This is a genomic window from Arthrobacter sp. NPDC080073 (assembly GCF_040686575.1).
Classification (GTDB): domain Bacteria; phylum Actinomycetota; class Actinomycetes; order Actinomycetales; family Micrococcaceae; genus Arthrobacter.
In genome coordinates, this window is record NZ_JBFBKR010000002.1 from 135,168 (window position 1) to 365,853 (window position 230,686).

At 63.5% G+C, this 230,686-nt stretch carries 198 protein-coding genes, 3 tRNA genes, 1 other RNA gene and 1 riboswitch (1 of these 203 running past the window's edge); of the genes, 126 read left to right on the top strand and 76 right to left on the bottom strand.

Annotated features, from left to right (window positions below; all coding sequences use genetic code 11):
* Positions 1 to 446: 446 nt before the first annotated feature.
* Positions 447 to 1,772 carry a glutamyl-tRNA reductase gene (locus AB0O52_RS02855; RefSeq protein WP_364533052.1) on the bottom strand — a complete coding sequence of 442 codons (1,326 nt, stop codon included), beginning with the start codon at positions 1,770 to 1,772 and terminating at the stop codon, positions 447 to 449.
* Between the two features lie 148 nt (positions 1,773 to 1,920).
* Between AB0O52_RS02855 and hemE the strand changes: the two genes are divergently transcribed.
* From hemE to AB0O52_RS02905, 10 genes are all read left to right on the top strand, one after another.
* The gene (hemE, locus tag AB0O52_RS02860; RefSeq protein WP_269992852.1) at positions 1,921 to 3,048 is read left to right on the top strand and encodes a uroporphyrinogen decarboxylase; all 1,128 of its coding nucleotides are present in this window, start codon (positions 1,921 to 1,923) and stop codon (positions 3,046 to 3,048) included.
* 5 nt (positions 3,049 to 3,053) lie between these two features.
* Positions 3,054 to 4,583 carry a protoporphyrinogen oxidase gene (gene hemG, locus AB0O52_RS02865; protein WP_364533055.1) on the top strand — a complete coding sequence of 510 codons (1,530 nt, stop codon included), beginning with the start codon at positions 3,054 to 3,056 and terminating at the stop codon, positions 4,581 to 4,583.
* A 72-nt stretch (positions 4,584 to 4,655) separates the two neighbouring features.
* The gene (gene hemQ / locus AB0O52_RS02870; RefSeq protein ID WP_364533058.1) at positions 4,656 to 5,357 is read left to right on the top strand and encodes a hydrogen peroxide-dependent heme synthase; all 702 of its coding nucleotides are present in this window, start codon (positions 4,656 to 4,658) and stop codon (positions 5,355 to 5,357) included.
* A 65-nt stretch (positions 5,358 to 5,422) separates the two neighbouring features.
* Entirely contained in the window at positions 5,423 to 6,598 is a 1,176-nt protein-coding gene (locus tag AB0O52_RS02875; protein ID WP_364533784.1) for a ferrochelatase, read from the top strand.
* Complete coding sequence (gene hemC, locus AB0O52_RS02880; protein WP_364533061.1) at positions 6,595 to 7,581, top strand: hydroxymethylbilane synthase; 987 nt, start codon at positions 6,595 to 6,597, stop codon at positions 7,579 to 7,581. Before AB0O52_RS02875 ends, hemC begins: the two co-directional genes overlap by 4 nt.
* Positions 7,582 to 7,600: 19 nt before the next feature.
* Complete coding sequence (locus AB0O52_RS02885) at positions 7,601 to 8,494, top strand: uroporphyrinogen-III synthase (RefSeq protein WP_364533064.1); 894 nt, start codon at positions 7,601 to 7,603, stop codon at positions 8,492 to 8,494.
* Complete coding sequence (gene hemB / locus AB0O52_RS02890) at positions 8,491 to 9,471, top strand: porphobilinogen synthase (protein WP_364533066.1); 981 nt, start codon at positions 8,491 to 8,493, stop codon at positions 9,469 to 9,471. Before AB0O52_RS02885 ends, hemB begins: the two co-directional genes overlap by 4 nt.
* Positions 9,471 to 10,547, top strand: a complete 1,077-nt coding sequence (locus AB0O52_RS02895) for an LLM class flavin-dependent oxidoreductase (protein WP_364533069.1) — start codon at positions 9,471 to 9,473, stop codon at positions 10,545 to 10,547. Before hemB ends, AB0O52_RS02895 begins: the two co-directional genes overlap by 1 nt.
* A gap of 62 nt (positions 10,548 to 10,609) precedes the next feature.
* Positions 10,610 to 11,932, top strand: a complete 1,323-nt coding sequence (hemL, locus tag AB0O52_RS02900; protein ID WP_364533072.1) for a glutamate-1-semialdehyde 2,1-aminomutase — start codon at positions 10,610 to 10,612, stop codon at positions 11,930 to 11,932.
* Between the two features lie 62 nt (positions 11,933 to 11,994).
* Positions 11,995 to 13,305: a glycoside hydrolase family 3 N-terminal domain-containing protein gene (locus tag AB0O52_RS02905; RefSeq protein ID WP_364533075.1), complete on the top strand. Its 1,311-nt coding sequence runs from the start codon at positions 11,995 to 11,997 to the stop codon at positions 13,303 to 13,305.
* Between the two features lie 85 nt (positions 13,306 to 13,390).
* Here the strand turns inward: AB0O52_RS02905 and AB0O52_RS02910 are convergent, their stop codons facing one another.
* The 4 genes from AB0O52_RS02910 to AB0O52_RS02925 all read right to left on the bottom strand — a co-directional run bounded on the left by AB0O52_RS02910 (position 13,391) and on the right by AB0O52_RS02925 (position 16,930).
* A complete protein-coding gene (locus AB0O52_RS02910; RefSeq protein ID WP_284983779.1) occupies positions 13,391 to 14,128 on the bottom strand; it encodes an amino acid ABC transporter ATP-binding protein in 738 nt (245 codons plus the stop codon).
* Entirely contained in the window at positions 14,125 to 14,898 is a 774-nt protein-coding gene (locus tag AB0O52_RS02915; protein WP_364533079.1) for an amino acid ABC transporter permease, read from the bottom strand. Before AB0O52_RS02915 ends, AB0O52_RS02910 begins: the two co-directional genes overlap by 4 nt.
* Before the next feature lie 11 nt (positions 14,899 to 14,909).
* Positions 14,910 to 15,863 (bottom strand): ABC transporter substrate-binding protein, encoded by a 954-nt coding sequence (locus AB0O52_RS02920; RefSeq protein WP_364533082.1) that lies wholly within the window; start codon positions 15,861 to 15,863, stop codon positions 14,910 to 14,912.
* A gap of 356 nt (positions 15,864 to 16,219) precedes the next feature.
* The gene (locus AB0O52_RS02925; RefSeq protein ID WP_364533085.1) at positions 16,220 to 16,930 is read right to left on the bottom strand and encodes a 3'-5' exonuclease; all 711 of its coding nucleotides are present in this window, start codon (positions 16,928 to 16,930) and stop codon (positions 16,220 to 16,222) included.
* 87 nt (positions 16,931 to 17,017) lie between these two features.
* Here AB0O52_RS02925 and AB0O52_RS02930 point away from each other — a divergent pair, with 87 nt between their 5' ends.
* The 3 genes from AB0O52_RS02930 (at position 17,018) to AB0O52_RS02940 (ending at position 24,338) form a co-directional block, all read left to right on the top strand.
* Positions 17,018 to 17,434 (top strand): MGMT family protein, encoded by a 417-nt coding sequence (locus AB0O52_RS02930; RefSeq protein ID WP_364533088.1) that lies wholly within the window; start codon positions 17,018 to 17,020, stop codon positions 17,432 to 17,434.
* A gap of 113 nt (positions 17,435 to 17,547) precedes the next feature.
* Positions 17,548 to 20,811, top strand: a complete 3,264-nt coding sequence (locus tag AB0O52_RS02935) for an ATP-dependent DNA helicase (protein ID WP_364533787.1) — start codon at positions 17,548 to 17,550, stop codon at positions 20,809 to 20,811.
* On the top strand, positions 20,808 to 24,338 hold the full coding sequence (locus AB0O52_RS02940) for an ATP-dependent DNA helicase (protein WP_364533091.1): 3,531 nt from the start codon (positions 20,808 to 20,810) through the stop codon (positions 24,336 to 24,338). The genes AB0O52_RS02935 and AB0O52_RS02940 overlap by 4 nt, the downstream gene beginning before the upstream one ends.
* 34 nt (positions 24,339 to 24,372) lie before the next feature.
* Here AB0O52_RS02940 and AB0O52_RS02945 read toward each other — a convergent pair whose 3' ends face one another.
* Entirely contained in the window at positions 24,373 to 25,653 is a 1,281-nt protein-coding gene (locus AB0O52_RS02945; RefSeq protein ID WP_364533094.1) for a macrolide 2'-phosphotransferase, read from the bottom strand.
* A 143-nt stretch (positions 25,654 to 25,796) separates the two neighbouring features.
* Between AB0O52_RS02945 and nudC the strand changes: the two genes are divergently transcribed.
* From nudC to AB0O52_RS02960, 3 genes are read left to right on the top strand one after another with little or no spacing between them, the layout of a single operon-like run.
* On the top strand, positions 25,797 to 26,783 hold the full coding sequence (nudC, locus tag AB0O52_RS02950; RefSeq protein ID WP_364533097.1) for an NAD(+) diphosphatase: 987 nt from the start codon (positions 25,797 to 25,799) through the stop codon (positions 26,781 to 26,783).
* Positions 26,780 to 28,912 (top strand): ATP-dependent DNA helicase UvrD2, encoded by a 2,133-nt coding sequence (locus AB0O52_RS02955; RefSeq protein ID WP_364533100.1) that lies wholly within the window; start codon positions 26,780 to 26,782, stop codon positions 28,910 to 28,912. Before nudC ends, AB0O52_RS02955 begins: the two co-directional genes overlap by 4 nt.
* 8 nt (positions 28,913 to 28,920) lie before the next feature.
* The gene (locus AB0O52_RS02960) at positions 28,921 to 29,541 is read left to right on the top strand and encodes a M48 family metallopeptidase (RefSeq protein WP_364533789.1); all 621 of its coding nucleotides are present in this window, start codon (positions 28,921 to 28,923) and stop codon (positions 29,539 to 29,541) included.
* A gap of 14 nt (positions 29,542 to 29,555) precedes the next feature.
* Here AB0O52_RS02960 and AB0O52_RS02965 read toward each other — a convergent pair whose 3' ends face one another.
* Positions 29,556 to 31,001, bottom strand: coding sequence for a zinc-dependent metalloprotease (locus AB0O52_RS02965; RefSeq protein ID WP_364533103.1), 1,446 nt, complete (start codon positions 30,999 to 31,001; stop codon positions 29,556 to 29,558).
* 346 nt (positions 31,002 to 31,347) lie between these two features.
* Between AB0O52_RS02965 and AB0O52_RS02970 the strand changes: the two genes are divergently transcribed.
* From AB0O52_RS02970 to AB0O52_RS03040, 15 genes are all read left to right on the top strand, one after another.
* Positions 31,348 to 32,376, top strand: coding sequence for a S16 family serine protease (locus tag AB0O52_RS02970; RefSeq protein WP_364533792.1), 1,029 nt, complete (start codon positions 31,348 to 31,350; stop codon positions 32,374 to 32,376).
* A 132-nt stretch (positions 32,377 to 32,508) separates the two neighbouring features.
* Entirely contained in the window at positions 32,509 to 35,499 is a 2,991-nt protein-coding gene (locus AB0O52_RS02975) for a UPF0182 family protein (RefSeq protein ID WP_364533106.1), read from the top strand.
* 203 nt (positions 35,500 to 35,702) lie between these two features.
* Positions 35,703 to 35,779, top strand: a tRNA-Met gene (locus tag AB0O52_RS02980).
* Between the two features lie 1,512 nt (positions 35,780 to 37,291).
* The gene (locus AB0O52_RS02985) at positions 37,292 to 37,765 is read left to right on the top strand and encodes a hypothetical protein (protein WP_364533109.1); all 474 of its coding nucleotides are present in this window, start codon (positions 37,292 to 37,294) and stop codon (positions 37,763 to 37,765) included.
* 13 nt (positions 37,766 to 37,778) lie between these two features.
* Entirely contained in the window at positions 37,779 to 38,579 is an 801-nt protein-coding gene (locus AB0O52_RS02990) for a CPBP family intramembrane glutamic endopeptidase (protein ID WP_364533112.1), read from the top strand.
* Complete coding sequence (locus tag AB0O52_RS02995; RefSeq protein ID WP_364533115.1) at positions 38,576 to 39,496, top strand: ATP-binding cassette domain-containing protein; 921 nt, start codon at positions 38,576 to 38,578, stop codon at positions 39,494 to 39,496. The genes AB0O52_RS02990 and AB0O52_RS02995 overlap by 4 nt, the downstream gene beginning before the upstream one ends.
* Positions 39,493 to 40,239 carry a hypothetical protein gene (locus AB0O52_RS03000; protein WP_364533118.1) on the top strand — a complete coding sequence of 249 codons (747 nt, stop codon included), beginning with the start codon at positions 39,493 to 39,495 and terminating at the stop codon, positions 40,237 to 40,239. The genes AB0O52_RS02995 and AB0O52_RS03000 overlap by 4 nt, the downstream gene beginning before the upstream one ends.
* Positions 40,240 to 40,268: 29 nt before the next feature.
* Positions 40,269 to 40,634, top strand: a complete 366-nt coding sequence (locus AB0O52_RS03005; RefSeq protein WP_364533120.1) for a hypothetical protein — start codon at positions 40,269 to 40,271, stop codon at positions 40,632 to 40,634.
* A 956-nt stretch (positions 40,635 to 41,590) separates the two neighbouring features.
* A tRNA-Met gene (locus tag AB0O52_RS03010) sits at positions 41,591 to 41,667 on the top strand.
* A gap of 558 nt (positions 41,668 to 42,225) precedes the next feature.
* Entirely contained in the window at positions 42,226 to 42,519 is a 294-nt protein-coding gene (locus AB0O52_RS03015) for a hypothetical protein (protein ID WP_364533123.1), read from the top strand.
* A gap of 183 nt (positions 42,520 to 42,702) precedes the next feature.
* Positions 42,703 to 43,074, top strand: coding sequence for a VOC family protein (locus AB0O52_RS03020; RefSeq protein ID WP_364533126.1), 372 nt, complete (start codon positions 42,703 to 42,705; stop codon positions 43,072 to 43,074).
* A gap of 188 nt (positions 43,075 to 43,262) precedes the next feature.
* Positions 43,263 to 44,030 (top strand): electron transfer flavoprotein subunit beta/FixA family protein, encoded by a 768-nt coding sequence (locus tag AB0O52_RS03025; RefSeq protein WP_364533129.1) that lies wholly within the window; start codon positions 43,263 to 43,265, stop codon positions 44,028 to 44,030.
* A gap of 12 nt (positions 44,031 to 44,042) precedes the next feature.
* Positions 44,043 to 45,014 (top strand): electron transfer flavoprotein subunit alpha/FixB family protein, encoded by a 972-nt coding sequence (locus tag AB0O52_RS03030; RefSeq protein ID WP_364533132.1) that lies wholly within the window; start codon positions 44,043 to 44,045, stop codon positions 45,012 to 45,014.
* A gap of 90 nt (positions 45,015 to 45,104) precedes the next feature.
* Positions 45,105 to 46,037, top strand: a complete 933-nt coding sequence (locus AB0O52_RS03035; RefSeq protein ID WP_364533135.1) for a hypothetical protein — start codon at positions 45,105 to 45,107, stop codon at positions 46,035 to 46,037.
* Between the two features lie 65 nt (positions 46,038 to 46,102).
* Positions 46,103 to 47,239, top strand: a complete 1,137-nt coding sequence (locus tag AB0O52_RS03040; RefSeq protein ID WP_364533138.1) for an acyl-CoA dehydrogenase family protein — start codon at positions 46,103 to 46,105, stop codon at positions 47,237 to 47,239.
* Positions 47,240 to 47,299: 60 nt separating this feature from the next.
* On the opposite strand, the gene AB0O52_RS03045 is transcribed toward AB0O52_RS03040, so the two are convergent.
* Both AB0O52_RS03045 and AB0O52_RS03050 read right to left on the bottom strand, forming a co-directional pair.
* Positions 47,300 to 48,088 (bottom strand): PspA/IM30 family protein, encoded by a 789-nt coding sequence (locus tag AB0O52_RS03045; protein ID WP_364533141.1) that lies wholly within the window; start codon positions 48,086 to 48,088, stop codon positions 47,300 to 47,302.
* 99 nt (positions 48,089 to 48,187) lie between these two features.
* Complete coding sequence (locus AB0O52_RS03050) at positions 48,188 to 50,284, bottom strand: TPM domain-containing protein (RefSeq protein ID WP_364533144.1); 2,097 nt, start codon at positions 50,282 to 50,284, stop codon at positions 48,188 to 48,190.
* A 343-nt stretch (positions 50,285 to 50,627) separates the two neighbouring features.
* Here AB0O52_RS03050 and AB0O52_RS03055 point away from each other — a divergent pair, with 343 nt between their 5' ends.
* From AB0O52_RS03055 to AB0O52_RS03080, 6 genes are all read left to right on the top strand, one after another.
* Positions 50,628 to 52,292, top strand: coding sequence for a trypsin-like peptidase domain-containing protein (locus AB0O52_RS03055; RefSeq protein WP_364533147.1), 1,665 nt, complete (start codon positions 50,628 to 50,630; stop codon positions 52,290 to 52,292).
* A gap of 291 nt (positions 52,293 to 52,583) precedes the next feature.
* Positions 52,584 to 53,384: an electron transfer flavoprotein subunit beta/FixA family protein gene (locus AB0O52_RS03060; protein ID WP_364533150.1), complete on the top strand. Its 801-nt coding sequence runs from the start codon at positions 52,584 to 52,586 to the stop codon at positions 53,382 to 53,384.
* 14 nt (positions 53,385 to 53,398) lie between these two features.
* Entirely contained in the window at positions 53,399 to 54,352 is a 954-nt protein-coding gene (locus AB0O52_RS03065; RefSeq protein WP_364533153.1) for an electron transfer flavoprotein subunit alpha/FixB family protein, read from the top strand.
* A gap of 5 nt (positions 54,353 to 54,357) precedes the next feature.
* Positions 54,358 to 55,137, top strand: coding sequence for a PIG-L deacetylase family protein (locus tag AB0O52_RS03070; protein WP_364533156.1), 780 nt, complete (start codon positions 54,358 to 54,360; stop codon positions 55,135 to 55,137).
* A gap of 74 nt (positions 55,138 to 55,211) precedes the next feature.
* Complete coding sequence (locus tag AB0O52_RS03075; protein WP_364533159.1) at positions 55,212 to 55,757, top strand: gluconokinase; 546 nt, start codon at positions 55,212 to 55,214, stop codon at positions 55,755 to 55,757.
* Positions 55,754 to 57,127 (top strand): gluconate:H+ symporter, encoded by a 1,374-nt coding sequence (locus tag AB0O52_RS03080; protein WP_364533162.1) that lies wholly within the window; start codon positions 55,754 to 55,756, stop codon positions 57,125 to 57,127. The genes AB0O52_RS03075 and AB0O52_RS03080 overlap by 4 nt, the downstream gene beginning before the upstream one ends.
* A 90-nt stretch (positions 57,128 to 57,217) precedes the next feature.
* Here AB0O52_RS03080 and AB0O52_RS03085 read toward each other — a convergent pair whose 3' ends face one another.
* The 5 genes from AB0O52_RS03085 to AB0O52_RS03105 form a co-directional block, all read right to left on the bottom strand.
* Entirely contained in the window at positions 57,218 to 57,979 is a 762-nt protein-coding gene (locus tag AB0O52_RS03085) for a MerR family transcriptional regulator (RefSeq protein WP_364533165.1), read from the bottom strand.
* 79 nt (positions 57,980 to 58,058) lie between these two features.
* Entirely contained in the window at positions 58,059 to 58,937 is an 879-nt protein-coding gene (locus tag AB0O52_RS03090) for an anti-sigma factor (protein WP_364533168.1), read from the bottom strand.
* A 1-nt stretch (position 58,938) separates the two neighbouring features.
* On the bottom strand, positions 58,939 to 59,535 hold the full coding sequence (gene sigK, locus AB0O52_RS03095) for an ECF RNA polymerase sigma factor SigK (RefSeq protein WP_364533795.1): 597 nt from the start codon (positions 59,533 to 59,535) through the stop codon (positions 58,939 to 58,941).
* 244 nt (positions 59,536 to 59,779) lie between these two features.
* Positions 59,780 to 60,247: a tRNA (cytidine(34)-2'-O)-methyltransferase gene (locus AB0O52_RS03100; protein WP_364533171.1), complete on the bottom strand. Its 468-nt coding sequence runs from the start codon at positions 60,245 to 60,247 to the stop codon at positions 59,780 to 59,782.
* Positions 60,248 to 60,291: 44 nt separating this feature from the next.
* Positions 60,292 to 61,251, bottom strand: coding sequence for a J domain-containing protein (locus tag AB0O52_RS03105; RefSeq protein ID WP_364533174.1), 960 nt, complete (start codon positions 61,249 to 61,251; stop codon positions 60,292 to 60,294).
* Positions 61,252 to 61,445: 194 nt separating this feature from the next.
* On the opposite strand from AB0O52_RS03105, the gene AB0O52_RS03110 reads away from it, so the two are divergent.
* Both AB0O52_RS03110 and AB0O52_RS03115 read left to right on the top strand, forming a co-directional pair.
* Positions 61,446 to 62,111: a helix-turn-helix domain-containing protein gene (locus tag AB0O52_RS03110; RefSeq protein ID WP_364533177.1), complete on the top strand. Its 666-nt coding sequence runs from the start codon at positions 61,446 to 61,448 to the stop codon at positions 62,109 to 62,111.
* Positions 62,112 to 62,137: 26 nt separating this feature from the next.
* Positions 62,138 to 63,403, top strand: coding sequence for a cysteine desulfurase family protein (locus AB0O52_RS03115; RefSeq protein ID WP_364533180.1), 1,266 nt, complete (start codon positions 62,138 to 62,140; stop codon positions 63,401 to 63,403).
* On the opposite strand, the gene AB0O52_RS03120 is transcribed toward AB0O52_RS03115, so the two are convergent.
* Positions 63,382 to 64,620, bottom strand: a complete 1,239-nt coding sequence (locus AB0O52_RS03120) for an FAD-dependent oxidoreductase (RefSeq protein ID WP_364533183.1) — start codon at positions 64,618 to 64,620, stop codon at positions 63,382 to 63,384. The genes AB0O52_RS03115 and AB0O52_RS03120 overlap by 22 nt on opposite strands.
* A 216-nt stretch (positions 64,621 to 64,836) precedes the next feature.
* On the opposite strand from AB0O52_RS03120, the gene mnmA reads away from it, so the two are divergent.
* The 5 genes from mnmA to AB0O52_RS03145 all read left to right on the top strand — a co-directional run bounded on the left by mnmA (position 64,837) and on the right by AB0O52_RS03145 (position 71,839).
* Complete coding sequence (gene mnmA, locus AB0O52_RS03125) at positions 64,837 to 65,976, top strand: tRNA 2-thiouridine(34) synthase MnmA (RefSeq protein ID WP_364533186.1); 1,140 nt, start codon at positions 64,837 to 64,839, stop codon at positions 65,974 to 65,976.
* A gap of 274 nt (positions 65,977 to 66,250) precedes the next feature.
* Positions 66,251 to 67,879, top strand: a complete 1,629-nt coding sequence (locus AB0O52_RS03130) for an ABC transporter substrate-binding protein (RefSeq protein WP_364533188.1) — start codon at positions 66,251 to 66,253, stop codon at positions 67,877 to 67,879.
* Between the two features lie 114 nt (positions 67,880 to 67,993).
* Entirely contained in the window at positions 67,994 to 69,082 is a 1,089-nt protein-coding gene (locus AB0O52_RS03135; RefSeq protein ID WP_364533191.1) for an ABC transporter permease, read from the top strand.
* Position 69,083: 1 nt separating this feature from the next.
* A complete protein-coding gene (locus AB0O52_RS03140) occupies positions 69,084 to 70,133 on the top strand; it encodes an ABC transporter permease (protein ID WP_364533194.1) in 1,050 nt (349 codons plus the stop codon).
* Positions 70,130 to 71,839: an ABC transporter ATP-binding protein gene (locus tag AB0O52_RS03145; RefSeq protein WP_364533197.1), complete on the top strand. Its 1,710-nt coding sequence runs from the start codon at positions 70,130 to 70,132 to the stop codon at positions 71,837 to 71,839. The genes AB0O52_RS03140 and AB0O52_RS03145 overlap by 4 nt, the downstream gene beginning before the upstream one ends.
* 87 nt (positions 71,840 to 71,926) lie before the next feature.
* On the opposite strand, the gene AB0O52_RS03150 is transcribed toward AB0O52_RS03145, so the two are convergent.
* Entirely contained in the window at positions 71,927 to 72,586 is a 660-nt protein-coding gene (locus tag AB0O52_RS03150; protein ID WP_364533200.1) for an NAD(P)-binding domain-containing protein, read from the bottom strand.
* Positions 72,587 to 72,664: 78 nt separating this feature from the next.
* On the opposite strand from AB0O52_RS03150, the gene AB0O52_RS03155 reads away from it, so the two are divergent.
* Positions 72,665 to 73,051 carry a chorismate mutase gene (locus tag AB0O52_RS03155; protein ID WP_364533203.1) on the top strand — a complete coding sequence of 129 codons (387 nt, stop codon included), beginning with the start codon at positions 72,665 to 72,667 and terminating at the stop codon, positions 73,049 to 73,051.
* Between the two features lie 4 nt (positions 73,052 to 73,055).
* Positions 73,056 to 74,093 (top strand): hypothetical protein, encoded by a 1,038-nt coding sequence (locus AB0O52_RS03160; protein ID WP_364533206.1) that lies wholly within the window; start codon positions 73,056 to 73,058, stop codon positions 74,091 to 74,093.
* 18 nt (positions 74,094 to 74,111) lie between these two features.
* Here the strand turns inward: AB0O52_RS03160 and AB0O52_RS03165 are convergent, their stop codons facing one another.
* Genes AB0O52_RS03165 through AB0O52_RS03190 form a run of 6 tightly spaced genes read right to left on the bottom strand, consistent with a single transcriptional unit; the run spans position 74,112 to position 80,516 of the window.
* Positions 74,112 to 74,846, bottom strand: coding sequence for a DUF4166 domain-containing protein (locus tag AB0O52_RS03165; RefSeq protein WP_364533209.1), 735 nt, complete (start codon positions 74,844 to 74,846; stop codon positions 74,112 to 74,114).
* Positions 74,847 to 74,899: 53 nt separating this feature from the next.
* The gene (locus AB0O52_RS03170; RefSeq protein WP_364533212.1) at positions 74,900 to 76,192 is read right to left on the bottom strand and encodes a DUF58 domain-containing protein; all 1,293 of its coding nucleotides are present in this window, start codon (positions 76,190 to 76,192) and stop codon (positions 74,900 to 74,902) included.
* A 40-nt stretch (positions 76,193 to 76,232) separates the two neighbouring features.
* Positions 76,233 to 77,291, bottom strand: coding sequence for a MoxR family ATPase (locus tag AB0O52_RS03175; RefSeq protein WP_364533215.1), 1,059 nt, complete (start codon positions 77,289 to 77,291; stop codon positions 76,233 to 76,235).
* Positions 77,292 to 77,347: 56 nt separating this feature from the next.
* Positions 77,348 to 78,538, bottom strand: a complete 1,191-nt coding sequence (locus AB0O52_RS03180) for a DUF4350 domain-containing protein (protein ID WP_364533218.1) — start codon at positions 78,536 to 78,538, stop codon at positions 77,348 to 77,350.
* Positions 78,535 to 79,221, bottom strand: a complete 687-nt coding sequence (locus AB0O52_RS03185) for a DUF4129 domain-containing protein (protein WP_364533221.1) — start codon at positions 79,219 to 79,221, stop codon at positions 78,535 to 78,537. Before AB0O52_RS03185 ends, AB0O52_RS03180 begins: the two co-directional genes overlap by 4 nt.
* Entirely contained in the window at positions 79,218 to 80,516 is a 1,299-nt protein-coding gene (locus AB0O52_RS03190) for a hypothetical protein (protein WP_364533224.1), read from the bottom strand. Before AB0O52_RS03190 ends, AB0O52_RS03185 begins: the two co-directional genes overlap by 4 nt.
* A 176-nt stretch (positions 80,517 to 80,692) precedes the next feature.
* Between AB0O52_RS03190 and mtrA the strand changes: the two genes are divergently transcribed.
* The 7 genes from mtrA to secA all read left to right on the top strand — a co-directional run bounded on the left by mtrA (position 80,693) and on the right by secA (position 91,119).
* Entirely contained in the window at positions 80,693 to 81,367 is a 675-nt protein-coding gene (gene mtrA, locus AB0O52_RS03195) for an MtrAB system response regulator MtrA (protein ID WP_059387541.1), read from the top strand.
* Between the two features lie 100 nt (positions 81,368 to 81,467).
* The gene (mtrB, locus tag AB0O52_RS03200; RefSeq protein ID WP_364533798.1) at positions 81,468 to 83,327 is read left to right on the top strand and encodes an MtrAB system histidine kinase MtrB; all 1,860 of its coding nucleotides are present in this window, start codon (positions 81,468 to 81,470) and stop codon (positions 83,325 to 83,327) included.
* Positions 83,324 to 85,060, top strand: coding sequence for an LpqB family beta-propeller domain-containing protein (locus AB0O52_RS03205; RefSeq protein ID WP_364533227.1), 1,737 nt, complete (start codon positions 83,324 to 83,326; stop codon positions 85,058 to 85,060). Before mtrB ends, AB0O52_RS03205 begins: the two co-directional genes overlap by 4 nt.
* A 143-nt stretch (positions 85,061 to 85,203) precedes the next feature.
* Positions 85,204 to 86,115: a phosphoribosyltransferase family protein gene (locus AB0O52_RS03210; RefSeq protein WP_364533230.1), complete on the top strand. Its 912-nt coding sequence runs from the start codon at positions 85,204 to 85,206 to the stop codon at positions 86,113 to 86,115.
* Between the two features lie 125 nt (positions 86,116 to 86,240).
* Positions 86,241 to 86,966 (top strand): ribosome-associated translation inhibitor RaiA, encoded by a 726-nt coding sequence (gene raiA / locus AB0O52_RS03215; RefSeq protein ID WP_364533233.1) that lies wholly within the window; start codon positions 86,241 to 86,243, stop codon positions 86,964 to 86,966.
* A 32-nt stretch (positions 86,967 to 86,998) separates the two neighbouring features.
* Positions 86,999 to 88,240 carry a crosslink repair DNA glycosylase YcaQ family protein gene (locus AB0O52_RS03220; RefSeq protein WP_364533236.1) on the top strand — a complete coding sequence of 414 codons (1,242 nt, stop codon included), beginning with the start codon at positions 86,999 to 87,001 and terminating at the stop codon, positions 88,238 to 88,240.
* Positions 88,241 to 88,374: 134 nt separating this feature from the next.
* Positions 88,375 to 91,119 (top strand): preprotein translocase subunit SecA, encoded by a 2,745-nt coding sequence (secA, locus tag AB0O52_RS03225; protein ID WP_364533239.1) that lies wholly within the window; start codon positions 88,375 to 88,377, stop codon positions 91,117 to 91,119.
* Positions 91,120 to 91,143: 24 nt separating this feature from the next.
* Here the strand turns inward: secA and AB0O52_RS03230 are convergent, their stop codons facing one another.
* Both AB0O52_RS03230 and AB0O52_RS03235 read right to left on the bottom strand, forming a co-directional pair.
* The gene (locus AB0O52_RS03230; protein WP_364533242.1) at positions 91,144 to 91,659 is read right to left on the bottom strand and encodes an Rv3235 family protein; all 516 of its coding nucleotides are present in this window, start codon (positions 91,657 to 91,659) and stop codon (positions 91,144 to 91,146) included.
* 73 nt (positions 91,660 to 91,732) lie between these two features.
* A complete protein-coding gene (locus tag AB0O52_RS03235; protein WP_364533245.1) occupies positions 91,733 to 92,518 on the bottom strand; it encodes a LysM domain-containing protein in 786 nt (261 codons plus the stop codon).
* Positions 92,519 to 92,681: 163 nt separating this feature from the next.
* Here AB0O52_RS03235 and AB0O52_RS03240 point away from each other — a divergent pair, with 163 nt between their 5' ends.
* A complete protein-coding gene (locus tag AB0O52_RS03240; RefSeq protein WP_364533248.1) occupies positions 92,682 to 93,254 on the top strand; it encodes a hypothetical protein in 573 nt (190 codons plus the stop codon).
* A gap of 41 nt (positions 93,255 to 93,295) precedes the next feature.
* Here AB0O52_RS03240 and AB0O52_RS03245 read toward each other — a convergent pair whose 3' ends face one another.
* On the bottom strand, positions 93,296 to 93,511 hold the full coding sequence (locus tag AB0O52_RS03245) for a helix-turn-helix domain-containing protein (RefSeq protein ID WP_268021148.1): 216 nt from the start codon (positions 93,509 to 93,511) through the stop codon (positions 93,296 to 93,298).
* Positions 93,512 to 93,663: 152 nt separating this feature from the next.
* Here AB0O52_RS03245 and AB0O52_RS03250 point away from each other — a divergent pair, with 152 nt between their 5' ends.
* From AB0O52_RS03250 to AB0O52_RS03265, 4 genes are read left to right on the top strand one after another with little or no spacing between them, the layout of a single operon-like run.
* Positions 93,664 to 94,308 (top strand): SAF domain-containing protein, encoded by a 645-nt coding sequence (locus tag AB0O52_RS03250; protein WP_364533251.1) that lies wholly within the window; start codon positions 93,664 to 93,666, stop codon positions 94,306 to 94,308.
* A complete protein-coding gene (locus tag AB0O52_RS03255) occupies positions 94,305 to 95,618 on the top strand; it encodes a P-loop NTPase (protein WP_364533254.1) in 1,314 nt (437 codons plus the stop codon). Before AB0O52_RS03250 ends, AB0O52_RS03255 begins: the two co-directional genes overlap by 4 nt.
* Positions 95,619 to 95,675: 57 nt before the next feature.
* Positions 95,676 to 100,529, top strand: coding sequence for an NAD-glutamate dehydrogenase (locus tag AB0O52_RS03260; protein ID WP_364533257.1), 4,854 nt, complete (start codon positions 95,676 to 95,678; stop codon positions 100,527 to 100,529).
* Between the two features lie 30 nt (positions 100,530 to 100,559).
* Positions 100,560 to 102,029 (top strand): histidine kinase N-terminal domain-containing protein, encoded by a 1,470-nt coding sequence (locus tag AB0O52_RS03265; RefSeq protein WP_364533260.1) that lies wholly within the window; start codon positions 100,560 to 100,562, stop codon positions 102,027 to 102,029.
* Positions 102,030 to 102,146: 117 nt separating this feature from the next.
* Here the strand turns inward: AB0O52_RS03265 and AB0O52_RS03270 are convergent, their stop codons facing one another.
* Positions 102,147 to 102,395 (bottom strand): WhiB family transcriptional regulator, encoded by a 249-nt coding sequence (locus AB0O52_RS03270; RefSeq protein WP_003804966.1) that lies wholly within the window; start codon positions 102,393 to 102,395, stop codon positions 102,147 to 102,149.
* Between the two features lie 345 nt (positions 102,396 to 102,740).
* Between AB0O52_RS03270 and AB0O52_RS03275 the strand changes: the two genes are divergently transcribed.
* Positions 102,741 to 103,121: a hypothetical protein gene (locus AB0O52_RS03275; RefSeq protein ID WP_364533801.1), complete on the top strand. Its 381-nt coding sequence runs from the start codon at positions 102,741 to 102,743 to the stop codon at positions 103,119 to 103,121.
* Between the two features lie 23 nt (positions 103,122 to 103,144).
* Here AB0O52_RS03275 and AB0O52_RS03280 read toward each other — a convergent pair whose 3' ends face one another.
* Entirely contained in the window at positions 103,145 to 107,284 is a 4,140-nt protein-coding gene (locus AB0O52_RS03280; protein ID WP_364533263.1) for an FtsK/SpoIIIE domain-containing protein, read from the bottom strand.
* 212 nt (positions 107,285 to 107,496) lie between these two features.
* On the opposite strand from AB0O52_RS03280, the gene glf reads away from it, so the two are divergent.
* Genes glf through AB0O52_RS03300 form a run of 4 tightly spaced genes read left to right on the top strand, consistent with a single transcriptional unit; the run spans position 107,497 to position 112,332 of the window.
* The gene (gene glf / locus AB0O52_RS03285; RefSeq protein WP_364533266.1) at positions 107,497 to 108,684 is read left to right on the top strand and encodes a UDP-galactopyranose mutase; all 1,188 of its coding nucleotides are present in this window, start codon (positions 107,497 to 107,499) and stop codon (positions 108,682 to 108,684) included.
* On the top strand, positions 108,681 to 110,708 hold the full coding sequence (locus AB0O52_RS03290) for a glycosyltransferase (RefSeq protein ID WP_364533269.1): 2,028 nt from the start codon (positions 108,681 to 108,683) through the stop codon (positions 110,706 to 110,708). The genes glf and AB0O52_RS03290 overlap by 4 nt, the downstream gene beginning before the upstream one ends.
* A complete protein-coding gene (locus AB0O52_RS03295) occupies positions 110,705 to 111,598 on the top strand; it encodes an ABC transporter permease (protein WP_364533271.1) in 894 nt (297 codons plus the stop codon). The genes AB0O52_RS03290 and AB0O52_RS03295 overlap by 4 nt, the downstream gene beginning before the upstream one ends.
* A gap of 2 nt (positions 111,599 to 111,600) precedes the next feature.
* The gene (locus AB0O52_RS03300; RefSeq protein ID WP_364533274.1) at positions 111,601 to 112,332 is read left to right on the top strand and encodes an ABC transporter ATP-binding protein; all 732 of its coding nucleotides are present in this window, start codon (positions 111,601 to 111,603) and stop codon (positions 112,330 to 112,332) included.
* A 129-nt stretch (positions 112,333 to 112,461) separates the two neighbouring features.
* Here AB0O52_RS03300 and AB0O52_RS03305 read toward each other — a convergent pair whose 3' ends face one another.
* From AB0O52_RS03305 to AB0O52_RS03330, 6 genes are all read right to left on the bottom strand, one after another.
* Positions 112,462 to 114,402 carry a DUF6541 family protein gene (locus AB0O52_RS03305; protein ID WP_364533276.1) on the bottom strand — a complete coding sequence of 647 codons (1,941 nt, stop codon included), beginning with the start codon at positions 114,400 to 114,402 and terminating at the stop codon, positions 112,462 to 112,464.
* Positions 114,403 to 114,499: 97 nt separating this feature from the next.
* Positions 114,500 to 115,363: a glucose-1-phosphate thymidylyltransferase RfbA gene (gene rfbA / locus AB0O52_RS03310; protein ID WP_364533279.1), complete on the bottom strand. Its 864-nt coding sequence runs from the start codon at positions 115,361 to 115,363 to the stop codon at positions 114,500 to 114,502.
* A gap of 75 nt (positions 115,364 to 115,438) precedes the next feature.
* A complete protein-coding gene (locus tag AB0O52_RS03315) occupies positions 115,439 to 116,353 on the bottom strand; it encodes a glycosyltransferase (RefSeq protein WP_364533282.1) in 915 nt (304 codons plus the stop codon).
* Between the two features lie 10 nt (positions 116,354 to 116,363).
* Positions 116,364 to 117,251 (bottom strand): glycosyltransferase, encoded by an 888-nt coding sequence (locus tag AB0O52_RS03320; protein WP_364533285.1) that lies wholly within the window; start codon positions 117,249 to 117,251, stop codon positions 116,364 to 116,366.
* Positions 117,252 to 117,269: 18 nt separating this feature from the next.
* Positions 117,270 to 117,653 carry a DUF2304 domain-containing protein gene (locus AB0O52_RS03325; RefSeq protein ID WP_364533287.1) on the bottom strand — a complete coding sequence of 128 codons (384 nt, stop codon included), beginning with the start codon at positions 117,651 to 117,653 and terminating at the stop codon, positions 117,270 to 117,272.
* Positions 117,654 to 118,406, bottom strand: coding sequence for a glycosyltransferase family 2 protein (locus AB0O52_RS03330; protein WP_364533289.1), 753 nt, complete (start codon positions 118,404 to 118,406; stop codon positions 117,654 to 117,656).
* A gap of 199 nt (positions 118,407 to 118,605) precedes the next feature.
* On the opposite strand from AB0O52_RS03330, the gene AB0O52_RS03335 reads away from it, so the two are divergent.
* The 4 genes from AB0O52_RS03335 to AB0O52_RS03350 are packed head-to-tail and all read left to right on the top strand — an operon-like array spanning position 118,606 to position 122,833.
* Positions 118,606 to 119,361 (top strand): glycosyltransferase, encoded by a 756-nt coding sequence (locus tag AB0O52_RS03335; protein WP_364533292.1) that lies wholly within the window; start codon positions 118,606 to 118,608, stop codon positions 119,359 to 119,361.
* 31 nt (positions 119,362 to 119,392) lie between these two features.
* Positions 119,393 to 120,391 (top strand): dTDP-glucose 4,6-dehydratase, encoded by a 999-nt coding sequence (gene rfbB, locus AB0O52_RS03340; protein ID WP_364533295.1) that lies wholly within the window; start codon positions 119,393 to 119,395, stop codon positions 120,389 to 120,391.
* Between the two features lie 3 nt (positions 120,392 to 120,394).
* A complete protein-coding gene (locus tag AB0O52_RS03345; RefSeq protein WP_364533298.1) occupies positions 120,395 to 121,819 on the top strand; it encodes a bifunctional dTDP-4-dehydrorhamnose 3,5-epimerase family protein/NAD(P)-dependent oxidoreductase in 1,425 nt (474 codons plus the stop codon).
* Between the two features lie 12 nt (positions 121,820 to 121,831).
* Positions 121,832 to 122,833 (top strand): glycosyltransferase, encoded by a 1,002-nt coding sequence (locus tag AB0O52_RS03350; protein ID WP_364533301.1) that lies wholly within the window; start codon positions 121,832 to 121,834, stop codon positions 122,831 to 122,833.
* Here the strand turns inward: AB0O52_RS03350 and AB0O52_RS03355 are convergent, their stop codons facing one another.
* From AB0O52_RS03355 to AB0O52_RS03365, 3 genes are all read right to left on the bottom strand, one after another.
* Positions 122,834 to 123,979 (bottom strand): polysaccharide biosynthesis C-terminal domain-containing protein, encoded by a 1,146-nt coding sequence (locus AB0O52_RS03355; protein ID WP_364533304.1) that lies wholly within the window; start codon positions 123,977 to 123,979, stop codon positions 122,834 to 122,836.
* Between the two features lie 289 nt (positions 123,980 to 124,268).
* A complete protein-coding gene (locus tag AB0O52_RS03360) occupies positions 124,269 to 126,569 on the bottom strand; it encodes a lysozyme (protein WP_364533307.1) in 2,301 nt (766 codons plus the stop codon).
* A gap of 493 nt (positions 126,570 to 127,062) precedes the next feature.
* Entirely contained in the window at positions 127,063 to 128,967 is a 1,905-nt protein-coding gene (locus AB0O52_RS03365; protein WP_364533310.1) for an S-layer homology domain-containing protein, read from the bottom strand.
* Between the two features lie 190 nt (positions 128,968 to 129,157).
* On the opposite strand from AB0O52_RS03365, the gene AB0O52_RS03370 reads away from it, so the two are divergent.
* From AB0O52_RS03370 to ssrA, 13 genes are all read left to right on the top strand, one after another.
* Positions 129,158 to 130,381, top strand: coding sequence for an ATPase, T2SS/T4P/T4SS family (locus tag AB0O52_RS03370; RefSeq protein WP_364533313.1), 1,224 nt, complete (start codon positions 129,158 to 129,160; stop codon positions 130,379 to 130,381).
* On the top strand, positions 130,381 to 131,235 hold the full coding sequence (locus AB0O52_RS03375; protein ID WP_364533316.1) for a type II secretion system F family protein: 855 nt from the start codon (positions 130,381 to 130,383) through the stop codon (positions 131,233 to 131,235). The genes AB0O52_RS03370 and AB0O52_RS03375 overlap by 1 nt, the downstream gene beginning before the upstream one ends.
* Positions 131,232 to 132,161, top strand: a complete 930-nt coding sequence (locus tag AB0O52_RS03380; RefSeq protein WP_364533319.1) for a type II secretion system F family protein — start codon at positions 131,232 to 131,234, stop codon at positions 132,159 to 132,161. The genes AB0O52_RS03375 and AB0O52_RS03380 overlap by 4 nt, the downstream gene beginning before the upstream one ends.
* A 208-nt stretch (positions 132,162 to 132,369) precedes the next feature.
* Entirely contained in the window at positions 132,370 to 132,549 is a 180-nt protein-coding gene (locus AB0O52_RS03385; RefSeq protein ID WP_364533804.1) for a hypothetical protein, read from the top strand.
* Positions 132,550 to 132,553: 4 nt separating this feature from the next.
* Positions 132,554 to 132,964, top strand: coding sequence for a TadE family protein (locus AB0O52_RS03390; protein WP_364533322.1), 411 nt, complete (start codon positions 132,554 to 132,556; stop codon positions 132,962 to 132,964).
* Between the two features lie 106 nt (positions 132,965 to 133,070).
* On the top strand, positions 133,071 to 133,463 hold the full coding sequence (locus AB0O52_RS03395; protein ID WP_364533325.1) for a hypothetical protein: 393 nt from the start codon (positions 133,071 to 133,073) through the stop codon (positions 133,461 to 133,463).
* Complete coding sequence (locus AB0O52_RS03400; protein ID WP_364533327.1) at positions 133,460 to 133,936, top strand: hypothetical protein; 477 nt, start codon at positions 133,460 to 133,462, stop codon at positions 133,934 to 133,936. The genes AB0O52_RS03395 and AB0O52_RS03400 overlap by 4 nt, the downstream gene beginning before the upstream one ends.
* A gap of 67 nt (positions 133,937 to 134,003) precedes the next feature.
* Positions 134,004 to 135,119 carry a peptide chain release factor 2 gene (gene prfB, locus AB0O52_RS03405; RefSeq protein WP_364533330.1) on the top strand — a complete coding sequence of 372 codons (1,116 nt, stop codon included), beginning with the start codon at positions 134,004 to 134,006 and terminating at the stop codon, positions 135,117 to 135,119.
* Between the two features lie 171 nt (positions 135,120 to 135,290).
* A complete protein-coding gene (gene ftsE / locus AB0O52_RS03410; RefSeq protein ID WP_364533333.1) occupies positions 135,291 to 136,055 on the top strand; it encodes a cell division ATP-binding protein FtsE in 765 nt (254 codons plus the stop codon).
* Entirely contained in the window at positions 136,052 to 136,966 is a 915-nt protein-coding gene (ftsX, locus tag AB0O52_RS03415) for a permease-like cell division protein FtsX (RefSeq protein WP_364533336.1), read from the top strand. The genes ftsE and ftsX overlap by 4 nt, the downstream gene beginning before the upstream one ends.
* A 74-nt stretch (positions 136,967 to 137,040) precedes the next feature.
* Positions 137,041 to 138,396: a peptidoglycan DD-metalloendopeptidase family protein gene (locus AB0O52_RS03420; protein ID WP_364533807.1), complete on the top strand. Its 1,356-nt coding sequence runs from the start codon at positions 137,041 to 137,043 to the stop codon at positions 138,394 to 138,396.
* Positions 138,397 to 138,460: 64 nt separating this feature from the next.
* Positions 138,461 to 138,931 (top strand): SsrA-binding protein SmpB, encoded by a 471-nt coding sequence (smpB, locus tag AB0O52_RS03425; protein WP_364533339.1) that lies wholly within the window; start codon positions 138,461 to 138,463, stop codon positions 138,929 to 138,931.
* Positions 138,932 to 139,077: 146 nt separating this feature from the next.
* Positions 139,078 to 139,446, top strand: a transfer-messenger RNA (tmRNA) gene (ssrA, locus tag AB0O52_RS03430).
* Between the two features lie 567 nt (positions 139,447 to 140,013).
* Here the strand turns inward: ssrA and AB0O52_RS03435 are convergent.
* Positions 140,014 to 141,336 (bottom strand): alpha/beta hydrolase-fold protein, encoded by a 1,323-nt coding sequence (locus tag AB0O52_RS03435; RefSeq protein WP_364533342.1) that lies wholly within the window; start codon positions 141,334 to 141,336, stop codon positions 140,014 to 140,016.
* A gap of 957 nt (positions 141,337 to 142,293) precedes the next feature.
* Between AB0O52_RS03435 and AB0O52_RS03440 the strand changes: the two genes are divergently transcribed.
* On the top strand, positions 142,294 to 142,818 hold the full coding sequence (locus tag AB0O52_RS03440) for an SOS response-associated peptidase (protein ID WP_364533345.1): 525 nt from the start codon (positions 142,294 to 142,296) through the stop codon (positions 142,816 to 142,818).
* 204 nt (positions 142,819 to 143,022) lie between these two features.
* On the opposite strand, the gene AB0O52_RS03445 is transcribed toward AB0O52_RS03440, so the two are convergent.
* The 4 genes from AB0O52_RS03445 to AB0O52_RS03460 form a co-directional block, all read right to left on the bottom strand.
* Positions 143,023 to 143,901 carry a hypothetical protein gene (locus AB0O52_RS03445; protein ID WP_364533348.1) on the bottom strand — a complete coding sequence of 293 codons (879 nt, stop codon included), beginning with the start codon at positions 143,899 to 143,901 and terminating at the stop codon, positions 143,023 to 143,025.
* A 561-nt stretch (positions 143,902 to 144,462) separates the two neighbouring features.
* On the bottom strand, positions 144,463 to 145,029 hold the full coding sequence (locus tag AB0O52_RS03450) for a DUF6262 family protein (RefSeq protein WP_364533351.1): 567 nt from the start codon (positions 145,027 to 145,029) through the stop codon (positions 144,463 to 144,465).
* The gene (locus AB0O52_RS03455; protein WP_364533354.1) at positions 145,026 to 146,042 is read right to left on the bottom strand and encodes a site-specific integrase; all 1,017 of its coding nucleotides are present in this window, start codon (positions 146,040 to 146,042) and stop codon (positions 145,026 to 145,028) included. The genes AB0O52_RS03450 and AB0O52_RS03455 overlap by 4 nt, the downstream gene beginning before the upstream one ends.
* 211 nt (positions 146,043 to 146,253) lie before the next feature.
* Positions 146,254 to 146,784, bottom strand: coding sequence for a hypothetical protein (locus tag AB0O52_RS03460; protein WP_364533357.1), 531 nt, complete (start codon positions 146,782 to 146,784; stop codon positions 146,254 to 146,256).
* 150 nt (positions 146,785 to 146,934) lie between these two features.
* Between AB0O52_RS03460 and AB0O52_RS03465 the strand changes: the two genes are divergently transcribed.
* On the top strand, positions 146,935 to 147,165 hold the full coding sequence (locus AB0O52_RS03465; RefSeq protein ID WP_364533360.1) for a hypothetical protein: 231 nt from the start codon (positions 146,935 to 146,937) through the stop codon (positions 147,163 to 147,165).
* A 304-nt stretch (positions 147,166 to 147,469) separates the two neighbouring features.
* On the opposite strand, the gene AB0O52_RS03470 is transcribed toward AB0O52_RS03465, so the two are convergent.
* On the bottom strand, positions 147,470 to 148,336 hold the full coding sequence (locus AB0O52_RS03470) for a tyrosine-type recombinase/integrase (RefSeq protein WP_364533363.1): 867 nt from the start codon (positions 148,334 to 148,336) through the stop codon (positions 147,470 to 147,472).
* A gap of 256 nt (positions 148,337 to 148,592) precedes the next feature.
* Between AB0O52_RS03470 and AB0O52_RS03475 the strand changes: the two genes are divergently transcribed.
* The gene (locus tag AB0O52_RS03475; RefSeq protein ID WP_364533366.1) at positions 148,593 to 148,982 is read left to right on the top strand and encodes an SOS response-associated peptidase family protein; all 390 of its coding nucleotides are present in this window, start codon (positions 148,593 to 148,595) and stop codon (positions 148,980 to 148,982) included.
* Between the two features lie 191 nt (positions 148,983 to 149,173).
* Positions 149,174 to 149,647, top strand: coding sequence for a DUF805 domain-containing protein (locus AB0O52_RS03480; RefSeq protein WP_364533368.1), 474 nt, complete (start codon positions 149,174 to 149,176; stop codon positions 149,645 to 149,647).
* A gap of 307 nt (positions 149,648 to 149,954) precedes the next feature.
* On the opposite strand, the gene AB0O52_RS03485 is transcribed toward AB0O52_RS03480, so the two are convergent.
* The 7 genes from AB0O52_RS03485 to AB0O52_RS03515 form a co-directional block, all read right to left on the bottom strand.
* On the bottom strand, positions 149,955 to 150,128 hold the full coding sequence (locus tag AB0O52_RS03485; RefSeq protein WP_364533371.1) for a hypothetical protein: 174 nt from the start codon (positions 150,126 to 150,128) through the stop codon (positions 149,955 to 149,957).
* Between the two features lie 420 nt (positions 150,129 to 150,548).
* Positions 150,549 to 152,108: an o-succinylbenzoate--CoA ligase gene (gene menE, locus AB0O52_RS03490; protein ID WP_364533374.1), complete on the bottom strand. Its 1,560-nt coding sequence runs from the start codon at positions 152,106 to 152,108 to the stop codon at positions 150,549 to 150,551.
* Between the two features lie 40 nt (positions 152,109 to 152,148).
* A complete protein-coding gene (locus AB0O52_RS03495; RefSeq protein ID WP_364533377.1) occupies positions 152,149 to 153,516 on the bottom strand; it encodes an MFS transporter in 1,368 nt (455 codons plus the stop codon).
* 43 nt (positions 153,517 to 153,559) lie between these two features.
* Complete coding sequence (locus AB0O52_RS03500; protein WP_364533380.1) at positions 153,560 to 154,015, bottom strand: MaoC family dehydratase; 456 nt, start codon at positions 154,013 to 154,015, stop codon at positions 153,560 to 153,562.
* Positions 154,016 to 154,055: 40 nt separating this feature from the next.
* Positions 154,056 to 155,279: an acyl-CoA dehydrogenase family protein gene (locus tag AB0O52_RS03505; RefSeq protein ID WP_364533383.1), complete on the bottom strand. Its 1,224-nt coding sequence runs from the start codon at positions 155,277 to 155,279 to the stop codon at positions 154,056 to 154,058.
* Between the two features lies 1 nt (position 155,280).
* Positions 155,281 to 156,177, bottom strand: coding sequence for an amidohydrolase family protein (locus AB0O52_RS03510; protein ID WP_364533386.1), 897 nt, complete (start codon positions 156,175 to 156,177; stop codon positions 155,281 to 155,283).
* Between the two features lies 1 nt (position 156,178).
* Positions 156,179 to 157,141 (bottom strand): SDR family oxidoreductase, encoded by a 963-nt coding sequence (locus AB0O52_RS03515; RefSeq protein WP_364533389.1) that lies wholly within the window; start codon positions 157,139 to 157,141, stop codon positions 156,179 to 156,181.
* A gap of 123 nt (positions 157,142 to 157,264) precedes the next feature.
* Between AB0O52_RS03515 and AB0O52_RS03520 the strand changes: the two genes are divergently transcribed.
* Both AB0O52_RS03520 and AB0O52_RS03525 read left to right on the top strand, forming a co-directional pair.
* Positions 157,265 to 157,735, top strand: coding sequence for a MarR family transcriptional regulator (locus AB0O52_RS03520; protein ID WP_364533392.1), 471 nt, complete (start codon positions 157,265 to 157,267; stop codon positions 157,733 to 157,735).
* 122 nt (positions 157,736 to 157,857) lie between these two features.
* Positions 157,858 to 158,859 (top strand): trypsin-like peptidase domain-containing protein, encoded by a 1,002-nt coding sequence (locus AB0O52_RS03525; protein WP_364533395.1) that lies wholly within the window; start codon positions 157,858 to 157,860, stop codon positions 158,857 to 158,859.
* 65 nt (positions 158,860 to 158,924) lie between these two features.
* On the opposite strand, the gene AB0O52_RS03530 is transcribed toward AB0O52_RS03525, so the two are convergent.
* Positions 158,925 to 159,065 carry a hypothetical protein gene (locus AB0O52_RS03530; protein ID WP_364533398.1) on the bottom strand — a complete coding sequence of 47 codons (141 nt, stop codon included), beginning with the start codon at positions 159,063 to 159,065 and terminating at the stop codon, positions 158,925 to 158,927.
* Between the two features lie 119 nt (positions 159,066 to 159,184).
* Entirely contained in the window at positions 159,185 to 159,556 is a 372-nt protein-coding gene (locus AB0O52_RS03535; protein WP_364533401.1) for a hypothetical protein, read from the bottom strand.
* Between the two features lie 83 nt (positions 159,557 to 159,639).
* Between AB0O52_RS03535 and AB0O52_RS03540 the strand changes: the two genes are divergently transcribed.
* Complete coding sequence (locus AB0O52_RS03540) at positions 159,640 to 161,085, top strand: MFS transporter (RefSeq protein ID WP_364533404.1); 1,446 nt, start codon at positions 159,640 to 159,642, stop codon at positions 161,083 to 161,085.
* Positions 161,086 to 161,094: 9 nt separating this feature from the next.
* Here AB0O52_RS03540 and AB0O52_RS03545 read toward each other — a convergent pair whose 3' ends face one another.
* From AB0O52_RS03545 to AB0O52_RS03575, 7 genes are all read right to left on the bottom strand, one after another.
* Complete coding sequence (locus tag AB0O52_RS03545) at positions 161,095 to 161,808, bottom strand: metal-dependent transcriptional regulator (protein WP_364533407.1); 714 nt, start codon at positions 161,806 to 161,808, stop codon at positions 161,095 to 161,097.
* Between the two features lie 29 nt (positions 161,809 to 161,837).
* Positions 161,838 to 162,617, bottom strand: coding sequence for a class I SAM-dependent methyltransferase (locus tag AB0O52_RS03550; RefSeq protein ID WP_364533410.1), 780 nt, complete (start codon positions 162,615 to 162,617; stop codon positions 161,838 to 161,840).
* A 50-nt stretch (positions 162,618 to 162,667) separates the two neighbouring features.
* On the bottom strand, positions 162,668 to 164,092 hold the full coding sequence (locus AB0O52_RS03555) for an aminotransferase class V-fold PLP-dependent enzyme (protein WP_364533413.1): 1,425 nt from the start codon (positions 164,090 to 164,092) through the stop codon (positions 162,668 to 162,670).
* Positions 164,093 to 164,127: 35 nt separating this feature from the next.
* A riboswitch (SAM riboswitch) is annotated at positions 164,128 to 164,240 on the bottom strand.
* A gap of 172 nt (positions 164,241 to 164,412) precedes the next feature.
* Complete coding sequence (gene hisN, locus AB0O52_RS03560; RefSeq protein ID WP_364533416.1) at positions 164,413 to 165,225, bottom strand: histidinol-phosphatase; 813 nt, start codon at positions 165,223 to 165,225, stop codon at positions 164,413 to 164,415.
* A gap of 78 nt (positions 165,226 to 165,303) precedes the next feature.
* Positions 165,304 to 166,419 carry a ribosome small subunit-dependent GTPase A gene (locus tag AB0O52_RS03565; RefSeq protein WP_364533419.1) on the bottom strand — a complete coding sequence of 372 codons (1,116 nt, stop codon included), beginning with the start codon at positions 166,417 to 166,419 and terminating at the stop codon, positions 165,304 to 165,306.
* A 2-nt stretch (positions 166,420 to 166,421) separates the two neighbouring features.
* The gene (aroA, locus tag AB0O52_RS03570; protein WP_364533422.1) at positions 166,422 to 167,831 is read right to left on the bottom strand and encodes a 3-phosphoshikimate 1-carboxyvinyltransferase; all 1,410 of its coding nucleotides are present in this window, start codon (positions 167,829 to 167,831) and stop codon (positions 166,422 to 166,424) included.
* A 6-nt stretch (positions 167,832 to 167,837) separates the two neighbouring features.
* Positions 167,838 to 168,353: a DoxX family protein gene (locus AB0O52_RS03575; RefSeq protein WP_364533425.1), complete on the bottom strand. Its 516-nt coding sequence runs from the start codon at positions 168,351 to 168,353 to the stop codon at positions 167,838 to 167,840.
* A 308-nt stretch (positions 168,354 to 168,661) separates the two neighbouring features.
* On the opposite strand from AB0O52_RS03575, the gene AB0O52_RS03580 reads away from it, so the two are divergent.
* The gene (locus AB0O52_RS03580; RefSeq protein WP_364533428.1) at positions 168,662 to 169,411 is read left to right on the top strand and encodes a sigma-70 family RNA polymerase sigma factor; all 750 of its coding nucleotides are present in this window, start codon (positions 168,662 to 168,664) and stop codon (positions 169,409 to 169,411) included.
* Complete coding sequence (gene rsrA / locus AB0O52_RS03585) at positions 169,408 to 169,665, top strand: mycothiol system anti-sigma-R factor (RefSeq protein WP_364533431.1); 258 nt, start codon at positions 169,408 to 169,410, stop codon at positions 169,663 to 169,665. Before AB0O52_RS03580 ends, rsrA begins: the two co-directional genes overlap by 4 nt.
* A gap of 259 nt (positions 169,666 to 169,924) precedes the next feature.
* Here rsrA and AB0O52_RS03590 read toward each other — a convergent pair whose 3' ends face one another.
* The 4 genes from AB0O52_RS03590 to AB0O52_RS03605 all read right to left on the bottom strand — a co-directional run bounded on the left by AB0O52_RS03590 (position 169,925) and on the right by AB0O52_RS03605 (position 176,052).
* Entirely contained in the window at positions 169,925 to 170,539 is a 615-nt protein-coding gene (locus AB0O52_RS03590) for a PadR family transcriptional regulator (protein WP_364533434.1), read from the bottom strand.
* On the bottom strand, positions 170,539 to 171,387 hold the full coding sequence (locus AB0O52_RS03595) for a DUF4097 family beta strand repeat-containing protein (RefSeq protein WP_364533437.1): 849 nt from the start codon (positions 171,385 to 171,387) through the stop codon (positions 170,539 to 170,541). The genes AB0O52_RS03590 and AB0O52_RS03595 overlap by 1 nt, the downstream gene beginning before the upstream one ends.
* A 118-nt stretch (positions 171,388 to 171,505) precedes the next feature.
* Positions 171,506 to 172,105, bottom strand: a complete 600-nt coding sequence (locus AB0O52_RS03600; protein ID WP_364533440.1) for a GDSL-type esterase/lipase family protein — start codon at positions 172,103 to 172,105, stop codon at positions 171,506 to 171,508.
* A gap of 134 nt (positions 172,106 to 172,239) precedes the next feature.
* Positions 172,240 to 176,052 (bottom strand): multifunctional oxoglutarate decarboxylase/oxoglutarate dehydrogenase thiamine pyrophosphate-binding subunit/dihydrolipoyllysine-residue succinyltransferase subunit, encoded by a 3,813-nt coding sequence (locus AB0O52_RS03605; protein ID WP_364533443.1) that lies wholly within the window; start codon positions 176,050 to 176,052, stop codon positions 172,240 to 172,242.
* A gap of 542 nt (positions 176,053 to 176,594) precedes the next feature.
* Here AB0O52_RS03605 and AB0O52_RS03610 point away from each other — a divergent pair.
* The 5 genes from AB0O52_RS03610 to AB0O52_RS03630 all read left to right on the top strand — a co-directional run bounded on the left by AB0O52_RS03610 (position 176,595) and on the right by AB0O52_RS03630 (position 182,079).
* Positions 176,595 to 178,061 carry a hemolysin family protein gene (locus AB0O52_RS03610; RefSeq protein WP_364533446.1) on the top strand — a complete coding sequence of 489 codons (1,467 nt, stop codon included), beginning with the start codon at positions 176,595 to 176,597 and terminating at the stop codon, positions 178,059 to 178,061.
* Positions 178,058 to 179,128: a hemolysin family protein gene (locus AB0O52_RS03615; protein WP_364533449.1), complete on the top strand. Its 1,071-nt coding sequence runs from the start codon at positions 178,058 to 178,060 to the stop codon at positions 179,126 to 179,128. Before AB0O52_RS03610 ends, AB0O52_RS03615 begins: the two co-directional genes overlap by 4 nt.
* Positions 179,129 to 179,250: 122 nt before the next feature.
* Positions 179,251 to 180,207: a zinc ABC transporter substrate-binding protein gene (locus tag AB0O52_RS03620; protein ID WP_364533452.1), complete on the top strand. Its 957-nt coding sequence runs from the start codon at positions 179,251 to 179,253 to the stop codon at positions 180,205 to 180,207.
* Positions 180,208 to 180,345: 138 nt separating this feature from the next.
* The gene (locus AB0O52_RS03625; protein WP_364533455.1) at positions 180,346 to 181,161 is read left to right on the top strand and encodes a metal ABC transporter ATP-binding protein; all 816 of its coding nucleotides are present in this window, start codon (positions 180,346 to 180,348) and stop codon (positions 181,159 to 181,161) included.
* Positions 181,162 to 182,079, top strand: coding sequence for a metal ABC transporter permease (locus AB0O52_RS03630; RefSeq protein WP_364533458.1), 918 nt, complete (start codon positions 181,162 to 181,164; stop codon positions 182,077 to 182,079).
* Here AB0O52_RS03630 and AB0O52_RS03635 read toward each other — a convergent pair.
* The gene (locus AB0O52_RS03635) at positions 182,076 to 182,558 is read right to left on the bottom strand and encodes a Fur family transcriptional regulator (protein ID WP_364533461.1); all 483 of its coding nucleotides are present in this window, start codon (positions 182,556 to 182,558) and stop codon (positions 182,076 to 182,078) included. The two genes, AB0O52_RS03630 and AB0O52_RS03635, sit on opposite strands and share 4 nt — an antisense overlap.
* Positions 182,559 to 182,667: 109 nt before the next feature.
* On the opposite strand from AB0O52_RS03635, the gene AB0O52_RS03640 reads away from it, so the two are divergent.
* Positions 182,668 to 183,324 (top strand): MBL fold metallo-hydrolase, encoded by a 657-nt coding sequence (locus tag AB0O52_RS03640; protein WP_364533464.1) that lies wholly within the window; start codon positions 182,668 to 182,670, stop codon positions 183,322 to 183,324.
* Between the two features lie 34 nt (positions 183,325 to 183,358).
* Here the strand turns inward: AB0O52_RS03640 and AB0O52_RS03645 are convergent, their stop codons facing one another.
* Positions 183,359 to 184,447, bottom strand: a complete 1,089-nt coding sequence (locus AB0O52_RS03645) for a PLP-dependent cysteine synthase family protein (protein ID WP_364533467.1) — start codon at positions 184,445 to 184,447, stop codon at positions 183,359 to 183,361.
* Between the two features lie 115 nt (positions 184,448 to 184,562).
* On the opposite strand from AB0O52_RS03645, the gene AB0O52_RS03650 reads away from it, so the two are divergent.
* The 3 genes from AB0O52_RS03650 to AB0O52_RS03660 all read left to right on the top strand — a co-directional run bounded on the left by AB0O52_RS03650 (position 184,563) and on the right by AB0O52_RS03660 (position 187,101).
* The gene (locus tag AB0O52_RS03650; protein WP_364533470.1) at positions 184,563 to 185,417 is read left to right on the top strand and encodes a sulfurtransferase; all 855 of its coding nucleotides are present in this window, start codon (positions 184,563 to 184,565) and stop codon (positions 185,415 to 185,417) included.
* Positions 185,418 to 185,494: 77 nt separating this feature from the next.
* Positions 185,495 to 186,676, top strand: coding sequence for an NAD(P)-dependent alcohol dehydrogenase (locus AB0O52_RS03655; RefSeq protein ID WP_364533473.1), 1,182 nt, complete (start codon positions 185,495 to 185,497; stop codon positions 186,674 to 186,676).
* The gene (locus AB0O52_RS03660) at positions 186,673 to 187,101 is read left to right on the top strand and encodes an HIT family protein (RefSeq protein WP_364533476.1); all 429 of its coding nucleotides are present in this window, start codon (positions 186,673 to 186,675) and stop codon (positions 187,099 to 187,101) included. The genes AB0O52_RS03655 and AB0O52_RS03660 overlap by 4 nt, the downstream gene beginning before the upstream one ends.
* Before the next feature lie 335 nt (positions 187,102 to 187,436).
* On the opposite strand, the gene hrpA is transcribed toward AB0O52_RS03660, so the two are convergent.
* Positions 187,437 to 191,420, bottom strand: a complete 3,984-nt coding sequence (hrpA, locus tag AB0O52_RS03665) for an ATP-dependent RNA helicase HrpA (RefSeq protein ID WP_364533479.1) — start codon at positions 191,418 to 191,420, stop codon at positions 187,437 to 187,439.
* 13 nt (positions 191,421 to 191,433) lie between these two features.
* Entirely contained in the window at positions 191,434 to 192,420 is a 987-nt protein-coding gene (locus AB0O52_RS03670) for a YafY family protein (RefSeq protein ID WP_364533482.1), read from the bottom strand.
* A 309-nt stretch (positions 192,421 to 192,729) separates the two neighbouring features.
* Here AB0O52_RS03670 and AB0O52_RS03675 point away from each other — a divergent pair, with 309 nt between their 5' ends.
* On the top strand, positions 192,730 to 193,698 hold the full coding sequence (locus AB0O52_RS03675) for a helix-turn-helix domain-containing protein (protein ID WP_364533485.1): 969 nt from the start codon (positions 192,730 to 192,732) through the stop codon (positions 193,696 to 193,698).
* On the opposite strand, the gene AB0O52_RS03680 is transcribed toward AB0O52_RS03675, so the two are convergent.
* The 3 genes from AB0O52_RS03680 to AB0O52_RS03690 all read right to left on the bottom strand — a co-directional run bounded on the left by AB0O52_RS03680 (position 193,695) and on the right by AB0O52_RS03690 (position 195,763).
* Entirely contained in the window at positions 193,695 to 194,006 is a 312-nt protein-coding gene (locus AB0O52_RS03680; protein ID WP_364533488.1) for a protealysin inhibitor emfourin, read from the bottom strand. The genes AB0O52_RS03675 and AB0O52_RS03680 overlap by 4 nt on opposite strands.
* 33 nt (positions 194,007 to 194,039) lie before the next feature.
* On the bottom strand, positions 194,040 to 195,056 hold the full coding sequence (locus AB0O52_RS03685) for a M4 family metallopeptidase (RefSeq protein ID WP_364533491.1): 1,017 nt from the start codon (positions 195,054 to 195,056) through the stop codon (positions 194,040 to 194,042).
* A gap of 634 nt (positions 195,057 to 195,690) precedes the next feature.
* Positions 195,691 to 195,763: transfer RNA gene (locus AB0O52_RS03690), tRNA-Arg, on the bottom strand.
* Between the two features lie 208 nt (positions 195,764 to 195,971).
* On the opposite strand from AB0O52_RS03690, the gene AB0O52_RS03695 reads away from it, so the two are divergent.
* Positions 195,972 to 196,550, top strand: coding sequence for a VanZ family protein (locus AB0O52_RS03695; RefSeq protein ID WP_364533494.1), 579 nt, complete (start codon positions 195,972 to 195,974; stop codon positions 196,548 to 196,550).
* A gap of 140 nt (positions 196,551 to 196,690) precedes the next feature.
* Here the strand turns inward: AB0O52_RS03695 and AB0O52_RS03700 are convergent, their stop codons facing one another.
* Genes AB0O52_RS03700 through AB0O52_RS03710 form a run of 3 tightly spaced genes read right to left on the bottom strand, consistent with a single transcriptional unit; the run spans position 196,691 to position 199,507 of the window.
* Positions 196,691 to 198,214 carry an FAD-dependent oxidoreductase gene (locus AB0O52_RS03700; protein WP_364533497.1) on the bottom strand — a complete coding sequence of 508 codons (1,524 nt, stop codon included), beginning with the start codon at positions 198,212 to 198,214 and terminating at the stop codon, positions 196,691 to 196,693.
* Positions 198,211 to 199,083, bottom strand: coding sequence for an FAD:protein FMN transferase (locus AB0O52_RS03705; RefSeq protein WP_364533500.1), 873 nt, complete (start codon positions 199,081 to 199,083; stop codon positions 198,211 to 198,213). Before AB0O52_RS03705 ends, AB0O52_RS03700 begins: the two co-directional genes overlap by 4 nt.
* A 4-nt stretch (positions 199,084 to 199,087) precedes the next feature.
* Complete coding sequence (locus tag AB0O52_RS03710; RefSeq protein ID WP_364533503.1) at positions 199,088 to 199,507, bottom strand: FMN-binding protein; 420 nt, start codon at positions 199,505 to 199,507, stop codon at positions 199,088 to 199,090.
* 267 nt (positions 199,508 to 199,774) lie between these two features.
* On the opposite strand from AB0O52_RS03710, the gene argS reads away from it, so the two are divergent.
* From argS to AB0O52_RS03760, 10 genes are all read left to right on the top strand, one after another.
* Positions 199,775 to 201,424: an arginine--tRNA ligase gene (gene argS, locus AB0O52_RS03715; RefSeq protein ID WP_364533506.1), complete on the top strand. Its 1,650-nt coding sequence runs from the start codon at positions 199,775 to 199,777 to the stop codon at positions 201,422 to 201,424.
* 5 nt (positions 201,425 to 201,429) lie between these two features.
* The gene (gene lysA, locus AB0O52_RS03720) at positions 201,430 to 202,926 is read left to right on the top strand and encodes a diaminopimelate decarboxylase (protein WP_364533509.1); all 1,497 of its coding nucleotides are present in this window, start codon (positions 201,430 to 201,432) and stop codon (positions 202,924 to 202,926) included.
* Positions 202,919 to 204,235 (top strand): homoserine dehydrogenase, encoded by a 1,317-nt coding sequence (locus tag AB0O52_RS03725; protein WP_364533512.1) that lies wholly within the window; start codon positions 202,919 to 202,921, stop codon positions 204,233 to 204,235. The genes lysA and AB0O52_RS03725 overlap by 8 nt, the downstream gene beginning before the upstream one ends.
* Positions 204,236 to 205,342: a threonine synthase gene (thrC, locus tag AB0O52_RS03730; RefSeq protein ID WP_364533515.1), complete on the top strand. Its 1,107-nt coding sequence runs from the start codon at positions 204,236 to 204,238 to the stop codon at positions 205,340 to 205,342.
* 2 nt (positions 205,343 to 205,344) lie between these two features.
* On the top strand, positions 205,345 to 206,319 hold the full coding sequence (thrB, locus tag AB0O52_RS03735; protein WP_364533518.1) for a homoserine kinase: 975 nt from the start codon (positions 205,345 to 205,347) through the stop codon (positions 206,317 to 206,319).
* 302 nt (positions 206,320 to 206,621) lie between these two features.
* Positions 206,622 to 208,751, top strand: a complete 2,130-nt coding sequence (rho, locus tag AB0O52_RS03740; protein ID WP_364533521.1) for a transcription termination factor Rho — start codon at positions 206,622 to 206,624, stop codon at positions 208,749 to 208,751.
* Positions 208,752 to 208,927: 176 nt separating this feature from the next.
* A complete protein-coding gene (gene prfA / locus AB0O52_RS03745; protein WP_364533524.1) occupies positions 208,928 to 210,001 on the top strand; it encodes a peptide chain release factor 1 in 1,074 nt (357 codons plus the stop codon).
* Positions 210,002 to 210,019: 18 nt separating this feature from the next.
* Positions 210,020 to 210,892 (top strand): peptide chain release factor N(5)-glutamine methyltransferase, encoded by an 873-nt coding sequence (prmC, locus tag AB0O52_RS03750; protein ID WP_364533527.1) that lies wholly within the window; start codon positions 210,020 to 210,022, stop codon positions 210,890 to 210,892.
* 12 nt (positions 210,893 to 210,904) lie between these two features.
* Positions 210,905 to 211,666 carry an L-threonylcarbamoyladenylate synthase gene (locus tag AB0O52_RS03755; RefSeq protein WP_364533530.1) on the top strand — a complete coding sequence of 254 codons (762 nt, stop codon included), beginning with the start codon at positions 210,905 to 210,907 and terminating at the stop codon, positions 211,664 to 211,666.
* Positions 211,663 to 212,460, top strand: coding sequence for a WecB/TagA/CpsF family glycosyltransferase (locus AB0O52_RS03760; RefSeq protein WP_364533533.1), 798 nt, complete (start codon positions 211,663 to 211,665; stop codon positions 212,458 to 212,460). Before AB0O52_RS03755 ends, AB0O52_RS03760 begins: the two co-directional genes overlap by 4 nt.
* 5 nt (positions 212,461 to 212,465) lie before the next feature.
* Here AB0O52_RS03760 and AB0O52_RS03765 read toward each other — a convergent pair whose 3' ends face one another.
* Positions 212,466 to 213,362, bottom strand: coding sequence for a glycosyltransferase (locus tag AB0O52_RS03765; RefSeq protein WP_364533536.1), 897 nt, complete (start codon positions 213,360 to 213,362; stop codon positions 212,466 to 212,468).
* 213 nt (positions 213,363 to 213,575) lie between these two features.
* On the opposite strand from AB0O52_RS03765, the gene AB0O52_RS03770 reads away from it, so the two are divergent.
* The 14 genes from AB0O52_RS03770 to AB0O52_RS03835 all read left to right on the top strand — a co-directional run bounded on the left by AB0O52_RS03770 (position 213,576) and on the right by AB0O52_RS03835 (position 227,056).
* Positions 213,576 to 214,694: an MraY family glycosyltransferase gene (locus tag AB0O52_RS03770; protein ID WP_364533539.1), complete on the top strand. Its 1,119-nt coding sequence runs from the start codon at positions 213,576 to 213,578 to the stop codon at positions 214,692 to 214,694.
* Between the two features lie 116 nt (positions 214,695 to 214,810).
* Positions 214,811 to 215,299 carry a hypothetical protein gene (locus AB0O52_RS03775; RefSeq protein WP_364533542.1) on the top strand — a complete coding sequence of 163 codons (489 nt, stop codon included), beginning with the start codon at positions 214,811 to 214,813 and terminating at the stop codon, positions 215,297 to 215,299.
* Positions 215,300 to 215,324: 25 nt separating this feature from the next.
* Complete coding sequence (locus tag AB0O52_RS03780) at positions 215,325 to 215,624, top strand: hypothetical protein (protein ID WP_364533809.1); 300 nt, start codon at positions 215,325 to 215,327, stop codon at positions 215,622 to 215,624.
* A gap of 81 nt (positions 215,625 to 215,705) precedes the next feature.
* Positions 215,706 to 216,506, top strand: a complete 801-nt coding sequence (gene atpB, locus AB0O52_RS03785; RefSeq protein ID WP_364533545.1) for a F0F1 ATP synthase subunit A — start codon at positions 215,706 to 215,708, stop codon at positions 216,504 to 216,506.
* A gap of 80 nt (positions 216,507 to 216,586) precedes the next feature.
* Complete coding sequence (gene atpE, locus AB0O52_RS03790; RefSeq protein WP_364533548.1) at positions 216,587 to 216,805, top strand: ATP synthase F0 subunit C; 219 nt, start codon at positions 216,587 to 216,589, stop codon at positions 216,803 to 216,805.
* A gap of 54 nt (positions 216,806 to 216,859) precedes the next feature.
* Positions 216,860 to 217,420, top strand: a complete 561-nt coding sequence (locus AB0O52_RS03795; protein ID WP_364533551.1) for a F0F1 ATP synthase subunit B — start codon at positions 216,860 to 216,862, stop codon at positions 217,418 to 217,420.
* Positions 217,420 to 218,247 carry a F0F1 ATP synthase subunit delta gene (locus AB0O52_RS03800; RefSeq protein WP_364533554.1) on the top strand — a complete coding sequence of 276 codons (828 nt, stop codon included), beginning with the start codon at positions 217,420 to 217,422 and terminating at the stop codon, positions 218,245 to 218,247. Before AB0O52_RS03795 ends, AB0O52_RS03800 begins: the two co-directional genes overlap by 1 nt.
* An 83-nt stretch (positions 218,248 to 218,330) precedes the next feature.
* On the top strand, positions 218,331 to 219,968 hold the full coding sequence (atpA, locus tag AB0O52_RS03805) for a F0F1 ATP synthase subunit alpha (protein ID WP_364533812.1): 1,638 nt from the start codon (positions 218,331 to 218,333) through the stop codon (positions 219,966 to 219,968).
* Between the two features lie 93 nt (positions 219,969 to 220,061).
* Positions 220,062 to 220,949 carry a F0F1 ATP synthase subunit gamma gene (locus tag AB0O52_RS03810; protein WP_364533557.1) on the top strand — a complete coding sequence of 296 codons (888 nt, stop codon included), beginning with the start codon at positions 220,062 to 220,064 and terminating at the stop codon, positions 220,947 to 220,949.
* A gap of 86 nt (positions 220,950 to 221,035) precedes the next feature.
* Positions 221,036 to 222,490 (top strand): F0F1 ATP synthase subunit beta, encoded by a 1,455-nt coding sequence (atpD, locus tag AB0O52_RS03815; RefSeq protein ID WP_059387615.1) that lies wholly within the window; start codon positions 221,036 to 221,038, stop codon positions 222,488 to 222,490.
* Position 222,491: 1 nt separating this feature from the next.
* The gene (locus AB0O52_RS03820; RefSeq protein ID WP_059387616.1) at positions 222,492 to 222,776 is read left to right on the top strand and encodes a F0F1 ATP synthase subunit epsilon; all 285 of its coding nucleotides are present in this window, start codon (positions 222,492 to 222,494) and stop codon (positions 222,774 to 222,776) included.
* A gap of 10 nt (positions 222,777 to 222,786) precedes the next feature.
* On the top strand, positions 222,787 to 223,218 hold the full coding sequence (locus AB0O52_RS03825) for a DUF2550 domain-containing protein (RefSeq protein WP_364533561.1): 432 nt from the start codon (positions 222,787 to 222,789) through the stop codon (positions 223,216 to 223,218).
* Positions 223,219 to 223,223: 5 nt separating this feature from the next.
* A complete protein-coding gene (locus tag AB0O52_RS03830) occupies positions 223,224 to 224,495 on the top strand; it encodes an alpha/beta hydrolase-fold protein (RefSeq protein WP_364533564.1) in 1,272 nt (423 codons plus the stop codon).
* 68 nt (positions 224,496 to 224,563) lie between these two features.
* Positions 224,564 to 227,056, top strand: a complete 2,493-nt coding sequence (locus AB0O52_RS03835) for a DUF2156 domain-containing protein (RefSeq protein ID WP_364533815.1) — start codon at positions 224,564 to 224,566, stop codon at positions 227,054 to 227,056.
* 73 nt (positions 227,057 to 227,129) lie between these two features.
* Here the strand turns inward: AB0O52_RS03835 and AB0O52_RS03840 are convergent, their stop codons facing one another.
* From AB0O52_RS03840 to nucS, 3 genes are all read right to left on the bottom strand, one after another.
* Entirely contained in the window at positions 227,130 to 227,333 is a 204-nt protein-coding gene (locus tag AB0O52_RS03840; protein WP_133204019.1) for a cold-shock protein, read from the bottom strand.
* Between the two features lie 303 nt (positions 227,334 to 227,636).
* Entirely contained in the window at positions 227,637 to 228,884 is a 1,248-nt protein-coding gene (gene nagA, locus AB0O52_RS03845; RefSeq protein WP_364533567.1) for an N-acetylglucosamine-6-phosphate deacetylase, read from the bottom strand.
* A gap of 64 nt (positions 228,885 to 228,948) precedes the next feature.
* Positions 228,949 to 229,644: an endonuclease NucS gene (gene nucS, locus AB0O52_RS03850; protein WP_364533569.1), complete on the bottom strand. Its 696-nt coding sequence runs from the start codon at positions 229,642 to 229,644 to the stop codon at positions 228,949 to 228,951.
* A 69-nt stretch (positions 229,645 to 229,713) separates the two neighbouring features.
* On the opposite strand from nucS, the gene AB0O52_RS03855 reads away from it, so the two are divergent.
* Complete coding sequence (locus AB0O52_RS03855; protein ID WP_364533571.1) at positions 229,714 to 230,046, top strand: ATP/GTP-binding protein; 333 nt, start codon at positions 229,714 to 229,716, stop codon at positions 230,044 to 230,046.
* A gap of 149 nt (positions 230,047 to 230,195) precedes the next feature.
* On the top strand, positions 230,196 to 230,686 hold the 5' portion of the coding sequence (locus AB0O52_RS03860) for an alpha/beta fold hydrolase (RefSeq protein WP_364533573.1). Its footprint extends 307 nt past the window's final position; the window shows 491 of its 798 coding nt (coding positions 1-491); it begins with the start codon at positions 230,196 to 230,198; its stop codon lies beyond the right edge, outside the window.

The following is a 230,686-nucleotide window of genomic DNA, read 5'->3' on the forward strand; positions in this document are numbered from 1 at the left end:
CGTTGCTGCTGGACATATTCCTGTTATGTCCGGTCCTGGTGCTCGGGGGAGCGCATGCTCTGGTGGGGCGAATCGGCACGGTGATTCGCGAGCCACGGATTCAGAGGGACATGCCCATTCTTGAACCACCGCCTCAGAGGACATGCCCATTTGTGGTCGTTGCTGCTGGACATATTCCTGTTATGTCCGGTCCTGGTGCTCGGGGGAGCGCATGCTCTGGTGGGGCGAATCGGCACGGTGATTCGCGAGCCACCGATTCAGAGGGACATGCTCATTCGTGAACCACGGCCTCGGAGGGACATGCTCATTCGCGGTCGTTGCTGCTGGACATATTCCTGTTATGTCCGGTCCTCGTGATCAGGGGAGGGCATGCTCTGAGTGAGTTCGAGCGTGGGCAACGCCACCCGGGCCACGAGGGCCACCCGGGGCGGGCAGTGTCGCGTGGGCTAGGCGCTTTCAGCCTGCTGGGATGCCTGTTGGTGGTCGACAGGGCACGCGGCTGCGGGTGACGCGGCCGGCTGCTCCACTTGGATGCCGTACAAGGCCTCGAGGGCTGCCACGTAATCGTCTTGCTGGCCGTTGGCGGCGAGTTCGCGTGCCCGGACCGTGGGGATGTGGAGCAATTGCTTGACCATGCGGCGGAGCGCGAATTCGACCTCTTCGGCGGCAGCGGTGCAGCCGTGCCGGGCCCGGACTTTCTCCATCTCGGCGTCGAGCACGTTCATGGTGTGGCGGCGCAGTGCCACAATGGCCGAATCCACGGACCGGGCTTCGCGCTCTTGCTCGAAGGCCTCTGCCGCGCCGGAAACAATAGTGCTCGCTTGCGCCAGCGACTCCGCTTGTTCCTGGGGCGCAGCGAGCCGAACGGATTCGAGCGTCAGGAGCTCGACGCCGTCTAGCTCGCCCACCGCGGGGTCGAAGTCGTGGGTGAGCGCGAGGTCGATGGCGATGAGTGGCTGGGTGGACAAAGCGCGGACCTTGGCAAGCTCTGCGGCCTCAACGCGGGTGTCCGACCCGCTGCAACCGATCATGACATCGGCGGCGGCGACGGCGGCAGGAAGGGTTTCGGCGTCGAGCGCGGTTCCGCCGCGGGTCGCCACGAAAGCTTCGGCCCGGCCGGAAGACGAGTAGACCGAGACGTTGGTGCAGCCGCGATCGCGAAGCAGGGACATAGTGGCCCCGGCGTAGGCCCCGGTCCCGAAGACAACTACCTTCTTGGTGCTCCAGTCGGCACTCTCGGAGAGGTCCGTGGCGAGGTCCAGGGCAACCGAAACGATGGAGAGGCCCCGCGAACCGAGGGCGGTCTGGGCCCCGACGTCCTTGGCCGTCTTGGAAGCGGCCTGGAACAAGCGGACCAGCCCGGAACTCGCGGTTCCTTCGTGCTGGGCAGTGATGAGGGCGCGGCGCACTTGGCCGGCGATTTCGCGTTCGCCGACGACGGCGGAGTCCAGTCCGGCACTGACGGCGAACAGGTGCCTGCTGACCTCGGGGCCGGTATGGGTGCTGAAGGCGCGCGAGACGAGTTGCTCGTTGAGTCCGCTCAAGCCACTGATCTGCGTGACGAGCGCCGAGCGGGCGGCTTCAAGGTTCTCGACGTGAGGCGTTTCGCCGTAGATTTCGTACCGGTTGCAGGTGGCCAGGACCACGGCGCCCGAGACAAGTTGGGAATCGGCCAAAGCGGACGAGGCAACCTCGGATGAACCGTTGCTCAACTGAGCGACGGTTTCAAGATCGATGTCGGCGTGTGTAGCCACCAATGAGAAAAGAACCACAGCAAAGCAATCATAGCTTTTTCGGCGCCATGTAGAACAACGCACGCCAGTGGTTCTCCGCACTGCCCGGAGTGACGCCGGTCACCTTGGATCGTGCGGGACAGGCTGTCGTTATCTTTTGACCCCGATCTTCGGCACAATCGAAGGCATGACTTCCAGTTCCGCACTGCCTCATTCTGTGTCGGCCAACGGCGTTTCCGGCACCGCCGCCCCAAGCCTTGATGCAAGCCACCCGCTCATGGATGGCCGCACCGCAGACTCCCCGCTGATCCAGGCTTACCGCGGAGGCAAACCGTCACGCCGTCCGGTGTGGTTCATGCGGCAGGCCGGCCGCTCGTTGCCGGAATACCTCAAAGTCCGCGAAGGCGTGGCGATGCTGGACTCCTGCCTGCGTCCCGAGCTCGCCTCCGAGATCACTTTGCAGCCGGTGCGCCGCCACGACGTTGATGCAGCGATCTTCTTCTCGGACATCGTCATTCCCCTCAAGCTGGCAGGCGTCGGCGTGGACATCGTTCCCGGCGTCGGCCCCGTCCTGGACAAGCCCGTCCGTACCGCGGCCGACGTGGCCGCCCTGCCGCAGCTGACCTGGGAAGCCCTTGAGCCGATCCGCGAGGCCGTGCGCCTGACAGTGGCGGAGCTCGGCACCACGCCCTTGATCGGCTTCGCCGGTGCGCCGTTCACGCTCGCCGCGTACATGGTGGAAGGCAAGCCCTCCCGCGACCACCTCGGTCCGCGCACCATGATGCACGCCGATCCGGAAACCTGGACCGCCCTGGCCAACTGGGCTGCCGACGCATCGGGCATGTTCCTGCGGGCGCAGTTGGAAGCAGGCGCCTCCGCAGGGCAGCTGTTCGACTCCTGGGCCGGTTCCCTTGGCTTGGCCGATTACGCCAAGTACGTTGCTCCCGCCTCGACCCGCGCCCTCGACCACGTCCGCCACCTCGGCGCGCCGCTGGTCCACTTCGGCACGGGAACGTCAGAGTTGCTCGTCGCGATGCGCGACGTCGGCGTGGATGTCGTAGGCGTGGACTACCGGCTGCCGCTTGACGAAGCAAACCGTCGGCTGGGTGGCACCGTGCCCTTGCAGGGCAATATTGACCCTGCGCTGCTTTCTGCGCCGTGGGAGGTCCTTGAAGCCCATGTGCGCGAGGTGATCGCCGCCGGTTCCGCAGCTCCGGGCCACGTTCTGAACCTCGGCCACGGCGTGCCTCCGGAGACGGACCCCGCCGTCCTGACCCGGGTAGTGGAACTCATCCACTCGATCCCGGCAGGATAGCGGGCATGCGCGGGGCACAAACACAGCCCGAACACGCACTTCCCGGAGATTCATCAACCCGGTTGACGGCGGTCGTCGTGGGCGGCGGCATTTCCGGCCTGCTCGCCGCACGCGGACTGGCCAAGGCCGGGATCGCTGTCACCGTGCTCGAAGCGGGCGACGCGTGGGGCGGTTGCGTGGGCAGCCACACTGTGGGCGGCCTTGAGCTGGACAGCGGCGCAGAGTCCTTCGCCACGCGCTCCACCGCTGTGGCCGACCTCGCCCGCGATCTCGGGCTCGGCGGCAACATCGTGGCACCCCATCCTGGCGGCGCCTGGGTGCAGTTGCCCGACGGCCCGCAGGAACTACCCAAGACCGGAGTGCTCGGAATTCCGGCGAATCCCTGGGACCCCGAGGTCCGGCGTTCCTTGGGCTTCGCGGGTTCCTTGCGGGCCTCGCTTGACCGCTACCTGCCCGCATCGGTAGGCACCTCCGCCGAGGTCACGAGTGTCTCCTCGCTGGTCCGGGCGCGGATGGGCAAGCGGGTCCTCGAACGGCTTGTAGCACCCGTCGTCGGGGGAGTGCACTCCGCGGATCCCGGACTGCTCGACGTCGACATGGTGGCCCCCGGACTGCGTGCAGCATTGCGCAAGCACGGTTCTTTGGCCGAAGCTGTGGCCAGCCAGCGCGCGGCCAGCCAGCGCGCGGCCGCCTCCGGGCCGGCCACCCCCGGGTTGGCCGCCGCGGACGAAAACGGAAGCGGGACGGCGAAGGCCGGATCCGCCGTCGGCGGCTTGAAAGGCGGGATGAACACCCTCGTGACCGCCCTTGTGAAGGAGTTGCGTTCCCAAGGCGTCACCCTGGTTTCGGGTGCCCGGGTGGATTCGATCACCCGCACTGAAAGCGGCTGGCAGGCCACCGCGGCGGGCACGGCGTACGACGCCGGACGGCTCGTGGTGGCGCTCGACGGTCCGGCCGCCGTCGGGCTGCTCGAGGGGGCACTTCCGGAATTGTCCGCACTGCGTCCAGCGGCGGGCCCCTTGGTGAGCCTGGTGACCCTCGTGGTGGACGTGCCCGAACTGGACCGCCGTCCGCGCGGCACGGGCATTCTCGTCGCTCCGCAAACCGCCGGGATCGAGGCGAAAGCGCTCACGCATGCCACGGCAAAGTGGGACTGGCTGGCGGAAGAAGCCGGCCCGGGAACGCACGTGCTGCGCCTTTCCTATGGGCGCGCGGAGGGAGCGGACGGCCGTGGATCGGCGGCCGTGCAATCCGTCGCCTCACTCAATGACGATGCCCTGTTTGAGGCTGCGCTCCGCGACGCCTCGACCTTGCTGACCGTGCCGATCGTCCGGGAAGACGTGCTCGATTGGGACGTCGTCCGCTGGGCGGGCGCCTTGCCGTTCGCCGCCGTCGGTCACAAACAGCGCGTTGCCCAGGTGCGCCGCATCTGCTCCGAAGCCGACGGCTTGACCGTCGTGGGCGGCTGGCTCGCCGGAAACGGCCTGGCCGCGGTGGTAACGGACACGTCCGCGCAGATCGACGCAATTTTGTGAAATGCACCACTTCTACGCCTTGTAGAAGTGGTGCATTTCGACTTAGCGGCATCCACGGGGCAGACTTGTACCATGAGCCACACTTCTGCCGAATCTGTCACTAAAACTGCCGAATCCGAAGAGCAGTTCTTTACGCTGTGGACCGTCTTCAAGCGGTCGGGCGATGTCCTGCGCAGCGCCGACGCTGTCCAGGATTTCGAGAAGCTGGCTGCCAAGCTCGCCGAGGACGGCGTGGTCCTCCGCGGAAGCTACGACGTCTCCGCGATGCGTTCCGACGCCGACATCATGGTGTGGCTCCACGGCGCCAAGCCCGAGGCCCTGCAACAGGCAGTCCGCGACATCCGCCGCAGCGCCCTGTTCGCCGGCACCGAGATCGTCTGGTCCGCCATGGGCGTCCACCGCGAAGCCGAATTCGCCAAGAACCACGTTCCGGCCTACGCCCGCGGCGTCGAGCCCAGCACCTGGCTATGCGTGTACCCGTTCGTCCGCTCCTACGAGTGGTACATTCTGCCGGCCGAAGAGCGTGGAAAGATGCTGCGCGATCACGGCATGCTGGGCCGCGACTTCCCCCAGGTCATCTCCAACACCGTGTCCTCCTTCGCTTTGGGCGACTGGGAGTGGATCCTCGGCCTGGAAGCACCCGAACTCGTTGACCTCGTCGACCTCATGCGCCACTTGCGGGCCACCGACGCCCGCAACCACGTCCGCGAGGAAATCCCGTTCTACACCGGCCGCCGCATCAGCGCCGCGGAGATCGCCGAGGTCCTCGCGTGAGCGGCCGCCACTCCACTGGTCCGGCCAGCCTCACCGAGGTCAATGACGTCACCGAGGCCGGACGCATGGCTCCCAAGGAGTACGACGCCGTCCTCCTCGCCTCTTTCGGCGGACCCGAAGGCCAGGACGACGTCATTCCCTTCCTGCGCAATGTGACCCGTGGTCGCGGCATCCCGGACGAGCGCCTCGAAGAGGTGTCCCACCACTACCGCGCCTTTGGCGGGATCAGCCCTATCAACCAGCAAAACAGGAACCTCAAAGCGGCCCTTGAAGCGGAGCTCGCATCGCGGGGCATCAGCCTGCCCGTGCTGTGGGGCAACCGCAACTGGGATCCCTACATCCCGCAGACGCTCCAGGAAGCCTACGACGCTGGCCACCGCAAGCTGCTGATGGTCACCACGAGCGCTTACTCCTGTTACTCCAGCTGCCGCCAATACCGTGAGGACATCGGTATCGCGCTGACGGAGACCGGCCTTGACGGCAAGCTCGAGGTGGACAAGGTCCGCCAGTACTTCGACCACCCCGGCTTCGTCGAACCCTTCGTCGAAGGAACTGCCGCGGGACTTGCCGAGGTAAAGGACAAACTGGCCGCAGCCGGTCTCCAGGACGCTCCGGTCCACATCCTGTTTGCAACGCACTCCATTCCGACCCGTGACGCCGAGGCCGCCGGACGTTCGGCCGCCGAGCCCCGCGAGTTCGAGCAGGAGTCGGCTTACGTGGCCCAACACCTGGCAACCGGCGCCGGGGTGGTCCGGCGGGTTGAAGCCGAGTCCGGGCTCACCGCGCCATGGTCCTTGGTGTACCAGTCCCGTTCGGGCGCACCGAGTGTTCCGTGGCTTGAGCCGGACATCAACGATGCCATCGAGGAACTGGCCGGCCAGGGAATCAAAGGCGTCGTGATCGTTCCCCTCGGCTTCGTCTCCGACCACATGGAAGTGGCCTGGGACCTGGACACCGAAGCCTTGGAAACGTGCAGGAACCTCGGGCTCGCCGCGACCCGCGTCCCCACCCCGGGAACCCACCGCAAGTTCGTTTCCGGCTTGGTGGACCTCATTTGCGAGCGGACCGTAGCCAACAACATCCCCGATCGTCCCGCCATGACCGGACTGGGGCCGTGGTACGACATCTGCCGTCCGGGCTGCTGCGCCAACTTCCGCGGAGAGAAGCCAGCGATTGCGGGTGCGGACTCCACGGTCGGCACCGGACACGATGCCTACCCCGTAGGAGAAGGCGCGAAATGACCGTTCGGATCGGTACCCGCGCGAGCAAACTCGCGCTCACCCAGAGCCAGCAGGCAGCGGACCAGCTGGCCGCCGTCGGTGGCTTTCCCGTTGAACTGGTGCGCATCAAGACCGAAGGCGATGTCCGGACGGGCTCCTTGTCCCAGATGGGCGGCACCGGAGTGTTCGTCGCCGCGCTTCGCGACGCGCTGTTGGAGAACGCGTGCGATGTCGCTGTGCACTCCCTGAAGGATCTCCCCACGGGTGCGGCACCGGGACTCACCATTGCCGCGACGCCCAAACGGGTCGACGTCCGGGACGCCTTGTGCGCCCGCGACGGTCTGAAGCTGGCGGACCTTCCGGCAGGCGCAAAGGTCGGCACCGGATCGCCGCGCCGCGCCGCCCAGCTGCGCGCCGCCCGCCCGGATCTGGACGTCGTGGACATCCGCGGCAACGTGGACACCCGGCTGGGCCGCGTTCCCGGGCTCGCCGGAAACGCGGAGGATTCACCCGGCGACCTCGACGCCGTCGTCCTCGCCGCGGCGGGACTGGAACGCATCAGCAGGCTCGACGTCGTGACGGAGTTCTTCGAGACCGACGTCATGCTTCCTGCCCCCGGACAGGGTTCACTTGCGATCGAGTGCCGCACCGCCGACGCCCCCGGGCAGTCCGGCTCGGCCGAAGGTTCCCAGGGCGCCCTAGCCCAGGCCCTGGCCGCGCTCAATGATGAAGACACCCGGCTGGCCGTCACCGCGGAGCGCGCCGTCCTGGCCCGGCTCGAAGCCGGCTGTGCAGCGCCGGTGGGAGCCTACGCTTACCGCAAGCGCAGCATGCTGTACCTCGAAGCCGTTGTCTGCGCCGTGGACGGGAGCAAGTCAGTACGCGAGAAGAAGGCCACCGACGGGCTCACTGAGGTGGGCGCCACGCTGCTCGGCATCGAAGTCGCCGAGCTCCTGCTTGCCGCGGGTGCTGCGGACATCACAGATCTTGCAGCTTCCCGATAACCGGAGCCAACAGGAGACCATGGGACGGCACAGCGCAGTGAAGTCGGGGGAGGCCCGGGTCCTTGAAGGCGCCCGGGTTCTTGTGACGCGCAGCCCGGACCGTGCCGCCCCGCTCGTCAGCGCCCTGCGCGAAGCCGGCGCGGAGCCGCTCCTGTTGCCCTTGATCGACTTCGAGCGTGCCCGGGACCAGCATTCCCTCGAGGTCGCCTTGGACGCCCTCCGCGCCGGAGCATACGGCTGGTTGGTGGTCAGCAGCATCACCACGGTGCGGGCCCTGAAGGAAAAGGCGGCCGAGCGTCGCTCGGAGTTGAAGGACCTGATTCCGGACTCGGTCAGGGTCGCGACGATTGGCCCTTCGAGCCGGCGGGTCCTCGAAGCCGAGGGCGTTCGCGTGGACCTCGCACCCGAAGACGTCCAGTCGGCCGCAGGACTTGTCTCCGTCTGGCCGACAGGCCCGGCCAATGTGTTGTTGCCCCAAGCCGACATTGCCGACGCTGTGCTGGCCGCGGGGATCGAAGCCAAGGGAGCCGTGGTCCAAGCAGTCTCGGCCTACCACACGGTGGACTACCCGGCCGCCCCCGATCGCAGGCTGACCGCTGCCTTGGTGGCCGCGAACGGCTGGAAGACGGGGTCGGGATCCGGGGCGCCGGAGCTCACCCCCGAAGCCGCCAAGGCCGAGCTTTCCAGCGGCCGGCTCCACGCCGTCGTCGCCGCTTCACCCAGTGCGGCACGCCGCATCCACGCCTCGCTGGAGCCGCTGCGGGATTGCCGCTTCATTGCGATCGGGCGCTCGACGGCGGCAGAGGCTGCCGCTCTCGGCATCCCGGTCGCGGCAACCGCCAAAGAACCCACACCCGACGGCATCGTGGCCGCCCTACGCACCGTATTCGCCACCGAAGGGAACAAAAGTTGAGCTTTCCAAACCACCGGCCCCGCCGGCTCCGCACCACCCCCGCCATGCGCCGGATGACGGCCGAACACCGGCTCGCGCCCGCGGACCTCATCCTGCCGGCCTTCATCCGCGAAGGACTCAGCGAACCGGCCCCGATCAGCTCCATGCCCGGTGTTGTCCAGCACACCACGGACTCGCTCAAGCGCGCCGCAGCCGAGGCCGTGGAACTGGGCGTCAGCGGCATCATGCTCTTCGGGGTGCCCGCCGTCCGCGATGCCCGCGGCACGGCCTCCCTGGACCCGGAAGGCGTGCTGAACAAGGCCATTCGCGACGTCCGCGCAGAAGTGGGCGATGACCTGGTGGTCATGGGCGACGTGTGCCTCGACGAATTCACCGACCACGGCCACTGCGGTGTCCTGGACGCCAACGGCTACGTGGACAACGACGCCACCCTCGAAATCTACGCACAGATGGCAGTGGCGCAGGCAGACGCCGGCGCCCACGTCCTGGGGCCGTCCGGGATGATGGATGGCCAGATCGCCGTCATCCGCCAGGCCCTTGAACAAGCAGGACACCAGAACACCGCGGTCCTGGCCTACGCGGCGAAGTACGCCTCTGCCTTCTACGGCCCGTTCCGCGAAGCCGTGGACTCGCAGCTCAAAGGTGACCGCCGGACGTACCAGATGGATGCCGCCAACCGCCGGGAAGCGATCATCGAGGTGGAACTCGACCTCGAAGAGGGCGCTGACATGGTGATGGTCAAGCCGGCCATGAGCTACCTCGACATCCTCGCCGACGTCGCCGCCATGAGCCCTGTTCCCGTGGCGGCCTACCAAATCTCCGGTGAATACGCCATGATCGAAGCGGCTGCCGGGAACGGCTGGATCGATCGCCGCGGCGCCATCACAGAATCCGTGCTCGGCATCAAGCGGGCCGGCGCCGACATGGTGCTGACATACTGGGCCTCCGAGCTTGCCGGCTGGCTTAAGGAGTCCTGATGACAGATACCGTTTCCACACCCACGTCCCCCGTCGGCGCTACGGAAATCCTCCTCGGACTGAATACTTTCGGCGACGCGGGGGTGGATGCCGACGGCAACCCGAAACCCCATGCCCGGGTATTGCGCGAGCTGCTGGCGGAAGCGGAATTGGCGGACGCCGTCGGGCTCCATGCCTTCGGCGTGGGGGAGCACCACCGCCGCGACTTTGCTGTCTCGGCGCCCGAAGTGTTCCTCGCCGCCGCGGCCGCCCGGACATCAAGGATCAGGCTCGGCTCGGCGGTGACGGTGCTCAGCTCCGACGACCCCATCCGGGTCTTCCAACGGTTCTCCACCGTTGACGCGCTCTCCAACGGTCGGGCGGAAGTGATGCTGGGCCGTGGCTCGTTCGTGGAATCGTTCCCGCTGTTCGGCCTGGACCTGGCAGACTACGAAGTCCTGTTCGAGGAGAAGCTGGAACTCTTCGACAAGGTCCGGGCCCAGAAGCCCGTGCATTGGGAAGGCCGCACCAGGCCGAACGTGAACGGAATGAGCGTCTTTCCGCCGCTGGAACACCACTTGTTGCCTACGTGGATCGGTGTGGGCGGTACTCCTGAGTCGGTGCTGCGCTGCGCCCAATACGGCTACCCGATCATTTTCGCCATCATCGGCGGGGAACCTCGCCGCTTTGCTCCTCTCGTGGAGCTCTACCGCGAGGCCATGGGGAAATACGGGCACCCCATGCAGCAGATCGCCACCCATTCGCCCGGCTATGTCGCCCCCACAGACGAGCAGGCCCGGGAGGAACTGTTCCCGCATTGGCTTGCCCAGCGCAACCGCATCGGCGCCGAGCGCGGCTGGGGACCGGCGAGCAGGGGCGAGTTCGACGCCATGTGCGGACCCGAGGGCGCCCTCTACGTAGGCTCCCCGGAAACGGTCGCCCGGAAAATCGTGCTGCTGAAGCAGAACCTCGGCGTTGACCGTTTCGACCTCAAATACAGCAACGGAACCCTGCCCCACGAATCCATGATGCGCTGCATCGAACTCTTCGGCACCGTGGTGGCCCCGCTCGTGGCCGAGCAGCTTGCCGGCGCCTGAAAGCGCCTGCACCGTCCCTGCCGGCGCCTGAACCTCCCCGACTCCCTGAAAGAATGGACACCATGACTTCACACACCCCTGTCTCCGACCAGCTGTTCGACCGCGCCCGTTCCCTGATGCCCGGCGGCGTCAACTCTCCGGTACGCGCCTTCGGTTCCGTCGGCGGCACCCCGAAGTTCATGGTCTCGGCGCAGGGTCCGTACCTGACGGATGCGGATGGCCGCGAATACGTCGACCTCGTGTGCTCATGGGGCCCGGCGCTGCTGGGTCACGCGCACCCGGCCGTCCTCGACGCCGTCCACGCCGCCGTCGACCGAGGCTTGTCCTTCGGCGCCTCCACGCCCGATGAGGCAAACCTCGCCGCGATCGTCAAGGAACGCGTGTCCGCCGTCGAACGCATCCGCATGGTCTCCACGGGCACCGAAGCCACCATGACCGCCGTACGCCTGGCCCGCGGGTTCACCGGCCGCAACCTGATCGTGAAATTCGCCGGCTGCTACCACGGCCACCTCGACGGACTGCTCGCCGCGGCCGGCTCGGGCCTTGCCACCATGGCCCTGCCCGGTTCCGCAGGTGTCACCGAGGCTGCCGCCGCTGAGACCCTCGTCCTGCCGTACAACGACCTCGGCGCGGTGGAAGCCGCTTTCGCTGCGCACGGCAACAACATCGCTGCCGTCATCACCGAAGCCGCTCCGGCCAACATGGGCGTCGTCACGCCGAACGAAGGCTTCAACGCAGGACTGTCCCGCATCACCCGCGAACACGGCGCGCTGTTGATCCTGGACGAGGTGCTCACCGGCTTCCGCACCGGTTACGCAGGCTACTGGGGCCTCACGGGACGCCAGGAAGGCTGGTCACCGGACCTGCTGACCTTCGGCAAAGTCATCGGCGGCGGCATGCCGACGGCGGCGCTCGGCGGCCGTGCCGACGTCATGGATTACCTTGCGCCCCTTGGCCCGGTGTACCAGGCCGGAACCTTGTCCGGGAACCCGGTGGCGATGGCCGCCGGCGTCGCCACCCTGACGCTCGCGACGCCGGAGGTGTACAGCTTCGTGGATGCCCGCTCCCAGGAACTCTCGGCAGCGCTCTCCTCGGCGCTGGACACCGCCGGCGTGGACCACTCGATCCAGCGCGCAGGGAACCTCTTCTCCGTGGCCTTCGGTACTTCGGCCAACGGAGTCCACAACTACGCGGACGCCCAGGCCCAGGAGGTCTTCCGCTACGCACCGTTCTTCCATTCCATGCTGGACTCCGGTGTCTATCTGCCGCCGTCGGTCTTTGAGGCATGGTTCCTCTCTGCTGCCCACGACGACGCAGCGATGAACCGGATCTTCGACGCGCTCCCCGCGGCAGCCAAGGCGGCAGCGGAGGCCACCGCGTTGTAGCGCGTCTATTCCGATGTTTTGCAGCTTGCTCCTTGCATGGACCACCGCGCCGGGAGCAGGCTGTGCGCAACGATCGAATCGACAAGGCGATGATTTATCTGCTCAAGCCGTCCAGAATTTCACTGCTCGTGCTTTTCGCCCTGATGGCCGGGGCATTTGCCGGTATTGCGCATGCCGACGCCCCTGACCGCGGGGTCACGGCCGTCGGAGACGCGCTCCCGGCGCCAAGCACCCCACAGGCTGTCCCGGCCCCTGGGCTTTCCCACTCGCCGTCCGGGCCATCGCCGAGTGCTTCTGCAACGCCAGCCCGGGCTGCTGATCCGCCGCCGCCTCCGCACCCGACGCCGGAACAGCTACTCGCGGGCCTGACCCTGGAACAAAGGGTAGGGCAGTTGTTCATGGTGGCGGCCAAGGCCGACGGAAGCGATTCGGGTGCTGTGGCTGATCTCCTGAACAACCACATAGGCAACATCTATCTGGCCGGACGCAGCCAGGCAGGCGTTGCGGCAACGGCATCGGTCGTGGAAAAGCTGAGGGCGGCGATTTCACCGGCATCAAGCGGAGGGTTGCCTCTGTCCGTCGCGACGGACCAGGAAGGCGGCTCCGTTCAAGTCCTCCGGGGGCCTGGATTCCTGCCTATTCCCGCAGCCTTGGACCAGGGCAATTCGAGCCCCGGACAACTACGCGCCGATGCCCGGAACTGGGGGTCCGAGCTCTTGCAGGCCGGAGTGAACGTTGACCTGGCGCCCGTACTGGATACGGTTCCCAGCCCCGAATTCGCGCCCTCGAACAAGCCCATCGGGGCGTTCAAGCGTGAATACGGCTTCACCCCGGCTGCGGTGTCCGAGCACGGGAACGCGATGGCGGCCGGACTGCGGGACGCAGGGGTGGCGCCGGTGGTCAAGCACTTTCCGGGGATGGGGCGCGTAAGCCTGAACACTGACGTCAGCGCGAACGTCCACGACACCGAAACCACCCGGACGGATCCGTACCTGATGCCGTTCAAAGCCGCGATCGACGGCGGACTCCGTTGGGTCATGATTTCGAACGCCTACTACGACAAGATCGATCCCGACCATGTGGCGCCGTTTTCATCGGTGATCATGCGCACCATGTTGCGGGCGGACGCAGGGTTCACCGGCATCATCGTGTCCGATGACCTTTGCAACGCCGTGCAACTGTCGCCTTGGAGCATGGGTGACAGGGCAGCGAATTTCGTCGGAGCGGGCGGCACCATGGTCCTGTGCGCAGACACCGCTTCAGTTCCGGCGATGTACGCCCAGGTCCTGCAGCGTGCGCAGACAGATCCTGAATTCCGCAAATCAGTCGATAGCGCGGCTTTGACTGTTCTTCAAGTGAAGTCGGGGAAGTAAGGCGGACGCGAAAAATCCCCGGCTTCGGGACGATTCACCACTGCGGGTGTTTCGTCCGGAAGCCGGGGATCCTCGCTGCCAAGGCCTAGAGCACGTCCGAAAGGAAGCCCTTCAGGCGATCGGTCCGCGGCTCGGTGAAGAGCTGTTCCGGCGATCCGGTCTCCACGACGACGCCTGCGTCCATGAACGTCACGGTGTCCGACACGTTCCTCGAGAAGCCCATTTCGTGGGTTACCACCACCATGGTCATGCCGCCCTTGGCCAAATCGGTCATGAGCGCGAGCACGCCCTTGACCAGTTCAGGGTCCAGGGCCGATGTTGCCTCGTCGAAGAACATGACCTCGGGCTTCATGGCAAGCGCGCGGGCAATGGCCACACGCTGTTGTTGGCCGCCGGAGAGGTTGGCTGGCCGGGCGTCGGCCTTGTGCTTTAGTCCTACGAGGTCCAGTTGGGCCAAGGCGTCTTCCCGTGCTTGCTCCTTGGACATGCCACGGAGCTTCCGCAGGGCGAGGGAGACGTTTTCCACGACGGTCTTGTGCGGGAACAGGTTGAACTGCTGGAAGACCATGCCGATCCGCCGGCGCAGTTCATCCGGGTTGTCCTTCAGCACAGAACGGCCATCGAGCAGAATGTCACCCTGCTCGGGTTCGATCAGCCGGTTCATGACCCGCAGGAGCGTGGATTTCCCGGAGCCGGAAGGGCCGATCACGGAAGCCGTGGTGCCCTTCTCGACGTGCAGGTCGATGCCGCGCAGGACATGGTTCGACCCGAAGGACAAATGGATGTTTTTGGCCGTCAGTGTTCCGGAAGCGAACTCGCTCATGCCTGGGCTCCCTTCCCGACGACGGCGGCTGCCTCGTCCGGCTCTTTCTTTTCAGGCCGGCCCGAACGCAGGCGGTTGTCCATCCAGTTCACGAAGTGCGTGAGCGGAATCGTCATGACCAGGTAGAACAGCCCCGCTGCCACATAGGGAGACAGGTTGCCGCTCGTAGACGCCAAGTCCTTGCCGATCTGGAAGACTTCCCGTTCGGAGGCGAGGAGGCCAAGGACGAAGACCAAGGAGGACTCTTTGATCAGCGCAATGAACTGGTTCACGAGTGCGGGCAGGACGCGCCGGATGCCCTGGGGTACGACGACGAGGCGCATGGAAGCGCCGTAGCCGAACCCCAGGGCGCGGGTTGCCTCGAGCTGCCCTTTGTCCACGCTCTGGATGCCGGAACGGAAGATCTCGCCGATGTAGGCAGCCGACATCAGTGCCAGCGCCGCGACGGCCATCGGGTACGGGCTTGTTGAGCCCGTCAAATGCCGGATGATGGGGCCGAAGCCGAGCCCGATCACGAGGATCGTGAGCACGGCCGGGAGCCCGCGGAGGACATCCGTGTAGACCCTGGCAATCCACCGGGCGACAGGATTCCGGGAGATCCCCATCAGGGCGAGCAACATGCCGAGCAGCGTTCCGATGATGCCCGACGTGACGGCCAGGACGAGCGTGTTCGGCAAGCCGACTGCGAACATCTTGGGGATGACTTCGCCCATCGACTTCCAGTCGAGGAAGGTCTCGGCGAGTTGTTTGAGGATTTCCTGGAGATCCATGGAACGCCTGGTTACTTAGCGGGGATCTGGACGGCCTTGCTGCCCGGCTTCCAGCCCTGCGGGGTCTGCTCCGCCGTGGTCGGGCGGTCCTTGTACCATTCGGCCGTCAGCTTGGTCCAGGTACCGTCAGCGATCACGGCGTCAAGGCCGGAGTTGAGGGCGTCGATCAGGGGCTGGTTGTCCTTGTTCACGGCCCAGGCTGTGAAGTTCTGGGTGTTGACGACCTTTTCGGCGATCTTGGTGTTGTCGCCGTCCTTGACCTGGCCGGTAGCCTGCTGCGACGGGGCGACCCAGGCGTCAACCTGGCCGCTCTTCACGTTGGCATAAACCGTGTTGTAGTCCGGGAAGCGGACGGGCTCAAGCTTGAGGGTGTTGGTGACGTAGTCGTCCTGCACGGTGCCCTGGACGACGCCGATTCGGACGTCGGACTTGAGGTCCGCGAAGCCCTTGACCTTGGAATCGGTCTTCGTCACGACAGCCATGTAGCCGAAGTCGTAGCCATTGGTGAAGCCGACCGACTCGCGGCGCTTGTCCGTGGTGGAGATCGAGGAGGATCCGACGTCGAACTGCTTGTTCTTGACCTGGGAGAGCAGCGCAGAAAAGTCAGTGGAGGCGAACTCGACCTTCAGGCCCAGCTTCGCTCCAACGGCGCGAAGGAGTTCGTTGTCATAGCCGGTGAACTTGCCCGAGGGATCGATGAAGATGTTCGGTGGGGCGTCCGAGAGGGTGCCGACGCGCAGGGTGCCGTCGGTGATGAGGCCCAGCTTGGACTTGTCGATCTTGCCCACCGGAGTGACGTCCTTGGTGGTGTACTTGTCGAGCGTCTTCTGGTCGCTGCCCTGGAGGGCGTCGGTCGGCGAGGCGCTGCCGGTGCTGCCTGCTCCGCCACCGCAGGCGGCCAGGGACACGGCGAGAACTGCAGCCACGGGGACAGCAGAGAACCACTTCAGGGCTTTGATTTTCATCAAGCAAATCACTTTCATCGGGGAACACGCGTTCATATCGAGACGGGCGGGGAACGCAGCCAAAGCAGGTTTGGGCCGCAATATCAGAACTCGACCCGCCAAACTTAATTATGTCACCCGCCCATTCAGCGCTAAATTGACGGCGATAAGACGCGAAATTTCCGGAAACTCCGAATTAAATTCAGCGTCAATTGCGATTTGCCCCTGAAGTGCCGCTCTCTATGGGGTTGACGAGGAATTCGTGACTGACGTCCAGCTTGCTTTCAGGCAACAAGGGCCATGTGACGTGCGTCCCATCATTCGGACATTGGAAAAGCGTCCGGTCCGTGGACGGGCGCCTTCAGAGTCCCGAAGCTTTAGAAGTCTCCGCGGCTGGCATCTTCCGGGGGAAGAACCGGCCAATTGCCTTCGATGACGGCTGTTGGTTTGGTCTTGCGCAGGTAGCTCTGGAAATCGGCGGCCTGTGCAGCCGCCCAATCAACCTGGAGGTGGTGCAGCTTGGAAGCGGGCATTTGCAGCTTCGGGAATTTGCCGGCCATGGCATCCAGGACGCGCAGGGTTGCGAGGGCGTCTGCGGCGGAAGTGTGGGCGTTATCGAGGTTCACGCCGTACTCCTCGCACAGCGCGGTCAGGGTGCGCTTGCCTTTGCGGTACCGGTCGACCTGCTTATTCATGACGTAGGGGTCAAGCACGGGAAATCGGCTCAGTTGCGGCACACCGTAACGGGCGGATTCGGCGGCCAGCACGGTGAAGTCATAGCTGGCGTTGAACGCAATGACCGGGACGCCGTCGTCGAACAGTTCCTGGAGTGCGGCCGCGACTTCGCGTGTCACTTCCGCTGCCGGACGGCCCTCGGCCCTCGCCTTTTCCGTGGTGATGCCGTGGATCTCGCTGGCCTCCAGTGGAATCTCCACCCCGGGATCGGCCAACCATTCGAGTTCCTTGATGATGCCGCCGTCGTCGTCCACTACCGTGACCGAAGCCGTGACGATCCTCGCCGAACGGGAGTTCCGTCCGGTGGTTTCAAGGTCGAACGCAGCGCGGGGGAGGGTGTTCCAGGAACTCATGCTTCAACGCTACCGGCGCCCTACGACAAGAACCGGACCGACACTCCTTGTGCGCCGATCCGGCGGACGGGCCGATAGGCTGGTGGCATGCGGATGGAGTTTGTGACGGCTGTGCTTGCCGTCGTGGATCTCATGCCGCCCGGTGTTGCCGTGTCCTACGGGGATGTTGCCGAGCTACTTGGTTCGGGCGGTCCCCGGCAGATCGGATCGGTCATGAGCCACCACGGGAGCACGGTGGCTTGGTGGCGCGTCCTTCGTGCGAGCGGCGAAGCTCCCCCAGGACTTGAATCGGAAGCGCTGTACCACTACTTGGATGAGGGAACGCCGCTGTACGGCGCCTACGCGGAATACCTGCGGACGGGCGAGGGCCGCTGGCGGGTTGACCTCGCCCTGGCCCGGTGGGCTCCGACGGACCGCGACTTCGACAGAATCGACGCGATCTCGGAGCAACTCGAGCGTCAGCTCCATAAATTGTCGGTACCCGATGATGAAATGACCGTGTGAGTCCAACACCGACACCTCAAGCAACAACGCAGGAAGCAAAAACGGCACCGCGACAGGAACAGTCGCCACAGGTCCAGTCCCGGGAGGCACAATCCCGGCAAGCGCCCGCCCGGTTGCGCCTGCTTCCTCCGCGCGAGGTCCACTACGCAGCCCCGGAGTTGTCCGTGGACCAGGCCGCCGTCGTCGGCCTCCCGCACGGATCCGGGCCGGTCCTGGTACCCGGGGCACCGGGCACCGGAAAATCCACCGTGCTGGTGGAAACCGCCGTCCGGCGGGTCCAGCGTGACGGCGTGGATCCGGAACGGATCCTGATTCTCGCACCTGGCCGGCATGCGGCGTCGGCGTTGCGGGACACCTTTACGGGGCGGTTGGACCGTAGCTTGAGTACGACGCCGGCACGCACCTGGGCCTCATACGCTTTCGATTTGATCCGGCGGGCCAAAGCAGAGGGCGCGCTGCCGCTGCAGCGGCCACCCAAGTTGCTTTCCGGGCCGGAACAGGACCTCATCATCAAGGAACTGCTGGAGGGTCACGCCCGGCCGGGATTTGAACTTCCGTGGCCGCAGGACTTGTCCGCGGCATTGCCCACCCGGGGTTTCCGCCAGGAGATCCGGCAGCTCTTCGACAGGATCATCGAATCCGGCCGCACTGCGGAAGACCTGACGGCGCTTGCCTATGAATGCGGCAGGCCGGACTGGATTGCTGCCGCGGACCTCTACACGGAGTACCGCGACGTCCTGGACCTGCGCATGCCGGAAGCCTTTGACCCGGCCGGAATCATTACCGCGGCGCGCCAGATCTTCCAGGACTCGCCCGGATTCCTGGCGGCGGAGCGCGAGCGGCTGCAGTTGATCCTGGTGGACGACGTCCAAGAGGCAAACCCTGCCGTGTTTGAACTGCTCGCAGACATCGGAGAAGGAAAGGACGTTTTGGTGGCGTCCTCCCCGGACACCGTGGTCCAGGGGTTCCGCGGTGCGCGGCCCGACCTCGTCGCCGAACTGCCGAGGCTTCTTGGAGGCCTTGCGGGCACAGTGCGGGAGCTTCCGCTGTGGCACACCCACCGGCACCTCCCCGGCGTCGCAAAAGCGTGGACGGGTGTGGCCGCACGTATCTCGCAGCGTGCGGGAGGCCAATTGGCCCGGCGTCTTGACCCGCTGCCTGCGTCGGAGGAGGCTCGCTCCGGAGGTAGCCAGGCCGCGGGCCGGGTGGAAGCACATGTCCTTCCCTCCACCGTCCACGAATTGCGCTACGTGGCACAACGCATCCTCGAAGCACAGCTGCGCGAGAACCACGAGTTCGGCGACATTGCTGTGATTGTGCGCAACGGTGGGCAATTGGCGCAACTACAGCGCTACCTGAGCGGTCAGGGAATCCCGGTCCGCGTTCCCGTCGCGGATTCCGCTGTCCGCGACGAAGTGGCAGTCCGTCCCCTGCTCGAGGTGTACGGAGTGGTGCTCGATGCGGCCAAGCTGACGCCTGAGTCCGCCGTCTCTCTTCTCACGTCGAGGATCGGCGGGGCTACAGCCATCGAGTTGCGCCGCCTGCGGCAATCCCTGCGCCGGGAGGAACTGTTGGGCGGTGGCGGACGGTCCAGCGATGTATTGCTGGTTGAAGCGTTGCTCGAGCCGGGGGCGCTGGGTTCCTTGGGTATCGAGGGTAGCTCGGCACGGCGTTTGGCCCGGATGATCGCGGCGGGACGTTCGGCGGCCGCCGAGCCCGGAGCCAACGCTGAAACAGTGTTGTGGGCATTGTGGCAAGCCACCGGTCTGGCTTCGCGCTGGACGGAAATGGCGCTCGACGGCGGCGCGGCCGGCGCCCGCGCGGACCGGGACCTTGACGCCATGATGGCCCTGTTCCACACTGCCGAGCGCTATGTCGACCAGCTCCCGGGCTCCGGTCCCGAACAGTTCCTGGAGTATCTGCTCAGCCAGGAACTCCCCATGGACACCCTTGCCGCCAGGGCCCAGTTGGAGGAAGCGGTGGAGCTCATGACGCCGGCCAGCGCTGCCGGGCGGGAATGGGCCGTGGTCATCGTCGCGGGCCTGCAGGAAGGCGTCTGGCCCAACACCAGGCTCCGGGGTGAACTCCTCGGCAGTACCTTGTTTGCCGATGCCGTGGAGCACGGAGTTCAACACGCCCTGCAGCGCGGACCCCTCAGCAGGCTGAGGGATATCCGCTACGACGAACTGCGGAGCTTCTCCACGGCCGTTTCGCGTGCCCGGGAAGTCCTCATCTGCACGGCGGTTTCTTCCGAAGACGAGCAGCAATCGGCTTTTCTCGACTACGTGGCGCCCCTGGAACCGGGACAGTACCAACGTGAGTACACACCAGTAGGCAGGCCCATGACGCTGCGTGCCTTGGTGGCTGAGTTGCGCCAGCGTGTTCAGCCGGACGACGCCGCGCTTGCCCGCCCGGGTGTGGCCGAGGATGCCGCCGAAGCCGCGCGCGTGCTGGCACATCTGGCCACCGCAGAGCCCGCAGTGCCGGGCGCACATCCGGATTCCTGGTGGGGACTGGCACAACTGAGCAGCGAGGAACCGGTGGTTCCGGCGCAAGGGACCGTGTTTGTTTCTCCTTCGAAGGTGGAAACCGTGCACAAATCGCCGTTGGATTGGTTTGTCCAGGCGGCCGGGGGCGAAGCCGCTACCGACTTTGCCCGCAGCCTGGGCACCTTGGTCCATGCGATTGCCCAGGAGTTGCCCGATGCCTCCGGCGCTGAGTATGTCGCCGAGCTCGTGCGTCGCTGGCCGACACTGGGCATGAAGGACAACTGGGAAGGCCGGCTGGACTTCCAACGGGCGGAGCAGATGGTCCGGAAACTCGCCCAATACGTGCTTGTCATGAGGAGCGAGGGCCGAAGCCTGGCCGGGGTCGAAGTGGACTTCGAGGTCCCCCTTCCGGAGGTGCGCCTGGACCACGTCGGCGAGGATTCCGATGGTGTCCTGAGCGCCGTGCTCCGGGGACAAGTGGATCGTCTGGAAATAGACGCTGAGGGCAGGCTGGTGATTGTCGACCTCAAGACGGGCAAACGCCAGCCAGGCAAGGCCGAACTCACCAGGCACCCCCAGCTCGGTGCCTATCAGGCGGCCGTGTTGCACGGGGCATTCCAGGATCTGCCTGTTCCGGGGCTTGTTCCCGGCGGTGCCGTCCTGGCACAGCTGGGGACCAAGACGAAGACGCCGGCGGTCCAAGTGCAGGAGCCCCTGGACCCGGGAGATAACTGGGCACAGGACCTTGTCAGCGAAGCCGCCGTGCTCATGGCCGGAGCAAGCTTCGAAGCGCGCCATGATCCCTCAAAAGGCAGCCATGGGGGCCACGGTTGCCGACTGCCCGATATCTGCCCGTTGTGCGCCAGGGGAAAGCAGGTCACAGAATGACCGTCCAGACACTCGCCGGAATCGACGGCGGAGAAGCCGCCGAAGATGCCGCGGTATTGCCGGAACCCCGGTTCGCGCCCGGCGAATTGGCCGATATCCTCGGCGAACGCAACCGTCCCACCGAAGAGCAATCCGCCATTATTGCCTCACCGTTGACCCCCCGGTTGGTCATCGCAGGCGCCGGATCCGGGAAAACCGCAACCATGGCGGACCGGGTGGTGTGGCTCGTCGCGAACGGATGGGTGCGCCCCGAAGAGGTCCTCGGCGTCACGTTCACCCGCAAAGCGGCAGGGGAGCTGGCCAGCCGTATCCGCGCCAAATTGGCCACCCTGCAGCGCATCGCGTCCTCGGACAACGGGCATTACGGCTTCCCGGACGGGGTTGCAGGATCCGATGAGCTTGAACCCAAAGTGTCCACCTACCACTCTTACGCCAGCGGGATCGTCTCCGACTACGGCCTGCGGCTGGGTATCGAGCGCGATGTGGTGCTGCTCGGCGGCGCCCAGGCCTGGCAACTTGCGAGCGAGGTTGTCGAAGCGTACGACGGCGACTATGAACACTTCACCGCTGCAAAGTCCACGTTGGTCAAGGCCGTGATGCAGTTGGCCGGCGAGTGCGCCGAACACTTGCGCGAACCTGCCGAGGTTCAGCGCTGGCTGATGGACCGGGTGTCCGAATTCGCGCAATTGCCCTATATGTCCGCGGCGAAAAAGAACCCAAGCCAAGCTGCCGGCGATCTCGGCGCCATGTTGCGGACCAGGGCCAGCGTCGCGGACATGGTGGGGCGTTACCAAGAGGCCAAGAGGAATCGCGGCGTCCTGGACTTCGGCGATCTCGTTGCGCTCGCCGCGAAGATTGCCCAGGACATACCCTTGGCGGCTGCCACCGAGCGGGCCCGCTACAAGGTGGTGCTGTTGGATGAATTCCAGGACACCTCGCACGCGCAACTCGTCCTGTTCTCCCGCCTGTTCGGGGGCGGACACGCAGTAACGGCGGTGGGGGATCCCAACCAATCCATCTATGGGTTCAGGGGTGCTTCGGCCGGCCAACTATTCCACTTTGTCCAGGAGTTTCCCGTCCGGGTCGAAGACAGTTCCGGAACGGCATCCCTTGCCACCGCACCCACCTCGTACCTGACCACTGCCTGGCGGAACGGGCGCAACATCCTGGCCGCCGCCAACGTCATTTCCGCGCCGCTCAACAAGGCCGCTGCTAGTGGTGGAGCCCCGGGCTCCAGGGCCGAAGAGAGTTCCGTGGCAGTGCCTCCGCTGCAGCCGAGCCCCGCAGCCGTGGACGGCAACGTCGTCCTCGGACGATTTGCCACCGACGAAGACGAAGCCGCAGCGATTGCCCGGGATGTCCGCCGCTACCGGCGCACAGTCTTTGAAACCGCGGCCGACGGTACGCCGGTTTCCCCCACGATGGCCGTGCTTTGCCGCCGGCGGGCACAGATGGAGTGCTTGCGGCGTGAATTCGAGGTCCAAGGGATCCCCTACGAAATAGTCGGCCTCGGCGGGCTCCTCGACACCCCTGAAGTAGTGGATCTCGTGGCCGCGCTCCGGGTCCTCGCCGATCCCGGCCGTTCCGATGCCCTGATGCGTTTGCTGGCAGGTGCCCGGTGGAGGATCGGAACTGCGGATCTGATGGCCTTCCGCGACTGGTCCCAGTTCCTTGCCCGGCGGCGATCCCACGGCGGTGCGGGAGATAGCGGCGCGGGAGACGATCCGTCAAGTGCCGACGAAAGCGCGATGGACACCGTCGTGGAGAGCGACATCACCGATGCGGCGAGCCTTGTGGAAGCCCTGGACTTCCTGCCACGGCCGGGGTGGACTTCCGGCCACGGGCGCTCCCTCAGCACGACGGCCCTGGACCGCCTCGGCCGGCTGTCGGCCGAGCTTCGGAACCTGCGGGGGTTCATCGGAGACGATCTGACCACACTGATCGGCGAGGTGGAACGTGCGATGCTGCTGGACATCGAGGTCGCTGCCAAGCCCGGGACGAGCATCCACCAGGCCCGCCGGAACCTGGACGCATTCCATGATGCCGCGGCGGGTTTCCTGCAGACTTCGCAGCGTGTGGATCTACTGGCTTTCCTGGGATGGCTCGAAGCAGCCGCATCGGAGGAAGGCGGACTGGACATGGCCGACGCCGAGGTGAACCACGAGGCCGTGCAATTACTGACAGTCCACGCCTCCAAAGGCTTGGAATGGGACGTTGTCTTTGTTCCCGGTCTCAACGCCGGGGCCTTCCCGAGCAACCGGGACTCGCGGTGGAGCAGCGGCACCGCGGCCCTGCCCTGGCCCCTGCGCGGCGACCGCGCTGATCTCCCTCAATGGGATCTGGACCAGCCGGACCAAAAGGGCTGGCTGGATGCCGAAAAGGACTTCAAATCCGAAGTCCAGCACCACGGCGAGGCTGAAGAGCGGCGACTAGCCTACGTCGCCTATACCCGCGCAAAGTTCGTCCTGTGGGCATCGAGCGCCGCATGGAATGGTTCGCGGGCGGGCATTGCCGAGACGTCGCCTTTCCTTGCTGAGCTGGCAGGCCTTGCAGGCGAGGCAGGCAACGGTGCCGGCGGAGCATCGGCCGCCACCATTCATCCTCGGTCCCTCAGCGAAGACGCGCTGCCCACCGAGAGCCCCCTGACCGTCGGCACGGAGGTGGCTACCTTCCCCTATGATCCGCTCGAAGGTCCCTCCGACCCTCGCACGGGGGAACGGCTCCGCTTGGTACCGGGGCGGCGGGCCGCAATGGAGGCGGCAGCAACCCGGGTCAGGGACGCCATCGAGGCACTGCGGACGGATTCGCCGCTCGTCATCGATGGTGCGCCGACCCCCCTCCGCGGGGCGGCAGCCGGCTGGGCCGCCGAAGCGGAGCTGTTATTGGAACGGCAGCTGCGGCGGAAACCCGTCCAGGACGTCCATTTGCCCGGGCACATCTCGGCATCGATGTTCGTGGACCTGGGAGATGACCCCACGGCGGTCCTTGCCCAGCTTCGGCGCCCGGTGCCCCGCCAACCCGGGATCTCCGCACGCAAAGGTACCGCCTTCCATTCCTGGGTGGAGGAATACTACGGAACCACCGGCATGCTGGATCTCGACGAAGCTCCCGGCTCTGACTCCCACATTGACGAAGCCTACGGACTCGACGACATGGTGGCGACGTTCAGCAATTCAGAATGGGCGCACCGGTCCCCGGCGTTCGTCGAAGTTCCCGTGGAAACAAGGATCGGGGACGTCGTGGTGCGCGGACGGATTGACGCAGTCTTCCGCGGCGCCGACGGCACATGGGAACTGGTGGACTGGAAAACGGGCAAGCGCCCGGCCGGGAGGCAACTCAAGACCCGCGCGGTGCAACTGGCCGTCTACCGGCTGGCATGGGCGCGCCTCAAGGGTGTGCCGTTGGAGCAGGTCAGTGCGGCGTTCTATTACGTTGCCGATGACGCCGTCGTCAGGCCCCACGACCTCGGCTCGGCCGATGAACTGGAGAAGATCATTGCGACCGCGCTAGGCAGTCGAAGCCGATAGGCGGCCGAAACCACGCCAGCTAGGCCGGGTAGGACTAATGCTTCTTGGCGTCCTGGAGCGGGGCCGGCTCCACTATCTGGAGGGCCGTCGTCGAGGTGTCGTCCGCTTCGGACGGCGCGTCCGGCGTGGAGGCGGTCCCGTTCGCCGGATCTTCCGCGGGCTCCGGGATGGCCGTAACACTCACCGTGGGCTTTGCCGAGCCGCCCTCCGAGGCCTTGGCTTCCGAAGCAATGACGACTGCCGGTGCTGCCAGCCCGTCCGAAGCGGTGAGCTCCGGAGCGGCGAGCTCCGAAGCGGCAAGCTCCGGAGCGGCGAGCTCCGAAGCGGCAAGCTCTGAAGCGGCGAGCTCTGAAGCGGCGAGCTCCGCCGCAGCGGCCTCGGCCTCCTCGGCTGCCAAAGCGTTTTGTTCCTCGATGTCGTCGGCGAGGGATTTGAGCATCGCCTCGGCTTCTTCCGTCATGTCACTGTGACCGGCGGCCAAGGCCTTGACGAGATACTGGGCCAGGGCGAACTCGGCAAGAAGTGCCGAGCGTCGCAGCAGGTGGCCGTCAGGGGTATCCCGCCGGGCCTCCGTGTAGTGCCGCAGTACGGACTCCACGAAGCGCTGTTCGTTTGACGCCACGAGCCAGGCGAAGTCATCGGCGGGGTCGCCGATGCGCAAATCGGTCCACCCCGTCACCGCCGTCACGCTGTCGCCGTCGATCAGCAAATTGTCTTCATGGAGATCGCCGTGGACTACGCACGGGTTGAAGCGCCACAGTGCCACGTCCTCCAGTGCGTGCTCCCAGCGACGCAGCAGGGCTGGCGGAATCTTGCCCGTGGTAGCGGCCTGGTCCAGCTCGTTCAACTTGCGCTGACGGAATTCATTGGCCGTGTAGCTGGGAAGGTCGGCATTATTGACGAGGGACTGGGGGAGGTCGTGGACGGCAGCGAGAGCCGCACCGATCTCCTTGGCCAAGGCATCACTGCAGCTCGACAGCTCTTCGATGCTCCGTGTGGCGCCGGCCAGGTGGGCGTAGACAAACGTGCTCAGCGCGCCTTGGCGCACCGTTCCGGCCACAGTGGGCATGAGAAAAGGCAGCTCGGCCCGGATCGCCGGCGCGAAAGCCCGCAGAATCATGAACTCGGTCTCCAGCCGGGCGCTGGCTTCGGGATGACGCGGCGAACGGACGCGCCATCGCTTGCCCTCCGAATCCAGCAGAAGCGCCGAATCGAAATCGGCGGCATCGTCCGGGGCGGAGGCGGCAGCCATCGGCGTCAGGCCGGGCACCGCCGCAGTAGCTACAGCGGCCAGTTCGAACGGTGTTCTTCTCACGTCTTCCACGGTAGATTGACAAGCGCCTCTGGCAGCGATGCAGTGCGGCGAGTCTTGAGATCCGCTGGAAAACAGCATCCAGGGACGTGCATCGCTGAAAGATCCAAATGTCAATTGTCGGTGCGAGTCAGTACGGTAGGTACATGAGTTTCACCGAGTTCCAGGCGCCGGCAAACCACCTTATCGATACCGTACTTCCGGTGCGCCCTGCCATGGTTGACCGCGGATCTGCTGAACGCCTGAAGCCGGGCATGCTTGACGAAGTGATCTCCTCAGGTTCGGCCAAGGCCATGGTGTTGTCGCAGCGCCAAGCCCTCGTCGTGGGGGACGCGTTGTGGCTGGGCGACGCCGCGCCGCTCTTCGAAACCCTTCAGGCCGCCGGTGGACCGCTCACAGCCATTTATCTCGGCCGGACCCTTGCTGCTTCCTCTGTACCGGAGCAAACACCAATCGTCCTCTTTGTGCCCGCCGAGCCGGTTCCGCCTGGAGCCGCGGGCCTTCCGGCCGACGGCTCCTGGGCCGGATTCCGGGAGGTCGCCGCCCGCCTCGGTGCCATGGACACAGCCTTGTTTGTCGAGGCCAGCGCCATTTCCAATTGGCATGCCACCCATACCCACTGCCCGCAGTGTGGAACTCCCACGGTCATCGAAGCCGGCGGCTGGGTTCGGCGGTGCCCGCGGGACAAATCGGAGCACTATCCGCGGACCGATCCGGCCATCATCGTCACCGTGGTAGGTTCCGACGGCAGGCTGCTCCTGGGTGGAGGAGGGCCGCTTGACGCCAAGAACTATTCCACGCTTGCCGGCTTCGTTGAGCCCGGCGAATCGCTTGAACAGGCCGTGGTTCGCGAAATCGGGGAAGAAGTGGGTGTGCGGGTCACCGCTTGCCAGTACCTTGGCTCGCAGTCGTGGCCGTTTCCGGCCTCGCTGATGCTCGGGTTCACCGCAACAACGGACGACGTCGAGGCCCGGCCCGACGGCGTTGAAGTCACCCGGGCCCGCTGGTTCAGCCGCGCGGAACTCCAGGCGGCAGTGCTCAGCGGCGAGATCACGATCTCCACAAGGCTCTCGATTGCGCGTTCCCTGATCGAGCACTGGTACGGCGGCGTCATCGAGGACCTCCAGCAGTGACAGGCGGTATTTTCAGCGACACCGTTTCACTCGAGGACCGGATACTCGGCGGCCTTGACGCCGAGCAGCGGGAAGTCGCCAGCACCCTCAGCGGTCCCATGTGCGTCCTCGCCGGAGCGGGTACGGGAAAAACCCGGGCCATTACCCACCGTATTGCCTATGGTGTGCACTCCGGTGTCTACAGCCCGCAGCGCCTCCTGGCCGTCACCTTCACGTCCCGGGCCGCCGCCGAGATGCGCAGCCGGCTGCGGGATCTCGGCGTCGCAAACGTCCAGGCACGCACGTTTCACGCCGCTGCGCTCAGGCAACTGCAATTCTTCTGGCCGCAGGCGGTCGGCGGCGTCCTGCCGAACTTGCTGGACCACAAGGCGAACATGATTGCTGAAGCCGCGCGGCGGCTCCGGTTGAGTACCGACCGGGCTTCCATCCGTGACCTTGCGGCGGAGATCGAGTGGGCCAAGGTTTCCATGCTGACGCCCGCCAACTATCTTGAGAACGCGCACGGCCGCGGCACTCCGGGCGGCTTCGACCTTACCGCCGTCGCGCGGGTTTTCCAGTCTTACGAGGACGTGAAGACGGACCGCAACGTGATCGACTTCGAGGACGTCTTGTTGATCACGGTGGGCATCCTTCAGGAAGACCCGAAAGTGGCAGCTACGGTCCGCGAGCAGTACCGGCACTTTGTGGTGGACGAGTACCAGGACGTTTCTCCGTTGCAACAGCGGCTTCTTGAACTTTGGCTCGGCGGCCGCGACGAACTCTGCGTGGTGGGCGACTCCAGCCAGACCATCTACTCGTTCACAGGAGCCTCTCCCAAGCATCTCCTCGGATTCAAGGGCCGTTACCCGTCGGCGACGGTCGTCAAACTGGTTCGTGACTACCGTTCCACGCCCCAAGTGGTGAAGCTCGCCAACGATCTCCTCGGGTCCCGCCGCAGTGGTGGAACGGTTGCCGACGCCGCTTGGGCCAAACCCCTGCAGTTGGTGGCCCAGCGCCCGGCCGGACCGGAACCGCGGTTCATGGAATGCCCGGACGACGAGGCAGAGGCGGCGGTTGTCGCGGGCCGGATCCGGGAATTGATCGACTCCGGCACCAAGGCCAGCGAGATTGCCGTGCTCTTCCGCACCAACGGCCAATCGGAAGCGTACGAACAAGCCCTTGCCTCGGCGGGCATCGGCTACCAGCTCCGGGGTGGTGAGCGGTTCTTCGCGCGCAAGGAAGTCCGGGACGCCATCCTGCAGCTGCGCGCCGCAACGCGCGCGGTAGCGGAGGATTCCGCAAAGGAGCCACTGGGCCAACTGGTCAGGGACATCGTGGCTTCGCTCGGTTACACGGATACCGCCCCGCATAGTGGCGGTGCACTCCGCGAACGCTGGGAGTCCCTCGCAGCGCTCGTGGCCCTCGCGGACGAACTCGCCATCAGCCGCGGGCCGGAATTCACGTTGATGGAATTCGTCAACGAACTCCAGGAGCGTTCGGTGGCCCAGCACGCCCCGACAGTCCAAGGCGTTACCCTCGCATCGCTGCACGCAGCGAAGGGCCTGGAATGGGACGCCGTGTTCCTGGTGGGCTTGAGCGAAGGACTTATGCCCATTTCCTTCGCCGACACTCCCGAAAGCGTGGACGAGGAACGCCGCTTGCTCTACGTCGGGATCACGCGGGCACGGGAGCACCTGAACCTGTCCTGGTCCACGGCCCGGACACCGGGTGGCCGCGCCAACCGCAAACCTTCGCGCTTCCTCGACGGGCTCCGCCCCGATTCCGTGCTCGGAGCCAGCGCGCGCAGCCGCGCCACGCCACGGCGCAAGGCGGCAGCACCGGCGTCGTGCAGGGTCTGCGGCACGATGCTCGCCACTGGCGCCGAGCGCAAAGTGGGCCGCTGCAGCCAGTGCCCGCCCACGTACGAGGAACAGACTTTTGAGGCTTTGCGGCAATGGCGCAAGGAAGAGGCGCTGAGCAACGATGTTCCTGCCTATGTGGTCTTCACGGACGCGACGTTGACGGCCATCGCAGAGGCCCGGCCGGCGTCGCTAGAGGAACTGGCGCAACTCGCTGGTGTCGGGCCTTCCAAACTGGAAAAGTACGGCGAAGCCGTGCTGGCAGTCCTGGTCGAGAACGGGTCTGCCTAGTGCCGCGGATCGCGGGACAGCCCGCTTTGCCGTTGACCACCGAAGACGGCGCGCCCGTCGTCGTTCGTCGCTCGGCCCGCCGCCGCCGTACGGTGGCGGCCTTCTGGGAGGACGGGAACGCCGTTGTGGCGATCCCTGCTCACTTCACGAAGGCGCAGGAGCGTGAATGGGTCCGGCGGATGCTGGACAAGCTCAAGCGCCAAGGGGAGAGGGGTGCCCAGGGCGCCGGCAGGCGGAGACCCGCGAGCGATGCGGCCCTTGCCGGACATGCCGCGGAGCTTTCCGCAAGGTATCTGGGCGGCCGTGCCACCCCGACGTCGGTCCGCTGGGTCAGCAACCAGAAGTCACGGTGGGGGTCGGCCACCCCGGCGGACGGCACCATCCGGCTTTCGGACAAGCTCCAATCGATGCCGCGGTGGGTGATCGACTACGTATTGCTCCACGAACTCGCGCATCTGCTGGTGGCCGGGCACAACGCAGCGTTTTGGCGCTTGCTGGAGGCGTACCCCGAAACGCAGCGGGCCAAGGCGTTCCTGGAGGGCGTCGCTTTTGCGACGTCGCGGGGGCTTGGACCGGATGACAAAGGCGCCGACGCGCCAGCCGGAGGCTGGGACGCCGACGCCGACTAGGCGTTTCGGAAGCGCTAGGCCTTGGGCTCCCCGGGTTCCGTGGTGTCAGGGGAGTCTCCGTCTTCAGGTTTCGGAGCCTCCGGGCTGCCCTCAGTGCTCCCCTCGTCCTTCGGAGCGTCGTAGCCGCCTTCAAGGAGCTTCTGCAGTGCATCGTCCACTTCGGTGTCGCTGGCTTCAGCCAGGCGGCGCCGTTCGGTGAAGCCCGCCGGGTCGTCGAGGTCATGCGCCGTGGGGAGCAAATCGGGATGCTGCCAGATGGCATCGCGGCCGTCGATTCCACGTTCGTCCTTCAGCGCCGCCCACAACGTGGCGGCTTCGCGAAGGCGCCGCGGGCGCAGCTCGAGGCCAACGAGGGAGGAGAACGCGTGTTCGGCGGGTCCTCCCGTGGCCCGGCGCCTGCGCACCGTCTCGCGGAGTGCGACGGCGGATGGCAGCACGTTCTCGGTGGCTGCGGCCGTGAGTTCGTCCACCCAGCCCTCCACCAGCGCCAGGGCTGTTTCGAGTTTCTCCAGGGCAGCCGATTGTTCGGGAGTGCGCTCGGGCGTGAACACCCCTTGGGAGAGAGCTTCTTGAATGCCCTCGGGGTTGCTGGGATCCAGGTCCCGGGCGAGGTCCTCGACGCGGGAAAGGTCGATGTGGATGCCGCGGGCATAAGCTTCGATCGCCCCGAGGAGATGGCCCCGCAGCCATGGAACCTGCACAAAGAGCCGGGCATGCGCGGCTTCGCGGACCGCGAGGAACAACCGGACGTCATTCTCAGGGATGCTCAGGCCTTCGCCGAACTTTGCCACATTGGCCGGCAGCAAGGCCATCTCGAGATCAGCGAGTGGAACGCCGATGTCGGTGGAGCTGACCACCTCGGCGGACAGGGCCCCGATGGCCTGTCCCAGTTGCATGCCGAAGATTGCCCCGCCCATGTTCTGCAACATCGACGAGGTGCCGCCCATCATGGCCTTCATTTCTTCCGGCATCTGCTGTGTCAGGGCGTCCGACAGCGCATTGGCGATGCTGTTGGCCACCGGCTCCGTGAGTCTTTTCCATGTAGCGAGGGTGGCTTCCACCCATTCGGCGCGGGACCAGGCGCGGCCGATGAGGCCCGTCGCCTGCAGATCGGTGACCGGATCCAACCAGAGTTCCGCGAGCCGGAGCGCCTCGTCGACTTCGCGGGCCTGCACGGCACTCACCGAGGGATCCGTGCCGGCGGCGGCAACACGGCGGGCATTCTCGTGGGCGAGCTGCCAATTGACAGGGCCTTCGGAAGTGGAGCTCATCATGGCCTGCACCTGGGCGAACATTTGCTGCAGCATGTTGGGGTCGTTTGGCAGCCCTGCGGCCTTTGCCAATTCGGCGGGGTCGATGTTGCCCATGCCTTGCCCGCCCATCAGGTTCTTCAGCATTTCCGCCAAGGGATCCACGGGTGAATCGTCTCCATTGGAGGGGTTATTGGGGTTGGAGGTCATGGTGCCGCCGATCGTCGGTGTGACTGGTGATCACTTTCAAGGTACCGCGATGCCCGGGGGCTGTCTGCCTCAAGAACGCGTCGTTCGCTCTAGGCAAAGCACGTGGGGCGGGCACAGCAAAGTAGGGTGGATCGTTGGTATGTTTACTGGCCTCCGCCCTGAGGGGGTCGAAACGGTAGCGTAGGGCACACGGTTCCCGGCGCGGAGAGGTCCTTCATTGACTAGTTTGCCGAGCCCCGGAGCTGCCGGGGAACCCGGACAGCCTCTCGGCCCCTCCAACTCCAAGGACATCCCGACGCCGGAAGGCCATTCCCCGGCGCGGCGCCGCGACGGACGGTACGTCGCGATGCTGGTCTCCGGCGCTCTGACCATTGTGTTGGGAATCGCCGCGGCCGTGCTCCCTGTTCCCTACGTCGTGGAATCCCCCGGACCAACGTTCAACACCCTGGGCACGGACCACAACAAACCGGTCATCAGCATCACCGGGCACGCGACGTATCCCGCCAAAGGGAATCTGGACCTGACCACCGTCTACATCAACGGCGGCCCCAACGGTCCAGTCAACATTTTCGAGGCCTTCCAGGCCTGGCTGGACGGTTCCAAGGCCGTATACCCAGAAGAACTGCTCTATCCCAAAGGCGTCACCAAGCAGCAATCCGAACAGGAAAGCGCGCTTGCCATGACTACCTCCCAGGAGAACGCAGTTGCCTCGGCCCTCAAGGAAGAAAATATTCCGTACGGCCAGAAGCTTGCAGTCGCAGGGTTGTCCGACGGCTCGGCCTCCGCGGGCAAACTCCAGGCCGGGGATGTCTTTACGTCGATCAACGGCAAGGCGGTCACGTCCCTGAGCGTTGTCCAAACCGCACTGGCCGACGGCGCGGGCGCGCCTGCCGTCGTCGTCGTCGATCGGAACGGCCAGCCCGTGACGGTGAGCATTACTCCCGGCAAGGGCTCAAACGGGAAGTACATCCTGGGCGTACTGCTGCAGTACAAGTTCACGTTCCCGTTCGACGTCAAGATCTCCCTGGACCAGGTGGGCGGACCGAGCGCCGGCATGATGTTCGCACTGGGCATCATCGACAGCATCACCCCCGGCGACCTCACGGGCGGCAAGCATGTGGCCGGTACCGGCACCATTTCGCCGGACGGCACCGTGGGGCCCATTGGTGGAATCGCCCAGAAAATGCGCGGAGCCCGCAGCGGCGGCGCCACGCTTTTCCTCGCGCCTGCCGCCAATTGCGATGAGGTCGTAGGGCACGTTCCGGACGGGCTGCAGGTAGTCAAAGTGGACACTCTGGCGGACGCAAAATCAGCCGTGGAGCGACTCGCCTCGGGCCAGGACATGTCCCGCCTCCCGACATGCTCCAACAACTAGACTGATGATGGAACTTAGCTCCACTGCCACTCGTGGCACTAATGACGGCCTCCGCCATTAGCACCGGCACGGGGGCCGACGAACACACGCACTGATGACCGTTAACTGACGACCAGCGATGAGGTATCGAGTTTGTCCCGTCCAGCCAGCACCAGCCCGCCCGGAAGACCGCAGCGGAGACGGGGTGCACTCACTCCAACTTTGATCATCGTCGCCGTCGCCGTCGTGGGATTTATTTTCTTCGCCAATGTGTGGACAGACGTCCTCTGGTATCAGCAGCTGGGCTTCTTCGAAGTCTATTTCAAGGAAAACCTTGCCCGGATCCTGATCTTCCTCGCGGGCTTCGTCCTGATGTTCCTGCCCGTCTTCTACGCAATCCGCGTTGCCTACCATGCACGGCCCGTCTACGCCCCGGACTCCGAGGCCAGGGACAACCTGAACCGTTACCAGGCCCAACTTGAACCCGTACGACGCGTGGTCATGATCGGCATCCCCGTGTTGTTCGGCCTCTTCGCCGGCAGCGCGGCCGCGAGCCAGTGGCAAGCGGTGCTTTTGTTCTTCAACCAGGTACCGTTCGGCCAGGCCGATCCCCAGTTTGGCCTGGACATCAGCTTCTACCTCATGACATTGCCGTTCCTTGGCTTTGTCACGGGTTTCCTTATGAGCGTTGTGGTGATTGCCGGAATCGCGGGAATCCTTACCCACTACCTTTATGGCAGTATCCGGCTCATGGAACGCGGTATCTTCACCAGCCGTGCCGCCCAAATCCACCTGGCCGTGACCGGGGCCATTTTCCTGCTCCTGCTCGGAGCCAACTTCTGGCTTGACGTCTACAGCACCGTCCAGAACAACGGCGGACACTGGGCAGGCGCCCTTTACACCGACGTCAACGCCGTGATCCCGACGAAGACCATCCTGGCCGTTGCCGCGGGTCTGGTGGCTATCCTCTTCATTGTGGCCGCCGTGATTGGCCGTTGGCGCTTGCCCGTGATCGGCACGGCCATGCTGATCATCACGTCCATCCTCGCGGGCGGCGTCTATCCCTGGGTCATCCAACAGTTCCAGGTCCGGCCCTCGGAGCAGACGCTGGAGAACAAGTACATTGACCGCAACATTGCCATGACCCGGTCCGCCTACGGTTTGGACAAGATCAAGGTTTCTCCCTACAACGCCACGACGGACGCCAAGACCGGGGCTCTTGCCAAGGACGCCCAGACGGCGGCCAACATCCGGCTGTTGGACCCGAACCTGGTTTCCTCGGCGTTCTCCCAGCTGGAGCAGTACCGTCCGTACTACCAGTTCCCCAAGGCCCTTAACGTCGACCGTTACACCGTGGACGGCAAGACCCAGGACACCGTGATCGCGGTCCGCGAATTGAACCAGGACGGGCTGAACGCCAGCCAGCAGACCTGGGTCAACCGGCATATCGTCTACACCCACGGTTACGGTGTGGTGGCCGCCAAGGGCAATACCTTCACGGTTGATGGCAAGCCGGATTTCCTGCTCTCCGGAATCCCGTCAATGGGTACCCTTGGCAGCGATGCGAACTACCAACCCCGCATCTACTTCGGTGAAGATTCGCCGGACTACTCGGTGGTTGGTGCCCCGGATGGCGCTCCGCACCGCGAACAGGACCGACCCGCCGGCAAGGACACTTCTACGGAAACGCAGTACACCTTTACCGGCAACGGTGGCCCCAACGTGGGCAACTGGTTCAACCGCCTCCTGTACTCGATCAAGTTCCAGTCCTCGGACCTGCTGCTGTCTGACGGCGTCAACGAGAAGTCCCAGATCCTCTACGACCGCACTCCGCGTGAGCGCGTGCAAAAGGTTGCTCCCTACCTGACGGTGGACGGCAGTGCCTATCCCGCAGTGGTCGACGGCCGTGTGAAGTGGATCGTGGACGGTTACACCACCAGCCAGTACTTCCCCTACTCCCAGCAACAGCAACTGGGAAATGCTACGGCCGATTCGCAGACGACCTCCGGGCGCACGGCGGCCCTGCCGAACAGCGCCGTCAACTACATCAGGAACTCGGTCAAGGCCACTGTTGACGCCTATGACGGCTCGGTCACGCTCTACGCCTGGGATGACCAGGACCCGATCCTGAAATCGTGGGAGAAGATTTTCCCGACCACCGTCAAGCCGTACTCGGAGATGTCGGGTCAGCTGATGAGCCACGTCCGCTACCCGGAGGACCTGTTCAAGGTCCAGCGTGAGTTGCTTGGGCGTTACCACGTGACCAATGCGGACAGCTTCTACCAGAATAACGACGCATGGAGCGTTCCGAACGACCCCACGGTCACGGATCCCGTCCGGCAGCCTCCGTTCTACATGTCCCTGCAGATGCCCGACCAGACCAAGCCGGCCTTCCAGCTGACGTCGTCCTTCATCCCGCAGGTGGTCAACGGCGCCGCCCGGAACATCCTCTACGGCTTCCTCGCCGCCGATTCCGACGCCGGTAGCCAGAAGGGGGTGAAGGCTGACACGTATGGCCAGTTGCGATTGCTTCAATTGCCAACGGATACCCAGGTTCCAGGCCCCGGCCAGGCCCAGAACAAGTTCAACTCCGATCCTGAGGTGTCGCGGGAACTGAACCTGCTCAGGCAGGGAGCATCCGATGTGCTCAACGGCAACCTTCTGACATTGCCGGTGGGCGGAGGCCTGCTCTATGTCCAACCGGTCTATCTGAAGTCAACGGGTGAGACGTCCTATCCAACGCTTCAGCGCGTGCTCGTGGCCTTTGGCGACAAGGTCGGCTTTGCCCCCACGCTTGACGCAGCGTTGAAGATTCTCTTCGGGGGCGACTCAGGGGCCTCGGCGGGAGACTCGGCCAATAACGGCCAGACCCCCACTCCGCCGGGGACTACTACGCCACCCGCCGCAGCGGATGCGCAGGCCCAGCTGAAGGCTGCACTGGACCAGGCCAACAAGGCCATCCAGGATGGCCAGGCTGCCCTCGCCAAGGGTGACTTCGGGGGCTATGGTGACCAGCAGAAAATTCTTGCCGCTGCAATACAGAAAGCGCTCGACGCCGAGTCCCGGCTTGGAGTCACCCCGGCTCCGTCGGCAAGCGCCACCCCCTCGGTGAGCCCGTCGCCGACACCCTCGCCGAGCAAATAGGCAATTCTCCAGCCGGCTGATTTCGGCTTAGCTGGTTGTTTTGCAAGACCGGGCCAGCCCAGACCAGGGCTGGCCCGGTCTTCCTTTTGATCTGTCTGGGCCGGCGGTCTGCAGGGTTGCTCCGCCGATGGGGCCGGGGAGACGGAGGTCACGTCGTCTGGATTTGGCCTGACATTCACCTGCAGGTAAAGTAGTTCTTGCGACGCGGGGTGGAGCAGTTCGGTAGCTCGCTGGGCTCATAACCCAGAGGTCACAGGTTCAAATCCTGTCCCCGCAACCAAATAAACGAAAGAGTCCGCCTATAAGGGCGGACTCTTTCGTTTAAGGGCTACAGGACAAAACGTGCGTAAATCCGGGTTATAGGACAAAACGTGTGTAAATCCCGGGCGTGTCATGTGCCTCTCCGGCCCAGCCTGCGCGGTGCCAGAGGCCTTCCTCGGCGCTCAGCCCGGCGCTGTAGAGCTCTGGGCCGGGGTGCTGCTCCTTGGGGTAGGGGCTTTGGTCTTGGGCAGGCGGTGGTGGCGGGCTTCGATGAGTTTGGCCGGCGGCAGGGCTGTTCGCTGTGCAGGTAGAGGTACCACTCGCTCGCGGTCGTGCTCCGGTAGGTGCGGGCTTCGACGCGTCCCCGTGCTGTTGGTGCCAGTCATGGAGCCCTGCCAGCCAGGCCGCCGCTTCCGTCGGGGCGTGAATCCTGGTCAGGCCCCGTCCCAGCCGCCGCAATGCCTTGCCCGCCTCGGTCCTGGGGCGGCCGGTCAGGTAGGTGCGGACGTTGCGCTGGACATGGACCAGGCAGCGTTGCACCGCGGTTTCGGACCAACACTCCTACAATGCCGCTGCGAGCACCCCAGCTACCCTAAGCTTCCAAAGCATAGCCATCCCGAAATCCGCCCGCCAACGCTGGGAAGCAAGCCCTCCAATACACACGTTTTGTCCTATAACCCCTCGTCGGTCGTGAAGCAGGGGTTGCAGGACAAAACGTGTGTAAATTCCTGGGCCGTGTCATGTCCTGCCCGGGATCGTCTTCTCTCGGATATCGGATTCGAATGGACAAATTGCGGTCCCGCGGACTCCCGAGACCGGCAGCTCGGGCGAAGAGAATGATCCAGCAGAATCCGACGGTGCCTTCGTCTAACCCCCATTTTCGCCGCGCTCTCGGTCCTGAGGTAGGCGCAGCGGAGACGGCCGCCCTCACTTCCCCAGGGAGGTCTTGGACACGGTCTCAGACGGCTATGTGAGCCAATCCGGGTGAAACGTTTTTTCACACGGAGAAGCGCCGAGATCCACACTGAGATTGCCGAAAAACACACTGATTTTCGGCAAATCTGCACGGAGTTTGGCCACTTCGACCACTGAGAGGCGAAATATTGCGCTAGTTTCTTGGGCGGGGGAACAAGCTTTCATCATTGGATTTCCCCTCAGCCAGTCCAAGAAAATAGGAGGAAACCGATGCAAAGACTCTCAACGTTATTGCCCAATAATGAATGAACCATTGAAATCCGTGGATTTCACCTGCAGGGTCGAGGGGCTCGTAAAGGACTACGGAATGGTACAAGCGGTGCGGGACATCTCGTTCGAGCTGGTACCTGGAGAGGTCTTCGGATTCCTCGGCACGAACGGGCCCGAAAATCGACCAACCCGTCACATCCAGACGGGTTTGCTTGAAGCGAGCCAAGGGAGTGTTTAGGTCAACGGCGTGCCTCTGGACGCCCATTCCAAACTGATTTGACTAAATCTAAAACACCCATTCAGGTTGGCATTGCACTCAGTGTGGGTGAAGTGAAAGGGGGAAATCATGAGTTCACGTGATACGCGGGATGTCATGCTCGATTGGAGTAAAAAGGGTGTCGCTGCGGCGCTGGCGGGGGTTATTCTCCTTTCGGCGCCGGGCGCTGTCCGGAGTGTTTCCGGTTCGAGTGCAACTTCCGCGTCGTCGATAGTCAGTATCTCGACGACGGCTGTTGCGGCGCAGAATAGCTCCCTGCCCGTGCTGTCGGCAGGGTCGGCAGTGCCACCAAATGCCACACTCAACGGGGCTGCGGCCGATGCTCAAAAGAGGATCAATATCAAGCCGGTTCTTGACTGGATTCGGTGGGCTGCTCCGTACGTCTGGAATGCAATGGTCAACGCCGTCAAATGGGGCTGGAACGCCTTCATCAACTGGTGGAATGGCTTGGCCGCTTGGATTCGCAACACCATCAACTGGTTCATTGGCGGAGCCCTTTGGGATTTCTTCCTTGAACTGCGCCGTTACTTCTTTGGCTGGTAGCTAGCATGACGGGGTGGTGGCTGGGCTGATAAATATCACCCAGCCACCCTCTCTCTGGGGTTTAGAAATGGGGCTGGAAATCAAACGATTCTTCGCGTATGCAATCACCCGGGCGATGTTGCTCAGCGGGGCGGTGCTCGTCGGCCTGCTCCTTTCGTGCGAACTGCTCGCGGCGGTCGGTATCGACGCGCAGGTCATCTCGCCGCTATCAATCGTCCTGGTTGGCTGCTCCATAGCCGCCGTTGTGTACTGTCGCTTCAGCCTCAACGTGTTTGGAGTTCGGGGGCTGGCGGCCGAAGGTGATTCACAACATGCGAAGTCTTGCGTGGTGCTCGTTGCGATTGGTGCTGCCATGATCTTCTGGCTCAGCACACTTCGTGGAAGCGGGACGGGGCTCGCGATTATTGCGCCGGGAGTGATCATGATGGAAGAGGTGATCTTTCGCGGGTTGCCTCTGATCCTTCTTAGACGCTTCCGAACGTCAAGCGCCGGGCGAATCGGTATCGCCGTTGTCTTCTCCGCGTCTTTTGCAGCACTTCATGTTTCGCCATTTGTCGCTATGTTCGCAGACCGGTTCCTGTTCTCGCTCTTTGCCTTGGTGCTGGCGATTAAGTCCCAGTCATTGTGGCTCAGTATTCTGTACCATTTGATAGCTAATATCGTCGCTATGTCGGTTGCGGCTCCTTTCTATAACGAGAGCCAAGCTTGGTTGTATATTCCGATTGACTTGGCGATATTCGGATTGGTGTTTACAGTGATTTTAAGCAATGAAATCAAGGGGACTGTCTCAGAACGGACAAGTGTAAGAATATGACGCTGAGACTGGAAAATGTTTCTAAATCTTACGGTAATGTGCTAGCTGTCCAAAATATCAGCTTCAGTTGTGAATCGGGCACGATTACCGGCTTCATCGGCCCGAACGGATCGGGCAAGTCAACGACGCTAAGGATGATTGCCGGCCTCACACGACTGGACGGGGGCTCGATTAGCATTGCGGGAACTCGCTTTCAGGACCTTGCCAACCCTGGTCGGGAGATCGGCTTCCTGCTGGATCCCTCGGCCCACCATCCCGGCCGGTCAGTCCGTGAGACTGTTGGTGTCGTTGCCATAATGATGGGACTCCCGTCCCAACGTGTTGACGCGGCTGTGGAATCCGTCGGTCTGGCCGGAGCCGCGCGCCGAAAAGTAGGATCCCTGTCCCTTGGTATGCGCCAGAGACTCAGCCTCGCTATTGCCCTCCTCGGCAGTCCGAGGTACCTGGTTCTTGACGAGCCGGCCAACGGTCTCGACGTTGAAGGAATGGGCTGGCTCAAGGCATCTATCCGTGCTTTCGTCGCTGGTGGCGGAGCGGTCCTCATTTCGAGTCACCTTCTGAACGAGCTTGAGTCGTACGTTGACAGAGTGGTGATCATCGATCGCGGCCAAGTGATTTCCAACTCCTCGATGCGCGAACTCGGTAGGACGGATATGACAGAGGTAGATGGTCCTGAAAGGCAGAAGATCCAAAGGATCCTCCAAGCTGAAGGCTTGGTTATAGTCGGCGGGGCCGGCGCGGGTGTTCAGCCCATCCAGGTCGCATCATCGCCGGAGCAGGTGGGCGAAATGCTCTGGAGGCACGGCGTGCAGGTTAGCCTGCTACACCGAAAGCAGGCGGAATCCCTGGAGAGCTACTACAGTGAACTGACTTCTCCTGAATTTGCGGCAGTCCCGGCAGTGAAGGATGAACGATGAACCGTCTCAGCAACCCCGCATCGAACCCTGTGGGAATCGCCATGTATGTCGAGATGCGGAAGCTGGTGAATACCCGCAGCTCGAGATGGCTCCTCTCCGCCATGGCGCTACTTGGCATGCTCATGATCGCCGTCTTCGTCGTCGTCTCTGCCACTCGCGGCGAGCCGATCAATGTATCCATGATGCTTGCCGCGCTTGCGCTGCCGGCCGGAATTGGAGCGCCAATTATTTCAATTCTGGCGGTTACCTCTGACTGGCAGCACCGTGACGCAATCAAGTTCTTTGTCCTTCAGCCAAAGCGCGGCGTGCTGCTCCTCGCGAAGTATCTGGCGGTGGCCACCTTCGCCCTCGGTATCATACTGCTCGTCTGCGCCGTCGCTTTTGTCGCCTCGGCGGGCTTCTCAGCGATTGCGGAATACGAGATGGTCCTAGGTGACCTCGCAAAGAGCCTATGGCTGCTCACGTGCGTCACCGTGATTGGAACTATTTCAGGTGCGGCGGTCGCATCGGCACTTCTCTCCACGCCAATAGCTATCGTTTTCGTCCTGTTCCAATCCTTCGTGTTCGACTCGCTGATCGGGCTTTTCGCGGGGAACGCTACACCGTTTCTGCAGTCGGCCACTCTTTCAAACGTTCTGACTGAAGGAGGAAACGCCATCGCGGCGATTTCCTCAGCAGCGATTTGGATCATTGTGCCGTGCGTCATCGGTGTCTGGCGCAATCGAACGCGGGATGTAGTTTAATCGCATGATCTTGACAACGGAGTGAAACAATGGATTTAAACCTTAAGCAGGATATTGTGTACGCCCTCAGGAAGAAGGGCGTAGCAGAAACCGAGATACCGCGCCTCCTCGACGAAGCGATGGAACAACGCCGGACAGCAGGTGATCGATTCAGCGTTGCCGATTTTGTGGCTCGTACCCCACGCGGGACCAGCATCTCCAGGGGCACACGGATCGGTTACGTCGCCGCCGTGTTTTTGGTGCTTTGCATTGGCGTTCAGCTGCTCCTTAGCGGCATGTTTAGCGTTCACCTGGGCATTCCTGGCCTCCTGTTCTACTACGGCGCAGCTCTCCTTGGACTGGTGGCCCTCGTGTTCTCCGCCTACTACGTAGACCGCAGGGTTCCCGTCAAATAGCCCGAAGCTGGTCGCCTAAATCATGCTGGGCAATTGGGGGCGTTGGGGTTCTGATCGCTGTAGCGCTGGTCGCACTAACCCGCGGCTCTTGGCTTGGCTTTCTCTTCCTCGAAAATGCCGCAGGCCACTCTGCGAAAGTACGCTTTCGTCCAATCGATTCAGTTGAATTCTCGGGAGATCCGGCAGCGGTTACTTGGGTTGCCCCTGCGGCTGCTTTACGGCACGCGTCCTCGCGGATTAGCCGATGAGGTGGGTGTCGTGCGCCTAGGCAAGTTAGGCGAAGTTTTCCGGATCGATTCCGGCATCGTGTGTCATTGTAGTTACTGCCTGATTCGCTTCAAGCAGCCCGTGAAGAGGTCGCCTGTGCTGGCATCCCCGCGCGAGGGCTAAACTTAGCGCTCGAACCAGAACTGCCTTGAGCCTTGGGACCAGACCGGATCTGACCCATCAATGGGGTACCAGCAGGCGAGCCTACCGGCGGATCGCGACACCATCCTCCACAGGGCCGGTCCAACTGAGTACTGGGAAGGTCAAGGCATCATCCACTTACCCCCTGCATGGGATCGCTTTCAAACGACCTAGCGAACCGCCGTATGCGAGGCCCGCCCGTACGGTGGTGTGAGAGGTAGGTCGGGAAAACCCGAAGCACCTACTCGATTTTTCCACCGATTTGCGGGTGGGGGAGTGGGGGGTGGGTAGAGCGTGCCCCCGGTACGGACGCGTTGGTTCCGTCCTGACCTTCTTTGAGCCGCCTCGGAGCCAAAATGACGCGACTCGCCGTGTCGCAAGCGCTTTCCCAAAGCAAACGAGGTCGGGACGGCGTCAAGTCCCCGCGAGAATCGCCCCTCCCAGGGGCTGTTACTTCTGCCGAAGGCTCCTTCAGATCGCAACGTGCCGCAGGGCACACCCAAGTGGTCAGAGGCGTCCCTGAATGTGCGGTAGAGTTGATTCTGCGACGCGGGGTGGAGCAGTTCGGTAGCTCGCTGGGCTCATAACCCAGAGGTCACAGGTTCAAATCCTGTCCCCGCAACCAAGTAAACGAAAGAGTCCGCCCAGCTGGGCGGACTCTTTCGTTTAACCCCTGTTTTCTTCGCTCGGATGCCGGATTCTGCTCAATCATTCGAATGGACAAATTCCGGGCCCGCGGAATTACGGCGCCGGCAACGTCGGCGAAGAGAGTGATCCAGCAGAATTCGACGGTGACGATCGAACTGGATCTGCTCATGGACCTCCCCGGTCGCCGGGATCCGCGGGGCACTGTTCCAGCGCCAGGCCGTGCGGCGGCGGAATGTCTTGTACACCGTTCTAGACGGCAATACGCGCCAATCCGGGTGAAACGTTTTTCCACACGTAGAAGTGCCGAGATCCACACTGAGATTGCCGGAAAATACACTGATTTTTGCCAAATCTGTACGGATTTTAACCACTCCGACCCCTGACAGGCGAAATATCGCGCTAGTTTCTTGGGTACCGCCAGCAGCGTGGCGCCTGGGCGGCAATGGATCAGGTTCGCACCTGGTGACTTGATGTTGTCTTTGTCCTTGACGGGCACTGCTGCGCTCGGCGTGGACCCACTTGAGGAGGAGCTTCGATGAACAAGACATCGAAAATTGTTGGTGCGGCCCTGGGCGGCGTGGCCGTTGGATTGGCCCTGGCGTTCATTCTGTTCGTGGCCACTAGCGTGATCGCCATTTCGACGGGCTCCCCGGCGACCCTGCCGGGACTTTTTACCGCGACTGCCGGAACCGAAAACGGGGCACTGGCCTTGGAATTTCAGCCGAACTTCGCAGGAATCGTCGTGGTCATAGCGTTGTCGGTGCTTGTCAGCGCGGTGGTGGCCGCGCGAAGCAGCAACGCATCCCCGGGACCCTCAGTACATAACTAGTGGGCCTTGCTTCGCGATGACGGCGATGGGCGTACGCTCCGCGCGGCGCTGAGGCAAGGTCCGGCCACATGACCCGCACCGATCCGAACGCTTCTAGCGTTGACAGTCCAGCTCGTGGAGGACGACACTTGGGCCGAATGGCCCGTTCCTCCTGACGGAATGGGCCGGCCTGAGGAGGTCCCTTTGATCAATGCAACGATGGTCGTGGCGACAATTCCGGTCACGGATCTGGAGCGGGCGAAGGAATTCTACGGCGGTGTCTTGGGGTTGACGTTCCTCTGGGAAACTCCGGTCGGCGTCCGGTACCGGTGCGGACCGGTCAGTGAGATCTCGGTCTTCAAGCGTCCGCCTACTGCCACCGAGCACACCCTTGCCCACTTCGAAGTGGACGACATCGAGGCGGTCGTCCAGGACTTGGCCGCCAAGGGCGTGGAGTTCCTCGACTACACGGAGGGTCCCCTCGCCACAACAGGGCACATCGCCCAGCTCGGCCCCGCCCGCGGCGCTTGGTTCCGTGATCCCGACGGGAACACCCTCGGCATCCGCCAAGGCTAGATCGATCGCTTCGAAAGCCTGATACCCGTCGCCGGGCCGGATCGCCATGCCCCCTGCGCGGAAGTCCCGCCTCCCGCAAGAATCACTAGGAGTTCCAAGCATTCCTTCCTTCGCTCCATGGTAAATACTAGGAGTTCCTAGTATTCTCGATTCCAAGCGTCAGCCATTTGCATCGAGGGAGCTGTTGAATGAAGATCGTCGTGCTCGTCAAACAAGTGCCGGATACGGCCGAGGAACGGAAGCTTGACCTGACAACGGGCCAGCTTGACCGTGAGGCCGCCGACTCCGTGCTCGATGAAATCAACGAGCGCGCCCTCGAAGCCGCGTTGCGCATCAAGGATGCCAACAAAGGCACCGAAGTAGTGGCAATGACCATGGGTCCTGATGACGCCACACAGTCCTTGCGCAAGGCCCTTTCCATGGGAGCCGATTCAGCGGTTCACCTTGTGGATGATTCCCTCGACGGCGCCGACACCGGCCGAACGGCCGCAACGCTGGCGGCGGCCTTGAGGTCTACCGGATTTGACGTGGTGATAGCCGGCAACGAATCGACGGATGGCCGCGCCGGCGTCGTGCCCGCCATGGTCGCCGAACATCTCCAGCTGCCGCTTTTGGGTTCATTGATCTCCGCGGAAATCGCCGACGACGGCGTACGCGGGGTTCGCCAAGGCGAGGGCGGAACTCTCAATGTCCGTGCCGGGCTGCCCGCCATCCTCACCGTGACCGAACGTTTCCCCGAGGCCCGCTTTCCCAACTTCAAGGGCATCCTGACGGCCAAGCGCAAACCCGTCACCAGGTTGTCTGTCGCCGAACTCGGAGTCCCGGTGGGCCACAGCCGCACCGTGGTGGTCTCCACCGTTGAACGGCCGCCGCGCGCGGCTGGCCGGAAACTCATCGATGACGGGACCGCGGCCGACGAGCTCGCCGAGTTCCTCGTTGCGAACCGCCTGGTCTGAGGGAGGAAAGAAATGTCGAACGTCTTGGTGCTCATTGAACTTTCCCACCGCGGCGAGATTGCCGCTTCCGCCCGCGGGCTGCTGGCTGCCGCAGCCACGCTGGGCTCGCCGGTCGCCGTCGTCGCCTCGCCTGCGCCCTTGGCGGACGACGACGTCGCGCGCCTGGGTGAGCTGGGCGCGGCAAGGATCTACTCGGCCGTGACAGCTGCCGCCGGCACTGTTTTGGTGGCCCCTGCCGTGGATGCCCTGGGCGGGGCCGTCGACGCATATGGGCCGGCTGCCGTGCTCACTGCGAACTCGGTGGACGGCCGCGAAGCCGCCGCCCGGCTTGCTGTGCGGGTCGGCGGGAGCGTGCTCGCCGACGTCGTGCAGGTGCGCAGCGACAACGGAACCGTTGTTGCACAGCATTCGGTGTTTGGCGGGGCCTACACCGTCGAGTCCGTAGTGGAAGGCGGGCTGCCCATCCTCACCATCCGGCAGGGGGCGATCGAAGGCCAGGCTCCGGCAGCCACTGCAGAACTGCAGACGTCGTCCCTGGAAGCTGCAACAGAAGGTGCGGCAGTCATTGACCAGTTCAACGACGATGCCGCCGTCTCGGTCCGGCCCGAGCTTCGGACTGCAGCGACGGTGGTTTCAGGCGGACGGGGTTTGGGCTCGTCCGAGAACTTCGTGCTGGTCGAACAGCTCGCCGACACCTTGGGCGCGGCGGTCGGTGCGTCACGCGCCGCCGTCGACGCCGGATACATTGCCCAGACGGCCCAGGTAGGCCAGACGGGTGTGAGCGTGTCCCCGCAGCTGTACATCGCTTTGGGAATATCCGGAGCCATCCAGCACCGCGCCGGCATGCAGACCGCCAAGACCATTGTGGCCATCAACAAAGACGAGGATGCGCCCATTTTTGAGGTAGCCGACTTCGGAATCGTGGGCGATGTCTTCACGGTGGTTCCGAAACTCATCGAGGCCGTCAAAGCCCGTTCCAACTGACGGCGTAACAGGCTTTGGCCGCTTCGGTCCAAAGCCTGTTAGCTTGATGCGTCCGACGATTGCAAGTTCTTCCGAGAGGTGTCTGAGAAGATGTCCACCCCCGCCAAAAAGTCGACCGCAGCCAAGAGCAAATGGTCCCAACCCCTCTGGGTGGTTCCAGGGGTGCTGCTCGTACTTTTGCTCATCGTGTTGTTGGCCAAATGGTTGACGGGCCTGTCGGGTGTGCAGTCCTTCTTGCACGACTTCCCAGGTGCGTCCCGCCTCCCGGAGAACGCTCCCGTAGGTTTCCCGGCATGGCTCGGATGGCAGCACTTCCTGAACGTCTTCTTCATGGTGCTCATCGTCCGCTCGGGTTGGCAGGTCCGCACGGCCAAGAGGCCGCCGGCCCAATGGACCCGCAACAACCAAGGATTCATCCGGACCAGGAATGCGCCGACCAAGATCAGCCTGGACCTGTGGTTCCATCTGACCCTGGATGCCCTATGGGTGTTGAACGGCATCGTCTTCATCATCGTGATCTTTGCCACCGGGCAATGGATGCGGATCATCCCCACCAGCTGGGACGTCTTCCCGAACGCCGTTTCCGCTGCCCTCCAGTACGCATCGTTGAACTGGCCCACTGAGGACGGCTGGGTGAACTACAACGCCCTGCAATTGCTGACGTACTTCGTCACGGTCTTCATCGCCGCTCCGCTTGCCATCATCAGCGGGCTGCGCACGTCCTCTGCATGGCCGAAGAAGGCCGGCACGGTGAATAAGCTCTATCCCATCGAACTGGCCCGGGCAGTACATTTCCCGGTGATGGTGTACTTCGTGCTGTTCACGATCGTGCACGTCACCCTGGTCCTCGCCACCGGGGCGCTGCGCAACCTGAACCACATGTATGGCGGCAGCGACGACATCAACTGGGTTGGTTTCGGTATTTTCGCCGTGTCCCTCCTGGTGATTGTGGGCGCCTGGTTCCTCGCGAGGCCGCTGTTCCTTCGCCCTGTCGCTTCGCTGATGGGCAAAGTCAGCAAGTAAACGCACCGAATAGCCAGAAATACCGGACAACCCGGAGAACTGGGAAGAACTGCAAAGGAGTGCCAATGTTTGAGCTCACGGAGGACCAGCAAGCGGTGGTGGAAATGGTGCGCGACTTCGCCACAACGGCCATTGCGCCGCACGCCGCCGAATGGGACGAGACCAAGCATTTCCCGGTGGATGTCCTGCGCGAAGCGGGCACCCTTGGCATGGGAGGCATCTATGTCCGGGAAGAGTTCGGCGGCTCGGGGCTTTCCCGCACCGATGCGGCGCTGATCTTCGAAGAGCTGTCCAAAGCAGACCCCACCATCGCGGCCTACATCTCGATCCACAACATGGTGGTGTGGATGATCGACGCTTTCGGAAACGATGAGCAGCGGGCCAAATGGGTTCCGCAGCTTGCCTCCATGGAGGGACTGGGCAGCTATTGCCTCACGGAGCCGGGAGCCGGCTCGGACGCCGCCGCTTTGAGTACCAAAGCAGTGCTCGACGGCGACAGTTACGTTCTTAACGGCACCAAACAGTTCATTTCGGGTGCGGGAGTTTCCAGCATCTATGTGGTCATGGCGCGGACTGCGGACACGGGCAGCCAGGGCATCACCGCAATCGTTGTGCCCGCGGACGCGCCGGGCCTGTCGTTCGGCCTGAATGAGAAGAAGATGGGATGGAATGCCCAGCCCACCCGTCAGGTCATCTTCGAGGACGTGCGGGTCCCTGTGGCGAACCGGCTTGGCGAGGAAGGCAGCGGATTCGGCATCGCCATGAAGGGCCTCAACGGGGGCCGGGTCAATATGGGCGCTTGTTCCCTGGGAGGCGGTCAGGCGGCCCTGGAGAAGTCCATCGCGTACCTCAAGTCTCGCTCGGCTTTTGGTGGCCCGCTCATCAACCAGCAGTCCCTGCTGTTCGATATTGCCGACATGGATACGGAACTCGAAACTGCCAGGACTTTGATCCTCCGGGCCGCCGACGCTTTGGATCGTGGCGCCCCGGACACCGTGAGGTTGTGCGCAATGGCGAAACGCGTCGCTACGGACGCTGGTTTCAACGTGGCAAACAAAGCCATCCAACTGCATGGCGGTTACGGATACTTGTCGGAATACGGCCTCGAGAAGATTGCCAGGGACCTGCGCGTCCACCAGATCCTGGAAGGCAGCAACGAAATCATGAGACTCATCGTTGGACGGCTCGCTGTAGGGGCATAAAGCACGCGGGAAGCACGAAGGGCCGGAACTCACGGGAGGTCCGGCCCTTCGTCGTAGGGATTAGAGCTTGTCGAAGTCGGCTTCGTCCACTGTGTCATCTGCCGGTGCGGTGGCGCCGGCTCCGATCGCAGCCTTCGAGCCGCCCGACTTCAACGCCGCCAGCCGGGCCTCGATTTCCGTCTGCTCTCCGAGGTCCTCAAGCTGGTTGAACTGTGCGTCTAGGCTGGACGCTGCAAGTTCCTGCTGGCCGAGCACTTTGGCCTCTTCGCGGCGGATCTTCTCTTCGAAGCGGCCCACCTCGCTGGTGGGGTCCATGATGTCGATGCTCTTGAGGGCGTCGTGCACCTGGGTCTGGGCAGCAACCGTCTTGGAGCGGGCAACCAGCTCATTGCGCTTGCTCGTGAGCTCGTTGAGCTTGCCCTTCATCTGGTCGAGACCGCTCTTGAGCTTGTCCACGACCTCGGACTGGGAAGCGATGTTGGGCTCGGCGGCCTTGGCTTCGTTCTCGGCGGACATCTGGCGCTGGATGGCCACCTTGGCAAGGTTGTCGAACTTCACGGCGTCGGCCGCGTTGCCGGCTGCGCGGTACTCGTCGGCCTTGCGGGAGGCTGCGAGGGCCTTGTTGCCCCAATCCTGGGCGTTCTTAAGGTCTTCGTTGTAGTCGGCCTGCAGCATGCGGAGGTTTCCGATGGTCTGCGCCACGGCGGACTCGGCCTCGGCGATGTTGTTCGAGTAGTCGCGGACCATCTGGTCCAGCATCTTCTGCGGGTCCTCAGCCTGGTCGAGCAAGGCATTGATATTCGCCTTGGCGAGCTGTGCGATCCGCCCGAAAATGGACTGCTTAACCATGGTGTTGCCTTTCGTCCTGCTCAGTGGTGCCCACTGAATCCAGTGATCAGTTTTTGTATCGCCCTACGCGGGGGACCGGCCCCCGCCTAGTCTTTGGAGCTAGAAACTGCCGGAGTCGCCGCCGCCGAAGTCACCGCCGCCTCCACCGCCGTCGCCGCCGAAGAAGCCGCCGCCTCCGCCGTCGCCGCCGAAGAAGCCGCCGCCCCCACCGCCGTCGCCGCCGAAGAAGCCGCCGCCTCCGCCGTCGTTGTCTCCACCGCCCCATCCGCCGCCTCCGCCGTGCAGGATGGAGTTGATGAGGATGCCTCCGAGGATCGCTCCGCCGAGGCCGCCGCCGTTCCCTCCACCACCGAACATGCCGCCACGGCCGTAGCCTTGGTTGGCGAAGCCGCCGAACTGGTCGACGTCGGACTGTGCCAGTTGCGCGGCCTGTGCAGCGAGCGCCTGGGCCTGCTGGGCGTACGTCAGTGCGGTGACCGGGTCATTGCGGGAAATGGAGAGGGCGTAGTCGAGGTTCCGTTGGGCTTCGGCCAGGCGGGTACGCGCCTCCGTGCCCACGCCGCCGCGTCGGGCCGCGATGTAGTCCGAGGTGGCGCTGATCTGGGACTGGGCGGCCATGATGGTCTGCTGGAGCGCGGCCTGTGCGCGTCTTGCTTGTTCCTGCTGGTCACGGATTCCCGAGAGGGACTGGTCCAAGGCCTGGTGGGCTTTCTCCACGCGGTCCAAAGTGGCAAGGGGATCGATCTTACCGCCCTGGATTTCAATCTTGACTTGCGCGAGTGCGGCTTCGACTCCGGCGACCGGGCCAGCCAGCTCCGGGTGCTCGCCGGACTGGATCATCGCCTTGGCCTGCGCGAGGTCCTGGCTGGTGTCCACCACGGCACCCTCCAGCGAGTTCCGGGCTTCGTCGAGGCTGCCCGCTACCTTGGAGATTGCGTCTATCAACACGTTGGTCTGGTGCAGGCCCTCTTCCGCGGCGCGGACTGCGACTGCGGCAAGGCTGCTCTCACCCGCGGCGAGTTTTTCCTGTGCCGTCGTTGTTGCGTTTTGAACGAAGGCGAGCCGGTCCTTGGCCTGGGTGATGTTGTCGCTCACGTGGCCAAGTGCGCTGTCTGCGTACTTCTCGCGCAGGGCGTTGAGCGATTGCTCCGCGCTGCTGATCCTTGCCTCGGCTTCGTTGGCGCCGGCGGCAACAGTGGCCAGAGCCTGCGGCGCGTTCTTCTCAAGCTCGCGGAGGGAATCGAAATCGGCCTTCTGTTCGCGCAGCGACTGCAGGGCGGCCTCCGAGCGTCGGATGATTTCGCCAAGCCAACTGCGCTGCTGCTCTTCGGTGTCCGGAATATGGTCATCGAGCTGTTGCTGCAGTTTGAAGGATTCGGTCATGTGGTTCTTGGCTTCCAGCAGAGCCTTGGTGAAGTTCCCGACGGCGGCATCGCCGTATTGCGCCTGGGCGAAGCCGAGCTCCTGCTCGCTGGACTTGATGGTGTCATCCGCTTCGATGAGCAGGGAGCCGGCTTTGCGCCGCAAGTCCGCGACACTCAGCGAGGCCAGGGGATCGAGCTGTTCCCCTTGCGGGCCGTAGCTGGCGCTGGAGGCCTGGCTCTTCTTGCGTCGGTTGCGGAAGTACAGGTATGTGCCGACACCACCGGCCGCAACCACGCCCGCCCCGATCAAAACGACTGCACCCGAGTTGCCGCTCGGAACCGTGCCGCTGCCTCCGCTGGCGGCATCGCCGATGGCGGCCGCCGTGTCAATGGCTGCCTGGGCAACGTCCCGCTTGCCTGCGCCGAGGTTGGCCGTGATGGCATTGGACGAAATGGTCGACTTTTTGGGGTAGATCGCACTGGCAGAGTTGGGTGCGAAATAGTACTGACCGGCCGCGGAGAAGGTCAGAATGACGTCCGACCGGCCCATGCCCTTCTTGGTGGCGACTGCCGTGGCCCAGGCTTCTGGCGATGATGGGTTTTCGAAGGAATTCACCGTGACCACGTACAAGTTGTATTTGTGGTCTTTCAGGAGCTTCTGGATGGCGTCCTGGACTTCGCCCTTGCGGTTGCCCAGAAGATTCGCGTTGTCCACGATGTTCTGGCCGGACGGGATGGTCACCGGGTCGGCGGCCCAGGCTGCGGTGGCCGGGAGGACCAGCATTCCGGCCAGGCCGATGACGGCGAGTACACGTTTCAACATTGACCGCATGTGCAACCCTTCAGCACGTCTGCGACTGGTCCAGGCCGGAACAATCGAAACAGAATGCATCAGCGCCCCCACGCCTGGTTGTCAAGCGGAGGGTCGCTGTGGCAATTCCACTTGATACTATGGTGCACCTTTTGGGGCGTTCACAGCGGTAAATATGCCGCCAGCGAAACGGGGAGAAATCCGCCCTTCTCCTGCGTTGAGGGGTCTAGCCGGTGCCGTTCGAGGGTAGTTCGAGGGCGCAGGACCGTTCCCGACGACGCGTTCAGCAAGCTCCCAGCGAACGTCGACCCTTGATCCAGCAAGAGCGACGATAGTTAAGGGGACGAGGAAGAAAGGAAGTCCCATGACGGAGAACCCAGCACAGGGCGCCGCGCCTGAGAACAATGGCCCTGAGAACCATGGTCCTGAGGGCACCGGCCGGGCGGAGGCGGACAAGCAAGCCAATTCCCAGCCTACGACCCCGCTGCCGGCATACCAGCCGGGTCAGGATTTCACTGCGCAGCCCGATCACACAGCGAAGCCCGAACACACAGCGAAGCCCGAATACCCCGCGCAGCCGGACCACACAGCACAGGCTCCGGCGGCCTGGGCCCATGGCCGGGCTGAGAACGCCACCGAGCAGATCCAGGGCCCGCACAACGCTCCTCAGAACGGATCGCCCCAACACGGTGCTCCCCAGCACAGCGCTGGACCGCAACACCCGTACCCGCAACACCAGCCTTTCTATGGCGGACCGAACCCTGCGCAGCACTATCCCACGCAGCAATTCCCGGCCCACCCGGGCGGCCCGGCGGCGAGCCCGAAGCGCAAGCCGGTCTTCGGCGTCGGGACCCTGGTGGCCTGCATCCTGGCAGCCGGTCTCGTAGGCGGAGGGGTGGTGGCCGCCAGTGATCAGTTGTTGAACACCCGGACCCCGGCGGCGGCCGGCAGCAGCCAGACGGGAACCGTGATTGTCAACAACACGGACAACGTCAACGCCATCACCGCAGCGGCGGCCAAGGCGTCGCCGAGCGTCGTGACCATCATGGCCTCGAGCGGAAGCCAGGGCGGCACCGGTTCGGGCATCATCCTCGACGACCAGGGCCACATCCTGACCAACACCCACGTGGTGACCCTGGACGGTGCCAGCGCCAACGCCGCGATTGAAGTGCGGCTGAGCGACGGACGCGTCCTGAAGGCGACGGTAGTGGGTACGGACCCGCTTTCGGACCTCGCCATCATCAAGGTGGACAACGCCTCCGGCCTCGTGCCGGCCACCCTGGGCGACTCCAGCAAGATCAACGTCGGAGACAACGCAATCGCCATCGGCGCTCCGCTCGGCCTGCCGGGCACGGTCACCGACGGCATCGTGTCCACGCTCAACCGCACTATCAGCGTGGCGTCCTCGGCCGTTCCCAACGGCGGCTCCGACAATTCGCAAAACGGCGGCCAGGGGGGATTCCAGTTCGCCCCTCCAGGCGGCGGCCAGAGCCAGAGCAGTGCCGGCCAGGGCACTGTTTCGCTCAACGTGATCCAGACCGACGCACCGATCAACCCGGGCAACTCCGGTGGAGCGCTTGTCAACACCAAGGGCGAGATCATCGGCGTCAACGTGGCGATCGCTTCCGCCGGCAGCAGCAATTCCTCGTCTTCGTCGAGCGGCAATATTGGTGTGGGCTTCAGCATCCCCATCAACAACGCGAAGCGTATCGCGCAGGAACTCATCAAGAACGGCAAGGCCACGCATGGGCAGTTCGGCGTCAGCGTCCAGCCGAAGTCGGCCACGGGAAGCAATTCAGGGTTCTCGGTGGGCGCGCAGGTTGCGGCCGTGACCGCGGGCTCCGCCGCTGAAAAGGCCGGAGTCAAGGTGGGCGACGTCGTGACGAAGTTCGCCGGCAAGGACATCACCGATCCCGAGCAGCTTACCGCGGCGGTCCGTGAGCAGCCGGCAGGTGCAACGGTCAAGGTGACCATCCAGCGCGGCGGCCAGTCGCAGGAACTCGATGTGACCTTGGACGCAGCTCCGTGACAGCTGCACCGTAGCAGCGGATTCCGGCGGATCCCAGCGGGACTGGGACTAGCAGTCGACGACGGCGGGCGGCACCTCAAGCGGTGCGGCCCGCCGTCGTCGTGTGCTCTTGCTGCCGTAAGCGGGAGCGATCCACGAAACAGGAGTTAATGCGGGTACGCGGCGTTGTCCGACTTGTCCCGCAATATGCTTAGCTAGGACGAGCCCGTACGCAGGGCACTCTTGGCCACGCGCCTAGTTGCTGGCCATCCCCGAGTATGGAAGGCTGCCTCGAACACAGTGGGAGATACATTGAAGATTGTTGTTCTGGTCAAGCACGTCCCGGACGCGCAGTTCGACCGACACCTCACCGGCCCAGGCAACACCATGGACCGCGACGAGAGCATTCTGTCCGAACTGGACGAGTACGCGCTCGAAGCCGCGCTGCAGCTCAGCGAAGCCCGCGGGGGTGCCAAGGCGGGCAACGAGGTCATCGCCTTGAGCATGGGTCCCGCCGGTGCCGTGAACGCCGTCAAGAAGTCCTTGCAGATCGGTGCCTCCTCGGGTGCGCATTTGAGCGACGACGCCTTGGCCGGTTCCGACGCCGCCGCCACCTCGTTGGCCCTTGCCGCGGCGATCCGGTATCTCGGCGCCGACTCGCCCGTGGACCTCGTCCTGACGGGCATGGCCTCGACGGACGGCGAAACGTCCTTGGTTCCGGCCCAGCTCGCAGAGCGGCTCGGACTCCCGCAGGTCACTTTTGCTTCCTCCCTGGAGGTCAATGGCGAACGCGTCGTCGCGCGCCGTGACGGTGACGCCCACGCGGACACTGTGGAGGCAACCTTGCCGGCGCTGGTCTCCGTGACGGACCAGATCAACGAGCCGCGATACCCCAACTTCAAGGGCATCCTTGCAGCCAAGAAGAAGAAAATCACGGCTCTTACACTGGCCGACATCGGCGTCGATGCCGCGCAGGTGGGCGCCGCGGGTTCGCTGACCGCCGTCGAGACCGCTGAAGCGCGGCCACCGCGCACTGCCGGCACCATCATCACCGACGAAGGCGACGCCGGCATCAAGCTGGTTGAGTTCCTGGCCGCCCAGAAGCTGCTCTAAGAGGATTCCGACACATGGCAAAAGCACTTGTATTCATTGACAACCCGGGCGCAGCGCTCAAGAAGAGCAGCCTGGAGCTCCTGACGATCGCGCGTTCCCTCGGGGAAGCGGTGGTCGCCTTCAACGGCGAACTGCACGACGACGTCGCGGCCGCCCTGGGTGCACAAGGAGCCTCGGTTCTTTACCGCCCGTCCGCCACGGACCTGGACGACTTCCTGGTTGCGCCGAAAGCGGCATATCTTGCCGCTGCAGTTGCAGCCTCCGGAGCCCAGACCGTCCTGCTGGAAAACACGGCCGACGGCAAGGAAATCGCGGCCCGTCTTGGCGTGAAGCTCAACGCCGGCGTCATCACCGATGTTGTGGGCGTCGACGCCGACGGCACGGCCCACAAGTCGGTCCTGGCGGGCTCCTACACCACCACGGCCAAGGCGCGCACCGCCGTCTCCGTCCTCACGGTCAAGCCGAACAGCGTCGACGTCGAGGCCCCGGCCACGGCAAGTACACCCGAAACCGTGACTATCGAGGTCCCGGCCGATGCCACGGCGAATGCCGCACGGGTCACCGGGCGTGCGGAAAAGCCGGCCAGCGGCCGTCCGGAGCTCACCGAAGCCCGGATCGTGGTTGCCGGCGGACGCGGCGTCGACGGCGACTTCGGTCCTTTGGAAGAACTGGCCGACGCGCTCGGCGGTGCACTCGGAGCTTCCCGTGCCGCCACGGATGCAGGCTGGATCGGCCACGACTACCAGGTCGGCCAGACGGGCAAGACCGTGTCCCCGCAGCTCTACATTTCGGCGGGCATCTCCGGAGCGATCCAGCAGAAGGCCGGCATGCAGACCTCCAAGGTCATCGTGGCGATCAACAAGGATGCTGAATCGCCGATCTTCGAAATCGCGGACTTCGGCATCATCGGCGACCTCTTCAAGGTTGTTCCGCAAGCCACCGAAGAGATCAAAAAGCGGAAAGGCTGATCCCTTTGTCTTCTGACGATACGTCGGCAAAGAGCCCGTTCAACGCCTCCAGGGAGCGCGTTGAGCGGGTGCTTTGTTTTACCGCCCATCCGGACGACATCGACTTCGGCGCGGCCGGCACCATCGCCGCTTGGACCGCTGCCGGCGTCGATGTCAGCTACTGCGTCATGACCGACGGCGACGCCGGAGGTTTCGATCCTGCCCACCGCGAAGAGATCATTTCCATGCGCGCAGAGGAGCAGAGACAAGCCGCTGCCCTCGTCGGCGTCACCGATGTGCACTACCTCCATGAGCGCGATGGCTACCTGGAACCGACGCATGGGGTCATCAAGCAAGTGGTGAGACTCATCCGCGAAATCCGCCCCGACATCGTCCTTGCCATGCATCCGGAACGCACCTGGGACAGGATCCAGAAAAGCCATCCCGACCACCTCGCAGTGGGGGAGATCGTGACCCGGGCGGTGTACCCGGCGGTGGAGAACCCCTTCGCCTACCCGGAACTTGCGGAAGCCGGCCTGGAGGCCTTCAAACTCCCCTGGCTGTGGCTCTTCGCCGGTCCTGAAACCCGTGAGAACTATTTCGTGGATGTCACCGAGCACATCGACGCGAAGCTGGCCGCCATCCGGATCCACGCCAGCCAGCACCCCGATCTGGAGGGCATGGAACGGGCTGTCCGAGGCATGCTCCGGCATAATGCCTTGCGCGCCGGCATGCCGGAAGGGCGCAGCGCCGAGGCGTTCCATGTGGTGGAAGTCAACGGTTCCCAAACCATCGCCGGTTTCTGAAATTGCTGATGTGTAATCTCTGTCATATGCTTACTTTCGTTTAAATCATATTTAATTGAGAGAGGCAGACTTTGATGGCGAAGACTGCACAACAACCGGTATTGGTGATCATGGGTGTCTCCGGTTCCGGTAAATCGACAGTGGCCGGCGTGTTGGCCGGCCGGCTGGGTTGGGACCTCGCCGAAGGCGACGACCTGCACCCGGAAGCAAACGTTGCAAAGATGCAGGCGGGGCACGCACTCAGCGATGAGGACCGTTGGCCGTGGCTGGACATCATTGCCGACTGGATCAAGGAGCGTACCGCAGCAGGAAGGCCGGGCATCATCACGTGCTCGGCCTTGAAGAAGCGCTACCGGGATGTCCTGCGCGGCGAGGGCGTCGTATTCATCTTCCTCCAGGGGAGCAAGGACAAGATTTCCGACCGGCTGGCTTCGCGTCACGGACACTTCATGCCCGCCTCGCTGCTGGAATCCCAGTTCGATGCACTGGAGGCACCCACCGAGGACGAGAACCACATCTCGCTGTGCGTCTCCGCTTCTCCGGCAGAAGAAGCAGAGGAAATCATCGAACGGCTCGGCCTTGAGGCACAGACCGCCCACGCGGTCGGTGGTGCAGCGTGAACTGGACCGGGCACGATACCCAACTCCTTGTGGTCGCGGCTATCGGCATTGCGCTGATCGTCCTGCTGATCGCCAAATTCAAAGTCCACCCCTTCCTTTCCCTGGTGCTCGGATCGGCCTTCGTTGGCCTGGCCTCCGGAGTGGAGCTGGCCAAGGTCGTCAGCAACTTCGAGGACGGCGTGGGAGGCGTCCTTAAAGAGGTCGGCATCCTGATTGCGCTCGGCGCCATGCTGGGCAAGCTCCTGGCGGATTCCGGCGGCGCAAACCGCGTGGTGGACACCTTGCTGGAGAAGGCCAGCGGCAACAAGGTGGTCTGGATGATCACCTTGGTTGCGGTCATCATCGGCCTCCCGATGTTCTTTGAGATCGGCCTCGTCCTGCTGCTTCCGGTGATCGTCCTGGTCGCCCAGCGCTCGCAGATGAAGCTCATGCGCATTGCCATTCCCGCGCTCGCGGGTTTGTCCGTGCTGCACGGCCTGGTCCCGCCGCACCCCGGGCCACTCATCGCCATCAGCGCGGTGAAGGCGGAACTGGGCACCACCCTGGCATTGGGGCTCCTGGTGGCCGTCCCCACGGTCATCATTTGTGGGCCGCTGTTTTCCCGTTTGGCCGCGCGCTGGGTTCCAGTTGACGCTCCTGCGGTGGCCGGCGGCGTCGACACCAAGCACGCAGTCGACCTGAGCGAAGTAAAGCGTCAGCCCAGCTTCCTCGTCACGTTGTTGACCATCATTTTCCCGGTGGTGCTCATGCTCCTGAAGGCCGTGGCGGACATTGTCTGGCCCGACGCGGCCCATGCCCCCATGATCCGCACGGTCCTGGACTTCGTGGGCCAGCCCCTCGTGGCAATGACCCTGGCCGTGCTCGCCGCGATGGTGACCTTCGGCTACGCCGTCGGATTCACGGGCAGCAAGATCACGGCCAAGCTGGGCGATAGCCTCGGACCGATTGCCGCAATCCTGTTGATCGTGGGCGCAGGCGGCGGCTTCAAGCAGACCCTTATTGGCGCCGGCGTCGGTGACGCGGTCAAGAAATGGGCCGAAGGCGCCAATATGTCCGTGCTGGTCCTGGGCTTCATTGTGGCTGTGGCGCTTCGCCTGGCCACGGGCTCGGCGACAGTTGCCACTGTGACGGCTGCGGGCATTGTGGCTCCGTTGGCGAGCAGCCTCAGCCCGACACACGCCGCACTCCTTGCCTTGGCCATCGGTGCCGGCTCGCTCTTCCTGTCCCACGTCAACGACGCCGGATTCTGGCTCGTGAAGGAACTCTTCGGCCTCACAGTGGGGCAGACGTTCAAGACGTGGTCGGTGATGGAGACGCTCATCTCGGTGGTCGGCTTCGGCTTTATCATGCTGCTCTCGCTGATCATCTAGCGGAGCTGCTTGGCAGTCAGTACGACGGCGGCCCGTCCCCTTTGTTTCCCAAGGGGACGGGCCGCCGTCGTGCTTTTGTTGAGGTAGGCCCTAACCGAGCTCTTGTGCCGCGTAGACCTTGATGCCTTCGAGCAGGTAGGACGCCAGGCCGACCCGGACCTTGTCGTAATTGGCCGTGAACCGGGGGTCGTCCACATACATTTGGCCCAGGCCTACATAGGATTCGGCGTTGGGCGTCCAACTGGCGCAGATCCACTGGTAATGCCGGCCGACGGCTGCCTGGACGTCCGGGTGGTCTGCCGGCAGGGCGGCGTCGAAGCACCTGGCGAGGTCCTCGTTCAGCGCCGCGTACTCCTCCATGAAGGCCTGTTTCTGGGCCGTTGTCATCGCCGAGTGCCGTTCTTTGCTCTCGTCGACGGCCCGATCGCCCCAGCGCTCGCGCGCCTCGGCTTCGTACGGGTTGTTGTCGAAATCCCTGAAGATGTTCTCCGCGGTCATGGTTTCTCCTTGACGTAGTGCTGCGATCGTGGCGTCGACCGTCCGGGACATCCGGTCCAGCCGGTCGCGCTCGGCCAGCAGCCAGTTCCTGTGCACGGCAAGTGCCTCCACAGGATCGGCCTGGCCATCCAGAACTTCGCCGATGGTCTCGAGCCCAAGGCCAAGTTCACGAAGCAGAAGGATCCGCTGCAGGCGCAGCAGCTCAGGCTGGCCGTAGTACCGGTAACCGTTGTTTCCCGTGCGGGCTGGTTCCAATAGTCCTAGCTGGTCATAGTGGCGCAAGGTTCGCGAGGAAACCTTGCTGGCCTTGGCCAGTTCGGAAATGGTCCAGCTATCCGCTTTGTCCTGCTTCATGCATCCAGCGTAGAAGTTGACGTTACGTCAAGGTCAAGCCCCGCCGCCAAGAGCCTATGTCCGGGCAGCGCCCATCGTTCTACGTGAGGGGCGCCGCAGCGACCGTCGGGAGCGTCGGCTTCTTGGAGCCGCCCAGGGGTTCAACCGTGATCCCGATCGCCGCCGCGCTGGAAATGCCGGAGACCACCGCCGGGTGGCTCAAGGCCTGGGCATCCATGAGTCCCTGGGAAACAGGGTCGGAGCCGTCCTTGGGAATGAGCCACATCTGATAGACCTTGCCGGCCGGGGGAGCGGGAACTCCGTTCATACGGACCACCACGGCGTTCCGCGAGCTGGAGACGGACACGGTGGCAGTGCCGCCCCCGTTGACGTTGACGGTGGCTTGCCGGACATCGCCGGCCTGCAGTACCTGGTTCACGGGATCGTTCTGCCCGGCCACGTAGGCGCCCACGCCAACTCCGCCAAGCGCTATTACCACTGCCGCCGCAACGGCTGCCACCCACCCACGGACCCCGCCGAAGCGTCGGCGATCCCGCCGGTTCCGGGCCGCGGCGAGGTCAACGACATCGGGGGTTGCGTGCGTTGCGGAACGGGCCGGCACTTCGGGAACGGAAGAAGGCGAGGATGCTGTGCCGGTTTGTGCGCTGCGTGGTTGTTGCGGGAGCTGCCGCAGAATGTCCTCCAACAGCCCGGGCCGCGGTTCGGCCTCGTCGGCGAAAGAGGCGGCGAGAGTTTCGCGTGACTGCCTGACCCGCTCAAGGAACGCCGAGCGTTCGGGCGCGGCGGCAATGTAGTTGTCGATTTCCGCCCGCTCGGCGTCGCTCAAGGCGTCGAGGGCATAGATCTCGGCAAGCTCCAGGACGCGGCCTTCAGCAAGGTCAGTGGCTATATCGCCGGCGAACATCCTGCGGAGGCCTTCCTTTCCGGCATTCTGCTTGTTGTCATCGTGTTCGGTCATGTCAGCTCACCCCCAGGCAAGTCTTGAGTCGGAGAAGTCCATCGCGGATGCGGGATTTGATGGTCGGAATCGCTGCACCGAGTTGTTCGGCGACCTCCCGGTAGGTGAGCCCGCCATAGTAGGCGAGTCGCACTGACTCCAATTGCGTTTCCGTCAGGGTGCCGAGGCAACGGGTGACGGCCTCGGCCTCAAGCTGGCTGTTGGCTTCTTCTTCCACTGAATCGTGGTCAAGGAGTTGGCTCGCCGCGCCATACTTCGCTTCGCGGTCCGTTGCGGACTGGGCCGAGCGGACACGGTCGATCGCGCGCCGGTGGGTGATGGTCATAAGCCACGCGAGCGGGCTGCCTGCCTCGGGATTGAATTTTGCCGCGTTCTGCCAGACCTGGATGAAGACTTCCTGCGTTGTATCTTCGCTCAGGCCCGCATCCACCAAGACGCGCTTGGCCATGCCGTAGACCCGACGGGCCGTGAGCCGGTAGAACTCGCTGAAGGCGGCCCGGTCGCCGTCGGCCATCAATCCCAGCAATTCCGCAAGCTGCGCATCGGAGCCGGCTATCAGGCCGGGGGGCTCGGGGCCTCGCACATTCGGTGTATCCATCACCGTCCAGCATAGGTTGTCGGCGACCCCGGCAGTACCGGAAGTATTGCGGGTCTTGAGAGTAGTCACCTGCGCCCCTTCCGCGGCCGTCGCTCCACAGGCCCTTTGCTTCACCGGCCCCTTGCTTCGCAGGCCAACCGCCTGCCCAGGCTGTTGGTGGCTGCAAAGGGTATTCGGCGCAGGGGGCATTTTGGATGGGTGATCCGAAGAGGTGACCTTGCGGAGATCCGGCGGCCCGGGCCCGCTAGAGTTTCGCCCCCGCAAAACCGTGTTGGCGCCAGGCCTCGTACACCGCAATGGAGGCGGCATTGGCAAGGTTCAGCGAGCGGAGCGAGGGCAGCATGGGGAGCCGGACGCGCGCCGTGACGTGAGGGTCCTGTTTCAGCCAGTCCGGAAGCCCGACGGACTCGGGACCGAACAGCAAGACATCGCCCTCTTCGTAGGCAATGTCCGTGTAGGACGTTTTGCCGTCGGACGTGAAGGCGAAGACGCGCTCGGGCTGCAAGGCCGCCCACGCGGCCTCGATGTCCTGGTGCACCGTGACCACCGCGAGGTCGTGGTAGTCGAGTCCCGCGCGGCGCAGCTTCGCGTCGGAGAAGTCGAAGCCCAACGGCTCCACGAGGTGGAGCTCAGCGCCGGTGATGGCGGCGAGCCGGATGGCGTTACCCGTGTTGCCCGGGATTTCAGGGGTGTGGAAGAGGATGCGGAACACGTATCAATCCTAGCCAGCGAAAATACCGGGTTGTTCCTGCAGGCTCAGTGCATGCCCCGAAGCAGCCGGGCCAGGACCGGGACAACCACGGTGTTGGGCACGGGCCCCGAACTCAGGAACTGCTTGAGGCCGCGGGCCAGCCCGGACGCGTTGACGATTCGCACCGAACCGAAGTCTCCGTCAGTGCGCCGGTAGTGGTCGATGACCGGCTCGTGCGGGTTGCCGTCCGGGCTGTGGACAACCACCCAACCTGTCACATTCAGCTCCGGAAAGATCTCCTGCATGTGGCGAACGATCAGCTCGAGCTGCGGCGGCGGCACCGAACGTCCGCCGTGCTTGAGCGCCACCCCGTCCCAGGCGTAGGCGCCCTTGGGCAGCAGCATGGAACCGATGAGCGCCAGGCGGTAGCCGGCAAGCAAGGCGTGATCGATGTGGCTGTCGTCCGAAGGGGAGCGGAGCCCGTTGACGAGCCGCGCCGAGGGGATGGCAGGCAGGATCTGGCGGCTGATGAGCTGGACTGTCCGCATTTCGCGCTGAATGCGGGCTTCGGCGCCGAAGATTCCACGCTTCCGGGGAATCCCGTGGATCTGCAGCGCCGCTTCGCCTTTGGAGAGCAGGGGGACTTCGTGCGGATCATCGAAGGGCGGCACATAGACGGGAGCGTCGCCGGCGGTGTTGCGCGGGGCATTTTGCCGATGGACCCCGGCGGTGGTGCGGGTTTCCGCTCCGGGAGTGCCGGACCGGCCGTAGTCCGGTCTTCGCGTTGCGAAGGGGTTCGCACCGCCCGGGGCGCCGCTCGCATAGCGGCGGTCGTACTCCGCGCGTCGCTTGGGATCAATCAGGGTCTCGTACGCGAGCGTGACCTGTCGAAAGACCTCAGGATCTCCGCCGTGGTCAGGGTGGGCGTTCCTCGCGGCCTTCCGGTAGGCCACTTTGATCTCCTTGTCCGTCGCAGTGACGGAGACCCGGAGGATCTGATAGTGGGAACTGCTGCCCTGAGCCAACCACGGGCCTTTCTCTGGATTCTGAAGATTCCCGCCGTCCCGTGCGGAGCGGCCATCCTGGCAAGTCTAGCCAGCCCACCATGAGAACGACGGCGGCCCGGGCTTTAGTTCCCCCGGGAAGTTGAGCCACGGTGATCTTGGAAAGCGCGGCAGGATTAAGCAATGAGTGTTGATTTTAGAGTTAGGCTGGATCCATGACCGGACTTCCCTGGCTGCGTCGGCTCTCCGCCTTGGCATCCCTCGACGACGGCAACCGCCGCCGCCTCTACGAGCACGTCTGCAGCGCAAGCGGTGCGGTCAGCCGCGACGACGCCGCAGTGGCCCTCGGGCTTCCCCGCAGCACGGCTTCCTTCCACCTGGACCGGTTGGTCCGTGACGGACTCCTGAGCGTTGAGTTCCGCAAGCTCGGCGGCAAGGTCGGCCCGGGGTCCGGGCGTCCTGCGAAGCTGTATGCGCCTGTCATTGAAGAGATCGGCGCCTCGGTTCCGGAGCGCCACTACGACCTCGCCGGGGAAGTGATGGCCACTGCCATCCATGACCTGATGGCGAAGGGTGGTTCCGCCCGCGAAACGCTCCTCGAAACCGCCTATGCCCGGGGCCGCGAGGCCGGTAGCACGGAGCAGCATTTCGAGGATGTCCTCGCGAGCTATGGTTACAGGCCCGAAGCCGACGACGACGGCGGGTACTCCCTGGTCAATTGCCCCTTCCACCGGCTGGCCGAAAGCCACACGGACGTCGTCTGCGCCATGAACGGCGCGTTCCTGAGCGGGGCGGCGGCCGCGTGCGGAATTGCCGGGGACCGGATCGCCGAGGACAACCGCGAAGGCCATTGCTGCGCCAAGATCCGTCCTACATCGTGATCCGCCTGCCTCGATAGACTTGGGTAGTGCCTGTTTACCTGGACCATGCCGCCACCACGCCCCTTGCCGCCGTCGCCCTCGCCGCCATGACCCGCGAGCTGGGACGGACCGGCAATCCGTCATCGTTGCATGCTTCCGGTCGGCGTGCCCGGCGATCCGTGGAAGAGGCGCGGGAGGCGATTGCGGCAGCAGCCGGGGCGCATCCTTCCGAGCTCATCTTCACCTCCGGAGGCACCGAAGCGGATAATCTTGCCGTCAAGGGGATGTACTGGGCCCGCCACGACGAAGATGGCCGGCGCAAGCGGATCCTTTGCTCCGCCGTCGAGCACCATGCTGTGCAGGACACCGTCGAATGGCTGGAACGGCACGAAGGGGCCGAAGCGGTGTGGCTCCCCGTCGATTCCCGGGGCGTTGTGCTGCTGGACGCCGTGCGGGCGGAGATCGAGCGTGATCCGGGATCGGTGGCCCTGGTCACCGTCATGTGGGCGAACAACGAGGTCGGCAGTATCCAGCCCGTCAAGGAGATCGTGGAAATCGCCGCTGCCCACGGCATCCCCGTGCACTCGGACGCAGTCCAGGCGTTCGGCTCGGTTCCCCTGAGCTTCCGCGACTCAGGACTCGCCGCGATGTCGGTCTCGGGCCACAAACTCGGCGGACCCGTGGGCGTGGGCGCGCTCTTCCTCGGGCGCTCCACCAAGGTCACTCCGGTCCAGCACGGAGGCGGGCAGGAGCGTGATGTCCGCTCGGGAACCCTGGACACGGCGTCGATCGCGGCGTTCGCCGCCGCAGCGGAGTCGGTTGCTCAAAACCTGCCGGTAGAGCGCGAGCGGATCAGCGCGTTAAGGGACCGGATCATCGACGGCGTCAAGGTTGCCATTCCGGAGGCAGTATTGCGCGGAGCAACCGGCGACGCCCGGCTCCCCGGCAACGCGCATTTCACCTTCCCCGGCTGTGAAGGCGATTCCTTGCTCTTCCTCCTGGATCTCGCGGGCATCGAATCATCCACCGGATCCGCCTGCACAGCGGGAGTCCCCAGGCCCTCGCACGTCTTGCTTGCCATGGGGTTGGATGAGGCCACCGCCCGCGGGGCACAGCGGTTCAGCCTAGGGCACTCTTCAAACGACGCCGACGTCGACGCCCTGCTCAAGGCTCTCCCGGACGCGTATGCCCGGGCGAAGCTTGCCGGCATGGCCGGTCACGAGTCCAGCATCCAGACCGCCGCCACGGTGGCCCGGAGCCACGGCGGCTCTGCCGGCGGCCCGGCAGGCGATCAGGTCCCGGGCAACAACTGATCCAGTGGAACGGCAGGATCAGCCAGGCGGTCCACGTCTACCTGGATGCGCCCCGAAATGAGTGCCTTGACCGGCTTCTGGACCCGTTGCTGGTTGACGCTCATGCCCGCGACGACGGCGCCGTCCCGTAGCCAGAAGGCCAGGAAGCTGATGTCCTCCAACGTGCCACGGATCACGGGTGCGGAACCCGCCGCGAGCGTGGGGTATCCCCAGTACTCCATCGAGACGTCGAACTGGTCCGTATAGAAATAGGGGACCACGTCCAGCATCGCGTCCTGTCCCAACATCGCCTTGGCCGCGACTTTCCCGCCGTTGAGGGCGTTGGACCAGTGTTCGCTGCGGTGGTGGTCGCCGGTGAAGGGGTGCAGGGCGTTGGCGACATCGCCGGCCGCGTACACGTCCGGACTGCTGGTCCTGAGCGACGAGTCCACCACGATCCCGTTGCGGATATCCAGTCCGGCGGCTTCGGCCAGGGCCGTGTCCGGAACCACTCCGACGGCCATTACTACGAGGTCGGCAGGAAGGACCTCGGCGGAATCGGTGACGACGGCGCCGGCTTTTCCGCCAGTGCCGCTGATTTCCGCGGCGCTCGCGGGGAGCCTGAACTTCACGCCGTGCTTTTCGTGCAGCTTGCGGAAGAAGCCGCCCAGTTCGGGGCCGATGGCCATGCTCAGCGGCACGTCTTCCAGTCCCAGCAGGGTCACGTTGTTGCCGTAGCTGCTCGCGGCCGCGGCAAGCTCCATGCCGATCCAACCCGAGCCGATCATCACGACATTCCGGCCTCCGCCGGACAGCTCTTCGTTGAGCCTGCGCGAATCATTGAATGTCCGGAACGTCATGACACCGGCAAGATCGGAACCGGGGAGCGGAATCCGGCGCGGCTGCGCCCCCGTGGCGATCAGGAGCTTGCTGAACTGCAGCTCGGCTCCTGATCCCAATTGTGCCGTGTGGGCGGCAGGATCGGCGGTTGCGACCGCGTCGCCAAGGAGGAGTTCGACGTCGTTCTCCCGGTACCAGCCGGCCGCCAGCACCAGGACGGCATCCTCGCCGGCTTTGCCCAGGAGGAACTCCTTGGAGAGCGGAGGGCGCAAGTAGGGCTGTTCATTCTCCGCGCAGGCCACGGTGATGCGTCCCTGGAAGCCTTCGGAGCGCAGGGTCTTCGCTGCCGTGGCGCCGGCCAGCCCGCCGCCTGCGATAAGGATGTATTCGGTGTCCATGGTGACTCGATTCGCGGGGCGTGGGCGGTTCGCGTGGGCAGCCTGCGTGTGCTTAAGCGCGCAGCCGCAATCTAAAACTGTTTGTTTTGACTTTAGAATCGTCCGGGACGGTGGTCAAGGCATTTTTGGGGCGGATTCCCGCGGGCGCTAGAATAGTTGGGCGCGCTTAGTCTCTTCAGCCGCAATTCTTCTCCCCAACACCAACAGAAAGCCAGCATGCGAGTTCTTGCAGCCATGAGCGGCGGAGTCGACTCCGCCGTTGCCGCCGCCCGCGCCGTCGAGGCAGGGCACGACGTCGTTGGCGTCCACTTGGCGCTGTCCCGCATGCCTGGAACACTGCGCACGGGCAGCCGCGGCTGCTGCACCATCGAGGATTCCCGCGATGCCTGGCGCGCCTGCGACGTGCTGGGGATTCCCTACTATGTCTGGGACTTCTCGGAGCGCTTCAAGGAAGACGTTGTCCAGGACTTCATCGACGAGTATGCCGCGGGCCGCACTCCCAATCCGTGCATGCGCTGCAACGAGCGGATCAAGTTCGCCGCTTTGTTGGAGAAGGCCATCGCCCTGGGGTTCGACGCGGTCTGCACCGGCCACTACGCCAAGGTCATCCAGGACGCCGACGGCAATCCTGAACTCCACCGCGCGGCCGATTGGGCCAAGGACCAAAGCTACGTGCTCGGTGTGCTGACCCACGAACAGCTCAAGCACTCCATGTTCCCGCTGGCAGAGACTCCCTCCAAGGCCGAGGTCCGCGCAGAGGCGGAGCGCCGCGGCCTGTCCGTCGCGAACAAGCCGGACAGCCACGACATCTGCTTCATCCCGGACGGCGATACCGCCGGCTGGCTCGCCGAGAAGATCGACATGACCACCGGCGACATCGTGGATGAGGCCGGAACCAAGGTAGGGGAGCACCCGGGAGCCAATGCCTTCACCGTCGGCCAGCGCCGCGGCCTCAAGCTGGGCACTCCTGCCGCGGACGGCAAGCCGCGCTTCGTGCTGGAAATCCGGCCCAAGGAAAACAAGGTGGTCGTCGGCCCCGAAGCACTGCTGGCCATCGACGAGATCCGCGGAATCAAGGTGTCCTGGGCTGGCCTGCCTATCGCCGAGGTGGCTACCGGCGCCGAATTCGACTGCTATGCCCAGGTCCGCGCCCATGGCGATCCCGTTCCCGCCAAGGCATTTGTCGAGCGGCACGTCGATGACGCCGGCATCGCGCGCGAAGGCCTCGTGGTGACCCTTGTCGATCCGCTCCGCGGCGTGGCCCCCGGGCAGACCATCGTGCTGTACCAAGGCACCCGCGTCCTGGGCCAGGCAACCATCGACGCCGCCCGGTCCCGCCAGCGCGCAGAACTCTAGACCCGGCCAACGCCGCAGCGGCGAAGGCCGCCCGTGAACTGTGAGCGCTAAATACTGTTAGCGCTAACAGCCTCCTCCCAGTAACGTTCCGAGCAGCCTGCGGCGGACCTACTAGCCGAGTTCGCGTCAAAAGAAAAGTAAATTTTGTGTCTCAACTCACAAAATCAAACGTTTCACCAAAAAACCTTCTGGTTGAATCGTGGAGTCAGGAGTACGTGCTCCGATCAAATTACCCACGGCGGTTCGCCGTATCCATCGAACAGAAAGTTCACTGATGGCATTGAACAAAAACGCCTTGCGAAGCGCTATCGCGTTCGCGGGCATCTCCGTATTCGCTTTGACGGCCTGCACGGGCCCGGCGGGCGGCGGCGGTTCAGCTTCCTCAGCTGCCAGCGGTCCGATCGCTTACGGCACCACCGATAAGGTGACTGCACTCGATCCCGCCGGTTCGTACGACAACGGTTCCTTCATGGTGATGAACCAGGTCTATTCCTTCCTCCTCAACTCGAAGCCGGGAAGCGCTGACCCCGTTCCGGACCTGGCAGCGTCGGCGTCGTTCACGTCGCCCACCGAGTACACCGTCAAGCTGAAGCCCGGACTCAAGTGGGCCAATGGCCACACGCTGGACTCCACCGACGTCAAGTTTTCGTTCGACCGGCAGCTCAAGATCAACGACCCCGCTGGTCCTGCAAGCCTGCTCGAAAACCTGGACAGCGTCACGACTCCGGACGCCAACACGGCCGTTTTCAAGCTGAAGCTCGCCAACGACCAGACGTTCCCGCAGATCCTCAGCAGCCCGGCCGCGCCGATTGTGGACCACCAGGTCTTCCCAGCCGACAAACTGCTTTCGGATGACGACATCATCAAGGCCAAGGCGTTCTATGGCCAGTACACGATCGACAGCTACAAGAAGAACGAGCTCATCAGCCTCAAGGCCTACGCTGACTACCAGGGTGTCCTGGGTAAGCCGGCCAACGACGCCGCCACGATCAAGTACTACGCTGAGCCGACCAACATGAAGCTGGACATCCAGCAGGGCAACATCGACGTTGCGAACCGAAGCCTCAGCGCCACCGACGTCGACGACCTCAAGAAGGACTCGAAGGTCAAGGTCAACGTTGGTCCCGGCGGCGAGATCCGCTACATCACGTTCAACTTCAACACCATGCCGTTCGGCGCCAAGGCAGCCGGTGCCGACCCGGCCAAGGCACTTGCCGTGCGCCAGGCGATCGCCAACCTCGTTGACCGCCAGGCAATCGCGGACCAGGTCTACAAGGGCACATACCTGCCGTTGTACTCCAACGTCCCCAGTGGCTTCCTGGGCGCCAACGAGTCGTTCAAGGACGCTTACGGCGACAACGGAAAGCCGAGCCTGGACAAAGCCAAGAAGGTTCTGTCCGATGCCGGCGTCAAGGACGTCGTGACGTTGAACCTCCAGTACAACCCGGACCACTACGGCAAGTCCTCGGGCGACGAGTACGCCATGATCAAGGACCAGCTTGAGAAGTCGGGCCTCTTCAAGGTGAACCTGCAGTCCACCGAATGGGTGACCTACAGCAAGGCCAGCCGTGCGGACGAGTACCCGCTGTTCCAGTTTGGTTGGTTCCCTGACTTCAGCGACCCCGACAACTACTTGACCCCGTTCTTCCCGAACGGCGGCTTCTTGAAGAACCACTTCAACGACCAGGCCGTGACCGACCTGATCAACAAGCAGCTGACCACCACGGACAAGTCGGCTCGCGAATCCACCATCAAGGACGCCCAGAACGCTCTGGCAAAGGACATTTCCACTTTGCCGCTGCTCCAGGGTGCCCAGGTTGCCATCTCGGCAAAGGGCGTGAACGGCGTCGACAAGACGCTTGACGCTTCCTTCAAGTTCCGGTTGGGAACTATTTCAAAGTAAGCAGCCGGTAGGGGGAGGCGGGTGCCAACAGGTGCTTTGCCTCCCCTTATTGCTGATTGCCCCTCATTTGAGCAAAACCCCGCGCGATCCGCGGGCAATGGACTTTAGGTAGCAATGACAACACTTATAGAGGTGCCCGACGTCGAACCGGACGCGGTCGCTCCCAAGAGTAAATCAGCGGGCGGGGGTCTCGGCAGGTACATCGTGGTCAGGTTCTTCCTGATCATTCCAACGATCTTCATCCTCGTGACTCTGGTTTTCTTCCTCATGCGGGTCATCGGAGATCCCATCACCGCAGCGCAGGGCGGCCGGCTTCCCCCGGATGTCCTGGCGCAGCGAATCCACGACGCCGGTTACGACCGGCCGATCATCATCCAGTACTTCGAATACCTGGGCCAGTTGGTCACCGGTAACTTCGGCACCACGATCACGGACCGGCGCCCCGTCGTCGAAATGCTGTCGACCTTCGGCGCGGCCACCCTCGAGCTGTCCATCAACGCACTGATCGTGGCTCTCGCGGTCGGGATCCCGCTGGGCATGATCGCCGCGCAACGGCGCGACAAGGCGACAGACGCCTTCCTGCGCTGCTTTGCCATCCTCTGCTATGCCACTCCGGTCTTCTTCTCCGGACTCCTGCTCAAGCTGACGTTCTCGGTGTGGCTAGGATGGCTCCCGGTGGCCGGGCGGGTGTCCACCCGCACTGAGCTGACCATGGGCCAACTGGCTGCTCCCACCGGCATTTATTGGCTCGACGCGCTGCGCAGCGGCAATTTCACCGCTCTCGGCGACGTCGTCTCGCACGCGGTGCTTCCCGCTATTGCCCTGGGTCTCCTGACCGCCGGTGTCTTCCTGCGCCTCGTGCGGACCAACGTCATCGGAACGCTGGGCAAGGATTACGTCGAGGCCGGCCGTTCCCGCGGCGTCAGCGAGTTCCGGCTCGTGACGAAGCACGCCTACAAGCCGGCGCTCATCCCCATCATCACCGTCATGGGCTTGCAAATCGCCCTGATGCTCGGCGGAGCCGTGCTCACCGAGACCACCTTCGAATGGAAGGGACTTGGCTACCAGCTGGTCCAATACCTGAACGCGAGGGACTTCGTGGCGGTCCAGGGCATCGTGGTGCTGCTGGCCGTCATCGTCGCATTTACCAACTTCGTCGTGGACGTCGTCGCCGCGCTGATCGACCCGCGAGTGAGGTACTGACATGAGCACTGCAACAATTTCAGGACGGAAGAAATCCTTCCTGTCCGGACTTCCTGTCATTTCCCACGTCAAGAAGAGCGTTGGCCTCCAGCGGGGCATGCTCATCACCGGGCTTGTGCTGACCGGGATCTTCCTTCTCTCGACGGTGCTCGCGCCGCTCATCGCACCGTACGGCTATTCCCAACTGAGTGACGCTTCCGGATCGTTCCCGACCCAGGAGGCCCCCAGCAGCAAGCACCTGCTCGGGACCACAGTTGGCGGCTATGACGTTCTCTCCCGCGTCCTGTGGGGTTCACAGACCGCCGTGACCGTGATCGTCGTCGCAGTGGTGATGTCCATCTTCCTCGGCGTGGCGCTGGGCCTGCTCAGTGGTTACTTCGGCGGGTGGCTGGACCGGGTGCTTGTAGTCATCGCCGATGCCATTTATGCCTTTCCTTCCCTGCTCCTGGCGATCGTCATGTCGATCGTCATCAGCCGCGGCCAGTCGAGCTTCTGGGGCGGAATCTTCGCCTGCGCCTTCTCGATCACCGTCGTGTTCGTTCCGCAGTATTTCCGGGTGATCCGGGCCGAAACCATCAGGCTCAAGGCAGAGCCGTTCGTGGAGTCGGCCATGGTCCTGGGCGCGTCCAGCGTCCGGATCATCACCCGGCATATCTTCAAGAACGCCACGAGGACGCTTCCGCTGATGTTCACCCTGAACGCCTCCGAGGCGATCCTGACCCTTGCCGGCCTTGGCTTCCTGGGCTTCGGCATTGAACCGTCCTCGGCCGCAGAGTGGGGCTTCGACCTCAACAAGGCCATGGCCGACGCGTCCTCCGGCATTTGGTGGACAGGAGTCTTCCCCGGTATCGCAATCGTCCTCACAGTGCTGGGGCTGACCTTGGTCGGCGAAAGCATCAACGATCTCAACGATCCCCGCCTACGCGGCCGCAAGCGTGCCGGAGGCAAGGCCTCCCGCTCCAAGGCCGCGGCAGGAACCGACGGCACGAACACAAGGGCCACCACCGCTCCCAAACCGGAATCAGGCAGCCCAGAAGCAGGTATGGCATGACCACCAACATCGGCAACATTTCGGACCAGCCGCTGCCATCCGGGCAGCCCGTCCTGGACATCGAACGGCTCAAAGTCACCTTTGCCACCGACAGCGGCGACGTCTACGCGGTCAAGGACGTCAGCCTCGAGGTCAAAGCCGGCGAAGTGCTGGCGATCGTAGGGGAGTCGGGATCCGGCAAGACTGTCACGGCCAAGACCATCCTCGGCCTGCTCCCTGAAACGGCCATCAGCTCGGGAGCCGTTCTGATCAACGGCAACAACGTCATCAGCGTCAGTGCCTCCAAACTGCGCAAGATCCGCGGCCGCGACGTGGCAATGGTCTTCCAGGAACCGTCAACGGCCTTGAATCCGGTGTTCACGGTCGGCTGGCAGATCGCCGAAGGCATCAGGGCCCATGCCTCGGACGGACACCGCATCTCGGCCAAGGAAGCCAAGAAGCGGGCCACCGAAGCCCTGCGGAAAGTGGGGATCCCCGATCCCGAAACCCGCGTCAACTACTATCCCCACCAGCTCTCCGGTGGCCAGAAGCAGCGTGTCGTCATCGCGGCTGCGCTCGCCTTGAACCCGGGGTTGATCGTGGCGGACGAACCGACCACGGCCTTGGACGTCACTGTCCAGGCCGAGATCCTTCAGTTGCTCCGGGACCTGCGCGACAAGTACGGCACCTCGATTGTGCTCATCACGCACAACATGGGTGTCGTGGCCGACCTGGCCGACCGCGTCGTTGTCATGTACCAAGGCGACGTCGTCGAAGAGGCAACCGCCAGGGTCCTGTTCGCCGAGCCCAAGCAGGATTACACCAAGAAGCTGCTGGCCGCCGTGCCGCACCTCGGCCGCAACTCAGCGTCCGAGGGGGCCACCGAACGGTTGCACCAAACTGGGAAGATCCTGGTTGAGGCAAAGAACCTCACCATCGAGTATCCGGGCCGCCTCGGCAAGCCGGGGTTCAAGGCCGTGGACAACGTCAGCTTCACGGTCTCCGAAAACGAGGTCTTTGGCCTGGTCGGCGAGTCCGGTTCCGGCAAGTCCACCATCGGCCGCGCCATCGCAGGCCTCAACAGGGCAACCGGGGGCAGCCTCAAGGTCCTCGGCTACGAAATGCTCGGCTTCAAGGAACACACGTTCAAGCCGCTGCGCAAGGACATCGGCTTTGTCTTCCAGGACCCGGCCGCCTCGTTCAACCCCCATCTGACCATCGGTGAGTGCGTAGCGGAACCGCTGCTGATCCATACCCACCCCAGCCCGGCTCAAGCACGCCTGCGCGTGGCGCAGTTGCTCGAATCGGTGCAGCTGCCGGCGTCGTACGCTGAACGCTTCCCGCACGAGCTCTCCGGCGGGCAGCGCCAACGCGCCTCGCTGGCGCGTTCGCTCGCGCTCAACCCGCGCCTCCTGATCGCCGACGAGCCGACCTCGGCCCTCGACGTTTCCGTCCAGGCAAAGGTCCTGGAGCTGTTCAAGGACATCCAGGAAGAGTTCGGTTTTGCAGCGCTGTTCATCAGCCACGACCTCGCCGTCGTGGACATCCTCTCCCATTGGGTGGGCGTGTTGTACAAGGGCCAGCTCGTGGAGCAGGGGATCGGCAGCCAGATCATGGGCAACCCCCAGCACGACTACACACGCAAGCTCATCGCCTCCTTGCCGGTGCCGGACCCCGAAGAACAGGCCCGACGCCGGGAAGAGAACCGCGCGCTGCTGGGCATTTAGCCCGTCAGCCAAGCCGCGATCTGCAAGAACGGACATGCCCGCCCTTCTCCGCGAAGGGCGGGCATGCGCCACTGTGGATCGGCACGGCTATTCGGACACGATGCTGATGTTGAAGAGTTTGTCCTTTGGCTGGCGCATGAAGATCCGTAGCCACAGCGGCATCCACATTTCAAGGCCGCGGGCGACGTCGAGCCCGCCCAGGTCGTGGACGTGTTCCGGGAGCCAGCCGAATTCCCGCAGGAGCGCGACGACGGTGGCCTTCGCCTCGTCGTCGTTCCCCGCCACGAAGACGTCATGGGCACCATTGGCAAGCCTGAGCGGGTCAACCATCAGCGGCGCCTCCAAGGTGTTCAGGGCCTTGACCACGCGGGCCTCGGGGAAGGAACGCTGGATGGTTTCGGCAATGCTGTCGGTATTGCAGACGGAGAGCGTCGGCGGGAAACCGGCAGAAAAGTCCAGCGGGTTGGACACGTCCACCAGGACCTTGCCGGCCAGGTTCGCTGCCCCGGCTTCACTCAACGCAGCGAGCGAGACCATGCCGGGGGTCGCGTTGACCACGACCTCGGCCATTGCTGCCGCCTGCGCGAAGGAACCGGAGCTTGCTCCCGGACCTGCCTGCGCCGCCCACTCAGTCCCCTTAGGATTGCCTGCCTCCCGGGAACCCATCATGACCTCGTGGCCGACCGCCACCAACTTGCCGGCCAGAGTATGCCCCACCATTCCGGTGCCAAGAACTGCGATTTTCATGCGTGCTCTCCTTATCATCGGCGCGGACATGCCCATTCTGCCCCTCAAGGCCCGGCCGGCACACCCTAGACTGGAGGAATGACCGAGCAGAACCACGCCCTCCCCGACGCCGACTCCTTCGATCCTTCCGCCAGCTCCCTCGCCGGCCGCGTGGACCCGGCCGTCATGGACGAGTTGCTCTCCATCCGCTCCAGCATCGACAACATCGACGCCACCCTCGTCTTCCTCCTCGCGGAACGCTTCAAGGCCACCCAGAAGGTGGGCGTCCTGAAGGCGACCCACAAACTTCCTGCCGGTGACCCGGGACGCGAGTCCGCCCAGATTGCGCGGCTCCGCCGGCTCGCCGAAGAGGCGAACCTCGATCCTGCCTTCGCCGAGAAGTTCCTGAATTTCATCATCAGTGAGGTCATCCGGCACCACGAGGCAATCGCCGAAGGCCACCAGGCTTCCATCGCGCAGGCCTGAGCACGTGGCTGTCGAAACCGCGCAGAACCAGGTCAGCGCCACGGCGTTGGGTCCGTGGCCGGGAACGGATCCTGCTGAGGCAGCCCGGATCATCCGCGGCGAGCTGGGCAGCCCGCACTTGCCGTTCCTGGCCGAACTTCCGGACCGCGGCGTCGGCTCAGATGCCCTCGGCAGGACGGCATCCCTCCTGGTCGAGTTGGCCATCGATGTGCAGCCGCACGGCTGGCGCCTGGTCGACCGTCCGGGGAAAGACCTGCGGCGTGCGAAATCCGCCCTCGCCACGGACATCAACGTCCTGGCCGACGTTGCGGGTTTGGAAGAATCCTCCGCCGGGGCGCTGAAGATCCAGTTGCGGGGCCCCCTGAGCCTCGCGGCGGGACTCTACTTGCATAACGGGGAGCGCGCCCTCCTTGACTACGGCGCCCGCAGGGACATTGCGGAGTCCTTGGCCGCCGGCGTCGCCGGGCACGTGTCCCAGGTCAAGGCGGCCGTGCCGGGCGCGGCGATAGTGGTCCAGCTCGACGAACCGGACATTTCTTCCGTATTGGCCGGCACCATTCCCACGGCGAGCGGCTACCGTACCCTGCGCTCCATCCCGGGCGAGGAGGTCACGGGCGCGTGGCGGTTGGTGATCGACGCGCTGCGGGCCGCAGGAGTGGCGGAAACCGTGGTGTCCGTCCCGGAAATCGAAGCCCCGATCCAGCAGATCCTCTCTTCGGGAGCCGACGGTATCGCCCTTCCACTCAAAGCGCTCACCACGCGCCAATGGGAACAGATTGCCACCGCGGTGGAAGCGGGCAAACGCTTGTGGGCCGGCGCCCTGCCCGTAGAGAACCCACAGGCAACCCTGCCACGCACCGCCGAGCTTGTGGACACCGTCTGGCGGCCGTGGCGCCAACTCGGCCTGCCGGCGTCGAGCCTCGGGGCTGTGCGTGTCACGCCGTCGGACGGGCTGGCCGGATTCTCGCCGTCGGGGGCTAAAGAGGTTCTGAACCGCTTGACCCAGATTGCGGACGGCCTCAACCAGCTCGCGCTCGGCTAGCCCGCCGTCCGGCCCCTTCTAGACGCGGCGTTCCCAGCGGTCCGGCTCGGCATAACGGGGGAGCCCGACGGCGGAGGTGGCGGTCCGCGCAGGCGCGGCACCATCCGTCGCGGGCAGCGACGGCGCCAAACGGTAGTCGAAGGAGCCGGCGTAGACCAGGACCAGTCCAATGTGCGGCTGAAGCACCTTCACCTGGATCCGATGCTTGCCGGCTTCCTCATCCCACCACTGCTCCGCGTAGGCCTTCGCGTCAAGGGAAGCCGGCAAAGCGAGCCTCAGCGGACCCAGGAATAAACGCGAGGCACGCGAGACGCCGCGAAGCCGCCCTTCCGGCGTGACATCCAGATCCAATGCCGTGGCAAGCCTGCGGTACCGGCCCACATAGTCCACCAGGCGGGTGCCGCCGTCGCTGGTAGTCTCCGCGACAGTCGTGTCGTGGAACAACCGGGTTCGCCCGGGAAAGAAAATTTCACGCCGGGCCGTCAGGCTGGACCGTCCGAACGGATCGAGGTGCGCGTGGTTTTCGATGCGGAACGGGACGCTTTCGCCGTACTCGGGGAAGAAGGCCTGTTCCGCTGCAACCGCGGCGAGGAGGGGGCGGAGCCACTTCTGCCGGCAACCAACCACGTCGAAGACGCCCTCGCCGATTCCGTAGGACCCCGAGCCAGGGGCAAGGGAGAAATAGTCCTGGAGCTCAGGCTGCAACTGGCGGAACTTGCTGCCCAACGCCAACTCGTAGATGGGTGTGCTCATGTGCTTTCCTCGGATTCCGGGTTGTTGGTATCTGGACTCGGCGCGTTGCTAGGCTACAAGCGGCCGGCAGCCTTCAGCCGAATGTAGGCGTCCGCCAAGAGCGGCGGCAGTTCCAACGGCTCGGCGTCGACGACCTCCGCGCCAAGCTGGCGCAATTGGGCGCCGACGGCCTCACGGTCCAGCAGGGCACGTTCGGCGGCCGAGGCACGGAAGACCTGGCTCGCCGTCGTGCGTTCTTCCTTCATTCTCCCCAGCAAGGGGTCCCGGACCGATCCAATCAGCACGACGTGCTGCCGCACGAGTTGCGCCACCAAGGGTATGAGCCCTTCTTCGGGGGCGCCGCTGTCGAGCGAGGTCAACAGGACCACGAGGGAACGGTGCGCGGAAACGGCCCGTACCTGGGCCGGGACCTGGGCCCAGTCCATCTCGATGAGCTCCGCCTCAAGCGGAGCCATGGCCTGGACCAAGGAGCCGAGGAGATTGCCTTTTGCCGCTGAATCGACGCGCCCGCGGACGCGCCTGTCGAAGGCGAAGAAGTCCACGCGGTCTCCGCCTCGCTCAGCCAGCACTGCCAGCAGGAGAGCGGCCTCCATCCCGGTGTCCAGGCGGGGCTCGTCGTCGATCCGGGCTGCCGCCGTGCGCGAGGTGTCGAGCATAATCACGACGCGGCGGTCCCGTTCGGGTCGCCAGGTCCGGACGACGACGGCGGTGCGCCGGGCGGTTGCCCGCCAGTCGATGGAGCGCACGTCGTCGCCCCTGACGTAGTCACGGAGGGAATCGAACTCCGTGCCGGCCCCGCGGATCTGCACAGCCGCCTTGCCGTCGAGCTCCCGGAGTTTCCGCAGCTTGGACGGCAGATGCCGCTTGGAATGGAACGGCGGCAGGACGCGAAGACGGCCGGGAAGGGCCACGGTACGTTGCCTGGCAGCCAGGCCAAGCGGGCCGAAGGAACGCAGAGTGACATGCGGTGCCGTCAGGTCGCCGCGCCGTGTCGGCCTCAGCGCTACCGACATTCGCCGCCGCTCACCAGCCGGGATTTCGACGCGCTGGACCGGGGCGACCGTCCCCGCGGAGGGCTGCCAGGCATCACGCACCATTCCGCGGAACGTCCGCCGGTTGCCGTTTTCCAGTGTCAGAACGGATTCCGCTTCGGCGTGCAGGGTGACATTCCCGGGCTCTTTCCGCTGCAGGGCGATCTTGGCCGGCGACGCGGCCAGCAGGAGATCGGACACCACGAGGGCCAGCAGCACGGCGGAGGCGAGGAGGACCGTACTCCAGGCGGGAAACAGCAGCAACGGGGCCAATGCGGCGAAGACCAGAAGCACAAAGCGGCCTGTGATCGCCATTCAGGGCCGCCCGAAGTAGAGAGTCATGAGGCGCGGCCAATCAGCGCGGCACGGGAACAGAAGCCAGGATGCTGCCGAGGACATCATCCACGTGCACACCGTCCATCTGAGCTTCGGGTCGAAGCGCCACACGGTGCCTCAAACACGGCAGGGAGAGTGCTTTGACGTCGTCGGGGGTGACGAAGTTGCGTCCGGACAACCATGCCCAGGCACGCGAGGTGTTCAGCAGCGCCGTGGCGCCACGCGGGGAGACGCCCAGCTGGAACGACGGCGCCGCCCGCGTCGCCCGCACGACGTCCACAATGTAGCCGAGGATTTCGGGGGCCACTGTCACTTCGGCCACCGCGTCGCGGGCATTTTTTAGTTCGGCGGCGCCTGCCACCGGCCTGACTCCCGCAGCCTGCAAATTGCGCGGATCAAAACCCTCCGAGTGCCTGCGGATCACCTCGATCTCTTCGGCACGTCCGGGCAGCGGCATGGAGAGCTTGAGGAGGAAGCGGTCCAGTTGGGCCTCGGGCAGGGGATAGGTGCCCTCGTACTCGACGGGGTTCTGGGTGGCGGCAACAATGAACGGCGACGGCAGGGGCCGCGAGAATCCGTCCACGGATACCTGGCGCTCCTCCATGGCTTCCAGCAGCGAAGCCTGGGTCTTGGGCGGCGTTCGGTTGATTTCGTCCGCCAGCATGATGTTGGTGAACACCGGTCCTTCACGGAAGGTGAATTCCGAGGTGTGCGTGTCGTAGACGAGCGAGCCAGTGACGTCACCCGGCATGAGGTCCGGAGTGAATTGGACGCGCTTCGTATCCAGGCTCAGCGCCGTGGACAAGGCACGCACAAGCAGGGTTTTGGCAACGCCCGGAACCCCCTCAAGCAGTACGTGGCCCCCGCAGAGCAGCGCGATAAGCATGCCGGTCACCGTTGCATCCTGTCCGACGACGGCCTTGCCTACTTCGTGACGGACGTCCAACAAGGCTTTGCGGGCAGGGTCGGACGGGGCAGGTGCCTGCACTGGCTGCCCCTGCGACGACGGTCCTCCGGGGTAGTCATAGTTGCCGTCGCTGAAGCTGTCTGCTCGATTGCCCACTGCTTGATTGTTCATTGGCGGATTGTTCGTTGCTTGATGGCTCAGTGGCGGATTGTTCAGTGGCGGATTGTTCATGGGGCTGTTGCCTCCTGCTCGAGTTTTTCGATGCTTTGTGCCCATTGGACCAGTTCTGATTCGGTGCGCGGCCGGTGGTCCAGCAGCAACATCCGCAGCTCCTGTGCCGGCCGGTTGATCTTTCGGGACACGGCATCGAGGACGGCATTTGCGCCGGACTCGGAGCCGAGCCGGAAGTGCCTGGCAAGCCTCGTCAACGTCCCGGCCCGGAGGTTGTCGGCTGCCTGGTCGACAGCACGGGAATCCTGGTAGAGACGGGCTCGGCCTTCGGCGGTCTCTACAGCTTTGACCACCACTGGCAGCGGCTCGAACACGAGCGGACCAAGCCGCCTGCCCCGCCACAGCACAGCGAGCAACGCGAGCACCGCCGACCACAATCCCAGGAAGCCAACCCACGGTGGCGCCAATTCGTTCAGCGTGGGCGGTCCGTCGTCTTTCGGGACGTCCCCGAGGCCCGGTAGATACCAGACGAGATCCGGCGTTGGCCCTAGGGTCCGGAGGGTCAATGCGGCGTTGCCCTCCACTTGGAGGAGATCGTTGCTGAGCAGGGCTGTGCTGCCGAGAACCACCAGCCGGCCGTCCGCGCTGGCCGCGTACATGCCGCCGTCGTTAGTGCTAGGCCGGTAGCAGGTCACAGCCGCTCCTGTGTAAAGCAATGCGCCCCTTCCTGAGACACGCCCCGCAGCAAGTGGATCAGCCTGCCCGCACCCCGCTTCCAGCGTTGACGTCCCGTTGGGAACCACCCCGGCGTTATGGATCTCGCGGTTCAGCCCGGTCAGGGTTCGGAAGCCGGGGGCCACGACCACGACGCGGGCGGCTGATTGCAGCAAACTGTGCAACTGGGCGGAATCGAGATAGCCATTGCGGTCATACAACAAGACGGTGGCGCGCGGTTTCCCGGCCAGCAGCGAGGTTGTCGTCGCGAGCGAATCGGATTCCGTGACCGTGACTCCGTGCCGCCGAAGGATTTCGGCCGCGGCCATGGCACCATCCGGGGCCGGATTGCGGGCAGAGAGGGGTACCCTCTCCGTGTTCGCGGGCGATTGGGCCACGGTGACAGAGCCCAGGACCGCGACGATGGCCCCGATGATGATCCAGGCCATATGGCGGCGCAACCAACCCCGCAACTGCGCCGACCCGGGGAGCGTGGCTTTGCCGGGGCGGCTTGTCTTCGGGCCGGCTGTCATCGCGGCACCGCGAAACCGTTGGCGGACTGCCCGGCGGAATCAGGTTTCATGGCCGGTAGCCGGGTGTCCAATGCCAGCACGGCAGCATGGTCGGAAGCGGTGGCGGTTGCCTTCCCGTATTTCACGCCATCGAAGATCCTGGCCGCTTCCTCAAGCCGCGAACCGGCCGCGCCGAACGCGCGCCCCAATTGAGCGGCCGCCTCGTCCGCGGTCCGGCCAGCCTGGACATCAATAACTGCCCGGTCCTCCGCAGAGCGAACCACAGCGCGGAACTGTTCGACGACGGCCGTTTCCCAGTCCTCACGGCTTGCCGCCGCAGATGCCCGGGCGCGGAACGCGTCGGCATCAATTGCCGGGTCACCGTCGAAAACCTCCGCAGACGTCTTCTTCCGGGCGTTGAGCCTCGGCCTGACAACTATCACGGCAACCACAATGAGAACGACGGCCAGGGCACCGATCAGCGGCACGCCGATATTTGCTCCGCCGATGGAATCGCCGTTCAAGGAGCGGAGCCAGTCGACGAACTGATTCCAAATCTCAGCCAGCCAACTGGGTTTGGCCGATGCGTATTGCGGCTTGGACAGTTCCTCGACCGCCCACCGCTGGGCCTCGCCGCGATCGGGATCGACGGGAGGCTCAGAGGCGGCGAAAAGAAAGGCGAAGGGCGCCGATGCCGGGATCATCCTCTGGGGAAACCCTGACCGGTGTTCGGCGGCCAGGGTTGCGCGACGGCTTGCCGTGCCCCCCGCCGCCCCGGAACGCCGTCGGGATCTTCTCCCGTCTCCAGAAGCCGCAGGAGCTCCACGTCCAGTCCGTCACGCCGCATCCTCAGGTCCATGTAGATCAGGGCTGCCACAGAGGTTTGGAAGGCGAAGCCGACCGCACTGACGAGAATCCCCACGACCAGCGAAACCACCGCCAGGACAATCGCCGTCGTCGTCACTTGCGAGGCGCCGGCATGGGGTGCGAACACGGAGTTAATTCCACCGGACGCCAAGCCCAGGGGAATCTGGATGATCGAACCGATGATCCCCACCATGAAGGCCACAAGCAGCGTGATTCCGAAGATCCGCCACCAATTCCGGCTCGTCAGCGTCCATGAGCGCCGGAGCCCGGCAAAGACGCCGAGCTCTTCTATCGTGATGGCGGCCGGGGCCACCAACAGCTTCGTGTAGGTCCAGGCGTATACGACGGCGGCGCCGAATCCCAATGGGAGAAGCACTGGCACGCCGAGCGGTCCCAACCCGGTCACGATGAGGACGGCCAGCAAGAACAGGACCAGGAAGAAAAGCAATGATCCAGCAAGGAGGAGGGAGGCAAAGCCTACCAAGGGCCAGAGACGCGAACGGGCCAGGGACCACATTTGCTTGAACCCCGTGGGCCGGTTCAATGCGGACCTGGCGACGGGGATGGCCATGACGCCCTGAAGGATGGCTGCGAGCACCATGGTGAGCAAGGAGACTCCCATAATCCCGACAGTGGCGCCAAAGACCGGGCCAAGATACCGCATCGCCTCGTCTTGGCTAGTGAATCCTCCTACGGGAGGTTGGACCATCCCGAGCATGCCCAGCGCGGCCACTTCGCTCAATGCGCCGGAGATTGCCTGGACAATAAGGGCGGAGCCGAACATGGTTTTGGCGTTCCGGCGGATGGTCTGGAAGGCGCCGTCCATGATCTCACCGAAGAAGAGCGGCCGGAGGGGCACGATTCCGGGTTTCGGGGGAGCGACATAGCGGGGCTGGCCATGGGGCGGCGGACCGCCCGCCGGCCAGCGCGGATCGATCGGCGCGCCCCAGGATTGCCCCGGATACTGCGGCTGCGCGCCCCACTGCGGCTGCGCGCCCCACTGCGGCTGCGCGCCTGGTTGCGGTGCGGCCCACGGCGGCTGCGCGCCCCACTGGGGCTGGCCGCCTGGTTGTTGGGCGCCTGGTTGCTGGGGTTCCCCTTCTGCCTGGCTCCCCGGATCGGGCTGTGACACGTTTTCCTCCCCAAAAGATGCGTCCGCAGCAATGCACGGACCCCGAAAGGGGCCGTGCGCACCAGCCTATAGTTCCGCCGTCGCGCCTCATAGCCCATTTGCTCGCGGGCTGCAGCGCGCCATGCCGTGATCGGGCTCAACGGGACAAAGGCCAAGTGATAAGGGAATATATAACTATGAAGGCACGCATCCTGGTAGTAGACGACGACGAAGCGCTGGCCGAAATGATCGGCATCGTGCTGCGGAACGACGGCTTCGACCCGGTTTTTTGCGCGGACGGCGGGCAAGCGCTGGAGGTCTTCCGTTCCTCCAAACCAGATCTCGTCCTGCTTGACCTGATGTTGCCCGGATCAGATGGCATAGAAGTGTGCCGCCAGATCCGCGGGGAGTCAGACGTCCCCATCGTTATGCTGACCGCCAAATCCGATACGTCCGACGTCGTTCGCGGCCTTGAATCCGGTGCTGACGACTACGTGCCCAAGCCTTTCAAGCCGGCCGAGCTCGTGGCCCGGGTCCGCGCCCGGCTGCGCCCGGGAGACCAGAAGGCGCCCGAGACCCTGCGGATCGCCGACGTCACCATCGACGTGGCGGGCCACTTGGTGACCCGCGGCGGAGAGCGGATTTCGCTGACGCCCCTGGAATTCGACCTCTTGGTCGCGCTGGCACGCAAGCCCTGGCAGGTCTTCACCCGTGAACTGCTCCTTGAGCAGGTCTGGGGCTACCGCCACGCTGCCGACACCCGGTTGGTCAATGTCCATGTCCAGCGCCTGCGGTCCAAGATCGAGCGTGACCCGGAAGCTCCCGAAGTTGTATTGACGGTTCGTGGTGTCGGATATAAAGCAGGCGCCTGAGTCTTCCACCGGCGAACCCGGCACGGACCAAGAGGCCGCGGCCAAGGTCAAACATCCCGTTCCAGGACATCCTGTACCGGAACACACGGACGCCCGGGCACTGAATCTCCCGTGGATCCTGGAGCGCACCCGCATATGGACGCGCCGCGCCCTGATCCTGGCACTGCGTGTCTCCCGCCTTGTGATGACCGGACTTCGCCATATCCGGCCAGGAATCCGCTATTTGTGGCGAGCGCTGCTGCGACGGTGGCGCCGCTCCCTCGAATTCAGGACCGTCGCGGTGACGATCGTGTTGTCGATGGTGTCATTTGCGGTGGTCGGCGCGTACCTCTCAAACCAAATAGCGAACAACCTGTTCCAGGAACGCTTGAAGCAAGCCGAGTCCGAGAGCCGCTACTACGTCAAGCAAGTCCAGGACACCTTCGACGGTTCCCAGGCCAACGACCAATCAAGCGTCATCACCCTCGTCTACGACACGCTCAAAGCGGTGGAGGGCAACGGCTCGGTCATCCAGCGGCGATACGTCTTCGAAGCGATGCCCGAACAAACCAAGCCGCGCAACCGCTGGGTGGAATCGCGCGCTTCGGATCAGTTGACGGTCCGAGTCATTCCTCCGGCACTTCGCAAGGCGGTGCAGGAATCGGGCAAGGACCAGTACTGGGCTTCCACTGAGTTCCCCGTCGGCAACCAGGACCACCCCGGCATCGCCGTCGGCAACAAGGTCACCTTCAACGGCACGGTCTACGAGCTCTACCTGCTCTATGACCTGGATACCGCCCAACAAACCTTGGACGAAATCCAGAATGTGCTGTGGGCGGGCGGCGCCGCGCTCATCCTGATGATCGGCGGTATCGCCTGGTACGTGACCAGGAACGTCGTGAGTCCGGTGAGCCACGCCGCCGTCGTCTCCGAGAAGCTGGCCGCCGGCCAGTTGCAGGAGCGGATGGTGGTCAAGGGCGAGGACGAGGTGGCCAGGCTGGGCGCCTCTTTCAACCACATGGCCGCGAGCCTGCAGGAGCAGATTACGCAGCTGGCCACGTTGTCCCAGATGCAGCAGCGGTTCGTCTCCGACGTGTCCCATGAACTGCGGACACCGCTCACGACCGTTCGAATGGCAGCGGAAGTGTTGTTCGACGCCCGCGATGACTTCGACCCCATCAACAAGCGCTCCGCGGAACTGCTTTACAACCAGGTGGAGCGTTTCCAGTCTTTGCTCTCGGACCTGCTCGAGATCTCACGCTTCGACGCCGGGGCCGCGGTATTGGACTCCGAGCCGACGGACATCTTCCAGGTCGTTGCGCATGTCATCGACGGCGCGTCGCCCGTTGCCGCGGAGTATGGCTCCGAGGTGCGCCTTACCTCGCGCCACAAGCGCATCATCGTGGAGATGGACGCCCGCAGGATCGACCGCATACTGCGGAACCTGCTGCTCAACGCCGTCGAACACGGCGAGGGGAAGCCTGTCCACGTCTCCGTTGCGGCCAACCAGGAGGCAGTCGCGATCTCTGTGCGTGACTTCGGCATCGGGATGACCGCGGCGGAAACCGCGCGGGTGTTTGATCGTTTCTGGCGCGCAGATCCCGCACGCGCGCGGACCACGGGCGGCAGCGGACTGGGACTCTCCATCGCCGCGGAGGACACCAAGCTCCACAACGGTTGGTTGCAGGCTTGGGGGCGCAAGGGATCCGGTTCCAACTTCCGGTTGACGCTGCCTCTCAAGAAGGGAGGCACCATCGTGAAATCACCGTTGCAGCTGGAACCTGCAGATATCCATTTGCCGGGAGCCGCTCCTGAGCGCCAGATGCTTGTTTTGGATGCGGGCGACCCGCCCCTAGAGCAGGATTCCGCTGCGGACCCGGGGCCGGAGAACGGTCCGGCACTGCCTCCTGTACGGCCTCCTTTATTGCCTTCGGCCGGAAACGACGACGCCGACACGGCCCAAGGGGGGACGGCACCTTGAGTTCCCGACGCCCGTACCTGTCCCGGCGCCCGTACCTTTTACGGGCCGTGATCGCCGTTCTTGCTGTCCTCATGGTGGTCCTGAGTTCCTGCGCGCAGATCCCGCGGTCCGGTCCGGTGGGAAAGAGCAAGGACCAAAGCGCGGGCAACCCGAACGCCCCGGTCTTCTTCCCCCCGCCGCCACACGCCGGCGCCACCCCCGAGTCCATCATCGAAGACTTCTACGGTGCAGGCAGCGGTTATGAAGGGGACTACGCCGTAGCCCGGCAGTACCTCACGCAAGCGCTGTCCGTCAGCTGGAAGTCCGACAAACGCACGCTCGTTTTCAGGAAGGCGACCGTCGTGAAGACCGGTGTGGAAAACGAGTTCAAGTACCAGTTGGACCTTGCCTACGCGGTCGACGCCGACGGCGTTGCCACGCAGTTCCCGGAAGGAACCACCGAGACAATTCCAGTGACCCTGGAACAGGTCGACGGCGAATGGCGGATCTCGGCGGTCCCGGACGGCACCGCGATCCCGGAAGAGACGTTCAAGGTCATCTACGCGGCTCAGCCCATCTATTTCTACGACCCGACGTTCACGTATGCGGTTCCGGACGTCCGGTGGTTCATCAAGAAGAACACTGTCAAGGCGATGACCAGCGCCTTGCTCGACGGTCCTGCGCCCTACCTCCAAGGTGCGGTCGTCAGTGCTTTTCCTTCGGGCATGAAGCTGGCCCGGGAGTCGGTGCCGGTAGTGTCGGGAGCAGCCCAAGTGGACCTTTCGGCGAAGGAACTCGTGGGCGCGTCGGCAGAGGACCGGCAGAGAATGCAAAACCAACTGACCCTGACCTTCCGTAGCCAGCCGGATGTGGTGAACGTTCAGTTGCGGGCTGACCAGGATCTCGTCCGGGTGGAGGACAATGGCTCGGTCCTGCCGCCGGTGCTTGAGAAGAATGCTCCTGCGCGCCAAATCGCCGTCAACAACGGCGAACTCGTGCGCTACGAAAACAACAGGGTCTCGGCCCTTCCGGACATGCAGTCGGTGGCCGCACTGAACCCGAACGCTCCTGCCGAGTCGCCGACATCCCAGGCCGTGGCTTTCCTCAACGGTGCCGGAACCACCCTGTATTCGATGATTCCCGGCCAGCCAGCCCGCCAACTGACAACCAGGAGCACCCTGAGCCATCCCTCCTTCAGCCCGCAGGACTGGGTCTGGACGGCAGGTCCGGGAGCCAACGGTGCCGCCGAGGTCGTGGCGTTCAAACCGTCCAACGTTCCTTCAGGCCAGCCCGTCCCCACGGTGACGATTACGCCGGCATGGTTGGCAGGGCGCGTGGTGAGGGACTTCCGGATATCCCGTGAAGGGACGCGCGCACTGGTCATCTCGGAAGTGAACGGCAAGTCATCGGTGCAGGTGACCGGTATTGTCCGCAATTCCGACGGCACCCCCAAGGATCTGACCGCACCCATAACCTTGTTCGCTTCCGCTCCGGTTGATCAAGGGGTTTGGGTTAATTCCACGACCGTCGCGGTGATGAAAGCCTCGTCAACCGAGAACGTGGTTCCCGAACTGTTGTCCCTGACATCGAGCCAGCCGCAGCTGTTGCCGGCATGGCCGAACCTGACGACTATCAGCGCCGGCAACGGACCCGAGCAGATTTTCGGGCAGTCGGGCGCCGGCGTGTTCCAACGAGTGGGCAACGGCTGGGAACTACAACTCAAGGGCCCGGTGGACCCTTCCTTCCCGGGCTAGTCCCCACCGCCTCCCTAACCTCGCTTCGCTCGGCCAGGGAACCCTGGCGGCGTGGGCCCAAGTTCCGACAACGTCGCCACTTGTTCTCCACATAGCGCGGTTGAGGAGTGTTGGCCGCAGGCGGGGAGCCGGATGCTTGGGGCATGCGTACTGACAGCCGTTGCCGGGTGCGTGACCCTGACCTCACCGTCGTCAGGGATGACGGCGCGCGCCATCGGGGAGTCCATCCTGCCCGGTTGGCGAGGCTGGCGCAGGGGGTTGGCGAGGCCTTCGTCGAGTTGCTGGCCGTTCTGGCCCCGGTGGAATGTGTGTGCTGTGGTTCCGAGGATGCGGCGCTCTGCGGCGCCTGTGCACGGCAGTTGCGCCGTCTGTGCGCCCATCCGTTCCGGGCTGAAGGACAGGCGCCGGCCTTGATCACGGTGGACGGGACCGTGATCCTGCCCGTGGTCGCGGGCGGACACTACCGGGACGAACTGGCCCAGGCCCTCCTTTCCTTCAAGCACCTGGGCCAGGGGCGGCTGGCCTCGGTGCTCGCGCCTGCACTGGGCAAGGCCATCCGGGCCGCCGTCGGAGACGGGGTAGGCATCTGTCTTGTCCCGGTTCCCAGCAGCAACACGGCCTACCGGCGCCGCGGATTCAGTCCGGTCCATCTCCTGCTGGGCCGCCTGCAGCGCATGGACGCATTGCCGGGTCTGCACATGAGGGATGCGTTGAAGAAAGCGCCCGGACGGGGAAACGGGCAAAAGGGCCTGGGCCGCGGAGAGCGCGCACGCCGTGTCCGCGGCTCCATGACCGTTCGACTGTTCCGCAAAGGTTCCTTGGAAGGCAGGGCATGCGTCATCGTCGACGACGTCCTCACCACGGGCGCCACCCTCGCCGAAGCCGCCCGGGCAGTCTCGGCGGCAGGAGGGGTGGTGTGTGGCGCGGTGGTCCTCGCAGCCACCCGGCCGCCGGCCGGTAGCGAGTCGCCGGCGAACGGTCCGGACGCGCAGCCCGCACCGACTCAAACAAAAAATAAGTTACGAAAGGATGAATTACCAGTGGCGATGAACTAACGTCGGTTATGGGTACCAAGAACAGATGTACCTGTCGATAGCGGCTCGGAAAGGGGCTCGACTGTCCGTCAGATCAGCCCCGAGAAGCGCCCTTATCGTGTCACCTGAGTTGTTTGGAGGGCACCATGGAGTTCATGATCAGCGGCCGTAATCTGACCGTTTCAGATCGCTTCCGCGAGTATGCCGGCGAGAAGATTTCAAAGATTGAATCGCTTGGGGACAAGGTCCAGAGGGTTGACGCGAAGGTTTCCAAGGAAACCAACCCGCGCCAGACACCGGGCCAGCTCACGGTGGAAGTGACAGTCCTGGGCCGAGGCCCTGTGATCCGGGCCGAAGCAAGCGCCGCTGACAAATTTGCCGCCTTTGATCTCGCCTATAGCAAGCTACTGGAAAGACTCCGCAGGGCCAAGGACCGCAAGAAGGTCCACCACGGCCGCCACACCCCCAAAGCCGTCCGTGAGGCTACTGCGACGCTTGAGCCAGCCAGCGCGAGCGAACCCATTTACGTAGAGGCCAGCAACCACCAGGAGCCAGCGACGCCATCGGCGGAGACCTCGCCCTACGATGTCGACAACGACATTCCGGCCGGTGATTCCCCGGTTCTGATTCGTCGCAAGGTTTTCCCCGCCGCTTCGCTCACCCTTGATGACGCGGTGGACAACATGGAATTGGTGGGCCACAATTTCTACCTGTTCGTGGACAAGGAAACCAACACGCCGTCGGTCGTCTACCGCCGCCGTGGCTGGACATATGGAGTAATCACTCTGGACTCCACATGCGAACCAGGAGATGAACCCGTGGAGGAAAAGATCCACGCTTACCGTTCGAAGGACCAGGCCGCCACAGCCTAGGCCGCATTCGTATTTCCCATGAAAGGACTGGCATGGCCGCTTCGCTGAGCCTGTTGCAGGCACGGCGGATTGCATTGGCAGCCCAAGGACTGGACAAGGAACGGCCCACCGGCCCCGTGACTTCACGGACGGTGGGCCGCACCTTTGCCCGCCTCCAGGTGGTGCAGATCGACTCCGTCAACGTCCTCACACGCAGTCACTACCTTCCTTTCTTCTCACGGCTTGGCAACTACGACCGAAGCATCCTCCATGCGATGGCCGGGCGAAGTCCGCGGCGCATGATGGAATACTGGGCGCACGAGGCGAGCTTCATCCGCCCGGAACACTTCCAGGATCTGCTGCTTTGGCAGAACCGTGCGTGGGTAGGCGCGGCCCACTTGGAACGCGGAATCCGGGAGGACATGGCCAAGCGGATCCTTGACTCGCTCGCAACCGGGCGCCCCATGACTGCCGCTCAGTTGACCGCACACCTGGGGCACCAGGAAGACCGGCAGCACGATAACTGGGGCTGGAACTGGAACCTGGTCAAAAGGGTTTTGGAGCACTTGTTTGAAGAAGGGCTAGTGACGGCGGCCTCGAGGACAGAGCAGTTCGAGCGCCGGTACACGCTGACATCGCGGGTTCTGCCGCCCGGAACGGCTGCCGTCATCGCTCGCTCGGGAGCGCTCCCGGACGGTGGCTCCGACATGGCGACCGCGGCCATGGACCGGCTGATCGACGCCGCAGCCCAGGCCCATGGGATTGGAACCATCCGCTGCTTCGCCGATTACTTCCGGACCCCGGCGAAGGCCGCCGCAGCCTCGGTCGACAGGCTCGTTGCCGCCGGGCGCCTGGAGCCGGTCACGGTGCGTGGCTGGGACCGGGCTGTGTACCGGCATGTGGACGCCCGGCTTCCCCGGACCGCCATGGGCCGCGCGCTGCTCAGCCCCTTTGATTCACTGATCTTTGAGCGTAGAAGGCTTGAGGAGTTGTTCGGCTTCCACTACCGGATCGAAATCTACACACCAGCGCAGAAGCGAAAGTTCGGCTATTACGTGCTGCCGTTCCTCCTCCGGGACGCCGTGGTCGCGCGCGTGGACCTTAAGGCCGACCGTTCGGCCAAGCAGCTTCTGGTGCGTGCCGCCCATGCCGAGCCGGACGCCCCTGCGGACACCGCCGTCGAGCTTTCCGCAGAGCTGCGGCTCATGGCAGAGTGGCTGGGGCTCGACGACGTCGTCGTGTCACCGATGGGCGATCTCTCGCCGGCGCTTGCCTCGGCAGTGGCCCGCGGCTGAGATCCGGAAGTCTCCTGTGGCGGCATGCGGGCGCCTGCGCTCCGCTCTTAGGGAAACGAGGCCGCGCAGCGTTGGTCTCTCCCGTAGACTGAAACCGCCAGAATTCGGCAGCTTGAGACTGGGAGCAACTTTACGTGGCATCACTTATCGAAAAACTTCTCCGCACGGGTGACAAAAAAACCCTGAGGCAACTGCGGACCTATGCCGATTCCATCAACGCCCTCGAAGACTCCTTCAAGACCTTCTCCGACGCCGAATTGCGCGAGGAGACGGACAGGCTGCGCGCCCGTCACGAGGACGGCGAGAAGCTGGACGATCTTTTGCCCGAGGCTTTCGCAGCCGTGCGTGAAGCCTCCTCCCGCACCCTGGGGATGCGCCACTTCGATGTCCAGCTCATGGGCGGGGCCGCTCTTCACCTCGGCAATATCGCCGAAATGAAGACCGGTGAAGGAAAGACCCTGGTGGCCACCGCTCCGGCCTTCCTCAATGCCCTGACCGGCAAGGGCGTGCACGTCGTTACAGTCAACGACTACCTCGCCGAATACCAGTCCGAACTGATGGGCCGTGTCTACCGCTTCCTTGGCCTCAGCAGCGGTTGCATCCTGTCCAACCAGGATCCCGAAGTGCGCCGCCAGATGTACGCGGCAGACATCACCTATGGCACCAACAACGAATTCGGCTTCGACTACTTGCGCGACAACATGGCGTGGGACAAATCCGAGCTTGTGCAGCGCGGCCACAATTACGCCATCGTCGACGAAGTGGACTCCATCCTCATCGACGAAGCCCGTACCCCGCTCATTATTTCCGGTCCGGCCCAGGGCGACACCAACCGCTGGTACAGCGAATTCGCCAAGGTGGTGCAGCGTCTCCAGCCTGAAATCGACTACGAGGTCGACGAAAAGAAGCGCACTGTCGGTGTTCTCGAAGCCGGTATCGAGAAGGTCGAGGACTACCTCGGCATCCAGAACCTCTACGAATCCGCCAACACCCCGCTCATCGGCTTCCTGAACAACGCCATCAAGGCCAAAGAGCTCTTCAAGCGGGACAAGGATTACGTCATCCTGGACGGCGAAGTCCTCATTGTTGACGAACACACCGGCCGTATCCTGGCCGGACGGCGTTACAACGAAGGCATGCACCAGGCGATCGAGGCCAAGGAAAACGTCGAGATCAAGGCTGAGAACCAGACCCTCGCCACCGTGACCCTGCAGAACTACTTCCGCATGTACTCCAAGCTCTCGGGCATGACAGGTACCGCTGAAACGGAAGCCGCAGAGTTCATGAGCACGTACAAGCTTGGCGTGGTGCCCATTCCCACCAACCGGGACATGCAGCGCATCGACCAGCCGGACCTCGTGTACAAGAACGAAATCGTGAAGTTCGAAGCCGTCGTGAAGGACATCGCGGAACGGCACGAAAAGGGCCAGCCCGTGCTCGTGGGCACCACCAGCGTGGAGAAGAGCGAATATCTTGCCAAGCTGCTGGCCAAGGAAGGCATCCGGCACGAGGTCCTGAACGCGAAGAACCACGCGCGCGAAGCAGCCATTGTCGCGCAGGCGGGACGCAAGGGCGCCGTCACGGTCGCTACCAACATGGCCGGCCGTGGTACTGACATCATGCTGGGCGGCAACGCCGAATTCACGGCCATCGCCGAATTGGCAAAGCGGGGCCTGGACCCTGAAGAAAACTCCGAGGAGTACGAGGCCGCGTGGCCGGAAGCACTCGAAGCAGCCAAGCAGGCGGTCAAGGACGAGCATGAGGAAGTGCTCGAACTTGGCGGGCTGTATGTCCTCGGCACCGAACGCCACGAATCCCGTCGCATCGACAACCAGCTCCGTGGCCGCTCGGGCCGCCAGGGTGACCCGGGGGAGTCCCGCTTCTACCTCTCCCTGACCGATGACCTCATGAGGCTCTTCAACTCCGGTGCCGCCGAGCGCCTTATGAACAGCTCGGTGCCGGACGACGTTGCCCTCGAGTCCAAGCTCGTGTCCCGCGCAATTGCTTCGGCCCAGGGCCAGGTTGAAGGGCGGAACGCTGAGCAGCGCAAGAACGTCCTCAAGTACGACGACGTCCTGAACCGCCAACGTGAAGCCATCTACGGTGACCGTCGCAGGATCCTGGAAGGCGACGATCTGCACGAAAAGGTCCAGTTCTTCCTCGAAGACACCATCAACGCCCTGATCGATGCCGCGACAGCGGACGGAACCGGCGATGATTGGGACTTCCACCAGCTGTGGACCAACCTCAAGACGCTGTACCCGGTAACTGTTACGGCCCAAGAGATCATTGACGAAGCCGGCGGCAAGGCGCGCGTGTCCGTTGAATTCCTCAAACGCGAGATCCTTTCTGACGCGCAGCTCGTTTACAAGGAGCGGGAAGAAGCCATTGGCGCCGAGAACATGCGCGAGCTTGAGCGCCGGGTTGTGCTCTCGGTTCTTGGACGCAAGTGGCAGGAACACCTCTATGAGATGGACTACCTCAAGGAGGGCATCGGCCTGCGTGCCATGGCCCAAAGGGATCCCCTGGTCGAGTACCAGCGTGAAGGATTCACGATGTTCCAGAGCATGATGGAGGCCATCCGCGAGGAGAGCGTTGGTTTCCTCTACAACCTGGAAGTGGAAGTAACGCCCGCTGAAGACGTGGTGGTGGTGGATGGCAGCCCTGAAGGCGGTCACGTGGAACATCACGATCCACAGATCCGCGCGGCCGGCCTCGAAGCCCCGGAAAAGCCTGTTCAGCTGCAGTACACGGCACCTGGTGAAGACGGCGCGAGCCAGACCCGGGTCGAAGGGCGGGCATCGGGACGCTCAGGCAATCCCGCCAAGGCTGCCGCCGACAACAAGCAGCGTGGATCCAACAAGAAGAAGCGCCGCTGACACTGCGATTGATGAACTCCGCAGTCAGCCGATTTCGAGGGCGGTAACCTTCCACGCACCGTTGCTCCCTTCAAGCCTCATGGCTACCGCGCGGGAGCGCAGTTCTTCCGAGACAACCAAGCTTGCCTCGTACACTCCGTCGTTCACCGCGCAGACACGCACGGAGCGGACCATCGGACTTCGGTGAAGGCGGGACTGCCCGCCCTGGGCATTTGCAGCATGGGCCCGCGTCAGTGCGGCCCGGTGTTGCAGCGCGTTGAGGCATCCGGGGTCCAGCGTCCGTGAGAGCTGTTGCGCGGGCCGGGTCCCGGCAAGGACTTCGATCGCGGCTTGGGCGATGCTTCGGGCCAATGCGCGGATTTCCCGGTCGAGGCTGAGGATTTGGGCCGCTTTGCGGGGAGAAGACGGCCCCGTGCCTGACGGGCCGTCCATTCCCGCTTTGGCGCGAGGCACAGCCGCGATTGAGCGGGAGGCAAAAGGTGGCGAAGTCGCCTGGAGGACTGCATTGGGCAAGCTGTGGCCGGCTGGTGATGCGCTCATGGAGTTCCTCCGTTACGGATCTGCGGTTGGCGGCGGGTGGTGGTTCGGTTGGTGGCGGTCCGGCTGGGGGAAGCTACCTAGGCGGTGGTTGCAGGATCTGACCCGGGACAAGGAAACCCGGGTCGTCTCCGATGACATGCCGGTTTGCGGTGTACCACTTCGGCCAGTGAAGGGCAATGTCGACGTCGCTGGCCATGGGGCCGAGCTGCCGGGCGGCAATCGACCACAGTGAATCGCCTCGCCTCACCACCACTTCGCCCTGATTCGGCGAGGCAGACTGTTCCGGGACCCGCTGTGGCCCGGCTCCCAGAAGCCCCGGCTCGGCGACAGGTGCGCGGGGTTGCCACTGGGGGTCGATCTCTGATGGGCCGGACTCAAGCGAGGGCACAACGGGGAGATGGGGAGAAGGACCCGAGGCGGGTGTCCATTGGGCGGAGATGCCGCTGGACGGTGCTGAGCCGTTTGCCGGGCTCCACGCTGGTTCAAGCTGTGTCTGTGAGGCATTCGCCAGGGGAATTCCCGCCAGATTCACGCCCAGAATTACAACCGCCAGTCTGCGCATGAAGGCAGGGCTGAGCTTGCCGGTGGCGCTCGCGCAGCGCTCCTTTCCCGATTGCTCGAGGAGCGCGGCGGCGATTGCCAGAAGGAACGTGGCGATCCACCAGACCCCGATCCCCAAGCCGGCGCCAGTTGCGACAAATCCCAGGAGGTCTTCAAACGTAGGTGCCTGGAGTCGTCCTGCTGCGGAGTGCCATCGGTCAACCAGGATCAGTCCGGTGACGGCGAGCAAAAGAGCGAGCACCAGGATGGTCGCCGCCATCGCAACATCGTTCCGAATGAGCCTGTTCGTCTGTTCCACGGGTTCCTCCTACCCAGTTGATGGCATTTAATGCTATTTGATGATTTTTGATGTTGTTTATTGACGATTGACTAATTTTGGTCACAACGAAGGTTATTTGTCTAGAGTTGGTTGTCGATGCAGAAAGATTGACCATCGAGGAGTACCCGTTTACGCTGACGCAATGCGTTGGGATGCCCTGTTTGGTGACATGGAGGCACAACTGGCCTCCGAACGATTGCTGGGCCTTGAGTCCGAAATTTCAGAGCGGGCCCGCGTGGAGATGGCCGGAATCGACGTCTCCGACAGGCTGCGTGGAGCAATCGGCCACAAGATCGACCTGACGCTGCGGTCAGGGACGCAGTTGTCCGGGACGCTTAGTCATGTCGGTAGCGAATCGTTGGTCTTGGACGAAGGTCGCCACCAATGGCTGGTGCCCGTCATGTCGGCATTGAGCTATCAAGGTCTTGGCCGGCAGGCGCAGGCAGGCCAATCGACTGCCTCACAGCGGCTGGGCCTGGCCAGCGCACTCCGAATGCTCGCCCGCGACCGGGCGGAACTGGCTGTTCACCTGCTTGAGTCGGCGCGGGAGGAGCGGATGATGCGGGGCGTCATTGATCGCGTGGGCAAGGACCACTTTGATCTCGCTGTCATGTTGCCAGGTGAAGTCCGCCGGTCCGGAAACATCGTGTCTGTCGCGACTATTCCGTTCCGGGCTCTGGCCGCGTTGCGTTCATTGCGCGGCGAAGACTTGTAGCCCGGGCCGGCATCCCCGCCCGGGTTGGGGCTGGAGGGACATCAGGAGGACTTGGATTTGGCCTCTTGGATCATCCTGCTCGCCTCGGCATAGCGTTCCTCGATGTACTGCTCCAGCATCTTCTCTTCGACGCGCCACTGGCCCCTGCCACCGACTTGGATGGCCTTGAGCTCTCCGCTTCGCACCAAGGCGTATGCCTGCGGCGAATTGATCTGAAGCTGTTCGGCGACATCGGCGAGGGTGAGGAATCGGGGCATGCATCCATTTTGCCACTGTTCGACCCCGGTGCCGGAGTTATCCACAGGTTGACGTAATTTGAGGCATTCGGCTTCCGGAAGGGACCCACTTGCGGTCAGAATAAAGGCCACTGAAGGTCGACGCCGACAACCAATGCAAACGGGGGAGCATGATGGGTGTAACTACCGCGGCCGCTGCGGCGCGGCTCAGGAAACCCTCATGGAGGGATCCGCGACTTTTGGTGGGGATTCTTCTGGTCCTGTCATCGCTGGCCGGAGTCATCGCCATCGTTGGATCCGCGGACCGCACCATTCAGGTGTATGCCGCGCGCGAGTCGATTGCCGTGGGCCAGAAAATCAGCAAGGACGATCTTGCGATCGTCAAAGTCAGGCTCGACGACGTTGAGTCCAGTTATGTGACTCTGGCTGACGGTCTGCCCGAAGGAAGAGTTGCCGTTCAGAGAATTGCCAAGAACCACCTCGTCCCGCAGGAGAGCCTCGGGGCCGCAGACACCCTGGACCGCAAGCCGGTGGCCATCACGATCCAGGAACCACTGCCTTCCCAGGCTGTGGCGGGATCCCGCGTTGACGTCTGGGTAGCCCTCCCCGACGCGCGCAACGGTTTCGGCACGCCGCAGCTGCTTTTGCCTGGTGCGGAGATCGCCCAGGTCACGGAGGGGACCTCCACCCTCGGAACCTCCAGGGAGAAAGTGGTTCTCGTCCTTGTGACCGATGAGCAGATGCCTAAACTTCTTGGAGCGCAGGCGAACAAAGCAAAGATTGCCGTGGTTTGGAATCCGGGCGGTGCCGGGAAGTGACTATCCCCGTTGTCACGGTCGGGCAGTCCCGGGAAGATCTGGTCGGGGGACTTGAGCGGCTCCATGGGCCGGTGACGGTGGTGCGTCGGTGCGGCGAACTCGCGGAACTTATGGCCGCTTGCCAAAGCGGTCTCGCGCGCGCAGCGGTCATCGCCGAGGGGGCCGAGGAATTGACCGCCTCGCTGGTCGACCGGCTGGCGGCTGTCGGCGTCTCCATCGTTGCCCTGAGCGATGACTCGGAGGAGGAGGCCCGCCTGCGCAGCATCGGCGTCGTGACAGCGCCCCTGGACGTAGATTCGGCAACGCTGGCTTCCAGGATCTCCGATGCCGTGGGCCAGCTGCCCGGACCAGGTAAGCGACGCGCGGAGCCGCGGGTTTCCGGGTTCGCGGACACCGCCGCAGAACTCCGTCCCACCGATGCGCAGGACGAACCGGAGCGCGTGCCGGCAGAAGCTGGCCGGATCATCGCCGTCTGGGGGCCCACCGGGGCGCCTGGCAGGACTCTTGTGGCTGTCAACATTGCCGCAGAGCTGGCGGCTGAAGGCAATTCAGTGATCCTCCTCGATGCAGACAGCTACGGGGCCAGTGTTGCGGCGTCGCTGGGCTTGCTGGACGAGTCCGCCGGCCTGGCGCAGTCTTGTCGACTGGCGGATCAAGGGCTGTTGGATGCCGAATCCCTCAGGCGGATCGCCGCCCCGGTCTTCGCCAAGGCCTCCAGTTTCCGGGTACTTACCGGCATTACCCGCGCGGACCGGTGGACGGAGCTCCGGGCCGCCGCGCTCTCCTCAGTACTTGGACTCTGCAAGGAGATCGCGGACGTCGTCGTCGTCGATGCAGGTTTTTGCCTCGAAGCGGACGAGGAACTCAGCTTCGACACCATGGCACCTCGTCGCAATGCGGCAACGCTGCGCAGTATCGAACTGGCGGACACCGTTTACGCCGTCGGCGCTGCCGATGCCGTCGGGGTTCCGCGACTCGTGCGTGGCCTCGCGGAACTTGAACGGGCAGTCCCGCACGCAGCTCCCCGGGTGGTCTTGAACAAGGTCCGGGCCACATCAGCCGGCCGCTCACCCGAACGTGAACTCCGCGAGGCATGGGAGCGGTACGGCCCCGGTCATGGCATCGAGGTATTCCTTCCCTCCGATCCTGAAGCTTGCGACGCAGCCTTGTTGTCCGGTGCCGTGCTCTTCGAAGCTGCGCCCGAATCTCCTTTGCGGCTCGCAATCGCCAAAATGGTCTGTGCACCTGTCCAGCAAAATGGAAAATCCTCTGTCATTTATTCCAGAGCAAGGCGTCGTGTAAAGCGTTAGGCTCGCCATGTGGGCTGCAAGGACGCAGCAATTGAGATGTGATGGAGGCGTTTGTCGATGTCGTCAGGATCCAGCGTGGAGGATCGTTCGAAACCTGCAGTAATCCGGGAAGGGTTCTTCGGGGACTACTACGAGCATCTCGCAGAGGAGGACGCCCGCGGATACGCTGCCGAGCAATTGACCTCCAGGGCGGCTGCACACCGGGAAACGGGGCAGACCCGCAAGCCGGGCACTGCCAACGTCAGGATTGCCAACGAGGGTGATCGCAGCATTCTGTACATCGTCACGGACGACATGCCGTTCCTCGTCGACTCGGTGAACGCCGAACTCGTTCGCCAGAACTGCGCTATCCGGCTTGTCATGCACCCGCTCTTCGTGGTCTCGCGTGATCACCTCACTGGCGATCTGTCCGACATCGCCCGGGTGCCGTCGAACATCGGCATCTCAAGCGGTGACACCGCGGCGATGCCGAACATCGCCCATCTGATCTCGCATGGTGACAACGTCTCCCATATGGAGTCGTGGATCGCCGTCGAGGTCGACAGGGTGGCCGACGACTTCCAGAAGGAACTCGTCGAGGGAATCCATCGCGTCCTGAACGATGTACGCGCCGCCGTCGAAGACTGGCCCAAAATGCGCACCAAGGCGCTTGAGCTGGCATCGTCCCTTGACAAGGTGGCCCACCCGGAAGACATCGCGGAGCTCAGGCAAGCGCAGGACCTCCTGCGTTGGTTGGACAACGGCAACTTCACGTTCCTGGGTTACAGGGAATACGACCTCATCACCGAGAACGGTGAAGACGTCCTTGAGTTGCGCGAAGGAAGCGGCTTGGGACTCTTGAGGGCAGGGGACCACCCGCACCAAATCCAGCACCTTACCGACGCCGGACGCCGGAAGGCGCGCGAGAAGCGGGCCTTGGTCATCACCAAAGCCAACTCGCGGTCCACTGTGCACCGCCCCGCGTACCTGGACTACATCGGTGTCAAGAGCTTCGATGTCGCGGGCAACGTCAACGGTGAGCGCCGCTTCATCGGCCTCTTCGCCACGAGTGCGTATACCGGTTCCGTAAGGAACATCCCCATCGTTAGGGAAAAGGTCGACGCCGTGCTCCGCTCGGCCGGTTTCCCGCCGGACTCCCACTCCGGCAAGGACCTCGTCGGTATTCTCGAGACCTACCCTCGTGATGAACTCTTCCAGATCGAGACCGAGGACCTGGCAGCAACGGCTTTGGGCATCCAGCGTCTGCAGGAACGGCGCCGCACGAAGCTTTTCCTGCGCCCGGATATTTACGGACGGTTCATGTCGGCACTGGTCTACCTGCCCCGTGACCGCTACACCACCAATGTCCGGCAACGAATCGAGCAGGAACTCCGCGAAACTTTCGAAGCCGAAAGCATTGACTACGAGGCTCGGATCACGGAGTCCGCACTCTCAAGGGTGTTCTTCCGTATCCGCCTGCCACGGGATGCTGAGCTTCGCGACGTCGACGCCGGTGAACTCGAAAAGCGGCTTGTGCGGGCTTCGAGGTCATGGGCCGAAGGAATTGCGGAGGTGCTCCGTGAGAACACCAGCGGCCTGGACGCCGAACGGCTGTCCGCGCTATGGGCGGATGCGTTTCCTGCCGGCTACCGTGTCGACTACGAAGTCGAGGACGCCCTCAAGGACATTGAGCGTTTCGAGAAGTACGCCGCCACAACCGATCGCGACGGCGGTGCTGTCCAGGCGCCCCCCGGAGTGCACGTCTACTTGCCCAACGGCGCCGGCGAACTCCTCGAAGAGGATGCCCGCGTCAAGCTCTACCTCTTGGAACCCAAGAGCCTGAGCCAGATCCTGCCCTACTTCCACAATCTCGGCCTCGAAGTTCTCGATGAGCGGCCTTTCGAAATCGAGACGGCCGACCACCGGGACTTCTTCCTTTACGATCTGGGCCTGAAATACCCTTCCGGCGTCGATCCCGTGGCTACCGGCCAGCTGCTGGCGGACTCCTTCAGTGCCGCCGTGACCGGTGCCGTGGAATCCGACAGTTTCGACCGGCTGGTGCTCCGGGAAGGCATCCACTGGCGGCAGGTTGTCATGCTCCGCGCCTATGCGAAGTACATGCGCCAAATGGGGAACACCAACTCCTTCGAGTTCATCGCGGACACCCTTCTCGCCAACCCGGAGGTGGCACGCGGCCTGATTGACCTCTTCGGGGCCCGCTTCGATCCTGCTTCACCTGATGCCGTGCGTCCGGGCCGCCAGGAGGGTGCCCGCGCGGCACTGGCCGAAGCAATTGACCAGGTGGCCACCCTCGACGCCGACCGCGTCCTTCGGACTTTCGTCAACCTCATTGAATCGACGCTGCGCACGAACTACTTCCAAGGCAAGCCGTACGTCAGTTTCAAGCTCGATCCGACCACGATCGACGGTCTGCCGTTCCCGCGGCCGAAGTACGAGATCTGGGTGTACTCGCCACGCGTTGAAGGCGTCCACTTGCGCTTCGGCAAAGTGGCCAGGGGCGGCTTGCGGTGGTCGGACCGCCGCGAAGACTTCCGGACCGAGATCCTCGGGCTGGTCAAGGCGCAGACGGTGAAGAACGCTGTGATTGTGCCGACCGGTGCCAAGGGCGGATTCTTCGCGAAGCAACTTCCGGATCCGGCAGTCGACCGTGGTGCCTGGATGGCGGAAGGCATCGAAAGCTACAAGACCTTCATCCGCGGCCTGCTCGATCTCACCGACAACCTCGTGATCACAGCCGACGGCGAGAAGATTGTGCCGCCGTCGGACGTTGTCCGTCAGGACGACGACGATTCCTACCTGGTAGTGGCTGCGGACAAGGGCACGGCAACCTTCTCGGACACTGCGAACAGCCTGGCCGCCGAGTATGGATTCTGGCTGGGTGACGCTTTCGCTTCCGGCGGCTCCGTTGGATACGACCACAAGGCCATGGCCATTACGGCCCGCGGCGCATGGGAGTCGGTCAAGCGCCACTTCAGCGAGCTCGACCTTGACACCCAGACCGAGGAATTCACGGTGGTCGGCGTCGGCGACATGTCCGGCGACGTGTTCGGCAACGGAATGCTCCTCTCCAGGCATATCCGCCTGCTCGCCGCCTTCGACCACCGCCACATCTTCCTGGACCCGACGCCGGATGCGGGTTCGTCCTTCGACGAGCGGAAGCGTCTCTTCGACCTTCCCCGCTCCTCCTGGGATGACTACGACCGCTCGCTCATCAGCGCAGGCGGCGGGGTCTTCCCCCGCCAGGCCAAGGTCATTCCGATCTCGCCGGAGGTCCGCAGGGCCCTCGGCCTGCCTGACGGAACGGTTCAGCTGAGTCCGCCGGAACTTCTGCGTGCAATACTCCTGGCCCCGGCGGATCTCCTCTACAACGGCGGGATCGGAACGTACGTCAAGGCCAGCACCGAGTCCAACGCCGAGGTGGGGGACAAGGCAAACGACGTCATCCGCGTGAACGGGCGCGAGCTCCGCGTCAAGGTTGTCGGCGAAGGCGGCAACCTCGGAATGACGCAGCGCGGACGCATCGAGGCTGCACTGCAAGGTGTCATTCTCAACACCGACGCGATTGACAACTCTGCCGGCGTGGATTGTTCCGACCATGAGGTCAACATCAAGATCTTCGTGGACCGGATGGTTGCCGCTGGGAAACTGGATGCTTCCGAGCGCACAGCCTTCCTCGCCGACATGACCGACGAGGTCGGGCGCCTTGTGCTCGAAGACAACATCGATCAGAACATCCTGTTGCTCAACGACCGCACACGTGTCGCCGAATGGAGCCCGAGCTACGAGCGCCTGATGGACTGGCTCGAGAAGTCTGCCGACCTCAACCGGGACCTCGAAGCGCTGCCGACCACCGATGCCCTTCGCGAGCGGCTGGAACAGGGCCAGGGCCTGACGTCCCCGGAGCTCTCCGTCCTCTCCGCCTACGCCAAGATCGAATTGAGCTCGGCCTTGCGGGACAGTGATCTGGCGGATGATCCCTGGTTCCGCAGGACGATTCGCTCCTACTTCCCGAAGCAGCTCCGCGAACGGTTCGACGCCGAACTGGACACCCATCCCTTGCGCCGCGAGATCATCGCAACCGTGGTGGCCAACGACATGATCAACCTGGGTGGCATCACCTTCGCCTTCCGCACGATGGAGGAGACCTCGGCTACCGAGGTCGCCGTCGCGAAGGCGTTCGTAGCCCTCCGCGAGATCTACGAACTCGACTCGATGGTGCGGGAACTCAATGCCCTGCCGGCTTCGTTCCCCACGGAACACTGGAGCACGGTCCACCTCGACATCCGGAGGCTTCTGGACCGGGCTGTTCGCTGGTTGCTCAGCCAGGGTAACGCCTCGAAGCCGATCTCGGAGATCGTCGCTGAATTCAAGCCGATGATGGATCCGATGCGGGCCAGGGTGCTCGACTACCTGCGCGGCAGCGACAAAGAGCGGGTCACCGGTTGGCTCGAAAAGGCTCGCTCCTGGGGCCTTCCCGACACTCTCGCCCATCGCTGGGCCGAGTTGTTCGAGAGTTTCGTTCTCTTGGACATCGCCAAGATCACGAAAAGCCGCGGGGCCCGCGTGGAAGAGGTCAGCCATGTCTATTACACGGTGTTCGACCGCTTCCACGTCGATTCGTTGCTGGAGCGGATTACGGCACTCCCGCGCGATGACCGCTGGCAGGCGCTTGCCCGCGCAGCCCTGCGCGACGACCTCTACTCGACCGTTGCGGACATGACGACGTCGGTACTCGAATCGAGCGACGCCGGCCTCGACGCCGAGGCTCGTTTGCGGGTTTGGGAGGACCTCAACGCGGAGCAGTTGGGGCGAGCGAAGAGCATGTTTGACGAGGTCAACGCGCTGGAGGCCGACGACATGGCTTCTCTGTCGGTAGCATTGAGGCTCTTGAGGTCAATCGTTCGACGCTAGGGACAAGCCCCGGCGTTATATGGAGGTGCAGTGGCAATCTTTACAGACCCCATCAGGGAGCACGCTGATTTCGGGCCTGGAGATGCCGAATGGCTGCACCTCCTGGTCGGCGACTGGCAGATGGTCGCCGACCTGGCGTTCGCGGACTTGGCCCTGTGGTTTCCGCATCCCGAATTCGGTTACATCGCGCTTGCACACGTCCGGCCGTCGACAAGCCACACGGTGTTCCATGCGGACTTCGTCGGGGAAGGCATCCGCTCGGATCTGCGACCGATAGTCGACAAGGCGTGGTCCAGCCGTTCCATCGAACGCTCCAGTGAAACGAGCTGGAGCAGCGAGATGGCCCTGCGGGTTGAGGCAGTGCCGATGGTCAGGAACGGACGGACCCTTGCTGTCGTCACGTCCCATATGGACCTTTCCAGTTCCCGGATGCCTTCACGCCTGGAGCTCACGTACAGGCAATGTGCCTATGATCTGCTCCGGATGGGAACGCTGGGCCTCTGGCCGGACTTCGCGTCACCGACCGGTTCCCGCCGTGGCGCTCCCCGCGTGGGTGACGGCCTGATCAGGCTCGACGCCGACGGCATAGTCCAGTACGCGAGTCCGAACGGCGTCTCCGCATTCCGCCGTCTTGGCGAGGTGGAAACCTTGGAAGGACGGTCCCTCGCGGAAGTAACCGCAGGACTCCTCAAGGACCGGCGGATGGTGGACGAGACGTTGCCCCTGGTCGTTACCGGTCGGATGCCGTGGCGGAGCGAAATCGAATCCCGCGGTGTCAGTTTGTCGTTGCGCGCGATTCCGTTGCGGGACGAAAAGCATCGCTTCGGTGCCTTGGTACTGTGCCGCGACGTGTCCGAACTGCGACGCCGCGAACTCGAACTGGTGACCAAGGACGCGACGATTCGCGAGATCCACCACCGCGTCAAAAACAACCTGCAGACGGTGGCGGCATTGCTTCGCATGCAGTCGCGACGGATGGTCAGCGATGAGGCGAAGCAAGGCCTGGAACAGGCAATGCGGCGGGTGGCGACCATTGCGTTGGTTCACGAGACCCTTTCGCAGGGGCTCACTCAGAGCGTTGATTTCGATGAACTCATCGGACGTCAGTTCCGGCTCTCGGCAGAGGTAGCATCCCCTTCGCAGCACGTCCGGACCGAGCGCGCCGGCCTGTTCGGCGAATTACCGAGCGACTTCGCCACGCCCCTTGCGCTGGTCATCAATGAGCTCGTGACAAATGCCGTGGAACACGGCCTTGAAGGTCGGGCCGGAACGGTATGGCTGATGGCCGATCGTTCCACGGGGGAGCGCGGCGATGAAATCCTGACCGTGACTATCGCCGATGATGGCGTCGGGCTGCCGGAGGGCTCGTACACGGAGGGCCTGGGCCTTCAGATTGTGCGGACACTTGTCACGAGCGAATTGGGTGGCAGCATCAAGTGGAGGCCGCGCGACGGCGGTGGGACCGCCGTCGAGATCGTCCTGAACCTGGTGCGAAACTGACGGCTGCCGCCGACGGCGCGCCCCGAGGGTAATACGAAGATGGCCCGGACCTTTCGGTCCGGGCCATCTTCGTATGCTCTCTTTGCTTCAGGCGTCGTGCTTCGTGCCCCCGGACGCTTAGGAAGCGCGGCGGGCGCGGGCGGCGCGGCGCTTGAGGGCGCGTCGCTCGTCTTCGCTCATGCCGCCCCAGACGCCAGCGTCCTGACCCGATTCGAGGGCCCACTGAAGGCACGTGTCCACGACGGGACAGCGACGGCAGACACTCTTCGCTTCCTCGATCTGGAGAAGCGCAGGGCCCGTGTTGCCTACTGGGAAGAAAAGCTCCGGGTCCTTGTCAAGGCAGGCTGCGCGGTTACGCCAATCCATGCTGATCAGTCACTCCATTCGTGAGTACTAGTTAAGCCTTTTGTGAAAATATTCACGAGAGGCTTCATAGGAAAGGGGACCCATTGGGCCCCCTTGGTCGTCTGAGTCAAGCGTGTCATGTTAACGCCATGTAAACAAGGGGTTCAAGCGTTTGAAACCGTGAGCGATGCATCACATTGGCTACCGGTCTGCTCACAGGTATTCGACTATGTCCGGTAGTGTGCCAGTGTGTCAAGACCCCCTCTGAACCCTAACCATGACCCAGCAGCGCCCGGCGACGACGGCCAGGGGACGGGCAGCGACGACTCTGGCTGGGCCCCCGGTGGAGGACCGCGTCCTGCAGGAATCGTTGTTATTTCGGTTGTGGTTGTGCTGGAAGCCCTCGCACTATTGGCCGCCGGGGTCCTGTACATCTACGAACTCGTGACCGGGGCTCCGGTTGCCTCGTTCTGGGGAGCCGTATTTACGCTGGGCCTTCTGCTGGCCTTTTCTGCCTTGTTGTTCGCTGTGGGGCACTTCCTGTTCCGTGGCTACCGTTGGACCCGGGCACCTGCGTTGGTTGCCCAGCTGTTCGCCCTGACGATCGGGTTTCCCACCATGACCGGAGGGCTGGTTCTCGCCGGTCTTGCCATGGTGGTGCCGGCCCTGGCCGGGATTGTCTTTTTGTTCGACAAACGGGTCATCGCGTTTGCCTCCAGAGCGGGCGGATCCCGCGCCGCCCTCTGACCTTTTCACGTGGGTGGGCCTTGCTAGTCCGGAGCGGCGATCTGGACGGAGCGTGTTCGCCCATTCTCGATGAGGACGGCACGACCCGGCGGTGGCGCCTGTTCGGCGCCTACGCGCACCCCGAAGAATTCTCCGGCCGCTGGCGGCCCGTTCCCGAGGAGAATCCCGCTTCCGTGGTTTCGGGCCAGGGAAGCAAGGGGCGTCCGCTGGAGAAGGGCGGAGCTCCCCGCAGTTGCCACCACTGAGAAACCCATACCGGGAAGTTCGGCCAGCAGGAGGGCGGTTTCGCTTCTGAGGCGTTCGGCGTCGTCCACGAGGGCGATGTCTTCTGCTCCCACGATCCTGCGGCTTGCGTCCCGGCGGAATTCGGCCCAAAAGGCATCAGGATCGGCCCCTTCAGGCGGCGTCCACCAATGATGGCCTGGATTGAGGATGGACAATGCGGAGAGCAACGACGATTTGCCGGAACCGGGGGTGCCGAGCGCGAGGAGGACGGCTGAGCGCGGCAGCGTGATCCAAACTGGTTCTTGTTCATCCCCTCCAACCCCCAGGAGCACCGCCCCCTGCGCACGAGCGCGGGAAACGGCAGCTGTTCCGGTTCGGCCGTGCGCTGCGAGGTCCGAAGCCCGGATGAATTGCGGCAAGGGATCCACCCGGAACGGGCGCCGTGCCGGCTCCGGGGGCACGCAGTACGGCCAGGGCTCGTTTATCGGGGTTCCCACAAGCTGCGCGACTGCTGGGTCGGCATCAAGCAGGTTCCCACTCACCACTGCCCGGCCCTTCAGGGGCTTCATTGCAGGGAACCGGGGCCACGCCAACCGCCCTTCTTCTGTGGTGCCGGCGGGAAAGTACGCGCGGTTGGGGATTGAAGCGAACATGCGCGACGCGGTCAGTTCGCGGTCGCCCGTGACAAGAACTGCCAGTCCTGCCTTCGGCCCATCGCGGACGATCGCGTGGACAACGTCTTCGGCCCAGGCCAGCGGCCCGGAGCGCAACTCGGAGACCCACGAACCCCAGCTTGAAATGACCAGCAGAAGAGGGACGTGGCCGGCGACGGGTCCTGGGGATTGCCGCGCCGTCATCTCAGCGGCGAGCCTCTCCAGGATGCGGACTCCCCTTCTGATGTCGTTGAGGGAGGCAACGGCCCCGACGCGTCCCTGGGCCGCCACGTCGGTGAACGAACCGTCACCGTCAAGGACATAGAGGTGGACTTCAAGGGCATTTCCAACAAGCTGCGCCGCTGCTGCCCGACAGGTATCTTCAACTCCGCTTCCAGGAGGGCCAACGAGTCCAAGATTCCCATGGACGAGCGGAGCCCAGCACATACCGGCAACCCGTTGTTGTGCGGGCAAATCCGCCAATCCAAGGTTGGCTGTCGGGCCAGCCGGCGATCCGCTTGCCGCGTGCTTGCCCGCCATCGCAGCCGTGCCGAGGGATTCGTGAAACGAGATGGACTCGGGAAGCGGATGAGCAACTGGCCTCCGCGGCGGTGTACCCCCGTGGATGGCCCAAACCCGGGTGATCGCTTTGATCATGGGGCGGGCGGCCTCGGCTGGCGTCGCAACCGCACCCGGAGTCCCTGCGTCTGCGGTTGCCGACCAACCGTTGAAGCGGAGCGACGCCGCCGCCGTCCGGGCAATGGCCTCTGTGCGTGACGCCGGCGCTTTCCCGCCGCCTGAGAGGGTCGCTGACTGAAAAGGCTCGGGGTCTTCCACTCCGCGGGCCATATAGGCGCGGCCGGGCAGGGACACCGGAATCGATGCCGCCGCCGGCGAGTTGATGACGTCCAGGGATTCCACCTCCGATTGGACGCGAAGAGCAATGCTGGTGGTGACGTTGGCGCGGATGTCCGCACTCAAGGCACCTTGCGGACGTTGTGTTGCCATGATCAGGTGAATACCCAGAGACCGGCCCAGGGTGGCGATCCGCATCAATTCGGCCAAGGCATCCGGGGCGTCTTCAATCAGCATCCTGAATTCGTCGATCACAAGTACCAGACGGGGCACCACTGGAAATCGGCTTCTTCGTCCCGGCGCGGTCCCGCCCCTGGTTCCCCGGGCTGTGGCCCAATATGCGGGCAAATCAGGGATGCCGGCCTTCGCAAGGATCGCTTCCCGCCTCCGGACCTCGGCACGGAGGGAAAAGAGGGTACGCTCGAGCTCGTGTTCACTGAGGTCCGTCAGCATTCCGACGCATTGCGGGAGGCCGAGCAATGGCCCGAGGCCCGAACCTCCCTTGAAATCAACAAACAGGAAGTTGACCCTGTCCGGGCCGTGGGCCAGGCAGATCGCGGAGACTATCGTGCGCAGAAGCTCCGACTTTCCCGATCCCGTCGTTCCGGCAACCAGGAGATGCGGGCCGTCCGAAACCAGGTCCAAGGACCGGGGACCGCCGGCGGCTTGCCCGATGACCGTGGATAGCCCTTCGCGCGCTGAGGAAGCGCTCCAGCGGGCAGCGATGCTTGAGGGCTCAAGGGGAAGCAGTTCGGCAAGCTGGCAGGTAGAGGGGACAAGCGGCGCCCTTTCCATCGACAGGCCAGGCACTCTTGCCAGGGACCGGCAGTAGCGGTCGAAGACCGGGTGCGGCACCAAGTCAGGATCAAACTCCGTTTCCGAAATAGACGAGCGGAGGACTGCGCGTTTGTTCCAGAGCTCGACTGTGGAACCGCTTTCATCTCTTCCTGCGGTGCATTGGAAGATTCTCCAGCCAGATTCGATCGCCGTCAGCCGGAGTGAGTCGACGGCCGGACCGTGGTCGGGGCCGACCAGAAACAGTGCGCCCGGTCTATCCCCGAGCCTGGAAAGAACCGCCTTGGCTGAAGAGGCGTCCGTGGTCAAGGTGACGCGGGGGAGGAACCGGGCGCATGACGGCAAGAGGGGCATCGGTCCGTGTATAAGGACAGCGACGTTGCGTGCGCCGGGAAAGGCCGCCAACTGCATGAGCAGGAATCTGAACATTCCCTGCACCCTGGCTTCGGGTCCCGTGAGGGAAACAGCTTGGATCGAGGGATCCAGAACCACCGGAACCGGGCCCAACGGCGGTGGCTGAAAGCCCGGGTCCGCGGGATCGAGTGCAACCCGGGCATTCTGGGGACTGGTGCCGAGCCGGAGCCAGACATCACCGCAGCCCGCCGCACCTTGGGCTGGGGCCGTGCCTGGCGTTGTGCCTGCGCCTTGCTCGGTGCCGGGTTTCTGCGTTGTGCCGGTTCCTTGCATTGTGTTGGCTCCTGGCAGCCTCAACTGCATTGCCCCTTCCCTTGAAGGGAAAGCTACTGAGTTGACGGCGTAGGCGAGCTCAGCAGCGGACGGTGAACATCGCCGTCGTCGGTCCCGGTCTTGTTCGACGGCCGCCGCAATCGCGGCAGCCAGGAGGCGTCGCCCACGTCTTCCCGAAATTGCCGGGGCAAGGATCGCGATGGCCGAAATTGCGGTGAATCCGAGGAACATCCATGTGCCAGTGGCCAGAGCCATTCCAACTCCCATCAGGAACGGGAGCCCGGCCGTGAGGAAAAGTTGCGTGCGCCCGCCCGGATCGTGGCGCCGGGGGACCAGGATCGGCTCGGCGACGCCCAGGCCTGCTGCCCCCAGCGACTCCGATCCGTATTCCTCGTCGCCGAAAACCACTGACATGACAGAGCTGCCACACCGGATCCTGGAGGCGGTTGAGAGAGGGGCGGAGCGGACTTTTCGTCCATCCACCACCGTTCCGTTCGCGCTCCCGTTGTCGCTGATGGTGACCGCTGTCTCGGAGATCGTCAGGACGGCGTGATCCCGGGAGACATCAGGATCCGGGAGGCAGATATCGGCGCTGCTACGGCCGATCCTGTAATTGCCCCGTTCCAGCGGTATGACCAGTCCGGCGGCTGGCCCGGCGTGAACCAGCAAGGACAACACTGCGGGATTGCGCTCGCCACCACGGATGTGGTGCGGCTCCGAATCGGGCCCGTCCACCAACACGGCTCCCGACATGAGCGGCGCCGAGCCAACCGTGAGTCCGCTGAGTTGCAGTCCATCGACCGCAAGGTTTCCAGTTCCGAACTCGGCGGCGACTGCAGCCTCGACGACGGCGCCCGGTGTGCCGTTGTCCGCGGCCATGGCCAGTTCGATCGGTTCACCTTGCCGTAACGCCCGTGGGGCCCGGACGAGGGTGCAATGGAATGTCACTGTAACCGTTCCTTCGGTTCGCGCGCCTGCTGTTCTTCCACGATATTTGTGAGGAGGACCGGGTGTTCCGGGGCAGTTGGCCTATGTGGAAAACGTTGTGCTGATTCGCGTGGGAAGGGACCGGACTGAAAACCGGGCGCACCATCTCAGGTAGGCTTGACCTGCAGCCAATGCACATCATTAGGCTGCCCGCATTCGAACCAGGAGTATTTGTGACCGCTGACCTCGTCATCGTCGGGTCGGGCTTTTTTGGCCTGACAATCGCAGAACAGGCCGCCACTGAGCTGGGCTTGAAGGTTGTTGTCATCGACCGCCGGCACCACATCGGTGGCAACGCCTACAGCGAAACGGAGGAGCAGACAGGAATCGAGGTGCATCGCTATGGTGCACACCTCTTCCACACCTCGAACGAGCGAGTGTGGGAGTATGTCAACCGGTTTACGACCTTCACCAACTACGTGCACAAGGTGTACGGCGTGCACAAAGGAGAGGTCTACTCCCTCCCCATCAACCTGGCAACAATCAACCAGTTCTTCCGCGCCAACCTGACTCCCGGCCAGGCACGAGACCTGATCAAAGAGCAAGCCGGTGAACTCGCGGGAACCGATCCACAGAATCTCAATGACAAGGGTATCCAGCTGATCGGCCGCCCCCTGTACGAAGCATTCATCAAGCACTACACGGGCAAGCAGTGGCAGACCGACCCCAAGGACCTCCCTGCGGGGATCATTTCGCGCCTTCCCGTCAGGTACAACTACGACAACCGTTACTTCAATGACAAGTACGAAGGCCTGCCGACCAACGGGTACACGGCATGGATCGAGAAGATGGCGGAGCATCCGAACATCGAGGTACGCCTGAACACGGACTTCTTTGATGAGTCGCATGAGTACTCAAAAAACAAGGTTGTCGGCAAGATACCCGTCGTGTACACGGGACCCGTGGACCGCTACTTCGACTTCGTCGCCGGAGATCTATCCTGGCGCACCATCGATTTCGAAGAAGAAGTCCTGGACATGGGCGACTTCCAGGGAACCTCCGTTGTCAACTACAACGACGACGACGTCCCGTTCACCAGGATTATCGAACCGCGCCATTTCCACCCGGAGCGTGGCTATCAGACGGAGAAAACCGTCATCATGCGCGAATATTCCCGGTTCGCTGAAAGCGGCGATGAGCCGTACTACCCGATCAACACCCCGGATGACCGCGAAAAGCTGCTGAAGTACCGTGATCTCGCGGCCGCAGAAAAAGACGTGCTGTTCGGCGGGCGCCTCGGCACCTACAAGTACCTCGATATGCACATGGCCATCGGTTCTGCCCTGTCCATGTTTGACAACAAGATCCGTCCGCACTTCGAAAGCGGCGCAGAAATCGAAAGTGGAGGAGTGGACGCATGAGCGTTTCAACGGAACCCATGAACCACGGCGCTGTGCCCGGACTGGGCGAAGAATGGCAAACCGTCCATCGCGTTGTCTTCCCGACGGATGGCGATTCTGACACACTTCCCTTGTACTTGGACTTCAACGCGGCTCAGCGGGTCGTGTCGGCGGAATCGCAGACTTCCAAGTCGGGGTCGGGCGTCACGGCTGTCACTTCCACTGGCGCTAAGATTCGTTCGGACTTCATTGAGAACCGTCGCCAGCTACACTTGCCGGCGTACCGACGCATTTCCTTTGGCACGTACTTCAACGCATTCCCTGCGAGCTATTGGCGAGCTCACACCGATGTCACGAGTGTGCGGCTTACGGTTGCCGTCGATGCCCCGGCAACCGTCGTGATTCTCCGGTCCACCGCGCGCGGTACCTCGAACAGGGTCGAAAGCATCAGCGTCGACGCTGGACGGCCGGTAGATGTTGTTCTGCCGCTGGCCAACTTCGGCGATGGCGGCTGGTACTGGTTTGACCTGGTGGCTTCCTCTGAACAGGTCAAACTCCTCGGCGCCGAATGGTCCGTACGGAAGCCCGAAGGATTCGAGGCGGGCACCGCCACGGTCGCGGTAACTACCTTTAACCGCCCGGATTTCTGCGTTAAGCACCTCTCGACATTTGCCGATTCTCCTGAACTCCTGAATGTCATGGACCGGCTCCTGATTACCGATCAGGGTACCCAGAAGGTACGCGACCAGGACGGTTTTGACGAGGCTGCGGCGCGACTCGGGGATAAGTTCGCACTGATTGAGCAGGGCAACCTCGGTGGTTCGGGTGGTTTTGCCCGCGGCATGCACGAGACAGTTGAAGATGGCCGGAGCAAATACGTGCTGCTGTTGGACGATGACGTGATCATCGAAACAGAAGGCGTGTTGCGGGCCATCAACTTCGCCGACTTCACGCGGAAGCCGTCGATCGTCGGCGGTCACATGTTTAACCTGTATGAACGCTCGGTGATGCACAGCTTCGGCGAAGAAGTCAACGAGTACAAGTTCCAATGGGGCGCGGTCGAAAGCACCAAAGAAGCCCACGATTTTTCGGCGAGCAACCTTCGCACGACGCCGTGGATGCATCGCCGGATTGATGTGGACTTCAACGGCTGGTGGATGTGTTTGATTCCGACCAGTGTTCTGCGCGACATCGGACTCTCTCTTCCCGTATTCATCAAGTGGGACGACGCCGAATACGGCATTCGGGCCCGCCGCCACGGCTACCCGACAGTCACCCTCCCGGGCGCCGCTGTCTGGCACATGCCGTGGACGGAAAAGGATGACACCATCGACTGGCAGGCCTACTTCCACCAGCGAAACCGCTGGCTTGCAGCCTTGGTCTACTCGCCCTACAAAAAGGGCGGATTCCTGCCGCGCCAGAGCTTCATGGTTGATGTCAAGCACCTGTTGTCGATGCAGTACTCTGCAGTCGAGCTTCGCTTGGATGCTCTCGAGGACCTGCTCAAGGGACCTTCTCACTTGCACCAGACGATTCGAACCAAGCTCCCCGAAATTCGTGCGCGACGTGCAGACTTCGATGACGCCCGCATCACCAAGGAAGTAGCAGCCTTCCCGCAAGTGAAGCGCGTGAAGCCGCCAAAGCGCGGAAAGAAGCCTTCTTCGCCGAAGTCCATCTTCGCTGCCCTTGCGACTGCTGCCTCGGCAGGGGTTCGTCAGGTACAGAGCGTAAGGCCGGGAGCCCTGGAGCACCCCGAAGCCCTCGTTCCGGCAATGGATGCCCGTTGGTGGCGACTGTCGCAGCTGGACTCGGCGATCGTCTCGTCCGCTGACGGAACCGGCGCCTCCTGGTACAAGCGCCATCCTGAGCATTTCCGCAATATGATGGCCCGCAGCATCAAGCTCCACAAGCAACTTATCCAAGACTGGGAAAAGCTTTCCGAGGAATATTCCCGGAGCCTGCCCGAGTTCACGTCGCAGCAGGCGTGGCGCGAGACTTTCGACGCGGTGACCACCACGACTCCGCAGGAAAAGGCCAAAGGGTGACAACTGCGAGTGACTTCAGCGAGACCGCCCCGCTCGTCCGTCCGGGCGTTGGGGGCGGACTCGCCGACGTGTTCAGACAGCGATTCCTGCTCAAACTCCTTGTTCGGAAGGAATTGCAGATCCGCTACAAGGGGTCGGTTCTTGGGCTGCTTTGGTCCTACGTAAAGCCGGGCGTTCAATTCCTGGTCTTCTACATTGCCCTGGGCGTCTTCCTGGGACTTGAGAAGAGCGCTCGAAATCCGGATGGACTGGCCAACTACGCTGTGTACTTGTTCTCCGGAATCGTTCTGATCAACTTTTTCACCGAGGCGCTCAGCAATGCGGCACGTTCCATTGTCGGCAACGGAGGTCTCATCAAGAAGATCTACCTGCCGCGTGAGCTTTTCCCCGTCGCCTCGGTCTGGGTTTCCGCCGTACATTTCATTCCGCAGTTGATTGTCCTGGTCGTCGCCTGCGTCTTCGCCGGGTGGCACCCGAGCCTGCTGCAGCTTGTCGCGGCTATCGCGGGTTTCGTGATCGTAGCCATGTTGGCCACCGGGTTAGGACTACTCTTTGGCTCTGCGAATGTCTATTTCAGGGACTCCGAGAACATTGTCGACATGCTGCTGATGGTTGCGACCTGGACTTCCCCCATCATGTACTCGTGGACCATGGTGCAGAGCAAGCTCGGCGCAAGCTGGTACGCCGTCTACCAGGTCAATCCCATTACTATCGGCGTCGAAGCGTTTCATTACGCCTTCTGGCTTCCAACCACCGATGAAACCGCCCCCATGCCGCCGAATCTTTTACCCCTCTGGGTTCCCGTGGGAATCGTGGTTTCCCTTGCAGTTCTCGTTTTCGGCCAGTGGGTATTCCGCCGGCTTGAGGGCCGATTTGCGCAGGAGTTGTGACGATGTCTGTTGCGATCGAAGTTCAGAAGCTAAATAAGCAGTTCGTACTGAGGCATACGCGCTCTCTCAAGGAGGCAATTGTCTGGCTTGTCACCGGCCGCAAAGGTGACATCTCCAAGAAGTTCCATGCGCTTCACAATGTCGACCTTGAAATCCAACAAGGCGAGACCGTGGCGTTGCTGGGCTTGAATGGGTCCGGCAAGTCCACTCTGCTCAAGCACATTTCAGGTGTCATGTTGCCTGATAGTGGTTCGGTGCGGACGCGGGGCAGAGTCGCAGGCCTTATTGAGGTAGGCGCGGGGTTCCATCATGACTTGTCGGGCAGGGAAAACGTCTACCTGAACGGCGCGATCCTGGGCATGACGGAAGCCCAGATCGACGAACAATTCGACTCCATCGTGGAATTTTCCGAGATCGGTGAGTTCATCGACACGGAGGTCAGGTTCTATTCTTCAGGCATGTACCTCCGTCTGGCATTCTCAGTCGCCGTTCATACGGATCCGGAAGTCTTCCTCGTGGACGAGATCCTGGCCGTCGGAGACGAGCCGTTTCAGCGCAAGTGCCTCGCCAGGATCAAGGAGCTTTCCGCGGCAGGCAAAACCCTCGTCGTCGTCAGTCACGACCTTGAACTCGTTTCCCGCATTTGCGATCGAGGAGTGGTTCTCAAGCACGGAAACGTCGTGTTTGACGGAGCCATCGATGACGCTGTGGCCCAGCTCCGCAGCCAAGTTTGAGCAGCGCGTAGGTGAGTCAGGAGGCGCCCCGCCCGTAGCGGGGCGTCGTGACGCCTTTGAGGGGCGCTGGAACGTCACACCGAGATCCAATGCCCCGTTGCGGAACCGCCCGCCCCTCGAATGGTCAAACTAACCGCATGCGGTCACTTTGAAGAGCTTCGCCTCACCGACTTGCGCCAGAAGCTGGAAGCCCGGAGTCGTATTTTCGATCAAGAGCCCCTTGAATCCGTGATCGCCTCCATGGACTTCCTTGGTCCCAAAATTCAAGGCATAGCCGACCCCGGTCGCGTGGACTGCTTTGCACACCTCGGGGTCGCTGGCAGCGTCCTTGAGCTTGTCGTTCAGCGTGAGGACTGCGGGCGTGTAGGTTGTGAGCGTGTGTTTGGATGTCGTGTTGCGGTCCGCCAGAGCAAATGCCATGGCGGCACCTGTCCAGGGATTTGTTGCGATTGTTGCGTTTTGCGGAACGAAATTATCTAGCTCGTCGATGAGAGTCATTTCGTCTTTGCTCACCAAGGGGGCATCCGGGCTCGTCGAGTAGATATTGTGAGCGGAGGCTATTTCGCTACCAAGCGGAAGCGTTTGAAGTGGAAGGACCACCGCCAGCAGAACCAAGGGCACCACAACGACCCCGGCTGTTCGAGCCTGGATCCGAGCTAAGAACCACCTGCGTCGGGTGTTCCGTCCAGAGCTCCACCAAAGTCGGATCCGCCCCATTAGCCAGTCCAGACCGGTCGCCGCAAGGGGTACGGCGACGATCGGCAGCAAGGCAGCCAGTCGATAGCTGTCGTTGTACCAGACACCGGTCAAGGCATTACGGAACCACGGGTCCGGCCCGGCCGAAACTACGACAAAAAGCACGGCGCTGACGAGAAACGACCCCAGGAACCACGACTTCTGCGGTCTCCTTGCCAAGACTCCAATTCCCAAAACCATCAATGCACTCACGGCCCACGCTGGACTGTGATGCATTGGAGAGTTCGTAATGACCTCCCCTACTGCCTGGCCCACAGTTTGTACAGGTGGCCAGCCTGACGCCTCCGCAGGCGGCCTGATCAGCTTCCACATGACGGCCATGATGGCGAATGTGAGCAGCAACGAAATTCCGAAAAAGACGATGCCCCTGTAGCCCTGACCATGCTCATGTTTGCGGACCCAATACCGAATGTAGCTGAAGAGGAGAACTGGTGCGGACAGTGCCACGAGGGACATAAGCCCATTCGGATGGGCGATCGCGAGTCCTGCAGCGAGGCTCGGCGCGAGGGCGAAGCGGGCGAGGATAGGTATCCCGGTGGCTCCACCGGCCGCAAAGAATACGGCGACTCCCGCCAAAGCCGTTGGAAGCATGCATAGGGCGAGGAAGTTTGGGTACAGGACGCCAAAATCCAACAACAGCAGGGGGAACGCGCTGAACCCCGCGGCGAGGAGGCCGGCGGCACCAACGACGTAACCATTCCCCTTTGTAACCACCCGCGTGAGAAACATGCAACCGAGCGGCCAGACAATTGCCGCGACGCAGAGGTTTAGCACGTTCGCTGTGACGCTGATCGGAGCGCCGGTGATCTGCACGACGAGGGACGCGAGGTCGTGCCAGGCCGCTGGGTAGAAGTACGGTGGATTTCCGCCATTGGTCATGCTCGTGAGGGTCAGCGAAGAGCCATTGGCGGTGTCGAGGATGTAGCGGACCGCGTTGAGATGGAATACGTTGTCAAACGTCTGGGAAATGTTGTCTGGCCGGTCGAAGGCCTGACGAAGTTGGAACGCGATGGAGATGCTGCCGACTAAAAAACCGATGGCCGCCGCGTACGCAGCGGGTGTGGGCCGCTTGAGCTTCAGCCGAAATCGCAAGGACAGCTTCTCGGGTGTTAGCTGGCTCGCCGCGAACAACCCCGCTGCCAAGGCGATAGCCACGACCACGACGGGCATCAGCGACCATGAGATTCCCAAATAGGGAAGGACGATGGCCGTGCCGGCGACAGCGAGAACACTGAGCACGGGAGCCACCGCAAGGAAGGTCAGGCCTCGGAGGCCCAATGAAGCTGCGATCAAGCTCCCGGGTATAAAGAGCACTGCCAAACTGGCAAGAAAAACTGGAAGCGTTGAATACCAACTCAATTGGACTCCACCTATGGCTTAAGGATGTTCGACGACCCGGGAATTTGGAGTCCTAGCCGTCGAGGAGCCCTAGCAAGTACTGGCCATACCCACTCTTGACCAATGGCTCCGCCCGCTGGCGGAGTTCGTCGTCAGTTAGGAAGCCTTGACGCCAGGCGATTTCCTCCGGTGCGCCAATCTTGAGACCCTGACGGTTCTCGACCGTGCGGATGAAATTAGAGGCGTCATTGAGGTCGTTGAATGTCCCGGTATCAAGCCAGGCCGTGCCGCGGGGGAGAATTTCGACGTGAAGTTTTTCTCTCTCGAGGTAAGTGCGGTTCACGTCCGTTATTTCCAGCTCACCTCGTGCGGACGGCTGCAGGTTCTTGGCGATGTCGACGACGTCGTTGTCATAGAAGTAGAGGCCTGGAACAGCGTAGTGGGATTTCGGCTTTTCAGGCTTCTCCTCAAGGGATATGGCCTTCCCAGCCTCATCGAATTCCACAACGCCATAGGCTTTGGGATCCTTGACCCAGTAACCGAAGACTGCGCCGCCGTCGATATTGGCGTGCCGACGCAACTGCGTGCCCATTCCTTGGCCGTAGAAGATATTGTCACCCAGGACCAAAGCCACGGTGTCGTTTCCGATGTGGTCAGCGCCAAGGATGAAGGCCTGGGCAAGGCCATCGGGGGAGGGCTGCTGAACATAGCTGAGGTTGATGCCAAACTGCGAGCCATCGCCGAGTAGACGCTGGAACTGCTCGGCGTCGTGGGGCGTGGTGATGATGAGGATGTCGCGGATCCCGGCCAGAATGAGCGTCGACAGGGGGTAGTAAATCATCGGCTTGTCGTAGACCGGTACCAGTTGCTTGCTGATGCCGTGTGTGATCGGGTGCAGACGAGATCCGGTGCCACCGGCAAGAATGATTCCACGCATGGTCTACATCTTTCCCTACCCGTCAGTCCTCAGCAAAACGGGGCCAGTTGATACCGGATCGCCGCGAGGTCCGGCCTACTGGTGTTTTCGTCCGCAGTCGCCCCGCACGCCGTCAACAATGCCGCTGATGGCCGATGCTAGCCGGGCAGTTCGGCCGGGTGCGAGGACGGTGACAAAAGCCAGATGCCGAAGGTCTGTCAAAACGCCTACGACGACCCAGACCGGGTGGCGACGTACGTAGCGCGCGCCCACTAGGATCCTGTTTCTGAAAATGTAGTAGTAGCGCCAAGTGGCCGCGATTCGGACTTGAAGGTTTCGTCCTCCCACGCGGACCGTGCGCCCGAACACCTTGGCGTCCACCATGGTTCCGAGTGAATGATCGAATTCTGTGTCGGCCAAGACTGTTGGCAGGCCAGCGTCCAGCGCCCGGAAGTAATATTCCGTGTCCACGAGATCGATAAACAGACCGTCCCAGAAATTCCCGATGATGTCCAGAGTTGAGGTTGGAATCAACAGCCCCGACTGTATGGGCTCCCTGCCTAATACCACGCCACGCCGCGTGCCGGCTCGTTTTACAGGATTTCCGTGAATCCGGGCCGGCGAAACCAGCCCGGGCTGGACACCCGCAGACCTAGCAGATGCGGATGCACTGAGCAGCTTCTGAACATAATCGTCCGGAAGAAGTGAGTCTTGGTCCACCGTGACAATGTGTTCGATGCCCGCACTGCTCCGTGCCCTGGCTATTCCGGCGTTCAACGCAGCGGCGATCCCTGAGTTTGACTCCAGCGTGAGAACCACTGCACCGGCTTCGGCAACCGCCCCAAAAATATGGTCGAACCCTTCGCCACTACCGTCATCAACCACGACGACGGTGGATAACTGCTTCAAGAGTGAGGCCACGTTCTCCACCAAGTGCGGTGTCGGGTGGAAAGCGGTGACCACTCCGGCGACGCTGGCCAGCCTTGTGGACACGTCCAGCTCAGGAGTCATATCCGATTTCTCACTTTCCAAATGCATGGCGAAGCAGGGATGCAACGGGCCTCATGCCGCCATGCGAAGCGGCCTGGGGCAAAAGCAACAGGGCGTGGGCGCGCGATGTCAACCGGAAAGCTGCGGCACGGGCAGCAGTGCGCCAGCCTCTTTCCCTGCAAAGTCGACCTGCGAGCCCGAAGTAGGTGCGCTCACCATGAAACCGAGTACCGTCCACGAGTTTGGCCGAGGATGCGCTGTGGATGTGCCGGCGATAGGCGAAACAGACCTCCGGCTCGATAAGCAATTCGGCGCCAGCCAACACCATATCCATGACGAGCGCGAGATCCTGAATAACCGGCAACCCGTTCCGGAAATCGAAGTCCTGGAGCCTGTCCCGGCGAAACGCCAGTGAAGGCCAGTAGAGCCAGTCGCCGTGCAGGAGACTGACAGCCAATGGCTCGCCCCGGACAAGACGTTGGCCCGTGCCCTTCGGTTTGACCAGGCGCTGCTTGACAACGTCGACGAGCGGTTCGGCGGTATGCCCGTTCTCATCGATTACAGTCACACCGGGCTGGATGATCCAAGCTTCCGGGAACGCCTTGTGGGCGCTAAGGACAACATCCACGAAATTCGGAAGAAGTTCGTCATCGCATCCCATGACCACTACGACGTCCTGCGTCGCGAGCGACACGCAAGTCCGGAAGTTCTCGGTGATGCCCTCATTGACGTCCTTGCGGATGTACTTGATCCGCGCGTCCCCAAGGCCTTCGACGTAGCGTCGCACCTCGTCATCCGGATACGCGTCATCCACGACAGTAAGGAACCAGTCGCCCGAGTTTTGCGCCAGCACGCTGTCGACAGCTTGTTTCATGAATGCTGCATCGCCCCAGTAAGGGATGAAGATGTCCAATGCCATGGGGAGCGGTCCGCGTCCTTAAGTCGAAGTGGATTTATTTGAAGTGTCGCCATTCGCCTGGGTAGCGGCGGCCTGCTGCTCGATGAGGGCTCGAAGTATAGCGACTTCTTCGGCCAGTGTGCGGGTCTCGTCTTCGACGACCGAAATTTCCCACGACAGGTGAAGGCAGACACCCAGTAGAAGCAGGATGCTGATGATGAACAGGAGGTTGGATGGCAATTGCACCCCGACGAGCTGGGTCACAATTGTCAGCAGGCTTGGGAAAGCGGCAAGTATGAGGGTGCCGGTGCCCACGACCAGCCACAACGCAGCGTACTTCTCACGAAGTTTTTTGCGCCGGAGCATCTCCACGACGACGCCCATAATGGCCAGGGACAGGATGAATGCGGCTAGGTTGCCCATTTACAAGGTCCCTTCAACGGCGATGCGACTGGATGTGATGTGCGACCTTTTACGGGTCAATGCGAACAAGAGGGCAAACACGGAGCGTCCGAGGTAGATTGCGGCCTTGAGCGGATTGTGGCTGGGAGTTCCACCCTGGCGGGGACGCATGGCCACGGGGATCTGCGTCACAGTGCAGCCTGAGCGAATCGCGACGACGAGGGAGTCAATGGTGTCGCCAAGGTATTCGGCCGGATAGTGGTCGAGATATTGGTTGATGGCACGTTCATTCGCTGCACGGAAACCCGATGTCACATCCGTCAGCCTTGTCTTGGCGAGACCTGAAATAACCTTCGCGAGGAACTGCATTGCCCATTTGCGCGGACCACTGACTTTGTACGCGCCCTTGTCCGCGAACCGTGCTCCGATAGAGATATCGGCATGGTTAAGCCCTGCCAGTACCTCTTCGATGTGCTCCGGATCGTGCTGACCGTCAGCGTCGACTTGGATGACCCGGCCGTAACCGGTGCGTTGGGCGTACTTGAAGCCTGCCCGCATTGCCCCGCCGACGCCGAGATTGAAGGGTAGGTTAAGGACCGTTGCGCCTGCGGTTGCTGCGAGCTCCGCTGTGGCGTCCGTGGAGCCGTCGTTGACAACGAGGACGTCGTACGCGCGTCCCATTCCCAGCACTTCTCGAACGGTGTCGCCCACGGACTCGGCTTCGTTCCAAGCGGGCATGATGACGAGGACCCGCGTCGAGTCATGAGTTTCCATAGGTCTCCAATATATCAACGGCCTGCGAATCACTTCGCGGGATCCTGGCCGGTCCGCGCCAGTGGCCTTAGTCGATGATCCTATCTTTCATTCCGTGGTCGTGACGTCTCTCGCCGATCAGGGGGAGGGAGCCCCATCGGAAGAGGTGCGACAAGTAGCAGGATCCTGTTGAACAAGTGAGTCCCATAGAGTGTTGTGCATGAACGATGCGACGATGGCGGACGGGCGCGAAATCCGTGCAAGTATCTGCATGGCCACCTATAAGGGAACAGACTTTGTTGGGGAGCAGATCGCCTCTATTCTCAGGGAGCTCGGGCCCGACGACGAGGTCGTCGTGGTCGATGACGCGTCGCCCGATGACACAGCCGTCGTTATCGAAGCGATCAAGGATCCGCGAGTACGCCTAGTGAGGGCGTCCTCAAACAAGGGCTACGTTCGGACGTTTGAAGAAGCCGTAGGCCTGAGCGCCGGAAAATTCGTCTTCCTTTCGGATCAGGACGACGTCTGGATTCCCGGTCGTCTCGACAAGATGTTGCGGGCACTTGACACACACAAGGTCGTGGCCAGTAACTTCGACGTTCTCGGCGGTGGCCCGCGGCCCTGGATTCCGCGGTTGCGCTCCAGTGACTCTGGACGGCATCTGGCGAACTTGTTCGCGGTACTTATCGGTTACCGCGCGTATTACGGCTGCGCAATGGGATTCCGTCGGGACGCCGTCGGACTCTTCACGCCCATTCCCAGCTACGTTCGTGAGTCGCACGATCTATGGCTGGCTATATGTGGCAACGTCGCAGGCTCCATAATTCATCTGGACGATTCTACGGTTTACCGACGGCTTCACGGTGAAAACCAGACCCCTGCGGGCTGGCGATCGTTGTCCAAGATTGTCAAGTCGCGGTTCATGTTGGCGAGGCTGATACTTGAAGCTTTCCGAAGGACGCGTCGACGGTTCTAGGCACGATCCCCGCGTTGGGTAGGCTGGTTCCATGCAGAAACTCCTTGTCACCGGCGGCGCCGGCTTCATCGGTTCAAACTTTGTTCACTACGTGATCGCCAACACGGATCACGACGTCACAGTGCTGGACAAGCTCACCTATGCCGGGAACCTGGAGTCGATCAAGCACCTACCGAGCGAGCGGCTCACGTTCGTCCAGGGGGACATTGCGGATCCTTCCGTCGTCGAACCCCTTGTGGCAGCGGCCGACGTCGTGGTCCACTACGCCGCAGAGTCTCACAATGACAACTCGCTGCATGACCCGCGTCCCTTCCTAGACACCAATATCATCGGAACGTTCACGCTGATCGAAGCCGCCCGGAAGCACGACAAGCGCTTCCACCACATCTCCACCGACGAGGTCTACGGCGATCTTGAGCTCGATGACCCGGAACGGTTCACCGAGAACACCCCCTACAATCCCTCCAGCCCCTACTCCTCGACGAAGGCCGGTTCAGACCTGCTGGTCCGGGCCTGGGTGCGCTCCTTCGGGTTGCAGGCCACCATCAGCAACTGCTCAAACAACTACGGACCGTACCAACACGTGGAAAAGTTCATCCCGCGCCAGATCACCAATGTGATCGACGGTATCCGTCCGAAGCTGTATGGCAAAGGCGAGAACGTCCGCGACTGGATCCACGCAAACGACCACTCTTCCGCGGTTCTGGCAATCATCGAGAAGGGCAGGATCGGGGAAACCTATCTCATCGGCGCGGACGGCGAGAAGAACAACAAGGACGTCGTGGAGCTCATCCTGGCGCACATGGGCCAAGACAAGGACGCCTACGACCACGTGGTGGACCGCCCGGGCCACGACCTCCGTTACGCGATCGACTCCACCAAACTGCGCACCGAGCTCGACTGGAAGCCCGAGTTCTCCAACTTCGACGCCGGCATCGAAGACACCATCAAGTGGTACCGCGACAACGAAGCATGGTGGCGTCCCCAGAAGGCCGAGACAGAGGCCAAGTACAAGGAACAGGGCCAGTAGACGATGTCCATTGAGTTTTCCAAACAGCTAAGTGCCCGCGAAACGCCGATTCCCGGCGTCGTTCTGTACGAACTTCCCGTCCACGGCGACAACCGCGGTTGGTTCAAGGAGAACTGGCAGCGCGAGAAGATGGTGGCCCTCGGGCTTCCGGACTTCAAGCCGGTACAGAACAACATCTCTTTCAACGAAAAAGCCGGCACCACCCGCGGCATCCACGCCGAACCTTGGGACAAATTCATCTCCGTGGCTACCGGCAAAATATTCGGCGCCTGGGTGGACCTGCGCGAAGGTCCGTCGTTCGGTGCGGTGTTCACTGCCGAGTTGGATCCGAGCCAGGCAATTTTCATCCCTCGGGGTGTGGGCAACGCTTTCCAGACCCTGGAGGACAACACTGCTTACACCTACTTGGTCAACGATCACTGGAGCGCTGACGCGCAGGGCCAGTACACCTTCCTTAATCTGGCTGACGAGACAGCGGCCATCGACTGGCCCATCCCGCTGGAGCGGGCCGAGCTCTCGGACAAAGACAAAGCCCATCCGCGCTTGGCGGAGGTACGGCCGATGGGCCCTAAGAAGACGCTGGTTCTAGGTGCCAACGGGCAGCTCGGGAAAGCCCTTCGGGAGCTGTACGACGGCGATGCCTCCGTTGAGTTTGCCGGCCGCGCTGAGTTCGACCTGAGTTCCCCGGATGCGGTTGCGCAAAAGAACTGGAAGAACTACTCGGCCGTCATCAACGCGGCCGCTTACACCGCCGTCGACGCAGCCGAAACCCCGGAAGGCCGCGAGGCCGCCTGGGAGACCAACGTCGCTGCCGTCGCTCGCCTGGCACGGGCCGCAGTCGAGCACGACCTGACGCTCGTCCATGTCTCCTCCGACTATGTGTTCGACGGCGCAGCTGATACCCATGGAGAAGACGAGCCGGTCTCGCCCTTGGGCGTGTACGGTCAGACGAAGGCCGCCGGCGACGCCGTGGTCAGCGTCGTTCCCAGGCACTACATCGTGCGCACCAGCTGGGTCATTGGTGAGGGCAACAATTTCGTCCGCACCTTGGCCTCCCTCGCCGCACGCGGAATTGAACCTTCGGTTGTCAACGACCAGATCGGCCGCTTGACTTTCACGGAGGATATCGCCGCGGGAATCAAGCACTTGCTGGACTCCAAAGCCAGCTACGGCACGTACAACCTTAGCAACGCCGGTGAGCCGCAGTCCTGGGCGGACATCGCCGCCGACGTCTACGAGCTCAGCGGTGCCGCACGGGATTCCGTTACGGGCGTCACCACCGAAGAGTACTTCCGGGGCAAAGCGGCCGCTCCCCGTCCGCTCAAAAGTGTCCTTGACCTGAGCAAGATCCGGGCAGCGGGATTCGAGCCGCGGTCCGCCCGGGAAGCTCTTGACGCCTACCTCGCCACCAGTCCCGCGATCGGCTAGTGGCTGACCGAGATGGCCTATGACTCTTCTTCGTTCGGTGTGGTGGCCCTCGCCGCATACCGTCCTGACTGGGACCTTTTCCGGACCCAGCTCCGGTCTATCCAGGATCAAAGCCACACCGATTTTGTCTGCCTGATCTCCGCCGATGGCGGGGACCAGGAGATCGCGGAATTTGTCAAAGCGGAGCTCAACGACGATAGCCGGTTTCGGGTTCTCGGATTCCCGGAAAGGCTGGGGTTTTACGGGAACTTCGAGAGGGTCCTCCAAGCCGTTCCTCTTGAAGCACAATGGGTGGCATTGGCCGACCAGGATGATCTGTGGTACCCCTCCAAGCTCGAGACGCTAATTCCGCAGCTGAATGATGTAGCGCTAGTTTCGGGGCAGGCCAGGGTGGTTCGAAATCCCGGGCATGAGGTCGTGGCTGATTCCACGGCTCGAAAGAACGTTCCCTTTGGCGCGTTGGTTGCCCAAAACCAAGTGACTGGAAGCCTTTGCCTCTTCCGCAGGGAACTTCTCGATCTGGCACTTCCCTTTCCGCGGCTGGAAACCATCACACAGGTCCACGACCATTGGCTCGCAGTGTGCGCCGCTGCCACCGGTGGTGCCGTGGTGGTAGAGGAAGTACTGCAGGACTACGTCCAACACGGCGGCAATGTCCTTGGCGAAGTGGAAGGCCACCAAGGCATCTTGTCATCATGGCGGCACCTTGCGTCGATGTCGAAAAAATACCACGGCAGCCAGAGCCTGCTGGCGATGCTGCGCACATCAAACGACCTGAGCTTTGGGTGGCGCAGGGCGATGGTGGACTGTCTGAAAGCCCGCGTTGCCATCAACTCGGCGGACTTGGAGACCGGCCTTTCGGCCTTCTCCAGCGGTCATGCGTGGAGGCCGACGCTGAGGGTGTTGTGGTCAGGCTTGCGCAGTGGGGACATCGCAGCGCCATGCTTCCTGGAATTCGTTGCGGGCGCTCCGGCTGAGCTTTTCGTCAACGGATTTGGCTCCCGAAGGCGCTGACTAAGGGACGGTCGGGCCGGTGCCTGGATCCTCCATGGCGGCAGGGACCGGCCTCAGCGACTGCACCCTGAAGTGTCGCCTTACGGCCAGCACTTGATATGTGGCCACGACAACCTCAGACACGCCGACCGCCCAGGCCACGCCCGAGCCCCCGTACAGCGCGCCCATGGCGAACATCAGGGGAACGTTTAGGATTGCGCCCAGCGCCGTCGACTTTGCCAGGATGGCACCTTCACCGAGCGGTATAAGACATGCGAGGCCAACGACTTGGGCCACCAACACCGCCGCGAAGATCAGACCGAAGGGAATGCTTAACGTGTATCCGACGGTGACCTCGCCGCGGGAGAAGATCGGGCTTGCCCAGGGGATTAGGACCGCCAGAAGCACGCCCCCCAGGGCCCCGGCCGCAGGGACGAACTTGGCGACCAGTTGTATGCGTTCCAAGCTGCGCGATCGCCCGGCTTCTGGGATCCAGCCCTGAACAACTTGCAGCACCGGCCCGAACCCGGCGACAGCGAACCTGAACAGCTTGTCCGTGAGGGCGTAGAGGGGGACCGCGGCAGGGACTACGAGCGAGACTGCGATCATCGGCAGATTGCTGTTGATGGTTCCGGTACCTGCAGCGATGACGCCGAATTTTTGGTTCCGAAGCCGTTGCATGGCGGGAACAAAGCCCAAGTTCACCGTTAGCGGTGTTTCATGTCTACCCTTCATGGCCGCCAGGGCTCCGACCGCGACGGCGATGACGTTAAACGCAAGCAGGCTGCCAGCAAACACGATGGCTTGAGGGAAGAATTGCAGCAGTATCACGCCGGTGATGACGCCTAGTCCTTGGGGGAATACATCGAAGACCAGCAGGGACCACGGCTTGGCCTGGCCGATGAAGTACCAGGAGGCACCGAGAAAAGGCATCAAATAGGCCAGCGAGGCAACCGCGGCAGATACGGGATCGACCCGGGTCAACAGAAGGAGCAGGAAGAACATCAATGGCGCTGAGAAGAGGAACAGGTAGAGCCGGCTGACCACCGAATTCAAGAACATTTGGGGCCGCCGTGCTGCAGACGTAGAGGCGACCATGGCTGCCCCGACGGTGCCCCAACCGAAAGCGACGACGACGCCGAATATTGCCGCCGTCGCTTGCGCCACTGCCAGTTCACCCCATATCCCTGGACCCAGAGTCGATATCACAAAAGGGATGGCGAGGAGATTTACGGCAGTTGAAAACAAGAGCGACGTTGCAAAGCCTCCGAATCGGCGCAGCAGAGCAGAAGCGGGCTTCGAAGCCACGGATGTTCCCCGTTCGTGTCGGTATTTGCGCTTGGCCGATCGGCGCGGCCCATTGGCCGAACAGAATCTTACCTTGGGTATGCCGGCCTCACCGACAGCATCCGTGGTCGAAGCTTGGCGGCGGCCCCACGGCGAGGCCGCCGCCACACTAGAATGTGATGTTCGTGCAACCCAGGAGCGTGTTTCCCAAGGAGAAGGGAGATGTAGCTATTCCATGCGCGCACACCCTGTAGGTGCCTCGTTGGAGGATGTTTGTCGACAGCGAGAAACCATGGTCTCCCGTGGTCTTCATTGCAGCGTTCACATCGGGCCTTGGCAGGTTGGCGATGATCGGGAAATACTTTTGCACGGTGTCTGGCTGTGTGACGTAGACGTGCACCTCAATTGATGCGCCGGTGGTCGGGTCCATGGCCCAGCCGGACGCGGTCAGGGAGGTGACGCCGTTAGTTGTCGAGAGCTTGACCGTGTCCAGGAATCCGACGGGTTTGGCACTGACTCCGACCGTGACGGACTTGCAACCGAGCAAGGCGTTTCCTGGGGCAACGGGGCTAAGGGCGATGGCCCACGAACAGACCCTGTACGTGCCCGGTGCGCTAAGCGGTATGTCCGTCTGGTAGCCATGGTCCCCGGGGACCTGGAGAACCTTGTTGACGTCCGGTCGCGGTTGGGAACCCGTGATCTTGTAGAGCTGGGTGGTTCCGTCCGGTGATTGAACGTAGATGTGCACCGCAATTTGCCTAGTGGTGTCCCCGTAATCCAGGGCCCAGCCGCGCGTGCTCAGCGAGGCCGTGGTGCTGGTCGTCTTAAGATCCACGGAGTCAAGGGACCCGACCGGCAGGGCTGCCGCAGCGATGCTGAAAGACTTACACCCCATGTCCGAGTGCAGGTACTGGCCCACCGCGTAGAGGCAAATGCGGTAGGTGCCGGCTTTCGTGATGTTGATGTCCTGCAGGAAGCCGTGGTTGCCTCCAATACCCAAGACCTGATTCACGTCAGGTCGAGATGCGTTGGCGGGCACGACGTAACCCGTGGTCGTTCCGTCAGGTGCGGTCACATAGGCGTGGGCGGCCGCCGTCGAGGATGTGTTGTTCATGTCCACTACCCAGCCGCGAATCCTGAAGCTCACCTTGTCAGGCGTACGGACTTCATAGGCATCATCAAGGTTGCCGATTGGCGGTTCCGCGCCTACGACGGAGACCGTCTTGCATCCCAGGCCAACGTTGGTGAACTTTCCGATGGCGTAGACGCAGACTTGGTAGTTCCCGGACACGGTAACGGGAACTTGTTGGTCAAAGCCGTGATTATCACCAAGGCCCAGAGCTTGATTCACATCCGGTCGATAACCTGTCGCCGGGATTTTGTAGAGCTGCTGGGAGCCATTCGGGGCCGTGACATATGCGTGTGCTTCCGTCGTGTTTTGGGGAAGTGCCGTGTCCGCAGCCCAGCCCCGGACCCTTATCGAAGCCGCCGTATCGGTCCGCCCCGCCGTGAGGCTGTCAAATGAACCCTGCGGCGTCGTGCCCGCAAAGACCGCAAGCGAGGCGTATGAGCCGTTCCACACGTTCGAATCCCCTTGGAACGGGCCGGTGCTGCTGTATTGCCACATGCTGAATTGGTTCCAGCTGGCCGGCAAAACACCGGGCGAGTTGCCTGGGGAAGAGGGGTAGGAAGCAATCCACAGCGGATATGCACTGAAGGAAGCCGAGTTTCCTGTGCATCGAGCCCACCAATCGGTAGTGCTGTAAATAACGGGGTAGCGGCCGGTCAGGGCTTGTACGGTGTTCCCGAAATCCGCTATCCAGCTGGTCATCTGGGCACCCGACATGCCGTAGCAAACATCGCCGAAGTAGAAGCCGCCGATTGTTTGGCCCTCATAGGGGTTGTATTCGATGTCCAGGACCGGCGGGAGTGTGTAGCCGTCCGGGCTCCATGCTCCACCGTTTGCGACGAAGTACCTGGCCTGGTCGGCGCCCGAGGACCAGTTCGGAACTGCGAAGTGATACGCGCCGCGGATCATGCCGACATTGCGTGAACCGTCGTATTGCTGGGAGAAGTTCCCATTGACGTAGTAGTTGCCCTCCGAGGCCTTGACGTAGGCGAAACGTGAACCTTGGTTCCACTGGGCCGCCCAGTCGACGTTCCCTTGATAGGCACTGACATCCTGCCCGGCTACGCCTATCGAAGGTGACCAATGCCCGGTGTCAAGTGCCATGGCGAGCGTTCCTGCTACTGAGCGCGATCCGGTGGGAGCCGCGCTCAACGGAAGGTTTTTGTTGGCCAGGACTCGCGGTGACCGCTGGCCCATTTCGGCTCCGCCGCTCGGAATCGCCTGGAGCATGGCGCGTTTCATCGCGTCGCCGACAATGGGAGCGCTGCCGGGCATCGCTGGCATGGGGACCGGCGCGGGCGTGGTGACTGGCGCCGTGGTCTCTGCGGCGGGAACGGTCAAAGGACCTAGCGCAGTTGCTGGTGCAGGCTGTACAGAAGCCGGGGAGCCGGCAGGAACCGTCGGATATGGGCTCGGTTTCGTGCCCGTAGGTATTCCTGCTTTCGCGGCCTGCACCTGTGCTGAAGCCGCGGGTATCGCACTTTCCGACGGGGTGGCCCCGGCCACGTTGAGAGTCAAGCCGAGCGCGATGCCCAGCGCGACGCCAGCACGCGCTACAGGGAATCGGGATGCTTTTATAGCGGTGGTTCGTTTCATTTTCAATTCCGGCAAGGTACCGCTCTGTGAGGGCACATGGTGAAAGCTTCGCCTGCAGCTCCAATAACGAAACACCTCTGCAGTGCACCATAAGGCCAGCTCCTAACCGGGACACCATAGCATTCGGTGGCAGGAGTGGCCAGAGTTTTATGTGTTGCTGGTGTGACTTGTGGTTGAACAGTTATCCAACGGCTACGCCAACCTGGGTGCCCCATTCAGCTGCAGCTGGATACAGTCCTCAACGTCCGATTTTGGCGTTGTAGCGGTACATAAACGCAGCCATGGCGTCGCGGTTGACCGGGTTCAGCGGCCGATAGGTGCCGTCGGCATATCCGGTGGTGATGCCGGTGGAGGCCAGCCAGGTGATTTCGAGGTAGAAGGGGCTTGTTGGCGTGAGATCGGTGAACGGTGAGGCGCCGGGCGGGGTATATGCGGGTCTCCCGGAAAGCCGGTAGAGGAATGCAGCCATGGCGTCGCGATTAACAGGTTCCGAGGGACGGTATGTGCCGTCAGGGTATCCGGTGGTGATGCCGGTGGAGGCCAGCCAAGCGATCTCTTTGTAAAACGGTGAAAGGGGGCCAACGTCCCTGAACGGAGAGGTGGCCGGGGGAATGTAGGTGGGGCTTCCCTTGAGCCGATAGAGGAAAGCAGCCATTGCCTCGCGTGTGACGGGTTGGACGGGGCGGAACGTACCGTCGGGATAGCCCGTGGTGATGCCGTTGTAGGCCATCCACGTCACTTCTACGTAGAAGGGGTAGCTGCCGGGGATGTCGGTGAACGAAGGAGGGCTCGAAGGAGTGAAAGCTGTCAGGGCCTGCGCTGTGCCGAGTCCGGTCGGCCCGTCGTATCCGTAGCCGGCGGCGCACAGATAAGGAAGGCTGCAGGTGCCGTTCGCACCGTTGGCAACGTCATTCAGCGCCCACGGAGAGCTGTAGGCAAGTTGAGCAGGAGAGACTCCCGCAGGCGCAGGGCCGGCGAGTGCGTACGTGGCCGCAATCACGGGGGCGGCAGCGCTCGTTCCGCCAAATACCATCCACCCGCTCATCCCGTTGCTTGGCGTGCTGTCGTAGACGGCGACGCCGGTGCTCGGGTCGGCAACTGAGGCCAGGTCGGCGACCGCGCGGTTGGGACAGCCCGTGTCGTGCTGCCAGGCGGGCTTGGGCTCGTAGGCGGAGCAGCCGCTGCCCGGCCCCGCTGCGCCGGATCCGGTGGCCCCCCAAGCACGTTCGGTCCAGCCCCGGACTTTGCTTGTGTCGAGTGTCAGGGAGGTGCCTCCAACCGCGACGACGTTGGGGGAGGACGCAGGATAGTTCACCGTAGGCGGGGCGGTGGCGTTCGTGTAGCCGTTGTCGCCGGAGCTGGCCACGAGAGGGATCCCTGGGTGATTGAAGTAAGCGCCGTCGAACCGTGTGATCCCGCCCACCTCGGGGCCGCCGAAGCTCATCGACACAGCATTGGCACCTAAATTGACCGCGGTATTGACCGCGCTGCCCAGATCGGTGAGGGAATTTGACCTGGCCTCGACGAGCAGGATGCTGCAGTTGGGGCAGGCCGCCGAGACCATTTGGACATCGAGCGACGTTTCCTGTGCCCAGGCCGCGTTGGCGGGCGGCAGGGAGCTTCCGCCGTCCTGGTCCACCTTTCGGAAGCACCCTGAGGCCGAGGAACAGGGCGTCTGCCCGTACCTCGTCCGGTAGACAGCCAAATCTGCCTCGACAGTCGGAGCATCGTAAGGGTCGACTACCGCTACGGTTCTGCCGATGCCGGCGGTGAGTGAGGGCAGCCTATAGGCGGACTGCAGGTCCGCGGGCCCGTACCCGGCAGGGACAAGCTGCCCGGCGGCCAAGGGACCTTCGACTTCATCGTCGATTTCCGCATGGCACGATGCATAGCCTGGGGGTGCGCCCCCGCATACCTTCGAATGGCGGTGACCCTTCAACCGTGCCATGGCCTGGGCAGCCGGTGTGGGCTGAGGGGGCGAGACGGATGCCGGCGATGTCCCGGGAAGGGGATCGGTTGAACCTTCTTTTGCTTGCGCATGCGTGACAATCCCGGGCAGTAGCATCAGCACCGTGGCACCGGCCACCAAGCCAGGCCTGCTGAACCAGCGTCCGCCGGGGTATCCACGCGTTGTCTTCGGCATGAGATCCTTCTTTGCACGGATATTTGGGGTCTGGAGTGGCCAGAGATTCACGTGTTTCTGGTGTTACTTGCGCTTAAGACAATTATCCACAGGTACGTCGATTTGACTTGGTCTCGTGTTGCAACCTCCCCTAGCCTTAACCTTGTTGAAGGTTCCGCAGCGCCTGGGCGCATGCTGCATTGGGGGGAACATGGAGGCTTTGCGCATCGTCGAAGACGAAGTCCGCGAGCTGATTCGTCGGCGTGGACTGGATCCTTTGAGTCAGGTAGTCGAAGTTCACCGGCTCGTCGAGGCCGCCGTGAATGACTACGACGAGCGGGCGCTTCTGGGCCCCTTGCCTCCGTTGGGCCATGTGGACGCAGCGCGCAAGTACGTGTTCGACGCCGTCGCTGGCTTCGGGCAGCTCCAGCCCCTCCTGGATGACCCCACCATCGAAGAAGTCTGGCTCAACGGGCCGAATGAGGTTTACGTTGCCCGGAATGGCGAATCCGAACTTACCTCGATCAGCCTCACCGAGCAGCAGGTTCGCGACCTCGTCGAGCGGATGCTTAAGAGTTCCGGGCGCAGGCTGGACCTCTCTTCACCCTTTGTGGACGCGGCCCTCCCCGATGGCTCTCGCCTCCACGTCGTCATTCCCGACGTCACCCGCCGCCATTGGGCCGTGAATATCCGCAAATTCGTGGTCAAGGCGACCCGGCTCGAGCATCTGGTGGAGCTGGGGACGTTGACGCCCGGGTCAGCCAGATTCCTGGGGGCTGCGGTGGCCAGCGGACTGAACATTCTCGTCTCAGGAGCCACCCAGGCAGGAAAGACCACAATGCTCAACTGCCTGGCGGCCAACATCGGCTCCCGGGAGCGGGTCATCACGGTCGAAGAGATCTTTGAACTCCATTTCCCGCTGCGTGACGTCGTTGGCCTCCAGTGCCGCCAGCCGAACCTCGAGGGTCAAGGCGAGATTCCCTTACGCCGACTCGTCAAAGAGGCTCTTCGCATGCGGCCGGATCGTCTGGTGGTCGGCGAAGTCCGGGAAGCCGAAAGCCTGGACATGCTTATTGCGTTGAATTCGGGTCTTCCCGGTATGTGTACTGTCCACGCGAACTCTGCCCAGGACGCCGTGACCAAGATCTGCACCCTGCCGCTGCTGGCCGGCGGGAACATCTCAAGCGCATTCGTCGTCCCCACCGTGGCATCCTGCATCGACCTCGTGGTCCATTGCAGCCGCCACGCGGACGGACGCCGGCAAGTCACCGAGATCCTTTCTCTGGGGCGACGCGTGGAGAACGGCATCATTGAGTCGTCCAAGGTCTTCACCATGCAGGACGGCAAACTCCAGGCCACTTCGAGTTCCATGCCGGCCGCCGAGAAATTCGCCCGGGCAGGTTTTGACGTCGCCGCGCTCCTGGAGCACTCCTGATGGCGCCGCTTCTGGGCGTTCTCTGCGGGCTAGGAGTTTTTCTCATCTGGTGGTCGGCATGGGAACATCACCCGCTTGCCGCCGAGGAGCCTAAACCGAAACGCCTTGAGTCTTTGTTGCTCACGGCCGGGATCGAAAACGTGAGCGGCGCGGGATTCATCGCATCGTGCCTCGGGTTGGGCTTTTTCGCCACACTGATGATCTACATCCTGACAGCGTCCTTTTCGATCGCGGCGTGCTTCGGCCTGTTCGGTGCGTGGCTTCCCCTGGCCGTTGTCAGCTGGCGGGCGCGCAAGAGGACCGCCATGCTCCGGGAGCTCTGGCCTGACGTGGTCGACCACTTGCGTTCGGCAATCCGCGCGGGACTTTCGTTGCCCGAGGCGCTTGTCCAACTCGGGGACAAAGGCCCCGAGGAGCTGCGGTCTCTCTTCCGGGAGTTTGGTGCGGATTACCGTTCGGGCGCCCATTTCGATTCGGCGTTGAACAAGCTGAAGGAGCGTTTGGCCGATCCCGTTGCCGACCGGATCATTGAGGCGCTCAGGCTGACCCGGGACGTGGGCGGAACCGACCTCGGCCGCCTTTTGGGAACTCTTGCCGAGTTCCTTCGAGAGAGCGCGAGGACCCGAAGTGAACTCGAGGCACGACAATCATGGACTATCAACGGGGCGCGCCTGGCCGTTGCCGCCCCCTGGATCGTCCTGATGCTGCTGGCCAGCAGGCCGGAAGCCGTTTCCGCGTACAACTCGGCCGCCGGGGTCACCGTTCTTGGAGGTGGATTGTTGGTCTCGGGCTTCTGTTACTGGGTCATGCTGCGCATTGCTGCCCTTCCCGAAGATGAAAGGGTGCTTCGATGACTGCGATGACTGTGTTTTGCGGACTTCCTTTGGGAGCGGGATTGTGGCTCATCTTTGTTCGCTTGCCATTCATGCGGGCCACACCCTTCGTGGAGCGCATCGAGCCGCAACTCAGGTCCCAGAACCTCGAATCGCGCCTGCTGACCACAACCCCCGACATCGCTCCGTTCGGCCCCTTGGAACGCATTCTGCGGCCGGTGTTCCGGGACGCCCTCCGGTTTCTGGCGAAGTTCAACCTCGGTACCACGTCCCTCAACAAGAGGTTGGCCAAGGCCGGTTCCGGAAAGTCCGCGCTGGACTTCCGCGCGGAGCAGTTGCTCTGGGCGGCGGCGGGCTTTGCCACATCGGTTGTCGTGGTGATCGTGAGCGCGGCCGGGGGACGGTTCAGTCCGGGGCTAGCGGTTGCCTCGGTCCTGGTTTGTGCACTGGGAGGGTTTCTTTTCCGCGACTACATGCTGGGGGTGCGGATCAAACGAAGGGAAAGGCGGATGCTGGCGGAATTCCCCAGCCTTGCGGAATTGATGGCCCTCGCTGTGGGTGCGGGGGAGAGCGCGAGCGGCGCCCTCGATCGGGTCTGTCGCACAGCCCGCGGCGAGTTGGCGAAGGAGTTTGCCCTGGTACTGGCCGCCACCCGGGCCGGCACGCCCTTGGTCGAGGCACTGCACGAGTTTTCGGGACGGACCGAGCTCGGCCCGCTTGTTCGGTTCGTGGATGGAATCGTCGTTGCCGTCGAACGGGGTACTCCTTTGGCCGACGTCTTGCGCGCCCAAGCGGCGGATGTGCGCGATTCAGCCAAACGGGAGCTGATGGAAGCGGCGGGCCGCAAGGAAATCGCGATGATGGCGCCACTGGTTTTCGGCGTCCTGCCCCTCACCGTGATCTTCGCCGTCTATCCGGGCTTGGCCGCGCTGGAGCTTGGCTTCTGATGGCGATCTCCGTCAAACCTTTTCACATCCATCAGATGTGCATCCGCCTGAATGTCGAACAAAACTGCACGGATCACAACGGATTCCTGCACACCGAAATGGTTGAAAAGTGAAATGGGGAAAGATGAAGAAGCTCGGACGCCGAAGCCTGCCCGCTTCAGGACTTTTGCTGTGGCAGTTGTGGACACTCCCGCCGTCCAGACCGTCGCTGGGAACAACACCGAATAAGAGTGTGGTCCTCGGCGACGATCATCCCGAACGAGGCGACGTACCCGGTTGGGTCATGATCACACTGATGTCCGCCGCCCTCGTCGCGGGCCTTCTGGCGCTGGCCGGCCCGGCTCTGGAGGGACTCTTCAATCAGGCTATGAGCAAGGTCGGAAAGTAAGTCCATGCCGTTCCGCAGCAGGGGAGCGGAAGACGGCGGCGGCAGTGCCGGCGATGAAGGCTCCGCCGTGGTGGATTTTGTGCTGGTCGGCGGTCTGTTGACGGTGTTCTTCCTCGCCGTCATTCAACTGACCCTGGTGTTGCATGTGCGCAACACCCTCATTGATGCGGCCTCGTCCGGAGCACGTTACGGCACTCTCGCCGACCGGACACCGACGGATGCACGTGAGCGCACGGCGGACCTGATCGGAACGGCGCTGAACGCGGACTTTGCGCGGGATATCTCGACGTCGGAGGCTAGCTTCCACGGAATCCGCACCTTGGAGGTGACAGTCCGGGCACCGTTGAGCGTCATCGGGCTGATAGGACCCGGAGCGGTGCTGGAGGTGAGGGGGCATGCTGCGACTCCCGGCTGATCTTGCCCGTGAAGCGCTTTCGTGCTTCCGGGAGGCGGTCTGTCTGCCGCCCGCGGAGGGCCGGGAATCCACCGGCCCTCTGCGAGCCTCTGAGCGGGGAAGCGCGGTGGTCGAGTTCATCCTTCTATCCCTCCTGCTCATGGTTCCAGTGGTCTATTTCATCGTCACTATCGGACAGATCCAGGGAGGTTCCTTCGCCGTCGTGGGGGCAGCGGATCAAGCCGCCAAGGTCTACGTCATGCAGAAGGACAGTGCCGAGGGGCGCGTCGCCGCTGAACAGGCTGCCCTTCTGACACTTGCCGACTATGGCCATTCCGCGGAGCGGGCATTTGTCGACATCGCGTGCAACCGCGGTGATTGCCTGTCGGCGGGTGCTGCGGTCACCGTAACCGTCAAGCTCACGGTGCCGTTGCCCATGCTGCCCTTTGGAGACACCCTGAATCTGGACGCCGCGAATCTGAGTGCGTCGGCCACGCAAATCGTCGGGCGGTTCAGGTGAGCGACCTTCCCTCGGGGGACATGCAGGGGTCGCGCAAATCGGAGGGGGAAGACGGCCATTTGATGGTCCTGACCATTGGTTATGTCGTGATCGCGTTGTTGCTGGCAACGGTCGTTGCTGCGGCCTCCGCCATCTACATTGACCACAAGAAGCTCCTCTCCGTGGCGGACGGAGCTTCGGTGGCAGCCGCGGACAGCTATACCCTCGGCCAAGTCGACAGTGGCGCCGAAACGCCGTCGGCCGTCCTCAACAGTGATCGGGTACGGAGCGTTGCCGAGTCATACCTCAGCCAATACGGCGCCCATTCACGGTTCGATCAACTAGCCGTGGCAGGGGGTACTGGAAGTCCGGACAGCGCCACGGCCGAAGTGGTGCTCAGCGCGGTTGCCCATCCGCCTGTGGTCAGCCTTCTGCTGCCCGACGGCGTTCCGATCGAGGCCCGTTCCACTGCGCGTTCCCGGCTGACCCGCTGAGTTCCGGGCGTCACACGTCCGGACCCCGTGCCGAGGCCGCCAACGGATGGCGTACTCTGGAACAACCATGGCTCAGATTGACTTTCCCGCAGAAATCCGCGCGCTTCGCTCCACCTTCCGCTCCATCGAACAGGTTTCCGATGTCGAGAAGCTCAAGGAAGAGATCGCAGAACTGAGCGAGCGAGCTGGCGAACCGAACCTCTGGGACGATCCAGCTTCCGCGCAGGTAATTACGTCCAAGTTGTCCCACCGGCAATCGGAACTTGAACGGTTGAACAGGCTGACGGGACGCATCGACGATCTTGAGGTTCTTGTCGAGCTCGGCCAGGACGAGGACGACGACGCCTCCATGGTCGAAGCCGCCACGGAACTCGAGTCCATCCGCAAGGCCCTCAAGGAACTTGAAGTGGTAACCCTGCTTTCGGGCGAGTATGACGAACGCGAAGCCGTCGTCACGATCCGTGCGGGCGCCGGCGGTGTTGATGCGGCGGACTTCGCCGAGATGCTCATGCGCATGTACCTGCGCTGGGCGGAACGCCATGGCTACCCGACTACCGTCATGGACACTTCGTACGCCGAAGAGGCCGGCCTCAAATCAGCCACTTTCGAGGTCAAAGCGCCGTACGCGTTCGGCACCCTCAGCGTCGAAGCCGGGACGCACCGGCTTGTCCGCATCAGCCCGTTCGACAATCAGGGCCGCCGGCAAACTTCCTTTGCCGCCGTCGAAGTCATCCCGCTGATTGAGCAGACCGACTCTATCGACATTCCGGACAATGAGATCCGCGTCGATGTCTTCCGCTCTTCGGGCCCTGGCGGCCAGTCCGTCAACACGACGGACTCGGCAGTACGTTTGACCCATATCCCTTCAGGGATTGTCGTCTCCATGCAGAACGAGAAGTCCCAGCTGCAGAACCGCGCAGCAGCAATGCGCGTCCTCCAATCGCGGCTACTCCTCCTGAAAAAGGAGCAGGAAGATGCTGAGAAGAAGGCCTTCGCAGGTGATGTGAAGGCATCATGGGGAGACCAGATGCGCTCATACGTGCTCAATCCGTACCAGATGGTCAAGGACTTGCGGACTGACCACGAAGTGGGCAATACGTCAGCGGTGTTCGACGGCGACATCGACGACTTCATCGACGCCGGCATTCGCTGGCGCACGGGCAACCGTAACGCCGAGGGATAACGGCCACCGCAGTGATTGCCTGATTGGGCGACACACCGCTCCAAGCCCCCGACTCCATCGCGGAGCGTGCGTATAGTCGAAGAGCCGGCGCTCAACTTCCCCCAACGAAAGCCCGTGCGCTGGCGGTTGGACTGGCCGAACGTGGCATGTCCGGCGGGGTTCTGAAGAGTCATGATCCGATTTGAGAATGTCACCAAGGTCTACGACCCCAATGCCCGTCCGGCGCTGGATGCTGTCAACCTTGAGATTGACCGTGGAGAATTCACCTTCCTCGTCGGGGCCTCGGGCTCCGGCAAGTCGACGTTTCTACGACTCATTCTGAAGGAAGACCGGGCAACGTCCGGTTCTGTCTACGTCGCAGGCCAGAACGTAGCCAACATTTCAAGCTGGCGGGTCCCCAAGCTTCGCCGCGGAATCGGCGTCGTTTTCCAGGACTTCCGCTTGCTGCCGCAGAAGAGTGTCTTCGCCAACGTGGCCTTCGCCATGCAGGTCATCGGCAAGAGCCGCAGCATCATCCGCGAGACAGTTCCGGAAGTTCTGAAGACGGTGGGGCTTGAAGGCAAGGAACGCCGCATGCCCCACGAGCTGTCCGGTGGTGAACAGCAGCGCGTGGCCATCGCCCGCGCCGTCGTCAACCGCCCCGGCATCCTGCTGGCGGACGAACCCACCGGAAACCTGGACCCCATTACCTCGATGGGAATCATGGGCGTGCTCGACAAGATCAACCAGAACGGCACCACTGTGGTCATGGCAACGCACGACGACGACATTGTGAACGAGATGCGCAAACGCGTGGTGGAGCTTCGGAACGGAGTGGTGGTCCGAGATGAGGCAAGGGCCCTCTACACCTCGATGATTCCTGTGGTGGGAGAGTCCCGGCGAATGAAAGACGCGAGCGACGCGGAAATCGACCGCGCACAGGGGGGCCAGCAGTGAGGCTCGCTTTTATCCTGGGCGAGATCGGCAGCGGCCTGCGCCGGAACCTGTCCATGGTGATTTCCGTGGTCCTGGTGACCTTTGTCTCCCTCACCTTTGTTGGCGCAGCCGGCATGCTGCAGATGCAGATCAACCAGATGAAGGGTTATTGGTACGACAAAGTCCAGGTCGCCATCTTCCTCTGCAACGATTCCTCGACGTCGACGGGATGTGCTTCGGGCGCGGTGACCAAAGAGCAGCAGGACAACCTGGCCAAAATGCTTGATTCGCCCGCAGTCAAGCAATACATCACCGATTACCAGTTCGAATCGCAGGCGGATGCGTTCAAGCACTTCAAGGAACAGTTCTCCAACTCTCCGATCGTTGATTCAGTAACCCAGGACCAGCTTCCTTCGTCCTTCCGGATCAACATGAAGGACCCCCAGAAGTACCAGATCATCAGCGAGACATTCTCGTCCCAGGCCGGGGTGGAGACCGTAAGCGACCAACGCCAGGTCCTTGAACGGATCTTTGAGTGGATGAACGGCGCCTCGGTGGCGGCAATGGTGGTCGCGGGAGTCATGATCTTCTGCGCGGTCCTGCTCATCACCACGACCATCAGGTTGTCCGCGTTCAGCAGGCGGCGCGAGACAGGCATCATGCGCCTCGTCGGAGCGTCGAAGACCGTCATTCAACTGCCGTTCATCCTCGAAGGCGTCATCGCCGCCGTCGTGGGCGCAGTCCTGGCCTCCGGCACACTATGGCTGGTGGCACAGTTCTGGCTTAATGGAGACTTGTCGAAGCAGTTCCTGAACACTCCGTTTATTTCCTCGGCCCAGGTACTGGTGATCGCTCCGGTCCTGATAGCGTTGGGCGGCGGCCTGGCAGGGATCTCTTCGCTCCTGACCCTCCGTCGATATCTCAAGGTGTAGCCATGAAAAGCACTGAACCCCAGCGAACAAGACAGCCGATGCCCCGGAAGCATCAGGCCATCCTGCAGCTTCGCATGGTTAGTGGCCGGGCGAAGGTTACCGGCTCCGTGCTGGCCATTGCACTCGCCGCGAGCCTTGGCACCGCGCCCGTGGCACACGCTGACAACCTCGATGACCAGCAGGCCGCCCTCAACGCGGAATCGGCGCGGGTCCAGCAGTCGTTGGAATTCGTTGACGCCAACATCGCCAAGGCGGCCGGCGACCTGGTGGTCTACCAAGGACAGCTTCCGGGAGCGCAACAGGCACTTCTCGAAGCCCAGGGCAAGGTTGCCACAGCGGTAAAGGAAGCGGATGCCCTGGCAGCCCGGGTGGATCTGGCCCAGCAAAGCAAAGCCCAGATCACCCAGCAGCTGGAAAACGACAAGCAAAAGATCACCGACACCAAGAAGCTCATCGGCCAGATCGCGGCTCAGGCATATAAATCCGGTGGCGTTCCCACGAATGTTGCCTTGTTGTTCGGAGCGAACGACGGCGGCAACCTCACGGAAACCATGGACCTCGCCAACCAGGCGATGCGGAGCCAGAACGCCACGATGACCAAGTTGACGCAGCAGAGCGCCACGAACGTGAACTCCCAAGCCCGGCTCACCGCCGTCGAACAGGAAATCCGCGATCTCAAGGCGAAAGCGGACGCGGCACTTGAGCGTGAGAAGGCGGCCCGCGATGACGCCGCTGCCAAGAAGGCTGAGGTGGACAAGCTCATCTCCGACACCACCCGTCTCAACAGCCAGCTTCAAGCAGCCAAGCCCGGGATCCAAGCCCAGCTCCAACAAGTGAAGGCGAATCAGGACGCCGTTGCTGCGGAAATCTCAGAGCGCGACCGCAAACTGCGCGAAGCATGGTTGGCCGAACAGCAGCGGCTCGCCGCAGCAGCTGCGGCCGCCGCCCAGGCGCAAAACCAGGCAGCACCGCAGCCTTTTGTCCCGCCGGCGAGCAATCCGCGCTCCAACTTCGGCCTGATCCACCCCGTACCTGCGAACATCCCGATCACCTCGGGCTTCGGTTGGCGTGCGACGCCGCCTGGAACCATCGATTTCTACGGCCAGGGCGGCTACATGCACACGGGCATCGATTTCGGTGCCCCCTGTGGAACGCCCGTATACGCAGCTGCTGCCGGCACCGTCTTTTCAGCGGGCTGGGGCAACGATGGCGGTGGCAACCGTGTCAAGATATCGCACGGAGTCATCAACGGCGATTCCCTGACCACGGTTTACTACCACAACACCAGCGTGGTGGTTTCTTCCGGACAGCAGGTGAGCCAAGGCCAGCTCATCGCATATTCGGGTACCACGGGTAACTCGACCGGTTGCCACGTGCATTTTGAAACCTGGGTGAATGGGCAGGCTGTTGACCCGATGAACCTTTTGTAGCCCACACGGCAGGGTTCTGCTGGCGTAGACTAGTGTGATTCTTCGACAACCAAGGAGTTCTACCGTGCCCAAGGAAAGTGGCCGTAAGGTAGTGGCCACCAATCGCAAGGCCCGGCATAACTACCACATATTGGATACCTATGAGGCTGGCATTGCCCTCATGGGAACCGAAGTAAAGTCCCTGCGGGAAGGCCACGCCTCCATGGTGGATGGCTTCTGTACTTTCTACAATGACGAGTTGTGGATGGAGGGCATCCATATCCCTGAGTACAACCAGGGGAGCTGGACCAACCATGCCGCGCGCCGGCGTCGGAAGCTGTTGCTTCACCGCGAGGAACTGAACAAAATCTCCGGCAAGATCCGCGAGACCGGACTGACCGTCGTCCCGCTCCAGCTGTACTTCCTGGACGGACGGGCCAAGGTCGAGATTGCTCTGGCCCGAGGCAAGAAGGACTACGACAAGAGGCAGACCTTGCGCGAGCAGCAGGACAAGCGCGAATCACTGCGTGAACTGCGCGAGCGCAACCGTCGCTGACTTGCGCGGAAGGCGCCGCCAAGTGGGTCGGCAGCCAAGGCGTGTCCCGGAATGTTCGGGTGCCGCGATGCGTTATGATGATTAACCCGGCAGGTTTTTTGGACGGTCGCTATCGGGCGGTCGTGCCGGGATTGATAACAAAATACGGGGATGATCGGTTTCGACGATGTTAGTCGCGACAGGTGAAGCGGGCCGAGGATGCAGAATTATCTCGTAAACGCTGTCTGCAAACCAATAAGTGCCAATTCTAAGCGCACTGACTTCGCTCTTGCTGCCTAAGCAGTAAGACAGTCCGTCAGCCCGAGGTTGCTATTGCCCCGGATCCTGGCGTCATTTAGATAGCCACTGCTGCTTGCCTTCGTCATCGAGGCAAGCGGGACTCTTAGATGACTGGGCCCGGATCAGCTACTTGTTCGCAGGATAGCTGGGGCCGAGAAAATCCGACGCGAACTGCGCCCGGAGAAGCCCTGACAACACGACATCGGACGGGGGTTCAATTCCCCCCATCTCCACTTAAGATGGCCCCTAGATCCTTGTGATCTAGGGGTTTTCTTTTTGCCTGTTGGCGCGAACCCCGATTTTGTTGGCGAGAAAATGATCGGGGTTAGATATGGAAGCGAACGCGCGGAGGCCTCGCGCTTCGAACCGAATCACCGCCCCGCTCGTACGGCCTGTAGGTTACTGCCTTCCGTAGAATATCCGGGTTGAACTTACCTGCACCATCGAAGCGCCGGATGGCTCTTTCAGCTTTGTCACCGAGACGGACGGACACTTGACCCGGATGCTCGCTTCCGGGCCGCCGCAAACGTTGAGACCGCGCTGACAGGCGCCATCGGGTCTTAGCCGTCAGCCCCAACATCGCCCCATCCACATGACGCTCCTACCGTGGTTTCTCGTTTGTCCACGCTCTTGCCGCGAGAGTGCGGGGCCTTTCCCCAGCAAGCCCCGGCCACCATGTCATCGCCACCTGCACCCGGTGAGCCCGGCACAGCGCCTTGAGGGCGAGGGGCGGCCGAATTTCGGCAGAAGGCCGGGTGCGTCCAGGCAGGGAGGCCGTCAACACCGTTGGATCTGGCCGTTGTCTACTTCTGGGTAGCTCGTGCGGTCTGGGTCAGGCCGAGACGAGGGTAGAGGACACGGAAGCCTTCATGCAGACCCCCATTCAAGGCGCCGATCACGTGGCCGGCATTGGGAATTTCAATGTAGGTCACGGCCATCCCGGCCGAGGTGGCGGCATCATCGACTTTCCTTGCCGCGTCAACATAGACAGGGTCATCGTTGGAGACGGTCAAAATTGCCGTCGTGTCCGGGTAGTGGTGTCCATGCAAGATGTTGACGGGCTTTTGCCGGTCGTAGGCGATCTGGTTCCCTCCGAAAATCTCCCTGAGGGTAGTGTCTGGGTGTTCAGCGCCGGGGTATTCCTCCCCTGAGATGTCCAAGACGTTGCCCCAGAGCTGGGGGTATTTGGCCGCGAAGGAAATCGCGCATTGGCCACCGTTGGAGTACCCGGCGATGGTCCGGTAGCGGGGGTCATTGATCACGTTGAGGTGGGTGGTGGCCCAGACCAGAACGTCCTTGTTGATGAAGGTCTCCACATTCCCGTACACCGGGGTGTCGAGGCAGAGGCTGTCGACCAGGGGGTTACCGAGCTGGTCCGCGACAATGACGATGGGAGCCAGCCCCCGGTGCTCAGCGGCGTACTTGTCCAGCACGGCAGCCACGAACTGCGGGTCCGGGTTTCCCGGCTGCCCCATCATGAGAACAACCAGCGGCAGTGAGGGTGGATCTGGGACCAGAGCGGCCGGCGGAAGGTAGATCCCGGCCGGCCGGGAGGAGAATCCCGATGCAGGGCTCGGGATCACCTGGGTTCCGGTGGTCCCGGTCTCCGGCATCCCGGGCGGCGGCGCCCAGTGGGCTCCCACATCGTCGGCACCGGCGCCGCGTGGCCGCTGGAGTGCCGGAGCGGTGGGCTGGGGTTGGAGATTGATTGGCTTGACCAGGGAAATCCCTGCCAGGGAGGCCACAGTGGAGTGGAAGCCGTAATGGGCGTTGACACCCAGTCCGGCCGCTAGCAGGAAAACCAGGGATGCACCGGCGGCCGCGATTTTTCGCCGGGGCGCGGATTTCCACCAATTCGCGCCAGCCAGCCCCACCGCCGTCGACAGGGCCAGGATCCAGACCCTCGTCTGCCATCCCAGAGAGGTGCCGAAAACATTGAACACCCCTTCTATCAGCCACAACCCCATGGCGCCACCCAGGACCCCGACCGAGGCCGCCCCGGCCGCGACGACGGCCCAGCGGTGCACGCGGCGGAAGCATAGAAACCCCAGCCCGGCGCACGCGAGCACGAAAACTATCACGACGACCGGACCGTCGACGATCCTCACCGCCAACAGAAAATCCAAATCCGGCTCCCGACATTCATTCATCAAAGGCAGACGCGCGAGCCCCGGCCCGGCGCTGCGCGGATACATCCATCACGGTCTTCACCGGACCGGGTCTGAGCTTGCGTTTCCGCGCTTCCGGGCCTTCGCACCGCCACATCAGGCAACTTCCGCGGGCCGGTGCCACACCGGCTGCTCTCAACATTAGCCGGACCTGGCCAGCGGCAATGCGGCCATCTGGTCTAGATCCAAAGGCTTGTTGGATCGTCTGAAGCTTCCCGCACCCGGATGCCTCCCAAGAGTCTGAGCAACAACATTTCATCCGCCATGCATTCATCAAGTGTGCTCCCCAGGATGGGGTAGACACAGTGGTTCGCCAGGGCCAGGTTCTTAACCTCATCTGCGACGCTGAGGTGATATTTTGCAGCGTTTTCAAGTGGCTGCGGCCGGCCGCATAACACTCTACTCGCGCCCCAATCCAAGACATTCCGTTGAGTTTGAGAGTCAACTCGCCGTCGATCGTCGTGGGTGGAATCGAGATCTTCCAACCACCGTTCTGCCAAGCGAGTTGCTTCTCGTAGCGAGCACCGCCTCCTACAACCACGGCAGAATCGCGGCGCAAACTCGTCTGCAGAGTTCAGCTCGCGGTCAGTTCCGCGTAATCCTCGATGCTACATAGGCAACAAGGTTGATCCATTGGTCGGCGTTCTTCCAAGCGCCTTCTTCGTGTAGGAGCGCGGTGACGGAATCATTGTTCAACGGTTCAAATTTTGCAAAGTAACCGTCCTGCGGTCTCTTCGGTGCCCTGATTCCGTTGTGGAGAAGAATCCAATGCTATTTTCAGAGACTGCCGCGACCTATGAGGAAGCCCAGGCAGCGGCCCGAGCGAAGGCACCCGAGGGTAGCCGCATGATCGCGATCCGCAAGGCCGACTGACCCGGGCCTGACAGGACCAACCGGCTGCGGCATGATGAGCTCATGTGCGGACGCTACGTAGTCTCAAAATCAACGGCCGATCTGATGGCCGCCTTCGACGTCCATGAGTCCTACGTCGACGACCTGCAGCCTTCTTACAATGTGGCACCGACTGACGCGGTCCCATTGATCCTGGACCGTAGCTCCGGGGAAGGCGAGCCGGTGACGAGGAAGCTGGTCACGGCGCGCTGGGGGCTCGTGCCGTCGTGGGCGAAGGATCCAAAGGGCGGTGCGCGACTGATCAACGCCAGGATGGAAACCGTCACTGAAAAGCCCTCTTTCCGGAAGGCGGCTTCAGCCCGGCGCGGGTTGCTCGCTGGTGACGGCTATTACGAGTGGGAGAAGAAGCCCGGCGGCGGGAAGATTCCGACCTACCTGCACGACCCAGACGATCAGATCCTGGCATTCGCGGCGCTGTTTGAGAATTGGCCGGATCCGGACCTTCCGGACGGTCACCCTGAGAAGTGGTTGCGGACGGCCACGATCATCACGACGGTGGCCTCAGACGCGCTCGGCCATATTATCTAGGGGTAAAGGCCTCTGGGACTGAGAAACTATAGCCAGAAGGCCTGAGTCACATAAGGTACGTGCTCGTGGTCTGGAGTCGGCTATGGGCTTACGCGACAGTCCGGGTGTCCCGTAAGGGGATCCCTCAGCGGACGCTGCGGCATCTAGCGCGTTAGGTGTTGGCGTCACAAGACCGGGGGCAGTCCCGAAAGGTCCCGAACCTAACTAGTCTTCGTGTCCTCCGCGGCGTGCGATTACCTCCTGTATTTCTTTGACAGAGGGCGAATAGCTTCGGCGGCTTTGGATCCTGAAGTCGTCCAGGCGGGGCAGTTGCGCGATCGGGCGTAGGTCGCCGTCGATAATCTTGGTCGTCCCGTACAAATACAGTTGCTCCAAGCGGTTGAGGCCAGCGAGCGGAGCCACGGTTGAAACGTCACCGCAATCGCTGAACTCGAAGAATCGAAGCGACGGGCACGAGGCGACGGGGACGAGGTCCACGACCTTCCGGCAGGAAGAGAGCTGCAATGTCTCCAGAATCGGCGATGAGGAACGCGAAAGCGCGGTGATGTCCTCCAGGTTCTTGGCGACGTGGACGCCGAGCTCCGCCAGCCAGGGCATGTCCTCCATCCCGTCAAGGGAGCGCACCCGCGGGTAGTCGTTCATGACCACGCAGGCCAGGGACGCCAATGACGCCAACGGCCCGAGGTCTGATTCCGAGTAGTGGCCGAGATACAGCCGTTCGAGACGTGGAGCAAACCGGATCGAGCCTTGGACTTGGTGCCAATCCGCCGCCAAGCCCCGTAGCAGGGGCAGTCGTTCGAGGTCGATTGTGGCACTGGGATGGGAGTCGATGCTCAATGACACAAGGTGATCGGCTAGCGCATACACCGGCGACAAGTCGGTCAGTGTCCGTGCAAGGATATTGAGGCGCCGCACGGGAAGCCCGCGCACGAACGCGATGTCCCTCTCTCGGAAGCCCCTAGCGTAGTTGAGCACGAGCCCATCGGCGTGTCCGTCCATCAAGCAGGCCTGGGCGTCCTGCGACCAATCGCCGGTCACCACCAGGTCGACGCCCTCCCGGGTATGTTCGAGTGTAAAAGTCATCTTGCATATCCCTCAGGCCAGGTCCGGGTGATCACGTACGCCCAACGTATATGGACCTCCGTGCTGCTCCCGCGATCACCGCGCCCATGTCGTGGGCGGAAGAGGCGCGCGGCAGGGACGGGAGTCCCATCAGGAGCTCCCAAATCCAACCGGGATTACACCACAAAGTCCCATAGGTTCGCGTGCAGGGAACTTCTGACATTCAGTGCAGGCGACTCCTGAAAATGACAACAACACCGGCGAGAAATCTGAGGAAAGCCATCATTCGGCCATTATCCGGTCTCTTGCAATCCGGCGCCGTTCCGGCTCGCCGCTCGGTTACCAAGAACAGGCGCCCGTAAGCCGGTCCCTAAATGCGACAACCCTGCTTTGACGTGCAGCTTTGCGGGGGCGGAGTTTGAGGTGTCCCGTATACCCCGCCCGCAAAAATGCCCGGTGAAGGTGCGCTAAACGCTACACGCCAGATGGTCTCAAGATTTTGGGGTTTCGAGGCAATCGGCAGACGCAGAAACGCGGCGGAACGCCTTATTGCCACTCTTCACGGTCTGCTGGGGTCAAACGCTATCCGAGGGTGTCAGTGTTTCGCTCTCGGATCATGCGCCGGAGGCCGGTTCGGGCCGCGGTGAGGTCGTCCTGTAGGGCCGCGACCTGAAGGTTTAGTTCAATATTTGATGCGCGGGTCTCCGCCAGCTCGCCGGCGAGGCGGTTGAGACGGTCGACCAGAGGGGCAGTGCTGAGGTTGTTTAGTTGTCGGCCGAGAGCCTGCCTGAGCTTTCCCCGCAGGTCCTCGCGTTCACGGCGAAGGACGGTGATCTCCTGACGAGCCAGTGCCAGGTCGGTTCGGAGAGACTCGATTCCTGCCGGATGGCTGGTGACCGTTTCGGGCTTACGTTGCTTGGTGATGGCCTCTTGGACCTGTTCTCGTGTGCCGGACGAGTAGACGAGCCACGTGGAGACGTTGGCTCTGCGTGCGACTTTGACGAAGGTGATGGGATCGCCGTCTTCGAGCATTGCGTCGAGTTCCCGTGTAACAGCGGCCCGTTTTTCGCGGCTTTCTTTCTGCCGGGATTCCAGGAGCACTTGGGCGGGTGTTCTGGGCGCAGGTTTCCCCGTCGTGTCCGTAGTCATGGGGTCTGGGCCCGGGTTTTGACGGTGAGGGGTAGCTGTGTGCGGCCGCCGCTTCCGGCGCGTAGGCGGCGGAGCAGAATGCCGGCCTGCTCGACCTCCTGTTGCTCCTCGTCTGGAAGGGCGTTCAGGTGATCCTTCATGGCGCTCAGGACCAGCCGGTAGCTGTCGATCTGGTCATCGAGGTTGCGCAGCACGTAGGTGTCGACGTCCATGGCGGCTGCTGTCTCACGGTCAGCCTTGAGCGAGCGGATGTGGTCCTCGATTACGGGCAGGTAGGACGGGTCCGGGCGGTAAAAGCCGCAGCCTGAGCATTGGAACCGGATGGGGCAGCTTCCTCCGCCGGCTTTGACGTTGGACGGCTCGATGCAGTTGCCGAACGGGGCTGCCACCGAGCGCATTTCATAAGCTGTGCTCGATGCGGTCGGCGCGGGGTGACCGTGGCGGTCTGTGACGTGCATGCTCAGGGTCCGAATGGCTTCGCGCTTCCGTCTTTGGTTCACCCGGTAGTAGCCCTGGGTAGTCGAGATGCTCTGGTGGTCCATCAGCTCGCACAAGACATCGACTGGTACCCCGGCGTCGGCGTGACGCTGGGCGTACGAGTGGCGGAACGCATAGGGATAGACCTTCAACCGGTCGAAGGGGATGCGGTTACCGCGGGCATCGGTGGCGTCGCTGAGCAGATCCGGTATCGCATCCACCCAGATTTTCAGCGACCGGGCAAGGCTTGCCGGCCGGAAGTAAGGGTCGATTCGGTCGGGAGTTCCGGAGGGGAAGAGGTAGCCGTCGCGGGGATCGCCGGTGACTAGTGTGTCTCTGACGGCACGCCACACGGCGATGGATTCGGCGGTCTCTGAAGGGATTGGCAGGTGGCGTCGGCTCCGGCCGGCCTTGGTGTTGTCCCAGATCAGTACGGGTCCGTCGGCGTCGAACTCAACACAGTCGGTGCGGAGTGCGCAGACTTCTCGTGGCCGGCGTCCGGTGTCACGCAAGACGATATACAGGGTGCGGATCATAAGGCGCTGATGGTCCTCGGCCATATCGGGGTATTTGGCATAGCATTCCAACTGGGCCAGGTTCCGATCGAGCTGGGTGATGACAGCCTCTGGAATGGCTTTGCCGACTTCCTCCCGTGCCGGTGGGTCCAGTTGGAGGCGAGGGCCTCGGGGTCCCGCAAGAAGGCGTCGGTGACACCTTCCAACTTGCGGGAGCGGCGGCCGAAGTCCACTAGGGCGAACACTGCTTCGAGTCCGACATAGCGGCGGGTGGTGCTGCGCGATTTCCCGTCAGGGTGGGTCCAGTTCCGGAAGGCCTGGGTGATGGCATCCAGGTGCTGTGGGCCGAGGTCCTTGATGTGGTGGCGCCGTCTGCGGTGGCTTCAAGTGCCCGTGATGCCACCTCCACGGCGGTGAGGAGTTCGAGGATTTTGGTGCTAGTCGTGAAGGTGCGGCATTTTTCCATGGCGAGGTCCCTCAGCCAGGCTTGGCTGATTACAGTGAAATCGGCCCTGCCGCCATGGGTTCGGCGGTGCGTGGACCGGGTGCTCCCGCGCAGGTCGAGGGCGCGGAAGTCCCAGACCAGGCGACGGGTGGGGTCGGCGCCGGTCATCTCCTCGTAGCCGACCTGCAGCCAGTGGATGATGTCGCGTCGGTGGCTGTCCAGGTCTTTGCTGCTACCGCTGCTAGGGCAGAGCTGGGCGGGTCCCAGACCAACCAGGTGCTCATGACGCTTAATCTCCCTGATCAGCCTCCGCAGCATTTTCGGCACGATTCGGCCGCCTGATGCGTCGCGGCGTTGGAGCGCGTATAGCAACTCCGCGCGGACGAGAGGCTGTAGCGGGAGCATCGAGAACTGACCAGCGGTTAGGTGTGGGTGGGCCGTGGCAGCCCACTCCGGGGCGGATGTTTCGTGTCCTTCTCGCCGGTAGAGCCCGTGGTGATAGCGGCACAGCCCATCGCCCAGATCCGGCTGCTGATCGCACAGGGGCACCGAGCACCTGCGCTGATCGGCAGGATATGGTTCCTGCCCCGCGGAAAGCCAGGCCTCGAGGCTAAGAGAACTGTCCCGGGCCTGGTGGAGGCGCAACAGGCTGTAGTGGCTGCGGCAAAGACCTCGACAGATCGCCCGCCGGGCACATGAAACTGCACCGCGTCTGACCAGGCATCCGTCGGCTTCTGTCCCGGGGCGGATCTTCTTACGCGCTGGCGAATACTCTGTCGTGAAGACTTCCATCGTCAGACCCGAGCCCAGCCAGGCCTTCCAACACACCGTGCAAAGAGTCTCGTCTTCGAGCTTCGTTCCGCATTGTTGGACGGCACACAGGGTGACCGTGCTGCCTTCGCGTTCCGGGTCACCTTCGAAGAACCAGTTTTCCGCGTCCCATTCTCCAAGCCGCCAGTTGGGGTCTATTCGCTCTTCCAGCCATCGCAGCCACGTTTCGTGGTCAATGACCAGTGGAAGCCGGGTTGGGAAGGGCTCGTTGATTGCAGACCTGGTGATGGTTGATTCGCTCACCGCGGAGTGTCCCTCCTAGCGCTGGCAGTAGTCTCGACCGCTTCCCGCATCCGTTTTTCGACGCATGGATATAGCGCTCCGTTGACGTGAAGGAAACGTGGCCCAGCAGTGCCTGCACGATGTCGGGGTCGACTCCGGCCTCGATCCATCTCGTCGCCGCAGTGTGCCGCAACATATGTGGTCGAACAGTGAAGCCGCAGTCACGCGCCAAGCGGTCGACCATCTCCTTCGCGTTCGAGTAGCTCATAGACCTTCCGCGCGGTTCACGGAACAAGTTCACGAAGACCGCATCATTGTCGACCCCGTGACCGAAGCGGTCCCGCTCAAACCAGTAGTCGGAATACGCCTGCACAAGCCGTTCGGTGACTGGGATCGTTCGCGGATAGCGTGACTTAGCGAATGCACCATTCTCATTGAGCCGCCTGATCACGTGCAGATGCGGCCCCGGGATCCCGCAGCCCAGCGCCTCCGAGCGTGCCAGGAAATGCACATCTGAACGCCTCAGCCCGAGCGCCTCGCCGATCCGCATACCTGTGGCCAACAGGGCGATGATCAGGAAACGGTCGCGAGCGTTCGACGCAGCCGCCACCACGGCCGCCATCTCGTCCTCCGTGAGTAACTGCGGCTCGGCCGTGCCCTCGCGAAACTTTAGGGTTCGTTCCTGAACCGCGGAACTGATCCCGCTCTCCGGTATCGAACCCGGGAGGGACGAAGTGCAGGTACTTCGGTTGTGACAGCAGGCCCGGCACACGGCCTGCAACCCACCCGAGCCTCGCGCCGAATTTAAGGAACTCACTGGTCGTGGTCACGATCGCGTTCGCTGTGCCCTTTGACCTCAACCGCCCTGGACCTGCAGCGCCCGGCCGTTGAACAGGCTCGGTGACCAGCCAGCGAAGAAACGCGTGCAGCTGTGCGAATTCCGGGTCATGCCAGTCGACGCCGGCCAGCTCGCAGTAGTTGAGGAAGAGCGCTACCCGGCCTGCATAAACTCGTTCCGTGTTGGGCGAGCGGTCCGCAGCCCGTAGCGAAGCCAGATACGCGCAGGCCTCTACGTGCAAGTTCCAGTCCTCGTCGATAACGATCCATGCCGTTCCCTCAGGGGACGCCAAGGCCCGCTCGGCTCGGAACCGGCCAATCACAGAAGCTTGAGCAACGTCGCTCACACCCCGAGGATAAAACGAAGGCACGGCCCTTTTTGGGCGCCACGCCCATGTGACTCACCGTTGGGCTACCCCCAGATAAGCCATATCCATGACCGAACCCCGCTGATCGTGCCCCCTGAAGTGTTCTCGGACTGGCTAGACCCCGAGACGACCTCTGAGGCTGACGTCCGGGCCCTGCTCGACTCGATGCCCGAGCCGCATCTCGTGCCGCGTGTGGTGAGCGACAAGGTCAACTACGTGCGGAACAACGGCCCCGAACTTATCCAGCCGGCCGCCTGACCGTGCTACCTGTGCCCACTGTCTCAAGTGTCGGATTTTTCTTCGTTGGCGCGCACGGGAGGGCCCTCAACGTTCGATGGTGTTCAATAGTTCCGACACGCCGTACCGAAATTTCATCTGCAGTACAACTCGATGGATGGCTTGGACCCCTACGATGAAGCGTCATCGCTCGTCTATTTTAGGAGTTCCATTTGTCGCACCAGCAGCAAGAGACCACCCAGTTTGGCAGTGCCGTCCCCTTTTGGGCCCCGTACTACGGCGCACCCATCGGCGAGGCCGCACGCCGGTTCTTCAAGAAGTACGCCACCTTCACCGGCAGGGCCAGCCGCAGCGAATACTGGTGGTGGACCCTCATCTCCGTCGTCGTGGGCATCGTCCTGAACATCATCATGTCGGTCGCCGGCTCCGCGGGCGCGACCGTCAGTGACTCCGGGGCCATGGTTCCGGGTCCGGGCATGATCGTCGGCGTCATCCTCCTGGTCATCTGGGGCCTGGCCGTCATCGTCCCGTCCCTGGCCCTCACTGTCCGCCGCCTCCACGATGCAAACTTCAGCGGCTGGATGATCCTCATCGGCCTCGTCCCGTTCCTCGGTGGACTGGCCCTGCTCATCTTCACGATCCTGCCGTCCAAGCCCGAAGGCCAGCGGTTCGACGTCCCCGCCTAAGTCCAAGCTTTATAACAACCTGAAGGGCTACCAGCGTGATGCTGGTGGCCCTTCAGCGTTTCCCGGTTTGCCCGAACCACCCATTTCTCGTCCCCGTGCTCATTGTCTGCCCGCGCTGCCGGACTGTGGTTGTGGTGGAAAAGAAGTTCTGGCAGCCGCCGCGTGCGCACAGGCCAATGCCAGTGGTGACCCCGGTGGATCGTGCAGTCGTGGAAGGCGCGACCAGGGCCAAGGAGCTCGTGTCGTCCTCGTTGAGTGTGACGACCGCGACCACCTGTAGGTGTGGGTGGCGTACCTCGGGGCGGTCCTAGTGGTACGGACTCCGGGCTGCAGGCTCGTCATCCGGGTTGTCGACGTTGTCAGCGGGACTTCCGGCTTCACCGTCCCGATGTTTGGCGGCGCGTTTGGGATCAACCAGCCTCCTGCGTTGGTGTCCAAAGACCATGACAACGGCTACCAATGCGGCCCCGACAAGGACCATTACGACCCATATCCATTGTTGCCCGTCCACGTTCTCCCCAATCTCAGCCCGTCGGCTGGGTTCGGCACTGTGTTGCGAAAGGCCCTCGCCCCGTCTGCCGGGGTTGGGAAGGCGGGCCCGGTAAGGTGTCAGTCTTTCTCCTGATGTCTTGCGCAGGCGATGCACCGACCCTGGTGGTTGAACTGTGGGTAGTCCATTCAGCAAGCCCCCTTGCTTTTTGGCTGCGGCCCCTTGCAGGTCCGGGCCCAATCGTTGCAATCCGCCCAGCTGTTGTCGCATGGACGCTGTCCGAAACGCTAGAACTGCGGGCGGTTGCTGTCTTGAGTAGTCTCTACTTGTTTCCGGGGCCGCCTACGCGACCGCCCTTCCGTCCGTCGGTTGCGGTTGTTAACCAGTTCAAAGAACCCACCAACGGGTCCCTCAGGAAACGGTGCTCCGGCGAAGCTCGCTTTTGCGGATCTTTCCGCTGGCCGTCCTCGGCATGTCGTCCACGAACACCACGGTCTTCGGGATTTTATAGCGGGCGAGCCTGCCGGCCAGGTGCGCCTTGAGTTCGTCCTCGGTCAAAACGGCGCCCTCGCGGAGCACCACCACGGCGCGTGGCACCTCTCCCCACTTCTCATCCGGCACGCCGATGACTGCCACGCTGCCTACGGCGTCGAGTTCACTGATCGCTTGTTCCACCTCGGCTGGATAGATGTTCTCGCCTCCCGAAATGATCATGTCCTTGAGCCTGTCCGAGACGAAGAGGAAGCCGTCAGCGTCCTTGTAACCCATGTCTCCGGACTTGAACCAGCCACCGTCTTCATACGATTCGGCAGTGGCATCGGGCCGGTTCCAGTATTCGTGGATGACGTTGGGACCCTTGATCTGGATTTCGCCCACCGTGCCCTGCCCGGCAAGGCCGCCTGCGACGTCGGCGATCCGGACGTCGCTGAAGAAGTGCGGGAGCCCGGAAGAGCCCGCTTTCTCCCGGGACATGGCGGCGGGCAGCGTGGTGGCGCCCGGCGCAGTCTCGGTCATTCCGTAGCCGTTGGAGAAGTGCAGTCCGCGCGCCTCGTACGCTTCGAGGACGCGCAGGGGAACTGCCGATCCGCCGCAAGTCAGCTTGTTGAGGGAGCCAAGGTCCGACGTCGGCCAGGCCGGGTGCTCGCACAGCATCTGGTAGGTGGTGGGCACACCGCTGATGGTGGTGGCCCGGTGCTGCTCGATGAGTTCGAGGGTGCGTTGGGGATCGAACCTCGACTCCAGGACCACGGTGCCGCCCTTGAGCAGGGTAGGCAACACTCCCATGTCGAGCGAGGCGACGTGGAACATCGGCGAGATCATGAGCGCTACATCGCTGGATGAGAAATCGAAGTCGACAATCACGTTGATGCAGTTCCAGGTGATGTTCCCGTGGGTCAGCAATGCGCCTTTGGGGCGCCCCGTGGTTCCGGACGTGTAAAGGATCATGGCGCCGTCATCGAGTCCGACTTCCTCGTCCAGATGCCGGGCCGCTCCGGAGGCGACGACGTCCTCATAGTCTTCCGCCGCCGTCGGGGTTTCGCTTCCGGAAGCCGCGCTACTGTCGCCCATAAGGGAATCGCCGACGACGACGCGCCGGCCCACGCGGGTGCCTTCCGCGCCGCTGGCCGCAAGGCCGTTGAAGCTCGCTGAGTGGATCAGCGCAACGGCGCCGCAGTCCTCAAGCTGGAAATTGATCTCAGGGGGCGCCAGCCTGGTGTTGAGGGGCACGAAGATCGCGCCGAGTTGCCCACAAGCAAAAAGCGTTTCCAGGAAAGCGGGATGGTTTTCCCCGAGATAGGCCACCCTGTCGCCCTTGGCCACGCCCCCTGATTTGAGGGCGTTGGCGAGCTTGTCCGATCGTTCCGCAAATTCTTCGTAGCTGAGTCGGCGGTCTCCGGAGATCAGCGCAACCTTGCTTCCGGACTTCGGGCGGCGGCGCTGCAGCCACGAACCGATGCCAAAATTCTCCATGACGGTCCTTTCTGATTCCCAAGCTAGACCCTTTCCGGCCTCAAGGCCGGACGGTCTGCAAATCGTTGTTCTTCGGTTCCCGGGTCAACAGGATGAAGATGATGGAGACGACGGACATCGCAGCCAGGTAGAAGACCACCGAGCCGGTGTTCTGGCCCGAATCCTTGAAGATCTGGGCCACGATCCCCGGAGTGAAGCCCGCGCCGAGGAGCGTCGCGAGCTGGTAGCCGAGCGAGGCTCCCGTATAGCGGGAAGTGGTGCCGAACTGCTCGGAGACGAAGGCGGCCAGTGGCCCGAAGAGCGTTGAGTGGATCATCAGGCCGACGGTGAAGGCGACGAAGACCAGGAAGATGTTGTTCGAGGACAACAGCTGGAACATCGGGATCAGGTAGGCGATGAAGAGTACGAGCCCGCCGATCATCACGGGCCTGCGGCCCAGCTTGTCGGAGAGCCTGCCGCCCAGGACCACGAAAGCGATGGAAATGAAAGAAGCAGCTGCGAAGGCGTACAGCACGCCCTGGCGGTCGGCACCCTTGGAGACGGCATAGGTGACCGCGAACGTTGCCAGCACCACTTGGAGGGCGAAACCGGCGGCCCCCGCGAGCATCGTGAAGATCAAGGTCTTGGGCCGGCGCAGCACCTGGAGGAGCGGGATGACGGGCTTCGCGCCTGGACGGTTGTCAGCGGCTGCGCGGGCGTCAGCGTTCCGGGCTTCTCTTTCCTGCTCAATGGCGGCTTTGAAGATGGGGCTCTCCGAAACCTTGAGCCGGACGAACATGCCCACTGCAAGCAAGACAAACGAGAGCAGGAAGGGAACGCGCCAGCCCCAGGCAAGGAACTGGGAGTTTGGCAGCGCCGAGAAGGCGCCCATGATGAGGGTGCCCAGCACGGCACCCGAGGGCGCGCCGGCATTGACGAACGAGGCCGCGAAGCCGCGCTTCCCGGATTCCGAATGCTCCAACGCCATCAAAGCGGCTCCGCCCCACTCGCCGCCCACCGCGATGCCCTGGAAGACCCGGAGCACCACAAGCATCACGGCGCCCCACGGACCGGCCACGGAGGCGCCGGGGACCAGACCGATCAACGCGGAGGCCAAGCCCATGACCAACATGGAGACAATGAGCATTCCCTTGCGACCCAGCCTGTCGCCGAAGTGCCCGAAGATGACTCCACCCAGCGGGCGCGCCACATATCCTGCGGCGAAAGTTCCGTAGGCGGCCACGACGCCCACCCAGTCGTCCATTCCCGAGAAGAAGACCTTGGGGAAGACCACGGCTGCGGCTGTGGCATAGAGCAGGAAGTCGTAGTACTCGATGGTGCTGCCCAGGTAGCTGGAAGCAATGACGGTGCGTGCTTCCTTGCGTTTGGTGGCCACATCCATGGATTGAAGCTGCGATATTTGGGACATCGTTGTTCCTTAAAGCAGGGGTCGGGGGAGTGCCTTGTAGCGGCTATTTGTAGAAACGGGCGAGGAATTCGGCCACGACGGCGGGGCGTTCCTGGCCTTCGATTTCGATGGTGCTGGACACTTTGATCTGGGCGCCGCCCTTGACCTCGCTGACTTCGGCGATTGTGGCCTGCATGCGGATCCGCGCGCCCACTTTGACCGGGGACGTGAAACGGACCTTGTCGAGGCCGTAGTTCACCTTGGTGGTGACGCCTTCGACGTCGAACAGCTCGCCCCAGAACGGGATGATGAGCGAGAGCGTGAGGAAGCCGTGGGCGATCGGGGCGCCGAACGGGCCGTCCTTGGCGCGTTCCGGATCGACATGGATCCACTGGTCATCCCCGGTGGCGTCCGCGAACTTGTTGATCTGTTCCTGGGTGATTTCGCGGTATTCGGTGACGCCGAGATCGGTTCCGGCGAGGGTGAGCAGTTTGTCGAAGTCGACGACGAGATTGGGCATGATTGCCTCCTGTGATGATGGTGGGTAAAGGGAGCGTGGGCTAGCGTGCGAAGGCGCTTTCGCCCGTAAGTGCGCGCCCGACGATCAGGGCGTTGATTTCGTGCGTTCCTTCGTAGGAATAGACGGCTTCGGCGTCCGCGTGGAACCGGGCAACGTCACTCTCGAGCGTGATTCCGTTGCCGCCTGCCAGCTCGCGCGCCAGGGCGACTGTTTCCCGCATGGCCAGGCAGCTCTGCATCTTGGCGAGCGCGGAGTCCTGGTCGCGGTAGATCCCGCGGGCCTGCTGTTCGGTCAGCCTGACCACGAGTGACAAGCTTGCCGTGAGGTTGCCTAGCATGCGGGCCAGCTTCTCCTGCACCAGTTGGAAGGAACCCAGAGGGCGGCCGAACTGTTGACGCTCGCGGACGTAGCGGAGGGCTGCTTCGAAGGCGCCGGCCTGGATGCCGGTGGCGATCCAGGCGACGTCGGAGCGCATGGCCTTCAGCATCGCCGCCACGTCCTTGAAGGAGTTCACGTTGTGCAGGCGCATGGATTCAGGGACCCGCACGCCTTCGAGCGTGATGTGGGCGTTCTGCATCATCCGCAAGGAGGTTTTCCGGTGGATCTTCTCCAAAGTCACCCCGGCTGCCTCGCGGTCCACGAGGAACGCCTTGACCTGTCCGTCCGCGACATCCCGGGCGAACACGGCCAGCACATCCGCCGTCGAGGCGCCTCCGATCCAGCGCTTGGCACCATTGAGGATCCAGGTTCCACCATCCCGGTCTGCTTCAAAGCGGGCCGTGGTAGAGAGTCCGCCGGCGATGTCCGAGCCGGACTCCGGTTCCGTCAGGGAAAAGACGCCCTTGAGCGAGAAATCGATGATGCGCGGCATCCACTTGCGCTGCTGTTCCTGCGAGGCGCCCACCCGGATGGCGGTGCGGAAGAGGCCTGCTTGCGCCGTGTACCACGTGGCCAGTGAAGCATCCGTGCGGGCGAGTTCGAAGATCCTGAAGCCTTGGTAGATGGCCCGGGCGGGACCGTGAACAGTCAGCTCCGCCGGTTCCATCAGGTCCAGATCAATAAGTGGCCGGGCCAGCTCGGCAGGGAACTCGCCCCGCTCCCAGTAGTCGGCCAACAATGGTTTCGCTTCGCGGTCCAGGAAGTCGCGTAAGCGGTCCAGGACGCTGCGCTCGTCCTCGGTGAGGAGGGACTCGGCGTCGTAATAGTCGCAGACGCCGTAGAGGCGCTCCGCCGCCGCTGTCTCCCCGCGGATGTCCACGCTCATCTCAGCCGTCCAGCCCGAGCAGGCGCACCGCGTTGTCCTTGAGGATCTTGGGGCGGACCTCGTCCTTGAGCGGGAGCTCGGCGAAGGCGCCCAGCCATTTCTGCGGAGTGATGAGCGGGAAGTCCGTACCGAAGAGCACCTTCTCCTGCAGATACGAGTTCGAGGCCCTCACGAGCGACTCCGGGAAGTACTTGGGGGACCAGCCGGAGAGGTCGATGAACACGTTGGATTTATGCGTGGCGATCGAATTCGCTTCGTCCTGCCAAGGCACCGAAGGGTGGGCCATGATGATTTGCAGCCCGGGGAAGTCAGCGGCCACGGCGTCGAGCAGGAGCGGGTTGGAGTACGCCAGCTTGATGCCGTAGCCGCCGGGCAGGCCGGCGCCCATGCCGTTCTGCCCGGTGTGGAAGATGGCCGGAAGGCCCAGTTCCTGCAGCGCCTCCCAGAGCGGATAGAACTGTTCGTTGGAGGGGTCGAAGCCTTGCAGGCTCGGGTGGAACTTGAAGCCGCGGGCGCCCAGGTCAATTGCCTGATGCTTGGCGCCCTGGATGGCCTCGGCGCCGGTGCGGGGATCCACGCTGCCGAACGGGATCAGGACATCGTTGTTCCTGGCGGCTCCCGCGATCAGCTCGGGGATGCTGTTGGGCTCGTGCTTGAGTTGCGTGCGGGCGTCCACGGTGAAGACGACGGCGGCCATGTTCAGTCCGCGGTAGACCTCGGCGATCCGGTCCAGCGAGGGTGTGCGGTCCTCGGCCTTGAAGTACTTCGCTGACGCTTCCGTCAGGGCCGGTGGCAGGGATTCGTGGCCGTGGCCGTCCACTTCGAGGTGGACGTGCATGTCGATCGCGTCAAGTTTTGCGGCGTCGATGCCGAGTTCGTAGCGCTGGGGTGCGGCCATATCAGCGTACCTGTGCAACGGGGGCGGCTTCTGCAACGGGGGCGGCTTCGGGCTGCAGTTCCGCCGGGAGCGGCAGGAATTCCTCGCCCACGCTTTGGAGCTTGTCTCCGAACAACAGGTCAAAGTTGTCCACGAGGTCCTGGTAACCCCAACCGCCCTCACGGTATTCGGTGGCGGCGGCTTCGGGGTGGGTCCAGAGCTGCAGGCGGTCCCCGCCGGCGCCGATGGCCTGGCCGGTGATTCCGGCCGCTTCGTCGGAGGCGAGGAAGGCAATGAGCCCGGAGACGTCGTCGGCCGTTCCAAAGCCGAGCTCGTGGCGGAAGAAGTGCGGCATGGCCTCGCCGCGCTCGTCCGCCTCCACCGCCTTGCGGAAGTACGGGATGGTCTTGGTCATCGCCGTTGCGGCCACGGGGATGACGGCGTTGGCAGTGACGCCCGCCTTCTTCATTTCCAAGGCCCACGTCCGGACCATGCCTACGATCCCCGCCTTCGCGGCGGCGTAGTTTGTTTGCCCGAAGTTGCCGCGCTGCCCGGTCGGGGAGCCGATCGCGATGATGCGGCCGCCGATCCCGTTTTCCTTGAAGTAGCCGAAGGCCTCGCGGGCGCATGTGAAGGTGCCGCGGAGGTGGACGTTGATGACGGCGTCGAAGTCCTCGTCTGTCATCTTCAGCAGGCTCTTGTCCCGCAGGATGCCGGCATTGGTGACAAGGATGTCCAGGCGGCCAAATTCCGTAACGGCCGCTTCCACCAGCTGTTTCGCTGCTTCTGTGCTGCCTACGGGAGCGACGACGGCGGCTGCCCGGCCGCCGTCGGCCTCGATGGTCCGGACCGCTTCGCGGGCCACCTCGGCGTCGACGTCGTTGATGACCACCGCGGCGCCGTGGCGGGCCAGTTCCCGGGCGTATGCCAGACCCAGGCCCCGACCGCTTCCGGTGACAATCGCTACTTTTCCTGACAGGCTCATCGCTGCTCCTTTGCTCGACCCCCGTGCATCCAAGCCTTCGGCGTGGGATGCTGTTCTGTATCCATGAAAATACGCATAGTTGAAAATGTCAACGATTGATTTTGAAGATTATTGGAGTTTGTTATGACGATCGAGACGCAGGACGAGCAACGGGCCGCCACGAAGGACCGCCTGGCCGCCGCCCCGATCAGCCACGACGTGGGTTTCCTTTTGGCCAAGCTCCACGCCGGCGGCTCGGCCGTGAACAACCGGGCCCTTGCTGAGTTCGACCTCAAGGTGAGGTCGTACTCAGTGCTGATCCTGGCCAACAGCGGCCTGGAGCCCACCCAGCGGGAGTTGGCGGACTTCCTCAGCCTGGACCCCAGCCAGATCGTCGCCTTGGTGGATGAACTGGAAAAGCGGAAACTCGTGGTCAGGGCGCCGGGCAATCAGGACCGCCGGGCCAAGACAGTGACTGCAACGCAGAAGGGAAGCGAACTGCTCGCCCAAGCAGCCATTGCGGCCCGCCATGCGGAATCCGAAGTGCTGGCAGCGCTGGACGACGCCGAAGCCGCCCAGCTCAAGGCGCTCCTGCGCAAAGCGTTGTGGGGTTAGTTTCGTGGAGTTGGTTTCCCAATCATCAGCGGCATGACGGAGTTCACCCACGGCGTAGGACGGATCGGACTAACCGAAGCAGCGTATTCGTTGATATAGACACCACCGGTTACAGGAGGTGCATGATGAGTACGTTGCCGGAACAAGCCTTTCCCGAGGACACCCCTGACGCCCCGTCGGAGGACGAGGCATTGGACGCCTACTCGCGGACAGTGATGCACGTCGCGGAGACGGTCACGCCGCATGTTGCAGCATTGGAAATGAGCAGCGCCCGCAGAAACGGCCAGGTCAGGATCGGAAGCGGCTCCGCCGTCGTGTTCACGGGGGATGGCTATATGCTGACCAACGCCCACGTCGTCGCGGGCCTCCGTTCCGGTCGGGCGATCTTCGCTGACGGAACCCATACCGACGTCGAACTCGTCGGTGCGGATCCCCTGTCCGACCTCGCCATTGTCCGCGGGCGCCACACGCCGACGCCGGCTACCTTGGGCAACGCGGAGTCACTGCACGTCGGCCAATTGGTGATCGCCGTGGGTAACCCGCTGGGACTGGCAGGATCGGTGACCGCGGGCGTCGTCAGCGGGCTCGGACGTTCCATCCCGGTCAGGTCAGGCAGGCACAGCAGGGTCATCGAGGACGTCATCCAGACCGACGCCGCGTTGAACCCGGGCAATTCCGGGGGAGCCTTGGCTGACACCAAGGGACGGATTGTGGGAATCAACACCGCCGTGGCTGGCCTGGGCCTTGGACTCGCCGTGCCCATCAACACCACCACCCAACGGATCATCGCCGCCCTGTTGAAGGACGGCCGGGTCCGCCGGGCATACCTTGGCTTGGTGAGCACCCCTATTCCGCTGGATGCGAGTGCGGTGATCCGGACAGGCCAGAAGGAAGCGCTCCGGGTGGTGGAGGTCATCGCCGGATCTCCGGCGGAGCGTGCGGGACTGCTCGCGGGCGACCTGGTCCTCAGTGCGCAATCGCGGGCCGTTTCCAGTGCCGAGAGCCTTCAAAAGCTCTTGTTCTCGCAGGCCATCGGGGAGCCGTTCCTCCTGACGGTCCTGCGGGACGGCAAGATCCACGCAATCGTGGCCGTGCCCAGCGAGATGACCGACGAGGATTCATGAGGAGCCGGGCCTGCGATGGAACCAGCCCGCTAAAAAGCCGGGGCCAAGTCGGCTCCGGCTTTTTGCTACTTCTTCCGCATCCTCAAATGGGCCACCGGATCCGCCGCGGCGTCGGACTCGTGCTTGGCACGCTTCACTGCCCGTTTCTCCTTGATGGACTTCATACTCTTCTTCGTCTCGTGCTGGTGCGGCGCTTTGTCAGGCATGTCTTGCTCCCTAACTCCGGATCTTCCGTGAAGATCCTGCAAAGAGGGTCCTGAAAGGCCCTCTCTCTGTAAGTTACGCCTGTTTCCGGCGAAATCAACGGGGCGGAACGCCCAAGTAATCAGGCCTCGGAGGCCGGGACGTCCACTATGCCCACGAACCGAGAACCGATTCCTTCGTACTCGCTGCGGACCTCTCCGGGCAGGATTCCGGGAACCTCGCTGTTCCGGTGGTGGCCACAGAAAACGTAGGTGAACTCCGGCCACCATTTCTTGGGACGGGCAGCCTCGGTGTAACCGCAGACGACGCAGCTCAGGTGTACCCACACAGGACGTTTGCCTGTGCGGTTGGCGCGGGACTGGACGAGCCACTGCGGTGGATTCTCTTGCAGCGCGCTCAGCTCGGCTTTTGAAAGCCTGGGGGGAATGCCGTGGCGTTGGGCCATTTCCATCGAAATATCAAGGGCCAGTGCGGCGTCACGTCTGCTAATCACCATCCAACGATACGGGACTTCCGTCCTGGCCGGAGCGGGCAGGAATCCGGACGGGAGCGGACAAGCAGGCGTAGGCTGTGCTCATGACCGACGCAGCGGCCCTGCTGCCAAGCACCCCGCTCCAAAAGCGGGTCCTTGTTGTGGCTATTGTGGCTTCCTTCATCGCCATTTTGGATGGCTTCGTGGTGAACCTCGCACTCCCGGCGATCGGCCGCGAACTGGGGGGTGGCCTTGTCATCCAGCAATGGGTGGTGGACGCCTACCTTTTGACCCTCGGCGCGCTGATCCTGGTCGCCGGATCCCTCTCCGACCACTTCGGCCGCGCCCGCATCCTGGAATGGGGACTCGCCGGCTTCACCCTCACCTCCGTCACATGCGGCCTCGCCTGGAACGGGGAAGTGCTGGTGGTATCGCGGGCCCTCCAGGGGATCGCCGGCGCCTTGCTTGTCCCGAGTTCGCTGGCCATGATCGTCACGTTCTTCTCCGGGCCCGCGCAGTCCAAGGCAATCGGCCAATGGTCCGGCTGGACGAGCGCGGCCGCCATCGTCGCCCCGTTGATCGGCGGCGCATCGGTCGACCTGCTGTCCTGGCGCGTCATCTTCTTTATCAATGTGGTTCCGGCCGTCGCCGTCTGGCCGATTCTCGCCGGGCTGCGGAAGTCCGATGCCGCGACGGACACGAGCAAGAAGATCGACTACCTCGGCGCGTTCCTGGCCATGGTAGGACTTGGCGGCCCGGTCTACGCCTTTATCGAACAAGGGCGCATGGGCTGGAGCAACATGGTGGTCTGGATGCCGCTCGCCGTCGGAGCCGTTGGCCTGGTCCTCTTCCTGATCCACGAAGCCAGGACCCCGGAACCAATGCTGCCCCTGCGGCTCTTCGGCATCCGCAATTTCGGTTGGGGAAACATCGCCACACTGGCCATCTACGGCGCCCTGTCCCTCGGCTTCTTCGCCGTAGGCATCTACTTGCAGCAAGTGGGAGGGATGAAAGCCACGACCGCCGGCATCGCGTTGCTCCCCGCGACGGTCCTGCTCATGCTCACGGCCTCATTCTTCGGTGGACTGGCGGGCAAGTACGGGCCGCGATGGTTCATGACGGCCGGGCCGTTCATCTGTGGAATCGGTTTTCTCATGACCTTGGCCGTCCAGGAGCCCCTGAACTACTGGACCCAGGTGCTGCCCGGGCAGATCGTTTTCGGGATCGGCCTCAGCACCTTGGTGGCGCCCCTCACCGCGGCCATCCTCGGCGCAGTACCCACCGAGGAGGCCGGGATCGGTTCCGCAGTGAACAACGCAGTGGCCCGCATCGCCGGCTTGATCTGCATAGCATTTGCCGGGCTCATCATCGGCCCGGTCTTCAGCCGCCAGGGCCTTATGAATGCCGTGGTGGTCACCGCGGTGCTGTTCTTCCTCGGGGCGGCGGCATCCGCCGTCGGGATCCGGAACCCGGTGCTGGGCGCTGCAGTGGTGGATTCTCCGGAAGGTCCAGCACCCGACGACGGCGGGACGGCCGCCCGGCGCGCCTGACGGTTTTCGTCAGCGCTCCGCGAGGACGCAGCCTTCGTGGATGGTGTCCGTGGCTACCCAGAGCGCCGAGGTGACCTCATCGGCGAGATCGTAGTCGCGGCTGCCCGGACCTTTTCCGATCCGGACCACCAGCGCACCGCCGAACGGTTTGCGGCCGATCACCTGAACGCTGGCATCAAGGTCGATTTCCTCGGCGGACAGGTAGCGCAGCAGCTCCGGGTTTTCGTCGCTGATCCGGGTGATCTTCCCGGAGTGGCCGTCGTCGAGCTCGATCATGCGGTGCGCATGCGGCAGGCTCACCGAACCGTCCGCGGCCGGGATGGGGTCACCATGCGGATCGCGTACGGGGTTGCCCAGCTTGGCGGCCATGCGGTCGATGAAAGTGTCCGAGACCGCGTGCTCGAGCATCTCCGCCTCGTCATGGACTTCGTCCCAGCTGTAGCCGAACTCCCTCACGAGGTAGGTCTCGATCAGGCGGTGCCGGCGGACCATGCCCAGGGCAAGCTGCATTCCCCTGGAGGTCAAGGTAATCGCACTGTAGGGCTGGTGGTCCACCAGGCCTTGGTCCTTGAGCTTGCGGACCATCTCCGAGACGGAGGAATTGGCGACACCGAGCCGCTGCGCGAGCTGCGAAGACGTGATGGGTTTGTCCTGCCACTCCGTGAAGGAGTAGATGACCTTGACGTAGTCCTCGATCGAGGAGGAGGGCGCACTGGTCTTCACGGTTCCAAGCCTATCGTGAACCGGTCCATTCAGACTTTTCGCGCCCGCCAGCTCTGCGTGAGATAGGGCAGGGGGATGACCTCGCCCTGGGCATGCCCCAGATGTTCGAAGAGGTACCACTGAAGATTGCCCATGACCTTGGCCCGGGTGGCGTTATTCGCCCTCAGATAGTAGCTGCGGGACTTCACGAGTTCGAGGATGTCGGCCGGAGTCACAGGATCCTCCCAACGCGTCAGGTGACTTTCGAGGTCGGCGAACTCCGGGCCCACCACAGGCCGGAAATCCGGTTTGTGGACGTCGCCGGCATGCATGATGCGGGACAAGCGATGGACCCAGGGCACTGAAGTGTCCAATTGGTTCCAGATCAAGCCGATAACGCCGTGGGGCCGAAGGATCCGGGCGATTTCGGTGCTGGCGGCGAGGGGATCGCACCAGTGCCAGGCTTGGGCAACGCTGACGACGTCGAATGCTGAGTCCGCCAGTCCAGTTGCCTCGGCCGTGCCCTCCAAGGCGATTACTTGGGGGTAGGTTTTGCGCAGCTGAGTGAGCATGTCCGTGGAAGGGTCCACTGCGGACACCGTGAGCCCACGCTCGACGAGGAGCGAGGTGAACTTTCCGGTGCCGGCGCCGATGTCTGCCGCGTCCCGTGCGCCTTCAGGCAGTAGCCAGTCAGCCGAATCCGCGGGGTAGCCGGGCCGGACGCGGTCATAGTGTTCACCGCCGTCCTGGAAACTCCGGCCGAGTTCAAGGCGCCGTTCCTCATAGAGTTTCGGGCCGGCTGACGTGCCTTTGGGGGGTCGCGGGGCCACGCAGGAACTCCTTCGCAGGACAGGAAAAATACCCTACGAATCTACCGCAATCAGTCGGTGCTGCAGGGAGCGGCGCCGGCGGTCCCGGGAGTGTTGGGAGCCCATTCCGGGTAGCTTCGGTGATCGTTCGCCGGCACCCACCGGCCGGCATCCACAACGTAGTCCCAGCCGAGGCCATTGCTCTTGAGCGCCTGGATGCCCGCGATGAGCCGGGTGGCGTCTTCCAGGCGCGACCCCACGCCGAAACTGGCGCGCAGGGATCCGGAGGGAAGGCCGAGGCGCTTGAGCAGCGGGTGGGCGCAAAAGCGTCCGTCGCGCAGGCCAATGCCGTGCTCGGCCGCAAGGTAGGCAGCGACGAGTCCGGCGTCGTAGCCCTGGAGCGAGAAGTTCACGACGCCGATGGTGTCCAGGGGATCGGTGTCGCTGAAGATCTGGTGCACGGTCACGCCGTCGATTTCCTTGAGGCCCTCGACCAGATGCGATCGGATGGCGGCCTCGTGGGCGTGCCATTCATCGTGGTCGAGGCTTGCAATGACCTGCGTGGCGCGGGCGAGGGTTGCCGCGCCGAGGACGTTCGGTGAGCCTCCTTCGTGCCTCGCCGGTCCCGTGGCCCAGCTGACGGAATCGAGGCGTGCCTCGCGGACGGCACCTCCTCCTGCCAGGTGCGGCGTTCCGGCGTCGAGCCAGTCGGGTCGGCCCACCAGGACGCCGGCGCCGAAGGGTGCATAAAGCTTGTGCCCCGAGAAGACCAAGTAGTCAACATCCGCGGCGGCGATGTCGATCCGACGATGCGGGGCGAGTTGCGCCGCGTCCACCACGATCCGCGCCCCGAATTCGTGCGCCAGGGCAGCGAGTTCCTTGATGGGCAGGATCTCGCCGGTCACGTTCGACGCGCCGGTGACTGCCAGGAGGCTGACGCCACCGTGGGAGAGTGCCGTGCGGACGTTGGCCACCGTCTCGGACAACGTTCCCGCGGCCACGATGCTGCGGTGGGGGACGCCCTGCCACGGCAGGAGATTGGCATGGTGCTCGATGTCCAGGTAGAGGACTTCGCCAGTGTGCCGACCGTCCTCAACCGGCAAGCACCCGGCCAGCAGATTGAGGGAATCGGTGGTGTTGCGGGTGAAAATGACCGAATCGTCCGGCCGCCCGCCAACGAACTCACGGACGATGTTGCGGGCGTTTTCGTAGACCGAGGTGCTGATCTGGGAGGCATAGCCTGCGCCGCGGTGGACGCTCGCGTAGTACGGCAAGATCTCGTTGAGGTACGCGGAAACCACGGTCAGGGCAGGCGCAGACGCGCCGTAGTCGAGGTTGGCGTAGCGGATGTGGCCGCCCTGGATCAAGGGTGCCTGCAACTCGGCGCCGGTGACCGCGGCCAGCGGGCGGGCTGCCCGGGGCTGGGATTCAGGGCGCTGCGGTGCAGATTCGTTGTTCAGCGAAAGAGCCGGGGAAGTAAATGTGGCTGTGCTCATGGGACCTCACTCAAGAGGGACCCCTGCGTGCAGGGGGTCCGCGCTTGCCGCATCCGTTCCGGACCGGCCGGGTCGTCACCCGGGGCACCCCGCCGCGATGGAGGGTTGCCGGCCAGCAAACCGGGGTTTCGCGCTGGCACTCGTGACCTGTAAAGAGCGTAGGACACCGGCAACGCTGGTTCCAATGTGACCGGCGATTGTTAAGCGGATTGTTACACGGCCGGAAAATGTGCCTTTCGCCGAAGAAAAAGCAGCGGACGCCCCCAAAGAGGGGCGTCCGCCGTCGTTTATTCGGTCGTCTATTCAGTGAAGGGAACGGATTAGAGGAGGTCGTCGAGTTCGGGGTTGAGCCTCTTGAGGACCTCGGAGTGCAGGATCGAGTTCGTTGCGACGGCGTTTCCGCCGAAGGGACCATCTGCGCCGTCCAAGGACGTGAAGCGTCCCCCGGCCTCGGTCACGATCGGCACCAAGGCGGCCATGTCGTAGACCTGGAGTTCCGGCTCTGCGGCGATGTCCACGGCGCCCTCGGCCACCAGGCAGTAGGACCAGAAATCCCCGTACGCGCGGCTGCGCCAGACATCGTTCTCGAGGCCCAGGAAGTTGTCCAGCGAACCATGCTGCTTCCACTCGGACAGCTCGGAGTAGGAAAGCGACGCATCTTCAAGCCGCGACACGTTGGAAACCTTCAGCCGGGTGGCTGCGGCCAGCGATCGGCCCATGTACGCGCCCGAGCCCTTTGCTGCCCACCAGCGCTTGCCGAGCGCCGGAGCGCTCACGAGCCCGACTACTACCTCGCCCTCGTCCACGAGGGCGATGAGCGTGGCCCAGACGGGTACGCCACGAACGAAGTTCTTGGTCCCGTCGATCGGATCGATGATCCAACGCCTCGAGCCGTGGCCCGTGCTGCCGAATTCTTCCCCAAGGACGGCGTCGCGGGGGCGGGAACGGGAGAGCTGCCCGCGGATTGCTTCCTCGGCGGCTTTGTCGGCATCGGTGACGGGGCTCAGGTCGGGTTTGGTCTCGACCTTGAGGTCCAGTGCCTTGAACCGCTCCATTGTCAGGGAATCGACGGAGTCGGCCAGGACATGTGCCAGCCGCAGGTCGTCGTTGTAGCTCGAATCGGGTTGGGTCATGGTTCCAAACTACCGTCTATTCACGGGTGAGCCGGGGAGGTAGGACGCCAAAGCGCGCGCTGTTAGTCGAGCGTGCTCTTAGTTGACAGTGCCCAGTTCCTTCGCCTCTTGGGCTTCCATGCGCGGGTCCGCGCCGAGAAGCCGGCGCAACGACGCCAAGCGGGCCGGGCCTGCCTCGCCGGCGTGGCCGTCGGCGACCCAGGAATCCAGTCCGCATCGAACCGCGGAGGCATCGTGCTTGCAGCCTCGCTCGCACATTTCCGTTCCGGGTTCCAGATCCGGGAAGGCGTGCAGGATGCGGTCGGGGTCCACGTGGGCGAGGCCGAAGGAGCGGATGCCGGGCGTATCGATGATCCAACTGCCGGCGGGGGCGTCACTGAGTTTCAGGGCGAGGGCAGAGGACGAGGTGTGGCGTCCGCGCCCTGTCACGGCGTTGACCCCGCCCGTGGCGCGTTCGGCGCCGGTCAGGGCATTCACCATGGTGGACTTCCCGACGCCGGAATGGCCCAGGAGTACGGTTACCTTCCCGTCGAGATAGTCCCGCAATTGGCCGACGGCGTCGCCATCGAGGCGGGCGGACAGGCCGTCGTCCGAACGGGCGTCGATGCCGGAGGCCCCTGCGTCGGCCGTGCGGCTGATGATGATGGGGAAACCGAGGCTCACATAGTTGGCGAGCAATTCGGTCGGATCCTTGACGTCGGCTTTGGTGACGAGCAGCAACGGCTCGATTCCGGCGTCGTACGCTGCCACCAACGCGCGGTCGATGAATCCGGTGCGCGGCTCCGGATTGGCGGCCGCGACCACCACCACGAGCTGGTCGGCGTTGGCGACGACGGCCCGTTCGATCGGGTCCGTGTCATCGGCACTTCGCCGCAGGAGGGTCTTGCGCTCCTGGACGCGCACGAGGCGGGCGAGGGTGTCCGGGGCTCCCGACACATCGCCGACGAGGGCCACGAAGTCTCCGGGAACCACGGGGGAGCGCCGGAGTTCGCGGGCGCGGGCCGCGATGACGATGCGCTCGTTGTCCGAGCTTTCGCCCACTATCGCGGTGTAGCGGCCGCGGTCGACTGTGATGATGCGCCCGATCACGGCGTCGTCGTGGCTGGGGCGGTCCTTCGTGCGGGGGCGTGTGCCCTTCTTGTTGGGGCGGATCCGGACATCGGATTCATCCCAGGAGCTTGCGTCGCGAGCCATCGTCAGTTGCTTGTCTCCATAGAACCGGTTGCTGGAGTGCCGGTGTCCGTGGCCGTTTGGCCCGCGCTGAGCATCGATGCCCAGATTTGCGGAAATTCGGGCATGGTCTTGGACGTCGTCGCGATGTCTTCAACCTGGACACCCTCGACGGCGAGCCCCAGGATGGCGCCCGCGGTGGCCATGCGGTGGTCGGCGTAGCTGTGCACGACGCCGGCGTGCAGCGCTGCGGGCCGGATCACCAGGCCGTCGCTGGTTTCTTCGGCGTCGCCGCCAAGCAGGTTGATTTCGGCGACGAGCGCGGCCAGCCTGTCCGTTTCGTGTCCCCGCAAATGCGCGATGCCGGTGAGCCGGGAAGGGCCGGAAGCCAGGGCGCACAATGCCGCCACCGTAGGGGCGAGTTCGCTGGTTTCGTCGAAGTCCGCGCCCAGGATCTCCGGGCCGCCCGTGACTGTCAGCGTGCCCTTGTCCAGTGTGACAGTGGCACCCATGGTGGCGAGGATGTCCCGCCAGAGGTCCCCGACTTGCGTAGTGTTGGCAGGCCAGTTGGGGATCCGGATGGTTCCTTTCGTGGCAAGCGCCGCGGCGAGGAACGGGCCGGCGTTGGAGAGATCCTGCTCGATCCTCTCGTCAAACGCCTGGATGGTGCCCGGGGCAACGCGCCAGTGGTTCGGCACGGAGTCGTCCACCTGCACCCCGACGCCGCGCAGGACCGAGACGGTCATGTTGATGTGGTCCAGGCTGGGCACGGGCTTGCCGACATGCTCCAGGTGAAGGCCCTTTTCGAAGCGTGCACCGACCAGCAGCAAGGCCGAGACAAACTGCGACGAAGCGCTCGCATCGATCACCAAATGGCCACCGCGGACAAAGCCCGTGCCGGAAACCTTGAACGGCAGGGAGCTCGCAGTGTGCCCGTCCACGGCGCTGACTTCCACTCCGAGCGTGCGGAGGGCTTCGATGATGGTGCCCATGGGACGTTTGCGGGCGTGCGGATCGCCGTCGAACACGGAAGCGCCGTTGCGGAGGGCCGCGAGCGGCGGCACGAAGCGCATGACCGTGCCAGCCAGGCCGCAGTCGATGGCGGTCTCCGAGGCGGCAGCCACAGGGTCGATGGGGGTGACTTCAAGATCCGGGCCGTACTGTCCATCGCCGGGAACCTCGGTAATGGTGGCGCCAAGCCGGCGCAGGGCCTCGACCATCAGGGCGGAATCCCGCGAATGCAAGGGTGCCCGCAGCCTGCTTGGGCCGTTGGCCAATGCCGCCAGGACCAGATAACGGTTGGTCAGGGACTTCGAACCAGGAACCGTAACCGTGGCATCCACAGGGTGGCTGGCGAAGGGGGCCGGCCACAGGGGGAGTGCGGAGGCTGTGGTGCTCCCGGAATCGTCGGTCTGCGTGGCGGGGGTTCCTGGCATGCTTCCTTATGCTCCAACTGCGTTGTCTACGGCCTTGCGGACGGCCCGGTCTGTTTTCTTGAGCTGCTTGCCCGTGGCTTTCTTCGCGTCCATGGCAAGGTGTTCGGCACGCCATGCCAGGCTCGGTTTGCCTGCGGTGTCGACGGCGGCAAGAAAAACGCCACCCGTCAGCGAAATGTTCTTGAGCAACTGGGCGCGGCGGGCGAGGCGGCCTTCCTTCGTGCTGATGTCGGCTGAACGCCACTCAACAAACGTATTCAGGACCGAGATGCCGGCAAGCAGGCTTGCCGAGAACCGGGAGCATTTGCCGAGGGCCAGCAAGGCGCCGGCGCCCACTTGCGCGCCGCCGATAACCCGCGCCAGCATCTTCTCGTCGGCCGGGAAGGGCAGTGACTCGGAGGCGCGGCGGAGCAGCGGAGAGAGCTGCTTGGCAGTGTCATCCGCGTTCTTGAGCTTGTCCAGCCCTGCGACGACAAAACTGGAAGCCAACATTGGCCTGGCGAGAAAACGGACGAGGGACATGTTTTGCCTCCTGGATGGCGTGCCACGGTGTTCAGGTGGTGCTGTGTTCAAGTGGTGCGGTGTTCACGGGTGCAGTCGGATCTAGTCTTGCATCTTTGCGGAATATTTGCCCGGAGCTTGCCGTTGTCAAAAGAAGGTGCGGTGGGGGCTGGACCTTCAGTTGTGGCGCGTGCGTTGTGCCGCGCTTAGTCATGTCGTCGTTGAGTGGAGATGGTTTTTTGGCCTTGGTTAAGGACCGAGAGGGACACTTGGCGCTTGGGCGGGAGCTGCCAAGGGACTCCCGGAGCGTGACAGTAGACTTGGATGCAATGAGCACCATGGATCCGGCCGCAGCGGCCATGTACAAAGCAGCGACGGAAGTCACGGACGCAACGTCCGGCGGCGACGAAGCTGTTGAGGCCGACGTCGAGATTGCAGTGGACTTCGCAAGCGAGACGCCCGAGCAACGGAGGGCGCGCTTCGAACGCGACGCCATGCAGTATGTCGATCAGCTCTATTCGGCTGCCATGCGCATGGCCAGGAATCCGTCCGATGCCGAGGACCTGGTCCAGGAGGCGTACACCAAGGCCTTCTCCGCCTTCCACCAGTACAAGCCGGGAACCAACCTCAAGGCGTGGCTGTACCGCATCCTGACGAACACCTACATCAACCTCTACCGGAAGCGGCAGCGGGAACCGTTGCAGTCGAATTCGGACAGCATCGAAGACTGGCAGTTGGCGCGGGCGGAATCCCATACGTCGGCCGGGCTGCGCTCTGCGGAGGCGGAGGCACTGGATCATTTGCCGGACTCGGACGTGAAGAGCGCCCTGCAGTCCATTCCGGAGGAATTCCGGCTCGCGGTGTACTTCGCTGACGTCGAAGGCTTCGCATACAAGGAAATATCAGACATCATGAATACCCCGATCGGGACGGTCATGTCCCGGCTTCATCGCGGCAGGAAAATGTTGCGCGATCTGCTGGCGGACTATGCCGCAGAACGGGGAATCAGCGCCGGCGCGGAAGAAAAGGCCTTGGCCGTGGGCGCGGCCACAAGCAAAAAACAGGAGAAAAGGAAATGAGCTGCCAAGGATTGGGCGACTGCGACGATGCTCGGATGCAGCGTATCTACGAGTACCTCGATGGTGCGTTGACCCGCGAAGACATCGCAGAGATCAAAGTGCATCTGGAGAACTGCCCGGAGTGCACGGAGCAATACGACCTTGAGTGCGTCATCCGCACCGTGGTCAAACGCTCCTGTACGGAAGCGGCTCCTGAGAATCTCAAGAACTCGATCCTGGACAGGATTCACGCTATGAAGCCCGTGGACGTCTAAGAGCCTGGAACGGCAAGGGCCCCGGAAACCTGATGGTTTCCGGGGCCCTCCGCATTAAGTCTTACGCTAAGCCGCTGGCTTAGGTGTTGGGACGCTTGCCGTGGTTTGCGCCGCCGCGCTTACGGTCACGACGCTTACGTGCACGCTTGCTCATAGCTGGCCTCCTTAGATTCTTGATACTCAATAAAGCTGCCCTCCAGTCTCCCACATCACGGGGCTGCCCCGCGAACCGTGCCGGCTGCCCCGCTGGGACCCGCACTCAGCCCCGCAGTGAATTCCGGATGGAGATCCTGGCCTGGTCCAGCACGGTGCGCACGGTTTCAAGGGCGATCGGGGTCAGGGCCTTGGAGCCGGCGTGCTGTCGCAGTTCCACGCGGATGTCGTCGCGGAAGGATTGGACCATCATCTCGGCTTCCTTCAGGATGCGGTGTCCCTCCGGCGAATAGCTTCCAGCCCACGACTGGAACTCCGCGGACTTCGCATTGGCCCGCGCGGCTTCGGCGCTTGCGGCCAGGTCTGCGCGCAGGCCGCGCATGTTGCTGCGGATGTCGTCGCGGAGATTGTCGGCCAAGCGCCGCACCGAGGCGGAGATGTTGTCCTCGACGTCGGCCAGTTCCTGCCGCCGGCTGTTGAGCTCCGCCAGCCCCGCCGCGGTGATGGAGTAGTTGGTGCGGCGCCCGTCGCTGCTGGTGGCGACCAGCCCTTCTTCCTCGAGTTTGCCAAGGCGCGGGTAGATGGTTCCGGCACTGGGGGAGTACGTTCCGCCGAAGCGTTCGCCGAGGGCCTTGATGAGCTCGTACCCGTGCTTGGGGCCCGATTCCAGGAGTGCCAGCAGATAGAGCCTGAGGGCTCCATGGGCAAAGACGGGCGGCATTAGACTTCCTCTTCTCCTGGGACTGAGTGGGTTGTTCCGGGTGTCGGCGCACTGCCATGGATGATGGAGGTCTTTCCGGACACGGAATTGGTACGCGCCACCATGAGCCGCTCGTCGGGGCCGACTATGGTCTGGACCCTGCCGCCCGACTGGGCGTAGAGCTGGTCATCGATCATGACGGTGCCACTGGCCGTCTTCGCGACGATGTCCACGCCAACGTCGTGCGGCAGGCGGATGGTGAGATCGCCGGAAACGGAATTGGCTCCGAAATCCTGGGTGTAGCCGTGAAGGTCGAAGCTGAGGTCGCCGCTGACAGTATTGGCCCGGATATTCTTGAAGCGGCCCGAAGCCGTGACTTCGCCCGAGACGCTCTTGGCGGTCATGACGCCGTCGTGGTTGCGGGCGATGACTTCGCCGCTGACGGTGTTGACGTGAAGCTCGCCGCGTGTGCCATCCGCGAGAACCGACCCGGACACCGTATTGAGGCGGATATGACCGGTGACGCCCGACACCATGCCGTCACCGCCCACGGTTCCTGCTTCGACGTCGACGCCGGCAGGCAGCGCAATGCTGATGACGATCGTGTTGGTGCTGGTGTTGTTGACGGTCCCCATAAGGTTGCGGAACCAGCCCTGCGGGCCGTGCAACTGATGGCGGACTTCGAGCCGGCCATCAACGAGGCTGACGCTCAGTGGATCGCCGGCGATTTCCGAGACTTCGATCCTGGTGATTGCTTCGTCGTGCGTGACAACGTCGAAGCGGCCCTTGACGATCCCCAGCTTGAGTGAGCGGACGCCGTCGACGTCGATGGTCTGCGGGCCGGTAACGGTCCAGTTTTCTTCTGACATGACCCCTCCATTGCTGCGTTACACCTATTGCGATATATCGCGTTTGTGTACTCACGATATATCGCGACAATGACGTTGGCAATGGGTTCAGCACGCCGGACGGGCGTCTCCTGCCGGGCTATTCCGGCTGGGCGATCCTCAGCCACTGGAACCAGCCGCGATGCAACACGAGCCAGGCCATGAGCCCGTAACCCGCCTGGCCGGGGGTGCCGCCATTTGCGGAGAGGTCCGTGCGCCATTGTTCGTGGTTGAGCAACGGGGAGAACGTATCGACGTACTGGTGGTTGCGGCGGGTGGTGACATCCGCAAATGCGGCGTTCAGTTCGGCGATCCGGCGGTTCTTGGCCGGGTCCAAGGTGGGTGGCGGTCCGACGACAAACACTTCGATGTTGCTTTGCGACGCCCCGTCAAGGATATTGGCAAGATTAAGGCGGCTACGCGCTGTGGAGACACCGAATTCGATGTCGCGGCCCGACAAGCCGATCACCAGGCGGTTTTCGTGGACGTTGCTGAAACGTCTCCCGGCTTCGTCGAGCCAGCGCGCTGCAAGGCCTTCAGTGCCCTCCATAGGGCAGGGAAGAGAGTAGCTCTCCACAAGAACGGAGTCCTGGGGAGTCCGCGCAAGAACCCTTCCGAGCCAGCCCAAGGCCCTGGGGTCACCGAGCCCGGCGAGTAGTTCATCACCAACAGCTGCGATGCGCAGCTTCCTGTCTTCCACGGTTACCTCTTCACCAAACGTTGCGGTCCTTGCACTGTGCCCGGCCGGGCGGCTGGATCACCGGACACTTGTCCCATTAAACAGAACTGCCCGGCTGGAAGCGGGTATTGACCTCCAGCCGGGCAGCCGCCGTCTTACTTGCGTTCGAATGCCTGCTTGAGCAACGTGGCCTGCTCGGCGCTGTGGCGCTTCATGGAACCGGCTGCCGTGGAGGCCGATGCCGGACGCGAAACGAGCCGGACCTTGCGGTCCAGTGCCTGCGGCAGGTTCAAGCCGATGAACGGCCACGGACCCTGGTTCGCGGGTTCGTCCTGGGCCCAGACGATGTCGGCGTTCGGGTACTTGGCCAGTTCCGCCTCGATCTGGGCCTGGGGCAGCGGGTACAACTGCTCCAGACGGATGATTGCCGTTGAGGTGTCCCCGGTCTTCTGGCGGTTGGACAGGAGATCGTAGTAGAGGCGCCCGGAAACCAGGATCACACGGTCAACGCTCTGGGCCTCGAGTGGCTCGTGTTCGCCGATAACCGGCTTGAAGCCGCCCGTGGTGAAGTCCTCCACCGCAGAAGCCGCACCCTTGAGGCGCAAAAGCTGCTTCGGGGTGAAGATGATGAGCGGCTTGCGCGGACGGCTGTAGGCCTGCCGGCGGAGCAAGTGGAAGTGCGAGGCAGCCGTGGTGGGATTCGCCACGATCATGTTGTCCTCGGCACAAAGCTGCAGGAAGCGCTCGATGCGTGCGGACGAGTGGTCCGGTCCCTGGCCTTCGTAGCCGTGAGGCAGCATGAGCACGAGGGAGGAACGCTGGCCCCACTTCTGCTCGGCCGAGGAGATGAATTCGTCGATGATGGTCTGCGCACCGTTGACGAAGTCACCGAACTGGGCTTCCCACAACACCAAGGCGTCCGGGCGTTCCACGGAGTAGCCGTACTCGAAGCCCATGGCCGCGTATTCGGACAACAAGGAATCGTAGATCCACAGCTTGGCCTGCCCGTCGCTCAGGTTGCCCAGCGGCATCCATTCGCTGCCGTTCGCGCGGTCGTGGAAGACCGCGTGACGCTGCACGAACGTGCCACGACGGGAGTCCTGGCCGGCGAGGCGGACCGGTACGCCCTCCATTACAAGCGAACCAAAGGCCGCGATCTCGCCGAATCCCCAGTCGATGCCGCCTTCACGGGACATCTGCTCGCGCTTCTCGAGGAGCTGCTTGAGCTTGGAGTGGACCGTGAAGCCTTCCGGAACATCGAGGTGCGCCTGGCCGATCCTCTGCAGCATTTCGGCTGAAATGGCGGTGGTGGCAGGTGCGTTGGTGCCGAAGTCCGCCTGCTGGGCAATGGGACGCTCGATGTCCGACACCGCAGCGGAATCCGCCGTGATGATCGGGATGGGCGAGGTCTGTGCGGCGTGGGTCTCCGCGAAGACGCGCTCGAGGCGTTCCTGGTAGTCGCGCAGCAACTGCTCGGCTTCGTCCTCGGTGATGTCGCCACGGCCGATGAGGGATTCCGTGTAGAGCTTGCGGACGGAGCGCTTGGCCTCGATGAGGTTGTACATGAGCGGCTGCGTCATCGAGGGATCGTCGCCCTCGTTGTGTCCGCGGCGGCGGTAGCACACCATGTCCACAATGACGTCCTTGTGGAAGCGCTGGCGGAACTCGTAGGCCAACTGCGCGATGCGCACCACGGCCTCGGGGTCGTCACCGTTCACATGGAAGATCGGGGCCTGGATCATCTTGGCCACGTCGGTGGAGTACGTCGAGGAGCGCGACGACGACGGTGCGGTGGTGAAGCCGACCTGGTTGTTCACGATGATGTGAATGGTTCCACCGGTACGGTAACCACGCAGCTGGGACAGGTTGAGCGTTTCCGCCACGACGCCCTGGCCGGCAAAGGCGGCGTCGCCGTGGACCATGATGGGCAACACGGGGAATGCCTCGCCCTGGTCCAGCCGGTCCTGCTTGGCCCGGACAATCCCTTCAAGCACGGAGTCAACCGCTTCAAGGTGGGACGGGTTGGCGGCGAGGTAGACCTTGGTCTCATTGCCGTTGTCCGAAGTGAACGTGCCCTCAGTGCCGAGGTGGTACTTGACGTCGCCCGAGCCCTGCACGGAGCGGGGGTCCTGGGTGCCTTCGAACTCGCGGAACACCTGGGCGTACGTCTTGCCCGCGATGTTGGTGAGCACGTTGAGGCGGCCGCGGTGTGCCATGCCGATCGCGACCTCGTCGAGTCCGTCGTCGGCGGCGTCGGAAATAATGGTGTCCAGCAGCGGAATCAGGGATTCCCCGCCTTCGAGGGAGAAGCGCTTCTGGCCCACGAACTTGGTCTGCAGGAACGTTTCGAAGGCCTCTGCTGCGTTGAGCTTGGAAACGATGCGCAGCTGCTCTTCACGGCTCGGCTTGGAGTACGGGTGCTCCACCTGGTCCTGGAACCACTTGCGTTCTTCAGGCTCCTGGATGTGCATGTATTCAATGCCCGTGGTGCGGCAGTAGGCGTCGCGGAGGACGCCCAGGATGTCGCGGAACTTGAGCATCGGCTTGCCGCCGAAGCCGCCGGTGGGCCACTCGCGGTCCAGGTCCCACAAGGTGAGGCCGTACGTCAGCACGTCGAGGTCCGGGTGCTTGCGCTGGACGTATTCGAGGGGGTTCGTGTCTGCCATGAGGTGGCCGCGGACCCGGTAGGAGTGGATCAGCTGCTGGATGCGGGCAACCTTGTTGATCTCGTCAGCGGGGTCGACCTGGAGGTCGGGGCTCCAACGGACGGGCTCGTAGGGAATGCGGAGCGCTTCGAAGATCTCGTCGTAGAAGTTCTGGGCACCGAGGAGGAGTTGGTGGACGAGCTTGAGGAACTCGCCGCTTCCGGCGCCTTGGATAACGCGATGGTCATAGGTGGAGGTCAGCGTGAGGATCTTGCTGATGGCGTTCTGGGCGATGATCTTCTCGCTGGCGCCTTGCCACTCGGCCGGGTAGTCGAGGGCTCCGACGCCGATGATGGCGGCCTGGCCCTTGGAGAGCCGGGGCACGGAGTGCACGGTGCCGATGCCACCTGGGTTTGTCAGGGATACGGTGGTGCCCGCGTGGTCGTCCGCTGTGAGCTTGCCGTTGCGCGCGCGCTTGATGAGGTCTTCGTAGGTGTGCCAGAACTCCGCGAAGTTCATGGTCTCGGCCTTCTTGATGTTGGGAACCATCAGGAGGCGCGTGCCATCGGGCTTGGGCATGTCAATGGCGATGCCGAAGTTCACGTGCGCGGGCTGCACGGCGACGGGCTTGCCGTCTACTTCGTCGTAGTACACGTTCATCGAGGGGAACTGGGACAGGGCGCGGACCACTGCGTAGCCGATGAGGTGGGTGAAGGAGACCTTGCCGCCACGGGCACGGGCAAGGTTGGAATTGATGACAACGCGGTTGTCGATCAGGAGCTTGGCTGGAACGGCCCTGACGCTTGTGGCGGTAGGAACCTCAAGGCTCATGACCATGTTGGACGCAATGGCCTTGGCCGGACCCCGGAGGACGGAGACGACGTCCTCTTCCGGAGGAGTGGGAGCCTTGGTGCTCTTGGGAAGCTGTGCGGGGATCGGCTGGGACTGGCTGCCATCGGAGGGCTTCTGGGCGCCGTCCTTGGCGACAGTGGCCGGAGCCTTCTTGACCGGCGCTGCGGGAGCGGCCGGAACAGGTGCGGGAGGTGCAGGTGCGGCTGCCGGAGCAACTACGGGGGCAACCGGCGTCATTGCCGGTGCTGCAGCCTGTGCCACGACAGGAATTTCGCGAGTGGGAGGGTTTGCAGGGGCTGCGGACGTTCCGTTGGAAGAAGTGCCGTCAGCGGTGTCGAAGGACTCGAAAAGCGGCCACCACTTGGCGTCGACCGAATTCTTGTCCTGCTGGTACCGCTCGTACAGTTCGTCAACGAGCCACTCGTTTCCGCCAAATTCCTCGGGTAGACGGTGGCTTGGCTGCTCTGGCACTTGAAATACGCCTCTTCCATGAGTGTTGATTTCCAGCTGGCCCGGGGAACTGCAGGGGGTGCAAAGGCGAGCCAGGGTCTGGGTCCCGCGAACTCAGACCCTAGCCAGTCTAGTGACGAGCGGCGGCTATCTGCCAATAGTGGTGACCTAAATCATGCCAATCGCGATATGCCTCGGCTTCCGCGCCCCGAGGGGCCGGTCTTTCCCGGGATTTTCCTGCCGTTTGATTCGTCGCAGGCCTTGAGGCCGGCCCGTGAAGTCCCGTGATGCCGCCCCGCAGCCGGACTGTACACTTGAATCCTTATGGACAGTAATTCTAGGTGCCGGCCTGGGAGCTGCGGGGGAAGCCGTTCGGCTGTCTCCGCGCGACGCGCCCGCCGAGCCGGCAATGCCCGTACACATGCCCATCGCACCCCGCAGCTTCAGGTTGGCCGGTCGGCGGATCCTTCATCCGCTGCGTCCGACCAACCCCCGCCGGGTCAATCAGCCTTTAGCCGCCCTGGCGCCCATTTCCAGCCGTTCGCACCGTCCGGCGGCCTTTAATGGAGTGGTTTTTCCTTCTCGCCGGCGTACTCCTGGTTCTGGGTACTGGATTTTTTGTCGCGGTCGAGTTCTCGCTCGTCGCACTCGACCAGTCAACAGTCCAAAGGGCGGTCGACGGTGGCGACCACGCTGCCGCGGCGTTGCTCAAATGCCTGAAATCCCTTTCCACCCAGCTCTCAAGCTGCCAATTGGGGATCACGCTCACCACCTTGCTGACCGGCTTCGTGATGGAGCCGTCCGTCGGCTCTCTCCTGCACGGACCGCTGCTCTGGGCCGGCTTGCCGGAAGCTGCCGCGCAGTCCTTGTCACTCATCCTTGCCATGACGTTCGCCACCGGCTTGTCGATGCTGATCGGCGAACTCGTCCCGAAGAACATGGCGCTGGCGTTGGCATTTCCGCTGGGCCGGGCGTTGGCCCGGTCTCAACTGATGTTCACGGCCGTGTTCAAGCCCGCAATCGTTGTACTCAACGGCTTCTCGAACAAGGTGCTGAACCTTGTGGGGCTCGAGGCCAAGGAAGAGATCTCGGGGGCCCGCTCGCCTTCTGAACTGGCCTCCCTCGTTCGCCGTTCGGCAGAGCTGGGAACCCTCGACGCCGGGACGGCCAACTTTGTTGCCCGCACCCTGAACTTTTCAGCGCGCACGGCGGCCGACGTCATGACCCCGCGCATCCGCATGGAAACGATCGACGCCGATCAGCCGGTGTCGGACATCATCGAGGCGGCCCGGCGGACCGGATATTCGCGTTTTCCGGTCATCGGCGAATCGGCCGATGACATCCGCGGCGTCGTGCATATCAAGAAAGCCGTGTCCGTCCCGTCGGAACGCAGGAGACGGCTCGAGGCCGGAGCCATTATGTCCGAGGTCCTGAGGGTTCCCGAGACCATCCACCTTGACGCCCTGCTGTTGGAACTGCGCGAGGGCAACCTGCAACTCGCCGTCGTGCTTGACGAGTACGGCGGAACCGCAGGCATCGCGACCCTTGAGGACCTCGTGGAGGAAATCGTCGGCGAAGTGGCGGATGAGCACGACAAGGTCCGGCCCGGATTGCTGCAGAGCGCCTCGGGGGACTGGTATTTCCCCGGACTGTTGCGTCCGGATGAGGTCAGCGAACAAATCCCGGGACTGAAGGTTCCCGACGACCCCGCCTACGAAACCGTGGGTGGTTACGTTATGAGCCAGCTTGGACGGATCGCGACGGTCGGCGACGTCGTCGAGACCGATGGTGGCACCCTGGCGGTCACCCGAATGGACGGCCGCCGGATCGACCGCATTTGCTTCCGCCCTGCGGCGCCCGACACCCCCGATGACGACGACGAGGATAAAGGCACCGCGGAAAACGATGCGGGCGGATGGCAAAGCACGAAGCAGGCCCGAAAGAGGTTGAGTAAGGGCTCCGGCGGTTCGGCAAGCAACGCCGTTGGCAACCCCGTAGCCAAAACCAGCCGCAACGGAGGTGCCGCATGAGCGACTGGGTAGGAATCCTGTGGCTCGTGGTGCTGCTGATCGGCAACGCCTTCTTTGTGGGCGCCGAGTTTGCCGTGATGTCTGCGCGCCGCAGCCAGATTGAGCCTTTGGCTCAACGCGGTTCCAAGCGCGCGCAGACCACCCTGTATGCGATGGAGCACGTCTCGCTGATGCTGGCGTGTGCCCAGCTTGGCATCACCGTGTGTTCCTTGCTGATTCTCCTCGTGGCCGAGCCTGCCATCCACCATTTGCTGGGAGCGCCGCTGGAGTCCGTGGGCGTCCCGGTTGAATTGGCAGACATCATCGCTTTTGCGGTTGCCTTGCTGGCGGTCACTTTCCTGCATGTGACATTTGGCGAGATGGTTCCCAAGAACATCTCCGTTTCGGTCGCAGACAAGGCGGCCTTGCTGTTGGCGCCGCCGCTGGTCCACGTTGCGCGATTCGTGAAGCCGGTTATCTGGACCCTGAACTGGCTGGCCAACCGCATCCTTCGCCTTATGAAGATCGAGCCCAAGGATGAGGTGACCTCTTCGTTCACGCTCGAAGAAGTGCAGTCCATCGTGCAGGAATCGACCCGCCACGGGCTCGTGGACGACGACGCCGGCCTGTTGAGCGGCGCATTGGAGTTTTCCGAGCATACTGCGGCGCACATCATGGTGCCGCTCGACAAGCTTGTGATGCTCAAGCCAGGGTCCACGCCGCGCGAACTGGAGAAAGCGGTGAGCCGAACTGGTTTCTCCCGTTTCCCCGTGTTGGACGACGACGGCGAGTTGACGGGTTATCTGCACATCAAGGATGTGCTTTCCATCCCCGAAGAAGGACGCCGCTATCCGATCGCGGAAAGCCGGATCCGGTCCCTCGTGAACCTCGCACCCGAGGACGAGATTGAAGACGCGATGGCCGTCATGCAGCGTACCGGCTCGCACCTCGGCCGGGTTGTCGGGACAGGCGGTGCGACCCTCGGCGTGTTGTTCCTGGAGGACGTCATCGAGCAGCTCGTCGGCGAGATCCGTGACGCCACCCAGGCCAGGGGAATCCGGCGGCTGGGCGGACCGCAGTCAGCGTAAGCTCCTGCCGGCCCAAGGGCCGGCAGGAGCTATCCGGAATCCTAAATAGGAATCATTACCATTTGTGGGTACACTCATTTGAGTCCCCTGTTGTGCTTGATTCGGTAGATCCGAGGTTTCCCGTGCGTCGTACCGCCGCCCGTCCTTCCCTTGCCGCAGTCCCTTCCGCGTGCGCGGCAGTTGCCTTCCTGCTTGCCGCCTGCGGGGCACCCGCGGCGACGGCACCGTCGTCGTCCTCCGGAGTGGTCGACGTTGTCGCCTCCACGAGCGTGTACGGCGACATCGCCAAGTCGGTCGGCGGCGACAAGGTGTCCGTCACGTCCATCATCAGCAAGACCAGCCAGGATCCGCACTCCTACGAGGCAAACACCCAGGACAAGCTGGCCGTCTCCAAGGCCCAACTGGTGATCGACAATGGCGCCGGCTACGATGACTTCTTCAGCAAGCTGGCCGAGGACAGCAAGGTGCCTGGGGACAAGACCATCACCGCCGTCAACGTTTCGGGGCTCCTTCCCGCGGCGACAACCAGCGCATCTCCCGCAGGGGTGCCGGAAGGGTTCAACGAGCACATCTGGTACAACTTCGACGCCATGGCGAAAGTGGCCGATGCCGTCGCCGCGAAGCTCGGAAGCCTGAACCCGGCCGATGCCAAGACCTTTACTGCCAACGCGGACAAGTTCAAGTCCTCGCTGGCCGGACTCAGCACAAAAGTCGCTGACATCAAATCCTCCAAGGGATCCGCTCCGGTGGCCATCACGGAGCCCGTCCCGGGCTACTTGCTTGAAGCTGCAGGCTTGGAGAACAAGACGCCCGAGGAATTCAGCCACGCCATTGAGGTCGGCTCCGACGTCCCGCCGGCAGCTGTCAAGGAAACGGGCGATCTGATTACCTCGAAGTCCGTACGCTTCCTGGCGTACAACGAGCAGACCGCCAGCGCCGAGACGGAAAAGCTGAAGGCCGAGGCGAGCGCTGCCGGCGTTCCGGTGGTCGGCTTCACCGAGACCCTTCCCGAGGGCAAGGACTACGTCGCCTGGATGACGGACAATGTAGGCAACGTCGCTGCTGCCCTGAACAAGTAAGCGGCGCCGGCATCAAGGAACAGATGGGCCCCGCAATCGTCCTAAGATGTACAGGGCGGCTGCGGGGCCCTCTCTGTTCATCCAAGAGCAGGCCACCAGCAGCACAGCTTCGCGAACCCCATGGATCGAGGAAACTTTTTGACACCGGTAGTGAGCCTTCGCGGCGCGGGCCTCCAGTTTGGCCAACGGGCCCTCTGGAAGGACCTCGACGTGGACATCCGGGCGGGTGAGTTCTTCGCTGTGCTCGGCCCCAACGGCAGCGGCAAGACCAGCTTCCTCAAAGTCCTCCTCGGTTTGCAGCAGCTTCACTCGGGGACGGTGACTGTGGCCGGACGCGCGGTGGAACGTGGCAGCCGGAAGATCGGCTACATACCGCAGCAGAAGTCCTTTGCTCCGGATACGCCATTGCGTGCCCGCGACTTGGTCGGCCTCGGCGTCGACGGCCACCGCTGGGGCCTGCGGATCAAGGCCAGGGCCGTCAATGAGCGCGTCGACGCCCTTCTTGATTTAGTGGGGGCGGGTGACTACGCCCGCGTGCCGCTTGGTCAATTGTCCGGCGGTGAGCAACAGCGTCTCCGTGTTGCGCAAGCCCTTGCCGCGGACCCTGAGCTCCTGCTTTGTGACGAACCGCTGCTGTCCCTGGACCTGCACCACCAGCAGGCCGTGAGTTCCCTCATCAACCAGCAGTGCCACGAGCGGAACAGCGCCGTGGTGTTCGTGACCCACGAGATCAATCCGGTCCTGGACTACGTAGACCGCGTCCTCTACCTTGCCGGCGGCAGGTTCCGGGTGGGAACACCCGAGGAGGTCATGACCACCAAGGTCTTGTCCGAGCTGTACAACAGCCGCGTTGAGGTCATCCGCGCAAACGGCAGGATCGTGGTCGTCGGCCTTCCGGACGCGACGACCCACTACCACGATGACGCCCACGCCGGTGTGGAGGAAGGTCACTAAATGGATCTCGGCAGCATCCTGCACACCATCTTCAACTTTGAAAACTACGGCGAACTGCTGGCGCTCGTCCAGAATTCCATCTGGGCCGGTGTAGTCCTCGGCCTGCTCGGTGGTCTCATAGGCACCTTTGTCATGAAGCGGGACCTCGCCTTCGCGGTGCACGGCATTTCGGAGTTGTCCTTCGCCGGTGCCTCCTTCGCCCTGCTCATCGGGGCGGACATCATTTTCGGTTCACTCGCGGGATCCGTCGCGGCTGCGCTGCTTCTGGGATTCATGGGCGTCCGGGCTCGGGACAAGAATTCGATCATTGGCGTCATCATGCCGTTCGGGCTGGGCCTCGGCATCTTGTTCCTGGCCCTCTACCAAGGCCGGGCGGCCAACAAGTTCGGGCTACTGACCGGCCAGATCGTTTCGGTGGACACTGTCCAGCTCCAGGTCCTGGCTGGCACGGCAGTGGTGGTCATGCTCGCACTAGCCGGAATCTGGCGCCCGCTCAGCTTCGCCAGCGTGGACCCCGAGATGGCGGAAGCCAGGGGAGTGCCTGTCCGTGGCTTGGCGATCGCGTTCATGGTGCTGCTCGGCGTCAGCGTTGCCTTGTCCATCCAGATAGTCGGCGCGCTTCTGGTGCTGGCCTTGCTGATCACGCCCGCGGCGGCCGCCCTGCGTGTGACTACTTCGCCGCGGATCGTGGTCTTGTTGAGCGTGCTCTTTGCGATTACTGCCACCGTGGGTGGCATCCTCCTGGCGCTCGGCAGCAGGATTCCCATCAGCCCTTATGTCACCACGTTGTCGTTCCTGATCTATGTGGTGTGCCGGATCATCGGCAACGTGCGCGCCAAACGCGGAATCAACGGCAGGATTGTCCGTCCCGACGTTGCCGTGGGCCAGGCCGTGGAAGACCAGCCGGTAGCCGGCTAAAGCAGGCCGGCTGCCTTCTTGGCAGTGCACTCAGGGCAGAGCCCGAAAATCTCCACGGTGTGCGCCACTTCGGTGTAGCCGTTTTCGCGAGCCACCCGGGCTGCCCACGTCTCGACCGCCGGAGCTTCCACTTCGACGGCCTTGCCGCAATTGCGGCACAGCAAATGGTGGTGGTGGCCCGTGACCGCACAGCGTCGGTAGACGGCTTCGCCATCGGCATTCCTCAGCACATCGACGAGGCCGTCGTCGGCAAGCGACTGCAAAATGCGGTACGCCGTGGCCAGCGACACGGAGACGCCCTGGTTCTGGAGCAGCCGGTACAGTTCCTGGGTGCTCACGAAATCGTCAAGTTCGTCCAGGGCGGCGCTGACGGCCAGGCGTTGCTTCGTGACCCGCTGTTCCTTGACGGCAGGATCCTTCGCATCCGGAAGCGACCCGGCTACGGGACCGGACGTAGCGGCGTTGGCGCCGTGTGACATTCGTGGACTCATTTCGATATGGATGTTCGCAAATACCAAGGTTACCAGCCGGCCACGCCCGGACGCCGATTCGTGGACACCGTCCAAGCCCCGCCCCTAGGCTGGCTGCATGAAGCTCACCAAGTACACCCATGCTTGTGTCCGCCTGCAAAAGGAGAGCCAGGTCCTCGTGATCGACCCCGGGACTTATTCCGAGTCCGAGGAAGCCCTCGCAGGCGCCCACGCGGTGCTCATCACCCACGAGCACCCGGACCATGTGGACGCGGACGCCGTCGTCGGAGCCCTCAAGCGAAACCCCGGACTCCAGGTGCACGCACCCTCGGCGGTCGCTTCCCAGCTGTCGGCCAAGGCCGGCGACGACGGCGACCGGGTACACGCCGTCGAGCCCGGCACGTCCTTTGAGGCCGGGGGCTTCGCGATACGTTCTTTCGGAGGGCAGCATGCCCTCATCCACCCGCAGATTCCGGTAGTGGCCAACATCGGCTACCTCGTGGACGAAAACGTCTTCCACCCGGGGGACTCGTTCGTTGTCCCGGATGGCATTGCCGTGGAAACCCTGCTGGTACCCATTCACGCGCCGTGGTCAAAGGTGGGCGAGGTGGTTGACTTCGTGATCGCGGTCCGCGCACCCAAGGCCTACCCGGTCCACGATGGGCTGCTCAACGAACTAGGACGCGGATTGGTGGAAGGCCACGTGACCCGGATCGGCGCGAAGTACGGTACCAGCTATGCGAGGTTGTCGCCTCGGGAATCGGTGGAGGTCTAACTCAGTCCGCAGCGATGTCAACATGCCGCGGTGCCTACACGCTGTGCGGCCACGTGCCTGTCTCGAAGAAGTCGGCCAGTACGGCCTCGTACGGGGCAGGATCCAGGCCGCGCTCGGCGATCCAGTCCGGGTTGTAGTAGCTCCCGGCGTAGCGATCGCCGGCGTCGCACATGAGGGAGACGATGCTGCCGCGCTTTCCCTCGGCCACCATGCCGGCAATCAATTGGCAAACACCCCACAGGTTGGTTCCCGTGGAGGGCCCGGCGTGCAGTCCGGCCAGCCGGCGGAGGTGCCGCATGGCGGCCACCGAGGCGGCATCGGGAACCTGGATCATGGTGTCGATGACCGCCGGGACAAAGCTGGGCTCCATGCGCGGCCGTCCGATGCCTTCGATCCTGGACGGCATGCCCGTGGAGTAGTCCGGGACGCCGTCGCGCCAGCCGGGATAGAACGCGGAGTTTTCCGGATCGACCACAGCCAGCCGGGTTGGGTGGCAGTGGTACCGCAGGTAGCGGCCGATCGTGGCGCTGGTTCCGCCCGTGCCGGCGCCCACTACGATCCACTCGGGCACGGGGTGCTCTTCGAGGGCGAGCTGCTCGAAGATCGATTCCGCGATGTTGTTGTTGCCCCGCCAGTCGGTGGCGCGCTCGGCAAAAGTGAATTGGTCCATATAGTAACCGCCGGACGTCCGGGCAACCTCCTCCGCCATCGCATAGACCTCCGAGGCATGGTCGACGAGGAGGCAGGCGCCGCCGAACTCTTCGATGAGGGCGATCTTTTCCGGACTCGTGGTCCGGGCCATCACGGCAATGAACGGAAGCCCGATCAGCCTGGCGAAGTAGGCCTCGGACACCGCGGTGCTCCCGCTGGAAGCCTCCACGATGGTGGTCCCTTCCGTGATCCATCCGTTGACCAGGCCGTAAAGGAAGAGCGAGCGGGCGAGGCGGTGCTTGAGGCTGCCCGAACGGTGTGTGGACTCGTCCTTGAGATAGAGCTGGACACCCCAGTGTGCGGGGAGCGGCACGGCGTAGAGGTGCGTGTCCGCCGAGCGGTTGTTCTCGGCTTCGATGCGGCGGATTGCCTCGCTGGCCCATGCCCGGTCCTGGTTGCGTAGAGTGCTCACCGATCCAGCCTACCGGCGCCGGCTGCCGCCCAAGGCTAGGCTGGTAGCCGGTTGGCAACTGCACGGCGGCAGCGTCGACGTCGTTTGGTAGAGACGGGAAAACGAAGGAGATTTGATGGCCACGATCATGAACGTCACCGCACTCAAGGACCGCATGGATGCGGGCAAGCGGACCGTCTTGCTCGACGTTCGGTGGGCGTTGGGCGATCCGCACGGCCATTCGCATTTCCGCCAGGCCCACATTCCGGGCGCAGTCTATGTGGACTTGCATCACGAACTCGCTGATCCCGCGGCCGAGGGCCAGGGCAGGCACCCTTTGCCGTCCACCGCAGCGCTGCAGCGGAGCGCCCGGGCCTGGGGCATCAACGACGGCGACACCGTGGTTGCATACGACGACAGCGGCAGCACGGCGGCGGCGCGGTTGTGGTGGCTGCTCCGGGACGCCGGTTTCCCTTCCGTCTTCCTGCTCGACGGCGGATTGGGTGCCTGGCGCGCGGCTGGCCACCCCCTGGCGCAGGACGAGCAGCGACCGGTTCCGGGCGACGTCGTGCTTGGACACGGCCACATGGATGCCATCGCCATGCACGAGGCAGCCGACTGGCACCACCACGGAATCCTTCTCGATGCCCGGGCCGGGGAGCGCTACCGCGGCGAAATCGAACCCATTGATCCCCGCGCCGGGCACATTCCGGGCGCGCTGAGCGCCCCCACAGCCGGAAACCTCGGACCGGACGGCACGTTCCTCCGCGCGGCCCAGCTCCGCGACAGATTTGCTGCGTTGGGAATCGACGAGGGCAGCAAGGTGGCGGTCTATTGCGGCTCCGGGGTGACGGCAGCGCACGAGATCGCCGCCCTCGAAATCGCAGGATTCAAAGCAGCCCTCTTCCCGGGCTCCTTTTCGCAGTGGTCCTCCCTCGACTCCAACCGGGTGGTCACCGGAGCAGCGCCCCAAGGTACTCCGGGCCAGTGAGCCTCGGACGCGGCGAAGCCGGCGGGCGTGGCAGCGCGGAGTGGCAAAGAATCAGCCCGCAGGGGTAGCGTCGAGGCATGACTCCCGGACGCCCCGTTCCTCCACCCCTTGGCAAGCCGCTCGTCGTGAGTGACGAGACAGCGGACCCCGCCCCGTCGGCACCCTCGGCCGCGCAGGGCTCGCCGACGCTCGCGGCTGCGTACGGCGCCACTTCTGCTGTCAGCGGCCTTGTCCCGCTGACCGTGGCCCGCCGCGTCCCCAAGGAAGACGACGTCGAAATCGAGATCGACTTCTGCGGCCTCTGCCACTCCGATGTCCACGCGACACGGGGCGAATGGGGGGTGCAGAGCTATCCTTTGATCCCCGGCCACGAAATCGTGGGCCGGGTCCGCAGCGTGGGCTCCGCCGTCGACGACTTCGCGCCGGGAGACCTGGTGGGCGTCGGCTGCCTGGTGGATTCCTGCCGCGAGTGCGGCAGCTGCCTCGAAGGCCTGGAGCAGTATTGCGAACGCGGAAACGTGGGCACCTATGGGGTCAGGGATGCCCGGAACGGCGGCTCCGTCACCCAGGGCGGTTACTCGACCTCGGTGGTGGTTGACCGCCGCTTCGTGCTGCGCGTGCCCGAGGCCCTTGACCCGGCAGCGGCGGCGCCGTTGTTGTGCGCAGGCATCACCACCTACTCGCCGCTGCGCTATTTCGACGTCGAGGAGGGGGACGTGGTGGGCGTCATCGGACTCGGCGGACTGGGCCACATGGCGGTCAAGATTGCGAAGGCCATGGGGGCGCACGTCGTGGTCTTCACCACCTCGGAGGCCAAGTTCGAGGCGGCAATAGAACTTGGCGCCGACGACGTGATCCTCTCGAAGGATCCCGAAGCCATGGAAGGCGCCAACCGCTCCATCGACGTCATTATCGACACCGTAGCGGCGCCGCACGACCTCAACCCGTATTTCCGCACCCTGCGGGTGAACGGTGCCCTCTTCCAATTGGGGCTCCCTCCTGCCGACATGCCGCCGGTCAGTCCGGGCGCGCTGATCCGGCGCCGGCTCTCCTACGCAGGTTCGTTGATCGGCGGCATTGCCGAGACCCAGGAAATGCTGGACTTCTGTGCCGAGCACGGCATAGTCAGCGATGTCGAAGTCGTCACTGCGCGGCAACTCAATGAAGCGTACGACCGCATGGTTGCCGGCGACGTCAAATACCGTTTCGTCCTCGATACCAAGACCCTTCAGCCCGCTTCGGAAAAGGCAGACGTATGAGCACCCTGTTTACCAAGATCATCAATGGCGAGATTCCCGGACGTTTTGTCTGGAAGGACGACGACGTAGTGGCCTTCCTGACCATCGCCCCGCTCACCGACGGGCACACGCTCGTGGTGCCGCGCCAGGAGGTGGACCGCTGGACCGACGCCGCCCCGGAGCTCCTCAACAAGGTCATGGCCGTTGCGCAATCAATCGGACAGGCCCAGGTTGAGGCGTTCGGCGCACCCCGGGCAGGCCTGTCCGTTGTCGGCTTCGAAGTGGAGCACTTCCACGTGCATGTGTTCCCGGCAACGTCCCTGGCCGATTTCGACTTCGGGTCCGTGGAACACAACCCGGACCCTGCCCGGCTTGACGCCAATGCGGCCAAGCTCCGGGCCGGCCTTGTCGCTGCCGGGCACGGAGAGTTCGTTCCGGCGGACTGAGGCCCGACGCCGCAGAACGCCGGCGGATGCTTGCTGAATGGATGCGGCCCGGTACCGGGGCGACGCTCGCTCACCTTTGTGGCCCTTTTCCCAAACGCTCGCTCACCTTTGTGGGAAAGCCCGAAACCTTTCCGCACTACATGTGCAGGAAGGTTTCGGTTTAGATCCCTTCATTAGTGCATGAGGGTCGACAGAAAGACCGCTATAAGTGAGCGAGCGTTTGGGTTTGGGGGCAGATAAGTGAGCGAGCGTGTGGATTTGGGGGCAGATAAGTGAGCGAGCGTTTGGATTTGGGGCATAAGTGCAGGAGCGGGTGTCTTAGCCGCTCGCGGGGCCTACGCGGGTGCCAACGCCTGGTTGAGCACCGTCCGGATACGCTTTTCCGAGACCGAGTAGGCCGTGCCGAGCTCGACGGCGAAGAGGCTCACGCGGAGTTCCTCGATCATCCAGCGCACCCGTGTTAACTCCGCTCCTGCCCGTCGGCCGGGCAGGAACGCGGAAACGGCGTCGTCGTAGTCGTCCTCCAACGCCTGCACCACCGACATGTTCAGCCCGTCGCGCTGCACGTTGTTGGGGAGCTTTTCGAGGCGCTTCTCGATTCCGGCCAAATACCGCGGCAGCTGGCTCAGCTGGGCGTAGCCCGTCTGTGCCACAAAACCAGGGAACACGAGTTGCTCCAGTTGGCTCTTCATATCGTTGAGGGCACTGATCAAGGCGAGGCTCGTGCCGGCCTTGAGTTGCTTCTCGATCCGCCGGGTGCTCCCCAGGATGCGCTCGACGACGGCGGTCACCGTGAAGACGGTGTCGATCAGTTCGGCCCGGACCAGCTCGTACAGGGCATCGAACGCGGCCCTGTCCCAAGGAAGTTCGGCCGGAGTCAGCTTGTCGATGGCCGCCAGGACGCAGTCCGCGATCAAGGCGCTCACCGAACCATGGGGGTTCTGGCTGAACGTCAACTTCTCCGTGTTGCTCAAATGTTCCAGGACGTAGCGGTCCGGGGCGGGAACCCGAAGGGCAAGCAGCCGGATCACGCCGCCGCGCATCGCCGACTCCTGCTCTGCCCGGGTCTGGAACACGCGCAATGCCACGGATTTGCCCTCGTCAACGAGAGCGGGAAAGCCCGTGACATCGTGCCCCTTCACTGTGCGCGTCACTTGGCGTTCGATGGCTCCGAAAGTCCACTCGGTGAGGCCGGTTTGCTCCGACAGGAAACCGGCGGACTGCGGGGCCGCGCCGCCGCCGTTTCCGCCGGAGGCTCCGGCGCCCCCGGCACGTGGGCCGCCCTTCGGAGCGTTGGCGCGTGCCGTCGTCGCAGGTGTTGCCCCGAGGGATTCGGCGATGGCCCGGCGGGTAGCCGGGGCCAGCCGCTCCTGGAGCGCGGCAAGGTCCTTGCCTTCGTCGAGCACCTTGCCGCGGCTGTCCACAACTTTGAAGCTGACGCGCAGGTGCGCCGGAACGGCGTCCCAATTCCACGATCCCGGAGGGATGATGTGTCCCCGGATGCGGCGCAGCACCAGCTCAAGCGAGGCCTCAAGATCGTCTGATGCAGGATCGAAGTCGGTTTCCAAGGCAGCAGCAGCTTGCCGGGCCACATCCGGGGCCGGCACGAAGTTCTTGCGGATGTGTTTGGGCAGCGACTTGATCAGGGCCGTGACGAGCTCGACCCGCTGGCCGGGTATTTGCCATCGGAAGGCGGCGTCGTCGAGCTGGTTGAGGAACAACACGGGAACCTCGGCTGTGACACCGTCCGAGGGATTTGGCGGCGAGCCGGGCGCCACGGGATGGAACTCGTAGCTCAGGGGCAACTCAAAGCCCTTGTGCAGCCAGGTTTTCGGGTAGGCGGAATCGTCCAGGGCTTCGGCGTCCTCGCTGATGAGCAGCGATTGGTCGAAGTCGAGCAGGGTGGGGTCCTGCTGGCGGGCTTCCTTCCACCATTTGTCGAAGTGGCGTTCGGAGACCACGTCCTTGCCGATTCTGGCGTCGTAGAACTCGAAGAGCGTATGGTCGTCCACCAGGATGTCCCGGCGACGCATCCGTGTCTCGAGTTCCTCGATTTCGTGGAGCAAGGCGCGGTTGCGGTGGAAGAATTTGTGGTGGGTCTTCCAGTCGCCTTCCACGAGGGCGTGCCGGATGAAGAGTTCGCGGCAGAGCTCCGGGTCGATCCTGCCGTAGTTGATGCGGCGGTTCGGGATGATCGGAACTCCGTAGAGCATGACCTTCTCGTGCGCCATGACCGAACCCGTCCGGGCGGACCAGTGGGGTTCGCTGTAGGAACGCTTCACGAGGTCCGGTGCAACCTGCTCGGCCCACAAAGGATCGAACTTCGCCGCGACCCGGGCCCAGAGGCGGCTTGTTTCAACCAACTCCGCAGCCATCACAAAGGCAGGCGACTTCTTGAACAACGCCGAGCCCGGGAAGATGGCGAACCGGCTGCCGCGTGCTCCGGCGTATTCGCGCTTGCGTTCATCCAGCATGCCGATGTGGCTCAGCAGTCCCGAGAGCAGGCTGATATGGATTGCTTCGTTGTTGCCTACGGGGTCGGCCTCGCGCTTGTTGTCGATAGTGATGCCCAGCGGCTTGGCGAGCTGGCGCAATTGCTGGAAGAGATCCTGCCATTCGCGGACGCGCAGGTAGTTGATGAACTCGTTCCTGCACAGCCGGCGGAACTGCGTGGAGGAAAGCTCCTGCTGCTTTTCCTGGATGTAGTTCCACAGATTCAGGAATCCGGTGAAGTCGGAGTTCTCGTCCCGGAAGCGTGCGTGCTTCTCCGCCGCAAGCTGCTGCTTGTCGCTCGGACGCTCTCTCGGATCCTGGATGGTCAAAGCAGCCGCCAGGATCATGACTTCCTTCACGCAGCCGCGCTTTCCGGCTTCCACGATCATCCTGCCGAGCCGGGGGTCGACCGGGAGTTGGGCCAATTTCTGCCCGACGGCGGTCAGGCCGCCGCTGGTACGCCCGTTGCCGCCGTCGACGGCGGGGGGAGTGCCGCCGTCGCCGGTGCGCGCCGCGCTTAGGGCGCCGAGTTCGCGCAGCAGCGTGACGCCGTCGTTGATGGCACGGGAGTCCGGCGGCTCAACAAAGGGGAAGTTCTCGACGTCTTTGGGGCCGCGGGCGACGCCCATCGCCGTCATCTGCAGGATGACGGCAGCGAGGTTGGTCCTCAGGATCTCCGGGTCAGTGAACGGGGGGCGGGACTCGAAGTCTTCTTCGGAATAGAGCCGGATGGCGATACCCTCGGAGACGCGCCCGCAGCGGCCGGAACGCTGGCTTGCCGATGCCTGTGAAACGCGTTCGATCGGCAGCCGTTGCACTTTGGTGCGGTGCGAGTAGCGCGAGATGCGGGCCGTGCCGGTGTCGATGACGTACTTGATGCCGGGCACCGTCAGCGAAGTTTCCGCGACGTTGGTGGCAAGAATGATCCGCCGCTTGCCGCCGGGGTTGAAGACCCTGTGCTGCTCCTGCAGGCTCAATCGGGCAAACAACGGCAAGACTTCCGTGCCCGCCAGCCTGCGGTTGGCTTGGATCCGGCCGTTCAGGGCCTCCGCGGCGTCGCGGATCTCGCGCTCGCCGGAGAAGAACACCAGGATGTCTCCGGGCGCCTCAAGCGCGAGTTCGTCGACGGCGTCGCACACGGCGTCGAGGGGGTCCCGGTCTTCCTCAAGCTCGTCATCGGACGCGTCCTCATCGTCGCCGGAGGCCCCGGATGCCGGTTGGGACAGCGGCCGGTAGCGGATTTCCACCGGGTAGGTCCGGCCCGAAACCTCGATGATCGGCGCGGGTTCTTCCTCGCTGCCGAAATGCTTCGCGAAACGCTCGGGGTCGATGGTCGCGGAGGTGATGATGACCTTCAAATCCGGCCTTTGCGGCAGGATCCGCTTGAGGTAGCCCAGGATGAAGTCGATGTTGAGGCTGCGTTCGTGTGCCTCGTCGATGATGATGGCGCTGTACTTCCGCAGCAGCTTGTCCCGCTGGATCTCGGCCAGCAGGATGCCGTCGGTCATGAGCTTGATTTTGGTGGCCCGGCTGACTTCGCCGGTGAAACGGACCTGGAAGCCCACTTCCTGCCCGATCTCGACGCCCATCTCGAAGGCGATGCGTTCGGCGACCGTGCGCGCGGCAAGGCGGCGCGGCTGGGTGTGGCCGATCAGGCCCTTGTCCCCGAGGCCGAGTTCCAGGCACATTTTGGGGATCTGGGTGGTCTTGCCGGAACCGGTTTCGCCGGCGATGATGGTCACCTGGTTTGCGGCGATGGCCGCCATCAGGTCCTCGCGGCGCTCGGAAACGGGCAGCTCTGCGGGGTAGGAAATATGAAGTGTCATGGCTGCTGACAGTCTACTGTGGCGGCGCGTCGCCTTGCAGTCCGCGATGCCCGGCGGCATTTTCCAGTCGCCCGGCCATGGTGCGCGCGTAGTCCTTGAATTCTTCCGGGGAGATGATTTCGAAGTCCATGTCGAGCGCTGCGAGGTGCGCCGCGGGCTGGGCCAGGCTGTCCCAGCCGGCGCGGAGCAGGGTCGCGTTCCCGCCGTCGTCGCTCAAGCTCGCGAGCTGCGGGCCGACGACGGCGGCCACCTCGCCGATGGGGGCGTGGAGGCGCACGACGACGTCGTAGCGGTAAGGCGAGCGGGTCACGGACCGCTGGACGTAGTCCGCGAGGTCGTTGGCTGGCAAGGGACGCGGCAGGTACTTTTTCCGTTCGCCCGGAAGTGAGGCGATGCGGTCGGCACGGAACGTGCGCCAGTCTTCCCGGTCCACGTCCCAAGCGACCAGGTACCAGCGCCGCCCGGTGTCCACCAGCCGGTATGGCTCCACCAGGCGCCGGCCGGTGTCGCCGTCGGCCTTGACGTAGTCGAAACTGAGTTGCCGCTTGTCCGCAATCGCAGCAGAGACCACCGTGAGCTGCTGCGGGTCGACCGACGCCGCGTTGCTGGGCAGCGTGGTGACTGCGGCCTTGAGCATCGCAAACTTCGGGCGGAGACGTGCAGGCAGCACCTGTTCGAGCTTGGCAAGGGCTCGAACCGATGCTTCGCCAATACCTGCCACGGGACCTGCCGCCACCGAGTTCAGCCCCAAGGCGACCGCGAGTGCTTCATTGTCGTCGAGCAGCAGCGGCGGGAGCTGCGCCCCGGCGCCCAGCTGGTAGCCGCCGGCTATGCCCGGCGAGGCATGGATGGGGTAGCCGAGGTTCCGGAGCTTGTCGATATCGCGGCGGACCGTGCGCTCGGTGACACCCATCCGGTTGGCCAATGCCGGGCCGGTCCATTCGCGCCGGACCTGCAGCAAGGACAGCAATTGCAGCAGCCTGGCGGACGTCTGGATCATGGCATCGAATCTAGCCCACGACGCGGACAAAAGTCGTCCGTGTCCGGGGACAGACTGTGCTTAGAAAGCGCGCAATGTCCAGCATGAGTTGTCAGGCAGGTCCCTCGAGGTCCAAGGCTCGGAATGGTCGGGGGGAAGGTGGCCGCGGCCGTCCCGAAGGACCGCTGAGATGGAACCGGCGGCAGTGATGAGGAAGACGATGAATAGCAAAACTCCGATGAACTCCATGACTCCATCGTGTTCCTGGTGCACTTCAAGAAACAGTGGCAGAAACGACCCATTTAGGCAATTTTCTGCCACACTGGATCTATGTTGAAAACGGTGGCAATCATTGTTGTTCCCAACTTCTCGATCTTCGAATTCGGGACGGCCTGCGAGGTCTTCGGCATTGACCGCGCGGACCGGGGGAGCGGCGTTCCCGGTTTTGACTTCAGGGTCTGCACTCCGATCCCTGGAGAGGTGAAGATGAAGTCGGGCCTGTCGATGCATGTCGCCTTGGGCCTGGAAGCTACGGCCGATGCCGACCTGGTCATCATGGCCCCGTACGGACGGGATGAGGACGTCCCGGAGTCTGCATTGGATGCGTTGCGGGCGGCGCATGCGCGCGGGGCTTGGGTCATGTCGATTTGTTCCGGGGCGTACGCGCTTGCGCGTGCAGGACTCCTTGACGGGCGCCGCTGCACCACGCACTGGCACTATTCGCAGGACCTCGCCAGCAGGTATCCGAAGATTCACGTGGACGAAAATGTGCTCTACGTCCAGGACGGAAGGATCATCTCAAGTGCCGGCACGGCCGCCGGTATTGACGCCTGCCTGCATTTGGTCCGTGTGGAGTTGGGCGCCAATGTCGCTGCAGCCATTGCGCGCGACATGGTGGTTCCGCCCCACCGCGACGGCGGCCAGGCCCAGTTCATCGACCGGCCGATGCCCACGTGCGGCTCTGCGCCCATGGAGGCATTGCTGCGTTGGATGGTGGAGAACCTTGATCGTGACCACAGCGTCAACGAACTGGCGGCCCGGGTGCACATGTCCGCCCGGACCTTCGCCCGCCGGTTCCGGGCCGAAACGGGCGCCACACCGGCGGCCTGGCTCAACTCGCAACGGGTGCTCCGGGCGCAGGAACTCCTGGAAACCACGGAGCTGAACATCGACGAGGTTGCGCGCGAAGCCGGGTTCGGACATTCCGTGCTGCTGCGCCACCACTTCGCCAAGGTCCTGGCCACCAGCCCGCAGTCGTACCGCAGGGCTTTCCGCGGCCAGTTGGCGGAAGTGGGCTAGCGGCGGAGGGTCTCCCGGCCCTCGACCTTGGCGTTCTCCACGAGGGTGTGCCATGGCCCGGTGACATCGGTCTCCGGAAGCGTCGCCCGGTGTTGTCCGGCACGGATCGAATACATGAACCGGTCCGCCTGCCCGGCTGCCTTCCCGGCCGCCAGCGCGCGGGCCTGGCCGCGGGATGGCACTTGGTCCCAAGGGCACGCCTCCACGATCGGCATCCATCGTCGCTTGTCTTCGGAAGTGGCGGCATCCACGGTCCAGACGCGGGTGATCGCGGCGACGCCACCGCTGCGCTGGACAGTGATTTTCATGTTTTGCGGCTTCCACTGCTCCGGAGGGTGCTGCTAGAGCTTTACCTTCACAGTTTCCCACGCCTTATGGACCGCGTCATGCTCGGCTGAACCGGCGCCGAAGAGCTCCTCCGCCGACGCCACTGTGGCCTTTGCGAAGCGTCCGAAGGTGCACGTGGCAGGCAGTGAGCCGCTGGTCAGCGTGTTGTACCAGATCTGTCCGGGCGCTTCCCAGGCATTGCCGCCCAGCTCCAGGGCAACAAGGGAGAAAGCCCGGTTGGGGATGCCTGAGTTGATGTGCACACCGCCGTTGTCGGCGGTGGTGCGCACGTACTTGTCCATCGAGTCCGGCTGCGGATCCTTGCCGAGCACGTCGTCCTCATATGCGGTCCCTGGTGCTTTCATGGAACGGAGCGCGGTGCCTTGGACGGCGTCGGTGAACAAGCCCTCGCCGATCAGCCAGCTGGCCTCGGCAGCAGACTGCTTTTTGGCATATTGCTCCACAAGCGCCCCGAAAACATCCGACATGGACTCGTTGAGGGCTCCGGCCTGGTTCCGGTAGGCGAGGGCTGCCGTGTACTGGGTGACGCCGTGGGCGAGCTCATGCCCTATTACGCTGAGGGACTTCGTGAACCTTTGGAAGATCTCGCCGTCGCCGTCGCCGAAGACCATTTGGCTGCCGTTCCAGAAGGCATTGTCGTACAGCTGGCCGTAGTGGACAGTGGCATCGAGTTTCAGCCCGGCGCCGTCGATCGAGTTCCGGCTGAACGCACCTGCGTAAAGAGCGTGGGTTTCGCCCAGCCCGTCGTAGGCTTCATCGGCGGCCGGGTCGCCCGTCGCCTGGCCTTTCTCTTTGCGGACGAGCTTGCCGGGCAAGGCTTCGGTGGAGCCGGCGTCATAGATCGTTCGTTTGGGCGGCCCGGGTTTTGCCTGGCGCGCCGTCGGCCGAGGGACCGGCACCGGAAGCGCACGGACCGCCTGGAGGTTCTTGATGTGCAGCAGGGATTCCTTGGCTGCGCGGGCAATCGCCCGCAGGCGGGGCTCGTGCTGGGCCGCCAGCCTTCGCAGCATATAGGGAGGAACGATGGAACAGATCACGGCGAGCCCTTTCGTACCTGGTGGACGGGTACGAACAGCTTAGGAGCGGCCACCGACTTTTTAGCCGGGCCGGTGCGGCATGTCCGGGACACGTTCGGATCGAGGGCGGGTCCGGGGCCTGTGCCGTCGTCCCCTACTTTGGTGCGGGAAAGCGCTTGCGACACGGTGAGTAATGCCCTTCGGGTACTTTTGCACGGCAAACAAGGGGAGAAAGCTACGGCGCCCCTTTGTCTTGCCAAAACTCCGCCGGTACTTTGAACTGGCAGGGTTTCTGTTGTCCCCCCGGTAGGTGTCGAACTTAGGGCCTCCTGCGTCAAAGGCCGGCGCTCGATCCAGGACGGCATTGGAAGGGAAGCAGAATAGCTGACGTAGGAGGGCACTCGAAAAGGGCGTCACTACGATCCATCCGAGACCGCTGTGGTTTAGACGGCTCGCGCTGCCTTGGAAATGTCGTCAAACAGGCCAGCATGATGTTCTGCGCGCACCATGTGAGGGCACTGTCCTCTAGCAGTGAGACAAACCAATGCGCACGCTTGCCGTTCCCAAGAACCCGGCCATGATGCAGGAAAACCCCGCCGGTTTCTGGAACCGGCGGGGTTTTTCGTTGTGCCCTCGATAGGATTCGAACCTACGGCCTTCTGCTCCGGAGGCAGACGCTCTATCCCCTGAGCTACGAGGGCATCCGGGGCTCCCGTCCGTTGCCGGAGGGACGTCCATGAGCTTAGCAGGTCACCGCGCTGCAATGGAAAACGGGGCGCCGCCAGGAGCGCCGCAAGGGAGAACGGGCAAGGACCCTTCCGGAGCCACTTCGGTCGGATGCGGCACAATGAACGCGTTGAATCCAGGTCTCACAGGAGCAAGGCAGGTTCCCTCTGTACCGTCGTGCGGATGGGTGTACAACCGAAACTCGCAGCGGTCACGGATGACGGACCGAGTTGGCGACTCGCCACGAAACGCGCGAAAGCGGAGACCGTGGCCATCTTCGCCGTCTTCTCCCTCTACGCGGCCTTCCTGCTGAAGCTGCTTCTGTTCTCTCGTGCACCGGGTTCGGAGAGGTCGATCAATCTCATTCCGTTCGCGAGTATCGCGGAATACGCGTTCAGTCACTCTCCCGGCACCGAGAGAGTGGCGTTCGCCAACGTCGTGGGAAACATCCTGATCTTCATCCCGCTCGGAGTCTACGCATCGTGGCTCCCACATCGGGTGGCCGTATGGCGGACCATGCTTACGGTCGCCTCGGTCAGCGTCGCTGTCGAGGTCATCCAGGGCGTGTTCGGGGTTGGAGCATCGGACATCGACGACGTGATCCTGAACTTCGTCGGAGGACTCGTCGGAATCCTCACATTCAGGCTGCTCTCCGTGATCCTGCATAAGCGATCACGGGTACGCAGCGCGATGGCCGTGTTGTCACTGCTATCGCTGCCCGTCTGGTGCTACTTCCTCTTCATCATCCGACTACACATGTGAACCCAACCCACAACCCTCGGCCTCAGAGCAGTGCGGCCTTGGAGGGCGTGTCTCCTAATCACGGATCATCACCCAGGTGTGGGCGAGTGCGTGTTGAACCTCGGCGGCCATCCTCGCCACGAGGAATACGCCACCCCCCGTCAGTAGCCCGCAAAAGCGTCCACATGGATTCGCCGGGCTCCGGCATGGCGGGCGGCAGAGCGAAGGGCATCGACGTTCGCCGGCGACCCGGAGACGTAGACGTCCCGCTCGGCGATATCGGGGATGAGCTCCCGCAGGGAGTCGCCGTCGATGCGGTTCCGCCCGGCGTCGTGCATGAACGACGGCGGCGGGGAACCGTCCGAAAGGCGGGCGATGATCCGTGCGCCCGAGGCCGCCAGGACGTCGCTCCCGGCAAGTTCGGCGGCGCCGGGGGCAAGATACAACACGACGATGTCCCTTTGCGCGGAGTCGTGCGATGCGAGCTGGGACAGGAAAGGCGTGATCCCGATTCCCGCGGCGATGAGCAGCACGGGTTTGCCGGCGTCGGGCGGTAAGACAAAGTCGCCGCCCACGGCGGTTCCCTGCACGCACTCTCCAGGCTCCAGTGCGAGCAACGCGCGCTTGGCGGCGGAGACAGGTTCCGCCGTGCCGACGCCGAATGTCATCTCGGGCGAGTCCGGCGCGCTGGTGATGCTGAAGACCCGTCGCCGTCCTTTCCCGTCGGAGGGCGAGTGCGGAAGGTTGAGTTCCATGAACTGCCCCGGGAGGAAACGGACCGGCCGTCGCGGCTCAAAACGGAATTCCGTGGTGAAGGGCGTCAGGGGACGCGAACCCTTGAACGTCAGCATGATTCCGCCCCGCTGTCCCATGAGGAATGCCAGGAGGTTCCCGATGAGCAGCGCGAGCTCGGGCGAATTGGCGATGACGCCCGCCAGGTTGTAAGGCACGGCGAAAAACAACGCCACGACGACGGCCAGCGACACTTGCTGCCAGCGGCGGGGAGGCAGGGTGAGGGGCTCGGTGAGCATGAAGCCGGCGAAAAACAGCAGCGGCTGCTGCGAGATCGGCTGCCACAAGGCCGAGCCCAAGGTCATGCCGCCGCGCAGGAGCACGGCGCACACCACCGACACCGCCACCACGAGGAACGCGCAGGCCATGAGCACCTTCAGCGTCCGGTACAGCACCAGCAGCACGCCGGGAACCAGGAGCCACAACATGGCCGGAGTTGCCGCCCACCACGTGGCGATGTTCAATCCGGTGAGCCCGGCGATGAAGGCGCCCGCCGCGGCGGGATTGAAAATATGCCGGCCGCGGAAGGCCAAGACGTATTTGGAGGCCGAGGCGACGACACACGCCACGGCGACTCCGGCGAGATTGGGGATCTGGACAGAGGGAATCAGCTCGGTGGGCCAAAACAGGAAGTACAACAGAAGGCCCGTGATGAGCGAGGACTCCGAATGCGGCTGGACCTTGAAGAGCATGGCAACGAGCCGGTTGGAGGCGTACGTCAGACCCAGGCACAGCACAAGGTGGACCAGCATTTCAGGCAGCCCGAAGCTTAGCCAGCCCAAGGCGTTCAACACCATGCTGTACGCTGCGAGCACGGCAAGGACCCAGAGGATCAGCCGGTACATCGTGAAATGGCCGAGCCAGGCATCCACGCGCGCTTTGATGGCAATCATGAGAACAGTGTCCCTTCGAAGCCGGCCGAATAGGCGGCGTGTCCGTCCGAATAAACCTTGAGCCAGGAGAAATCGAATTCCTTGGCAAGGACCGCGGGATCCACCATGAAGAGCGCCGTGGCCAGGGCATCGGCTTCCATGGCGGTGGCAGCCATGGTCCACGTGGCCACTACCGTCTCTATCGGGCGACCGGTCGCGCCGTCGAGGACGTGGTGCAGTCCGTCGCCCCACGCGCGCCGGTTGGCTGCGGAAGCGCACAGCGCGCCGCTGTAGAGTTCGACGACGCCGATCGCCTGGGCGGGGTCGTAGGGGTGTTCGAGGGCCACGCGCAATGGTTCCGCCCCGGAATGGAGCATGTCGCCGCTGGCATCGACAAGGAACTCCGTGATTCCCGCTGAGCGCAGGACCCCGGCCGCAAGGTCCACCAACTGGCCCTTCCCTGCGGCGCCGATGTCCAGGACCACCGGAGCGGAAGCGGAGATCGCAGAGCCCTTCCACTCCAGGACGTCTTCCCACCGCGGTGCCGGCACCGGGTGCCCGAGGGGTCGCAGGGCATAGTCCGCCCCGTAGCCCAGGCGCTCGAGACTGCCGCCGATGAGAGGCGTCATGGCGCCGTTGCTGAGGCGGTACAGCTTTGTGAAAAGCTGCTCGAGCTCGCCCGCCCCCGCCGGGAGAGTCACGGTGCCGGGTTCACGGGCGAGCACTGTAATCAGGGAGTCGTCCCGGAAACGCGAGTAGCTTCGGTCGTAGTCCGCCACGACGCCGAGCAAGCCGGCTCGCACCTCCTCCGGGAGTTCCTCCGGCGTCGAGATTTCCCACGCGGTCCCGATGCCGTCAAAGCTGAAATCGCTCCAGCCCGTGTGCGTCATGCGTCTATTTGGCCTCGGACTTGATGGTTTCCACGGCCTTGTTGAATCCTTCGCTGGTCAGCGAGGAGCCGGCCACCTTTGAGACGTTGATCTCGTCCAGTTTCTTGCCGACCACCTGCGCGGCGATGCCGTTCTTGAACTGTCCTTGGAATTCCTTGGTGTTCGGGTTGTTCGCATGGACGGTGATGTCCACCGCGGAAATAGTGCCACCGGCCAAGGTCAGCTGGACGCCCACGGTTTCACCGCCGTTGGGTGAAATGTAGTCACCGTCCGCGCTGTAGGTACCGTCCTTGTACGGACCGGAAATCGTGGAGGTCTTTTGCGGCGTGCTGCCTTGGGCCGAAGGGGCGCAAGCTGCCACCGAACCGGCCAGGGAGAGGCCGGCGGCGCCCACCAGAAGGCCCTTGCGGAGGGGCGTAGTCATGGTTCTGCTCGTTTCAACTGGGCAAGTCAACTGGGCAAGTCAACTGGACAAGAAAAGGGTCATGGCAATGTGCTGCGGGCCGGGGGCCGCTCACACGATTGACGTTGATTTCAGCCTATCGGTTCAGTGATTTCAGCCTATCGGTTCAGTCTGGGAGCTCCACTGGCCAAAGCTGGGTGCCGGCTGGGTGCGGGCTGGTGCCCGCATGTGCGCATTGCTAAGCGTAGGAATTCCACCAGTTGCAAGCCCCACCGGTAGGCTAGACGGGTGACTCCCGAAGAACTCTCCGCCGCCATATCCGCCTGCCTGAAAGACGCTGTCGCCGCCGGCGAGCTTGCGCTTTCCGAATCTGCCCTCCCCGAGGACGTGCGCGTGGAGCGACCCAAGAACCGGGAGCACGGCGACTGGGCCACCAACATCGCCTTGCAGCTTGCCAAGCATGCCGGGACCAACCCGCGTGAATTCGCCACGATCCTGGGCAAGCGGCTGGAAGCGATCGACGGCGTCACCGCCGTGGACATCGCGGGCCCCGGCTTCCTCAACATCACCGTGGATGCAGCCGCCGCCGGCGCGCTGGCCAAGGTCATCGTCGAGGCGGGACGCTCCTACGGAACCAACCAGGCGCTCGCAGGCCATGTGGTCAACATGGAATTCGTCTCGGCCAACCCCACGGGACCGCTGCACATCGGACACACGCGCTGGGCTGCTCTGGGCGACTCCATTGCCCGTGTCCTCCGCGCCTCCGGTGCCGACGTCACCGCGGAGTACTACATCAACGACGCCGGGTCGCAGATGAACGTTTTTGCGAACTCGGTACTGTCCCGCCTGCACGGACGCGGCGTTCCCGAGGGCGGCTACCCCGGTGAATACATCCGGGAACTCGGCGACGAGGTCCTCAAGGCACATCCGGCAATCCGCGAACTGACCGACGAGGCAGCACTGCCGGTGATCCGTTCCGCCGCCTACCAGGCCCAGATGAAGGACATCAAGGACACCCTGGCCGAGTTCGGCGTGGAGTTCGACGTCTTCTTCTCCGAGCAGGAACTGCACGACGCCGGGGCGATCGAATCGGCGGTTGCCCGCCTCCGGGAGCAGGGCCACGTGTTCGACGACGGCGGCGCAGTCTGGCTGCGCACGACGGACTTCGGCGATGACAAGGACCGCGTGATGATCCGTGCCAACGGCGAACCCACGTATTTCGCCGCCGACGCTGCCTACTACTTGTCGAAGAAGGACCGCGGCTTCACCGAGAAGATCTACCTGCTCGGCGCCGACCACCACGGCTACATCAACCGGCTCAAGGCCATTGCCGCCTGTGCGGGCGATGACCCCGAGGTCAACATCGAGGTCCTGATCGGACAGCTGGTGTCCGTCAACGGCGCCAAGCTGTCCAAGCGTGCCGGCAACATCATCGAACTCAAGGACCTTATCGAGTGGCTCGGGAAGGACGCCGTGCGTTACTCGCTCGCGCGCTTCCCCGCTGACTCGCCGCTGACGCTGGATCCGGAACTGCTGAAGAAGAACAGCAACGAAAACCCTGTGTTCTACGTCCAGTACGCACATGCCCGCTCGCGGGGAACGGCACGCAACGCAATCGAGGCCGGCGTGGACCACAGCGCCTTCGACGCCTCCCTGCTGGACCACGCCACCGAGAACGAGTTGCTGTCCTACCTCGGCAGCTACCCGTCCATCGTGGCCAAGGCCGCGGAGCTCCGCGAACCGCACCGCGTGGCCCGCCACCTCGAGGTCATTGCCGGCGCCTACCACCGCTGGTACGACGCCTGCCGCGTTTCGCCGCTCGGCGACGAACCTGTCCAGGACGTCAACCGCACACGGCTGTGGCTCAACGACGCCACGAGCCAGGTGCTGGCCAACGGACTTGAACTCCTCGGCGTGTCGGCTCCGGAACGGATGTGATCCCCGTGAGCGACTCCAAAACCGTGCAGCAAAGCCCCGACAACGCCGCAGCCTCGCCCCTTGCCCCCGAATGGCTCGCCGTGCCGGAGGACCTGAACGCGCTACACGCGCCGATGTGGGCCGAAGGCGTGCAGAGGACCGACGACGGCGAACTCGCCATCGACGGCGTTCCCGTCAGCGAACTCAAGGCCCAGTTCGGCACCCCGCTGTTCGTCATGAGCGAAGGCGATTTCCGTGCCCGCGCCCGCTCCTTCAAGGAAGCCTTCGACGCAGCTTTCGAGGACATTTGCGGGGGAGTGGACGTCTACTACGCCGGAAAGTCCTTCTTGTGCACTGCCGTGGCCAGCTGGGTGGCTGAGGAAGGCCTGCGCCTGGACACGTGCTCAGGCGGCGAGCTCGCAGTCGCGGCCCGGGCCGGCATCGAAGGCGCCAATTTGGGGCTGCACGGCAACAACAAGTCCGATGCCGAGATCAACCGGGCATTGGACATGAAGCTCGGACGCATCGTGGTGGACAGCCTCGATGAGCTGGAGCGCGTTGCCAAGATTGCCTCCGGCCGCGGCGAGACGGCGAAGGTGATGCTGCGGTTGACTCCCGGTGTCCACGCCCACACCCACGAATTCATCGCCACGGCCCACGAGGACCAAAAATTCGGTCTCTCCATGGCGGGGGATACCACGGAGTCAGCCGGCCTCTCGGCCGCCGAGGAAGCCGTCGCTGCGGCTACCTCGTACTCCAATGTGGAACTCCTGGGCCTGCATTGCCACATCGGCTCCCAGATCTTCGAGCCTGACGGCTTCGCCCTTGCAGCCGAGAAACTGTTGGGATTCCTCGCCGCGATGCAGGCGAAATACTCCATCGTCCTGCCGGAACTGGACCTGGGCGGTGGCTACGGCATTGCCTACACGCCGGTGGACACCCCCCGCCCGCCCGCGGAAATCGCGCAGGCGATGGCCGCCGTCGTACGCTCCAAGTGTGCTGAGCTGGGCATCACCCCGCCGCGCATTTCGATCGAACCCGGCCGCGCAATCGTGGGCACGAGCACCTTCACCTTGTACGAGGTCGGGACGCTGAAAACGGTTCGCGTTGATACGCCTGCAGAAGCCGGGGGCAAGGAAAACGTTACGTTCCCGCGCCGCTATGTGTCGGTGGACGGCGGCATGAGCGACAACGCCCGTCCGGTGCTGTACGACGCGGATTATTCGGCCATTCTCGCCTCGCGGACCTCGGACTCCGCCCCGCAACTGTCCCGAGTAGTGGGCAAACATTGCGAGAGCGGCGACATAGTTGTTAGAGATGTATATCTGCCCGAAGACGTGGCAGCCGGTGATCTGCTCGCTGTACCGGGAACCGGCGCCTACTGCTGGGCCCTCTCAAGCAACTACAACTATCTGGCCAGGCCTGGCGTTGTCGCTGTGCGCAATGGATCCGCCCGGCTGATCGTCCGCGGGGAAACCGAAGAAGATCTCTTGAACCGCGACATGGGAGTGGCGAATGTCTGAAGTGCGAACCCTGAAGGTGGCCCTGCTGGGCTGTGGCAACGTGGGAGCCCAGGTAGCGCGGATTCTCCTTGACGACGCCGACGCACTTGCGGCCCGCACCGGTGCGCGCTTGGAGCTGTCCGGCATCGCCGTGCGGAACATTGATTCAGAGCGCGACGTCGAACTGCCGCGCGAACTGTTCACCACCGACGCCGATACCTTGGTCAAGGACGCCGACCTGGTGATCGAGCTTATGGGCGGCATCGAGCCGGCCCGTTCGCTCATCCTGACCGCCATGCAGAACGGCGCCTGCGTCGTGACCGGCAACAAGGCGCTCCTTGCACAGGATGGCCCCACGCTCTACGAAGAGGCCGACAAAGCCGGCGTCCAGCTCTCCTACGAGGCCGCCGTCGCCGGAGCCATTCCGATCCTGCGCCCCATCCGCGACAGCCTCTCCGGCGACCGCATCACCCGGGTCCTGGGCATCGTCAACGGCACCACCAACTTCATTCTCGACCAGATGGACAGCACCGGTGCGCAGTTCGCCGACGCGCTTGCCGAGGCCCAACGGCTCGGATATGCGGAAGCCGACCCGACTGCCGACGTCGAAGGGCACGACGCCGCGGCCAAGGCCGCCATCCTCGCGTCGTTGTCCTTCCACACGCGCTTCGCCCTCGAAGACGTCTATTGCGAAGGCATCACGAAGGTCAGCGCAGCGGATATCGCGGCTGCGAAGGAAGCGGGCTTCGTCATCAAGCTGCTGGCCATCGCCGAGAAGATCACCAATGCCAACGGCGACGGCGGCATTTCGGTCCGCGTCCACCCCACCCTCCTGCCTCGCGAACACCCGCTTGCAGCCGTTCGCGGTGCGTTCAACGCAGTCTTCATCGAAGCCGAGAATGCCGGGGAGCTCATGTTCTACGGCCAGGGCGCCGGCGGCACCCCGACGGCGTCTGCCGTCCTGGGCGACCTCGTCTCGGCGGCACGCCGAGTGGTGCTCGGTGGTCCCGGTCGTACCGAGACCACTACCGGCTTCGTGCCCGCGCTGCCGATCGATGCCTCGACCACGAGCTACTACATCGGCCTCGACGTTGCCGACCAGGCCGGCGTGCTGGCCCGGATCACCCACATCTTCGCGGAGCACGGCGTATCGATTGAAATCATGCGCCAGACGATCCACCGCGACGCCGCCTCGAAAGTTGAGTCTGCCGAGCTGAAGATCGTCACCCACCGCGCATCCGAAGCCGCACTCGCGGCAACCGTCGAGGCCGTCAAGGGCCTGGACGTCATCAATTCTGTGACATCCGTCCTGCGAGTAGAAGGGGTCTAAGTGGCTCACCAATGGCGCGGAGTAATCCGCGAATATGCTGATCGTTTGCCTGTAACGGAAGCCACGAAGGTCATTACCCTCGGCGAGGGCGGCACCCCGCTCGTCCACGCGCAGAAGCTCTCCGAACTCACCGGGTCCACGGTGTACCTGAAGGTGGAGGGCATGAACCCCACCGGGTCCTTCAAGGACCGCGGCATGACGATGGCCATGACCGCGGCTGTCGAGGCAGGCGCCAAGGCCGTTGTGTGCGCATCCACGGGCAACACCTCTGCCTCCGCCGCCGCCTACGCCACGGCCGCCGGGCTGAAGTGTGCTGTTTTGGTCCCCGAAGGCAAGATCTCCATGGGCAAGCTCAGCCAGGCGATCGCGCACGGTGCCACGCTCCTGCAGGTTGACGGCAACTTCGACAACTGCCTGGACATCGCCCGCAAGCTCGGCGAGTCCTACCCAGTGTTCCTCGTGAACTCCGTCAACCCGGCGCGTATCCAGGGCCAGAAAACCGGTGCCTTCGAAATCGTCGACGCTCTCGGAGACGCTCCGGACATCCACGTCCTGCCGGTCGGCAACGCGGGCAACATCAGCGCGTACTGGAAGGGCTACAAGGAGTATTCCGCGCCCTTTGAGTCCGCAACCGCGGGCACCCTTCCTGCCGTCTCCACCAAGACGCCGGCCATGTGGGGATTCCAGGCAGCAGGCGCGGCACCATTCGTCGCAGGACACCCCATCACCGAACCGGACACGATCGCCACGGCGATCCGTATCGGCAACCCGGCGTCCTGGGATACGGCCATTGCGGCACGTGATGAATCCGGCGGCTTCATCGACGCCGTGACCGACGAGGAAATCCTCGATGCCCACCGCTGGCTCTCCGCCAAGGAAGGCGTCTTCGTGGAACCCGGTTCCGCGGCAGGCGTTGCCGGCCTCATCAAGAAGCACGAGGCAGGCGAAGTTCCCACCGGAAAGACGATCGTCATCACCGTCACCGGGCACGGACTCAAAGACCCGCAGTGGGCGCTCCGCACCGAAGACGGCAGCGAGGTCCAGCCGGTCAAGGTACCGAACGACGTCGTGACCGTGGCCTCCGAACTGGGACTGGAAGAAAACTAAGAGTGGAAACCACGCAGCCCACCGCGACCGGCCTTAAGCTTGTCGCGGCAGGCCAGCAGCTGACCGTCAGGGTCCCGGGTACGAGCGCCAACCTGGGCCCCGGCTATGACAGCCTCGGCCTGGCATTGTCGATCTACGACACCCTGACTGTCGAAACTCTTACCACCGGAGAGCTCGAGTTCGAGCTCTCCGGTGAGGGCGCCGAGACCCTCCCTCGCGATGCCAGCCACCTCGTGGTGCGTGCCCTCAACACGGCCTTGGAGCGACTTGGTTTCCGGCACAGCGGTCTGAAGATCACCGCGGACAACGTCAACCCGCACGGCCGCGGACTTGGCTCCTCGGCCTCGGCAGTGGTCGCCGCCGTGACCGCGGCCAACGCCTTGGTGCCCGAATCCGCCCAGCGTGACCGCGAATGGATCCTGCAACTCACGAGCGAGATGGAAGGGCATCCGGACAACGTCGCACCCGCGATTTTCGGCGGACTGGCCCTGTCATGGCAGGACAGCGAGCAGTACAGCAGCACCCGCGCAGAGGTGGTCCCGTCGGTCATCCCGATCGTGGCTGTGCCTGACTACGAACTGTCCACCGAGACTGCCCGCGGTTTGCTGCCCGCCTCCATCGGCCACCACGCAGCGGCCATGAACTCAGGACGCGCTGCGCTCCTGATCCACGCATTGACTGCCGACCCCCGTTTCCTTCTTCCCGGCACCGAGGACTACCTGCACCAGAGCTACCGTGCAGAGGCAATGCGGCCAAGCGCTGCGCTGATCAAGGCATTGCGGTCTTCGGGCCATGCGGCTGTCGTTTCGGGAGCGGGACCCACAGTTCTGGCGTTGGCCAACGGCGCGGACGAAGCCGCGGCGATTGCCGAAATGATCACCACGTTCACCGCGGAGAACACTCCGGACGTCGCGTGGCGCGTGATGACACTGGCAGTGGACGTCGAAGGTGCTAGAGTGGACTTGCACCGGCGGTAGAACCGCGGGCAGTTCCCTGACATTGGATCCCGGCTTAATGCCGTTCCCGTCTCCTACTGTGTCGAAGTCTGCCGGTGTCGTCTCCTTATCGGCCTGTCGCAGGTGCCACAGAACCCTTTCTGTCACCCGAACCGTCAGCCCGCGCCCCGCCTCGCCGGAGCATCGAAGACGCATTAGTATCCGGCCCTGCTGAAACTAAACCGGCAAGACCGAAATCACGGCTGCAGATCTGAACTGCAGTCCAGAACAAATCATCGCGTCCAGCTCTACGTCTGGACGCCGTCGAGGGGGAAGGATCCTTCGTGACAGAAACCACTGAGCTGGCTTCAGCTGTGGACACAACATCTTCCGCAGCTGAATCAACGGCCGCAACCGCCAAGAGCAGCGGCCTTGCAGGCCTCAAGCTCGCGCAGCTCCAGGCTCTTGCCAGTCAGCTGGGCATTTCGGGCGGATCCCGGATGCGCAAGGGGGACTTGGTCTCGGCCATCTCGGCCCACCGTGCCGGTGCGACCACAAGCAAGGCTCCTACCGCGGCCAAGGCCGTGGCAGCAAAAGCCGCGCCTGCCCCGGAAGCTGAGGCCACTGCCGCACCTGCCGCAGCATCCACCGAAGCTCCCGCGCAGGACGGCACCCGGGCACGTGGCCGTGGCCGAAGCCGTCGCGCCACCAGCGACGGTGTTGTTGCCGCTCCTGCCGCAGCGGAAACCGCGGAGGCACCCGCCGTCGCCGTCGAGGCTCCTGACGCTCCCGCCGCCGAAGCAAGCGAGGCCGCCGGCGAACGCCGCCAGCCGCGCACGCGGAACCGCCGTCGTGGCGAGGCCGCTCCTCTGGAGACCGGTGAAGCCGGTGAGACCCGCGCTCCCGAGCAGCCCCAGGCAGAACAGCCCCGCGTAGAGCAGCGTCAGCCGGAACAGCGTCAGCCCGAGCAGCGCCAGACCGATCAGCGTCAGCCTGAACAGCGCCAGCCTGATCAGCGCCAGACCCAGCCGCGCCAGGGCGAGCAGGCCTCGGTTGAGGCCGGCGAACCCGGCCAGCGCGAACGCCGCGAGACCACCCGTCCGCGTCGCGAAGACACGAACGACGGCGATGACACCGGCAACCGCCGCAATCGTCGCAACCGCCGCGACCGCAACGACCGCCAAGGTCCGCAGGACAACCGTGACAACCGCGATGGAAACACCCGCAGCGACCGCTTCCGCGACCGCAACGAACGCCGTCGCGGCCGCGGCCAGGGCCCGGACGTCGACGACGTCGAGGTCACCGAGGACGACGTCCTTCTGCCGGTTGCCGGCATCCTGGACGTGCTGGAGAACTACGCGTTCATCCGCACTTCCGGTTACCTGCCGGGTGCAAACGACGTGTACGTATCCCTCGCCCAGGTCAAGAAGTACAACCTGCGCAAGGGTGACGCCGTCGTCGGCGCAATCCGTGCCCCGCGTGACGGCGAGGACCGCAGCCAGCAGTCCGCGCGCCAGAAGTTCAACGCGCTCGTCCGCGTCACGTCGGTCAACGGCAAGACGCCCGATGAGCTCAAGGACCGCGTCGAATTCGCCAAGCTCGTCCCGCTGTACCCGTCCGAGCGCCTGCGCCTCGAAACGGATCCCAAGAAGATCGGCCCGCGCGTCATCGACCTCGTGGCCCCGATCGGCAAGGGCCAGCGCGGCCTGATCGTCTCCCCGCCCAAGGCCGGCAAGACGCTCATCCTGCAGTCCATCGCGAACGCGATCACCACCAACAACCCTGAGGTCCACCTCATGATGGTGCTGGTCGACGAACGTCCCGAAGAAGTCACGGACATGCAGCGCACGGTCAAGGGCGAGGTCATTGCCTCGACCTTCGACCGTCCCGCAGATGACCACACCACGGTTGCCGAGCTTTCCATCGAACGCGCCAAGCGCCTCGTGGAAATGGGCATGGACGTGGTGGTCCTCCTGGACTCCATGACCCGCCTGGGCCGCGCCTACAACCTGGCAGCGCCGGCCTCCGGCCGCATCCTGTCCGGTGGCGTCGACTCCGCTGCGCTCTACCCGCCGAAGCGCTTCTTCGGTGCTGCGCGCAACATCGAAAACGGCGGCTCGCTGACCATCCTTGCAACCGCCCTCGTGGAGACCGGTTCCAAGATGGACGAAGTCATCTTCGAAGAGTTCAAGGGCACGGGCAACATGGAGCTTCGCCTGTCCCGCCAGCTGGCGGACAAGCGCATCTTCCCGGCCGTGGACGTCAACGCTTCGGGTACCCGTCGCGAGGAGAACCTGCTTTCGGCCGAAGAGGTCAAGATCATGTGGAAGCTGCGCCGCGTCCTGTCCGGACTCGAGACCCAGCAGAGCCTTGAACTCCTGACCAACAAGATCCGGGAGACCGGGAGCAACGTCGAGTTCCTCATGCAGGTACAGAAGACGACTCTTGGAGCCAAGTCGGATAACGACAAATAGCTGTTTTAGGGGCGGGCGCTGGTTCGTTCGTGCGGTTGATGCCGCGCGGATGTTCCGCCCCGCCCCTTCGCGTTGCAACGCGGGGTCAGATACGGCCCGTCCGGACCCTCGGAATGGGCCGTAAGTGACCCCGCGTTGCAGTTATTAGACTTGTAGAAGTCGAAAGAGGTTTTGAAATGTTTGAGTCCGTACAGGGATTGCTCGATGAGCATGCAGCTATCCAGGCGCAGTTGAGTGATCCTGCCGTTTATGCCGACCAGGCTTTGGCCCGCAAGTTGGGGCGGCGGTCTGCCCAATTGCAGGGCATCGTGGAGGCGTACAACCGGTGGCGCGGGCTCATGGACGATCTTGAAGCGGCAAAGGAAATGGCTTCCGAGGACGCCGAGTTTGCTGCCGAGGTAGACGAAATCGAGGCGAAGCTTCCGGTGGCGCAGGAGAAACTGCGGCGGTTGCTGATCCCGCGCGATCCTGACGACGCCCGCAACGTCATTCTTGAGGTCAAGGGCGGCGAAGGCGGCGACGAAGCTGCGCTCTTCGCCGGGGACCTGCTGCGCATGTACATGCGTTATGCGGAGTCGCGCGGTTGGAAGACCGAGCTCATCTCGGCCACCGAATCGGATCTTGGCGGCTACAAGGACGTCCAGATGGCCGTCAAGGGCAACTCGAACGATCCTGCGGAAGGCGTGTACGCCCGCTTGAAGTTCGAAGGCGGCGTGCACCGCGTCCAGCGTGTTCCCGTCACCGAATCGCAGGGCCGCATCCACACTTCGGCGGCCGGTGTACTCGTGCTTCCGGAAGTCGATGAGCCCGAAGAACTCGAGATCAACCAGAACGACCTCAAGATAGACGTCTACAGGTCCTCAGGTCCCGGCGGCCAGTCCGTCAACACCACGGACTCGGCCGTCCGCATCACCCACCTGCCCACGGGCATCGTGGTGGCCATGCAGAACGAAAAGTCCCAGCTCCAGAACCGCGAAGCCGGCATGCGCGTCCTTCGTGCGCGTATCCTTGCCCACCAGCAGGAGCAGATCGACGCCGAGAACTCGGCCCAGCGCAAGTCGCAGATCCGCACCATGGACCGTTCGGAGCGCATCCGCACATACAACTTCCCGGAGAACCGGATTGCCGACCACCGTACCGGCTACAAGGCCTACAACCTCGACGCCGTGATGAACGGCGACCTGGAGCCGGTCATCCAATCGGCCATCGAAATGGATGAACAGTCCCGACTGGATGCCCTGGGCGAGTAACCGCCTGTAAGGATCTTCATGACGCTCTTTCCGGGCCAAAGCCTCGCCGACGCCGTGCGTGAGGCAACAACCATCCTGTCCGACGCCGGAGTCCCCACTCCGCGCGTGGACGCGGAACTCCTCGCGGAACATCTCCTGGGCGTGGGCCTCGGACGCCTGCGCGCCATGTTGCTTGGTGATTCCGCCGCCCCGGATGGCTACGCGGACCTGGTGGCCGAGCGGGCACAGCGCGTTCCGCTCCAGCACATCACCGGCGTCGCGCACTTCCGCTATCTCACGCTTGCCGTCGGCCCGGGCGTGTTCATTCCGCGGCCGGAAACGGAATCCGTGGTCCAACTGGTCATCGACCACCTCCAGGGGCTCAATCGCCCCAAGGTGGTTGACCTTGGAACCGGCTCCGGCGCCATTGCAGCTTCGATCGCCCACGAAGTGCCGGGGGCCGAGGTCCACGCCGTCGAATTCAGCACGTTCGCGCATGCCTGGGCCTCCAAGAACCTGAAGCCACTCGGAGTAAAGCTCGTGCAGGGCGACCTCCGCGATGCCCTGCCCGAACACGACGGAACTTTCGACGTCGTCGTTTCCAATCCGCCGTACATCCCGGCCGAAGCGATCCCGAACGAACCTGAAGTGGCCCTGCACGATCCGCCCGAGGCACTGTACGGCGGGGGAGCGGATGGAATGGAGCTTCCGACGGCGGCCGCCGCCTCGGCTGCCCGGCTCCTGAAGAGCGGCGGCTTCTTCGTGATGGAACACGCCGAGGTGCAGGCAGGATGGATTTCCGAACATCTGAAGGCTGCCGGCTGCTGGACGCAGGTCAGCACCCACCTCGATCTGAACGGCAAGGAACGTGCCACGAGCGCAGTGTTGGCAATCGCTGCCTCCGGGAAATGAAAGAATAGCGCTGTGACCACAAGCTACAACTGCACGTCAGAGGAACAACGCGCCGAAGGCCTGGAGCATGCGCAGCGCGCCATCAGCGAGAAAAAGTGTGTCGTCATGCCGACGGACACCGTCTACGGCATTGCCGCAGACGCGTTCTCGCCGCAGGCCGTGACCATGCTGCTTGTCTCGAAGGGCCGTGGCCGCCATATGCCGCCCCCGGTGCTGATCCCGCGGCTCAATGCGCTCGACGGGCTGGCAACCGATGTCTCGGCAGAAGCCCGCAAACTGGCAGAAGCCTTCTGGCCCGGCGGCCTGACGCTGATCTTCCACGCCCAGCCGTCGTTGGATTGGGACCTGGGGGAGACCCGCGGAACCGTGGCCCTGCGGATGCCCGACGACGAAATTGCGCTCGAACTGCTCAACCGCACCGGCCCGCTGGCGGTGTCCTCGGCTAACCGCACCGGTCAGCCGGCAGCACAGACCGCCGCCGAGGCGCGGACCCAGCTTGCCGAATCCGTTGAGGTTTACCTCGAGGGCGGCTTCCGCCCTGTCGAGGGAACCGAGTCCCGACCGTCCACGATTGTCGACGCCACCACGTTGCCGCTGCGTGTGGTGCGCGATGGCGCCATTACCGTGGAACGCCTCCGCGAAGTTGTTCCCGGGGTGCTTGCCTTGGGCGAAACCGCGCCGGAACCGGAAACCGCCCCGGCGCCGGAAGCTGAAACCGTCCCCGGCGAGACCCCTGTTCAGACCCCTGTTCATACGGAGACCAGGTCCGAATGAGCCTGGTCCGGGATCGTGTTCCCTTTCTGGACGTAGACGTCACCGCGCTTTGCGCCGAGGAACTCATCGAGGCCATCAGCGGGTATGTTTCGGACGGCACCACCAAGGTTGTCCTCGGACACAATCTGCACAGCGTCACGTTGTTTCATTCGAGCCCGGACTTCCGCAGCCTCTATGAACGCAGCGATGTGGTGCTGATGGACGGCGCGCCTGTCGCCATGCTCTGGGGACTTGGACGCCACGGAGGTTCACGCGGCGAAGCCGCGGGGTTGATGGAATACCGTCTGGGATCCACTGACTGGGTGCCTGCGCTCGGCGGCGTCGAAGGACTGCGCCGGATCGCCGTCGTCGGCGCCGGCCCCGAGGCCAACAGCAAGACGGTGGAGCGTCTCCGCAAAATCGTGCCCGGCGCAGAGGTTTCCGGCCGGCCCGGTGAGAATTGGGACGATGCCAGCGAAGAGGCCGCCGTCGCCTGGCTGGCGGAATTCCGCCCGCAGCTAGTGCTTCTTGGCCTGGGTATGCCGCTGCAGGAATCGGTCCTGCACCGCCGCCTCAACGAGCTTCCGCCGGCCGTCTACTGCACCGTCGGCGGAGCCATCGAGCAACTGGCGGGTCTCCAGAAGCTCGCTCCACGCTGGCTGGGCCGGCTCGGGCTCGAATGGGCCTGGCGGCTCGTCCTGCATCCGGGACGCGTCGCTTACCGGGTCTTCGGTGAGCCATGGGTGCTACTCGGCCTGCTGGTCCGACGCCGGCTCTCCGGCAGGAACAGGACCCCGGATCCAAGCGCCCGGTAGGGCCTCTAGAACTTCTGGTCTTCCAGCGGGCCGAAGCCCTTGTCCCGCAAACCGGCGGAGAATGCCCGGAACCATTCCGCAAGCCCGCGGAAGTCACCGCGGGGGAGGAAATAGCCCAAGTAGCCTCCGACGTCGGCCACCAACGACTTGCCGCGGCGGTAGCGGCGGATCAAGTAGCCCCGGTTGCGGTAGTAGAAGTAGCGTTTGAACGCTGAATCCGGCACGATCACGTGCCAGCGCGCGCCGAAGACGTGCTTTGTCTCGGAAAACGCGTGCGGGTGGGTGATCCACGCCGTGGCGACCGTGCCGAAGCGGATCCCGGCTTTCCTGAGGCGGATCATGAAGTCGACCTCATCGCCCCGGATGAACAGCCGGATATCCGGCACTCCCACTTTGAAGAAAACGCTGGAACGGATGAGCGCACCGTTGAAGAAGTGCCCGACGTCGGGCAGGAACCCCGCCTTCTCGACTTCAGCGCGCTCGTGGGTCACTTTGCCGTCAATCCGGAAGAAGAAGGAGAGCTTGTCCGGGTGGCCGGGGGCCACGACAAGCGGCACGACCGCATCCAGTCCGCGGGCCTCCGCCTCTCGAACCAGGGTTTCGAGACAAGTGGGATCGGCGGGTTCGGCGTCATCGTCCATGATCCAGACCCATTCGGCGCCGCTGGCCACTGCCTTGAGGATCGCAAGGGCGAAGCCCCCCGCGCCGCCCAAGTTCGCCTCCGAGCGCACGTAGTCCACCTTTGGATGGCTTGACGCAAGCTCCCGCGAAGGGGTGGTTCCGCTGTCCACGAGGCAAATGGTGTCCACGGGCATGGACTGCTTGTTAATGGCGTCGAGCAGGACTGCTAGCTCTCCGGGGCGGTCGAAGGTGACGGCCGCTACGGCAACGGAGACAGGCATGTAGGGTTCCTTCCGGGCAGTCGCGGGGAGGGTCCTCCCGGCTCGCCCTAGGGGTGCGTGAAACGGAGCAAAGCCGCCGTTGCCGCTAGTATCTTGACAGAGTCCAACTGTAGTACAGCAATATTCGGCGGTGCGCAGAGGTGTTGCAGGTGTTGTGCCGGCAGCTAGTCGCCAGGGACAGAATCCACCACCATCGCCAACAGGAGCCGCCACGTGATCATGTATTCGCTCATGATGCTCACGGCTGCCGTCGTGTCGTACCTCGCTACGTGGGTAGCCCGCCAGATGGGTAACAAACTTCGGCTTTTTGCCCCCATCCGCAGCCGGGATATGCACTCGGTGCCGATTTCCCGACTCGGCGGCCTGGGCCTTTTCGCCGGCTTTGCCGTAGCCCTCGTGGTAGCCAGCAATTCGTTCTTCGTGAAGGACATCTTCCACGGGAACGGTGCGCCGTGGGGAATCCTCGCAGGTGCCCTGGTGATTGTCGCGGTCGGTGTTGCCGACGACATGATGGACATCCGCTGGTGGGTCAAGCTGATCGGCCAATGCACGGCGGCTACGATCGTTGCGGTCTGGGGCGTGCAGATGTCCGTGGTTCCCTTTGTTCCGGAGCCCATACGGATCGAGGCGGAGCCGCTGCGGGTCGTCCTGACTGCCCTCGCCATTGTGACCACCATGAACGCAGTCAATTTCATCGATGGCCTCGATGGCCTGGCAGCCGGTGTCGCCGCGATCGGCGGGGTTGCGTTCTTCCTGACGGCGTATTGGGTCCACCGCAATGCAACCCTGACGGACCGCTCTGACCTGGCCGCGCTGCTGATGGCCATCATCGTGGGTTGTTGCATCGGATTCCTGCCGCATAACTGGTTCCCGGCCAAAATCTTCATGGGCGATTCCGGTGCCATGCTTTTGGGCCTCGTGATGGCCTCGGCCGGTGTGGTGTCCACGGGCCAGATCAGTTCAGGACTTTACGACCGCGCCAATGGTATTCCGACCATCGTGCCCATCCTGCTGCCGTTCGCGATTCTCTCGCTGCCGTTGCTGGACCTCGGCCTGGCGGTATTGCGGCGAACAGCACGCGGCCAATCGCCCTGGTCGGCTGACCGTGGACACTTGCACCACAAGCTCATCGAGCTCGGCCACACTCACCGCACAGCAGTGCTCATGATGTATGTGTGGACCTGCATCCTGGCGTTTGGAGGCCTGGCGTTTGCCATCTTCCCTTGGCAGATGGTCCTCACGGTCGACATCGTGGCCGCGCTGATCATGGCCGGCGTGACAGCCTGGCCGTACTTCGTCCGAAAAGGGCGCCGCCCAGTAGACGGTGTGTGACGAGGCGTTAACATCACAGTTCTATCTCATGTAGAATTCTAGGGCGGACAGTCACTCGCCCGCGCACCCACCCTTTTTGAGACTTTGGCATTTTTGCCACGACGATTGGCATCCCCATGACCTCCAACGCCGGCGGACAACAGTCCGACTCGAGCGGCGTTGCTGCCCCGCGCTCCGCGTCTTCGCTGTGGCTGCGGCTCCTTTTCCTCAGCTCGACGACGGCGGTGGCTGCTCTCGCGGCGACATCGGCAGTTGCGGTGGTCATGAATGGTGGCGTAGGAGTGCTTTCTGCCGCACTCGGCGGGGCGATCGTAATGGCATTTTTTGCCATCAGCCTCCTGATCGGCCATTTTGTCGGCCGGGATAATCCCTCCGGTGCGGTCGGCCTTTTTGTCGCCAGCTACTTTGTCAAGGTCGTCGGCTTCGCGGTGGTGCTGTTCGTCCTGGGCGCCCCAGCATGGCTGCACGGACGCTGGTTCGTGATCGGCGCCGTCGTCACGGTTATCTCATGGCAAGCCGCCGAAATCTACGGCTTCAGCAAAGCCCGGCTCCAGATCTACAACGACCCCGCAGCAGGCAAAGGGAGCGACGATGTTCACTCCTAGGAACAAGCGACGCTCCGCCACGCCCATTGCCGCAAAACCCGGCGATTCCACTGAGCAGGATAGCGACGGAAGCGACGGCGGATACAACGCCGGCATCGCCGTCTTCAGCTACATTGTTGGCGGAATCATAGTCTGGAGTTTGATAGGCTGGGGTCTGGATAATCTGTGGGGGACTCGCTGGATTGTGCTCCTTGGCGCTCTGCTTGGAGCCGCAGGAGGGTTCTATCTTTCCCATATGCACGGCCTCACCAGTCATCGCTCGTCTTCCGGTGAGAGCAAAGCAGACAGTGGTCCGTCCCAGGACGGAAACAGTAATGCCAAATAATTTCACACGGGAAATGGCTGCAGGAAACGCGGCCGGATCCTCAACAACGCCCAATGATGGACACTGCAGAGAGGAAACGCGTTGATCGCGCTTGCGCTCCCGGCCCAGGATTCAGGGACCTTCACTCCTCCCGGAATCGACCAAATGCACCTGCCGGCTATCCTGCCGTGGGGTGCGAGCGATGGCTTCTCCAAGCAGATGCTGCTGGTGATCCTGTCGGTCGTCCTTATCGCTTCATTCTTCCTCGCCGCTGCACGCAAGCAGCAGCTGGTTCCCGGCAAGTTGCAGTTCGCAGGCGAGATGGCCTACGGCTTCGTCCGCAACAGCATCGCCAAGGACATTATCGGCGGCCGCGACTTCATGAAGTACGTACCGCTCCTGTTCACGTTGTTCTTCTTCATCTTGGTGAACAACATCTACGGCGCCATTCCCGTGATCCAGCTTCCGAGCTTCTCGCACGTCGGCGGGGCCTATGTGCTGGCCGCAGTTGTATACGTCACCTGGATCGGCATCGGCATCAAGAAGAACGGCTTGAAGTACTTCAAGCTGGCCACGGTTCCTTCAGGCGTCCCGTGGTTCATCCTGCCGATCGTCGTACCGATCGAAATCATCTCCAACTTCCTGGTCCGGCCGGTAACGCACAGCCTCCGTCTCTTCGCGACCATGATGGCCGGACACCTCATTGTCATGATTGCCGGCTCGGGTATCGAGTTCCTCGTCATGCAGGAAAACGTCCTTCTCAAGGGCGCGTCCGTGCTCGTGCTCGTTGGCGCCATCGCCATGTACATGCTCGAAGCGCTGATCATGGTGCTGCAGGCATACGTCTTCACCCTTCTGACTGCGATCTACATCGAAGGCGCACTCCACGCCGACAGCCACTAGGCACAACCTCAATCTTCCCCTTCGGGGGTTGAAGCAAACCAAACAACCTGCCGCGACTGCGGCATCTTGAAAGGAATACAATGAACGGCAACATCAACGGCTCCCTCAACCTCATTGGCTACGGTCTCTCCGCCATCGGCGGTGGTATCGGTGTGGGTCTCGTATTTGCTGCTTACATCAACGGTGTTGCACGTCAGCCGGAAGCCCAGCGCGTGCTCCAGCCGATCGCGTTCCTTGGTCTGGCTCTTACTGAAGCCCTCGCCATCCTCGGCCTGGTCTTCGCTTTCGTTCTCAAGTAAACCGCTCAGAACCAAGCGAACATTCAGAACCGAGTAGATAAGGACGGGTGAAATATGAATCAGCAGATCATCTCAGCCGCCGCTCAAGACGCTGCCGAGTCGGCGAATCCGCTCCTTCCCAACCCGTGGGAAATGGGCGTGGTCTTCGCCGGCTTCGTGGTCCTCTTGTACATCGTGGTCAAGTTTGTTGTCCCGATGTTCGAGAAGACCTTCGCGGAGCGCGCAGAGGCGATTGAGGGTGGCATTGCCAAGGCTGAAAAGGCCCAGGCTGAAGCTTCTGCAGCTCTCGAAGAGTACAAGCAGCAGCTCCACGACGCCCGCGCCGAGGCCAACCGCATCCGCGAAGAAGCTCGAGCCGAAGGTGCCCAGATCCTCGCGGAGCTGAAGACCAAGGCAGCAGCCGAGTCGGCACGCATCACCGAGCAGGCGTACGCCCAGATCGAATCCGAGCGCCAGGCAGCTGTTGTCTCCCTGCGTTCCGAGGTGGGCACGCTGGCCACGACTTTGGCAGAGCGCATCGTTGGCGAATCGCTCAGCGATGACGAGCGTGCCGCCCGCGTGGTGGACCGCTTCCTGGCAGATCTGGAGACCCAGAGCGCAGGTGCAGCTAAGTAATGGCAGGTGTATCGAGCGAATCGCTGACGAAGGCGCTGGAGCAGTTGGAAGCCACGCTTCCGACGGCCTCGCTGCAGTTGGCTAAGGACCTCTTCGGAATCCTGGGAACGGTGGACAGCTCGGCTGGCTTGCGCCGCGCCCTGACTGACCCCTCCCGCAGCGGAGAAGAAAAGTCGGCGCTGGTCAAGCAGCTGGTTGGCGGGAAAGTCTCCGCTGATGCTGCGGAAATCGCAAGTGGATTGGCCGGCTTGCGCTGGGCATCTGCACGCGATATCGGCGATGCACTCGAGACTCTTGCCGCCACGGTGGTCATCGCCGTGGCTGAAAACAAGTCGGCCGTTTCTGCCTCCGGAATCACGGGGCTGGAAGAGCTGGAAAACGATCTGTTTGCTTTCAACCAGGCCGTTGCTTCCAGCCACGAGGTACAACGTGCTCTGGGAGAGTCGCAGGCAAGTGCTGCGGCCAAGATCAGCCTGGCGGAGAAGTTGGTTCCTGGCGCAAGCCCGGAAGCCCAGCTCCTCATCGGCCAGGCCGTGTCGCAGCCGCGCGGCGTCAAGCCGAGCAAGCTCATCGACAATTTCGCCAAGCTTGCAGCCAAGCGCCAGCAACGCTGGATCGCAACTGTCCGCGTTACCCGTCCGTTGACGGATGCGCAGGCCAGCCGTCTGCAGGCCGGGCTTGATGCCCTCTACGGCCGCGAGTTGAAGGTCAACGTCAGCGTTGATCCGACTCTGATCGGTGGAATCCGGGTCCAGGTGGCGGACGAAGTGCTTGACGCTTCCGTCGTAGCCCGCCTGTCCGAACTCCGCCGGCAACTCGCTGGCTAGCCAGACAAGCACAACTTAACTGATACAAACACCGGTCATCGTGAGCAACGATGATCACGAAAACAGGAGAGCAGGGACTGCAGATGGCCGAATTGACCATCAACGCCGACGACGTCCGTAATGCGTTGAACGAGTTCGCGGCGTCCTACGAACCCGGAAACGCAGAGCGCGTAGAGGTCGGCCGCGTGACCGCCGCAAGTGACGGCATCGCCCGTGTTGAGGGCCTTCCCTCGGTCATGGCGAACGAGCTGCTTCGCTTCGAAGACGGCACCCTGGGCTTGGCCCAGAACCTCGACGTCCGCGAAATCGGCGTCATCATCCTCGGTGACTTCACCGGTATCGAAGAAGGTCAGGAAGTCCACCGCACCGGTGAAATCCTGTCCGTCCCGGTAGGCGACGCCTTCCTGGGCCGCGTAGTTGACCCGCTGGGCCAGCCCATCGATGACCTCGGCGAGATCAAGGCCGAGACCACCCGTGCACTGGAACTCCAGGCTCCGGGCGTGACCCAGCGCAAGTCGGTGCACGAGCCCATGCAGACCGGTCTCAAGGCGATCGACGCCATGATTCCGATCGGCCGAGGCCAGCGCCAGCTGATCATCGGTGACCGCCAGACCGGCAAGACCGCCATCGCCGTGGACACGATCATCAACCAGAAGGCCAACTGGGCCTCGGGCGATGTCACGAAGCAGGTGCGCTGCGTTTATGTCGGTGTCGGCCAGAAGGCTTCCACCATTGCCGCTGTCCGCCAGACCCTGGAAGACCACGGCGCGCTGGAATACACCACCATCGTGGCTTCCCCCGCATCCGACCCCGCCGGCTTCAAGTACCTGGCTCCGTACGCCGGCTCGGCCATCGGCCAGCACTGGATGTACGGCGGCAAGCACGTACTGGTGATCTTCGATGACCTGTCGAAGCAGGCCGAAGCCTACCGTGCAGTGTCGCTGCTGCTCCGCCGCCCGCCGGGACGCGAAGCGTACCCGGGTGACGTTTTCTACTTGCACTCCCGTCTGCTGGAGCGTTGTGCCAAGCTCTCCGACGAGCTGGGCGCAGGCTCGATGACCGGTCTTCCGATCGTCGAAACCAAGGCGAACGACGTCTCGGCCTACATCCCGACCAACGTCATCTCCATCACCGACGGTCAGATCTTCCTGCAGTCGGACCTCTTCAACGCCAACCAGCGCCCCGCTGTTGATGTCGGTGTGTCCGTGTCCCGTGTTGGTGGTTCGGCACAGGTCAAGTCGATGAAGAAGGTCTCCGGTACCTTGAAGCTGGACCTGGCGCAGTACCGCGACATGCAGGCGTTCGCGATGTTCGCGTCCGACCTCGACGCGGCTTCCCGCCAGCAGCTGACCCGTGGCGCCCGCCTGATGGAACTGCTCAAGCAGGGCCAGTACTCGCCGTTCCCGGTCGAGGACCAGGTTGTGTCCATCTGGGCCGGTACGAAGGGCTACCTGGACGATGTTCCGGTTGAGGATGTCAGCCGCTTCGAGTCCGAATTCCTGGAGCACCTCAAGCACAAGTCCTCCATCCTGACCACGCTGGCGCAGACCAACGTCCTGGACGACGACACCGCTGAAGCGTTGAAGTCTTCGATCATCGACTTCAAGAAGGGCTTCTTCGGAGAAGGCGACAACCGCTTGGTTGGTGCCGGCCACGAAGAGCACGAACCGATTTCCGGTGGCGAAGTCGACCAGGAAAAGATCGTCAAGCAGAAGCGCTAGAGCATTGGTTCCCGGGCCTGCGGAATCCGCGGGCCCGGGGCCTTCGCCAAAGCCTTAGCCGCTGATCCATCGGGATCTTAGGAAAGGAAATGTATGGGAGCCCAGATCCGGGTCTACCGCCAGAAGATCAGCTCGACGACGTCGATGCGCAAGATCTTCAAGGCGATGGAACTGATCGCTACCTCGCGCATCGGTAAGGCCCGCGCCCGCGTTGCAGCTTCGACGCCCTACGCAAACGCGATTACCCGTGCTGTTTCTGCTGTCGCAAGCCAGAGCGAAATCGATCACCCGCTAGTCACCGAGCCGGAGCAGATCCGCCGTGCCGCAGTCCTGGTTATCACCTCGGACCGTGGCCTGGCTGGTTCCTACTCCGCAAGCGTGCTCAAGAAGGCCGAAGGTCTCAACGAGCTTCTCCGGGCAGAGGGCAAGGAAGTCAAGACCTACCTGGTGGGCCGCAAGGCCCAGGCGTACTTCGACTTCCGCAGCCGTCCGTACTCCCGCGTGTGGACCGGCGGAACGGACGCTCCGGAATTCGAGACTGCCAAGGAAATCGGCGCCGCTCTTCTCGAAGAGTTCGCCAACGACTTCGCTGAGGGTGGCGTGGATGAAATCCACGTCGTTTACACCCGCTTCAAGTCGATGGTGACGCAGGAGCCCACGATTGTCCGTCTGCTGCCGCTCGAAGTTGAAGAGCAAGCAGTCAGTGAGTCCGAGCTTTTGCCGCTGTACGAGTTCGAACCGGAGTCGGAGCAGGTGCTCGACGCACTGCTTCCGCGTTACATCGAATCCCGCATCTTCGCGGCAATGCTGCAGGCAGCAGCTTCCGAGCTCGCCGCCCGCCAGCGCGCCATGAAGTCGGCAGGCGACAACGCGACCGAATTGATCAAGAAGTACACGCGTCTGCGCAACACGGCCCGCCAGGCTGAGATCACGCAGGAGCTTTCCGAAATCGTGGCCGGCGCCGACGCCCTGAGCGCGTAGTTGCCGGTGCACGGTTCGGCGCAAGCTGCACCTGCACCAAATAGATAAACTTAACCCCACGCCATCTACTGAGTGAAGTGAGAGAGATGACTGCCACCGCTACCGAGCACGCAGCCGCAACGGCCGGCGCCACCGGCCGCATTGCCCGCGTCATCGGCCCGGTTGTCGACGTCGAATTTCCGGCTGACGCAATCCCGTCGATCTACAACGCACTCACCACCGAGGTAACCCTCAACGGTGAGACCAAGACCATCACGTTCGAGACCTCCCAGCACCTGGGTGACAACCTCGTCCGTGCCATCTCCCTGCAGGCCACCGACGGACTCGTCCGCGGCACCTCCGTGCAGGACTCCGGCTCCCCGATCTCCGTGCCTGTCGGCGACGGCGTCAAGGGCCACATCTTCAACGTCCTCGGCAAGCCGCTGGACGTTGACGAGTCCGAGATCAACGCGGACGCGTACTGGCCGATCCACCGCAAGGCTCCGGCCTTCGCCTCCCTCGAGGGCTCCACGGAGATGCTCGAGACCGGCATCAAGGTCATCGACCTCCTCACCCCGTACATCAAGGGTGGAAAGATCGGTCTGTTCGGTGGTGCCGGTGTCGGCAAGACCGTTCTGATCCAGGAAATGATCACCCGTGTCGCCCGTAACTTCGGTGGTACTTCGGTATTCGCCGGTGTTGGCGAGCGTACTCGTGAAGGCAACGACCTCTGGGTTGAAATGGAAGAGGCAGGCGTCCTCAAGGACACCGCACTTGTATTCGGCCAGATGGATGAACCGCCGGGAACGCGTCTGCGCGTGGCCCTGTCCGCTCTCACCATGGCGGAATACTTCCGCGATGTGCAGAACCAGGACGTGCTGCTCTTCATCGACAACATCTTCCGCTTCACCCAGGCCGGTTCCGAGGTCTCCACCCTGCTCGGCCGCATGCCGTCCGCAGTTGGTTACCAGCCGAACCTCGCCGACGAGATGGGCCTCCTGCAGGAGCGCATCACCTCGACCAAGGGCCACTCGATCACGTCGATGCAGGCCATCTACGTGCCTGCTGATGACTACACCGACCCGGCTCCGGCAACGACCTTCGCACACCTCGACGCGACCACGGAACTTTCCCGTGAAATCGCCTCCCGTGGTCTGTACCCGGCCGTTGACCCGCTGACGTCGACGTCGCGCATCCTGGACCCGCAGTACATCGGCAAGGACCACTACAACACGGCCGTCCGTGTGAAGCAGATCCTGCAGAAGAACAAGGAACTCCAGGACATCATCGCCATCCTCGGCGTTGACGAACTGTCCGAAGAAGACAAGATCGTCGTGTCGCGTGCACGCCGCATCCAGCAGTTCCTGTCGCAGAACACCTACACCGCCAAGCAGTTCACCGGCGTCGAAGGCTCCACCGTATCCATCAAGGACACCGTGGAAGGCTTCACGGCGATTTGCGACGGCGAGCTGGACCACATCGCAGAGCAGGCGTTCTTCAACGTCGGCGGCCTGGATGACGTCGAGCGCCAGTGGGCCAAGATCCAGGAACAGACCAAGTAGTATGGCTGAGCTCGAGGTTGAGATTGTCGCAGCGGACCACTTCGTGTGGTCCGGTGCGGCCAAGATGGTCAAGGCCCGCACCAGCGATGGTGAAATCGGGATCCTGCCGGGCCACTCGCCGCTCCTCGCCATTCTGGCCGCGGGCGAGCTGGCCATCGAGCCGGTTACCGGAGACCGCCTTGCAGTAGTTGTGGACGGCGGGTTCTTCTCCGTCGACAACAACCGCGTGGTGATCGTCGCTGACAACGCCCAGCTGGGCGATTCAGCTACTGCGGGGATCCGATAGCAAGACCTTGATGGACGATTCTGCTATTCCGTTCATCGCCTTGGCAACGGCGTTTGCGTTGCTGATCTTTACACTGTGCCTCGTCGGGGTGCGCCGCTTCAATTTGCGGCGCGCCCTGGGCACGGTCGACGCCTCCATTTGCACGGCTGGAAACAGCTGGCGGATGGGGGTTTGTCGTTATCAGGACTCGGAGCTCGAGTGGTTCCGTCTGCTTTCCCTCAGCTTCCGTCCAAGACACAGCTTCCGCCGCAGTTCCTTGGAGCTCCTGGGCCGCCGGAAGCCAACGGAGGAAGAACGGACGAGGCTTCAGCCCGACGTCGTGGTTGTCGAACTCCAGCACGAAGGCCAGTCGTTCATGCTGGCAATGAGATTTGATGCCTACGCGGGGTTGTCGTCCTGGTTGGAAGCCGGCCCTGTGGTGGGCGTCGGCACCTGGCGCTGAAGACAGTGGAATTCCCGTACAACCTGAGCCTGGTTGATGGTCCGTTCTATTGGACCGTCCTTGGCTTTGGAATTGCCGGGAGTGCATTCCTTCTCCTTCGACGAGACCGGCGCTGGGCGGTTTCCATACTTGTTTCGCTGGCCGTGGCGAGTGGGGTTGTCTGGGTCATCCATTGGCTGCTGGTCAACGTCCTGACGGTGTTCCCGGAGGATCTCCCCTTCGAAGTCCTCGTTTGGTCGACAGTTGCCTTCTCCGCGTTGGCCCTCTTCTTTTTCAGGCTCCCTGGCTCCTCGTGGCGCGGCAGGAGCGCCGCAGGGGTCTCCTTCTTCGCCGTGCTGCTCCTCTCCGCTGTCCAGATCAACAGCTACTTCGGGCTCAACCACACGGCGGCCGATCTCTTCGGCCACAATGTAGGACGGATTCCGCATCTTGAGGAGGGGCTCAAAAGGGGTTTTTCGGGGGCCCTGCCGGCGTCATTGCCTGAGGGGGGAATAGTCCGCAGGGCATCTATTCCCGGAATCGAATCCGGTTTCAAGGCCCAGGACGCATTCATTTACCTGCCACCGGCCTACCAAACCACTGACCGCAGCCAACTACCCGTGCTGGTCCTGTTTGCCGGCCAGCCCGGACGTCCCGCCGATTGGCTGACCGGCGGCCTGCTTGAACCGGCGATGAATACCTTCGCCGCCCGGCACGGAGGCGTGGCTCCCGTCGTCGTGGTGGTCGATCCAAACGGGTCCGACACAGCAAACACGATGTGCATGGACAGCCGGATCGCACGTGCCGACACCTACCTCGCGGTCGATGTTCCGCGTTGGATCAACTCGACGCTCGAGGTGTCCGCCGACCCCAGGAAGTGGACGGTCGGCGGGTTCTCCTTCGGAGCAACCTGTGCCGTGCAGATGACCATGCTGAATCCCGAAATCTACCCCTCCTTCATCGCGTTCTCGGGAGAGCGGGAGCCTTCACTTGGTCCTGATCGCCAGCGGACCATCCAGACCGCATTTGGCGGGGACTCCGCGGCCTTCGACGCCCTGACACCGCTGAACCTGATGAAACAGCGAGGCTACCACGGGCATGCAGGCTTCTTCGCCGTCGGGGCCGCAGACGGCGAGTTCGTCCGCTATGCCACCGAATTGGCGGCAGCGGCCCGGAATTCCGGCTTCGATATCAGGCATGCTTCAGTTTCCGGAGCCGGCCATTCGTGGGCTGTGGCCGTGCAAGAGCTTCCCGCCGCAATGGAGTTCCTGGCCCCCCGGTGGGGACTCGTCCCGTGAGTACCCAGGAAGCCCAATTGTCCAAGGAGCAGGCGGCTGACTCCGAAAATGCCAGGCCCGCCCGGAAGATGGCGGCAACCCTTGCCCGGGCCATCCTGGGCAACGTAGCTGCCCATATTGGCGCCATCCCTTTCACGGTGTTTGTGCTCGCGCTGTACCTTCTCACTCCGGCGATCTTCGACTCCGATCTGGGGTATGGCCCTGACGCATTGCGGCATCTTTCGAGCGTGAGCGGTGGCGGATTGAAGTCGGGGGACTGGTGGTCCATCTGGACCTCGATGTTTTTTGCCGCCAACCCTTTCGACTACGTCGTCACCTCGTTGTTGTTGGTCGTGTTGTTGGGATCCTCAGAGCGCAAGCTGGGGTGGTTCCGCGCAGCGGCGGGTTTCCTTGGCGGGCAGTTTGCCACGGTGACCGCCTTTTTGTTGGTAGTCCAGTTGGCAGCCTATGCCGACGACGGCTGGCTGGGAAGGATGATGGACGCCAGGACGTCCGGGCCCCTTCCCGCGACCCTTTTCGTCTCGATGGCGGCCAGTGGCCTTCTGCCGACTCTGTGGCGTCGGCGCCTCAGGGCGATTGTTGTGTCCCTGGCGCTTCTCCTGGTCCTGTACGTTGGCGACCCCTCGGCTGTCATGGCCCTGACCGGTGCCGTGCTCGGACTTGGGACCGGTCTGTGGCTGCAGCTCGACCACGGCGTTCAACCGAGCCACCGGGCGACCAGGCGCGAAACACGAAACCTCCTGTCGCTCATGGTGGCGATTTTCGGCGTCGGGCCCTTAGTGGCTGGCGCGGTGCGGAGCCCCGCGGGGCCGCTCGCGTTGCTCCGCGAGATGGTCCTGAACCCTGTCCCGACGCTCAACCAATTGCAGGCGAACTGCGGTGGAACCGTGGACATCCGTTGCCTTGAACTCGGACGCCAGGGTTATCCCGGGCCCGCCGGCGTCGCCCTCGCGGTGGTACCCGCGTTGCTTCTCTTGATCTGTGCGGTGGGCATGCGCCAGGGAAGGCGCCTGGCCCTGAAAATCGCCATCGGCGTGCAACTCGGCGTGGTGGCGCTGTCCTTCGCCTACCTGGTGCTGTTTGCCAGCATTCCGCATTTTCCAGGACGAGGCCGCACCGTCGTCATGGGCTCAGCGGTGTTCCACATTCTGACCCTCGCCCTGGTTCCCCTTATCCTGGCGGTTCTGCTTTTCCTGTTCAGGGGCAACTTTGTGGTGGGTTCGAGGGCGCCGCTCCGCCGGAAGATGGCGTGGCTGGTTGGCAGTACGTGGCTCATCTTGGCGAGCGCCTACACCGGAGCGTGGCTCGGCTCGGGCGGCATGGCGCACGACGGCGGCATCCTGGGACTCGTTGCGGAACTCGCCAGACAGTACCTTCCCTTGCCCATACCCACAGCATTCGGTCGCGTGTTCGCGGACCGAAGCGCCGCCGAGTCAATACTGTTCGCGTGGTCGGGGATCATCTTCTGGCTCGTGGCCCTGGCAGCGGTGTGGACGCTGCTTCTCAAACGGCAGCACGGCCCCGGCGGTGACGATCCGGCCCGCTTGGCGGCCAGGGACTTGGTCAAGCGCGGCGGGGAGTCCCTGTCGTGGATGGCGTTATGGGAGCCGAACAAGTTCTGGTTCACTCCAGGAATGGACGCCGGAATTGCCTACCAGCAGCACGGAAACGTCGCACTGACCCTTGCCGGTCCGTTCGGTGATCCCGTACAAGCCACTGCCGCGACCGAGGGATTCCTTGACTACTGCGCACAGCATGCATTGGTGCCGTGCCTCTATTCCTGCACAGACGAATTGTGGCCGATGCTGCAATCCACGGGATTTCGCCGCATCGCGGTCGCCCAGGAAACCCGGCTCGCCATCCGCGACCTCGAGTTCACGGGCAAAGCGTGGCAAAACGTGCGCACAGCCAAGAACCGTGCACTGAAGGCCGGGGTTGAAGCCCGGTGGGGCCGCTATTCGGAGTTCCCGCAACACGTACGCTCCCAACTCGGCGAAGTGTCGGAAGAGTGGGCCGCCAGGAAAAAGGTGCCGGAAATGGGCTTTACCTTGGGTTCCCTCGACGAGCTGATGGACGATGAAGTGCTTTGCTGCATAGCCGTCGACGGCAAAGGGTTTGTCTATGGGGTCACTAGTTGGCTACCGGTGTTTCGTGACGGCCAAGTGATCAGCTGGACATTGGACTTCATGCGCCGGCGAAGCGACGCTTTCCCCGGCCTCATGGAATTCATGATTGCCTCGGCGGTCCACGAGTTGCGGCAGGGAGTGGAAGTCATTTCCCTCTCGGGCTCGCCTTTGGCCGGGGAGACCGAGGAATTCTCCAGCGGGGAAGCCGGCCTGGCGGGCATTCTCGACCTCGTTGGCAGGACCTTGGAGCCTGTTTACGGATTCCGCTCTTTGGCCCGCTTCAAATCGAGGTTCCAGCCGGAGTACAGGACTTTGTATATGTACTACCAAGACAGTCTGGAGATTCCCGCGATCGGCGCTGCGCTAAGCCGGGCATATTTGCCGGGGCTGTCCGTCCGGCAAACTGCGCGGCTTCTCCGCACACTCGTTGCCTGAAAGGTAAAAGGGGTCCCGCACCCGGTGCGGAACCCCTTTCCTGAATCTGCCAGGCAGAATTCAAACAGTCAAACTAGATGGCGGTTACGCCGGTGGCCTGCGGGCCCTTTGCGCCCTGACCGATCTCGAACTGAACACGCTGGTTCTCGTCGAGGGTGCGGAATCCGCCGGTCTGGATCTCGGAGTAGTGGACAAAGACGTCGCCTTCTGCGTCGTCCGGAGTAATGAAGCCGAAGCCCTTTTCAGCGTTGAACCACTTGACGGTGCCCAGTGCCATTTTTGTTTCTCCTCATTGTGGAACTTTTAAGTCCGGCACACCGCGTGCCGGCCTTGGTTACTCCGCGAGAAGACCTGGTTTTCCGTCCAAGCAAGGCCTGGTTGGCTTCGCAGGAGCTTCACGCTCGCAACACGTCTTGCGAGCATGAATCACACCTACACAAAGACTGCTACAACACTTTCATGGCGGATACTGGAGGTCAACGGTCTGCCGGGGAATTCCGACAAATTTTAAGTAAAAAGAAGGTAACGGAAGAAAGCGCGCCCGCCACGGGATGCGCCATTGGGAGCCTGCAAATTCGGCTTAGGCGAGCCAATCCCCATTGCGCAATACCCCCGCGAGTTGGAGGTCTTTGTCCACGACGACGAGATCGGCCCGCAGACCCCGGCGAAGGCCGCCAAGTTCATCGGAAAGCCCCAGGACCGCGGCGGGAACCGCCGTCGCCGACGCAACGGCGTCGGCGAGCCCGACACCGGCCGCAACCGTGCGCCTGACGACGTCGAGCAGGGTGGCGGTGCCGCCGGCGATGGACCCCGTCGCATCCAGGGTAGCGACGCCGTCCGTCACGGTCACAGGGGATGGCCCCAGCATGTAGTTTCCGTCGGAGAGTCCCGCTGCCGCCATTGAATCGGTCACGAGGACAACGTTTGCGCCGCCTACCAGTTGAAAAACGGTTGCGACGGTGCTCGGGTCAAGGTGGGTGCCGTCCGCAATCAGTTCCACGACGGCCTTGCCTTCCTGGGCGGTGCGCAGGGAAGCGGCCACGGGGCCGGGGGAGCGGTGGTGCATCGGAGGCATGCCATTGAACAAGTGCGTCACAGTCGGCAAGGAGCTGACGCCGTCGAAACCAGCGGATTCCAGGCCCTCCCGCGCCGCGGTGAGCGAGGCGGCCGCGGTCGCGTCGTCGCAATCCGTGTGGCCGAGAGAGGGCGTTACTCCGTGGAACGTCATGAGATCCACGAGTGCCGCGGCGCCGGGAAGTTCGGGGGCGTAGGTCATGGTGGCGAGCTTGCCGGCAGCAGCTTCAACCAGCTCGCTCATGAGGTCCAGGTCCGGCTCCAGCAGATAGGCAGGGTTCTGGGCGCCGCAGCGCGCGTGGGAGAGGAAAGGCCCCTCCAGGTGGATCCCGGCTACGAGTCCTTCATCGGCCAGGCGTACGAAAAGCTCGATGCCACGGAGCAGGTCCTCCCGCGGCGCCGTGACCATGCTGGCGAGGAGGGTGGTGGTTCCGGAGCGGTGCAGGAAATCGATGGCTTTGCGAGCCGAGGATTCATCGGCTCCGGGAAAGTCTCCTCCGTTGCCGCCATGGCAGTGCACGTCCACGAATCCGGGGACAAGGTACCGCTCGGCAGGGAAATCGGTACGGGGGGTCTCCTCGAACCCTTCGAAGGCTGCTTCGTGGAATTCGGCGGCCGGACCGGCGAAGGCGATGCGGTCGTCCTCCACCGCGACCAGGCCATCATCGATCACCGCACCGTCGCTGACGATGGTTCCGGTAATCAAATGGCGCACAGGCGCAGAAGAAGATACAGGCCGGTCTGGGACAGTCATGCTTTGATTCTAGTTGCCGGGGCCCGCGCCTGACCCGGTTTACCCGGGATGACGGCCAGCACGCCTAGAACAAGCGCGACTCGCTGTCGTCCACCCCGCGCATCGCGTCGTAGTCCAGGGTGATGCAGTCGATTCCGCGGTCGTTGGCAAGGACCTTCGCCTGCGGCTTGATCTGCTGTGCGGCGAAGATTCCCCGCACCGGGGCCAGCAGTGGATCGCGGTTGAGCAGTTCAAGGTAGCGCGTGAGCTGCTCGACGCCGTCGATGTCGCCGCGCCGCTTGAGTTCTACGGCGACTGTCCTGCCCTCGCCGTCCCGGGCGAGGATATCCACCGGACCGATGGCAGTGAAGTACTCGCGCCGGATGAGCGAATAGCCGGCACCAAGGGTTTCGATCTGTTCGGCGAGCAGTCGCTGCAGATCGGCTTCGACGCCGTCCTTGATGAGCCCGGGGTCCGTGCCGAGGTCGTGGGACGTGTCGTGGAGTTGCTCGTAGATGTTGATGATGAGCCGGTCATCGGTCTTGGCCGACTGCACGGTCCATTGCTCCACCACTCCTTCTTCGACCTCCGTCTCCTCCGGCGTGGTCACCCGCAAGGTAGCGGGCGGGCTCATCCAGTTAAGCGGCTTGTAGGAGCCGCCGTCGGAGTGGACCAGCACGGAACCATCGGATTTGACGAGCAAAAGCCGGGTGGCAAGCGGGAGGTGGGCCTTGAGGCGGCCAACGTAATCTACGGAACAACGGGCTATGACGAGTCGCACCCGCCCCACTTTACTTCCTCCGCCGCTTCACCTGCCGCGCGCAACCAGCGACTGGGGCAGAATAGAGTCATGCCCCGCTCCAACCGCCCCCGACGCAGCGAATCAGCCAAGGCAAGCTGGAAACGGACAGGCGAGTCGCCGGAACTTGACCTGGAACGTGCCCGTTCGGGCATTGCCCGCAGGGAAAGCGCCCCCGACGGCGAATGGATGGTCCGGACCATGACGGCACGCAATGCCGAGAAGACCTATATATGTCCCGGTTGTTCGATGGCCATCATGCCTGGAATCGCCCACTTGGTGGTGTGGTCCGAGACGCACCTCTTCGGCGATGCCGCGGGGTTGGCGGAACGCCGCCACTGGCACAACAACTGCTGGACAGGCCGAACCTACAGGTACCGCTAAGCACTTTCAGACGGCCCGCTGAATCTCCCCAGCTTTGGTCGGGGCGGCCCCCGGAATAGCCGGAAAGACGGGAGTCCGGGCTGCGGCAGCGTCCAAAAGCGGGGAAACCACGACGACGGCCCCGCCGCCGAGCACTTAGGCTTGGAAGCATGAATTTCGATCCTGCTTCCCTCGTTTTCAGCCAGCCGGAGTCTGCCACGGACATCAGGGCGTCCACGGTATTGCCGGCGCACCGCGAAAACGTGGAGTTCCGCACCGAAGACGGCAAGTTGCTTGTGGGTGAGCTGGCGCTGCCGGAGTCCGGCGGGATCTCGGCCACGCTCATTACGCTGCACCCCTTGCCTACGCACGGCGGATTCATGGACTCGCACGTCTACCGTAAGGCGTCCTACCGGCTTCCGGCACTGGCCGGCGTCGCTGTCCTGCGCTTCAATACGCGGGGAACGCACTCGCCCCGGGGTACCAGCCAGGGGCACTTCGACGAGGGAATCGGTGAGCGGTATGACGTCGAGGCGGCTGTCCGCTTCGCCGTGGAACGCGGGCTTCCGAACCGCTGGCTGGTGGGCTGGTCCTTCGGCACCGAACTGGCCTTGATGTATGGGGCCGTTGAGCCGGTGGCTTCCCAAGTGGAGGGCGCCGT

Excerpts from the sequence above, each read along its gene's own strand:
- hemE (WP_269992852.1), top strand. The coding sequence starts at position 1,921 with ATGACTTCCAGTTCCGCACTGCCTCATTCTGTGTCGGCCAACGGCGTT.
- hemG (WP_364533055.1), top strand. The coding sequence starts at position 3,054 with ATGCGCGGGGCACAAACACAGCCCGAACACGCACTTCCCGGAGATTCA.
- hemQ (WP_364533058.1), top strand. The coding sequence starts at position 4,656 with ATGAGCCACACTTCTGCCGAATCTGTCACTAAAACTGCCGAATCCGAA.
- AB0O52_RS02875 (WP_364533784.1), top strand. The coding sequence starts at position 5,423 with ATGGCTCCCAAGGAGTACGACGCCGTCCTCCTCGCCTCTTTCGGCGGA.
- hemC (WP_364533061.1), top strand. The coding sequence starts at position 6,595 with ATGACCGTTCGGATCGGTACCCGCGCGAGCAAACTCGCGCTCACCCAG.
- AB0O52_RS02885 (WP_364533064.1), top strand. The coding sequence starts at position 7,601 with ATGGGACGGCACAGCGCAGTGAAGTCGGGGGAGGCCCGGGTCCTTGAA.
- AB0O52_RS02895 (WP_364533069.1), top strand. The coding sequence starts at position 9,471 with ATGACAGATACCGTTTCCACACCCACGTCCCCCGTCGGCGCTACGGAA.
- hemL (WP_364533072.1), top strand. The coding sequence starts at position 10,610 with ATGACTTCACACACCCCTGTCTCCGACCAGCTGTTCGACCGCGCCCGT.
- AB0O52_RS02910 (WP_284983779.1), bottom strand. The coding sequence starts at position 14,128 with ATGAGCGAGTTCGCTTCCGGAACACTGACGGCCAAAAACATCCATTTG.
- AB0O52_RS02915 (WP_364533079.1), bottom strand. The coding sequence starts at position 14,898 with ATGGATCTCCAGGAAATCCTCAAACAACTCGCCGAGACCTTCCTCGAC.
- AB0O52_RS02920 (WP_364533082.1), bottom strand. The coding sequence starts at position 15,863 with ATGAAAATCAAAGCCCTGAAGTGGTTCTCTGCTGTCCCCGTGGCTGCA.
- AB0O52_RS02925 (WP_364533085.1), bottom strand. The coding sequence starts at position 16,930 with ATGAGTTCCTGGAACACCCTCCCCCGCGCTGCGTTCGACCTTGAAACC.
- AB0O52_RS02930 (WP_364533088.1), top strand. The coding sequence starts at position 17,018 with ATGCGGATGGAGTTTGTGACGGCTGTGCTTGCCGTCGTGGATCTCATG.
- AB0O52_RS02940 (WP_364533091.1), top strand. The coding sequence starts at position 20,808 with ATGACCGTCCAGACACTCGCCGGAATCGACGGCGGAGAAGCCGCCGAA.
- nudC (WP_364533097.1), top strand. The coding sequence starts at position 25,797 with ATGAGTTTCACCGAGTTCCAGGCGCCGGCAAACCACCTTATCGATACC.
- AB0O52_RS02965 (WP_364533103.1), bottom strand. The coding sequence starts at position 31,001 with ATGACCTCCAACCCCAATAACCCCTCCAATGGAGACGATTCACCCGTG.
- AB0O52_RS02970 (WP_364533792.1), top strand. The coding sequence starts at position 31,348 with ATGCTGGTCTCCGGCGCTCTGACCATTGTGTTGGGAATCGCCGCGGCC.
- AB0O52_RS02985 (WP_364533109.1), top strand. The coding sequence starts at position 37,292 with ATGAGTTCACGTGATACGCGGGATGTCATGCTCGATTGGAGTAAAAAG.
- AB0O52_RS02995 (WP_364533115.1), top strand. The coding sequence starts at position 38,576 with ATGACGCTGAGACTGGAAAATGTTTCTAAATCTTACGGTAATGTGCTA.
- AB0O52_RS03000 (WP_364533118.1), top strand. The coding sequence starts at position 39,493 with ATGAACCGTCTCAGCAACCCCGCATCGAACCCTGTGGGAATCGCCATG.
- AB0O52_RS03005 (WP_364533120.1), top strand. The coding sequence starts at position 40,269 with ATGGATTTAAACCTTAAGCAGGATATTGTGTACGCCCTCAGGAAGAAG.
- AB0O52_RS03015 (WP_364533123.1), top strand. The coding sequence starts at position 42,226 with ATGAACAAGACATCGAAAATTGTTGGTGCGGCCCTGGGCGGCGTGGCC.
- AB0O52_RS03025 (WP_364533129.1), top strand. The coding sequence starts at position 43,263 with ATGAAGATCGTCGTGCTCGTCAAACAAGTGCCGGATACGGCCGAGGAA.
- AB0O52_RS03030 (WP_364533132.1), top strand. The coding sequence starts at position 44,043 with ATGTCGAACGTCTTGGTGCTCATTGAACTTTCCCACCGCGGCGAGATT.
- AB0O52_RS03035 (WP_364533135.1), top strand. The coding sequence starts at position 45,105 with ATGTCCACCCCCGCCAAAAAGTCGACCGCAGCCAAGAGCAAATGGTCC.
- AB0O52_RS03040 (WP_364533138.1), top strand. The coding sequence starts at position 46,103 with ATGTTTGAGCTCACGGAGGACCAGCAAGCGGTGGTGGAAATGGTGCGC.
- AB0O52_RS03045 (WP_364533141.1), bottom strand. The coding sequence starts at position 48,088 with ATGGTTAAGCAGTCCATTTTCGGGCGGATCGCACAGCTCGCCAAGGCG.
- AB0O52_RS03050 (WP_364533144.1), bottom strand. The coding sequence starts at position 50,284 with ATGCGGTCAATGTTGAAACGTGTACTCGCCGTCATCGGCCTGGCCGGA.
- AB0O52_RS03055 (WP_364533147.1), top strand. The coding sequence starts at position 50,628 with ATGACGGAGAACCCAGCACAGGGCGCCGCGCCTGAGAACAATGGCCCT.
- AB0O52_RS03065 (WP_364533153.1), top strand. The coding sequence starts at position 53,399 with ATGGCAAAAGCACTTGTATTCATTGACAACCCGGGCGCAGCGCTCAAG.
- AB0O52_RS03075 (WP_364533159.1), top strand. The coding sequence starts at position 55,212 with ATGGCGAAGACTGCACAACAACCGGTATTGGTGATCATGGGTGTCTCC.
- AB0O52_RS03085 (WP_364533165.1), bottom strand. The coding sequence starts at position 57,979 with ATGAAGCAGGACAAAGCGGATAGCTGGACCATTTCCGAACTGGCCAAG.
- AB0O52_RS03090 (WP_364533168.1), bottom strand. The coding sequence starts at position 58,937 with ATGACCGAACACGATGACAACAAGCAGAATGCCGGAAAGGAAGGCCTC.
- sigK (WP_364533795.1), bottom strand. The coding sequence starts at position 59,535 with ATGGATACACCGAATGTGCGAGGCCCCGAGCCCCCCGGCCTGATAGCC.
- AB0O52_RS03110 (WP_364533177.1), top strand. The coding sequence starts at position 61,446 with ATGACCGGACTTCCCTGGCTGCGTCGGCTCTCCGCCTTGGCATCCCTC.
- AB0O52_RS03120 (WP_364533183.1), bottom strand. The coding sequence starts at position 64,620 with ATGGACACCGAATACATCCTTATCGCAGGCGGCGGGCTGGCCGGCGCC.
- mnmA (WP_364533186.1), top strand. The coding sequence starts at position 64,837 with ATGCGAGTTCTTGCAGCCATGAGCGGCGGAGTCGACTCCGCCGTTGCC.
- AB0O52_RS03130 (WP_364533188.1), top strand. The coding sequence starts at position 66,251 with ATGGCATTGAACAAAAACGCCTTGCGAAGCGCTATCGCGTTCGCGGGC.
- AB0O52_RS03135 (WP_364533191.1), top strand. The coding sequence starts at position 67,994 with ATGACAACACTTATAGAGGTGCCCGACGTCGAACCGGACGCGGTCGCT.
- AB0O52_RS03140 (WP_364533194.1), top strand. The coding sequence starts at position 69,084 with ATGAGCACTGCAACAATTTCAGGACGGAAGAAATCCTTCCTGTCCGGA.
- AB0O52_RS03145 (WP_364533197.1), top strand. The coding sequence starts at position 70,130 with ATGACCACCAACATCGGCAACATTTCGGACCAGCCGCTGCCATCCGGG.
- AB0O52_RS03150 (WP_364533200.1), bottom strand. The coding sequence starts at position 72,586 with ATGAAAATCGCAGTTCTTGGCACCGGAATGGTGGGGCATACTCTGGCC.
- AB0O52_RS03155 (WP_364533203.1), top strand. The coding sequence starts at position 72,665 with ATGACCGAGCAGAACCACGCCCTCCCCGACGCCGACTCCTTCGATCCT.
- AB0O52_RS03165 (WP_364533209.1), bottom strand. The coding sequence starts at position 74,846 with ATGAGCACACCCATCTACGAGTTGGCGTTGGGCAGCAAGTTCCGCCAG.
- AB0O52_RS03170 (WP_364533212.1), bottom strand. The coding sequence starts at position 76,192 with ATGGCGATCACAGGCCGCTTTGTGCTTCTGGTCTTCGCCGCATTGGCC.
- AB0O52_RS03175 (WP_364533215.1), bottom strand. The coding sequence starts at position 77,291 with ATGAACAATCAAGCAGTGGGCAATCGAGCAGACAGCTTCAGCGACGGC.
- AB0O52_RS03180 (WP_364533218.1), bottom strand. The coding sequence starts at position 78,538 with ATGACAGCCGGCCCGAAGACAAGCCGCCCCGGCAAAGCCACGCTCCCC.
- AB0O52_RS03185 (WP_364533221.1), bottom strand. The coding sequence starts at position 79,221 with ATGATCCCGGCATCGGCGCCCTTCGCCTTTCTTTTCGCCGCCTCTGAG.
- mtrA (WP_059387541.1), top strand. The coding sequence starts at position 80,693 with ATGAAGGCACGCATCCTGGTAGTAGACGACGACGAAGCGCTGGCCGAA.
- AB0O52_RS03210 (WP_364533230.1), top strand. The coding sequence starts at position 85,204 with ATGCGTACTGACAGCCGTTGCCGGGTGCGTGACCCTGACCTCACCGTC.
- raiA (WP_364533233.1), top strand. The coding sequence starts at position 86,241 with ATGGAGTTCATGATCAGCGGCCGTAATCTGACCGTTTCAGATCGCTTC.
- AB0O52_RS03220 (WP_364533236.1), top strand. The coding sequence starts at position 86,999 with ATGGCCGCTTCGCTGAGCCTGTTGCAGGCACGGCGGATTGCATTGGCA.
- AB0O52_RS03230 (WP_364533242.1), bottom strand. The coding sequence starts at position 91,659 with ATGAGCGCATCACCAGCCGGCCACAGCTTGCCCAATGCAGTCCTCCAG.
- AB0O52_RS03240 (WP_364533248.1), top strand. The coding sequence starts at position 92,682 with ATGCGTTGGGATGCCCTGTTTGGTGACATGGAGGCACAACTGGCCTCC.
- AB0O52_RS03245 (WP_268021148.1), bottom strand. The coding sequence starts at position 93,511 with ATGCCCCGATTCCTCACCCTCGCCGATGTCGCCGAACAGCTTCAGATC.
- AB0O52_RS03250 (WP_364533251.1), top strand. The coding sequence starts at position 93,664 with ATGGGTGTAACTACCGCGGCCGCTGCGGCGCGGCTCAGGAAACCCTCA.
- AB0O52_RS03260 (WP_364533257.1), top strand. The coding sequence starts at position 95,676 with ATGTCGTCAGGATCCAGCGTGGAGGATCGTTCGAAACCTGCAGTAATC.
- AB0O52_RS03270 (WP_003804966.1), bottom strand. The coding sequence starts at position 102,395 with ATGGATTGGCGTAACCGCGCAGCCTGCCTTGACAAGGACCCGGAGCTT.
- AB0O52_RS03290 (WP_364533269.1), top strand. The coding sequence starts at position 108,681 with ATGAGCGTTTCAACGGAACCCATGAACCACGGCGCTGTGCCCGGACTG.
- AB0O52_RS03300 (WP_364533274.1), top strand. The coding sequence starts at position 111,601 with ATGTCTGTTGCGATCGAAGTTCAGAAGCTAAATAAGCAGTTCGTACTG.
- rfbA (WP_364533279.1), bottom strand. The coding sequence starts at position 115,363 with ATGCGTGGAATCATTCTTGCCGGTGGCACCGGATCTCGTCTGCACCCG.
- AB0O52_RS03315 (WP_364533282.1), bottom strand. The coding sequence starts at position 116,353 with ATGACTCCTGAGCTGGACGTGTCCACAAGGCTGGCCAGCGTCGCCGGA.
- AB0O52_RS03320 (WP_364533285.1), bottom strand. The coding sequence starts at position 117,251 with ATGGCATTGGACATCTTCATCCCTTACTGGGGCGATGCAGCATTCATG.
- AB0O52_RS03325 (WP_364533287.1), bottom strand. The coding sequence starts at position 117,653 with ATGGGCAACCTAGCCGCATTCATCCTGTCCCTGGCCATTATGGGCGTC.
- AB0O52_RS03330 (WP_364533289.1), bottom strand. The coding sequence starts at position 118,406 with ATGGAAACTCATGACTCGACGCGGGTCCTCGTCATCATGCCCGCTTGG.
- AB0O52_RS03335 (WP_364533292.1), top strand. The coding sequence starts at position 118,606 with ATGAACGATGCGACGATGGCGGACGGGCGCGAAATCCGTGCAAGTATC.
- rfbB (WP_364533295.1), top strand. The coding sequence starts at position 119,393 with ATGCAGAAACTCCTTGTCACCGGCGGCGCCGGCTTCATCGGTTCAAAC.
- AB0O52_RS03345 (WP_364533298.1), top strand. The coding sequence starts at position 120,395 with ATGTCCATTGAGTTTTCCAAACAGCTAAGTGCCCGCGAAACGCCGATT.
- AB0O52_RS03350 (WP_364533301.1), top strand. The coding sequence starts at position 121,832 with ATGGCCTATGACTCTTCTTCGTTCGGTGTGGTGGCCCTCGCCGCATAC.
- AB0O52_RS03365 (WP_364533310.1), bottom strand. The coding sequence starts at position 128,967 with ATGCCGAAGACAACGCGTGGATACCCCGGCGGACGCTGGTTCAGCAGG.
- AB0O52_RS03370 (WP_364533313.1), top strand. The coding sequence starts at position 129,158 with ATGGAGGCTTTGCGCATCGTCGAAGACGAAGTCCGCGAGCTGATTCGT.
- AB0O52_RS03375 (WP_364533316.1), top strand. The coding sequence starts at position 130,381 with ATGGCGCCGCTTCTGGGCGTTCTCTGCGGGCTAGGAGTTTTTCTCATC.
- AB0O52_RS03380 (WP_364533319.1), top strand. The coding sequence starts at position 131,232 with ATGACTGCGATGACTGTGTTTTGCGGACTTCCTTTGGGAGCGGGATTG.
- AB0O52_RS03390 (WP_364533322.1), top strand. The coding sequence starts at position 132,554 with ATGCCGTTCCGCAGCAGGGGAGCGGAAGACGGCGGCGGCAGTGCCGGC.
- prfB (WP_364533330.1), top strand. The coding sequence starts at position 134,004 with ATGGCTCAGATTGACTTTCCCGCAGAAATCCGCGCGCTTCGCTCCACC.
- ftsE (WP_364533333.1), top strand. The coding sequence starts at position 135,291 with ATGATCCGATTTGAGAATGTCACCAAGGTCTACGACCCCAATGCCCGT.
- AB0O52_RS03420 (WP_364533807.1), top strand. The coding sequence starts at position 137,041 with ATGGTTAGTGGCCGGGCGAAGGTTACCGGCTCCGTGCTGGCCATTGCA.
- AB0O52_RS03440 (WP_364533345.1), top strand. The coding sequence starts at position 142,294 with ATGTGCGGACGCTACGTAGTCTCAAAATCAACGGCCGATCTGATGGCC.
- AB0O52_RS03445 (WP_364533348.1), bottom strand. The coding sequence starts at position 143,901 with ATGACTTTTACACTCGAACATACCCGGGAGGGCGTCGACCTGGTGGTG.
- AB0O52_RS03450 (WP_364533351.1), bottom strand. The coding sequence starts at position 145,029 with ATGACTACGGACACGACGGGGAAACCTGCGCCCAGAACACCCGCCCAA.
- AB0O52_RS03455 (WP_364533354.1), bottom strand. The coding sequence starts at position 146,042 with ATGATCCGCACCCTGTATATCGTCTTGCGTGACACCGGACGCCGGCCA.
- AB0O52_RS03460 (WP_364533357.1), bottom strand. The coding sequence starts at position 146,784 with ATGCTGCGGAGGCTGATCAGGGAGATTAAGCGTCATGAGCACCTGGTT.
- AB0O52_RS03485 (WP_364533371.1), bottom strand. The coding sequence starts at position 150,128 with ATGGTCCTTGTCGGGGCCGCATTGGTAGCCGTTGTCATGGTCTTTGGA.
- menE (WP_364533374.1), bottom strand. The coding sequence starts at position 152,108 with ATGGAGAATTTTGGCATCGGTTCGTGGCTGCAGCGCCGCCGCCCGAAG.
- AB0O52_RS03495 (WP_364533377.1), bottom strand. The coding sequence starts at position 153,516 with ATGTCCCAAATATCGCAGCTTCAATCCATGGATGTGGCCACCAAACGC.
- AB0O52_RS03500 (WP_364533380.1), bottom strand. The coding sequence starts at position 154,015 with ATGCCCAATCTCGTCGTCGACTTCGACAAACTGCTCACCCTCGCCGGA.
- AB0O52_RS03505 (WP_364533383.1), bottom strand. The coding sequence starts at position 155,279 with ATGAGCGTGGACATCCGCGGGGAGACAGCGGCGGCGGAGCGCCTCTAC.
- AB0O52_RS03510 (WP_364533386.1), bottom strand. The coding sequence starts at position 156,177 with ATGGCCGCACCCCAGCGCTACGAACTCGGCATCGACGCCGCAAAACTT.
- AB0O52_RS03515 (WP_364533389.1), bottom strand. The coding sequence starts at position 157,141 with ATGAGCCTGTCAGGAAAAGTAGCGATTGTCACCGGAAGCGGTCGGGGC.
- AB0O52_RS03520 (WP_364533392.1), top strand. The coding sequence starts at position 157,265 with ATGACGATCGAGACGCAGGACGAGCAACGGGCCGCCACGAAGGACCGC.
- AB0O52_RS03525 (WP_364533395.1), top strand. The coding sequence starts at position 157,858 with ATGATGAGTACGTTGCCGGAACAAGCCTTTCCCGAGGACACCCCTGAC.
- AB0O52_RS03530 (WP_364533398.1), bottom strand. The coding sequence starts at position 159,065 with ATGCCTGACAAAGCGCCGCACCAGCACGAGACGAAGAAGAGTATGAAG.
- AB0O52_RS03540 (WP_364533404.1), top strand. The coding sequence starts at position 159,640 with ATGACCGACGCAGCGGCCCTGCTGCCAAGCACCCCGCTCCAAAAGCGG.
- AB0O52_RS03555 (WP_364533413.1), bottom strand. The coding sequence starts at position 164,092 with ATGAGCACAGCCACATTTACTTCCCCGGCTCTTTCGCTGAACAACGAA.
- hisN (WP_364533416.1), bottom strand. The coding sequence starts at position 165,225 with ATGACCCAACCCGATTCGAGCTACAACGACGACCTGCGGCTGGCACAT.
- AB0O52_RS03565 (WP_364533419.1), bottom strand. The coding sequence starts at position 166,419 with ATGGCTCGCGACGCAAGCTCCTGGGATGAATCCGATGTCCGGATCCGC.
- aroA (WP_364533422.1), bottom strand. The coding sequence starts at position 167,831 with ATGCCAGGAACCCCCGCCACGCAGACCGACGATTCCGGGAGCACCACA.
- AB0O52_RS03575 (WP_364533425.1), bottom strand. The coding sequence starts at position 168,353 with ATGTCCCTCGTCCGTTTTCTCGCCAGGCCAATGTTGGCTTCCAGTTTT.
- AB0O52_RS03580 (WP_364533428.1), top strand. The coding sequence starts at position 168,662 with ATGAGCACCATGGATCCGGCCGCAGCGGCCATGTACAAAGCAGCGACG.
- rsrA (WP_364533431.1), top strand. The coding sequence starts at position 169,408 with ATGAGCTGCCAAGGATTGGGCGACTGCGACGATGCTCGGATGCAGCGT.
- AB0O52_RS03590 (WP_364533434.1), bottom strand. The coding sequence starts at position 170,539 with ATGCCGCCCGTCTTTGCCCATGGAGCCCTCAGGCTCTATCTGCTGGCA.
- AB0O52_RS03595 (WP_364533437.1), bottom strand. The coding sequence starts at position 171,387 with ATGTCAGAAGAAAACTGGACCGTTACCGGCCCGCAGACCATCGACGTC.
- AB0O52_RS03610 (WP_364533446.1), top strand. The coding sequence starts at position 176,595 with ATGGAGTGGTTTTTCCTTCTCGCCGGCGTACTCCTGGTTCTGGGTACT.
- AB0O52_RS03615 (WP_364533449.1), top strand. The coding sequence starts at position 178,058 with ATGAGCGACTGGGTAGGAATCCTGTGGCTCGTGGTGCTGCTGATCGGC.
- AB0O52_RS03630 (WP_364533458.1), top strand. The coding sequence starts at position 181,162 with ATGGATCTCGGCAGCATCCTGCACACCATCTTCAACTTTGAAAACTAC.
- AB0O52_RS03635 (WP_364533461.1), bottom strand. The coding sequence starts at position 182,558 with ATGTCACACGGCGCCAACGCCGCTACGTCCGGTCCCGTAGCCGGGTCG.
- AB0O52_RS03640 (WP_364533464.1), top strand. The coding sequence starts at position 182,668 with ATGAAGCTCACCAAGTACACCCATGCTTGTGTCCGCCTGCAAAAGGAG.
- AB0O52_RS03650 (WP_364533470.1), top strand. The coding sequence starts at position 184,563 with ATGGCCACGATCATGAACGTCACCGCACTCAAGGACCGCATGGATGCG.
- AB0O52_RS03655 (WP_364533473.1), top strand. The coding sequence starts at position 185,495 with ATGACTCCCGGACGCCCCGTTCCTCCACCCCTTGGCAAGCCGCTCGTC.
- AB0O52_RS03660 (WP_364533476.1), top strand. The coding sequence starts at position 186,673 with ATGAGCACCCTGTTTACCAAGATCATCAATGGCGAGATTCCCGGACGT.
- hrpA (WP_364533479.1), bottom strand. The coding sequence starts at position 191,420 with ATGACACTTCATATTTCCTACCCCGCAGAGCTGCCCGTTTCCGAGCGC.
- AB0O52_RS03670 (WP_364533482.1), bottom strand. The coding sequence starts at position 192,420 with ATGATCCAGACGTCCGCCAGGCTGCTGCAATTGCTGTCCTTGCTGCAG.
- AB0O52_RS03675 (WP_364533485.1), top strand. The coding sequence starts at position 192,730 with ATGTTGAAAACGGTGGCAATCATTGTTGTTCCCAACTTCTCGATCTTC.
- AB0O52_RS03680 (WP_364533488.1), bottom strand. The coding sequence starts at position 194,006 with ATGAAAATCACTGTCCAGCGCAGCGGTGGCGTCGCCGCGATCACCCGC.
- AB0O52_RS03685 (WP_364533491.1), bottom strand. The coding sequence starts at position 195,056 with ATGCTGCGAAGGCTGGCGGCCCAGCACGAGCCCCGCCTGCGGGCGATT.
- AB0O52_RS03695 (WP_364533494.1), top strand. The coding sequence starts at position 195,972 with ATGGGTGTACAACCGAAACTCGCAGCGGTCACGGATGACGGACCGAGT.
- AB0O52_RS03700 (WP_364533497.1), bottom strand. The coding sequence starts at position 198,214 with ATGATTGCCATCAAAGCGCGCGTGGATGCCTGGCTCGGCCATTTCACG.
- AB0O52_RS03705 (WP_364533500.1), bottom strand. The coding sequence starts at position 199,083 with ATGACGCACACGGGCTGGAGCGATTTCAGCTTTGACGGCATCGGGACC.
- AB0O52_RS03710 (WP_364533503.1), bottom strand. The coding sequence starts at position 199,507 with ATGACTACGCCCCTCCGCAAGGGCCTTCTGGTGGGCGCCGCCGGCCTC.
- AB0O52_RS03725 (WP_364533512.1), top strand. The coding sequence starts at position 202,919 with ATGTCTGAAGTGCGAACCCTGAAGGTGGCCCTGCTGGGCTGTGGCAAC.
- prfA (WP_364533524.1), top strand. The coding sequence starts at position 208,928 with ATGTTTGAGTCCGTACAGGGATTGCTCGATGAGCATGCAGCTATCCAG.
- prmC (WP_364533527.1), top strand. The coding sequence starts at position 210,020 with ATGACGCTCTTTCCGGGCCAAAGCCTCGCCGACGCCGTGCGTGAGGCA.
- AB0O52_RS03760 (WP_364533533.1), top strand. The coding sequence starts at position 211,663 with ATGAGCCTGGTCCGGGATCGTGTTCCCTTTCTGGACGTAGACGTCACC.
- AB0O52_RS03765 (WP_364533536.1), bottom strand. The coding sequence starts at position 213,362 with ATGCCTGTCTCCGTTGCCGTAGCGGCCGTCACCTTCGACCGCCCCGGA.
- AB0O52_RS03775 (WP_364533542.1), top strand. The coding sequence starts at position 214,811 with ATGACCTCCAACGCCGGCGGACAACAGTCCGACTCGAGCGGCGTTGCT.
- atpE (WP_364533548.1), top strand. The coding sequence starts at position 216,587 with ATGAACGGCAACATCAACGGCTCCCTCAACCTCATTGGCTACGGTCTC.
- AB0O52_RS03795 (WP_364533551.1), top strand. The coding sequence starts at position 216,860 with ATGAATCAGCAGATCATCTCAGCCGCCGCTCAAGACGCTGCCGAGTCG.
- AB0O52_RS03800 (WP_364533554.1), top strand. The coding sequence starts at position 217,420 with ATGGCAGGTGTATCGAGCGAATCGCTGACGAAGGCGCTGGAGCAGTTG.
- atpA (WP_364533812.1), top strand. The coding sequence starts at position 218,331 with ATGGCCGAATTGACCATCAACGCCGACGACGTCCGTAATGCGTTGAAC.
- AB0O52_RS03810 (WP_364533557.1), top strand. The coding sequence starts at position 220,062 with ATGGGAGCCCAGATCCGGGTCTACCGCCAGAAGATCAGCTCGACGACG.
- atpD (WP_059387615.1), top strand. The coding sequence starts at position 221,036 with ATGACTGCCACCGCTACCGAGCACGCAGCCGCAACGGCCGGCGCCACC.
- AB0O52_RS03820 (WP_059387616.1), top strand. The coding sequence starts at position 222,492 with ATGGCTGAGCTCGAGGTTGAGATTGTCGCAGCGGACCACTTCGTGTGG.
- AB0O52_RS03825 (WP_364533561.1), top strand. The coding sequence starts at position 222,787 with ATGGACGATTCTGCTATTCCGTTCATCGCCTTGGCAACGGCGTTTGCG.
- AB0O52_RS03835 (WP_364533815.1), top strand. The coding sequence starts at position 224,564 with ATGGCGGCAACCCTTGCCCGGGCCATCCTGGGCAACGTAGCTGCCCAT.
- AB0O52_RS03840 (WP_133204019.1), bottom strand. The coding sequence starts at position 227,333 with ATGGCACTGGGCACCGTCAAGTGGTTCAACGCTGAAAAGGGCTTCGGC.
- nagA (WP_364533567.1), bottom strand. The coding sequence starts at position 228,884 with ATGACTGTCCCAGACCGGCCTGTATCTTCTTCTGCGCCTGTGCGCCAT.
- AB0O52_RS03855 (WP_364533571.1), top strand. The coding sequence starts at position 229,714 with ATGCCCCGCTCCAACCGCCCCCGACGCAGCGAATCAGCCAAGGCAAGC.